The organism is Amycolatopsis sp. VS8301801F10, from assembly GCF_046195355.1.
Taxonomy (GTDB): domain Bacteria; phylum Actinomycetota; class Actinomycetes; order Mycobacteriales; family Pseudonocardiaceae; genus Amycolatopsis.
In genome coordinates this window covers 2,599,440-2,830,125 of sequence record NZ_CP176065.1, presented here as the reverse complement: position 1 = coordinate 2,830,125, position 230,686 = coordinate 2,599,440, and the positions used below count along the sequence as shown (strand labels likewise).

198 protein-coding genes, 1 pseudogene and 1 riboswitch (2 of these 200 only partly in view) are annotated in these 230,686 nt (G+C 69.5%); of the genes and pseudogenes, 87 read left to right on the top strand and 112 right to left on the bottom strand.

Going from position 1 to position 230,686, the window contains the following annotated elements; translation table 11 throughout:
• Positions 1 to 174 carry the 5' end (the start) of an SOS response-associated peptidase gene (locus F9C11_RS13655; protein ID WP_409185231.1) on the bottom strand. It extends 582 nt beyond the left edge of the window, so 174 of the gene's 756 nt are visible here — the first part of the coding sequence; its start codon is at positions 172 to 174; its stop codon lies off the left edge, out of view.
• Between the two features lie 112 nt (positions 175 to 286).
• Between F9C11_RS13655 and rsgA the strand changes: the two genes are divergently transcribed.
• The 3 genes from rsgA to F9C11_RS13640 all read left to right on the top strand — a co-directional run bounded on the left by rsgA (position 287) and on the right by F9C11_RS13640 (position 3,405).
• On the top strand, positions 287 to 1,309 hold the full coding sequence (gene rsgA, locus F9C11_RS13650; protein ID WP_409186900.1) for a ribosome small subunit-dependent GTPase A: 1,023 nt from the start codon (positions 287 to 289) through the stop codon (positions 1,307 to 1,309).
• A 238-nt stretch (positions 1,310 to 1,547) separates the two neighbouring features.
• On the top strand, positions 1,548 to 2,456 hold the full coding sequence (locus F9C11_RS13645; protein WP_409185230.1) for a hypothetical protein: 909 nt from the start codon (positions 1,548 to 1,550) through the stop codon (positions 2,454 to 2,456).
• A 151-nt stretch (positions 2,457 to 2,607) separates the two neighbouring features.
• Complete coding sequence (locus F9C11_RS13640; RefSeq protein WP_409185229.1) at positions 2,608 to 3,405, top strand: hypothetical protein; 798 nt, start codon at positions 2,608 to 2,610, stop codon at positions 3,403 to 3,405.
• 7 nt (positions 3,406 to 3,412) lie between these two features.
• Here F9C11_RS13640 and F9C11_RS13635 read toward each other — a convergent pair whose 3' ends face one another.
• Both F9C11_RS13635 and F9C11_RS13630 read right to left on the bottom strand, forming a co-directional pair.
• Positions 3,413 to 3,904: a DUF6912 family protein gene (locus F9C11_RS13635; protein WP_409185228.1), complete on the bottom strand. Its 492-nt coding sequence runs from the start codon at positions 3,902 to 3,904 to the stop codon at positions 3,413 to 3,415.
• Positions 3,901 to 5,298: a WS/DGAT/MGAT family O-acyltransferase gene (locus tag F9C11_RS13630; RefSeq protein ID WP_409185227.1), complete on the bottom strand. Its 1,398-nt coding sequence runs from the start codon at positions 5,296 to 5,298 to the stop codon at positions 3,901 to 3,903. The genes F9C11_RS13635 and F9C11_RS13630 overlap by 4 nt, the downstream gene beginning before the upstream one ends.
• A gap of 34 nt (positions 5,299 to 5,332) precedes the next feature.
• Between F9C11_RS13630 and F9C11_RS13625 the strand changes: the two genes are divergently transcribed.
• Positions 5,333 to 6,097: a TrmH family RNA methyltransferase gene (locus F9C11_RS13625; RefSeq protein ID WP_409185226.1), complete on the top strand. Its 765-nt coding sequence runs from the start codon at positions 5,333 to 5,335 to the stop codon at positions 6,095 to 6,097.
• Here the strand turns inward: F9C11_RS13625 and F9C11_RS13620 are convergent.
• Entirely contained in the window at positions 6,090 to 6,473 is a 384-nt protein-coding gene (locus F9C11_RS13620) for an HAD-IA family hydrolase (RefSeq protein ID WP_409185225.1), read from the bottom strand. The genes F9C11_RS13625 and F9C11_RS13620 overlap by 8 nt on opposite strands.
• A gap of 351 nt (positions 6,474 to 6,824) precedes the next feature.
• Here F9C11_RS13620 and F9C11_RS13615 point away from each other — a divergent pair, with 351 nt between their 5' ends.
• Positions 6,825 to 7,247 (top strand): Rv3235 family protein, encoded by a 423-nt coding sequence (locus F9C11_RS13615; RefSeq protein WP_409185224.1) that lies wholly within the window; start codon positions 6,825 to 6,827, stop codon positions 7,245 to 7,247.
• Positions 7,248 to 7,379: 132 nt separating this feature from the next.
• On the opposite strand, the gene secA is transcribed toward F9C11_RS13615, so the two are convergent.
• The 6 genes from secA to mtrA all read right to left on the bottom strand — a co-directional run bounded on the left by secA (position 7,380) and on the right by mtrA (position 17,610).
• The gene (gene secA / locus F9C11_RS13610) at positions 7,380 to 10,298 is read right to left on the bottom strand and encodes a preprotein translocase subunit SecA (protein WP_409185223.1); all 2,919 of its coding nucleotides are present in this window, start codon (positions 10,296 to 10,298) and stop codon (positions 7,380 to 7,382) included.
• 261 nt (positions 10,299 to 10,559) lie between these two features.
• Positions 10,560 to 11,243: a ribosome hibernation-promoting factor, HPF/YfiA family gene (gene hpf / locus F9C11_RS13605; RefSeq protein ID WP_409185222.1), complete on the bottom strand. Its 684-nt coding sequence runs from the start codon at positions 11,241 to 11,243 to the stop codon at positions 10,560 to 10,562.
• 1,213 nt (positions 11,244 to 12,456) lie between these two features.
• Positions 12,457 to 13,101, bottom strand: coding sequence for a ComF family protein (locus tag F9C11_RS13600; protein WP_409185221.1), 645 nt, complete (start codon positions 13,099 to 13,101; stop codon positions 12,457 to 12,459).
• Positions 13,102 to 13,440: 339 nt separating this feature from the next.
• On the bottom strand, positions 13,441 to 15,198 hold the full coding sequence (locus F9C11_RS13595; protein ID WP_409185220.1) for an LpqB family beta-propeller domain-containing protein: 1,758 nt from the start codon (positions 15,196 to 15,198) through the stop codon (positions 13,441 to 13,443).
• Positions 15,195 to 16,925 (bottom strand): MtrAB system histidine kinase MtrB, encoded by a 1,731-nt coding sequence (gene mtrB, locus F9C11_RS13590; RefSeq protein WP_409185219.1) that lies wholly within the window; start codon positions 16,923 to 16,925, stop codon positions 15,195 to 15,197. Before mtrB ends, F9C11_RS13595 begins: the two co-directional genes overlap by 4 nt.
• Positions 16,926 to 16,932: 7 nt before the next feature.
• Positions 16,933 to 17,610 (bottom strand): MtrAB system response regulator MtrA, encoded by a 678-nt coding sequence (mtrA, locus tag F9C11_RS13585; protein ID WP_037355684.1) that lies wholly within the window; start codon positions 17,608 to 17,610, stop codon positions 16,933 to 16,935.
• A 173-nt stretch (positions 17,611 to 17,783) separates the two neighbouring features.
• Between mtrA and F9C11_RS13580 the strand changes: the two genes are divergently transcribed.
• The 3 genes from F9C11_RS13580 (at position 17,784) to solA (ending at position 22,101) form a co-directional block, all read left to right on the top strand.
• Complete coding sequence (locus F9C11_RS13580; RefSeq protein WP_409185218.1) at positions 17,784 to 18,569, top strand: IclR family transcriptional regulator; 786 nt, start codon at positions 17,784 to 17,786, stop codon at positions 18,567 to 18,569.
• Positions 18,570 to 18,742: 173 nt separating this feature from the next.
• On the top strand, positions 18,743 to 20,980 hold the full coding sequence (locus F9C11_RS13575) for an FAD-dependent oxidoreductase (protein ID WP_409185217.1): 2,238 nt from the start codon (positions 18,743 to 18,745) through the stop codon (positions 20,978 to 20,980).
• On the top strand, positions 20,977 to 22,101 hold the full coding sequence (gene solA / locus F9C11_RS13570) for an N-methyl-L-tryptophan oxidase (RefSeq protein ID WP_409185216.1): 1,125 nt from the start codon (positions 20,977 to 20,979) through the stop codon (positions 22,099 to 22,101). Before F9C11_RS13575 ends, solA begins: the two co-directional genes overlap by 4 nt.
• Here the strand turns inward: solA and F9C11_RS13565 are convergent.
• On the bottom strand, positions 22,091 to 22,993 hold the full coding sequence (locus tag F9C11_RS13565) for an SDR family oxidoreductase (RefSeq protein WP_409185215.1): 903 nt from the start codon (positions 22,991 to 22,993) through the stop codon (positions 22,091 to 22,093). The two genes, solA and F9C11_RS13565, sit on opposite strands and share 11 nt — an antisense overlap.
• An 83-nt stretch (positions 22,994 to 23,076) precedes the next feature.
• Here F9C11_RS13565 and F9C11_RS13560 point away from each other — a divergent pair, with 83 nt between their 5' ends.
• Entirely contained in the window at positions 23,077 to 23,649 is a 573-nt protein-coding gene (locus tag F9C11_RS13560) for a TetR family transcriptional regulator (protein ID WP_409185214.1), read from the top strand.
• Here F9C11_RS13560 and F9C11_RS13555 read toward each other — a convergent pair.
• Complete coding sequence (locus F9C11_RS13555; RefSeq protein ID WP_409185213.1) at positions 23,646 to 24,287, bottom strand: dTMP kinase; 642 nt, start codon at positions 24,285 to 24,287, stop codon at positions 23,646 to 23,648. The genes F9C11_RS13560 and F9C11_RS13555 overlap by 4 nt on opposite strands.
• Positions 24,288 to 24,313: 26 nt before the next feature.
• Positions 24,314 to 24,559, bottom strand: a complete 246-nt coding sequence (locus tag F9C11_RS13550; protein ID WP_409185212.1) for a hypothetical protein — start codon at positions 24,557 to 24,559, stop codon at positions 24,314 to 24,316.
• Between the two features lie 366 nt (positions 24,560 to 24,925).
• Here F9C11_RS13550 and F9C11_RS13545 point away from each other — a divergent pair, with 366 nt between their 5' ends.
• On the top strand, positions 24,926 to 25,888 hold the full coding sequence (locus F9C11_RS13545) for a hypothetical protein (protein WP_409185211.1): 963 nt from the start codon (positions 24,926 to 24,928) through the stop codon (positions 25,886 to 25,888).
• Positions 25,889 to 25,891: 3 nt separating this feature from the next.
• Here the strand turns inward: F9C11_RS13545 and F9C11_RS13540 are convergent, their stop codons facing one another.
• Positions 25,892 to 26,356 carry a YbaK/EbsC family protein gene (locus F9C11_RS13540; protein WP_409185210.1) on the bottom strand — a complete coding sequence of 155 codons (465 nt, stop codon included), beginning with the start codon at positions 26,354 to 26,356 and terminating at the stop codon, positions 25,892 to 25,894.
• 47 nt (positions 26,357 to 26,403) lie between these two features.
• On the opposite strand from F9C11_RS13540, the gene F9C11_RS13535 reads away from it, so the two are divergent.
• On the top strand, positions 26,404 to 26,946 hold the full coding sequence (locus F9C11_RS13535) for a helix-turn-helix domain-containing protein (RefSeq protein ID WP_409185209.1): 543 nt from the start codon (positions 26,404 to 26,406) through the stop codon (positions 26,944 to 26,946).
• Positions 26,947 to 27,061: 115 nt separating this feature from the next.
• On the opposite strand, the gene ahcY is transcribed toward F9C11_RS13535, so the two are convergent.
• The gene (gene ahcY, locus F9C11_RS13530; RefSeq protein WP_409185208.1) at positions 27,062 to 28,534 is read right to left on the bottom strand and encodes an adenosylhomocysteinase; all 1,473 of its coding nucleotides are present in this window, start codon (positions 28,532 to 28,534) and stop codon (positions 27,062 to 27,064) included.
• A 128-nt stretch (positions 28,535 to 28,662) separates the two neighbouring features.
• On the opposite strand from ahcY, the gene F9C11_RS13525 reads away from it, so the two are divergent.
• Positions 28,663 to 30,900 (top strand): hypothetical protein, encoded by a 2,238-nt coding sequence (locus F9C11_RS13525; RefSeq protein ID WP_409186899.1) that lies wholly within the window; start codon positions 28,663 to 28,665, stop codon positions 30,898 to 30,900.
• 109 nt (positions 30,901 to 31,009) lie between these two features.
• Here the strand turns inward: F9C11_RS13525 and F9C11_RS13520 are convergent, their stop codons facing one another.
• From F9C11_RS13520 to F9C11_RS13485, 8 genes are all read right to left on the bottom strand, one after another.
• The gene (locus tag F9C11_RS13520; RefSeq protein WP_409185207.1) at positions 31,010 to 31,729 is read right to left on the bottom strand and encodes an LPXTG cell wall anchor domain-containing protein; all 720 of its coding nucleotides are present in this window, start codon (positions 31,727 to 31,729) and stop codon (positions 31,010 to 31,012) included.
• Between the two features lie 290 nt (positions 31,730 to 32,019).
• On the bottom strand, positions 32,020 to 33,564 hold the full coding sequence (locus F9C11_RS13515; protein ID WP_409185206.1) for an amino acid permease: 1,545 nt from the start codon (positions 33,562 to 33,564) through the stop codon (positions 32,020 to 32,022).
• A gap of 78 nt (positions 33,565 to 33,642) precedes the next feature.
• On the bottom strand, positions 33,643 to 34,557 hold the full coding sequence (locus F9C11_RS13510; RefSeq protein WP_409185205.1) for a cation diffusion facilitator family transporter: 915 nt from the start codon (positions 34,555 to 34,557) through the stop codon (positions 33,643 to 33,645).
• A 94-nt stretch (positions 34,558 to 34,651) separates the two neighbouring features.
• Positions 34,652 to 35,884 carry a mannose-6-phosphate isomerase, class I gene (gene manA, locus F9C11_RS13505; protein ID WP_409186898.1) on the bottom strand — a complete coding sequence of 411 codons (1,233 nt, stop codon included), beginning with the start codon at positions 35,882 to 35,884 and terminating at the stop codon, positions 34,652 to 34,654.
• 82 nt (positions 35,885 to 35,966) lie between these two features.
• Positions 35,967 to 37,052: a hypothetical protein gene (locus tag F9C11_RS13500; RefSeq protein ID WP_409185204.1), complete on the bottom strand. Its 1,086-nt coding sequence runs from the start codon at positions 37,050 to 37,052 to the stop codon at positions 35,967 to 35,969.
• Between the two features lie 2 nt (positions 37,053 to 37,054).
• Positions 37,055 to 37,282 (bottom strand): Trm112 family protein, encoded by a 228-nt coding sequence (locus tag F9C11_RS13495; RefSeq protein ID WP_409185203.1) that lies wholly within the window; start codon positions 37,280 to 37,282, stop codon positions 37,055 to 37,057.
• A 68-nt stretch (positions 37,283 to 37,350) separates the two neighbouring features.
• On the bottom strand, positions 37,351 to 38,706 hold the full coding sequence (locus tag F9C11_RS13490) for a phosphomannomutase/phosphoglucomutase (RefSeq protein ID WP_409185202.1): 1,356 nt from the start codon (positions 38,704 to 38,706) through the stop codon (positions 37,351 to 37,353).
• Between the two features lie 75 nt (positions 38,707 to 38,781).
• Positions 38,782 to 39,135 (bottom strand): DUF3499 domain-containing protein, encoded by a 354-nt coding sequence (locus F9C11_RS13485; RefSeq protein ID WP_037718335.1) that lies wholly within the window; start codon positions 39,133 to 39,135, stop codon positions 38,782 to 38,784.
• A 79-nt stretch (positions 39,136 to 39,214) separates the two neighbouring features.
• On the opposite strand from F9C11_RS13485, the gene F9C11_RS13480 reads away from it, so the two are divergent.
• Entirely contained in the window at positions 39,215 to 39,679 is a 465-nt protein-coding gene (locus tag F9C11_RS13480) for a metallopeptidase family protein (protein ID WP_409185201.1), read from the top strand.
• A 186-nt stretch (positions 39,680 to 39,865) separates the two neighbouring features.
• Here F9C11_RS13480 and F9C11_RS13475 read toward each other — a convergent pair whose 3' ends face one another.
• Positions 39,866 to 43,165 (bottom strand): glycosyltransferase, encoded by a 3,300-nt coding sequence (locus F9C11_RS13475; RefSeq protein WP_409185200.1) that lies wholly within the window; start codon positions 43,163 to 43,165, stop codon positions 39,866 to 39,868.
• A gap of 451 nt (positions 43,166 to 43,616) precedes the next feature.
• Positions 43,617 to 43,940, bottom strand: a complete 324-nt coding sequence (locus tag F9C11_RS13470; RefSeq protein ID WP_037355639.1) for a WhiB family transcriptional regulator — start codon at positions 43,938 to 43,940, stop codon at positions 43,617 to 43,619.
• Between the two features lie 223 nt (positions 43,941 to 44,163).
• On the opposite strand from F9C11_RS13470, the gene F9C11_RS13465 reads away from it, so the two are divergent.
• On the top strand, positions 44,164 to 44,922 hold the full coding sequence (locus tag F9C11_RS13465) for a site-2 protease family protein (RefSeq protein WP_409186897.1): 759 nt from the start codon (positions 44,164 to 44,166) through the stop codon (positions 44,920 to 44,922).
• 169 nt (positions 44,923 to 45,091) lie between these two features.
• Here F9C11_RS13465 and F9C11_RS13460 read toward each other — a convergent pair whose 3' ends face one another.
• From F9C11_RS13460 to mshB, 3 genes are read right to left on the bottom strand one after another with little or no spacing between them, the layout of a single operon-like run.
• A complete protein-coding gene (locus tag F9C11_RS13460) occupies positions 45,092 to 45,883 on the bottom strand; it encodes a hypothetical protein (RefSeq protein ID WP_409185199.1) in 792 nt (263 codons plus the stop codon).
• Entirely contained in the window at positions 45,876 to 46,277 is a 402-nt protein-coding gene (locus F9C11_RS13455; RefSeq protein WP_409185198.1) for a hypothetical protein, read from the bottom strand. The genes F9C11_RS13460 and F9C11_RS13455 overlap by 8 nt, the downstream gene beginning before the upstream one ends.
• On the bottom strand, positions 46,274 to 47,101 hold the full coding sequence (gene mshB / locus F9C11_RS13450; protein ID WP_409185197.1) for an N-acetyl-1-D-myo-inositol-2-amino-2-deoxy-alpha-D-glucopyranoside deacetylase: 828 nt from the start codon (positions 47,099 to 47,101) through the stop codon (positions 46,274 to 46,276). Before mshB ends, F9C11_RS13455 begins: the two co-directional genes overlap by 4 nt.
• A gap of 658 nt (positions 47,102 to 47,759) precedes the next feature.
• Between mshB and F9C11_RS13445 the strand changes: the two genes are divergently transcribed.
• The 5 genes from F9C11_RS13445 to F9C11_RS13425 all read left to right on the top strand — a co-directional run bounded on the left by F9C11_RS13445 (position 47,760) and on the right by F9C11_RS13425 (position 53,745).
• A complete protein-coding gene (locus F9C11_RS13445; RefSeq protein WP_409185196.1) occupies positions 47,760 to 49,502 on the top strand; it encodes an ABC transporter family substrate-binding protein in 1,743 nt (580 codons plus the stop codon).
• A 188-nt stretch (positions 49,503 to 49,690) separates the two neighbouring features.
• A complete protein-coding gene (locus tag F9C11_RS13440; RefSeq protein WP_409185195.1) occupies positions 49,691 to 50,671 on the top strand; it encodes an ABC transporter permease in 981 nt (326 codons plus the stop codon).
• Positions 50,664 to 51,623 carry an ABC transporter permease gene (locus tag F9C11_RS13435; protein WP_409185194.1) on the top strand — a complete coding sequence of 320 codons (960 nt, stop codon included), beginning with the start codon at positions 50,664 to 50,666 and terminating at the stop codon, positions 51,621 to 51,623. Before F9C11_RS13440 ends, F9C11_RS13435 begins: the two co-directional genes overlap by 8 nt.
• A complete protein-coding gene (locus F9C11_RS13430; RefSeq protein ID WP_409185193.1) occupies positions 51,620 to 52,717 on the top strand; it encodes an ABC transporter ATP-binding protein in 1,098 nt (365 codons plus the stop codon). Before F9C11_RS13435 ends, F9C11_RS13430 begins: the two co-directional genes overlap by 4 nt.
• Complete coding sequence (locus F9C11_RS13425; RefSeq protein WP_409185192.1) at positions 52,714 to 53,745, top strand: ABC transporter ATP-binding protein; 1,032 nt, start codon at positions 52,714 to 52,716, stop codon at positions 53,743 to 53,745. The genes F9C11_RS13430 and F9C11_RS13425 overlap by 4 nt, the downstream gene beginning before the upstream one ends.
• 59 nt (positions 53,746 to 53,804) lie before the next feature.
• Here F9C11_RS13425 and F9C11_RS13420 read toward each other — a convergent pair whose 3' ends face one another.
• The 3 genes from F9C11_RS13420 to F9C11_RS13410 form a co-directional block, all read right to left on the bottom strand.
• A complete protein-coding gene (locus F9C11_RS13420; protein WP_409186896.1) occupies positions 53,805 to 55,508 on the bottom strand; it encodes an ABC transporter family substrate-binding protein in 1,704 nt (567 codons plus the stop codon).
• 243 nt (positions 55,509 to 55,751) lie between these two features.
• Positions 55,752 to 57,680, bottom strand: a complete 1,929-nt coding sequence (typA, locus tag F9C11_RS13415; RefSeq protein ID WP_409185191.1) for a translational GTPase TypA — start codon at positions 57,678 to 57,680, stop codon at positions 55,752 to 55,754.
• A gap of 697 nt (positions 57,681 to 58,377) precedes the next feature.
• Positions 58,378 to 58,677, bottom strand: coding sequence for a YciI family protein (locus F9C11_RS13410; RefSeq protein WP_409185190.1), 300 nt, complete (start codon positions 58,675 to 58,677; stop codon positions 58,378 to 58,380).
• Between the two features lie 177 nt (positions 58,678 to 58,854).
• Between F9C11_RS13410 and trpS the strand changes: the two genes are divergently transcribed.
• Positions 58,855 to 59,820: a tryptophan--tRNA ligase gene (gene trpS, locus F9C11_RS13405; RefSeq protein WP_409185189.1), complete on the top strand. Its 966-nt coding sequence runs from the start codon at positions 58,855 to 58,857 to the stop codon at positions 59,818 to 59,820.
• A 21-nt stretch (positions 59,821 to 59,841) separates the two neighbouring features.
• On the opposite strand, the gene F9C11_RS13400 is transcribed toward trpS, so the two are convergent.
• Genes F9C11_RS13400 through F9C11_RS13390 form a run of 3 tightly spaced genes read right to left on the bottom strand, consistent with a single transcriptional unit; the run spans position 59,842 to position 62,299 of the window.
• Positions 59,842 to 60,243, bottom strand: coding sequence for an NUDIX domain-containing protein (locus tag F9C11_RS13400; RefSeq protein ID WP_409185188.1), 402 nt, complete (start codon positions 60,241 to 60,243; stop codon positions 59,842 to 59,844).
• Positions 60,244 to 60,266: 23 nt separating this feature from the next.
• Positions 60,267 to 61,592, bottom strand: a complete 1,326-nt coding sequence (locus F9C11_RS13395) for a sensor histidine kinase (RefSeq protein ID WP_409185187.1) — start codon at positions 61,590 to 61,592, stop codon at positions 60,267 to 60,269.
• Complete coding sequence (locus tag F9C11_RS13390) at positions 61,589 to 62,299, bottom strand: response regulator transcription factor (RefSeq protein ID WP_409185186.1); 711 nt, start codon at positions 62,297 to 62,299, stop codon at positions 61,589 to 61,591. Before F9C11_RS13390 ends, F9C11_RS13395 begins: the two co-directional genes overlap by 4 nt.
• A gap of 145 nt (positions 62,300 to 62,444) precedes the next feature.
• On the opposite strand from F9C11_RS13390, the gene F9C11_RS13385 reads away from it, so the two are divergent.
• Genes F9C11_RS13385 through F9C11_RS13375 form a run of 3 tightly spaced genes read left to right on the top strand, consistent with a single transcriptional unit; the run spans position 62,445 to position 65,412 of the window.
• Positions 62,445 to 63,533 carry a LolA family protein gene (locus F9C11_RS13385; RefSeq protein WP_409185185.1) on the top strand — a complete coding sequence of 363 codons (1,089 nt, stop codon included), beginning with the start codon at positions 62,445 to 62,447 and terminating at the stop codon, positions 63,531 to 63,533.
• Positions 63,530 to 64,537, top strand: coding sequence for an ABC transporter ATP-binding protein (locus F9C11_RS13380; protein WP_409185184.1), 1,008 nt, complete (start codon positions 63,530 to 63,532; stop codon positions 64,535 to 64,537). The genes F9C11_RS13385 and F9C11_RS13380 overlap by 4 nt, the downstream gene beginning before the upstream one ends.
• Positions 64,534 to 65,412, top strand: coding sequence for an ABC transporter permease (locus tag F9C11_RS13375; RefSeq protein ID WP_409185183.1), 879 nt, complete (start codon positions 64,534 to 64,536; stop codon positions 65,410 to 65,412). Before F9C11_RS13380 ends, F9C11_RS13375 begins: the two co-directional genes overlap by 4 nt.
• Before the next feature lie 9 nt (positions 65,413 to 65,421).
• On the opposite strand, the gene F9C11_RS13370 is transcribed toward F9C11_RS13375, so the two are convergent.
• Genes F9C11_RS13370 through F9C11_RS13360 form a run of 3 tightly spaced genes read right to left on the bottom strand, consistent with a single transcriptional unit; the run spans position 65,422 to position 69,106 of the window.
• A complete protein-coding gene (locus F9C11_RS13370; protein WP_409185182.1) occupies positions 65,422 to 66,426 on the bottom strand; it encodes an ABC transporter ATP-binding protein in 1,005 nt (334 codons plus the stop codon).
• Complete coding sequence (locus F9C11_RS13365; protein WP_409185181.1) at positions 66,426 to 68,063, bottom strand: ABC transporter permease; 1,638 nt, start codon at positions 68,061 to 68,063, stop codon at positions 66,426 to 66,428. The genes F9C11_RS13370 and F9C11_RS13365 overlap by 1 nt, the downstream gene beginning before the upstream one ends.
• A complete protein-coding gene (locus tag F9C11_RS13360; protein ID WP_409186895.1) occupies positions 68,039 to 69,106 on the bottom strand; it encodes a thiamine ABC transporter substrate binding subunit in 1,068 nt (355 codons plus the stop codon). The genes F9C11_RS13365 and F9C11_RS13360 overlap by 25 nt, the downstream gene beginning before the upstream one ends.
• A 31-nt stretch (positions 69,107 to 69,137) precedes the next feature.
• A riboswitch (TPP riboswitch) is annotated at positions 69,138 to 69,250 on the bottom strand.
• A 24-nt stretch (positions 69,251 to 69,274) separates the two neighbouring features.
• Between F9C11_RS13360 and F9C11_RS13355 the strand changes: the two genes are divergently transcribed.
• Positions 69,275 to 69,565 carry a 4a-hydroxytetrahydrobiopterin dehydratase gene (locus tag F9C11_RS13355; RefSeq protein WP_409185180.1) on the top strand — a complete coding sequence of 97 codons (291 nt, stop codon included), beginning with the start codon at positions 69,275 to 69,277 and terminating at the stop codon, positions 69,563 to 69,565.
• A 383-nt stretch (positions 69,566 to 69,948) separates the two neighbouring features.
• Here F9C11_RS13355 and F9C11_RS13350 read toward each other — a convergent pair whose 3' ends face one another.
• Together F9C11_RS13350 and F9C11_RS13345 are read right to left on the bottom strand one after the other, a co-directional pair.
• A complete protein-coding gene (locus tag F9C11_RS13350) occupies positions 69,949 to 70,623 on the bottom strand; it encodes a hypothetical protein (protein WP_409185179.1) in 675 nt (224 codons plus the stop codon).
• Between the two features lie 99 nt (positions 70,624 to 70,722).
• Complete coding sequence (locus F9C11_RS13345) at positions 70,723 to 71,700, bottom strand: GlxA family transcriptional regulator (RefSeq protein ID WP_409185178.1); 978 nt, start codon at positions 71,698 to 71,700, stop codon at positions 70,723 to 70,725.
• Positions 71,701 to 71,806: 106 nt separating this feature from the next.
• Between F9C11_RS13345 and F9C11_RS13340 the strand changes: the two genes are divergently transcribed.
• Positions 71,807 to 72,397, top strand: coding sequence for a cysteine hydrolase family protein (locus F9C11_RS13340; protein ID WP_409185177.1), 591 nt, complete (start codon positions 71,807 to 71,809; stop codon positions 72,395 to 72,397).
• 344 nt (positions 72,398 to 72,741) lie between these two features.
• Here F9C11_RS13340 and F9C11_RS13335 read toward each other — a convergent pair whose 3' ends face one another.
• The 3 genes from F9C11_RS13335 to ychF form a co-directional block, all read right to left on the bottom strand.
• Positions 72,742 to 73,386 carry a hypothetical protein gene (locus tag F9C11_RS13335; protein ID WP_409185176.1) on the bottom strand — a complete coding sequence of 215 codons (645 nt, stop codon included), beginning with the start codon at positions 73,384 to 73,386 and terminating at the stop codon, positions 72,742 to 72,744.
• Between the two features lie 94 nt (positions 73,387 to 73,480).
• Positions 73,481 to 74,536: a hypothetical protein gene (locus F9C11_RS13330; RefSeq protein WP_409185175.1), complete on the bottom strand. Its 1,056-nt coding sequence runs from the start codon at positions 74,534 to 74,536 to the stop codon at positions 73,481 to 73,483.
• A gap of 104 nt (positions 74,537 to 74,640) precedes the next feature.
• Entirely contained in the window at positions 74,641 to 75,723 is a 1,083-nt protein-coding gene (gene ychF, locus F9C11_RS13325) for a redox-regulated ATPase YchF (RefSeq protein ID WP_009083095.1), read from the bottom strand.
• A 102-nt stretch (positions 75,724 to 75,825) separates the two neighbouring features.
• Between ychF and F9C11_RS13320 the strand changes: the two genes are divergently transcribed.
• The gene (locus F9C11_RS13320) at positions 75,826 to 77,235 is read left to right on the top strand and encodes a DNA-3-methyladenine glycosylase 2 family protein (protein WP_409185174.1); all 1,410 of its coding nucleotides are present in this window, start codon (positions 75,826 to 75,828) and stop codon (positions 77,233 to 77,235) included.
• A 13-nt stretch (positions 77,236 to 77,248) separates the two neighbouring features.
• Complete coding sequence (locus F9C11_RS13315; RefSeq protein WP_409185173.1) at positions 77,249 to 77,752, top strand: methylated-DNA--[protein]-cysteine S-methyltransferase; 504 nt, start codon at positions 77,249 to 77,251, stop codon at positions 77,750 to 77,752.
• Between the two features lie 679 nt (positions 77,753 to 78,431).
• Here the strand turns inward: F9C11_RS13315 and F9C11_RS13310 are convergent.
• The 3 genes from F9C11_RS13310 to F9C11_RS13300 all read right to left on the bottom strand — a co-directional run bounded on the left by F9C11_RS13310 (position 78,432) and on the right by F9C11_RS13300 (position 82,873).
• Complete coding sequence (locus F9C11_RS13310) at positions 78,432 to 78,566, bottom strand: hypothetical protein (protein WP_409185172.1); 135 nt, start codon at positions 78,564 to 78,566, stop codon at positions 78,432 to 78,434.
• A gap of 192 nt (positions 78,567 to 78,758) precedes the next feature.
• Complete coding sequence (locus F9C11_RS13305; protein WP_409185171.1) at positions 78,759 to 81,722, bottom strand: AAA family ATPase; 2,964 nt, start codon at positions 81,720 to 81,722, stop codon at positions 78,759 to 78,761.
• Positions 81,719 to 82,873, bottom strand: a complete 1,155-nt coding sequence (locus F9C11_RS13300) for an exonuclease SbcCD subunit D (RefSeq protein ID WP_409185170.1) — start codon at positions 82,871 to 82,873, stop codon at positions 81,719 to 81,721. Before F9C11_RS13300 ends, F9C11_RS13305 begins: the two co-directional genes overlap by 4 nt.
• Before the next feature lie 229 nt (positions 82,874 to 83,102).
• On the opposite strand from F9C11_RS13300, the gene rmuC reads away from it, so the two are divergent.
• Together rmuC and F9C11_RS13290 are read left to right on the top strand one after the other, a co-directional pair.
• Positions 83,103 to 84,017 carry a DNA recombination protein RmuC gene (gene rmuC, locus F9C11_RS13295; RefSeq protein WP_409185169.1) on the top strand — a complete coding sequence of 305 codons (915 nt, stop codon included), beginning with the start codon at positions 83,103 to 83,105 and terminating at the stop codon, positions 84,015 to 84,017.
• 1,495 nt (positions 84,018 to 85,512) lie between these two features.
• Positions 85,513 to 86,418, top strand: a complete 906-nt coding sequence (locus tag F9C11_RS13290; RefSeq protein WP_409185168.1) for a DUF6542 domain-containing protein — start codon at positions 85,513 to 85,515, stop codon at positions 86,416 to 86,418.
• Positions 86,419 to 86,861: 443 nt separating this feature from the next.
• On the opposite strand, the gene F9C11_RS13285 is transcribed toward F9C11_RS13290, so the two are convergent.
• Positions 86,862 to 87,875, bottom strand: coding sequence for a 4-hydroxy-3-methylbut-2-enyl diphosphate reductase (locus F9C11_RS13285; RefSeq protein WP_409185167.1), 1,014 nt, complete (start codon positions 87,873 to 87,875; stop codon positions 86,862 to 86,864).
• Positions 87,876 to 88,025: 150 nt separating this feature from the next.
• Here F9C11_RS13285 and F9C11_RS13280 point away from each other — a divergent pair, with 150 nt between their 5' ends.
• The 6 genes from F9C11_RS13280 to F9C11_RS13255 all read left to right on the top strand — a co-directional run bounded on the left by F9C11_RS13280 (position 88,026) and on the right by F9C11_RS13255 (position 92,513).
• Complete coding sequence (locus tag F9C11_RS13280; protein ID WP_409185166.1) at positions 88,026 to 88,655, top strand: lipid droplet-associated protein; 630 nt, start codon at positions 88,026 to 88,028, stop codon at positions 88,653 to 88,655.
• A complete protein-coding gene (xseA, locus tag F9C11_RS13275; RefSeq protein WP_409185165.1) occupies positions 88,652 to 89,917 on the top strand; it encodes an exodeoxyribonuclease VII large subunit in 1,266 nt (421 codons plus the stop codon). The genes F9C11_RS13280 and xseA overlap by 4 nt, the downstream gene beginning before the upstream one ends.
• Positions 89,917 to 90,372, top strand: coding sequence for a hypothetical protein (locus F9C11_RS13270; protein ID WP_409186894.1), 456 nt, complete (start codon positions 89,917 to 89,919; stop codon positions 90,370 to 90,372). The genes xseA and F9C11_RS13270 overlap by 1 nt, the downstream gene beginning before the upstream one ends.
• A complete protein-coding gene (locus tag F9C11_RS13265) occupies positions 90,369 to 90,593 on the top strand; it encodes an exodeoxyribonuclease VII small subunit (RefSeq protein ID WP_037367840.1) in 225 nt (74 codons plus the stop codon). The genes F9C11_RS13270 and F9C11_RS13265 overlap by 4 nt, the downstream gene beginning before the upstream one ends.
• A gap of 89 nt (positions 90,594 to 90,682) precedes the next feature.
• Positions 90,683 to 91,741, top strand: coding sequence for a class II fructose-bisphosphatase (glpX, locus tag F9C11_RS13260; protein WP_409185164.1), 1,059 nt, complete (start codon positions 90,683 to 90,685; stop codon positions 91,739 to 91,741).
• Between the two features lie 19 nt (positions 91,742 to 91,760).
• Positions 91,761 to 92,513, top strand: a complete 753-nt coding sequence (locus F9C11_RS13255) for a S1 family peptidase (RefSeq protein WP_409185163.1) — start codon at positions 91,761 to 91,763, stop codon at positions 92,511 to 92,513.
• Between the two features lies 1 nt (position 92,514).
• On the opposite strand, the gene F9C11_RS13250 is transcribed toward F9C11_RS13255, so the two are convergent.
• Positions 92,515 to 93,486: an NAD(P)/FAD-dependent oxidoreductase gene (locus F9C11_RS13250; protein ID WP_409185162.1), complete on the bottom strand. Its 972-nt coding sequence runs from the start codon at positions 93,484 to 93,486 to the stop codon at positions 92,515 to 92,517.
• 116 nt (positions 93,487 to 93,602) lie between these two features.
• On the opposite strand from F9C11_RS13250, the gene F9C11_RS13245 reads away from it, so the two are divergent.
• On the top strand, positions 93,603 to 95,000 hold the full coding sequence (locus tag F9C11_RS13245) for a class II fumarate hydratase (protein ID WP_409185161.1): 1,398 nt from the start codon (positions 93,603 to 93,605) through the stop codon (positions 94,998 to 95,000).
• A gap of 3 nt (positions 95,001 to 95,003) precedes the next feature.
• Here the strand turns inward: F9C11_RS13245 and F9C11_RS13240 are convergent, their stop codons facing one another.
• Complete coding sequence (locus F9C11_RS13240) at positions 95,004 to 95,903, bottom strand: DMT family transporter (protein WP_409185160.1); 900 nt, start codon at positions 95,901 to 95,903, stop codon at positions 95,004 to 95,006.
• Positions 95,904 to 95,991: 88 nt separating this feature from the next.
• On the opposite strand from F9C11_RS13240, the gene F9C11_RS13235 reads away from it, so the two are divergent.
• From F9C11_RS13235 to F9C11_RS13215, 5 genes are all read left to right on the top strand, one after another.
• Positions 95,992 to 97,353 (top strand): PLP-dependent aminotransferase family protein, encoded by a 1,362-nt coding sequence (locus F9C11_RS13235; protein ID WP_409185159.1) that lies wholly within the window; start codon positions 95,992 to 95,994, stop codon positions 97,351 to 97,353.
• Between the two features lie 91 nt (positions 97,354 to 97,444).
• Positions 97,445 to 99,124 (top strand): PstS family phosphate ABC transporter substrate-binding protein, encoded by a 1,680-nt coding sequence (locus F9C11_RS13230; protein ID WP_409185158.1) that lies wholly within the window; start codon positions 97,445 to 97,447, stop codon positions 99,122 to 99,124.
• A 69-nt stretch (positions 99,125 to 99,193) separates the two neighbouring features.
• Positions 99,194 to 100,831 (top strand): ATP-dependent DNA ligase, encoded by a 1,638-nt coding sequence (locus F9C11_RS13225; RefSeq protein ID WP_409185157.1) that lies wholly within the window; start codon positions 99,194 to 99,196, stop codon positions 100,829 to 100,831.
• A 156-nt stretch (positions 100,832 to 100,987) separates the two neighbouring features.
• Positions 100,988 to 102,289, top strand: coding sequence for a S8 family serine peptidase (locus F9C11_RS13220; protein ID WP_409185156.1), 1,302 nt, complete (start codon positions 100,988 to 100,990; stop codon positions 102,287 to 102,289).
• Positions 102,290 to 102,403: 114 nt separating this feature from the next.
• Positions 102,404 to 103,051: a Pr6Pr family membrane protein gene (locus F9C11_RS13215; RefSeq protein ID WP_409185155.1), complete on the top strand. Its 648-nt coding sequence runs from the start codon at positions 102,404 to 102,406 to the stop codon at positions 103,049 to 103,051.
• On the opposite strand, the gene F9C11_RS13210 is transcribed toward F9C11_RS13215, so the two are convergent.
• Complete coding sequence (locus F9C11_RS13210) at positions 103,011 to 104,231, bottom strand: NADH:flavin oxidoreductase/NADH oxidase family protein (RefSeq protein ID WP_409185154.1); 1,221 nt, start codon at positions 104,229 to 104,231, stop codon at positions 103,011 to 103,013. The two genes, F9C11_RS13215 and F9C11_RS13210, sit on opposite strands and share 41 nt — an antisense overlap.
• 94 nt (positions 104,232 to 104,325) lie before the next feature.
• Between F9C11_RS13210 and F9C11_RS13205 the strand changes: the two genes are divergently transcribed.
• Positions 104,326 to 104,949, top strand: coding sequence for an MBL fold metallo-hydrolase (locus F9C11_RS13205; protein ID WP_409185153.1), 624 nt, complete (start codon positions 104,326 to 104,328; stop codon positions 104,947 to 104,949).
• Positions 104,950 to 105,317: 368 nt separating this feature from the next.
• On the opposite strand, the gene F9C11_RS13200 is transcribed toward F9C11_RS13205, so the two are convergent.
• A complete protein-coding gene (locus F9C11_RS13200) occupies positions 105,318 to 105,785 on the bottom strand; it encodes a DUF309 domain-containing protein (protein ID WP_409185152.1) in 468 nt (155 codons plus the stop codon).
• A 67-nt stretch (positions 105,786 to 105,852) separates the two neighbouring features.
• Here F9C11_RS13200 and F9C11_RS13195 point away from each other — a divergent pair, with 67 nt between their 5' ends.
• Positions 105,853 to 107,292: a GuaB1 family IMP dehydrogenase-related protein gene (locus F9C11_RS13195; RefSeq protein WP_409185151.1), complete on the top strand. Its 1,440-nt coding sequence runs from the start codon at positions 105,853 to 105,855 to the stop codon at positions 107,290 to 107,292.
• A gap of 52 nt (positions 107,293 to 107,344) precedes the next feature.
• Here the strand turns inward: F9C11_RS13195 and F9C11_RS13190 are convergent, their stop codons facing one another.
• Entirely contained in the window at positions 107,345 to 108,631 is a 1,287-nt protein-coding gene (locus tag F9C11_RS13190) for a PhoH family protein (protein ID WP_409186893.1), read from the bottom strand.
• Between the two features lie 695 nt (positions 108,632 to 109,326).
• On the opposite strand from F9C11_RS13190, the gene F9C11_RS13185 reads away from it, so the two are divergent.
• The gene (locus F9C11_RS13185; RefSeq protein ID WP_409185150.1) at positions 109,327 to 109,614 is read left to right on the top strand and encodes a hypothetical protein; all 288 of its coding nucleotides are present in this window, start codon (positions 109,327 to 109,329) and stop codon (positions 109,612 to 109,614) included.
• Between the two features lie 109 nt (positions 109,615 to 109,723).
• Here F9C11_RS13185 and F9C11_RS13180 read toward each other — a convergent pair whose 3' ends face one another.
• Complete coding sequence (locus F9C11_RS13180) at positions 109,724 to 110,482, bottom strand: isoprenyl transferase (RefSeq protein ID WP_037367822.1); 759 nt, start codon at positions 110,480 to 110,482, stop codon at positions 109,724 to 109,726.
• Positions 110,483 to 110,587: 105 nt separating this feature from the next.
• On the opposite strand from F9C11_RS13180, the gene trhA reads away from it, so the two are divergent.
• The gene (gene trhA / locus F9C11_RS13175; protein WP_409185149.1) at positions 110,588 to 111,262 is read left to right on the top strand and encodes a PAQR family membrane homeostasis protein TrhA; all 675 of its coding nucleotides are present in this window, start codon (positions 110,588 to 110,590) and stop codon (positions 111,260 to 111,262) included.
• A gap of 46 nt (positions 111,263 to 111,308) precedes the next feature.
• Here the strand turns inward: trhA and F9C11_RS13170 are convergent, their stop codons facing one another.
• The 8 genes from F9C11_RS13170 to F9C11_RS13135 form a co-directional block, all read right to left on the bottom strand.
• Positions 111,309 to 112,505 carry a tyrosine-type recombinase/integrase gene (locus F9C11_RS13170; RefSeq protein WP_409185148.1) on the bottom strand — a complete coding sequence of 399 codons (1,197 nt, stop codon included), beginning with the start codon at positions 112,503 to 112,505 and terminating at the stop codon, positions 111,309 to 111,311.
• 87 nt (positions 112,506 to 112,592) lie between these two features.
• Positions 112,593 to 112,778, bottom strand: coding sequence for a helix-turn-helix domain-containing protein (locus F9C11_RS13165; RefSeq protein ID WP_409185147.1), 186 nt, complete (start codon positions 112,776 to 112,778; stop codon positions 112,593 to 112,595).
• Positions 112,779 to 112,789: 11 nt separating this feature from the next.
• A complete protein-coding gene (locus F9C11_RS13160; protein WP_409185146.1) occupies positions 112,790 to 114,382 on the bottom strand; it encodes a replication initiator in 1,593 nt (530 codons plus the stop codon).
• On the bottom strand, positions 114,382 to 114,768 hold the full coding sequence (locus F9C11_RS13155) for a hypothetical protein (RefSeq protein WP_409185145.1): 387 nt from the start codon (positions 114,766 to 114,768) through the stop codon (positions 114,382 to 114,384). The genes F9C11_RS13160 and F9C11_RS13155 overlap by 1 nt, the downstream gene beginning before the upstream one ends.
• A complete protein-coding gene (locus F9C11_RS13150; RefSeq protein WP_409185144.1) occupies positions 114,765 to 116,327 on the bottom strand; it encodes an FtsK/SpoIIIE domain-containing protein in 1,563 nt (520 codons plus the stop codon). The genes F9C11_RS13155 and F9C11_RS13150 overlap by 4 nt, the downstream gene beginning before the upstream one ends.
• 320 nt (positions 116,328 to 116,647) lie before the next feature.
• Positions 116,648 to 117,574, bottom strand: a complete 927-nt coding sequence (locus F9C11_RS13145; RefSeq protein WP_409185143.1) for a helix-turn-helix domain-containing protein — start codon at positions 117,572 to 117,574, stop codon at positions 116,648 to 116,650.
• 53 nt (positions 117,575 to 117,627) lie between these two features.
• On the bottom strand, positions 117,628 to 118,086 hold the full coding sequence (locus tag F9C11_RS13140; protein WP_409185142.1) for a hypothetical protein: 459 nt from the start codon (positions 118,084 to 118,086) through the stop codon (positions 117,628 to 117,630).
• Positions 118,087 to 118,111: 25 nt separating this feature from the next.
• A complete protein-coding gene (locus F9C11_RS13135) occupies positions 118,112 to 118,534 on the bottom strand; it encodes a hypothetical protein (RefSeq protein WP_409185141.1) in 423 nt (140 codons plus the stop codon).
• A 57-nt stretch (positions 118,535 to 118,591) separates the two neighbouring features.
• Between F9C11_RS13135 and F9C11_RS13130 the strand changes: the two genes are divergently transcribed.
• Together F9C11_RS13130 and F9C11_RS13125 are read left to right on the top strand one after the other, a co-directional pair.
• A complete protein-coding gene (locus F9C11_RS13130; protein WP_116199256.1) occupies positions 118,592 to 119,335 on the top strand; it encodes a helix-turn-helix transcriptional regulator in 744 nt (247 codons plus the stop codon).
• Positions 119,336 to 119,345: 10 nt separating this feature from the next.
• Positions 119,346 to 119,816 (top strand): NUDIX hydrolase, encoded by a 471-nt coding sequence (locus tag F9C11_RS13125; protein ID WP_409185140.1) that lies wholly within the window; start codon positions 119,346 to 119,348, stop codon positions 119,814 to 119,816.
• Here the strand turns inward: F9C11_RS13125 and F9C11_RS13120 are convergent.
• From F9C11_RS13120 to F9C11_RS13105, 4 genes are all read right to left on the bottom strand, one after another.
• Positions 119,813 to 122,302, bottom strand: coding sequence for an NB-ARC domain-containing protein (locus F9C11_RS13120; RefSeq protein WP_409185139.1), 2,490 nt, complete (start codon positions 122,300 to 122,302; stop codon positions 119,813 to 119,815). The two genes, F9C11_RS13125 and F9C11_RS13120, sit on opposite strands and share 4 nt — an antisense overlap.
• Before the next feature lie 779 nt (positions 122,303 to 123,081).
• Positions 123,082 to 124,977 carry an acyl-CoA dehydrogenase gene (locus F9C11_RS13115; RefSeq protein ID WP_409185138.1) on the bottom strand — a complete coding sequence of 632 codons (1,896 nt, stop codon included), beginning with the start codon at positions 124,975 to 124,977 and terminating at the stop codon, positions 123,082 to 123,084.
• A gap of 59 nt (positions 124,978 to 125,036) precedes the next feature.
• A complete protein-coding gene (locus F9C11_RS13110) occupies positions 125,037 to 125,591 on the bottom strand; it encodes a hypothetical protein (RefSeq protein ID WP_409185137.1) in 555 nt (184 codons plus the stop codon).
• A gap of 94 nt (positions 125,592 to 125,685) precedes the next feature.
• Complete coding sequence (locus F9C11_RS13105; protein ID WP_409185136.1) at positions 125,686 to 127,677, bottom strand: thioredoxin domain-containing protein; 1,992 nt, start codon at positions 127,675 to 127,677, stop codon at positions 125,686 to 125,688.
• Positions 127,678 to 127,841: 164 nt separating this feature from the next.
• On the opposite strand from F9C11_RS13105, the gene F9C11_RS13100 reads away from it, so the two are divergent.
• From F9C11_RS13100 to F9C11_RS13080, 5 genes are all read left to right on the top strand, one after another.
• Entirely contained in the window at positions 127,842 to 128,180 is a 339-nt protein-coding gene (locus tag F9C11_RS13100; RefSeq protein WP_409185135.1) for a hypothetical protein, read from the top strand.
• 143 nt (positions 128,181 to 128,323) lie between these two features.
• Entirely contained in the window at positions 128,324 to 128,785 is a 462-nt protein-coding gene (locus F9C11_RS13095; protein ID WP_409185134.1) for a hypothetical protein, read from the top strand.
• Positions 128,782 to 129,393 carry a DUF3558 domain-containing protein gene (locus F9C11_RS13090; RefSeq protein ID WP_409185133.1) on the top strand — a complete coding sequence of 204 codons (612 nt, stop codon included), beginning with the start codon at positions 128,782 to 128,784 and terminating at the stop codon, positions 129,391 to 129,393. Before F9C11_RS13095 ends, F9C11_RS13090 begins: the two co-directional genes overlap by 4 nt.
• Positions 129,393 to 130,589 carry a hypothetical protein gene (locus F9C11_RS13085; protein WP_409185132.1) on the top strand — a complete coding sequence of 399 codons (1,197 nt, stop codon included), beginning with the start codon at positions 129,393 to 129,395 and terminating at the stop codon, positions 130,587 to 130,589. The genes F9C11_RS13090 and F9C11_RS13085 overlap by 1 nt, the downstream gene beginning before the upstream one ends.
• Before the next feature lie 18 nt (positions 130,590 to 130,607).
• Entirely contained in the window at positions 130,608 to 131,321 is a 714-nt protein-coding gene (locus F9C11_RS13080; RefSeq protein WP_409185131.1) for an ESX secretion-associated protein EspG, read from the top strand.
• A 20-nt stretch (positions 131,322 to 131,341) separates the two neighbouring features.
• On the opposite strand, the gene F9C11_RS13075 is transcribed toward F9C11_RS13080, so the two are convergent.
• On the bottom strand, positions 131,342 to 131,686 hold the full coding sequence (locus F9C11_RS13075) for a hypothetical protein (protein ID WP_409185130.1): 345 nt from the start codon (positions 131,684 to 131,686) through the stop codon (positions 131,342 to 131,344).
• The gene (gene mca, locus F9C11_RS13070) at positions 131,683 to 132,597 is read right to left on the bottom strand and encodes a mycothiol conjugate amidase Mca (RefSeq protein WP_409185129.1); all 915 of its coding nucleotides are present in this window, start codon (positions 132,595 to 132,597) and stop codon (positions 131,683 to 131,685) included. Before mca ends, F9C11_RS13075 begins: the two co-directional genes overlap by 4 nt.
• Positions 132,598 to 132,774: 177 nt before the next feature.
• Between mca and F9C11_RS13065 the strand changes: the two genes are divergently transcribed.
• The 3 genes from F9C11_RS13065 (at position 132,775) to F9C11_RS13055 (ending at position 134,826) form a co-directional block, all read left to right on the top strand.
• Positions 132,775 to 133,233 carry a DUF4307 domain-containing protein gene (locus tag F9C11_RS13065; protein WP_409186892.1) on the top strand — a complete coding sequence of 153 codons (459 nt, stop codon included), beginning with the start codon at positions 132,775 to 132,777 and terminating at the stop codon, positions 133,231 to 133,233.
• Between the two features lie 187 nt (positions 133,234 to 133,420).
• Complete coding sequence (greA, locus tag F9C11_RS13060; protein WP_409185128.1) at positions 133,421 to 133,921, top strand: transcription elongation factor GreA; 501 nt, start codon at positions 133,421 to 133,423, stop codon at positions 133,919 to 133,921.
• A gap of 101 nt (positions 133,922 to 134,022) precedes the next feature.
• On the top strand, positions 134,023 to 134,826 hold the full coding sequence (locus F9C11_RS13055; protein ID WP_409185127.1) for an MBL fold metallo-hydrolase: 804 nt from the start codon (positions 134,023 to 134,025) through the stop codon (positions 134,824 to 134,826).
• Here F9C11_RS13055 and F9C11_RS13050 read toward each other — a convergent pair.
• Entirely contained in the window at positions 134,810 to 135,280 is a 471-nt protein-coding gene (locus F9C11_RS13050) for an Lrp/AsnC family transcriptional regulator (protein WP_009083170.1), read from the bottom strand. The genes F9C11_RS13055 and F9C11_RS13050 overlap by 17 nt on opposite strands.
• 122 nt (positions 135,281 to 135,402) lie before the next feature.
• Between F9C11_RS13050 and hppD the strand changes: the two genes are divergently transcribed.
• The 8 genes from hppD (at position 135,403) to F9C11_RS13010 (ending at position 145,077) form a co-directional block, all read left to right on the top strand.
• The gene (gene hppD / locus F9C11_RS13045) at positions 135,403 to 136,602 is read left to right on the top strand and encodes a 4-hydroxyphenylpyruvate dioxygenase (protein ID WP_409185126.1); all 1,200 of its coding nucleotides are present in this window, start codon (positions 135,403 to 135,405) and stop codon (positions 136,600 to 136,602) included.
• Between the two features lie 201 nt (positions 136,603 to 136,803).
• Positions 136,804 to 137,349 carry a YbaB/EbfC family nucleoid-associated protein gene (locus F9C11_RS13040; RefSeq protein ID WP_409185125.1) on the top strand — a complete coding sequence of 182 codons (546 nt, stop codon included), beginning with the start codon at positions 136,804 to 136,806 and terminating at the stop codon, positions 137,347 to 137,349.
• Between the two features lie 30 nt (positions 137,350 to 137,379).
• Positions 137,380 to 137,685, top strand: coding sequence for a type VII secretion target (locus tag F9C11_RS13035; RefSeq protein WP_009083178.1), 306 nt, complete (start codon positions 137,380 to 137,382; stop codon positions 137,683 to 137,685).
• On the top strand, positions 137,685 to 140,513 hold the full coding sequence (locus F9C11_RS13030) for a hypothetical protein (protein ID WP_409185124.1): 2,829 nt from the start codon (positions 137,685 to 137,687) through the stop codon (positions 140,511 to 140,513). Before F9C11_RS13035 ends, F9C11_RS13030 begins: the two co-directional genes overlap by 1 nt.
• Complete coding sequence (locus tag F9C11_RS13025; protein WP_409185123.1) at positions 140,399 to 141,625, top strand: hypothetical protein; 1,227 nt, start codon at positions 140,399 to 140,401, stop codon at positions 141,623 to 141,625. Before F9C11_RS13030 ends, F9C11_RS13025 begins: the two co-directional genes overlap by 115 nt.
• The gene (locus tag F9C11_RS13020) at positions 141,625 to 142,182 is read left to right on the top strand and encodes a hypothetical protein (RefSeq protein WP_409185122.1); all 558 of its coding nucleotides are present in this window, start codon (positions 141,625 to 141,627) and stop codon (positions 142,180 to 142,182) included. The genes F9C11_RS13025 and F9C11_RS13020 overlap by 1 nt, the downstream gene beginning before the upstream one ends.
• A complete protein-coding gene (locus F9C11_RS13015) occupies positions 142,179 to 143,075 on the top strand; it encodes an immunity 49 family protein (protein ID WP_409185121.1) in 897 nt (298 codons plus the stop codon). Before F9C11_RS13020 ends, F9C11_RS13015 begins: the two co-directional genes overlap by 4 nt.
• Before the next feature lie 40 nt (positions 143,076 to 143,115).
• Complete coding sequence (locus tag F9C11_RS13010) at positions 143,116 to 145,077, top strand: hypothetical protein (protein WP_409185120.1); 1,962 nt, start codon at positions 143,116 to 143,118, stop codon at positions 145,075 to 145,077.
• Between the two features lie 4 nt (positions 145,078 to 145,081).
• On the opposite strand, the gene ilvA is transcribed toward F9C11_RS13010, so the two are convergent.
• Positions 145,082 to 146,287 carry a threonine ammonia-lyase gene (gene ilvA, locus F9C11_RS13005; RefSeq protein WP_409185119.1) on the bottom strand — a complete coding sequence of 402 codons (1,206 nt, stop codon included), beginning with the start codon at positions 146,285 to 146,287 and terminating at the stop codon, positions 145,082 to 145,084.
• A 96-nt stretch (positions 146,288 to 146,383) separates the two neighbouring features.
• On the opposite strand from ilvA, the gene F9C11_RS13000 reads away from it, so the two are divergent.
• Positions 146,384 to 146,659: a hypothetical protein gene (locus F9C11_RS13000; RefSeq protein ID WP_409185118.1), complete on the top strand. Its 276-nt coding sequence runs from the start codon at positions 146,384 to 146,386 to the stop codon at positions 146,657 to 146,659.
• Between the two features lie 579 nt (positions 146,660 to 147,238).
• Here F9C11_RS13000 and F9C11_RS12995 read toward each other — a convergent pair.
• From F9C11_RS12995 to F9C11_RS12970, 6 genes are all read right to left on the bottom strand, one after another.
• Positions 147,239 to 148,396 carry a cystathionine gamma-synthase gene (locus tag F9C11_RS12995; protein WP_409185117.1) on the bottom strand — a complete coding sequence of 386 codons (1,158 nt, stop codon included), beginning with the start codon at positions 148,394 to 148,396 and terminating at the stop codon, positions 147,239 to 147,241.
• A 101-nt stretch (positions 148,397 to 148,497) separates the two neighbouring features.
• Positions 148,498 to 149,154 carry a hypothetical protein gene (locus F9C11_RS12990; protein ID WP_409185116.1) on the bottom strand — a complete coding sequence of 219 codons (657 nt, stop codon included), beginning with the start codon at positions 149,152 to 149,154 and terminating at the stop codon, positions 148,498 to 148,500.
• 85 nt (positions 149,155 to 149,239) lie between these two features.
• Positions 149,240 to 149,785: a hypothetical protein gene (locus tag F9C11_RS12985; protein WP_409185115.1), complete on the bottom strand. Its 546-nt coding sequence runs from the start codon at positions 149,783 to 149,785 to the stop codon at positions 149,240 to 149,242.
• Between the two features lie 227 nt (positions 149,786 to 150,012).
• Entirely contained in the window at positions 150,013 to 151,446 is a 1,434-nt protein-coding gene (locus F9C11_RS12980; RefSeq protein WP_409185114.1) for a hypothetical protein, read from the bottom strand.
• A 115-nt stretch (positions 151,447 to 151,561) separates the two neighbouring features.
• Positions 151,562 to 152,932, bottom strand: coding sequence for a cystathionine beta-synthase (locus F9C11_RS12975; RefSeq protein ID WP_409185113.1), 1,371 nt, complete (start codon positions 152,930 to 152,932; stop codon positions 151,562 to 151,564).
• A 315-nt stretch (positions 152,933 to 153,247) separates the two neighbouring features.
• Positions 153,248 to 154,174: a pentapeptide repeat-containing protein gene (locus F9C11_RS12970; protein ID WP_409185112.1), complete on the bottom strand. Its 927-nt coding sequence runs from the start codon at positions 154,172 to 154,174 to the stop codon at positions 153,248 to 153,250.
• 120 nt (positions 154,175 to 154,294) lie between these two features.
• On the opposite strand from F9C11_RS12970, the gene F9C11_RS12965 reads away from it, so the two are divergent.
• Positions 154,295 to 155,515, top strand: a complete 1,221-nt coding sequence (locus tag F9C11_RS12965; RefSeq protein ID WP_409185111.1) for an acetyl-CoA C-acetyltransferase — start codon at positions 154,295 to 154,297, stop codon at positions 155,513 to 155,515.
• A 148-nt stretch (positions 155,516 to 155,663) separates the two neighbouring features.
• On the opposite strand, the gene F9C11_RS12960 is transcribed toward F9C11_RS12965, so the two are convergent.
• The 4 genes from F9C11_RS12960 to F9C11_RS12945 form a co-directional block, all read right to left on the bottom strand.
• Positions 155,664 to 157,196, bottom strand: a complete 1,533-nt coding sequence (locus F9C11_RS12960) for a DHA2 family efflux MFS transporter permease subunit (protein ID WP_409185110.1) — start codon at positions 157,194 to 157,196, stop codon at positions 155,664 to 155,666.
• Between the two features lie 184 nt (positions 157,197 to 157,380).
• The gene (locus F9C11_RS12955; protein WP_409185109.1) at positions 157,381 to 158,658 is read right to left on the bottom strand and encodes a YeeE/YedE family protein; all 1,278 of its coding nucleotides are present in this window, start codon (positions 158,656 to 158,658) and stop codon (positions 157,381 to 157,383) included.
• A gap of 153 nt (positions 158,659 to 158,811) precedes the next feature.
• The gene (locus F9C11_RS12950) at positions 158,812 to 159,429 is read right to left on the bottom strand and encodes a hypothetical protein (protein ID WP_409185108.1); all 618 of its coding nucleotides are present in this window, start codon (positions 159,427 to 159,429) and stop codon (positions 158,812 to 158,814) included.
• A gap of 147 nt (positions 159,430 to 159,576) precedes the next feature.
• Positions 159,577 to 160,437, bottom strand: coding sequence for a Bax inhibitor-1/YccA family protein (locus F9C11_RS12945; protein ID WP_409185107.1), 861 nt, complete (start codon positions 160,435 to 160,437; stop codon positions 159,577 to 159,579).
• Between the two features lie 320 nt (positions 160,438 to 160,757).
• Between F9C11_RS12945 and F9C11_RS12940 the strand changes: the two genes are divergently transcribed.
• The 4 genes from F9C11_RS12940 to F9C11_RS12925 all read left to right on the top strand — a co-directional run bounded on the left by F9C11_RS12940 (position 160,758) and on the right by F9C11_RS12925 (position 166,459).
• Positions 160,758 to 162,257, top strand: a complete 1,500-nt coding sequence (locus tag F9C11_RS12940; RefSeq protein WP_409185106.1) for a collagen binding domain-containing protein — start codon at positions 160,758 to 160,760, stop codon at positions 162,255 to 162,257.
• Between the two features lie 19 nt (positions 162,258 to 162,276).
• Positions 162,277 to 162,987 (top strand): class F sortase, encoded by a 711-nt coding sequence (locus F9C11_RS12935; RefSeq protein WP_409185105.1) that lies wholly within the window; start codon positions 162,277 to 162,279, stop codon positions 162,985 to 162,987.
• Positions 162,988 to 163,204: 217 nt separating this feature from the next.
• Positions 163,205 to 165,196 (top strand): SDR family oxidoreductase, encoded by a 1,992-nt coding sequence (locus F9C11_RS12930; protein WP_409185104.1) that lies wholly within the window; start codon positions 163,205 to 163,207, stop codon positions 165,194 to 165,196.
• Positions 165,197 to 165,316: 120 nt separating this feature from the next.
• Positions 165,317 to 166,459 (top strand): cell division protein DivIVA, encoded by a 1,143-nt coding sequence (locus F9C11_RS12925; protein WP_409185103.1) that lies wholly within the window; start codon positions 165,317 to 165,319, stop codon positions 166,457 to 166,459.
• 1,112 nt (positions 166,460 to 167,571) lie between these two features.
• Here the strand turns inward: F9C11_RS12925 and F9C11_RS12920 are convergent.
• The 4 genes from F9C11_RS12920 to F9C11_RS12905 form a co-directional block, all read right to left on the bottom strand.
• On the bottom strand, positions 167,572 to 168,894 hold the full coding sequence (locus F9C11_RS12920; protein WP_409185102.1) for an amidase: 1,323 nt from the start codon (positions 168,892 to 168,894) through the stop codon (positions 167,572 to 167,574).
• Between the two features lie 10 nt (positions 168,895 to 168,904).
• Positions 168,905 to 169,540 carry a LuxR family transcriptional regulator gene (locus tag F9C11_RS12915; RefSeq protein WP_409185101.1) on the bottom strand — a complete coding sequence of 212 codons (636 nt, stop codon included), beginning with the start codon at positions 169,538 to 169,540 and terminating at the stop codon, positions 168,905 to 168,907.
• Between the two features lie 102 nt (positions 169,541 to 169,642).
• On the bottom strand, positions 169,643 to 169,906 hold the full coding sequence (locus F9C11_RS12910; RefSeq protein ID WP_409185100.1) for a hypothetical protein: 264 nt from the start codon (positions 169,904 to 169,906) through the stop codon (positions 169,643 to 169,645).
• On the bottom strand, positions 169,903 to 170,166 hold the full coding sequence (locus F9C11_RS12905) for a WXG100 family type VII secretion target (RefSeq protein WP_409185099.1): 264 nt from the start codon (positions 170,164 to 170,166) through the stop codon (positions 169,903 to 169,905). The genes F9C11_RS12910 and F9C11_RS12905 overlap by 4 nt, the downstream gene beginning before the upstream one ends.
• A 320-nt stretch (positions 170,167 to 170,486) precedes the next feature.
• On the opposite strand from F9C11_RS12905, the gene F9C11_RS12900 reads away from it, so the two are divergent.
• The 3 genes from F9C11_RS12900 to F9C11_RS12890 all read left to right on the top strand — a co-directional run bounded on the left by F9C11_RS12900 (position 170,487) and on the right by F9C11_RS12890 (position 178,550).
• The gene (locus F9C11_RS12900; RefSeq protein ID WP_409185098.1) at positions 170,487 to 173,726 is read left to right on the top strand and encodes a BTAD domain-containing putative transcriptional regulator; all 3,240 of its coding nucleotides are present in this window, start codon (positions 170,487 to 170,489) and stop codon (positions 173,724 to 173,726) included.
• Positions 173,727 to 173,789: 63 nt separating this feature from the next.
• Entirely contained in the window at positions 173,790 to 177,410 is a 3,621-nt protein-coding gene (locus tag F9C11_RS12895; protein WP_409185097.1) for a BTAD domain-containing putative transcriptional regulator, read from the top strand.
• Between the two features lie 69 nt (positions 177,411 to 177,479).
• Positions 177,480 to 178,550 carry an alpha/beta hydrolase family protein gene (locus tag F9C11_RS12890; protein WP_409185096.1) on the top strand — a complete coding sequence of 357 codons (1,071 nt, stop codon included), beginning with the start codon at positions 177,480 to 177,482 and terminating at the stop codon, positions 178,548 to 178,550.
• 1 nt (position 178,551) lies between these two features.
• On the opposite strand, the gene F9C11_RS12885 is transcribed toward F9C11_RS12890, so the two are convergent.
• The 4 genes from F9C11_RS12885 to F9C11_RS12870 are packed head-to-tail and all read right to left on the bottom strand — an operon-like array spanning position 178,552 to position 182,139.
• A complete protein-coding gene (locus F9C11_RS12885) occupies positions 178,552 to 179,379 on the bottom strand; it encodes a carbohydrate ABC transporter permease (RefSeq protein ID WP_409185095.1) in 828 nt (275 codons plus the stop codon).
• Complete coding sequence (locus F9C11_RS12880; RefSeq protein WP_409185094.1) at positions 179,376 to 180,260, bottom strand: carbohydrate ABC transporter permease; 885 nt, start codon at positions 180,258 to 180,260, stop codon at positions 179,376 to 179,378. The genes F9C11_RS12885 and F9C11_RS12880 overlap by 4 nt, the downstream gene beginning before the upstream one ends.
• A gap of 5 nt (positions 180,261 to 180,265) precedes the next feature.
• Complete coding sequence (locus F9C11_RS12875; RefSeq protein WP_409185093.1) at positions 180,266 to 181,531, bottom strand: ABC transporter substrate-binding protein; 1,266 nt, start codon at positions 181,529 to 181,531, stop codon at positions 180,266 to 180,268.
• Positions 181,532 to 181,545: 14 nt separating this feature from the next.
• On the bottom strand, positions 181,546 to 182,139 hold the full coding sequence (locus F9C11_RS12870) for a response regulator transcription factor (RefSeq protein WP_409185092.1): 594 nt from the start codon (positions 182,137 to 182,139) through the stop codon (positions 181,546 to 181,548).
• A gap of 403 nt (positions 182,140 to 182,542) precedes the next feature.
• Here F9C11_RS12870 and F9C11_RS12865 point away from each other — a divergent pair, with 403 nt between their 5' ends.
• Positions 182,543 to 183,514: a glycoside hydrolase family 3 N-terminal domain-containing protein gene (locus F9C11_RS12865; RefSeq protein ID WP_409185091.1), complete on the top strand. Its 972-nt coding sequence runs from the start codon at positions 182,543 to 182,545 to the stop codon at positions 183,512 to 183,514.
• A 14-nt stretch (positions 183,515 to 183,528) separates the two neighbouring features.
• On the opposite strand, the gene F9C11_RS12860 is transcribed toward F9C11_RS12865, so the two are convergent.
• The 3 genes from F9C11_RS12860 to F9C11_RS12850 form a co-directional block, all read right to left on the bottom strand.
• Complete coding sequence (locus F9C11_RS12860) at positions 183,529 to 184,635, bottom strand: caspase, EACC1-associated type (protein ID WP_409185090.1); 1,107 nt, start codon at positions 184,633 to 184,635, stop codon at positions 183,529 to 183,531.
• A gap of 493 nt (positions 184,636 to 185,128) precedes the next feature.
• On the bottom strand, positions 185,129 to 186,556 hold the full coding sequence (locus F9C11_RS12855; RefSeq protein WP_409185089.1) for a tetratricopeptide repeat protein: 1,428 nt from the start codon (positions 186,554 to 186,556) through the stop codon (positions 185,129 to 185,131).
• 161 nt (positions 186,557 to 186,717) lie between these two features.
• Positions 186,718 to 187,878, bottom strand: a complete 1,161-nt coding sequence (locus F9C11_RS12850) for an FAD-dependent oxidoreductase (RefSeq protein WP_409185088.1) — start codon at positions 187,876 to 187,878, stop codon at positions 186,718 to 186,720.
• 209 nt (positions 187,879 to 188,087) lie between these two features.
• Here F9C11_RS12850 and F9C11_RS12845 point away from each other — a divergent pair, with 209 nt between their 5' ends.
• Positions 188,088 to 189,452 (top strand): purine-cytosine permease family protein, encoded by a 1,365-nt coding sequence (locus F9C11_RS12845; RefSeq protein WP_409185087.1) that lies wholly within the window; start codon positions 188,088 to 188,090, stop codon positions 189,450 to 189,452.
• Here F9C11_RS12845 and F9C11_RS12840 read toward each other — a convergent pair.
• From F9C11_RS12840 to F9C11_RS12820, 5 genes are read right to left on the bottom strand one after another with little or no spacing between them, the layout of a single operon-like run.
• Entirely contained in the window at positions 189,421 to 190,290 is an 870-nt protein-coding gene (locus F9C11_RS12840; protein WP_409185086.1) for a hypothetical protein, read from the bottom strand. The two genes, F9C11_RS12845 and F9C11_RS12840, sit on opposite strands and share 32 nt — an antisense overlap.
• Positions 190,290 to 192,773 (bottom strand): Hsp70 family protein, encoded by a 2,484-nt coding sequence (locus F9C11_RS12835; RefSeq protein ID WP_409185085.1) that lies wholly within the window; start codon positions 192,771 to 192,773, stop codon positions 190,290 to 190,292. Before F9C11_RS12835 ends, F9C11_RS12840 begins: the two co-directional genes overlap by 1 nt.
• Positions 192,766 to 193,257 carry a hypothetical protein gene (locus tag F9C11_RS12830; RefSeq protein ID WP_409185084.1) on the bottom strand — a complete coding sequence of 164 codons (492 nt, stop codon included), beginning with the start codon at positions 193,255 to 193,257 and terminating at the stop codon, positions 192,766 to 192,768. Before F9C11_RS12830 ends, F9C11_RS12835 begins: the two co-directional genes overlap by 8 nt.
• Positions 193,257 to 194,594: a hypothetical protein gene (locus tag F9C11_RS12825; protein WP_409185083.1), complete on the bottom strand. Its 1,338-nt coding sequence runs from the start codon at positions 194,592 to 194,594 to the stop codon at positions 193,257 to 193,259. The genes F9C11_RS12830 and F9C11_RS12825 overlap by 1 nt, the downstream gene beginning before the upstream one ends.
• 51 nt (positions 194,595 to 194,645) lie before the next feature.
• Positions 194,646 to 195,710, bottom strand: coding sequence for a LacI family DNA-binding transcriptional regulator (locus tag F9C11_RS12820; protein WP_409186891.1), 1,065 nt, complete (start codon positions 195,708 to 195,710; stop codon positions 194,646 to 194,648).
• 154 nt (positions 195,711 to 195,864) lie between these two features.
• On the opposite strand from F9C11_RS12820, the gene F9C11_RS12815 reads away from it, so the two are divergent.
• The 5 genes from F9C11_RS12815 (at position 195,865) to F9C11_RS12795 (ending at position 200,758) form a co-directional block, all read left to right on the top strand.
• Positions 195,865 to 197,160: an ABC transporter substrate-binding protein gene (locus F9C11_RS12815; protein WP_409185082.1), complete on the top strand. Its 1,296-nt coding sequence runs from the start codon at positions 195,865 to 195,867 to the stop codon at positions 197,158 to 197,160.
• Positions 197,161 to 197,162: 2 nt separating this feature from the next.
• Positions 197,163 to 198,143 carry a carbohydrate ABC transporter permease gene (locus F9C11_RS12810; protein WP_409185081.1) on the top strand — a complete coding sequence of 327 codons (981 nt, stop codon included), beginning with the start codon at positions 197,163 to 197,165 and terminating at the stop codon, positions 198,141 to 198,143.
• Positions 198,140 to 198,994 carry a carbohydrate ABC transporter permease gene (locus F9C11_RS12805; protein ID WP_409185080.1) on the top strand — a complete coding sequence of 285 codons (855 nt, stop codon included), beginning with the start codon at positions 198,140 to 198,142 and terminating at the stop codon, positions 198,992 to 198,994. The genes F9C11_RS12810 and F9C11_RS12805 overlap by 4 nt, the downstream gene beginning before the upstream one ends.
• Positions 198,995 to 198,996: 2 nt before the next feature.
• Positions 198,997 to 200,379 carry a GH1 family beta-glucosidase gene (locus tag F9C11_RS12800; RefSeq protein ID WP_409185079.1) on the top strand — a complete coding sequence of 461 codons (1,383 nt, stop codon included), beginning with the start codon at positions 198,997 to 198,999 and terminating at the stop codon, positions 200,377 to 200,379.
• A gap of 145 nt (positions 200,380 to 200,524) precedes the next feature.
• Positions 200,525 to 200,758: a hypothetical protein gene (locus F9C11_RS12795; RefSeq protein WP_409185078.1), complete on the top strand. Its 234-nt coding sequence runs from the start codon at positions 200,525 to 200,527 to the stop codon at positions 200,756 to 200,758.
• A gap of 76 nt (positions 200,759 to 200,834) precedes the next feature.
• Here the strand turns inward: F9C11_RS12795 and F9C11_RS12790 are convergent, their stop codons facing one another.
• A complete protein-coding gene (locus F9C11_RS12790) occupies positions 200,835 to 200,975 on the bottom strand; it encodes a hypothetical protein (RefSeq protein ID WP_244223586.1) in 141 nt (46 codons plus the stop codon).
• 354 nt (positions 200,976 to 201,329) lie between these two features.
• Positions 201,330 to 202,178 (bottom strand): ion transporter, encoded by an 849-nt coding sequence (locus F9C11_RS12785; RefSeq protein WP_409185077.1) that lies wholly within the window; start codon positions 202,176 to 202,178, stop codon positions 201,330 to 201,332.
• A 562-nt stretch (positions 202,179 to 202,740) separates the two neighbouring features.
• On the opposite strand from F9C11_RS12785, the gene F9C11_RS12780 reads away from it, so the two are divergent.
• A complete protein-coding gene (locus F9C11_RS12780; RefSeq protein WP_409185076.1) occupies positions 202,741 to 203,946 on the top strand; it encodes a glycosyl hydrolase family 8 in 1,206 nt (401 codons plus the stop codon).
• Between the two features lie 23 nt (positions 203,947 to 203,969).
• Here the strand turns inward: F9C11_RS12780 and F9C11_RS12775 are convergent, their stop codons facing one another.
• From F9C11_RS12775 to F9C11_RS12760, 4 genes are all read right to left on the bottom strand, one after another.
• Complete coding sequence (locus F9C11_RS12775; protein WP_409185075.1) at positions 203,970 to 204,497, bottom strand: M15 family metallopeptidase; 528 nt, start codon at positions 204,495 to 204,497, stop codon at positions 203,970 to 203,972.
• Between the two features lie 84 nt (positions 204,498 to 204,581).
• Positions 204,582 to 205,379, bottom strand: a complete 798-nt coding sequence (locus F9C11_RS12770) for a family 1 encapsulin nanocompartment shell protein (RefSeq protein ID WP_409185074.1) — start codon at positions 205,377 to 205,379, stop codon at positions 204,582 to 204,584.
• Positions 205,376 to 206,407 carry a Dyp-type peroxidase gene (locus tag F9C11_RS12765; protein ID WP_409185073.1) on the bottom strand — a complete coding sequence of 344 codons (1,032 nt, stop codon included), beginning with the start codon at positions 206,405 to 206,407 and terminating at the stop codon, positions 205,376 to 205,378. The genes F9C11_RS12770 and F9C11_RS12765 overlap by 4 nt, the downstream gene beginning before the upstream one ends.
• A gap of 138 nt (positions 206,408 to 206,545) precedes the next feature.
• Positions 206,546 to 207,283, bottom strand: a complete 738-nt coding sequence (locus F9C11_RS12760) for an SDR family oxidoreductase (protein ID WP_409185072.1) — start codon at positions 207,281 to 207,283, stop codon at positions 206,546 to 206,548.
• Positions 207,284 to 207,338: 55 nt separating this feature from the next.
• On the opposite strand from F9C11_RS12760, the gene F9C11_RS12755 reads away from it, so the two are divergent.
• The 3 genes and pseudogenes from F9C11_RS12755 to F9C11_RS12745 all read left to right on the top strand — a co-directional run bounded on the left by F9C11_RS12755 (position 207,339) and on the right by F9C11_RS12745 (position 209,268).
• A complete protein-coding gene (locus F9C11_RS12755) occupies positions 207,339 to 207,515 on the top strand; it encodes a hypothetical protein (protein WP_409185071.1) in 177 nt (58 codons plus the stop codon).
• Between the two features lie 293 nt (positions 207,516 to 207,808).
• Positions 207,809 to 208,539, top strand: a pseudogene (locus F9C11_RS12750) (LCP family protein); the annotation flags it as partial.
• A 45-nt stretch (positions 208,540 to 208,584) separates the two neighbouring features.
• Entirely contained in the window at positions 208,585 to 209,268 is a 684-nt protein-coding gene (locus tag F9C11_RS12745; RefSeq protein ID WP_409186890.1) for an LCP family protein, read from the top strand.
• Between the two features lie 289 nt (positions 209,269 to 209,557).
• On the opposite strand, the gene F9C11_RS12740 is transcribed toward F9C11_RS12745, so the two are convergent.
• The 3 genes from F9C11_RS12740 to F9C11_RS12730 form a co-directional block, all read right to left on the bottom strand.
• Entirely contained in the window at positions 209,558 to 210,727 is a 1,170-nt protein-coding gene (locus F9C11_RS12740; RefSeq protein ID WP_409185070.1) for a thioester domain-containing protein, read from the bottom strand.
• 559 nt (positions 210,728 to 211,286) lie between these two features.
• Complete coding sequence (locus F9C11_RS12735) at positions 211,287 to 212,180, bottom strand: 2-hydroxyacid dehydrogenase (protein WP_409185069.1); 894 nt, start codon at positions 212,178 to 212,180, stop codon at positions 211,287 to 211,289.
• Positions 212,177 to 213,454, bottom strand: a complete 1,278-nt coding sequence (locus F9C11_RS12730; RefSeq protein ID WP_409185068.1) for an MFS transporter — start codon at positions 213,452 to 213,454, stop codon at positions 212,177 to 212,179. Before F9C11_RS12730 ends, F9C11_RS12735 begins: the two co-directional genes overlap by 4 nt.
• A 120-nt stretch (positions 213,455 to 213,574) precedes the next feature.
• Between F9C11_RS12730 and F9C11_RS12725 the strand changes: the two genes are divergently transcribed.
• Entirely contained in the window at positions 213,575 to 214,315 is a 741-nt protein-coding gene (locus F9C11_RS12725) for an IclR family transcriptional regulator (protein ID WP_409185067.1), read from the top strand.
• 4 nt (positions 214,316 to 214,319) lie between these two features.
• On the opposite strand, the gene F9C11_RS12720 is transcribed toward F9C11_RS12725, so the two are convergent.
• The 3 genes from F9C11_RS12720 to F9C11_RS12710 all read right to left on the bottom strand — a co-directional run bounded on the left by F9C11_RS12720 (position 214,320) and on the right by F9C11_RS12710 (position 218,923).
• A complete protein-coding gene (locus F9C11_RS12720; protein WP_409185066.1) occupies positions 214,320 to 215,183 on the bottom strand; it encodes a S1 family peptidase in 864 nt (287 codons plus the stop codon).
• Positions 215,184 to 215,606: 423 nt separating this feature from the next.
• Complete coding sequence (locus tag F9C11_RS12715) at positions 215,607 to 218,177, bottom strand: FtsX-like permease family protein (protein ID WP_409186889.1); 2,571 nt, start codon at positions 218,175 to 218,177, stop codon at positions 215,607 to 215,609.
• A gap of 5 nt (positions 218,178 to 218,182) precedes the next feature.
• Positions 218,183 to 218,923, bottom strand: coding sequence for an ABC transporter ATP-binding protein (locus F9C11_RS12710; RefSeq protein WP_409185065.1), 741 nt, complete (start codon positions 218,921 to 218,923; stop codon positions 218,183 to 218,185).
• A 149-nt stretch (positions 218,924 to 219,072) separates the two neighbouring features.
• On the opposite strand from F9C11_RS12710, the gene F9C11_RS12705 reads away from it, so the two are divergent.
• The 3 genes from F9C11_RS12705 (at position 219,073) to F9C11_RS12695 (ending at position 221,173) form a co-directional block, all read left to right on the top strand.
• On the top strand, positions 219,073 to 220,272 hold the full coding sequence (locus F9C11_RS12705) for a sensor histidine kinase (RefSeq protein ID WP_409185064.1): 1,200 nt from the start codon (positions 219,073 to 219,075) through the stop codon (positions 220,270 to 220,272).
• Positions 220,260 to 220,901 carry a response regulator gene (locus F9C11_RS12700; protein ID WP_409185063.1) on the top strand — a complete coding sequence of 214 codons (642 nt, stop codon included), beginning with the start codon at positions 220,260 to 220,262 and terminating at the stop codon, positions 220,899 to 220,901. Before F9C11_RS12705 ends, F9C11_RS12700 begins: the two co-directional genes overlap by 13 nt.
• 71 nt (positions 220,902 to 220,972) lie before the next feature.
• Positions 220,973 to 221,173 (top strand): hypothetical protein, encoded by a 201-nt coding sequence (locus F9C11_RS12695; RefSeq protein ID WP_409185062.1) that lies wholly within the window; start codon positions 220,973 to 220,975, stop codon positions 221,171 to 221,173.
• A 42-nt stretch (positions 221,174 to 221,215) separates the two neighbouring features.
• Here F9C11_RS12695 and F9C11_RS12690 read toward each other — a convergent pair whose 3' ends face one another.
• The 6 genes in view from F9C11_RS12690 to F9C11_RS12665 are tightly spaced (at most 10 nt apart) and all read right to left on the bottom strand, a layout consistent with a single transcriptional unit that may run on beyond the window.
• The gene (locus F9C11_RS12690; protein WP_409185061.1) at positions 221,216 to 224,524 is read right to left on the bottom strand and encodes a serine hydrolase; all 3,309 of its coding nucleotides are present in this window, start codon (positions 224,522 to 224,524) and stop codon (positions 221,216 to 221,218) included.
• Positions 224,521 to 225,492: an ABC transporter ATP-binding protein gene (locus tag F9C11_RS12685; RefSeq protein WP_409185060.1), complete on the bottom strand. Its 972-nt coding sequence runs from the start codon at positions 225,490 to 225,492 to the stop codon at positions 224,521 to 224,523. The genes F9C11_RS12690 and F9C11_RS12685 overlap by 4 nt, the downstream gene beginning before the upstream one ends.
• On the bottom strand, positions 225,489 to 227,399 hold the full coding sequence (locus tag F9C11_RS12680) for a dipeptide/oligopeptide/nickel ABC transporter permease/ATP-binding protein (RefSeq protein ID WP_409185059.1): 1,911 nt from the start codon (positions 227,397 to 227,399) through the stop codon (positions 225,489 to 225,491). Before F9C11_RS12680 ends, F9C11_RS12685 begins: the two co-directional genes overlap by 4 nt.
• A 1-nt stretch (position 227,400) precedes the next feature.
• The gene (locus tag F9C11_RS12675) at positions 227,401 to 228,381 is read right to left on the bottom strand and encodes an ABC transporter permease (protein ID WP_409185058.1); all 981 of its coding nucleotides are present in this window, start codon (positions 228,379 to 228,381) and stop codon (positions 227,401 to 227,403) included.
• Complete coding sequence (locus tag F9C11_RS12670; RefSeq protein ID WP_409185057.1) at positions 228,381 to 229,973, bottom strand: ABC transporter substrate-binding protein; 1,593 nt, start codon at positions 229,971 to 229,973, stop codon at positions 228,381 to 228,383. Before F9C11_RS12670 ends, F9C11_RS12675 begins: the two co-directional genes overlap by 1 nt.
• A 10-nt stretch (positions 229,974 to 229,983) precedes the next feature.
• On the bottom strand, positions 229,984 to 230,686 hold the 3' portion of the coding sequence (locus F9C11_RS12665; protein WP_409185056.1) for a serine hydrolase. The gene runs 191 nt beyond the window's last position; the window shows 703 of its 894 coding nt (coding positions 192-894); its start codon lies beyond the right edge, outside the window — the gene reads right to left on this strand; its stop codon occupies positions 229,984 to 229,986.

Genomic DNA, 230,686 nt, shown 5'->3' with positions numbered 1-230,686 from the left:
GTCCTCGAGGACCAGGCCGTCGGCGTCACGGGGATGCCGCTGCACCACGGTCACGACGTTCTTGGTCGGCGCGACGTTGTGGTCCACTCGCGCCCGGCCCTCGGTCAGGTCGACCGCGGCGAACTCCTCGACCAGCTTCGCCGGGTCTTTCGTCGCGGCGTAACGGCCGCACATGCCAACCTCCTCCGACTGCCTCGAGCGCCATGGTCGCACGCAAACCGGGCGCGGCGCGACCGGCATGGGATCATTCGACCAGGCAAAGAGCGACCGGGAGGACGTGGGCGGCTTGGGGCGAGGCGACTGGAGGCGGCTGGACGAATCCGACGTGCGGGTGCGTCCCGGCAAGGGCACCAGGCCACGCAGCAAGCGCAGGCCCGAGCACGCCGACGCGGTCGCCGCGATGGTGATCGGCAAGGACCGCGGCCGCTGGACCTGCGCGGTCGACGCCGATCCGGACCGCGTCGTGATGGCCATGCGGGCCCGCGAAATGGGCCGCGTCTCGGTGGTCGTCGGGGACCGGGTCGCGCTGGTCGGCGACGTGTCGGGCAAGCCGGACACGCTCGCCCGGATCGTCCGCGTCGACGAGCGCACCAGCGTGCTGCGCCGCACCGCCGACGACACCGACCCGTACGAACGCGTGGTCGTCGCCAACGCCGCGCAACTGCTGATCGTCACCTCGCTGGCCGACCCCCCTCCCCGGCCCGGATTCATCGACCGCTGCCTCGTCGCGTGCTACGCGGGCGGCCTGGAACCCGTGCTGTGCCTGACGAAAGCCGACCTCGCCAGCCCGGATTCGCTGCTGGCCGGCTACGCGGGCCTGGACGTTCCCGCCGTCGTCACCCGGCACGACGAGGAACCCGAGGGCCTGCGCGAACGCCTCGGCGGCAGGATCACCGCCCTCGTCGGGCACTCCGGAGTCGGCAAGTCGACATTAGTGAACCGGCTCGTGCCCGCCGCCGAACTGGCGACCGGCGACGTCAGCTCGGTCGGCAAGGGGCGGCACACCTCGGTCGCCGCGGTGGCGTTGCCGCTGGCCGGCGGCGGCTGGGTGGTCGACACGCCCGGCGTCCGGTCGTTCGGGCTCGCGCACGTGACCGCGGACGACATCGTGAACGCCTTCGAGGAGTTCGCCGAGGCCGCCGAGGAATGCCCGCCGAACTGCGGCCACCTCGGCCCGCCCGAGGACCCGGACTGCGCGCTGGACGACGTGGTCGCCGACGGCAACGCCGGAGCGGAACGGCTGGCCTCGCTGCGCAGGCTGCTGGTGTCCCGGGCGGGCGGCGGCGGGGAAATTCGTCCCGAATCGTGACCTGGAAACGGTAACTTCGCGCGGCCCCCGCCGATACGGGGGGCGAGTGCCCCGGCGGGGACGAACCGGAGGAAAATTCCTCCGTCCGGAGGGAACCTTTTCCCGCCGGACGGCGTCACAGAAGCAACCTCGCGGAGTCACCCCGTCAGTGGCCCGCGCGCCGGACCGCAAGGACGCGGCTCGAGGCCGCCCGGCGACAACGCAGGTGCAAGACCGATTCCTTCCTAGGGGGAGAACCATGCGCAAGACCACGACGTTCGCCGTCGCCGCCGGTGCGGCGCTGGCGCTGGTGCTGACGGGCTGCGGCTCGAGCGCCGAGAACGGCACCGCGGCTCCGGCGGGCCAGGCCGGCCAGTCCAAGGACGGCGGGTCCGGCCTGGCCTCGCCGTTCAGCGACGCGCTCAAGCTGGCCGACGCGGCCAAGCAGGGTACGGAGAAGGCCAAGTCGGCGAAGATGTCGATGGACATGGCCGGCCAGGGCAAGGCCGAAGGCTCGATGCGCTTCGACGGCGAGAACTCGGCCATGGCCATGACGATGGAGAGCCCCCAGGGCCCCACCGAAATGCGCTACGTCGACAAGACCCTCTACATGAAGGTCCCGGCCTCGCAGGCCAAGCAGATGGGCACCGACAAGGCGTGGCTGAAGATCTCGCCGGACGCCAGCGACCCGCTGTCGCAGACGTTCAGCAAGACCATGGCGCAGTCGACCCAGCAGAGCGACCCGACCCAGATCCTCGACCAGGTCTCGAAGACCGGCCAGATCGTCTCGGCCGACCAGGTGGAGCTGAACGGGGAGAAGGTCAACCACTACAAGGTGGAGCTGGACGTCAGCAAATCCATCGAGACCTACGCCAAGGGCATGCCCGCCGAGGTCCAGTCCCAGATGAAGAAGATGCTCGAGGGCAAGAACATCAAGATCCCGGCCGAGATCTGGATCGACAAGGACCAGCTCCCGGTGCAGATCATCATGGACCAGTCCGAGATGATGAAGCAGCTCGGCGCGTCGACCGGCTCTCCGGCCGCGGCCGCCGCGGGCGGCAAGATCACCGTCAAGTACACCGACTGGGGCAAGCCGGTCGACGTGGCCGCGCCGCCCGCCGACCAGGTCGCCGACTTCGGCGAGATCATGAAGAAGATGGGGCGCTGACCCCCGGAGCTTTTCGCGGGCCCCGAGCCACTCCGGCTCGGGGCCCGTTTTTGTGCGCTACTGCCGGTAGCAAGCGTTCCCCCGAACGGGTCGCCGTCGCCCGTTGTGCTTGGCTTGAAGCACCTTACGGCCGGTCAGAGAGGGTTTTCGGATGCGCAGGACGGCCGTGGCGGGTGCCGCCGCGCTGCTGGCGCTCGCCTCGGCGGGTTGTTCCAGCACCCCGGAACCGCAGCGCTTCACCGACGCCCGCGCGCTCGCGGACGCTGCTTCCGCGGCGACCTTGGCCGGGCACACCGCGAAGTTCACCGCTGACGTCACCACCGGCACGCACGTGTCGCACGGCCAGGGCCAAGCGAAATTCGACCCCGCCGGGACGGCGCTGTCGATGACGACGGACTACGTCGGCGAGCCGTTCGAACTGCGCTTGGTCGACAAGACGCTGTACGCGAAGGTCCCGGAAAGCGCGCGGGACCAGGTCACCGACCACAAGGCGTGGGTGAAGGTGTCGCCGGACGGCACCGATCCGCTCTCCCAGGTGCTGGGCGGCAGCCTGGCGCAACTGGCCGAGCAGAACGACCCGGCACGCACGCTGGCCCAGGTCCGCACGGCGGGGACGGTGACCTCCAGCGAGGAAACCACCCTCGACGGAGCCCCGGCCGAGCACTACCACCTGACCGTCGACCTGGCGAAACTCGGCTCCGAACTGCCCGGCGGCCTGCCCGCCGAAGCGCTGACCCGGCTAGGCGACCGCGGCAAGACGGTCCCGTTCGACCTCTGGCTGGACGCGCAGCACCGGCCGATGCAGCTGGTACTGGACCTGACGCCGGTCATGCAGGCCACCGGGCAGACGGGCGTCGCCACGGTCAAGGCGCACTACACGGACTGGAACTCCCCGGTCACCGTCGAGGCTCCCGCCCCAGCCGAGATCGGCATCCTCACCGGCGGCTGACGTGCCGCTACAGCAGTTCGAGCAGGAACGGCAGCTCCTGCGGCGCGTACCACGCCAGCTCGTGGTCTTCCGCGTCACCGAGCGTGAACTCAGCGTCCTCATCCCCCAGATCAGCGGCGTCGATCACCGCCGCAGCGGCCGCCACCGCCTCCTCCGCCTCGGCCGCGTCCACGTGGATCGCCGCGATCTGGGACTTCGGCACCGGGCCGGCGAGGCGCACGACGGCCGCGTCCAGGTCCGGCCGCAGGGTCGCGTCGTCGACGTCCACCGACACCACCGCCCGCCGCGGTTCGGCCTTTTCCTCAGCCGCGATCAGGCGCAGCGAAGCCCGCGCCGCGTCCAGCAAAGCCGCGTATTCCAGTTCCTCGTCGGAACCGCTCGCGTACGCCTCGCGCAGGGCGGGCGTCAGCGCGAAACCGGTGCCGCTGCGAGCGCGGAACTCGCCATTGGCCTCCAGGTCTCGCAGCATCGCGATCGTCGCGGGCAGATAAACCCTCACCAGTGCGCACCCTTCAGCTCTTCAAGCGCTTCTTCGATCATCCCGCCGAGCAGCCCGACGTCGAACGCGGCCTTGCGGTCGCCGTTGAGTCCGAAGTAGACACCGCCGTGGTAGGAGGTGACCCCGATCGCCAGCGCCTGCGTGCGCATCAGCGGCATCACCGGGAACATCTCCACCAGTCTCGCCTCTCCGGCGTACATCGGCACCTGCGGCCCCGGCGAATTCGTGATCATCAGGTTGAAAATCCGCCCGGACAGCGATCCGCCCGCCCGCGCGCCGAGCGAATGCAGCGTCGCCGGCGCGAAGCCGCTCACCTTCAGCAACCCGCGCGCGGCCACGGATCTTCCCGAATTCAGGTGCTCGGCCATCGCGTGGCCGATGTGCTGCAGCCGCAGCACCGCGCTCGGCTCGCCGACCGGCAGGTCGATCAGGTACGCCGCGACCTGGTTGCCGACCAGCGCGGGCGTGGCGAACTCGGCGGTTTCGGCGTCGGCGACCGCCATCGGCACGAGCGCCCGCACGGTCTCGGTCGGCGTGAGGTTCTCCCCGCGCGACAGCAGCCATTCCCGCAGCGCGCCGGTGATCGCGGCGAGGATGACGTCGTTGACCGTGCCGCCGTGGTCCGCGCGGATCTTGCGGTAATCCTCCAGCCGCGTGCGCACGACCGAGAACACGCGGCCGCCGGACACCCGGACGTTCAACGGCCCCGGCGGTGCGGGACGGGTGATCGTCGCCGCGACATCACCGAGCGTCTCGACGGCCTTGCTCACCGTGGTCACCGCGTCGCCGGCGATCGAGCGCACGTTCTCGATCAGCTCGCCGGGCCGTTGCACGGTCTCGCTCATCGCGTCGAGGACCAGTTGCGCGCGGCTCGGCTCGCGCCGCGGCGTCCACAAGTCCTCGAACGGCTCGGGCGGTTCGGGAACCTCGTCGAGGATCAGCTGGCCGAGGTCGATCGTGCCGACACCGTCCACAACGGACTGGTGCGTTTTCGTCACCATCGCGACCCGGTCGCCGGCCAGCCCCTCGACGAAATACGCCTCCCACAGCGGGCGTTCCGGCGCGAGCCGCCGCGACATCAGCCGCGCGACCAGGTCGAACAGCTGGTCGTCGCTGCCCGGCTGGGGCAGCGCGGAGCGGCGGACGTGGTAGTTCAGGTCGAAGTCGACGTCGTCCACCCACACCGGGCGCGCGAGGTGCCCCGGCACGCCGAGCACGCGCTGGCGGTAGCGGGGCAGGAACGCCAGCCGCGCGCCGACGAGGTCGAGCACCTGCTCGTAGGTGAATCCGGACGACGGCCGTTCGAAGATCGCCACGCCCCCGACGTGCATCGGCGTCGTCTGGTCCTCGACGTACAGGAACGAGGCGTCCAGCGCGGACAGGCGGTCGGGCATGAGCCGATCCTTACACAATGCGAGACTGACCGGTGTGGGTGATGAGCTGGCGGGTTCGCCGAAAGACCGCTTCCTGACCGTTTACGGGCGCAAGCCCGTGCTGGAGGCGCTGGGCGATCCGGACCTGCGCGTGGACAAGGTGATCCTCGCCGACACCGCGCGCGGCCCCGCCGCCGCGGAGATCCAGCGCGCCGCGAAAGCCGCCGGGGTGCCGGTGCAGCGGGCGAGCGCGCACCGGGTGAAAGTGCTGGCCGGCAACGGAAAACAGGACCAGGGCGTACTGGCCGACGTCGTCGCGCCGCGCATGCGCGCCCTCGCCGCGGCCCTCGACGACCGCCGTCCGCCCGCCCGGCTGCTGCTCCTCGACGGCATCACCACCCCGGCCAACGTCGGCATGATCCTGCGCACCGCGACGGCCGCCGGACTGTCCGGCGTGATCGTGCCGCGCCGGGGGGTCGCCGCGCTGGACCCGATGGTGGTCAAATCCTCGGCGGGCGTTGCCTTCCGGGCACCGGTACTGCGCTGCGGCTCGGCGCGCGAAGCGGCGGAAATGCTGGTGGAGGCCGGATACAGCCTGTTCGCGCTGGGTGCCGCGGCGTCGACGTCGATATTCGACGCGGAACTGCCGCAGCGGTCCGCGTTCGTGCTGGGCGGCGAAACGGAAGGCGTCGGCGAGGCGGTGGCTGAGCTGGTGACGGAGTGGCTGTCGATCCCGATGCCCGGCGACGTCGAATCGCTGAACGTCTCCGCCGCGGCCGCGGTGCTGTCGTTCGAACTCGTGCGGCGCGGCGTCAGCTGAACAACGCCGCCAGTTCGTCGAGAGTTTCGGCGACAGTGCGGTGATGCACGCCGACCATGCCCGCGGCGACGGCCCCGCGCACGTTCCGCTCGGCGTCGTCCACGAACACGCAGCTGGGCGCGGCCAGCCCGATCCGCTCGGCCGCGACGAGGTAGATCTCGCGATTCGGCTTGGCCACGCCGACCTCGCCGGAGAAGACGAGAGCGTCAAAGTATTGCGCCAGCTCGGTTTTCGCCCCCGGCGCGGCTCCCGGCGCATTCGAGACCAACGCGGTGCGGGTGCCGTTCGCGCGGACGTCGCGGAGGTATTCGTAGAGCAACGCGGCGTCCGGGTCGGTAAGCACTCCGGCGTAGTCGACGAGCAAGCCTTTCAGCACTTCACCAGCCTATCCCGCTGGCCTGAGTTCAGGCCGCGATCGCTACCTCGGGCTCACTGACGCCTCGGCCAGCCGCACCTAGCCGCCAAGGGCTTTTCGCCCGCAAGCGTCGGCGTCTTCACCGCGGTCAAGAGCGCCCGCAGCCGCTGCGGTGAAGGCCCCATTAGCGCATCCGCCAGTTCCCGTCCGTTCCGTTCTGCCCTTTTCGCCGGATCAGGCGCTCACCGTCCCGTCACCCTCCGGATGGAGGCACTAATTCGCGGGTGGACGTCCATGTTTCGGGGAGGGAACTCAATGACGAACCACAGCCTCCGGCCGTTGTCTGCCGTTCCGGGGGTCAGGGGCCGACGTGTGCACCGGCGCAGCGCGTGGCCCTCGCCGTACGACCTGCCGCCTGCTGGGCATCGGCTGCTGCGGCTTACCGATCCTCCTACCGCGCAGCGGCTCAGTCAGCGGCTCAACGCCATCCTCGAAGTCCTCGCCGGACGGCGCGCTCCGGGACAGATCCGGCCGCTCGTGGACGAGGCGTTGTTCTCCCGGCTCAACAGTCAGGGATTGATGCCGGGCATCCGCCACCACGTCGCCGGGGAGCTGCGGGTTTGCCGTCCGGCCGAAACCGCGTTGGAGACCAGCACGATCATCCATTCCGGGGCTCGCGTGCTGGCGTTGGCGGCCCGGTTCGAGCGCACTCGGACGGGGTGGGTGTGCACGCGGTTTCACGTGCTCGCGCCGCGAGCCGAGAGTGCGCAGGCCGGACGGCCCTCCGTAGCCTGATCGGGACGTGTGTCCTAAACCTTAGGACATCTCGCCGGATCCAGTGTGGACGCACAAAAAGAACGGCAGCACGAGGGTTCGTGCTGCCGTTCTCAGGTTCGACCGTCCACAGTGGACGAGTCAGGGGACGCGTCAGCGACGCGGTCCCTTCTTGCCCTTCTTCGCCTGCGCCCGCTCAGCGGCCCGCCGTTCGCGACGGGTTCCGCCCGCGGCTCCCGAGTCCGAGTCGTTCGCACTGTCCGAATGGGACTCGACGCCGCCGCCCTCGGAGGGGCCGGACATCGTCAGTCCGGATTGGACACCGCCGCCGAGTCCCTTGCCGCGCAAGGCGGACGGGACCGAATCGGAGTCGGTGGCCGGGGGCTGCGGCGGGGCCGGGCGGGCGTGCTTGCCCTCGGCCTCGCTCTTGGCCCCGAAGGCACCGGCCGCCGCGGCGGTCGCGGAGGTGACCCCGCCCGGCAGCGCCGACGGTTCCGGCTGCTGCACGGGTTCCGGCTCGGCGCGCTCGACCTGCAGGTTGAACAGGAAGCCGACGGCCTCCTCCTTCAGCGAGTCGAGCATCGCGCGGAACATGTCGAAGCCCTCGCGCTGGTACTCGATCAGCGGGTCGCGCTGCGCGAGCGCCCGCATGCCGATGCCCTCCTTGAGATAGTCCATCTCGTAGAGGTGCTCGCGCCACTTGCGGTCCAGCACGGTCAGCATGACCTGGCGCTCGAGGCGGCGCATCGAGCCTTCCTCGCCGACCAGCTCGTCGATCTCGGCCTCGCGCTTGGCGTACGCCGCGAGCGCGTCGTCGACCAGCGCCTGGCTGAGCGATTCCGCGTCGAGGTCGCCGTCCTCGATCAGGTCGTCCCAGTCGAGGCTCACCGGGTACAGCGTCTTCAGCGCGGTCCACAGCTGCTCGTGGTCCCAGTCCTCGGCGTAGCCCTGGGAGGTCGCGCCCGCGACGTACGCCTTCACCACGTCGATGATCATGTGCTCGATCTGCTCGCGCAGGTCCTCGCCCTCGAGCACGCGGTGGCGCTCGGCGTAGATCACCTTGCGCTGCTCGTTCATGACCTCGTCGTACTTGAGGACGTTCTTGCGGGTCTCCATGTTGAGCTGCTCGACCTGGGTCTGCGCGCTCTTGATCGCCTTGGAGACCATCTTGTGCTCGATCGGCACGTCGTCCGGCAGCCGCATGGTGGTCATGATGCGCTCGACCAGCACCGCGTTGAACCGGCGCATCAGGTCGTCGCCCAGCGACAGGTAGAACCGCGATTCGCCGGGGTCGCCCTGCCGGCCGGAACGACCGCGCAGCTGGTTGTCGATGCGCCGCGACTCGTGCCGCTCGGTGCCGAGCACGTACAGCCCGCCCGCCGCGCGGACCTCTTCGGCTTCGGCGCGCGCCTCTTCCTTGATCTCCTCGAGCACCTTCGGCCACGCGGCCTCGTACTCCTCGGAGTTCTCCACCGGGTCGAGGCCGCGCTCGCGCAGCACCTCGTCGGCGATGATGTCCGGGTTGCCGCCGAGCACGATGTCGGTGCCGCGGCCCGCCATGTTCGTGGCGACGGTGACCGCGCCCTTCCGGCCGGCGCGCGCGACGATCAGCGCTTCCTTGTTGTGGTACTTCGCGTTCAGCACCTCGTGCGGCACGCCCAGCTTGAGCAGCAGCTTCGACAGGTGCTCGGACTTCTCCACGCTGGTGGTGCCGACCAGCACCGGCTGGCCCTTTTCGTGCCGCTCGGCGATGTCCTCGGCGACGGCCTCGAACTTGGCCTGCTCGTTCTTGTAGATCAGGTCGGCGCGGTCCTCGCGGATCATCGGCCGGTTCGTCGGGATCGGCACCACGCCCAGCTTGTAGGTCTGGTGGAACTCGGCGGCCTCGGTCTCGGCGGTACCGGTCATGCCGGACAGCTTCTTGTAGAGCCGGAAGTAGTTCTGCAGCGTGATCGTGGCGAGCGTCTGGTTCTCCGCCTTGATCTCGACGCCTTCCTTGGCCTCGATCGCCTGGTGCATGCCCTCGTTGTACCGGCGGCCGACGAGGATGCGCCCGGTGAACTCGTCGACGATCATGACCTCGCCGTCGCGGACGATGTAGTCCTTGTCCTTGTGGTAGAGCTCCTTGACCTTCAGCGCGTTGTTCAAGTAGCCGACCAGCGGGGTGTTCGCCGCCTCGTAGAGGTTCTCGATGCCGAGCTGGTCCTCGACGAACCGGACGCCCTTCTCGGTGACCGCGACGGTGCGCTTGCGGACGTCGACCTCGTAGTGGTACTTCGAGTTGATCAGGTTGGCCTTCTCGACCCGCTCGCGCGTGCCCATGGTGGTGGTGTCGATGCCCTGCATCAGCGGCGCGAGCCGGGCGAACTCGACGTACCACCGCGACGACTGGTCCGCCGGGCCGGAGATGATCAGCGGGGTGCGCGCCTCGTCGATGAGGATCGAGTCGACCTCGTCGACGATCGCGAAGTTGTGCCCGCGCTGCACGCACTCGTCGAGCGACCAGGTCATGTTGTCGCGCAGGTAGTCGAAGCCGAACTCGTTGTTCGTGCCGTAGGTGACGTCGGCGTTGTACTGCTTGCGGCGCTCCTGCGGGTCCTGCTCGGCGATGATGACGCCGACCTCGAGACCGAGGAAGCGGTGGATGCGGCCCATCCACTCGGCGTCGCGCTTGGCGAGGTAGTCGTTGGTGGTGACGACGTGCACGCCGTCCCCGGGGATGGCGTTCAGGTAGGCCGCGAGGACGCAGGTGAGCGTCTTGCCCTCGCCGGTCTTCATCTCGGCGACCTGGCCGAGGTGCAGCGCGGCGCCGCCCATCAGCTGGACGTCGTACGGCCGCTGGCCGAGCACCCGGTGCGCGGCTTCCCTGGCGACGGAGAACGCCTCCGGCAGGAGCTCGTCCAGGGATTCGCCCTTGCCGTACCGCTCGCGGAACTCGTCGGTCTTGGCCCGCAGTTCGGCGTCCGACAGGTCCTTCACGTCGTCTTCGAGGGTGTTGATGTGATCGGCGATGTTGCGCAGCCGCTTCACCATCTTGCCCTCGCCCGCGCGGAGCAGGCGGTTCAGCACCATCCGGTCGACCTCACTAGCTGATCATGATCGCGCCCAGGCCGTTCCCGGGCAGTAAATCGCCACGGCTGGCGCCCGTGTGCGCCGCCGCCGTCTCCCCATCGTAGGGAACGCGGGCTGGTCCGCGCACGCACGTCGTCGCAGAAGGTCACGAGAGGTTTGCACAGGTCCCGACGAAGGTCGTGCCGCGAGTCGCGCTCCGGGCACGCGGACGGCCCGCACGCCTTCGCGTGCGGGCCGCCGGTGAGGTTGTTCCGGGAGGGGTCAGCCCAGCCGGATCACGCCGTAGTCGAAGCCCTTTCGCCGGTAGACGACACTCGGCCGGCCGGCCTCGGAGTCGTTGAACAGGTAGAAGTCGTGGCCGACCAGCTCCATCTCGTAGAGAGCCTGGTCCACCGTCATGGGGTCCGCGGCATGTTGCTTCTCGCGGACGACGCGGCCGGGCTGATGGCCCAGGTCCTCGTCTTCCCAGCGCCCCTGCCGGGGAATGTCGCCCGCACTCGTCGCCGCGAAACCGTCCGCCATGGATTCGGTCGCGTCGGGTGCGTCCAGGACGGCCGTGCCCATCGCGGGCCCGGCGACCGCATCGGATCCGCCGGCCATCGAGGTCGCCTCGGCGACCGACTCCGGACGGCTGCGCCCGTAATGCACGCGCCTGCGGTCGTGTGTCCGCCGAAGCCGGTTTTCCAGCTTGGTGACGGCGGAGTCGAGCGCTGCGTAGAAGTCGGCTGCGCTCGCTTCGGCGCGAACAGCCGGACCGCGGCCCTTCCCGGTGATCTCGACGCGCTGGCAGCTCTTGGCCTGCCTGCGGTTGGGCTCGTGGAAGAGCTCCACGTCGTAGCGGATGACCTTCTTGTCGTAGCGCTCAAGGCGGGCCAGCTTTTCGCTGACAAGCGCCCGGTAATGCTCGGGCACCTCCACGTTGCGGCCCTTAACGACGATGTCCATACACGACCTCCCTCGCTGAGGAAACTGCGAGCTGTTGTGTTCTCACGGCACCGGTGCTGCAGCGGCTGCTGCACGGGTTCGGCGGACTGAAAAGAATTCGGCGACCGGATCACGACGTCTCGTGGCGGAAGCGCGAACGCGGACTCAGCGGGCCGCCGGTGCCAGGGACATGGGCTGCACACCTCCCTGCCTGCGGGTTTTGCTGATAGCGGAGCACGTTAGCTTCATCACGCCGTCCGCAACAGCCCCCGAGCCGGGGGATGTCACGATCCGGGAACCCGTCACGGGGCGCAGTGAATCATGCGTGCGCAGCCCGGAACCGCCGCCCGGAAGGCCGAGCGCGCGAGCCCAAGTTTCACGCGGACGGCTCAACCCGGCGACACCCCGGACGCCGAGGGTGACCGCCCCGCCCAGCACAGCCGCCACCTCGGCGAACTGCCCCGGCTCGGGGGTGATTCCGGCCCTGACCCTCATGCCCGGACAACGGGCGACGACGGTGAGAGGTTCCCTCTTGACATCACTCGTGTAGGTGACACCTGGCGGTAGTGGACGTTCGAGCGAGAGTTGCCTCCCTGACGGGAATTGGGGCGGGTGTTTTCGGGCGACGGTTTTTGGAATCGTTCTGATTCAGCGGGGTTGCGGAGTGGACGATCGGTTTCCGGGGAACCGGATTCCGGTTTCGGGACTGCGCTTGCGGGCGCGGTTTCTTGGGACGCGGCGGATTCGCGGGCTGGGGGCAGGGCGCGTTCGGGTTTGGGACGCGGTTGCTGGAGCTGGCCCGCGAGGGAACCCGCGCAGCGAACCGGCCCAGGATCGCCCGGGCCCAGCGGCGACCCAGACTCGGCACGCCGGCTCGCGCACCGGCCCGGGGACGCGCAGGACCCGGACAAAGCCATCGGACCTGGCCCGCGAGGGAACCGAGCAGCGAACCGGCCCAGTACCAGATAAAGCCACCAGACCCGGCCCGCGACGGAACCCCACCGCGAACCAGCCCAGGACCAGCCGAGCCCCGGACCCCAGCGCGCAAACTCGCACAGCGCCCCGGCCCTGCACCCAGCCAAAGCCACCGACCCGGCTCGAGACAGAACCGCAGCGAACCAGCCCAGGCCTGCCCGGGACCCCGGACGAACCCACCGGGCCCGGACCGCGGCGGTTCCGCGGAGTCAACCGGGCCCATCGGCGTTCAGGTTTCGGACTTGGGACGGACTTCCTCTCAGACTGTCGCCAGCAGGGCGAGTACCGCCACCACCGGCACGCCCGCGTTTTTCAACGCCGTTACGCATGCGGCGGACGTGACGCCTGTGGTGAGCACGTCGTCCACCACCACGACCCTCGTGCCCGGCGGTGGACGGCCAGCCTCCGCGAAGCGCAATCGGCCTTCCAGGTTGGCCACGCGTTCCGCCCGGCTCAGGCCGACCGCGTCTTGTCCGCCCTTCAGCACCAGGGCAGGAGTGACGTAAGCCCCCGTCAGCCGGGCGGCTTCCCGAGCGATTCGCTGGACGTGCGGGCCGCCGCGGACGCGCGAAGCGGTTCGTCGGCTCGGGGCTGGGACGAGGCACCACGGACTGGCGCGCGGACCGCCGGAAGGCAACGCCAGCAGTCCGGCCGCCAGCGCTCGGCCCAAAAACGGAGCGACATCGCGACGGCGGCGTTCCTTGTATGCGATCAAGGTTCGTTTGGCGACGCCCGCGTAGCGCGCCAAGGCGTAAGCCGGGGCCAACGTCGCCAGCGGCGCGCGAAATACCGCAGTGGGGGACCCCCAGATCTTGGAGCAACCGGCGCACACGGGCGCGCCGCGGGTTTCACAGCCTGCGCAGTAGGTCGGCAGGAGCAGGTTCAACAGCAGTCTCAGCACCATGACTCTTAGTGTGCACCCGACCACCGACAGTTTTCGGGGCCGCGCGAGCGCAACACGAGCGCGGAGGGGCAAAAGGGTCCTCGGCAGGTGCCAACAGTCCCCGTGCTGACCGGACTCGGGAACCAGCCCACAACCGCCGCATTACCCGGACAGATGAGCGCGGAGCGGCAAAAGGTCCTCAGCAGCTGCCAACTGTCCCCGTGCTGACCGAACGCGGCAACCGGCCCACAACCCCGCATCACCCCGGATGGATGAGTGCGAAGGGGGCAACGGGGTCCTCGGCAGGTGCCACCAAAAGCTGTGCCGACCAAACGCGGCAACCGGCCAACAACCGCCGCATCACCCCGGATAGAACGGGTCCGCGTTCTGCATCGAGTGCGCCTGCGGCCGCCACACCTCGCCCAGTTCGGTGGCCGTCCACAGGCCTCCGGCGTCCGCGACCACGATCGGCTGGCTCGGGGCCGCCGCCACGGCTCGTACCGGTGCGGTGAGGTTCGAGCTGTTGTAGGCGTCCATTCGCCGTCCGTCCACCGACAGCCGCTGGACTGGCTGCGAGGGCGAGGACGTCGCGGCCACCAGGGTGTCCGGCGTCGAACCCCAGTCCACGTCCAGCACGTCCGTCAAGACCCCGGGCTGCAGCACTCGCGGCTCGCGCAAGGTGACTGTGTCGCCGCTGCGCACCACCGACGCCACGACCAGCTGGCCGTTCACCGTCGCGGCCACGCGGGCGCCGTCGCGGGAAAGCCGCAGGACGCCGATCGAGCCCAAGGCCAGCAGGTCGTTCGCGTTGACGCTCTGGCGCAGCCAGTGGCCGTTCGGGTCGAGGACCATCCGCGCGATGATCGAGTGGTCCACGACCGTCCACACCTCGTTCGACGGGCCGGCCCCGGACTGCGCCGGACGCCAGGTCGGGCGGCTCAGCGAACCGCCGCCGAGGTCGACCGTCGGCAGGTCGCGGCCGAGGTCGCCGATGCGCAGCCGGACGCGGTCGCCGTCGTGCTCGACCACCGCGAGGCGTTTGCCGTCGATCGACTGGGCCGCGCTCACCACCGGGTACGCGCCGTTGCCCACCGCGCCCGCGATCGGCGCGCCGTCGCTGAGCGAGCGGACGCGGCCGCCGACCGTCATCAGTCCGTTCGGCGACGAGGAAGCGTTGTACGAGGGCAGATCGCTGCTGCGCCAGTATTCGTGGCCGGCCACGAGCGGCGCGCCGTCGGCGAGAAGCCGGATCCGGGTGGACGTGACGGTCTGCATCGACAGCACGATCTGAGCGGCGATCAACGACCGCGTGTCCGGGCCGACCCCGGTGAGCCCGCTCAGCTGCACGGTCAGCGAGCCGTCGTCGTTGTTCTTCACGTTGTTCTCGAGCGACACCCCGTCGCCGAACAGGTTTTTCACCGCGCCGGTGAGTCCGGCCGACGGTCCCTGCAGGATCAGGTCCATCACCCGCCCCGGCATGCCGGACTGCGGTTTCGCCGGGACGTAGCGCAGGTCCGGCGCGAAGGAGCCGGAGTCGGCGGAGTAGAAGCTCACCGAGACCGGGTTGTAGTTGCCCTCGAACTCGTCGTCGGTCACCAGCAGCACCGGCGGGGGCGGGCTGGAGATCCGCCACTGCCCGTCGGCCTGCTTGTGCACCTGGAAGGTCTGCTCGGCCGGGCCGCTGCCGGGAATGAACGCCGAGTCCGCGCTCAGCGTGCCGAGCACCGAACCGCGCACGGTGACGGTGCGGACGTTCGGGTCCGGCGCGGCCGAGGAGGGAGTGGGCGTGGTGGTGGCGCCAGTGCTGGCCGCGGTGTCGTAGACCGTGCTGAAGGTCTTGTCGATGATCGTGAACGAGCGGTTCGGCCGCCACGCGCCGCGTTGTTTCTCGTCGAGGAACGCCCGCGAGGCCGCGTTTCCCGACCGCGGATCGGCGTTGGCCTTGATGAACAGCCGCACGATGTCGAGCGGTTCGGCGTTGGCCGGCGGCTCCGGCGCGTTGTTGGCCTGCTGCGGAGCCTTTTCGACGGACACCACGACCGGCAGCGATTCCTGCGGTACGTTCGCGCAGCTCACGAGCACCAGTGCGCAGGCGAGAAGGACGAGCACTCGCCTCACTGACCGACCTCCTCCCGGTCCGGGGCCGGATCGGCCAGGATCGCCTCCGGCGCGGGGTGCAGTTCGGCGACCGACGACGGCGACAGCGTGATTTCCGAAACCGCGTCGGGCGGCGGCAGCACCAGCGGGCTGTCCGCGATCGGCACGCCTTGCCGCCGCGGCACCACGAGGCGGAAGCACGCGCCGTGCCCCGGCTCGCCCCACGCGTCGAGCACGCCGCCGTGCAGCCGCGCGTCCTCCTGGCTGATCGCGAGGCCGAGCCCGGTGCCGCCGGTGCGCCGGTTGCGCGACGGGTCGGCGCGCCAGAACCGGTTGAACACCAGCTCGGCCTCCCCCGCGCGCAGGCCGACGCCGTAGTCCCGGACGGTGATCGCGACCGCGGACTCGTTCACCGCGACCGTCAGCACCACCGGTTTGCCCTCGCTGTGGTCGACGGCGTTGGCCAGCAGATTGCGCAGGATCCGTTCGATCCGCCGCGCGTCCACCTCGGCGGAGGCGTCCTCGTCCGGCAGCACCAGTTCGACCGCGCTGCCGGCGGTTCCGGCGAGCACCCGCACCTGCTCGACCGCGCGCGTCGCGATCGGCCGCACGTCGATGTACTCCGCGGAAAGCTCCTCGACCCCCGCGTCGAGCCTGCTGATCTCCAGCAGGTCGCCGAGCAGCGCCTCGAACCGGTCCAGCTCGTCGACCAGCAGCTCGGTGGAGCGGGCGAGGCCGGGCGGGAACTGCTCGCGGGACGCGTGCAGCACGTCGGCGGCCATCCGCACGGTGGTCAGCGGGGTGCGCAGCTCGTGCGACACGTCGGAGGTGAACCGGCGCTGCAGGCCGCCGAATTCCTCGAGCTGGCGGATCTGGTTCTGGATGCTGGCCGCCATGCCGTTGTAGGACACCGCGAGTTTGGCGAGGTCGTCCTCGCCCACGACGGCGAGCCGCTGGTCGAGGTCGCCGCCGGCGAACTGCTCGGCCGCCGCGACGGCTTGCCGGACCGGCCGCACCACCTGCCGGACCACCAGGTTCGTGATGCCGGCGAGCAACAGCAGCAGCACGATCCCGGCGACGAACAGCGTGTTCTGCACCGTCGACACGGTCGTCTGCTCGCTGGTGAGCGGGAACAGCAAATAGAGCTGCAGCGGACTGGCCGCGGTCGCCAGCGGGGTGCCGACGATCAGGTAAGTGGTCCGTACCCCGTTCTCGTCAACGGTGTGCTCGAGCCGCGCGAGATGGTCGGCCTCGACGAACTGGCGCAGCCGTTCCGGCACCGCGGCGAAGGGCCCGACGAACACCGGGTCGGCGTCCGACTGACCGCGCCCGACGCTGGCCAGCACCGGTTCGAAGGTGCCCGCGGTGGAACCCGCGCGCGACGAGGACGTGGTCGAGATCTTCTTGAGCGCGTTCTGCAGCCGCGTGTGCAGCGCTTCGGCGGACTCGCCCCCGACGCCGACCAGCTCCCGCGCGGCGGTGTCGGCCAGCGCCTGGGTCTGCTCGATCGCGGCCCGGCGTTTGGTGTCCAGCAGCCGTTCGGTGATCTGGTTCTGCAGGACCATGCCCAGCACGAACACCACGGCCGAGGACAGCGCCAGCGTCGAGATCGTGACGCGGAACTGCAGCGAGTGCTTCCACAGCTCGTTGAACGCCACCGCGCGGCGGCGGGCGAAAACCACGATCCGGCCGGAAAGCCGGGCCGCGGCGCGGACGGCGGCGCGCAGCCGCCCCGCGAAACCGGTCATCGCACGCTCACGGCGGGCCGGCCTTGTACCCGACTCCGCGCACCGTCAGCACCACCTCGGGGTGCTCCGGGTCCTTCTCCACCTTCGAGCGCAGGCGCTGGACGTGCACGTTCACCAGCCGGGTGTCGGCCGCGTGCCGGTAGCCCCACACCTGTTCGAGCAGCACCTCGCGGGTGAACACCTGGCGCGGCTTGCGGGCCAGCGCCACGAGGAGGTCGAATTCGAGCGGCGTCAGCGGGATCGCCTTGCCGTCGCGGGTGACCTCGTGTCCGGGAACGTCGATCGCGAGATCGCCGATGGTGAGCGATTCGGCGGGCTCGGCCTCGGTGCGGCGCATCCGGGCGCGCACACGGGCGACGAGTTCCTTCGGCTTGAACGGCTTGACCACGTAATCGTCGGCACCGGACTCGAGCCCGAGCACGATGTCCACGGTGTCGCTCTTCGCGGTGAGCATGACGATGGGCACGCCGGACTCGGCGCGAATCGCCTTGCACACGTCGATGCCGTTCATGCCGGGCAGCATGAGGTCGAGCAGGACCAGGTCCGGTTTCAGCTCCCGCAGCGCGGGCAGCGCCCGCGAACCGTCCGCGACCACCGCGGTGTCGAACCCCTCGCCGCGGAGCACGATGGTGAGCATCTCCGCCAACGCCGGGTCGTCGTCGACCACCAAGACACGTGCCTTCATGACCACATGTTCGCACTACCGCCCGCACCCGTGCGCACGACCCGCGCGTTTGACCACCGGAAAGATCAAGATCACCGGCCCGGTTGGGCCATCCGGACCCCTCCGGCGTCCGGCGGCGGCCGGATTCGCCCGCTCAGCCGAACAGATCGCAGCCGAACGGTTACTGTTGCGCTATGCGGAACCAGGACTCGGGAAACGCAACGGGAAGCGCGGTGCAGTCCGTCGACCGGGCGATCACGGTCCTGGAGCTGCTGGCCCGCAACGGCGAAACCGGCATCACCGAGATCGCCGGAGAGCTGGGCGTGCACAAGTCGACCGCGTCCCGGCTGCTGAGCGTGCTGGAGGCGCACGGGCTGGTCGAGCAGCTGGGCGAACGCGGCAAGTACGCGATCGGCTTCGGCGTGGTCCGGCTGGCCGGCGCCGCGACCGGCCGGATGGACCTGGCGAAGCTCGGCAGGCAGACCTGCCAGACGCTCGCCGAGGAGCTGGGCGAGACGGTCAACATCGCGATCGCCGACGACGGCGTCGCGATCAACATCAGCCAGGCCCGCGGGTCGGCCGCGATCACCACGCAGAACTGGACCGGACAGCGCACGCCGCTGCACGCCACCTCCAGCGGCAAGGTGCTGCTGGCCGCGATGGACGAGGCCGAGCGCAAGCGGATGCTCGCGCACGAACTGGAGCAGTACACGCCGCGCACCACGGTCGACCGCGACGAGCTGGCGGCCGAGCTGGACCGCGTCGCCGAGGACGGTTACGCGGCCTCGTTCGAGGAGCTGGAACTGGGCATGCACGCGGTCGCGGTGCCGGTGCGCGGCCCCGGCGGCGAGGTGGTCGCGGCGATGAGCGCGTCCGGTCCGTCCTACCGGCTGTCGAAACAGCGGATCCGGCAGATCGTCGCGCCGATGACCGAGGCGGCCCGGGAACTTTCCGCTCAGCTTGGCTACTTTTCCGCCTGAGGCCCGCTCCCTTGACAGCGCGCCCGCGATCCCGCAATTTGTGAGTTGCAGCAGACGGAACATCGATCTCCATCCGCAACGCTTCCGATCCCCGGCGGGGGCGTTCCGGCATGCCTGTCTCGTCCCGAGCCGGGCCGTCCGCGCGACGGCCGGCAGGCAGGAGGTACCTCGCGATGGCAGTGCGACCGCGGGTGGTTGTGCTCGGCGGCGGGCTCCTCGGCTGCGCGGTCGCCGACGAGCTGACCGAACGGGGCTGGACCGACGTCACCGTCCTCGAACCGGAACCGGCGCTCGTTTCCGCCGGGCCGGGGCTGCTTTTCCGCACGCACGCCGACCGCACGGCGTCCGAGTTCGCCAAATACACCGCGGAGAAATACAGCGGGCTGACCGTCGACGGCGGCTGGTGCTTCCAGCCGGTCGGAAGCCTGGAACTCGCGACCACGCCGGAGCAGCTTTCCCAGCTGCGGCAACGGCTTGGCTGGGCGACGTCGTCCGGCGTGCGGGGCTATCTGCGCGAACCGGGCGAATGCGCCCAGCTGCATCCGCTGCTCGACTCCGCGAAGGTGTCCGGCGGCCTGCACCTGCCCGGCGACGGGCTGGTCAAACCGGTCCGCGCGGCTCTCGCACAGGCCCGCCGGGCCAAGGAGCGAGGCGCGAAATTCCTTACCGGGCAAGAGATTGCCGAGATCGTGCGCACGGCGGGCCGGGTGACCGCGGTGGCGACGGCGACCGATCGGTTCCGCGCCGACGTCGTCATCTCGTGTGCCGGAGTGCGCGCGCCGCAGTTCGGCCGGCTGGTCGATCTCCCGGTGCCAGTGGTGCCGATCGCCGTCGACCACGCACGCACCACGCCGCTGGCGCAGCTCGCCGGGGACAACGATCACTTCACCGAGGCGGACAAACCGATCCTGCGCGCGGGCGGCTTGTCGCTGCGCGAGCACGTCGACCGGCTGGGCATCAGCGCGCTGGGTCCGGTCGAAGCCGACGCCGCGTTCGCCCCGGCGGGCTTCGAGGAGTCGTGGACGGCCGCACTCGGGTTGGTGCCCGCGCTCGCCGACGCGAAGGTCGAGGAGGGAGCCCGGCAACTCGTCCCGGGTACGCCGGACGGGTTGCCCCTGCTGGGCGAACATCCGGATCTCGACGGGTTCTGGGTCGCCGAAGCGCTGACCTGTGCTTGGTCCGCCGGGGTCGCGCGAGAGCTGACGCGCTGGCTCATCGAGGGGCAAGCGCATCTCGACCTGCACTCCGTCGACCTCGCCCGGTTCGATCGGCTGCAGCTCGCGCCTGGCCGCGTTCGGGAGCGGAGTCTGGCGGCGGCGGGTCACCAGCGCGCGGCGACGGAACTGCTGCGCACCTCGCCCTGCTACGAACGCGAAGTCGCGCTGGGCGCGGAGTTTCGCGAGGAAGACGGCTGGGCGCGGCCTCAGCGGTACTCCGCTGGCGGGCGCGCGGAAGCGATCGCGGCTCGGAGCGGGGTGGCGTTGTTCGACCTGACCCCGCGGCGACGGCTGGAGATCACCGGCCGCGGCGCGCTGCCGTTCCTGCAGACGATGACCACGAACCAGCTCGACCGTCCGCCCGGCTCCGTCACCAATACGTTGCTGCTCGGCGAAGACGGCGGCGTCCGCAGCGACCTCACCGTCGCCCGGCTCGGCGTGGAGCAGTTCCACGTCGCCGCGCGCCATCACCGGGACGTGGCCTGGCTGCGCCGTCACCTTCCCGGCGACGGCTCGGTCCAGCTGCGCGAAACCACCGGCGGCACCTGCTGCCTCGGCCTGTGGGGACCGCTCACCGAGCACGTGCTGCCCGAACTGTCCACATCGGACTCCCGGGTCTGGCGGACGTACGTCGGCGACGTGCCGGTGACCGTGCTGCGCGGGTCTGACGTGGGCGAACCCGGCTGGGAGCTGCACACCGGCGCGGAGCTCGGCCGGGCGCTGTGGGACGCGGTCTGGGCGGCTGGCCGGCCGTACGGGATCGTCGCGGCCGGCGAGGACGCGCTGCGCAGCCTCCGGATGGAGGAGGGGCACCGGAACTGCGGCGTGGACGTGACCACCGAGCACGATCCGTACGAGGCCGGCCTCGGGTTCGCGGTGCGGATGGACAAGGGCTACTTCCTCGGCCGGGACACGCTTCTGCACCGTTCTCCCTCGACGGTGCGCCGGAAACTGGCGTGCTTGGTGGTCGACGACGCGCATTCCGTAATGCGCGGCCGGGAACCGGTGTACGTCGACGGCCGCCCGGCGGGATACGTCACGAGCGGCGCTTACGGCTACACCATCGACAAAAACCTGGCCTACGCCTGGCTTCCCGTGGAGGACGCCCGGCCGCGGACGCCAGTGGACATCGAGCACTTCGGGAAACGGCTCGCGGCGAAGGTGGCCGCGGAGCCGTTGAGGAGCGGTGAATGACGCATTACGACGTGATCGTGGTCGGGCTCGGCGGAATGGGCAGCGCGGCTGCCTACCGGCTGGCGCGACGGGGCCAGAAGGTGCTCGGGATCGACCAGTTCGCGCCGGTGCACAACCTCGGTTCGAGCCACGGCGGTTCGCGGATCACGCGGCAGGCATACCTCGAAGGTCCGGATTACGTGCCTCTGCTGCTGCGCGCCCACGAGATGTGGGACGAACTCGAACGCGACTCCGGCCGCTCGCTGTTCACCCGCTGCGGTGCGGTGATGGGCGGACCGCCGGAGTCGCGCACGATCGCGGGCAGCACGCTTTCCGCGGAGAAGTTCGACATCCCGCACGAAATCCTGGACGCGGCCGAGATCCGGCGCCGGTTCCCCACCATCACCCCGGCCGAGGACGAGGTGGCGCTGTGGGAGCCGGGCGCCGGTTTCGTGTCGCCCGAAGGAAGCGTCGCCGCACACCTGCAGCTCGCCGCCCGCCACGGTGCCGAACTGCACCACGAGGAGCAGGTTTTCACCTGGACCAGCACGGAAACCGGGGTGCGCGTCGGCACCGCTTCGAGTTACTACACGGCCGAGCGGCTCGTGCTGTGCCCGGGAGCGTGGGCACCGGTGCTGCTCGCGGACCTAGGCGTCGATTTCGAGGTGCGCCGTCAGGTCCAGTACTGGTTCGAACCGGAGGACGTGCGGCCGTTCGTCGATCATCCCGTCTACGTCTGGGAAACCGCGGAAGGCGGCCAGTTCTACGGATTTCCCGCGCACACCTCGCAAGGCGTCAAAGTCGCCGTGCACCTCGGCGGCACGCCGTGCACCGCCGACACGATCGACCGGCGGATCCACGACGACGAGGTACGCGCGGTCGCGGACGTCGTCGGCTCCCGGATGCCGACGCTCCCAGCGACCTTCCGCCGCGTGGCGACCTGCCTCTACACCAACACGCCGGACGAGCACTTCGTGATCGCGCCGCACCCGAAGCATCCGCGAGTGGTGGTGGCGTGCGGGTTTTCCGGGCACGGCTTCAAATTCGTGCCGGTGGTCGGGGAAATCCTCGCCGAGCTGATCGTCGACGGGACGACGCGGCATCCGATCTCGCTGTTCGATCCGGCGAGGTTCACGCCGTAGCGAAGTAGTGCTCTTCCGCCAGGTCTTCAAGCAGGCCAGGGTGTTCCGGCTGCCAGCCGAGGAGTTCACGGGTGCGCGCGGCGGACGTCGGAGCGTCGGCCTGCACCATCGGGGCCAGGAACGCGAAGTGCGCCGCGGCTTCCTCCGGCGGGATGGACTTCGCCGGGACCCCGAGCCGCGCGCCGATCGTCTCGGCGATCTGCCGGAGCGAGACGGCTTCGTCGCCGACCGCGTGCAGCAGGCTTCCGGCCGGAGCGCTCTCCAAGGCCAGCCGGTAGAGCCGGGCCGCGTCGAGCGTGTGTCCGGCGGACCAGCGGTTGGCCCCGTCGCCGACGTACGGCGAAACCCCGGCCGCGCGAGCGAAGCGGATCATGGTCGGGACGAATCCGTGCTTGTCGAGCGAACTGTGCACCGACGGCGGCAGCCGCACGACTGACGAGCGGACGCCGTCTTCGGCAAGCCCGAGCACGTAGTTTTCCGCGTCGACGCGCGAGCCGCCGGGAAGACGGTCGTCCTCGGTCCCGGTGCGGCCCAGCCCGGCGAGCATCAAGGTGCCGGAGGTCGAGACCAGCGGCTTGCCGGTGCCGGCGAGAGCTTCGCCGAACGCCTTCAGCGCGGCGAGGTCCGCTTCGACCGCGCCGGCGAACTCGCCGCTGGCCATCAGGTCGTGCTTGAACGCCAGGTGCACGACGCCGTCCGCTTCGGCGGCCGCCTCGCGCAGGCCGTCGAGGTCGTCGAGATCGCCGCGCCGCACCCGCGCCCCGCGTTCGGCGAGCGCCGCGGCGGAGGCCTCCGACCGGGCGAGGCCGACCACCTCGTGCCCGGCGGAGAGGAGTTCGGGAACGAGGGCCGAGCCGACGTGCCCGCTGGCCCCGGTGACGAAAACCCGCATGGCTGTCCTTTCAGGGTTGATGACACCTAGTGCCATCACTGTACGCCTGATGTCATCAGGTGTCATCACCTAGACTGGACGGCATGGGCCGCTGGGAACCGAACGCACGGCAACGCTTGGCGCAGGCCGCGCTCGACCTGTTCACCGAACGCGGCTACGACCAGACCACGGTCGCCGAAATCGCCGAGCGCGCCGGGCTCACGAAACGGACCTTCTTCCGCTATTTCGCCGACAAGCGCGAGGTGCTGTTCGGCGGGCAGGAGGAACTGACCCGGCTGTTCTCCGAAGGCATCTCCGGGGCGCCAGCGGACGCGACGCCGTTCGAAGCGGTCGGCGGGGCATTGGATGCCGTGGCGGCGGTTTTCACCGGCGAGCGGCTGGCTCAGGCCCGGGCCCGGCAGCCGGTCGTGGCGGCGAACAGCGAACTGCTCGAACGCGAATTGCTCAAGCGCACCAAGATGGTCGCGGCCATGCACGACGCGCTCGCCGCACGCGGGATCAAGGAGCCGACCGCGCTCATCGCGGCCGAATTGGGCTGCCTCGCGTTCACGACGGCCTTCCACCGGTGGGTCGAGGCAGGCAACCGACGGGAGTTCGGCCCGCTGGCCGTCGAAGCGCTCGCCGAGGTGCGCACCGCCACCGCGGCACTGGGCTAAGCCAGCAGGGACTTCGCCAGCATCGGCAAATCAACCCCAGCCACGCCGTCCAGCACATGCCACGGCGCGAGCCACGACGCTGCGGCCAGCTCGTCGTACACCGCGGCGCAACGCTGCTGCAGCGAGTCGTCCGACTCGAACGCATCGCGCGCCCTTGCCGCGTCCGACTCCGCTCGGCGGACTGCTCGCTCGGCAGCGACCTCCGGGCTCACCCGCAGCAGCAGGTGCGCGTCCGGACGCGGCAGGCCGAACCGCATGACCTCGAGGTCCCAAACCCACTGCACCACAGCGCCATCCGCGTGCTCGCGCAGCCGTGCGGCGGCGTACGCGGCGTTCGAGGCGACGTAGCGGTCCAGCAGGACCACGTCGTTGGCCGCGAGCAGCGCGCGGATCTCGTCGGCCGCACCGCTGCGGTCGAGGGCGTAGAGCAGCGCCATCCCGTACACCGAGTCGGCGAGGTCGCCGTGCCCGCGGTGCAGCGCTTCCCGCACCAGATCCGCGTGCACGCTGCGGCCGTAACGCGGGAAGGCCAGAGTGCCGACGCTCGCGCCGGCGTCTTCCAGCGCAGCAGTCAGCCCCTCGGACAGCGTCCGCTTGCCCGCGCCGTCCAGACCTTCGATTACGACCAGTCGCCCCACCTGGTCGAAGATACTTGGTGGGGTGCTCAGGCCGTCTCGCGGCGCGCGCGGACGTAGCCGAGGTAACCCACCGGCACCGCGATCAGCAGGCCGGCGATGCAGAGCAGCGGAATCCAGTCGTCGCCGTGCGGCTGGGCCGGCGTGCTCTGGCCGTCCCTCGACACCACCTCGGCGCGCGGCGCGGTCGTAAGGTGGGCGTTGCCGGCGCCGGCGGGCTGCGCCGCGCCCGCGCCCGGAGCCGACACCGGCAACGCCAGGCCCGTGAACGCCACGAGGAGCAGCAAGCGTCCGACGTGCCTTCGGCAAGTGGTCGAGGACCGCCGGACCCGCCCGGCAGTGCTCCCCACGTGATTCGGTTTCCCCAGACCCACGACGCACCTCCCGCCTAGACGTGGCCAGTGGTGGTCACCACGGTGAACCGGTCGATCACTCGGAGCAAGATGCCCGTCCGGCTAGGAGGGTGTTCCGGGTCCGCCGTGGAACACGGAACGGTTACCCTTCCGTGGCCAAGCACACCAAACGGGGGCCGGACCCGTGACCGCGCGCTGCTAACGTGAACGTTCCGCGGCATTCACGCCCAGCGCACGGGCGGCGTTGAAGGGACAGCGGTGGCACGAGACGGGGATGGCCCACTGATCATGGAACCTGGCCGGCGCGGCGCGGGTGAACTGCCGCCCGAGCTAGGCGAAGCACTGCGATCCGGAGAATTCCACCAGGCGCTGCGGCTCGCGATCGCGCATCGCGGCCTGTCGCTCGCCCGGCTGCGGGCGCATCTCGCGCTCCGCGGCGTCCACATCGGACAGTCGACGCTGAGCTACTGGCAGCGCGGCCTGCGCCAGCCGGAGGTGCCGAAGGCGCTGCCCGCGGTCCGCGCGCTGGAATCGGTGCTGCAGCTGCCCGCGGACTCGCTCGTGGTGCTGATCGGCCCGCGCACCGCGCGCCCGCGCGGGCACCAGGCCGCGGCGTCGTTCCACGACCTGCGCTCGGGCGAGATGGGCGCGATCGTCGAGCAGCTGATGAGCGACCTCGGCGCGGCTCCGGCGTCCCGGCAGTCCAACTCCGACCTGGAAATGCTGTCGGTGCACGACCAGATCACCATCGACGAACACAAACATCAGGTGAAATTTCGCACCCGGCTGGTCACCCGCGCGCGGCGGCACGGACCGGACCGGTACGTGGCGGTCTACAACGGCGATCCCGGCTGCCGGATCGACGACGTCGAGCTGATCACCGCGGAAGGCTGCCGCGTCGGCCGGATCCGCAGGCATCCGGCGCGCGAGACGATGGCGACCGAGCTGCTTTTCGACCGGAAGCTCGCCGAGGGCGAAATCCATGTCTTCTGTTTTGAAATCCACGACAATTCCGCGGTGACGTTCCCCGGTTACTACCGGATGCTGCGCGACCAGTGCGCGAGCTATCTGCTGCAGCTGCAGTTCGCGCCCACCGCGATGCCCGCCCGGATCACCCGGGAGGTCCGCGCCCGCGACGACGCCCTTCCGGTCGAGGCGGAGGAATTGCCGTGCGACACCGGCGGCGTGACGAGCGGGTATTTCCGCGACACCGGCCCGGGGCTGGCCGGCATCGCGGTGGAATGGAACTGAGCTTTACCCGTCCACCCGCATCGGCGTGCCCTTGGTGATCCGGACCAGTTCGTCGAACGTCGTCGGGAAGACGGCGTTCGGCGTACCGGCCGCGGCCCACACCCGCGAATACTGCCGCAACGCCTCGTCGACCACTGTCTCCAGCGGAGCCGGATGCCCGACCGGCGACACGCCGCCGATCACCTGGCCGGTGGCCGCGCGCACCTCGTCCGGCTTGGCCCGGCGGATCCGGCCGCGCCCGAGCCGCGCGGCGAGCGCCTCGACGTCCACCCGGTGCGCGCCGCTGGTCAAGACCAGCAGCGGGGCGTCGTCGGCCACGAAGACCAGGCTGTTCGCGATCGCGCCGACCTCGCAGCCGAGCGCCTCCGCCGCCTCGGCCGCCGTCCGCGTGGACTGCGGGAGCGTCCGCGCCCGTCCTTCGACGCCCGCATCGTCGAGCGCGTCCTGCACGTTGTGCACTGCCGACATCCGCACACCTCCAGCTGTTCTGTAAACAGAACACTAGACTAGGCCGGGTGTCGACGTCACCCGCCCCGGACGGCCGCGCCCTCGCCGCGGCGGTCGGTACCCGCATCCGCACGCTGCGCACCCGCGCGGGCGTCGGCCTGACCACGCTCGCCACCGACAGCGGCCTCGGCAAGGGAACGCTGTCAGAACTGGAAAACGGCCGCCGCAACCCGACGCTGGACACGCTGTTCGCCATCGCCACCGCGCTGTCGATCCCGTTGAGCGACTTGCTCTTCGGCGACGACGGCGTGGCCGAAGCCCACGGCGACAGCGTGGCCGCGACCCTGCTCGGCCGCTGGGAGGACCCCGACGGCGTGACGGAGGTGTACCGGCTGACGATCCACGAGCGGGTCCAGGTTTCGCAGCCGCACCGCCCTGGCGTGCGGGAAGTGCTGACCGTGCTCACCGGAACGGCGGAGGTGGGGCCGATGGACGCGCCGGTGACAGTTTCCGCGGCCGGGACGCATACGTTTATCGCGGAAACGGAGCATGTTTACCGCGGAATTGGCGGACCGGCTACTGCGGTGCTGACGATGCGGTATCCGCGTTAGCGGACGAGGAGCCCGCTGGCTTTTGCCCATTCTCCCCGAGTCCGGTCGAGCGCGTTTTCATTTGCAGACAAAAGCCGCCCCGAAACGAATTCCGGGGCGGCTTCGAGGTCAGCGATCAGTAACGGTAGTGCTCCGACTTGAACGGGCCCTCGACGTCCACGTCGATGTATTCCGCCTGTTCCTTCGACAGCTTCGTCAGCTCGCCGCCGAGGGCTTCCAGGTGGATGCGGGCGACCTTTTCGTCCAGCTTCTTCGGGAGGCGGTAGACCTCCTTGTCGTACTCCTCGGTCTTGGTGAAGAGCTCGACCTGCGCGATGACCTGGTTCGCGAAGCTGTTCGACATCACGAAGCTCGGGTGCCCGGTCGCGTTGCCCAGGTTCAGCAGGCGACCCTCGGACAGCACGAGGATGCTCTTGCCGTCCGGGAACACCCACTCGTCGACCTGCGGCTTGATGTTCACGCGCCGCACGCCGGGGTAGCGGGCGAGGCCGGCCATGTCGAGTTCGTTGTCGAAGTGGCCGATGTTGCCGACGATGGCCTGGTGCTTCATCCGCGCCATGTGCTCGACCATCACCACGTTCTTGTTGCCGGTGGTGGTCACGTAGATGTCGCCCTGGTCCAGCACCGACTCGAGGCGCTTGACCTCGTAGCCGTCCATCATCGCCTGCAGCGCGCAGATCGGGTCGATCTCGGTGACGATCACCCGGGCGCCCTGGCCGCGCAGCGATTCCGCCGCGCCCTTGCCGACGTCGCCGTAGCCGCAGACCACCGCGACCTTGCCGCCGATCAGCACGTCGGTGCCGCGGTTGATGCCGTCGATCAGCGAGTGCCGGATGCCGTAGCGGTTGTCGAACTTCGACTTGGTCACCGAGTCGTTGACGTTGATCGCCGGGAACAGCAGCTCGCCGGCGGCCGCCAGCTGGTACAGCCGCAGCACGCCGGTGGTGGTTTCCTCGGTGACGCCCTTCACGCCCTGCCCGATGGCGGTCCACTTGCCCGGCTCCGCCGCGACCGAAGCGCGCAGCAGCTCCAGGAAGACCTTCCATTCCTCGGGGTCCTCGTCGTCGGCGGGCGGAACCACGCCCGCCTTGTCGTACTCGGTGCCCTTGTGCACCAGCATGGTGGCGTCGCCGCCGTCGTCGAGGATCATGTTCGGGCCTTCGCCCTCCCACGTGAGCATCCGCTCAGTGCACCACCAGTATTCCTCGAGCGTTTCGCCCTTCCACGCGAACACCGGGACGCCCTTGGGCTCCTCGGGCGTGCCGTGCGGCCCGACGACGACCGCGGCCGCGGCGTGGTCCTGCGTGGAGAAAATGTTGCACGAGGCCCAGCGCACCTCCGCGCCGAGCGCCACCAGCGTCTCGATCAGCACCGCGGTCTGCACGGTCATGTGCAGCGACCCGGCGATTCGCGCCCCGCGCAGCGGGTAGACCTCAGCGTATTCGCGACGCAGCGCCATCAGGCCGGGCATCTCGTGCTCGGCCAGCCGGATCTCCTTCCGGCCGAACTCGGCGGCCTCGAGATCGGCGACGGCGAATTCGATGCCGCCCCGGGTGTCGTGCCGCTTGACAACGCTTTCGGGGGTCATAGTGCGGTTCCTCCAAGGTTTGATGGCACCTGAACAGTACCGTTGTCGGCTCGACCCTGACTCGAACGGATGAGGAGAGAACCACCGTGCCCGCCCCGCTCCCCGGCCCTGACACCCGCATCGTCGAAATGAGGGTGTCCGGACTCGTGGGCACGAGCGGCGAGACGCTCCTCGACACGGTCCAGACCGTCGACGTCGCCGGCGACGAACTCGGCCGCGTGGTGCGCCCGGCCGACCGGCTGCGGCGTCCGGCTCCCGGTCCGGTGGTGCCCGCGCTCGGCCGGTCGATCCCGCGCACTGTCGAAGGCTACCTGTGGAGCGGCATGACGTCCGGCGGCGTCGCGAAGGCCGCCTGGGCGCTGCTGTTCCCGTTCTCGCTGGCGAACGTCGCGTTCTGGATGCTGCCGCCGGTGCACCGCGGCCGCTGGCTCGGCGGACTGTGCCGCGGCCTGCTGCGGATCGCCGCGGTGCTGCTCACCATGCTGCTGGTCAGCCAGGTCGCGGCGGCGGTGCTGGACCTTGTCGCGACGCAGTGCCTCGCTCCCGGACGCGGCTGCCTCACCTGGGTGACCCCGGAACTGCGCAAGGGACCGCTGCGGATCGGCATCGGCGTGGCGGTGCTCCTCGCGCTGGTCTACGCCCTGCACCGGATCTCGTCCACGAACTGGCGGGTGCGCCCGCCCGAACATCCGATCCGCAAAGGCGCTCCGATGCGGTTGCGCGCGGATCCGGAAGCGCCCGGAATGTCCGCGATCCACGCGGTTGCCGCACTCGCCTGCATTGCCTTGCTCTTGCTGGGCGGACCATTTCACGTGCCCACGAAAATCCCGCAATTGATCGGGTGGATTTGCACGCTCGCGCTGGTCCTCGCCGTTTTGGTCGCGGGCGCGATCGGCAGCGACGCGGGCGCCATCGCGCGCCGGACCTTGATCACCTTCGCGACGCTGCTGGTCGTCTACGCCGCCGTGCTGGCCGTCCCGGTCGACAACCGGCTCCCCGGCGTCGACACCACCGTCGAAGGCCTCGGCGGCTCCCTGCTGGTAGTCACCCTGCTGTTCGCCCTCGCGCTGATCCCGTCGGCGCTGCTGGCCCGTTCCGCCTGGCGCGACCGCCCCCGCCGGCTCCGCCCGTGGCTCGGCGGCTGGGCAGCGGCTCCGGTACTCGCACTCGCCGGACTCCTCGGCGGCGGTTTCGGCGCCGGCTTGGCGATCGCCGTCCGAAAACTGCTCCGCGCCGACAAGCTTGCCCTGCCCACGACGTACGACCTGGTCACCGTGCTGTGGGGCGGCGGACTGGGCCTGATGGCCCTGCTCGCCATCGCCGGATACGCCATCGCCGTCCCGCTGCGCCGCCGCCGGCGCGGCATCCCGCCCATCGTCGAACTGATGGAACACGACGAGCAACAGGAACAAGACGCTGCCCGGGCTTGGGCGCGTTCCGCGTGGGAACGCCGCCACCTGCACCACCTGGCCGTGATCGTCGCGCTCGGCCTGTGTGTCGGCGCGATCGCGCTGCTGGTCGTCCGCTTCGGGTTCAATCTGCAGCCAAGCTGGTTCACCACAGTCTCGGCGATCGGCGTATTCGCGCTGGGCGCACTGGCCGCCGGTCTGCTGCGAGTGGTCTACTCCGCGGCCCGTTCGCCGCAACGAAGCCGCCACCTGGGCGCACTGGCGGACCTCGTGTCTTTCTGGCCCCGCGCCGCCCACCCCGGCGTACCGCCTTGCTACGCGCTCAAAGTCGTCCCCGAACTGGCCGCGCGAGTCAAGGAACACCTGGCCGAACCCGGCACGCGAGTCGTGTTGTCGGGCTTGAATTTGGGCAGCGTCCTGACCGTGCTCACCGCCGCCCAACTCTGCGCCGAACTCCCGCCAGACGAACGCGACCGAGTCGGCCTTCTCACCGCGGGGTCCCCGCTGCAGTGGGGCTACCAACGCGCCTTCCCGGCAGTGCTGCCCCAAGACTCGCTGGCAGAGCTGTTCTCCGCATTGGACGGCCGCTGGCGCGCACTGTGCCGGGGAACAGACATCTTCGGCGGCGGCGTAACCACCTGGCGTCACCAAACGAGCAACGGCCACCTGCTGGGCGAGGGCTACCTCCCGGATGGCAAATGGGGAGCCCTGGAAGCAACCCCGGACGACGCGGGAGTCCTGGTCCTCGGCGGCGACCACTGGGTCCCCGACCCCCTGCGCAACCCCGACGGCCGTCACCGCTGGGCCCCAGGAGTCCTCAAACACACCGAATATCTGGCCGACCCGGAATGGGACAACGCCGTGGCCATGGCCGCGGGCCTGGGCCGCCCGAACGGCAGAGCAAGGACGCTAGGCGAACAAGGCTCCCTCTTCGGCGACCTGCCTCGCCCGCGCTAGGCCGCCAGACGCGCCCAGCGCCTCCCCCGCACTCCGATGCGAAGCCCCCCCCCCGGTTCGGGGGTGTTTGCCAAGTCATCTCCCCCGCCTTGGCAAACACCCCCAACTATCAGTTAGTACCCCGGCGACGCAGCTTCAGCAGCACCAACAACCCGCCACCGGCGACAATCAACACCCCGGCCACCCAGAACAACCAGGCATTGTCGAACCCAGTGTTGGCCAACCCGCCGCCAGTCCCGTTCTGATTCCCCGCCGGAACCGCGGCCGGAGCGCTGGTCGTAGCAGGAGCGGAGGTCGCCCCGCTCGGAGCCGACGAGGTCGCCGGCGTCCCCGGCGTCGTGGTCGGAGCTTCCGAAGTCGGCTGCTCCGGAGTCGTGGTCGGCGTCTCCGAAACCGGCGGCTTGGTCGGCGCGGTCTTGGTGCCGCACGCGAACCAGTGGCTGATCGTCGGCAGCTGGTCGCCGCGGTTGAACGGCGAGCGCAGCTTCTCCCACGGCGGCGTGGCCGACAGGCCCTTCTTGCCCGGTACGTACACGTTGAAACCGGGGCCGCCCTTGACCACGATCGCGGTGACCGTGACGCCCTCGCGCACCGCCGTGACGTTCAGGTACTGGTCCGTCTTCGTGCCGCCGGTGACGGTGAGGTCGCCCGCGGCGAGCAGCTCGCCGGGCACTTTCGCCTCGGCGCACGTGCTCGCCTTGCCCTCGACCGGCTTCGCCCGGTCGTCGTCCGTGGTGCAGGCGAGCGCCGAGGTCGCGGTGCCGAGCAGGGCCAGTCCGGCCACCGCGGCGACCGTGAAACCAGCGCGAAGTCTGGTGCTGATGGGCATGGAGTTGCTCCTCAAGGAAAAATCCGAACGGGGGATAAGACACGCGGAGAACTGCGACCCTCCGTAGGAACCCCGACCACTGTTCGTGCGAATTACCCGAGAGTGATTAACCCGTCAGAGGGAAGACGACGCGGAGGGTATCGCACCCTCCGCAGGCCTTCCCTGGTGGGCCCGAGCAGCCGCCCGAACTGAGATTCGCGAGTTGCGCATCCGTGACCACCTGCTGGCCCACCACGCGAAACGGCCCGCCGCCCACTACGGGCGACGGGCCGCTGAGCAGCGAAAACCGGTCAGTCGGCGACCGGCGGCGCGGAGCCGGAGACCACTCCGCCCTGGTCCACTCCCGACTGGCGCTTGCCGAGCAGCGAGTGCCGGCGGCTGTAGGCGAAGTAGATGACCACGCCGAGCACCATCCAGGCGACGAACCGCAGCCAGGTCAGTACGGTCAGGTTCAGCATCAGCCACAGGCAGGCCAGGATCGCCAGCGGCGCGATGACCCACACGCCCGGGACGCGGAACGCCCGCGTCAGGTCCGGACGGGTCTTGCGCAGCACCAGCACGCCCGCGGACACCAGGATGAACGCGAACAGCGTGCCGACGTTGACCATTTCCTCGAGCTTGTCGGCCGGGAAGAACGTCGCGCCTGCCGCGACCAGGGCGCCGACCACGAGCGTGGCGCGCTTCGGCGTCCCGCGGTCGCTCGTCTTGGCCAGCGCGCGCGGCATGAGGCCGTCGCGGGACATCGCGAAGATGATCCGCACCTGGCCGAGCATCAGGACCATGACGACGGTGGTGAGCCCGGCCAGCGCGCCGACGGAGATGACGTTCGCGGCCCAGTCGACGCCGTTCGCGGAGAACGCGGTGGCGAGCGTCTTGTGGCTGCCGTCGCCCGCCGAGGTCGACAGGTCGGTGTAGGGCACCATGCCGACGACCACGAGCGACACCGCGACGTACAGCACGGTCACGATCGCCAGCGAACCGAAAATGCCGCGCGGCACGGCCCGCTGCGGGTTGCGGGTCTCCTCCGCGGTGGTCGCGACGATGTCGAACCCGATGAACGCGAAGAACACGATCGACGCCCCGGCCAGCAGGCCGAAGATGCCGAAGGTGCTGCTGCCGCCGCCCGCGATGAGCGAGAACAGCGACTGGTCGACGCCGCTCGACCCGGATCCGGCGGGCTTGCCCTCGGGGACGAACGGCGTGTAGTTGCTGGCCTTGATGTAGAAGAAGCCCAGGATGACCACGAACAGCACGACGGCGACCTTGATGCCGGTGATCACCATCGAGAACCGCGACGACAGCTTCGTGCCGAGCACCAGCAGCGTCACCAGCGCGGCCACGACGATGAACGCGCCCCAGTCGATGCCGAAACCGCCGCCGAGATCGATCGACGTCTTGGTTCCCTTGCCGAAGAGGTACTCCAGCACCGTCTGCAGATAGGACGACCAGCCCTTGGCCACCGCGGCGGCGCCGACGGCCAGCTCCAGGATCAGGTCCCAGCCGATGATCCACGCCATGAACTCGCCGAAGGTGGCGTAGGAGAACGTGTACGCGCTGCCCGCGACCGGGACGGTGGAAGCGAATTCGGCGTAGCACAACGCGGCGAGCGCGCAGGCGATCGCCGCGATCACGAACGCGACGGACACCGACGGCCCGGCGAAGTCGCCCGCGGTGCGCGCGGTGAGCGTGAAGATGCCGGCGCCGATGACCACCGCGACGCCGAAGACCGTGAGGTCCCACGCGCTCAGGTTCCTGCGGAGTTTCGTCTCCGGTTCATCGGTGTCCGAAATGGACTGCTCGATTGATTTGGTGCGCCACAACCCAGTGCCGGGCAACGTTGACCTCCTGCGGTGACCTTCGTGGGGACCGGGCGCCACCCTAGCGTGTCAGTTGGGCGCCAGCTGTCCGGACAGTCAGCGCGCCGCGCGGTCGAGGTCGGGCTCCAGGTAAATCAACGTCGCGACGGGGACCTTCGCGCGCACGCGGGCCTCGGCGTCGTCGATCGCGGTGGCGATGGCGGCGGTGTCGAGTCCGGGCACGAGCGCGAGCTTCGCGGCGACGAGCAGTTCGTCCGGGCCGAGGTACTGGGTGCGGATGTGGATGACGCGCTCGACCTTGCCCGCGGCCAGTTCGTCCACAATGGTCGCGAGGTCGGTCTCGGTCGCGCCCTCGCCGATCAGCAGGCTCTTCATCTCGACGATCAGGATGATCGCGATGACGCCGAGCAGCACGCCGATGAAGACCGTGCCGATGCCGTCGAACACCGGGTCGCCGGTCAGCACCGAAAGCCCGACGCCGAGCAACGCGAACACGAGGCCGAGCAGCGCGCCGGAGTCCTCCAGCAGCACGACCGGCAGCTCGGGCTCCTTGGCCTGGCGGATGAACCGCCACCAGCTCGCGTTGCCCTTGATCTTGCGGGATTCCCCCATCGCGGTGAGGAAGCTGTAGCCCTCGAGACAGATCGCGACGACGAGGATGGCCACCGCGACGACCGGCGTCTCCAGCGGCTGCGGCTCGATGATCTTGTGGATGCCCTCGTAGAGGGCGAACGCCGCGCCGAGGGTGAAGAGCATCAGCGCGACGATGAAGGAGTAGAAGTACCGCTCGCGGCCGAACCCGAACGGATGCTCCCGGGTGGCGCGCCGCTTGGAGGTCTTCTGCCCGAGCAGCAGCAGCCCCTGGTTCGACGTGTCGGCCAGCGAGTGCACCGCCTCCGCCAGCATCGACGACGACCCGGTGACCAGGAAGCCGACGAACTTGGCCACCGCGATCCCGGCGTTGGCGGCGAGCGCCGCGATGATCGCCTTGGTTCCCCCGCCAGCTGACACTTCCCGCTCCCTGCTCCGCGCCCGAATTGCCCGGTGGGAGCCTAGAGGAGCCTTGGCGGCGCGGAGCGCTGGGCCTGACAATCAGCTGGTCAGGTCACAACTCGCAAGATCCGGCGGTAGCCCGGAACAGCTGCGACTTCTCCCCGCCCAGCGGCCGTACCCGCACCGCCGGGTCCGCGGCGGGCAGCCAGACCGACTGGCCCCTCCGCAGTTCCACCCGTTCCCCGTCCGAAGCGAGCACCAGAAGGTCCCCTTCGGTGCACAGCAGGATCTGCGGTCCGGCCGAGTCGACCTCCAGCTCGGCGTCGTCCCCTGCCGCCCATTCCATGCGCGACAGTTCGAATTCCGGGGCGTCGGTGTGGTACACCGCCATTCGCTGGCCGGCGCATTCTCCGTGCTGCACCGGCATTTCCCCGCACGCGAAGTCGACCACGCGCAGCAGCTCCGGCACGTCCACGTGCTTCGGGGTGAGGCCGCAGCGCAGGATGTTGTCCGAGTTCGCCAGGATTTCCACCGCGGTGCCGTGCAGGTACAGGTGCAGGTTCCCGGCGGGCAGGTAGATCGCTTCGCCGGCGCGCAGGGTCAGGCGGTTGAGCAGCAGCGCGGCCAGCACGCCGGCGTCGCGCGGGTGTGCCTCGCCCAGTTCCAGGATCGTGCGGCATTCCGTCGCGAACTCGCCGTGGTCCTGGACGTGCCGGACGCACGCGTCGAGCACCTCCGGCAGCAGTTCGTCCAGCGCGGACTGCGGCAGCGTGATCCAGGTGGTGAACAACGCACGCAGGCCGGCCGGGTCCGGTTGGGCTTCCAGCAGGCCGGTGTACTTGCCCAGCCCGGGCGTCTCGATCGCCTTCAGCAGCTTGACCGTGCGGTTCGGGTCGCGGAACCCGGCCAGCGCGTGGAACTCCGTCAGCGCGCAGACCAGCTCCGGCTTCGCCGTCGGGTCCGGGTAGTTGCGGTTCGCGGCGTCGCGCGGGATGCCCAGCTTCTCTTCGCGGGCATGGCCTTCCGCGGCCTGCGCCGCCGACGGGTGCGCCTGCATCGACAGCGGTTCTTCCGCGGCGAGGATCTTCAGCAGGAACGGCAGCCGGTTGCCCCAGCGCCGCGCGCAGTCCTCGCCGAGCTGGCCGACCGGATCGGCGTCGACGAGTTCGAGCAGGCTCAGTTCGGTGCCGTCCGGGCCGAGCACGTGCGACGGGTCCCCTGGGTGCGCTCCCATCCACAGCTCTGCCTCGGGGTGCGGCGCCGGCACCGGACGTCCCTGCAGCTGTGGGATGGCCGTTCGCGATCCCCAGGCGTAGGGCCGTACGGCGTTGCGCAACAGCTCCACTGTCAACTCCCAATCCTTCCCGTCGGCACTGAGCCGACGCACGCGGCGGCGGAATCGCCTGCCCGCGTTCCCCCCTGCTCCCTCAGGCGGAGGCCGGTTCGTATCTCCCGGCCCCGCCGATGCTGCCCGCCGCCAGCCCCAGGTACACCGCGGCCAGCTCGAACCGCAGCGCCAGCACCGCGGCGCGGACGATCTCGTCGGCCTCGATCTCCTCGGCGGGCGCGATCAGGTCCGCACCGGGCAGGAACTCCTCGGCCTGGTACCGGGCCGCCTCGGTGGCCGGACCGGTCCGCACCGACAGCAGCAGCACCCGCGTCGCGACTCCACCAGGAGAGTCGTCTGGATCAGCGAAAATGTCTCGCTCCGCACCGCCGGACTGGGCGGCCCGGCGCAGGGCCGGGCGGGCCAGCGCCTGCCGGAAGTCCTCCACGTCGCACACCAGCGCGGCGTGCGCGGCGAACGCGTGCGCCGCGTGCTCGCCGACCGCCACCGCGACCGGGTCGAGCCCCCACAGCAGCGGCACCCGGTCCGCGACCCGCAGCGCGAGCGCCTTCGCCGGATTGGCGAACGACTCGCGTGCCAGGTAGTCCTTCTCCGCCTCGAGGTCGAGCTGGTCGGCGAGCGCCTGCACGTCCGCGACCAGCAGGCCGAGCGCGTTCGCGGTGAGCAGCCCGGCGGCCAGCCCGCGCGGGAACGCCAGCTCCGGCGGCACCGGAACGCGCGGCGCGAGCAGCACGCCCTTGCCCGCCACCGCCGCCGCGACGGGCCCGTCCGCCGGCGCGGACAAGACCACCGACGCGCCGAACCGGGCGGCGCGCTCCAGCGAGGCGGCCAGCTCGCGGTCGCCCGCGTCGTCGGTGTGCGCGAACACCACGTCCAGCGCGCCGATCCAGGCCGGTACCGATTCGGCCACCACGACCGGCACCGGGCACGACGGCGTGAGCAGCGCGGCCAGCAGCCGGGTGAGCGTGCGGCTCACCCCTGGCCGGTCGATGAGCACCAGCGAACGCGGACGCCCGACGTCCAGCCGCTCGCTCAGCTCCAGCTCGGCCGCCGCCTCGGCGGTGGCCCGCACCTGCGCGCCTGCCATCGCGGCGGCGCGCAGCAACCCCGCGCGGTCGGCGTCGGCCAGCCGCGCGGAGTCGTCGAGCAGGGAATCGTCAAGCATGGTCAAGCACTGTCGCCGTGATCAGCGTCGGGCCCGGACGGACCGGGCAGCGTCGCCTCGTCGAGCAGCAGCACCGGGATCCCGTCGCGCACCGGGTACACCCGGCCGCATTCGGTGCAGGTCAGCGCGTCGGCCTCGGCGTCGTCCGGCGTGCCGGGACGCAGCGGCGCGTGATCCGGCGACGGGCACGCGAGGATCTCCAGCAGCTGTGCGTCAAGCGTGATGGCCATAGTTCCTCCATACCACGCGTCGTTGGGGTGTTGAGGGCGCCTTCCGGACACAATCCGGCGCCAGCCGGTCAGGCCCGGACAATGGCCAGCACCTCGGCGGTGAGCGCCTCGACCGCGGCCCGGTCGGCGGCCTCCACGTTGAGCCGCAGCAGCGGTTCGGTGTTGGAGGGGCGCAGGTTGAACCACGCGCCGCCGGGCAGCTGCACGGTGAGGCCGTCCAGCTCGTCGATCTCGACGCCGGACTTGCCCGCGTACGCGTCCTTCACCGCGAGCATGCGCGCGACCTGGTCGCTGACCGTCGAGTTGATCTCGCCGGACGCCGCGTAGCGCGAGAAGTCCTGGGTGAGCGCGGACAGCGGGCCGTTCTGCTCGCCGAGCGCGGCGAGCACGTGCAGCGCGGCCAGCATGCCGGTGTCGGCGCGCCAGAAGTCGCGGAAGTAGTAGTGCGCGGAGTGCTCGCCGCCGAAAATCGCGCCGGTGCGGGCCATCTCGGCCTTGATGAAGGAGTGCCCGACCCGCGTGCGCACCGGCTTGCCGCCGTGCTCGGCGACGATCTCCGGCACGCCCTTCGACGTGATCAGGTTGTGGATGACCGTTCCGCCCGGCTCCTTGGCCAGCTCGCGCACCGCGACCAGCGCGGTGATCGCGCTCGGCGACACCGGCTCGCCGCGCTCGTCCACGACGAAGCAGCGGTCCGCGTCGCCGTCGAACGCCAGCCCGGCGTCCGCGCCGACCTCGCGCACCTTGGCCTGCAGGTCGACGATGTTGGCCGGGTCGAGCGGGTTGGCCTCGTGGTTCGGGAAGGTGCCGTCGAGCTCGAAGTACATCGGCACGATCTCGATCGGCAGGCCCTCGAAGACGGTCGGGACGGTGTGCCCGCCCATGCCGTTGCCCGCGTCGACCACGATCTTCAGCGGCCGCGAACCGGACAGGTCGACGAGATTGCGCAGGTAGGCGGCGTAGTCGCCGAGGACGTCGCGCTCGGAGACGGTGCCGCGCTGCCCTTCGAAGGCGGGAACGCCCTGCTCGACGGTGTCGCGGATCTCCGCGAGGCCGGTGTCCTGCCCGACCGGCGAGGCCCCGGCGCGGCACATCTTGATGCCGTTGTACTTCGCGGGGTTGTGGCTCGCGGTGAACATCGCGCCCGGCAGGTTGAGCGAGCCGGAGGCGAAGTAGAGCTGGTCGGTGCTGGCCAGGCCGATCGACACCACGTCGAGGCCCTGCGAGGTCACCCCGTCGGCGAACGCCGCGGCCAGCTCCGGCGACGAATCGCGCATGTCGTGGCCGATCACCACGGCCGGCGCCTCGGGTTTGATGAGCAGCGCGAACGCGGCCCCGAAGTCCCGGACGAGGGCGGCGTCGAGCTGTTCGCCGACCACGCCGCGAATGTCGTAGGCCTTCACGATGCCCGAAAGGTCTGGCACGCCTTCTCCCCGCCGCTAGTTCCGTGGCGACGCCACTCGCGCCGCGGGCGAAAGCCTACCGGTCGGGAGGACGGCTCAGGCGCGCCCCGGGAGGACGCGCAGATGGCCGCGCCTGCCGGAGGGTCCTTCGGGCTCGGGCTGCGCGGGCGGGACGTCGGAGCGACCGGCCTCGCGCACCGCCTCGGCCAGCGCGGTCAGCTCGTCGGCGGACTGCTCCGGAGCGGCGAAGGCCCCCTCGTGCCGGACGACTTCCCAGCCCTTCGGGACGGTCAGCCGCAGCGCGTGGGCCTCGCAGAGGTCGTAGGAGTGCGGTTCGGAAGCGGTGGCCAGCGGCCCGACGACCGCGGTCGAGTCCTGGTAGGCATACGTGAGCGTGGCGACAGCGGGTTCGAGGCAACCCGTTCGCGAACATTTCCGTACGCTCCGCACGATCCGAAACGATAGCGTGTCGCCGCAAGCGAGTACCGGCGACACGCGCGTTGCCCTGGCGACCGCATAGACTTGGCCGGTGGCGACGGCTCGTGACTACCGACAACGGCAGCGGCTGCGACGGGACCGGCACGGCCGGGGCCTGCGCGGAACGCTCTATCCGGCGTCCCTGCCCGCGGCGGCGAGCCGCGCGGAACGCTTCGACGCGCTGGTTCTGGACGCCCTGGAGCCCATCGAAGCCCGCTGGCGGCACGAGCTGACGAAACTGGACGTAGCGGTAGACGACGTCCCCGAAGTCCGCATGGACGGCCGCGCCCCAGCAGACGGCGTACTGCACGACGGCACCGTCCCCCTGTCCCGGCTGGTCCCCGCCGGCGTCGACCGGACCGGCCTGCCCACCCGCGCCCGGATCGTCCTGTACCGCCGCCCGCTGGAAGCACGCGCGAAGGACCCGTCAGAACTAGCGGACCTGGTCCACGACGTCCTGGTAGAGCAGGTCGCGGGCTACCTGGGCGTAGAACCAGACGTAATCGAAGGCGACTGACCCGCCCCGCGATCGAAGCACCCACACCGCCCCCAACCCCGATCCGAAGCCGCTCTGCGGTTCGGGGGTGCTTGTCAAGGCATCTTTCCCGCCTTGACAAGCACCCCCGAACCGTCAGCACAATTGGCGTTCGGGGTGGGGGGCGCGCACCCGGGCGCAATGTCGCCGCCAGGCGACGAGCCGCCCCTACCGCCTCCGAGACGGAATCGCCGTCAACGCGGTAAACAACACCGCCGCCAACTGCACCAGCAGCAGCAACCCCCGCTCAGTCCCAGGAAAAACCACCGACACCTCCGAAGGCTGCGCAGGCACCGACACCGCCACCTGATGCCCCCAAGCAGGCACGATCGGCACCGCCTTCCCCCCGACACTGGCCTGCCACCCAGCCTCCTGCTCGGCCGCCAGCACCAGCAACCGCCCGGTCGGCCCCTCCGAAGCCCGGACCCGGACCTCCGGCAACCGCGCGGCCACCGGCGAAACCCCCGGATTGGTCCCCGGTGCTCCCCCGCCGGTAACCGCCTGCTTGGCCAGTTCCGGCGAAATCAACGCCACTTCCCCGGATTTGGGCAGCAACCGCAACACCGGCCGCCCGTCCGACATCGGCGCGGCCACCGCAGCAAGATCACTGGCCGCCGCGGCAAAAGCCCGCGCGTCCGTCCCCAAAGGCAACACCACGTACTGCACCCCGGCAGCCGCAGCCGCCGCGAACACCCGCTTCAGCGCCGCGACATCCCCTTGCCCGAGCCCGCGCCGCCAGTCAGCCAACCGCTCCGGCGTTCCCTTGACCGGCGCGAGCTCGTCATCCCCGAAGAGCGCCAACCGCCCTCCGGTCTGCCGCACCTGCCCAGCACTCACATCAAGCACAGACCGCCCCGTAGCAGCGACATCCGCCGCCACCTCAGGCGCGAGCTGCGGCCGTGCCGCCGCCGTCAACGGCCCCTCGGATCCAGTCGCGACCGCGCCCGCGGCCAGCGCGGCCACCACCACGACCCCAGCCACCGCCAACACCTTCGGAAGCCAAGCGAGCGGCACCGCCGAACCACCCTGCTGCCAAGTAGCCAGCACCGCCCACAACAGCCCAGCCCCGACGACCAGCAACGGCACCCCGGCATACCCCGACGCAGGCGCCCCGCCCTGCATCGGCGTCAACTGCACCTGCCGGACCACCACCACGCCGACCAGTCCCAGCACCGCCAACGACAGCCCGCCGACGACCTGCTTCCGCGGCCGGACCACGAGCGCGACGAGCGTCGCCGCGAGCACCACCACCCCGGTCGGCCACGCCCCCGGGCCGCCCGGCGTCAGCCCGGCGAGATCGGTAGCCGACGCCGGCGCGGCCGGACCGCCGAGACCCTGCAGCAGCAGTTCCGGATGCCGCAGCAGCACAGTCGGCCACGGCAGCAACAGCACCAGCGGCAACAGCACCACGATCCCGACCGACGCCACCCGCCGAGCCAGGCCGGACGGCGCGGGCAGCACCACGAACCCGACCAGCAGCCCCACCAGCGCGAGCCCGTGCGCGAGCGGCGAGAACGCCCCCAGCAACGCGACCCCGAACGCGGACAACGCCGAGACGTGCAGCCACCGCGTCCCCGGCCGGGTCAGCAACCGGACGATGCCCGCGACCACAAGCGGCAGCACGAGATGCACCACAACCACGTCCAGCCGCCCTTGCGCGACCGACGCCGTCGCGGCAGGCAGCAACGCGTACGTCGCGGCCACCGCAGCGCGCACCCAGCGGCGCACGGCGAGCTTGCGAGTGGCCACGTACGCGCTCAGCGCGGCGAGCGGGATGTCGCCGATGAGCAGGATCGCCACGAGCGCGGCCGGGCCGCCGATCGGAGCGAAGAGCGCGCCGAGCGTCCCGAGCACCGGGAGCGTCGCGGGAGCGGGCGCACCGGTGCCTCCGGCGACCGAATGCCACGGCGACAGGTACGTCGACCAGATCTCGCCCAGCCCGCCGACCGGCAGCAGCTGGCCGCCCCACAGGTCGAGACCGAGCCGCCCGCGGTTGAGCACCAACGCCAGCGCGGTGAGCAGAACGACCAGCACCACCGGCGGCGCGAAGACGGTCGCGGCGAGCACGCGGCGCCGGTTGACCTCCACGAACACCAGATCCGGTTCCGGCGGGGCCGGTTGCGGACGGGGCGACGGCGACGGATAGGAGGCGGTCTCCTCGACCGGTTCAGTGTCCTCTTCGGACACTGGCGCTTCCGGAAGCGTGACCGCGACAACCGTACCCGGCCGGCGCAGCCCCCGGCCGCGAGTGCTCAGCCCGCGCAGCGCACCCGCGGGCAGGGCGTCCGGGCCGACCGGCCGTGCCCCGGACGCGGCGAGCGCCTCGGGCGGAATCCACGCCGACTCCTGCTCGACGCTTTCGGGCACCGTCCCGAGTGCTACCTCGCTCTGTACCCCGCGCCGGACGAGTCCAACCACCCCGGCGCTGATCGCGTTGCGCAGCCGCATGATCCGGCTCGTGAAGAGCCCGCGGACAGTGCCCGGCCGCGGCTGGCCGCGCCGCCACGCCCGGGCCGCGCGGAGATTTCCCTTGCCCCCGCACAGGTATCCGAGCGCGGCCAGTTCCGCGCCTGCCTCGGTGGTGCGCCGCAGCACGAAGAACACGATCGCGCGCAACAGCAGCAGGATCGGCAGCCGGACGAGCCCGAACCAGAACGACGGGGTCGAGCAGTTGACGAGAAAGACGCGTACGCCGTGCGAACGGTTGAGCGCGGCGAGCGGACGCCCGGCGGCGTCTGGGGTGCGCTGCCCGGTGGACAGGGCGCGAGCGTGCCGGACGCGCGCCGCGGGCACCGACAGCACGAGCGAGCCGGCCGCGTTGGCGCGCCAGCCGAAGTCGAGATCCTCGCGCAGCAACGGGAAGTCCTCGTCGTAGCCGCCGAGGGCGTCCCAGAGTTCCCGCCGCACCAACGATCCGGCGCTCGGCACGGCGAGCACCTCGCTGGGTTCGCCGTCCGGCGCGGCCATCTGCTGGCGGTGCCCGGAGGCGTCGGTGGACAGCCCCGCTTCGACGATCAGCCGCGGATCGGTCCAGTCCGTGCCGAGCGGACCGAGCACCTTCGCCGAAGGGTTTTCCTCCGCCGCGCGGAGGAGCTGGCCGAGACAGCCGGGTTCGGGGGCGCAGTCGTCGTGCAGGATCCACAGCCACGTTCCCGGGTCGCCCCACCGTTCCACCGCGTGCGCGACGGCCGCGGCGACCGCCTCCGCGAACCCGGTTTCACTCGGCAGAGTGACAACTGAAGACAGCACGGGCTCCTCGGCGGCCGCGCCCGGCTGCGCTGCGTCGGCGAGCAGTTTCGGGGTACGGTCTGTCGATCCGGTGTCCACGGCGAGCACGTGCCGCGGGCGGACTGTGCTGCGCCGCAACGCGGAAAGCGCCAGCGGCAGCCATTCTTCGCCGTCGTGACAGACCACAATGGCCAGAACGGGCAACGTCCGCACAGCGGGCGGAACGACGGTGCGAGACAAGAACGGCTCCTGCTCGGACGGGACGACGGGTGCGGTCACCCTACGGCGTGCGCCGACGCGCGGACACCGGCCCACGCCGTGCGTCCGGCGGATCCCACCGCGTGGACCAACCGAGCACAAGAGAAATCCCGCGCGGGGGCGAACCGGCGCGCTCACGCGGGAACGGCACCCCGAGCGAGAGATCCGCGGCACACCGGGGATCTCGTGAGCGGAAGACGAAGATCACAAAGAGAACCGCGGCACAGCACCGGTTTTCCCGGCCGCCGCGACGGCAGTTTTACCCTCCCGGCTCCGCCGGATCAGACCGCGCGGATCCGGCGAGCGTGCCCGGCGCCACCTCGGCGAGGACTCCCATCCCGCCGCGGCGCACCGGCCGCACCGCTCGCGTCGCCGCCGGACCGGCGGCGAGGCTCGCCCCCGGCCCGCGTGGACCGGGGGAACCGAAACCCGTTCAGACAGCCCGTTTCTTCAGCTTGCGACGTTCCCGTTCGGACAGTCCGCCCCAGATGCCGAAGCGCTCGTCGTGCGCCAGCGCATACTCGAGACAGTCGTCCTTGACCTCGCAGCCAAGGCAAATCCGCTTGGCCTCGCGGGTCGAGCCGCCCTTCTCGGGGAAGAACGCCTCCGGGTCGGTCTGCGCGCACAGGGCGCGCTCCTGCCAGTCCTGCTCCTCGGGGACGTCGAAAAGGTCGGTCAGATCCCCGAGCTGCTGCTCCGGGTTCTCTCCCCAACCCACGACGTGCCCCCATTCCCTGTTGTCCGCTTCCAACCGCACGTCCGCCTCCTCGCTCCTACGCACTCCCCAGGCTGGCGGTGGTGAAACGACACCCGCTGCCCCCTCCGACAGCGAATGACATCACTGTGATTACACCTGTGTAGTGCGGCCAGGTCAAGCCGAGTAGCGAGTTCGGGGGATCTCCGCGCCCCGGTGCGCAAGGGGACACGCCGAAGACTTCACACCGGGCATACGGAAGACTGGTGGGGTGCAGAGATCAGCAGTGCGTCCGAGCCCGATCTTCCTCGGCATCCTCGCCGTCGCCGTCGCCGGTGGTTTCCTGGCTGCATACGGTGATTCCACGACTCTTCTCGGTTCCCGCGACCCGATGTTCATCGCCGGCGTCGTGCTCCTCGTCGCGGGCGGCTGGATGACGTCGCTGACGCTCCACGAGTTCGGGCACGCCTTCGTCGCCTTCCGCGGCGGTGATCACGAGATCGCTCACAAGGGGTACCTCTCGCTGGACGTCCGGCGCTACGCCGACCCCGTCCTGTCCTTCGTCCTCCCGCTGATCTTCTTGCTGATCGGCGGCATCCCACTGCCCGGCGGCGCGGTGTGGATCAACCGCGGCGCGCTGCGCAACCGCGCGACGGCGTCGTGGACGTCGCTGGCCGGCCCGCTCAGCAACCTCGCCGTCGGCGCCGCGCTGTGCCTGGCGACGATGCTGATCCCGATGGCGGCCGGCCTCTTCTACGCGATGTCGTACCTCGCGCTGCTGCAGATCATGACGTTCCTGATCAACATCCTGCCGGTGCCGGGGCTGGACGGCTGGGGCGCGCTGGAGCCGTATCTCTCACCGCAGGCGCGAGCGTTCGGCGCTCGGGTGCGGCCGTGGGCCCCGCTGGTGCTCTTCGCGCTGTTCTTCCTTTTCCGGCCGGTGTCGGATCTGCTCTGGAGGATCGCCGGAGCCATCTACGAACCGCTCGGCGGCAACGCGGGCGCTGCCTACATCGGGCAAGCCGCGTTCCTCTTCTGGCACTGAGCGGGTGTGGTGGAACCTGGGCGGTTAGTCGTGGTGATCTTGGGCTAGGCGGCGGGCGGCTTCGGTTTCGACGGGGCCGTCAGCGAGGCGCGCGGACCCGATACGCCGTGGTTCACGGCGCGAGAGCACACCGCGCCGGACACCAGGTTCCCCAACACCCTCCGCGGGCTCAGGCCCACTCCCGGTGGGCCATGAGCCACGCGTGCGCGCGCTTCCAGACCTTTTTGAGCCCGGAGCGCTCGCCGAGGTAGTCGCCCGCCGCGCCGACCACCGGCAGCATTCCGAGCACCCGGTGGATCCATCGGCCGCGCGGGCGCTTCTCGAGTTCGCCGGTGATCCCCCACAGCGACTTGCCGAGGTGCCAGAGCGTGCTCGCGACGGCTTTCGCGGTGACCTTGCCGTGTTTGCGGTGGGATTCGTCGAGTTCCTCGGTGAGCCGCGCGGTCTCGCTGTCCTCCGCGGACTTCGCGGACTTGTCGTGGCTGGCTCCCGCCGCGAGGTCGGCGTCGATCTCGCGTTGGAACAGCACCGAGGCGATCAGCCGGACGCGGCTGCCCACGTCGGTCACGCCGTACTCCCCGGCGATCGCGCACAGCACCAGTCCCTGCGACGCCGCGCCGAGGGTGTCCTGCACCGGCAGCCGGTCGGCGAGCGCGCCGCCGAGTCCGGGGATCGAGGTCAGCAGCGAGGTGAGCCTGCCGACGCGGTTGACCCACCAGCTCGCGCGCTGGTCGATGTCCATCGCCGCCCAGCCCGCGGTGCCCGGCAGCTTCACCGTGGACAGCGCATGGAGCATTTTCTTCTTGAGCCCGGCGTCGGCGAATTCGTCCTCGCCGCGGCGGGCCCGCGCTTGCATACCGAACGGGTCGGCCTCGCGCAGCGCGTCGATCACCGGCGCGCACGCGCGCACGAACGGTCGCAGAATCGCCACGACCTGACGGTCCGAAATGGCCTCAGACACGGACACCTCCCTTCGCCGCGGCCCGGCCGAGCCCGCCGCCGAGGACCAGTGCGGCGGGCAACGCGCTCGCGCCGAGCAGAAGCAGCGCGCGCCAGTCCTGGACCAGCACGACGTCGCCGCCCGGACCGAACAGGCCGACCCCGAACACGACGAGTACCCACACCAGCAACGGCACGAACGACAAACCGGGCCGCACGAGCTTCCCCGCGGTCAGCACGAGCCACGGCGTGGTGACCGCTCCGACCACCGCGGTGACCGGCAGCGGCACCTCGCCGAGCGGACCGAGCCGCAGCGGGAGGAAGAACAGTTCGAGCAGCGCCAGCACGACCGCGTCGACCGCCAGCAGCACGAGCATCAGCCGCTGGTCGCGAGTGAGCGGGGCGGACACGGTCACCACCCTCCGAAGAGATCGGTCTCGGCGCCGGCGGCGTCGCCGTGGGCGAGCACGAAGTACTCGGCGGACGGGATCGGCTGCGCGATGCTGTTGGTCAGCGCGAAGTGCGGCACCGCGCCGTCGACCACGGTCAGCTGGGTTTCGTGCGCGCGCAGCGCCGCCAGCTTCGCCTGCCGGTGCGCGGAGATGTCGACCACGGTGGTGATTGTGCCGTCCGGAGTGGACGGAAGCTCGCCGTCGGCGGCCACCCGGAACGGTGATGTCCCGTCCGCACGCAGTTCGGCGAGCCCGACGGCGAGCGCGGCCTCGGACTGGACCACGTGGAAGACCCGCCGGACCGAGGGGGCGTCCGGAGCCGCCGCCATGGTGATCTCGTGCGCGCGGATGTGGTCGGGATGGCCGTAGCCGCCGAAGGAGTCATAGGTGACGACGACCTGCGGCGCGAAATCGTCGATGAGTTCGCGCAGCTGCGCGGCCTGCTCCTGCGCCGAACCGCCGGTGAACGCCCGCGGGTGCTCGGCGGACGGCGTGCCCGCCATGCCCGAATCGCGCCAGCGGCCGATGCCGCCGAGGTACTCGTGCCGGGACAGGCCGAGCGCGGCGGCCGCGGCGGCCATCTCCCCGGACCGGTACCCGCCGAGCTGGTCGGCCTCCGCCGCCACGAGCTGGGCCAGCCGCGGCGGGACGATCTCGCCCTCTTCGCCGAGCGTGCAGGTCACCACGCACACCTCGGCGCCCTCGGCCGCGTACCGGGCGATGATCCCGCCGGTGGCGATGCTTTCGTCGTCCGGGTGCGCGTGGACCAGCAGCAGCTTCCGCTTCACGCTCTCAGGTTAATGACCACCCCGTCCGCGCCCGGGACGCCGACCCCCGGCGCGGCGTTCCGGAACCGGGAAACCGCGCCGTGCACGGGAAAATGCATTCGCATCCCACGACGTCGGACCAGCGTCCCGGCTCGTGGGCGTTCCCTTCCGCGGAACGTTCCGCGGTTCGGAATGCGCGGACGAGGACGCAAGATGCTCGGAACACCCACCGAGCACCCGCCGCCGTCCGGGCGTTTTCGCCCGTGCCCGGCGGCGGGCGCATTGTTTCGCTTCACGAGATCGGACCAATTTCTTGTCACTTCGGGTTCGTCGCGACCGCGGGACTGCTCCATTAGCTGGGGTACCGCATACGGAACGGGGCGGTTATTGTCCGCCGGGCCGGTTGGCCCGCTGGGCCGAATTGCCACCCGAACCGGTCGGGAGTTCCCGTGATCAACTACTGACCGTAGTCGATCAAGTGCGGAAATCACGGTGCAACCAGGGGGCACGAGATATCTGTTCCGCAACGATCTCACTGAGAGTGTCCGGATCGATAGGTTTGCCGTCTGTCCAATGCCTAAGTTTCACGGCTACGGTGAGCAACGCGATACCGATCGGTGCTTGCGCGTCAGGAAGAGTCGCCTCGCAAACCCGCGACGGCGTCGAGCAAGGAGAATGAATGTTAGTGACGACTAGGTCGCGCGCCGCGAAGCTGGGCGCGTTCGTCGCGGGCGCGGCCCTTCTGCTCTCCGCATGCGGTGGTGGCGGGGGCGGCAACAGCGCGGTGCAGACCGGGCAGGCATTCGCCGACTGCGACAAGAACCCGAACACCTGCAACTCGGCGCAGGCCGATCAGCTCCAGCAGGGCGGCGACGTCACCTTCGCGATCGAGAAGAACGTGCCGAACTGGAACGTGACCTCGGCCGAGGGCAACGTCTTCGAAACCGGCATGGTCACCAAGGGCATCCTGCCCTACACCTTCTACGCGACGCCGGACCTCAAGCCGGTCCTGAACAAGGACTTCGTCGAGTCCGCCGAGCTGACGAACCCGACGACGATCGTCTACAAGATCAACCCGAAGGCGGTCTGGTCCGACGGCACCCCGCTGTCGGCCGACGACTTCATCTACAACTGGAAGGTGCAGAACGGCAAGGACTGCCCGGACTGCGCCCCTGCCGACACCTCCGGCTACGACCAGCTGACCTCCGTGGTCGGCTCGGACGGCGGCAAGACGGTGACCGCCACCCTCGCCAAGCCGTTCACCGACTGGAAGAAGCTCTGGGGCTCGTCCGGCGCGATGTACCCGGCGCACCTGGCCAAGCAGCACGGCGACACCAACACCCCGGCCGGTCTCGCGTCGTCGTACAAGTGGTTCGGCACGACCGTCCCGACCTGGACCGGCGGCCCGTGGAAGATTTCGAAGTTCGTCAACAACCAGTCGATCACCGAGGTCCCGAACGAGAAGTACTGGGGCGAGAAGCCGCGGCTGAACAGCGTCATCTTCCGCATCATCACCGACGCGACGCAGGAGCCGACCGCACTGCAGAACAACGAGGTGCAGGTCATCTACCCGCAGCCGCAGGTCGACCTGATCAACCAGGTCAAGAACATGCCGAACATCTCCTCCTACATCGGCCTCGGCCTGACCTGGGAGCACTTCGACTTCAACCTCAAGAGCCCGGCGCTGGCCGACAAGACGCTGCGCCAGGCGCTGTTCACCGCGGTCAACCGCAAGGACATGATCGCCAAGACCGTCGGCCAGTTCACCAACAAGGTCGAGCCGCTCAACAACCACAACTTCATGCCGCAGCAGCAGGGCTACAAGGACGTGGTGAGCGCGACCGGCCAGGGTTCCGGTGACATCGAGAAGGCCAAGAAGATGCTGACCGACGCGGGCTACAAGCTGGCCAACAACCAGCTGTCCGACCCGAGCGGCAAGCCGATCCCCGAACTGCGCATCCGCTACACCGTCGGCAACCAGATCCGGCAGAACGAATGCGAGCTGTTCGCGCAGACCGCGGCCCAGCTGGGCATCAAGGTGAAGGTCCAGTCCACCGACGACCTCGGCCAGACCACCACCAGCGGCGACTACGACGTCATCGTCTTCGCCTGGGTCTCCTCGCCGTTCCCGTTCGGCGGCGCGAAGCAGCTGTGGGGCACCGGCCAGGGCAGCAACTACGGCAAGTACAGCAGCAAGCAGGTCGACGACCTGATGGAGCAGGCCAACGCCGAGAACGACCAGACCAAGGCGGCGGACCTGCTCAACCAGGCCGACAAGATCATGTCCGAGGACGCGTACGTGCTTCCGCTGTACCAGAAGCCGACCTTCATCGCCTCGTCGGACAAGATCGCGAACATCCGCAACAACTCGACGCTCGACGCGCCGGTGTACAACATGGCGGAGTGGGGCATCCGGAAGTGATCAACGACCGGTAGATTCCCGCAGGAGCACCGGTGAAGGGCCGGCCGCAAAGCCGGCCCTTCACCGTATCCGCGAACAATTGCCCTTTTAGTTCCCGAACACCACGATTGCCCCGCCTGCGCCGCCAAGGCCCTGCCACCACGAGCGGCGGGCGCCGGCAGAACACCGTCCAGAGCAGGAAGACCTCCATGCTTGCCTTCGCACTGCGCCGGCTATTCGTTTCGGTGCCGATCCTCATCGTGTCGACGTTCGTCGTCTTCGTGATGGTGTCGCTCTCGGCCAACCCGTTGACCCCGCTGATCGCGAGAAACCCGCCGCCGCCCCCTCGCACCATCGAACTCGAACGCATCCGGCTGCATCTCGACCAGCCGATTCTCGAGCGGTACTGGCACTGGATCACCGGCGTGCTGCACGGTGATTTCGGCCCCTCGGTCCAGTCCACCATGAACATCGGCAGCGAGGTGTTCGGCCGGTTCGGCGTGACGCTGCGGCTGATCGTGCTCGCCATGGTGGTGGCGCTGATCCTCGCCGTGCTGATCGGCGTGATCAGCGCGTCGCGGCAGTACTCCAAGTTCGACTACACCGCGACCTTCTTCGGCTTCCTCTTCCTGTCGATGCCGTCGTTCTGGTTCGCGCTGGTGCTGAAGCAGGTCGGCATCGGGATCAACGAGTCGGTGGGCGACCAGGTGTTCTACACCATCGGTTCCTCCTCGGTGGTCGCCGCGGGCGGGTTCTGGGCCCAGTTCGGCGACGTGCTCGGCCACCTGATCCTGCCGACGATCTCGCTCGCGCTGACCAGCTACGCGGCCTGGAGCCGCTACCAGCGCGCGTCCATGCTCGAGGTGCTCAACAGCGATTACGTCCGCCTCGCGCGGGCCAAGGGCCTGCCGCGCTGGACGGTGACGCGCAAGCACGCGCTGCGCAACGCGCTGATCCCGCTGACCACGGTGACCGCGCTCGACATCGGCTCGATCCTCGGCGGCGCCGTCGTCACCGAAACCGTGTTCCAATGGCAGGGTGCGGGCGCTTTCCTGCTGGACGCGATCAAGCGCAGCGACGTGTACGCGGTGGAGGCGTGGCTGCTCATCGCGGCCACGTTCATCATCCTGCTCAACCTGATCGCCGACCTGCTCTACGGCCTGCTCGACCCGAGGATCCGCTATGCCTAACGACGCAATCCCCACTCCGCCCACCACCCTGGGCGGCGCTCGGTTCGCTCCGGACGACCCGCAGACCCCGAAGGGCGCGCCGGAACGCGAGTTCACGGTCAAGGAGCGCAGCCAGGCGCAGCTGGTGTTCCGGCGGTTCCTGCAGCACCGGCTCGCGATGATCAGCCTCGTCGTGTTCGTGCTGATCATCCTGTTCGCCTACGTGGGCGCGGCGATCTGGAAGTACGACGCGGGAGCCATCACCGACCAGAACTCGGCCCCGCCCTCGGGCGACCACCCGTTCGGCACCGACGCGGTCGGCCACGACACGCTGGCGCAGGTGATGCGCGGGACGCAGATCTCGCTGCAGATCTCGATCCTCGTCGCGATCTTCGCGACCGTCGTGGGCACCATCTGGGGCGCGGTCGCCGGTTACTACCGCGGCTGGCTCGACACGGTCTTCATGCGCATCGCCGACCTCGTGCTCACGCTGCCGCTGCTCGCGGTGGCCGCGGTGCTCGGCCACCAGTCCGGCGGCACGTGGTGGCTGATCGCGGTCGTCATCGGCGGCCTCTACTGGGCGTATGTCTCCCGGGTGGCGCGCGGCGTCGTGCTTTCCTTGCGCGAGAAGGAGTTCGTCGAGGCGTCGAAGGCGCTCGGCGCGAGCGACAGCCGGATCATCTTCCGGCACCTGGTGCCCAACGCGCTCGGCGCGATCATCGTCAACCTGACGATCCTGGTGTCGATCGCCATTCTGCTCGAGACGGCGCTGTCGTTCCTCGGCTTCGGCGTGCAGCCGCCGGACACCTCGCTCGGGCTGCTGGTGAGCAGCGCGCAGACCGCGATCGACACGCGGCCGTGGCTGTTCTACTTCCCGGGCATTTTCATCATCCTGATCGCACTGACGATCAACTTCATCGGGGACGGCCTGCGGGACGCGTTCGACCCCCAGCAGACGAAGGTGCGCGCATGACCCAGAACGGCTCGCAAGGACGCGGCGGCGATCCCGTCCTCGTCGTTGAGGACCTGACCGTGCAGTTCCCGACCAGCGAGGGCGTGGTCAGCGCCGTGCGCGGCGTGAACTACCAGCTTCGCCGCGGCGAAGTGCTCGGCATCGTCGGCGAATCCGGCTCCGGCAAATCGGTGACCTCGCTCGCGGTGATGGGCCTGCTGCCGAAGACCGCGAAGGTGTCCGGCTCGATCCGGTTCGGCGGACAGGACCTGCTGAAATCGAACGAGAAGGAACTGAACAAGGTCCGCGGCAAGGGCATCGCGATGGTCTTCCAGGACCCGATGACCTCGCTGAACCCGGTGTACACCGTGGGCGACCAGATCGCCGAGGCGATCACCGCGCACCACGACGTGCGCAAGGACGTCGCGAAGAAGCAGGCGGTCGAACTGCTCGACCTGGTCCGCATCCCGAACCCGAAGCAGCGCGCGGACGAGTACCCGCACCAGCTGTCCGGCGGCATGCGCCAGCGCGTGGTGATCGCGATCGCGATGGCCAACAACCCGGACGTGATCATCGCGGACGAGCCGACCACCGCGCTCGACGTGACGGTGCAGGCGCAGATCCTCGAGGCGCTGCAGGCCGCGCAGAAGGAAACCGGCGCGGCGATGGTGCTGATCACCCACGACCTCGGCGTGATCGCCGGCCAGGCGGACCGGGTGCACGTGATGTACGCGGGCAAGGTCGTCGAGTCCGGCACGGTCGACGACATCTTCTACCACCCGCGGATGCCCTACACGCTGGGCCTGCTCGGCAGCCTGCCGCGGCTGGACGTCAAGACCGACCGGCTCACGCCGATCACCGGTTCGCCGCCCGCCACGCAGAACATGCCGCCGGGCTGCCCGTTCAGCCCGCGCTGCCCGCTGTCGCAGCCGATTTGCGACGAGGAGGAGCCCGCGCTCGTCGCCGGCCCGAACGGGCAGCACGCGGCCTGTCACTTCACCGAGCAGGTCGTCGGGAAGGACCCGGCGGAGCTGTTCAGCGCCACCTCGGCCGACGCGGCAGCCGTCCCGGTCGCCGTGGACGCCATCGCGACCGACACGGAGACGAACCGATGAGCGAGGCCACGGCGGGACAGGCACCCGTCCTCTCCGCGCAGAACCTGGTCAAGCACTTCCCGATCCGCGGCGGCGGCATCCTGCGCCGCGTTTCGGGGGCGGTGCAGGCGGTGTCGGACGTGTCGTTCGACATCTACCCGCACGAGACGCTCGCGCTGGTCGGCGAATCCGGCTGCGGCAAGTCGACCACCGCCCGGGTGGCGCTGGCGCTGCAGCCGCTCACCGGCGGCAAGGTCACCTACGAGGGCAAAGACCTCGCGACGATGGGCAAGCGCGAACTGCAGCGGCTGCGGCGCAGCATGCAGATCGTGTTCCAGGACCCGTACGCCTCGGTCGACCCCCGGCTGCCGGTGAACGAGATCATCGCCGAACCGCTGCGCATCCACGGCCTGTACGAGAACGGCGGCAAACAGCAGGTCCGCGACCTGATGAAGACCGTCGGCCTGCGCCCGGAGCACGGCAACCGGTTCCCGCACGAGTTCTCCGGCGGGCAGCGCCAGCGCATCGGCATCGCCCGCGCGCTCGCGCTGAAGCCGAAGGTGCTGGTGCTGGACGAGCCGGTGTCCGCGCTGGACGTCTCGATCCAGGCGGGCGTGCTGAACCTGCTGAAGGATCTGCAGGCGGAACTCGGGCTGTCGTACCTGTTCGTGTCGCACGACCTTTCCGTGGTGCGGCACGTGGCGGACCGGATCGCGGTGATGTACCTCGGCAAGATCGTGGAGACCGCGCCGTCGGAGGAGCTGTTCGAGAACCCGGCGCACCCGTACACGCAGGCGCTGATCTCGGCGATCCCGGTGCCGGACCCGCGCAAGGAGCGGACGCGGCAGCGGATCGTGATCACCGGTGACGTGCCCAGCCCGGCCAATCCGCCGTCGGGCTGCCGGTTCCGCACCCGGTGCCCGAAGTTCGCCAACCAGCTGGACGACGCCGGACGCGAGAAGTGCAAGACGGAGGAACCCGCCTTGATCGACCGCGGGCAGGCGCATCCGGTGGCGTGCCACTTCGCGGAGAGTCTGCAGCTGATCTGACGCGGCAACGAAAAGGGGCCTCGCACTTGTTCGTGCGAGGCCCCTTTTCGCGTACCGGATCAGGTCGCGCCACGGGTCCAGTTCACCGCGGATCCGAACGGGCCCTGCATCGGCGGACCGGGCGTCAGGCCGGAGATTCCCTTGCCCACCGCCAAAGTCTCGGCTTCCTGGAACAGCGGGATCACGACGTTTTGGGACCACAACTGCGGTTCCAGCGTCTTGAGCGAATCCGCGACAGTCGCGGAGCCAGTGAGGGCCGAGTCGATCGTCGCTTGCAGGCCCTGGTCGCACAAACCCGCGGGATTGGCTGGCACCACTGGTTTCGTCTTGTCCGCGGGCACGGGTTCGGGCGCACAGCCGTAGCTCGACGCCAGGACCGTCGCCGGGTCGCCGCCGACGGGTTGGCCTACTACGGCGATATCCACGCCGACCGTGCTGTTCGAATCCGGGCTCGCCTGCTGTTTCCCGTTCACCACCGGCATCGCCAGCAGGGACGAATACAGGTCGCGCGGCTGCGGTTTGATCTGGTTGACCTCGATGCCGCCCGCGACCAGCTCTGAAGCCAGTTCCTTCGCGATCGACGCGTACGGTTCCTGTTCGCCGGGCGACGCGAGCACTATCGACAGCGTCTTGTTTCCCTTGCGCCACACGCCGGCTTCCTTTTTGTACCCGGCGGCGGTGAAGTACTGCTCGGCCTTGGTCGCGTCCGGCGCGGCCGGCGGGCCTGCCGGAATGGTGGCCGCGTAACCCTTCGCCGAGGGGGGCAGGACCTGTGCGTCCGCTTTCAGCGTGGCCGACGGGCCGCCTTTCGCCCCGGCGGAGATCAGTTTTCCGCGGTCCAGCAAGGCGGCGACGCCCGCGCGGACTTGGGGTTCGGAAAGCGTCGCGCTCACCGGGCGCAGCAGCACCGACGCGGTCAGCGGACGCGGCAGCGTGTGCAATTTGACCGCCGAGCCCAGGTCGTTCAGCAGCTGCAGGCCGGTGGAATCGGTGCGGGTCAAGGAGAATTGGTCGTTGCCGCTGCGCAATGCGGTCGCGATGCCGGACGCGTCGGAGCGGCGCAGGATCAGGGTGTCGACCGCGGCGGGCTTTTCCCAGTACCGGTCGTTGCGCTGGAGAGTCGCTTCGCCGCGGGCGGTGTCGATGGTCTTGATCGCGAACGGTCCGGCTACCGCGGGGAAGCTCGTCGCGAGGGCATTCGCCCAGCCGCCCGGCGAGTCCTTGAGCAGGTGTTGCGGCAGCAGATTGTCGAACAGCGTCTGCCAGGCCGGGTACGGCTTGCTGAAGGTGACCTCGACGCCCTTGCCGCCGTCGCGGGATTCGATGTCCGAGATCAGCCGGTAGCCCGCCGGTTCGATCACGCCGGGGTTCGTCTTCATCGCGTTGGCGAGGTAGATGAAGTCCTCGGTGGCGATCGGGGCCCCGTCGGACCACGAGGCGTCCGGGCGGATCACGTACTTCACCGTGAACGGCACCTGCGAGACGACCTCGGCCGAGACCATCAGCGTCTTGTCGAGCGTGCGCGTGCCGTCCTCGGACTGCCGGAACACCGAAGGCAGCAGGAGCTGCGAGAGCGCGGTGGTGATCGTCGAGGCGTCCGCGATGCTGTGCGGGTTGTAGCCGCCGACGACGTCGTCCACGCCGACCACGATCTGCGACTGCGACGCCGCGCTGGTCGTGCTCGACGGCGGAGCCGACGTGACCACCGGGGGCGGCGGGGTGTTCGAACACGCGGCGAGCAGTACTCCCGCCAGCGCCAGCACCGGCCCCAGCCGGCGTCCGAATCGCACGCTCGTCCTCCTGAAAGTTCCCGCCGCGCTCCGTGGTCCGAGCGGACATGCTGCCATGCCAGGGCGGGGGCCGGCATCGAGATTCCCACATCGGCCGTCACTCCGTGACATCGGAGTGGATACCGCCATAAGAGTGGACGCGCGAACCGCCGTCGCGGTTCACGCGAAAGGGCGCCTCCCGGGAACGGGAGGCGCCCTTTTTCACCTGCGCGAGGTTCAGCTGTTTTCGCGGCTCTTGGCCCGCGAGCGCTCCTTGGCGCGGGTCGCGATGTCGAGCGTGACCTTGCGGACCCGCACGACCTCCGGCGCGACCTCGACGCATTCGTCGCTGGCGCAGAACTCCAGAGCCTCCTCGAGGCTCAGCTTGCGCGGCCGGGCGAGGCGCTCCAGCTCGTCCCCGGTGGACGAGCGCATGTTGGTGAGCTTCTTCTCCTTGGTGATGTTGATGTCGAGGTCCTCGAGCCGCGGGTTCTCGCCCACGACCATGCCCTCGTACACCTCGGCTCCGGGCTCGACGAAGAAGCTGCCGCGGTCCTGGAGCTGGATCATCGCGTACGCGGTGATCGGGCCGGACCGGTCGGCCACCAGCGAACCGGTGTGCCGGGTGCGGATCTCGCCCGCCCACGGGAAGTAGCCCTCGAACACGTGGTTCGCGATGCCGGTGCCGCGGGTTTCGGTGAGGAAGTCGGTGCGGAAGCCGATCAGGCCGCGCGAGGGCAGCACGTAGATCAGCTTGATCCGGCCGGTGCCGTTGCCGCTCATGTCTTCCATCCGGCCCTTGCGGGCGGCGAGCAGCTGCGTGATCGAGCCGAGGTGCTCCTCCGGCGAGTCGATGTACAGCCGCTCGAACGGCTCGTGCAGCTTGCCGTCGATCGTGCGCAGCACCACCTGCGGCTTGCCGACGGTCAGCTCGAAGCCCTCGCGGCGCATCTGCTCGACCAGGATGGCCAGCGCCAGCTCGCCGCGGCCCTGCACCTCCCAGGTGTCCGGACGCTCGGTGGGCAGCACGCGGATCGACACGTTGCCGATCAGCTCCTGGTCGAGGCGGGCCTTCACCAGCCGCGCGGTGACCTTGTCGCCGCCGTTGCGCCCGGCCAGCGGCGAGGTGTTGACGCCGATGGTCATCGAGATGGCGGGCTCGTCCACGGTGATCCGCGGCAGCGCGACCGGCTCCTCGGGGTCGGCGAGGGTGTCGCCGATGGTGATGTCCGGGATGCCCGCGATGGCGACCAGGTCGCCCGCGCTGGCCTCGGTGGCCGGGACGCGGGTGAGCGCCTCGGTGACGAGCAGTTCGGAGATGCGGACGTTCTGGACCGAACCGTCCTCGCGCATCCAGGCCACGGTCTGGCCCTTGCGGAGCTTGCCCGCGTGGATGCGGATCAGCGCGATGCGGCCGAGGAAGTTGGACGCGTCGAGGTTGGTGACCAGCGCCTGCAGCGGCGCGTCCGGGTCCGCGACGGGCGGCGGGACGTGCGTGAGCAGGGTCTCGAACAGCGGGTCGAGGCTCTCGCTGTCGGGAAGGCCGCCGTCGGCGGGCTGCTCCAGCGACGCCTTGCCGGCGCGCGCCGAGGCGTAGACGACCGGGAGGTCGAGGATCGCGTCGTGGTCGGCGTCCTCGATGTCGCTCGCGAGGTCGAGCAGCAGGTCGTGGGTCTCCTCGACGACCTCGGAGATCCGGGCGTCCGGGCGGTCGACCTTGTTGACCACGAGGATCACCGGCAGCTTCGCCTCGAGCGTCTTGCGCAGCACGAAGCGGGTCTGCGGCAGCGGGCCCTCGCTCGCGTCGACCAGCAGCACGACGCCGTCGACCATGGAGAGGCCGCGCTCGACCTCGCCGCCGAAGTCGGCGTGGCCCGGGGTGTCGATCACGTTGATGGTGACCGTGCCCTCGGGGGTCTGGCGGTGGATGGAGGTGTTCTTCGCGAGAATGGTGATGCCCTTTTCCCGCTCGAGTTCACCGGAGTCCATCACGCGGTCGACCAGCTCGGCGCGTTCGGCGAAGGCGCCGGACTGGCGGAGCATGGCGTCGACCAGGGTCGTCTTGCCGTGGTCGACGTGGGCGACGATCGCGACGTTGCGCAGGTCGGGCCGGGTCTTGCCGGACGCGCGGCCGGTTTCGACCGCGGTGGCGCTGGCTGCGGGCACGCGAAGACTCCTGAACTCGAAAGAAAGGCGGGTGGCGCCGCGCGGCGAACGAAGATCACGGGCACCGGGAAATGCGACCGGCTCTCGCTGACCGGCTTTGGCCACACGCGGACTTCCAACAGGATACCTGTTGGGGTGGTGTGAGGAGCGCCACGCCCTCTTCTCGGTTAGGCTCACCTAACCTTTGGGGTGTTCTTGGCCGCCGGTGTGAGGAGTGCGCGTGGGGAAAAAGGACGCGGACGATCCTCGGGCCGTGGTGCGGAAGTTGATGAAGGCCGGGAAGGTCAAGAAGAAGTGCTGCCGGTCTGACGATCGGTGCAAGAAGTGTCCGGTTTTGGCGTTGAAGAAGGCTAAGAGGCGGGTTGCCAAGGCTGCTTGAGGGCGTTCTCGGGCGGCTCGTCGCCCTGGCGGGCGACATTGCCGATTGAGTGGTTGCGTGGGGCCCCCGAAGCTTGATTGTGCTGACGGTTCGGGGGTGCTTGTCAAGGCGGGAAAGATGCCTTGACAAGCACCCCCGAACCGCAGGGAGGCTTCGTATCGGGGGCGGGGGGAAGGTGTGGGTGCCTCGCTGTTTGGGTGCAGCGGTTGCCGTTTTAGGGCTGGGGGCTTCGCTCGTGGGTGCAGCGCCTGCGGTTTAGGGCTGTGAGGGGAATCTGAGGGGGCGCTGGATCCGTGAAGGCGGCCTCGCGGGACGGCGTTAGTTGTCCAGCAGTTCGTTCACCAGGGTTAGTTCCGGGGCTGTTCTGGTGGGCTGGAACTGGATGATTTCGTAGGTGGCCAGCTGGTTGATCGCGAAGGGGTCCGTGGCCAGGATCGCGTCCAGCTGTGCGCGGTCCATGGGGCGGGTGACGATGACGCCGCCGGTGCGGGGTTTTTGGGCGCCGGAGGCCAGGAAGCGGCCGTCTTCGTACTGCTTCGTCAGCCACTCCTGGTGGGCGGGGAGGGCGCGGTCGATTTCCTCTAGCGGAACGGTGTACGTGAGCACGACGACGAACATGGTTCGAACCGTAGTCCGGTGCTAGGCTCGTCGCATGCGTTTCCAGAGCACTCAGTGGTGGCCGTCCGTTGGCGGCCCCTTAGCTCTGCGCTGAAAAACCAGCGAAGGCCGCCCGGTGGGCGGCTTTTTTTGGGTCCGCTCCCGGGGTCGAACACATCCACGGAGAGGAAAACCCCGATGGTCCAGCTGTCCGGCATCACCCCGTCCGGTCACGTCCAGCTCGGCAACCACCTCGGCGCGTTGCGTCGGTGGGCGGCTGAGGGCGGGCCGGACGATTTGTATTTCGTTTCCGATCTTCATGCGATGACCACCGCGCACAATCCGGCGAAGCTGCGGTCGCTGGCGACTGAGCAGCTGGCCGTGCTGGTCGCCGCCGGGATCGCGCCGGAGCGGGTGTTCGTGCAGTCCGATCTCGCGCGGGAGCTGGGGGCGTTGACCTGGGTCTTGGAGTGCACCTGCTCCTACGGCGAGGCGGCGCGGATGATCCAGTTCAAGGAGAAATCCAAGGGACAGGCGGGAGTGCGGCTCAGCCTGCTCACCTATCCCGTGCTGATGGCGGCCGACATTTTGCTGCAGGGCGCGGACGAGGTGCCGGTCGGCGAGGATCAGCGGCAGCACGTCGAGCTGGCTCGCACGCTTGCCCGGCGGTTCAACTCCACGTACGGCGAGGTGTTCGTCATTCCGGAGGCGACGTTGCCGCCCGCGGGGGCGCGGGTGAAGGACTTGGCCGAGCCGACTCGGAAGATGTCCAAGTCCGCGCAGGATTCCGCGGGCGTCGTGTTCGTGCTGGACGAACCCGATCAGATTCGGCGCAAGGTGCGCAAGGCGCGGACCGACGGGGATTCGGCGCCGATGTACGACCCGGAGAATCGGCCGGGGATCTCGAATTTGCTGGAGATTCTCGCCGCTTGCGGGGGCGGCGAGCCCGCGGAGCTGGCCGAGAAGTACCCCTCGTACGGCGTGCTCAAGGATGCCGTCGCCGAGGCGGTGATCGAGGAATTGCGGCCGGTCCGGGAGGGCACGCGCGCGTTGCTGGACGACGTCGCTGAGCTGGAGCGGGTCCGCAAGGCGGGCGCGGAGCGGGCGATCGACCGCAGCGCGCACCGGGTGTCGTCGGCCTTGCGGATGGTCGGGGCGGCTTGAAGAGGCTCGTGAGTGCTGGTTCTACTGGGAATCAGCACTCACGAGCGCGTGCAGTGCGGGCAGCAGGTCCCGGTCCGCCGGAAGCCAGTCCAAGTCGTCCAGTTCGTCGTCGCCGACCCAGCGCAGTGCGGTGTGTTCGACCGCGCGCGGCTCGTCGCCCGGCGACAGCAGCGCGGCGGAGTACACGCGCAGCACTTTCCCGCCCGGCAGCGGGATTTCCGGGCCGACCCGCTCGCCGACGGTGACCGCCACGTCCAGTTCCTCGTGGCATTCCCTGGCCAGCGCGAAAGCCTCGGTCTCGCCTTCCTCGACGCGCCCGCCCGGCAGTTCCCACTGGCCCGCGTGATGCGGCGGCCAAGCCCGTTGCTGGGCGAGAAGCTTGCCGTCGCGCACCAGTGCCGCCCCGACGATGACCGCGTCCATGCGCCCAGTCTCCCCCACCGGATTCACCGGTCCGCGCCCGCCCGCCAGGTCACCTCGAACCGCGCGCCGCCGTCCGGCGATTCGCCGACCCGGACCTTGCCCCCGCGCCGGCGCACCGTTTCGGCGACCATCGCCAGGCCGAGGCCCGTTCCGCCGGACGAGCGCGCCCGGTCGTCGGAGACTCGGTAGAAGCGGTCGAACACCTTGCCCCGGTGCTCGGGCGCGATGCCCGGACCGTCGTCGTCCACCACGACCCGCACCTTCGAACGCGAGGCCAGCACGGACACCACGATCTGCCCGGACGCGTACCGGCAGGCGTTGCGCAGCAGGTTGTCCAGCACCAGCTCGACCTCCTGGTGCGCCGCCGACGCCCAGGCCTGCGCCACCGCGCTGCTCACCCGCGTGTCCGGTGCCCCGGACGGCAGCCGCCGCACCGCCGCGCGGACCTCCGACACCACCTCGACCGGTTCCGCGGGCGGCACTTCGCCGGCGTCGGACCGAGCCAGCGCGAGCAGGCCGTCGAGCAGGCCGGACAGCCGTTCGGACTCCTCGAGAATGTCCGAAAGCGTCTCCTGCGCCAGCTCCGGATCTGGATTCGTCACGGCCACCTCGGCCTGCACCCGGATCGACGCGACCGGAGAACGCAACTCGTGCGCCGCGTCGCCGGTGAACCGGCGCAGCCGCTGGCTGACCTCTTCCTGGCGTTCGAGCAGCGCGTTGAATTCCTCGGCCAGCGCACGCATTTCGTCGTGCGACGTCGGCAGCGGCAGCCGCGCACCCGGCGGAAGCGTGCGCACCAGCCCGCGCATCCGCGCCACCGGCCGCAGCGCGAGCCGGACGACCAGCCAGGTCGCCAGCCCCGCGACCAGCGCGCCGACCAGCGCGACCACGACCAGCCACAACCCGCCGTAATGCACCGCGGCGGTGAACCCGACCAGCCCGGCGCCCGCGACGACCAGCCGCTGGCTGCCGTTCGGCGTGCTGACCACCTGGCCGCGCCAGCGCGATCCGTCGGACTGCACCGGCAAACCCGCTTTGAGCTGCGAGACCTCGTGGCCGGTCAGCTTCGGCCGCGCCTGGCCGTCCGCCGGGTCCCCGGCGATGTCCAGCACCCGCACCGAAACCGGGTCCGCCGAGGTGAGCGGCTTCCCGGCGGAAACCGCGCCGGCCGCAGGGGCGAGCGCGGCGGTCAGCTCCTTGTCGACCGAATCGGTGAGCAGCGGGTCGAGATTGTTCGCCGCCAGCGCGGCAAGCCCGAGGAGACAGCCGAGCGTGATCGCCGCCGCCAGCACGGTGATCCGGACCTGCAGCGAACGGCGGCTCCACCACGACGACGGCGAGCCAGTCACCTGACCTCGTCAAGCTGGTCGTCCGAGGCGAGATAGCCGTGCCCGCGCACCGTCCGCAGGATCGAGCCCGCGCCGACCGCGTCGAGCTTGCGCCGCACGTAACCCACATACACCTCAACGAGATTCCGCGTGACGGCCTGCTCCTCGCCCCACACCGCGCGCAGCAGTTCGTCCTTCGTCACGACCGTCCCGGCACGGCCGACGAGCACCTCCAGCAGCCCGAATTCGCGCGGGCTCAACGGCACTTCGCGACCGTCCCAGCGCACCTGCCGCAACGCCCGGTCGACCTCCAGCGCACCGAGTTTCAGCGCACCGCGCGACGCCTCCGGCCCGGCCCGCCGCAGCACCGCCCGTACCTGCGCGACCAGCACGACGAACGAGAACGGCTTCACGAGGTAGCCGTCCGCGCCGAGGTCGAGGCCGTCGGCTTGGTCGATCTCACCGTCCTTCGCGGACACCAGCAGCACCGGCGTGGTCACGTTCTCCGCGCGCAGCCGTTCCAGCACGCGATAGCCGGACAGGCCGGGCAGCATGATGTCCAGCAGCACGACGTCGAACGAACCCGTGCGCGCGAGCTGCAGCCCGGTCGGCCCGTCCGCGGCGGTCACCACGTCCATGTCCTCCGCGCGCAGGCCGCGTTGCAGCGCCTTGCGCACACCAGGTTCGTCGTCGACCACCAGCACCCGAGGTTTCACGATCCTCATCATGGCCGGTTCGCGCAGCTGACGCGCGTACTCTCAGTGCCATCTCAGCTGAACGGGCCGAACATTCAGGGGTATCTCAGCCTCGGCAGGGGAACGTCTGCACCGGGAGCCGGGCCCGCCAAAGCCCGGGAACACAGGGAGAGACGAGATGGATCCGAAGAAGAAGGCCATCACGGCGGCCGTCGTCGGCACCGCGCTCGGCGTGGGCGGGCTGGTCGTCGTGGCGATGCCTGCCTCAGCGGGGGACGCGCCGAAGCTGCCGCAGGTCAGCGCGGAGGACCTGGTCCAGTCGGTGGTCACCGCGAAGCCGGCGCCGTTCGACGGCACGGTGACGGTGAGCAACGACCTCGGCCTGCCGAAGATGGCGACCGGCGCGGTACCGGGGGCGGGTGCGCTGGGCGTCGATTCGGCGCAGGTGTTCAGCGACGGCACCGGCAAGACGAAGGTGTCGCTCACCAAGGGGCAGGCGCAGGAGACGATCATCCACAACGGCAACACCGTGTGGGACTACGACTCCAAGACCAACAGCGCGACCAAGACCACGATCCCGGGGGACGTGGCGACCAAGCGCAATTCCTACGAGGGCAAGGCAGTCGACCCGTCCACTGCGGCCAAGGAACTGCTCGCCAAGGTGCGCGAGAGCAGCAACGTCGCGGTCGACGGCACGGCCACGGTCGCCGACCGGCCGGCGTACGAGCTGGTCCTCACTCCGAAGCCGACCGAACGCACGCTACTGCGCGAAATCCGCGTCGCGATCGATTCGCAGACCCGGATGCCGCTGCGGCTTTCGGTGCTGAGCAACGGAACCACCGCCCCGGCGCTGGAGCTGGCGTTCAGCAAGATCGAGTTCGCCGACCAGTCGGCCGACCTGTTCGCCTTCACCCCGCCCAAGGGCGCGAAGGTGACCGAAAAGCAGGCCAAGATCGACGAGCGCGACAAGGCACTGGCGAACGAGGCCATGCAGGCCGCCAAGTTCGTCGGCGACGGCTGGGACACCGTCGTCACCGGCAAGGTGCCCGCGGATCTGGTGAAGGCCAAGCAGCAGGCGCAGGGCGAGGACAAGGGCGCGGACGTGCAGAAGATGCTGAGCCGGTTCGCCAAGCGGGTCAACGGCCCGTGGGGCAGCGGCTACCTCTTCACCACCAAGGTGGGCGGCGCGGTCCTGACCGACGACGGCCGGTTCGCCGCCGGCGCGGTCCCGGAGCAGGTGCTCTACGAAGCGCTGGGCGCCAAGTGACCAGCACCGCGGTCGAAACCGGGGCGGGCGTCTCCGAGGAGGCGCCCGCCCCGGCGGTCCCGCTGGCCGCGCGCACCCGCGGGCTGCGCAAGGTCTACCGCGGCACGGTCGCGGTGGACCACGTGGACCTGGACGTGCCCGAGGGCGCCGTGCTCGGCATGCTCGGGCCCAACGGTTCGGGCAAGACGACCACGATCCGGATGCTGCTCGGGCTCGTCCGCCCGACCGCGGGCGAGGTCGAACTGCTCGGCCGGAAGATGCCGGAGGAATCCGCGCACGCGCTGCCGGACGTCGGCGCGCTGGTCGAGGGGCCGGGCTTCCACCCGTTCCTGTCCGGACGCGACAACCTGCTGCGGTTCGCCGCCGCCGAACCGCGGCTGGCGTCGGCCGCGATCCCCGGCGCGGTCGACGCCGCGCTGGACCGGGTCGGGCTGTCCGCCGCCGCGCGCCGCCGGTACAAGGGCTATTCGCTCGGCATGAAGCAGCGGCTCGGTCTGGCGAGCGCGTTGCTGGTGCCGCGCCGGATGGTCGTGCTCGACGAGCCCACCAACGGGCTGGATCCGGCGGGTACCAGGGAGATCCGCCGAATCATCGCCGACCTGCACTCGGACGGCGTGACCGTGGTGGTTTCCTCGCATCTGCTCGCCGAGGTCGAAGCGACCTGCACGCACGTGGCGGTGCTGCACTCCGGCTCGGTGGTCGCCCAGGGCGAGCTGACGGATCTGCTGGAATCTGGCAACGCCGCGCTGCTGGTGCGTACGCCGGACGCCGAGCAGGCGGTGGAAACGTTGCGGGAGAACCGGATCGGGGCGCGGCTGACCCCGGACGGCGTCCGCGTCGACCTCACCGCGACGCCCGCGCCGCGCGTGCTGCAGGTGCTCGTGCAAGCGGGGGTCGAGGTGCACGAGGCGACCCGGGCACGGACCGGGCTGGAGGACCTGTTCGCGCGGCTGACCGAAGGGGAATCGGCGGCCGGCGAAGAAACCGAGGGGGAAGCGTCATGACTGCGGCTGCGGTAGCGGTGCCGGTGAGCCGGACCGGGCACGACACGGTGCCGTTGTTCCGCCTGGTCGCCGCGGAGCTGCGCTGGATCTTCCGCAGGCCGCGCACGCTCGCGGTGCTGGGGCTGCTCGCGCTGGTGCCGATCGTGGTCGGGATCGGCCTGACCCTCGTCGGGCAGAACTCCGGGGGCGACGCGCCGGACGACAGCGGCGCCGCGCTGCTGGTGTCGGCGGTGAACAACGCGTTCGTGCTGCCGATCGCCGCCATGGTCATGACCCTCACGCTGCTGCTGCCGCTCGCGTCGGCGATGGCGGGCGCGGACGCGATCGCCGGCGAGGCCGCGCACGGCACGCTGCGCGGCTGGCTCATCGCACCGGTCAGCCGGGGCCGGCTGCTGACGGTCAAGGCGTTCGGCGTCGCGACGGTGTCGGTGGTCGCGGTGCTCGCCATGTCGGTGACCGGCGTGGCCACCGGATTGATCATCAACGGCACGGATTCGCTGTTCACGCTGTCGGGCACCACGCTGTCGCTCGGCGAGGCACTGCTGCGGATCCTGCTCGTCGGCGGCTGGATCGTGCTGCAGCTGTGGGCGGTCGGCGCGATCGCGCTGGCGGTGTCGAGCTGGACCGAGCACCCGATGCTCGTGGTCGCCTCGGTGCTCGCGACGAACATCGTCTTCACCATCCTCGGCTTCCTCAGCTCGCTGAAGTGGCTGCACCCGTTCCTGCTCACGCGGAACTGGACCCTGGCCCCGGCGTCGGTGCTGCAGGATCCGATGTCGCTGTCGATGATCGGCGAAGGCGCGGTCCGCGCGGCCTGCTACATCGTGGTCGGGCTGTCGCTGGCCTACGCGCGCCTCGTCACCCGGGACGGCTGACCTGGGGGTTCAGCCCACCACGGCGATCCCGTCCGGATCCGGCCGCAGCCGGACGGGATCGCCCGCCCGCACGTCCGCCCCGGCCGGGGCGACCGCGTCCACAGTGGACTCTCCGCACCGGACGACCAGCCGCAGATGCTCCCGCCGGTGCACCGCCGCGGTCACCTCGCCCAGCACCCCGTCGTCGGCCGCTTTCAGGCCGTGCGGGCGGAATCCCAGGCGAACCGGACCGTCGTCCACTGCCAGCTCGACGGCACCCAGCCCAGTCCGCACCACGCCGCCGGCCGCGGTGCCGTCCAGGAACGTGGTGACGCCGAGGAAGCGCGCCACGTCGTCGTCCACCGGCTTGTTCCACACCGACCGGACCGCGCCCTCCTGCCGGATTTCCCCGGCGTCGAGCACCGCGACGCGATCGGCGAGCGTGAAGGCTTCCTCTTGGTCGTGCGTCACCAGCAGCGCGGTGATTTTGCTGCGCCGCAACAGGTCCGCCAGGTCGATCGCCAGCTGCTCGCGCAGTCCAGCGTCCAAACCGGACAGTGGCTCGTCCAGCAGCAGCAACCGCGGTTCGGGAGCCAGCGCGCGAGCCAACGCGACGCGCTGCGCCTGTCCGCCGGACAGCTCGGTCACGCGTCGCCGCTCGTAGCCTTCCAGCCCGACCAGCTTCAGCAGTTCCTTGACGCGCGCCGCGTGCCGTTCGCGAGGCACCCCGTGCATCCGCAGGCCGAACGCGATGTTCGCGGCGACATCGCGGTGCGGAAAGAGCTGTCCGTCCTGGAAGACCAACCCGAATTCGCGCTTGTGCACCGGCACCGCGGCGAGATCGGCGCCGTCCCACGACACCGACCCGGACGACACCGGCTCCAGTCCGGTGATCGCGCGCAGCAGTGTCGACTTGCCCGACCCGGACGGGCCCAGCAACGCGAGCACCTCGCCGTCGGCGATGTCCAGCTTCGCGTCGCGGACCGCGGCGAACGCTCCATAGTGGACAGTCAGGTCCCGTACCGTCAGCGCCATCAGAACTCCCCGACCGTGCTGGCGCCGCGGACCGAGCCGAACCGGTCGATCAGCGCCACCGCCACCACAGTCACCACCATGAGCAGGGCGCACGAGGCGTACGCCATCTGGTTGTTCAGCTCGCCCGGCCGGCTGATCAGCGTCGCGACGGCCACCGGGAGCGTCGGCGCGTCCGGCCGGGCGAGGAAGCTGGTCGCGCCGAACTCGCCGAGCGCGACGACGTAGCCGAAGCCCGCCGCGGCCACCACGGACCGCGCGACCAGCGGGAAGTCGATCTCCCGCCACACCCGCGCCGGGCTCGCGCCGAGCGTCGCGGCGGCCTGGCGCAACCGGATGTCGACCGCGCGCAGCACCGGCAAGATCATCCGCACCACCAGCGGCATGATCACGAGCGCTTGGGCGAAGGGCACGAGCAGCGGCGACGTGCGCAGGTCGCCGGGCAGCGCGTCGAGCGTCACGAGGTAACCGAAGCCGACGGTCACCGCGGAGACGCCCAACGGCAGCATCAACGCGACGTCCATGGTCTCGCCCATCCCGCGCGCGAGCCCGCCCGGCGAACGGCGAAGCGCGACCAGCACGACGCTCGCGACCAGGCCGACGGCCATCGCCAGCAACGTCGCATCCGTGGCCGCGGCGAGGGAATTCTGCGCCGCGATCCAGCCGGACACCTGCAGCGCGTCGTTCTGCCCGACGGTATTCAGCGCCCGATACCCAGCGAGACTCCACCCGTCCGAACTGGACACCGATTCGACGAGCAGCGACACAATCGGCGTCAGCAGCAGACCAAGCACCACCACGGCGGCACCGACCGTCCACCACTCCCCGCCCCGCGGCCGACGCGCGGTGACCTGCGCGGACCGCAACTTCACCGCGTTCTCCCGCTTCCGGCGCGCCATCGCCCCGAGAACCAGCGCGGCGACGACGGCGGCGAACTGGATCAACGACAACGCGGCCGCACCGGAGAGGTCCAGCAGGTCGACCGTCCGGAGGTAAATCTCGGTCTCCAGCGTCCGGTAGCTGCCGCCGCCGAGGATCAGCACTACGCCGAAACTGGTGGCGCAGAACAGAAACACCACCGCGGCGGCGGACGCGACAGCCGGGCCGAGCGCGGGCAGCGTCACCGAGCGGAACGCCCGCCACGGCGATGCTCCGAGCGCCCGCGCGGCCTCGGTCGCTCGCGGATCGAGGTGCGCCCACAGCCCGGCGACCGTGCGCGCGACGACCGCGACGTTGAAGAACGCGTTGGCCAGCACGAGGGGCAGCACGCCGCCGTCCGGCCAGAGCGCCCGGAACGCCAGTCCGACGACGACCGTCGGCAGCACGAACGGGACCAGCACGATCGTCCGCGCCAAGCCGACGCCCGGCAGCCGGACCCGCGCCAGGAGGTACGCCACCGGCAGCCCGGCGAGCACCGCGACGACGGTCGACGCGGCCGCGCTGGCGAGCGTGAACCCGGCGAGCCGCCACGTCCGCGGGTCGCCGAGCACGGTGTCGACGCCGCCCGCGGAGAACCCCCGGCCGACGATCGCGACGACCGGCCAGGCGAAGAACACCACCAGGAACGCGACCGGCAGCAGGCCGAGCAGCGTGAGCCCGATGGTGCGCGCGGGGATCACGCGCCCATGAGCGAGCGCCATTCCCCGATCCACTTCTCCCGGCCGGCCTGCACCTTGTCCGCGGGCATGGTGGCCGGAGCCTGCGGCAGCGGAGCCGCGGTGGCCCAGCCGGCGGGCAGTTCGACGCCCTGGCGCGCCGGGTAGACGTACATGTTCGCCGCGACCGTCGTCTGGAACTGCTGCGACAACAGGAAGTCGACGACCTTCTGCGCCTGCGGGACCTGCTTGCCGTTGGTGAGCACGCCCGCGTACTCGACCTGGCGGAAGCAGGTGTCGAGCAGCGCCTTGGTGCGCGGCTTGCCGTCCTCGCCGACCTCCGCGGCCGGCGACGAGGCGTAGGACACGACGATCGGCCGCGGGCCCTTGCCCGACGAGCCGGAGAAGTCCTTGGTGTAGGCCTCCTCCCAGCCGCTGACGGTCTTGAGGCCGTTGTCCTTCAGCTTCTGCCAGTAGCCCTTCCAGCCGTCCTCGCCGTACTTCGCGACCGTGCCGAGCAGGAAGGCCAGCCCCGGCGACGCGGTGGCCGGGCTCTCCGCGACGGTCAGGTCCTTGTACTTGGGGTCGGCGAGGTCGTCGTAGCTCTTCGGCTCCGGGAGGCCCTTGCTCGCGAAGTAGGCCGGGTCGATGTTCACGCAGACGTCGCCGAGGTCGACCGCCGCCAGCCGGTGCTGCGGGTCGACGGAGTAACGCTGCGGGCCGCGGTCGGCCTCCGGGCTCGTGTAGGGCTGGAAAACGCCCTCGCTGAGCGCGCGCGAGGCGAAGGTGTTGTCGACCCCGTACGCGACGTCGCCGATCGGGTTGCCCTTGGTGAGCACGAGCTTGTTGGTGAGCGCGCCGGCGTCGCCGGATTTGAGGATCTTGAGCTTGATCCCGGACTGGCGCTGGAAGGCGTCGAGCACGTCCTGCGGCGCGGCGAACGAATCGTGCGTGACCAGCGTGACGGTCGGCGTCTTCTGGTCCGAGCTCGCGGACGACCCGCCGGAGTCGCCGCCGGACAGCGAGCAAGCGCTGGCGAGCATCGAAACCCCGGCAAGGCCTGCCACCGTGCGGACGGTCCGCGACATCATTCTTCCCCTCCTGCACTGCGCCGGATGAGGGAGAGCGATACGGCCTCCCTACGCCGGCATGATCCGGATCCAGGTGCGAACGGTCGCGGGCTGTCGGACCCGCCTCTCAGCCCGGCGTACCGGACTCCCGTGGCAATGCCGCAGCGTAGCCGACACCATGGAGCGATGACGCAACTATTGAACGACTCGGCAGTGGAGCAGGCCCTCGGCACCGTCCCGGAGTGGCAGCGCGACGCGGCGACCATCGTGCGCACCGCCGAACTCCCGTCCTTCCCGGCGGCGATCGAGGTGGTGGACCGGGTGGCCGAACTCGCCGAGGAAGCCGGCCACCACCCCGACATCGACATCCGCTGGCGCACCCTCACGTTCCGCCTCAGCACCCACTCCCTCGGCGGGCTGACCGAAGCCGATTTCGCGCTGGCCCGCCGGATCGACGAGCTGCTGGCGGCCCGCTGACCAGGTGTGATGTCGGCAACCCTGGCACCATGAGCGGCCCCTTCGCGCGTCTTCCGGACAGACGACGAGAAGGAGGTCAGCATGGTTCAGGCAGTCGTGGTGGGAATGGGTTCGTTCGCCCTGATGGTGGCCGCCGCGGGCGGCGTGCTGTGGCACACCGCGCGCACTCGACGTGACCTTGATCACAGGCGGTAACAGTGAGCTAGATCAAGGCGCTATCCCAGCGGAATCGTCGGCACTCGCCCCGCTAGGACCCGCCATGAACAGCACATCCACCCAGCTCACCGCCGCGCAGCGCACGTGGGTCGCGGTGTTCTCGACCGCCGTCGTGCTCCTGTCGATGGTGGTGCTCGGCCTGCTCGGCTGAGCGCTGCCCGCGTGAGTCAGGTCACCGGGCCCGCGGGCGGCAAAGCCGGGACCCGCTGATGCCGCTGAGCGTGCTCGACCCAGCCCGGCGGCAGCCACTGCCCGGTGACGAGCTGCGGATGCCGCGGGTGCATGGCGTTCGCCCACGTCACGAAGAGCAGTTCGGCCCATTCCGACTGGATCAGCCAGGAGACTGGGCCGTTTTTGCTGTCCCCCGTCACGTGCGCGACCGCCGGGGCGACCATTGTCGCGCCGGTGATCGAGTTCCAGCTCCACGCGAGCACGCGCGGCGTATAGAGGTGGAAGCCGTGCGGGCTCAGGTAGATGCCGCCCTGCTCGATCGGCACCCAGCGCGGCACCGCGGCCGCGGCCGCCGCCTGCCGTGCCCGCGACCGGGCGATCGCCCCGCCCACCAGCGACCCGGCCACGAGCCCGGCGCCGACCGCCCCCGTTCCGAACACGAACGGCGTCGACACGCTCCAGCTTCCGTCCCCGAGCGCCCGGTAGTCCGAAACCACGACTGATCCGGCAGCCCAGAACCGTTCGCCAGCCACGTTCCGGCCGGGAAACGGCGCGAGCACTTCCTCGACCTGGCTGAGGTCGGCGTCGCCCGCCAGGTGGCAGGTGTAACTCAGCACGTCGTCGCGATAGGTCCAGGGCGGCGCTGTCGGGGACGGCTGTTTTTTGGCCATTCGAACCCCCTCGCTGAATGCGGGGATGATCGTAGCGAAGGTCCAGTCGGCTATTCAGCCGGGGAATTGGTGTGCCGCAAGGAATATTCCGCTGGCGGCCTAGGCGATCCGGAACCGCTCGCGGTATTCACTCGGCGTCGTCTTCAACGTCCTCCGAAAAGACCGGTTAAGCGTCGAAACAGTGCCGAATCCGCAGTTCCTGGCAATTCTCGACAGAGTTTCCTCAGTCGTCTCCAGCCGATGCCTCGCCGCCTCGACCCGCGCGTGCTCGACGTAGGCGGCGGGCGTCATCCCCAGCTCCGCCTTGAACACCCGGGTGAGCTGCCGGTCCGTCACGTGCGCTTGCGCGGCGAGGTCGGACACCGTCAGCGGATCCGCCAGATGAGCCGCGATGTACTGCCGCAACTCGTCGACCCGCCGAGTCGCGGACGCGGGTTCCAGCGACACGCTGAACTGGCTCTGCCCGCCCGGCCGGCGCAAGAACATCACCAGCTGCCGAGCCACCCGCGAGGCCAGCTCCGGCCCGAAATCGTCGGCGACCAGGGCCAGCGCGAGGTCGAGGCACGCGCTCAGCCCGGCGCCCGTCCACACGGAACCGTCACGGATGAAGATCGGGTCCGCGTCGACGGTCACCTCCGGATGCTCGGCGGCGAGCTGCCGGGCGGTCGACCAGTGCGTCGTGGCGCGTTTGCCGTCGAGCAGTCCAGCCGCCGCGAGGATGTGCGCACCGACGCAGACTGAGGTCACGCGGCGCGTCCGCGCAGCCAGCCGACGGACCTCCTCGACCACCGCCGCGTCGCACCGCGCGACGATCTCCCCGTTCTCTCCCGTCGTAACCGCACCCGGCACGATCAGCGTGTCGATCGCCTTCCCGGACAGCTCCGCGAACGTCACGTCCGGCAAGACCCGCACGCCAGCCGAGGTGGTGACCGGCTCAAGCGTCTCGGCCGCGAGCACCACCCGGTAGCCGGTCGGCCGGTCCATTTCCCGCTGCAGCAAGGAAAACACCTCGGCGGGCCCGGTCACGTCGAGCAGGTCGATCCGGTCGAACAGGACGACGACCAGCAGCCTCTCCATCCGCACCCCCCTCATGTCGGTTTTTGCGCTTTGCATGTCATTGCCGACATCCCGGTGCCGAGTCTAGCGTCGATCGTGCGGAACGAAAACGAGAGGAAACCCCACCATGGCAAGGAAAACGCTGCGGGAGCTGAACGGCCTCGACCAGACCCCGGCAACGCTGGCCGACGCGACGCTGATCCTGGTCGACTACCAGAACACCTACACCCGCGGCGTCATGGAACTGGAAAGCTGGCGCCCGGCCCTGACCGCGGCCCGGCAGTTGCTCGCCAAGGCCCGCGCCGCAGGAGCGACCGTGATCCACGTCGTCAACGACGGCGGCGAAGGCACGCCGTACGACATTCGCGCCGAGATCGGCAGCATCCACCCGGACGTCGCCCCGCTCGAGGGCGAACCGGTTGTCGTCAAGGGCGCACCGAATGCCTTCGTGAACACCGACCTGGGAGCCCGGGTCGACGCGGCCGGGCACAAGAACGTGGTGATCGCCGGGTTCATGACGAACATGTGCGTCACGTTCACCACGGAGGGCGCGTTCCTGCGCGGCAACCAGCCCACCGTCGTCGCAGACGCCTGCGCCACGCGGCCGTTGCCGGGTCCGGCTGGGGAGGTTAGCGCTGAGCAGCTGCACTCCAGCGCGTTGGCGACGATTGGAGATCTGTACGGCGTGGTGGTTTCGAGCGTCGCCGAGCTGAACTGACCCCTTGGCCTCCGGCCTCGGTGGGCCAGTGTCCTGCTGAGGCCGGTTCGTCAGTTATCGATTAACCCGGCGACGACCTTCCGCACGATCCCGTCGGCTCTCGGGGTGCCGTAGAAGTAGACCGACCCGTAGCCCCGAAGGTATTCGGCGATGACGTCCTCTAGCTCCCCCGACCGGCCAAGGAGGGGGTGAAGAGCCCGGGCATAGCCGGAGCATACGAACCGGGACCGACAATTTCGTGCCCGCAGCCTTGTCCGGCAGCGAACCCGCCTCAGACGTTGAAGCGGAACTCCACCGCTTCCGCGATGAGGCAACGTCTCACCACCGTGGATACGAACCGGCCGCTATCCTTCGAGCGCGGCGACGAGCAGCTCCCCGACCAGCCGAACGTCGTCGATCTCGATCTCACCGCTTTCCGGGACTGCCTGAATCTTTCGCAGAGAGCGTTCTGCTGTCTGGTCAAACCATCGTCTCGCGTGAAGCAGCGCATCAGCGCGCAACTGAGAATCGGCGATCTCAAGTTGGTCTCGGGAAAGAGGACCGCATTCGCGGTCGAGCGTGACGCGAACGATGTCAAGAAGATCGGTACCCTCTTTCGCCGATCCGCGATTCATGATCGACTGCAGCTTCATCGCGATGATCGGGCCGGGTTCAGCCACCAGCACCGTCAGCGGCTTGAGCCCGGCCGCGTCCAGTTCGAGCGCGGAGGCGGTCGATGCCGCCCAAGCATGAGACTGGACGTGCAAACGATCGGTCGGGTCGGCAGGAAGATCTTCGATCTCGGCGTCTGTGACCTCCAAGACGTCGACCTGCACCTCGCCGTGCGGCGTATCAATCAGAACGCCGGACGGGCCGCTCCGGGTAGCCCCAGTCTCCACGAGCAGTTCGAGCTGCGAGCGCTCGTGCGCCGCCCGGTGGTCAACGGTATCGAGGTCAACCGTTGCCCGGTAAGGCGAAGAGAGCCTGCACATGACCGCAAGGCCACCCACGAGAACGACCTGCCGCCCCGTCCTCTCAGCAACGACGGGTATCGCACTCACGAGCCGAGTCATGGAACTGCCGGCGAGAACAACCCTTCGAGTCTCACCAGACACGGTGCCAAGGTTTCTCTAGCGTCCACATGTCCAGGATCTCCCGGCCACGCCCGGGGTCCTGCGCGAGATCGAGCGCCACGAACAGCGGGTTGGCCAATGGCCACGGCTCATCTGCCCATGCCGTCGCGTCAACGCGCCGGGCGCAGGCAAGAGGCGTCGGGGCAACCCGGATGCTGGCCGCCCTGTCGGATGGTGCCGTTGCGGTCCCCAGCAAGCGAGCGGCGCGACGCAGCACGCTTTGATCAGGAACGTAAAAGTCCAGCGGGTGATCGGCCCGCACCGACAGCGGAGCATCGTAGTGAACCGCCGCCATCGTGTCGGTCAGTGCCCATCCGACAGTCGACTCGACGTCGTCGAAACCTAAATTCAATACCGAGTTTTCTCGACCCCCGCCTGGCCGTGGAACGCTCGCAACATCCACGCTGACCGGTTTCCAATGCTCAGCGAGCTCCCAAAACAACTCCGGCACGACGGGCTCGCGATGGTCGGTGACCAGCCCAGCTGCGCGCAACGAAGCAAAGGTTTCCGAGACCGAGCTAGCTGCCCGTCCCAGTTCGGTCGCCGTTTCGCGAATCCCCCGTCGCACTGTCGGATCAAGCAGCAGCAGCGTCGCGACCTCGATACCGACCCGCCCATTCAGCCCTTGCCGAACTGGCCTTGGTTCCGACAAAGCCGGCATGTCCACGTCAATGAACAGTCCAGGCCCGGTCAGCCTCAAATGGCCGCGCAGATCCAGCCAGCTCCACCCTGCTCGATCGAGTTCGTCTCGTCCATCTGCCGTAATTCGGTCCGCGACAACTAGCGGCACAGCCTCAGCAGCGACGCTGCCCGACCATCGGCGGAGCTGGCTCGACGCACTGCTGGAAGTAACCAACGAGGCTGCTTTGACTTCGACAGCGACCGTCTTGCCGCCCGGCACCTCGACGCAGAGGTCTCCCGTCGAGTCTCTACCAACCCCAGGCTCAAGATGAACCGAAAGCCCCCGAGAGCGCAACGCGGCGACGAGAGCATCGACGGCATCGCGCTCCTTCAGATGTGCTCTCACAACCAAATGATGGAGCTTGTTCGGCGTTCGGTCAATACCGAACACCGAACAACCCGCAGAGCCCAGCGACCGCCTCCACAGGAACTCGCTCAGCGCGCCTGCCGTCAGACGTTGAAGCGGAACTCCACGACGTCGCCGTCCGCCATCACGTAGTCCTTGCCCTCCATGCGGACCTTGCCCGCCGAGCGCGCGGCGGCCATCGAGCCTGCCTCGACCAGGTCCTCGAACGACACCACCTCGGCCTTGATGAAGCCGCGTTCGAAGTCCGTGTGGATGACGCCGGCGGCCTGCGGGGCGGTCGCGCCCTGCGGGATCGTCCAGGCGCGGGATTCCTTCGGGCCGGCCGTGAGGTACGTCTGCAGGCCGAGGGTGTGGAAACCGGCGCGGGCGAGCGCGTGCAGGCCCGGTTCCAGCTGGCCGACGGATTCCAGCAGCTCGCGGACGGACTCCTCGTCGTCCAGCTCCAGCAGTTCGGCCTCGACCTTCGCGTCCAGGAACACCGCGTCCGCCGGGGCGACGAGCTTCGCCAGCTCCTCGCGGCGCGCCTCGTCGGTGAGCACGGCCTCGTCGGCGTTGAAGACGTACAGGAACGGCTTCGTGGTGAGCAGGCTCAGCTCGCGCAGCGCCTCGCCGTCGATGTCCTTCTGCGCCTGGAACAGCGTGCGTCCGGAGTCGAGGATTTCCTTGGCCTTCTGGGCGTTTTCGAGCGCCGGCCGCGCTTCCTTCTTGGTGCGCGCCTCTTTCTCCAGCCGCGGCAGCGCCTTCTCGAGCGTCTGCAGGTCGGCGAGGATCAGTTCGGTGTTGATCGTCTCGATGTCGGACATCGGGTCGATCCGGCCGTCGACGTGCACCACGTCCGGGTCGTCGAACACGCGGATGACCTGGCAGATCGCGTTGGCCTCGCGGATGTTCGCGAGGAACTTGTTGCCGAGCCCGGCGCCCTCGGACGCGCCCTTCACGATGCCCGCGATGTCCACAAAGGACACCACGGCGGGCACGGTCTTCTCCGACGAGAAGATCTCGGCCAGCTTGTCCAGCCGCGGGTCCGGCAGCGGCACGACGCCGACGTTGGGCTCGATCGTGGCGAACGGGTAGTTCGCGGCGAGCACGTCGTTGCGCGTCAGCGCGTTGAACAGGGTGGACTTGCCGACGTTGGGCAGGCCGACGATACCGAGGGTGAGACTCACGACCGGTAAGTCTACGTGCCGCGCGAAGACCCCCGCCGACCCGGTAACGTCGTGTCGGTTTTCCGCCAGTCAGGGCTCTCACCTGCTGGCATCATCGACGGCATGGCTACCTCGACCATCCCGATCTGGCGCGACACGGAGCGCTGCTACCGCGCGGTGACCGCCCGCGACCAGCGGTTCGACGGCCAGTTCATCATGGCGGTGCGCACCACGGGCATCTACTGCCGCCCGTCCTGTCCGGCGCTCACGCCGAAGGCGCAGAACGTCCGCTTCTACCCCACCTCGGCCGCTGCGCAGGCCGGTGGTTTCCGCGCGTGCCGCCGCTGCCTGCCGGACGCGGTGCCGGGTTCGCCGGATTGGAACGTGCGTGCCGACCTAGCCGCCCGCGCGATGCGGCTGATCTCGGACGGCCTGGTCGAGCGCGAAGGCGTGCCCGGCCTGGCCCGTCGGCTGGGTTACTCGGAACGCCAGCTCGGACGCGTGTTGACGGCCGAACTGGGCGCGGGCCCGATCCGGCTTGCCCGCGCCCACCGCGCCCACTCGGCCCGGTTGTTGATCGAGATGTCGCAGCTGCCGCTCACGGACGTCGCATTCGCCGCCGGGTTCTCGAGCATCCGGCAGTTCAACGAGACGATCCGCGAGGTGTTCGCGACGACGCCGTCGCAGCTCCGCGCAGCCTCGCTGCGCCGCGGAAACCGCAACGAACCCAGCGGCGCGACGCGGCTCAGCCTTCGCCTGCCGTTCCGGGCCCCGTTCGACGCCGCGGGCGTGCTGAACTACCACGTCTCCCAGGCGTTGCCCGGCATCGAAGCCGTCTCGGAGGACGGCTACGGCCGCACCTTGCGGTTGCCCCACGGCCCGGGTTCGGTGTGGGTCAGCCCGCGCACTGGCTATGTGCAGTGCGACTTGGCCCTTGCCGACCTGCGCGACCTGAGCAGCGCCGTCAGCCGGGTACGACGACTGTTGGACCTGGACGCCGACCCGGAAGCCGTCTCGCGCGTGCTCTCCGCCGACGAGGCGCTGGCCCCGCTGGTCGCCGCCGTTCCCGGCATCCGGGTGCCGGGCGCGGTCGACGGCCCAGAGGTCCTGCTCCGCGCCCTGCTAGGCGAGGACGCGGTCGATGTCGTTGGCCTCGGCGACCCAGTCCCGCCCGCCGACCCGCCCATGGACACCCTGACCACTCTCTTCCCGACCCCGTCCGCCATTGCCGAGGCCGACGTGAAGCCGCTGGTCAGAAAGGTCGCCGCAGCGATCGCCGCCGGTGAACTGGACCTGCACGTGGGCCGGGACGCCGACGAGCTGCGCACCGAAATGCTCGCGGCCGGAGTGGATCCCGGCACCGCCGACTACGTCGTGATGCGCCTGCTCGGCGCCCCCGACGTCCTGTTGACCGCCGACCCAGCCGTCCGCCGAGGTGCGGCCGAGCTGGGCATCGACCTGGCGACGTCCGCGCGCGACTGGCAGCCGTGGAGTTCGTACGCCAGCCGCTATCTCAGTTCCCTGACCGCTTGAGGAGACTTTCCCCGTGCACACCGCCTTCTGGTCCACTGTGGACACCAAAATCGGCCCGTTCACCGCGGTAGTGGCAGGCGACGGCGCCGTACTGGCCTCCGGCTGGACGGGCGACGTCGCCGAACTGACGCCGCTCATCTCGGCCTCCCTGGCCCCGGCGAGCTTGACCGAACGCCGCGACCTGGGCCCAGTGACGACCGCGATCCGCCGCTACCACGGCGGCGACCTGGACGCCGTCGCCGACATCGAGGTACGGCAGCGCTCCGGCCCGTTCCGCGAGCACGCGTGGGAGATGCTGCGCAAAGTGCCCGCAGGAAGCCCAGTGAGCTACGCGGAGTACGCCGCCCTCTCCGGCAACCCGTCGGCAGTCCGCGCCGCCGCGACCGCCTGCGCCCGCAACGCGGTAGCACTGTTCGTGCCGTGCCACCGGGTCGTCCGGACCGGCGGAGCGATCGGCAACTTCCGCTGGGGCGTGGACGCGAAGCGGTGGCTCCTGCACCACGAAGAGTCCGCCTGACGACTCGCCTCGGCACCGGTCGGTGGTCCGGCGACGAGCGCGGCCGAGGTGGCGACGCCGCGCGTGGCGGAACTGACTGGCCGGTCACGTGACGGCCGTCTGTTCCGCCGCGCTCGCTCGGCCCGCCATCGCGACGGCGGGCCGCCGCTGCGCACTCACCAGCGCAACGGCTGTCCGCTGCCGACAGGCTCGACTCCCAACCACAACGGCCGCGCGTCACCGCCCGACGGTCAGCCTCCGTCTCGGTACCGCCACTCGCCGGTGCAAGGTCCGCTCGCCGTTAAGCCAACTGGCTCGCCCCACCACCGACGGCGCTCAGCGCACCACCGGCACGACCGCCCACCACCGACGATGCTCAGCCCACCACCAGCACGGCCACCCACCACCGACAGCACCCGGCTCGCCCCGACGGCAGCGGCCACCCACCACCGCCGACGCTCGGCCTGGCCACCAGCATGGCCACCCGCCAACAGCGCTCGACCCACTACCGGCACGGCCCGCTCACCACCGCCGACGCTCAGCCAACAACCGGCACGGCCGCCCATCACTAACGACGCTCAGCCCATCACCAGCACGGCTACCCGCCAACGTCACGCGGCCCGCCATCGGTACGGCCCCGCCCACCACTCACGATGCTCGGCCCGCCATCGGCACGGCCCACCCACTAACGACGCTCGGCTCACCACCGCAGCAGCACGAGGTGGTCCTCTTGATCGAGGACCACGCGCCCGACGTGATCGACGACCGCCGTGCCGACCAGCTGCGCCGCCGGGTGCCGCTCCTCACTGCAACGGCCGTCCGCCGCCGACAGCACCCGGCTCGTCCCGACCGCCGTGGCCGTCCGCTTCGACGCTCAGCCCACTCATCGGCCGACCACACCCGGGCCAACCACACCCGGCGAACCCTGCCGCGCGTCTCAACGCGACTGTCGAGCCCCAGCCAACCCAGCGGCGGCTCAGCGCAGGAACCCGAGCATGTCGCTCGGCGCAGGTTCGTCCTGCTCTCGTCAGGCCATCTGCAACTCCACTCTCGACCCGGTGCGGGACTTCCGCACCCGCAGCCGCGTGGGGATGCGCTGGCGGAGTTCCTCGACGTGCGACACCAGGCCCACCACGCGGCCGCCGGCGCGGAGTTCGTCGAGGATGTTCATCACCATGTCCAGCGTTTCGGCGTCCAGGGTGCCGAAACCCTCGTCCACGAAGAGGGTGTCGAGCAGCGCACCGCCGGTTTCGCCCGCCACCACGTCGGCCAGGCCCAGCGCGAGCGACAATGACGCGAGGAACGACTCGCCGCCCGACAGCGTCTTCGCTGGGCGCACCGTGCCGGAGTAGTCGTCCAGCACGTCGAGGCCGAGTCCGCCCCGCGTGCCGCGCGCGCCAGCCGCGTCCGAGTGCACGAACGAGTAGCGGCCCTGGCTCATGGTCCGCAGCCGCGCGGTCGCGGCGAGCGCGACCTCTTCCAGCCGAGCCGCCAGGACATACGAGCGCAATGACATCTTCCGTGCGTTCTGCCCCCGCCCGTTGACCACTTCGGACAGTGCCCGGAGTTCGGCGTATTCCTCTTCCAACGGCCGCAACTCCGAAAGGGCCGCGCTCAACCGTCCGGCGAGTTTCACCAATTCGCGGTGTTGCGCCGAAACCGCTTGCTGCGCGGCAAAAGCGGACTCCGCCCGAGCACGCGTCTCCTTCGCCCGCTCGGCCAGCGGCGCGACGTCTACCACGTCATCGGGCGAGATCCCGAACAGTTCCGGTTGCGCGAGCATCTGCCGCGCACCAGCGGCCGTCGCCTCCGCCTCGGCGAGGCCCTGTTCGAGCTTCGTTATCTGCTCGTCGGTTCGGACCGCGGCGCGCATTTCCTCGAGGGTCGAGAACCCCTTGGCATGCAACGAGATCTCCACCAGATCCCGTTGCTCGGCGAGCCGTGCCTCCGCCCCGGACACCGCGGCGTGCGCCTCCGCCGCCAGATCGAGCGCGCCGGCGAACGTGAGCAAATGCTGCCGTCGGGCGGGAACGTCCGGGAATTCTCCCTTGCCCGCGACCAGCCGCTGCTCGCGCTCGGCCATTCGCGCGTCCAGTGCCCGGATCTCGCTGTTCGCCTCGGTGACTGTCCGCTCGGCGAGAAGCCGCTGTTCGGCCAGCTTCTCCGCGCCGCGTTCCAGTTCAGCGACCTTCGCGTTCAACTGATCCTTGCGCTGCGCCTTTCCGGAGAGTTCCGCGACAACCGCGCGAGCTTCGGTCAGCGCAGTCGCGATCTCCTCCGCATCGCGGCCATCCAACCGTTCGCGCAACGAGACCACCCGCGCCTTGGCCTCTTCCAGCGCGGACACCACTCGCTGACGCATCGCCGACGCCTTCTGCTCGGCTTCTTCGGCAGCGCGCTCCTCGGCCGCGTCGACCAGCGGCGCGTCATGGTTCGCCGGTGCCGGGTGCTCGGCCGACCCGCACACCGGACACGCCGCGCCCTCGACCAAGCCAGCAGCCAACTCCGCTGCCATGCCGTCAAGACGCCGTTCACGAAGGTCGAGCCGACGTTGCCGAGCCGCCTGGTGCTCGTCAACCACTTCGCGCAGTTTCGCTTCACCGCGCGCGACCCTGGCTTCAGCCGGCGGCAACTCCTCGGCCGCACGGGTGAGCGCCGTCAGCTCGTCTACCCGGGATTTCGCCCCGTCCAGCTTCGCTGCCGCTTCTCCGGCCACCGTCGCCTCGGTACGCGCGGCGGCAATCAGACCGGGCAACTCGGCCAGCCGCTCCGCGAGCCCAGCAACCTGCTCGGCGGCCTTCTCCGCGACCTTCTGCTGTTCCGCACGGCGTTGTTCGTCGCTCTTCTGCTGGTTGGCTTCCGCGGCCAGCTCGGCGAGCGCGCCCGCCTCCTCGCGGACGGAGCCGGCACGCTCGCGAAGGTCGGCGACTGCGAGACCGACCGCGTCGAAACCGAGGTCGGCGAGATCTCGGACCCTGTCCGCCACCAGCACCTGCGCGTCACCGAGTTCGGCCGTGCGCCGGTCCATCAGCTCAGCCTCGGGAACCACCGCGGCAGCGCGCCGAGCCGCCGCGATCTCTTCCGTCCACTCAGCCCGTTCCGCCGCCTGCTCGGTGATCTGCGTCAGCCGGGTGTGCGCGGTGCGGACCCGGCGGATCTTGTCCGCGTCCTCCTCCGCCTCGCGCAACGCGACCTCAGCGGACTTCGCCGCCGAACGTGCTTGCGCTGCCTCGATTTCCGCCGCCTCGGCCCGGGCGGCGATTTCGGCGAGGACAGCCTCGACCCACTCCGGCTGGCCTTCCTCCGGCGGTTCCTGCTGCGCTTCCTGGGCATAGCGGGCGAGCAGTTCGCGGACTTCCTGCTGCCGCTTTTCCAGCGCCCGGCCGCGTTCCGCGCGAAGGTCCGCGAACCAGCGTTCGACGTCGGAGAATCGCTCGGTGCCGAAAAGCCGCTCCAGCAGCTTCTCGCGCTCCGTGGTGTCGCTGCGGAGGAACTTCGCGAACTCTCCCTGCGGCAGCAGCACCACCTGGAAGAACTGCGGTGCCGTCATGCCCAGCAACCGCTCGACGGTGCGCGCCACCTCGTCGATGCGGATGCTCCCGTCCGGCGGCAGCCCGGCGGGCGGTTCGCCGACCCAAGTGAGCGAAACCCGGGCCTGCTGCGTGGTGAATCCGTCGCCGCGCTTCTTCGGCCGCTGGTATTCCGGGCTGCGCACGATCCGCAGCCGCTGACCCTGCACGGTCAGCTCGAGCACGACCTCGGTCCGCCGGTCCGGCTCGGCGAGATCGCACCGCAACCGCTTGACGTCGCCGCGCGCACCCGGCACCACGCCGAACAACGCGAACGCGATCGCGTCGAGCAGCGTGGTTTTGCCCGCGCCGGTGTCGCCGTGGAGAAGGAAAAGACCGTCGGTGCCAAGGGCATCGAAGTCCACCACCTCCCGCCCCGTGTAGGGGCCGAAGGCTTCCACCTCCAGCAGGTGCAGTCTCACAGCTTCTCCACCGCCGCCCGGTTCGCCGCTTCGAGCGCCAGGTGCACGAGCCGCTCCTCGCGTTCGGTAGGTGGTGCCCCGCGGCAGTCGTCGAGGAAACTGCGCGCGATCTCGATGTCGCTGCGCCCGCGCACCGCCTCGGCGTACTTCAGTTCGGTGCCGGCGACCCCGCCGTCAGGCCGCCAATCCATGTGCACCGCATAGGGAAAACGGTCCTGCAGCAACCGCATCGCGTCGATCGGGCGCACTCGGTCCGTGACGGTGATCGAGAGGAAATGCTCGCGCCATTGCTCGTGTTCCGGGTCCTCGAGCAAAGCGGCCAGCTCGCCGGAAAGCGTCGCGAGCGGACGCGGTACCGGCAGCTCGTGCCGGCGGACCTCGGCCAGACCGGCGGCGTCGAGGTCCACGAACCACACCGATTTCCGTTGCCGCGCTTCGGAAAACGAATACGCCAGCGGACTTCCGGAATACCGTAGATGCTCCGCGAGCGTCTGCGGTCCGTGCAGGTGCCCGAGCGCGACGTAGTCCACGCCGTCGAACACCGAGCCGGGAACCTGCTCGACTCCGCCGACCGCGATGGTGCGTTCCGATTCGCTGGCCTCGCCGCCGGTGACGAAAGCGTGTGCCAGCACTACGGATCGGGTGCCCGGACGACTCGCCAAGTCGTCCCGCACCCGCCGCATCGCCTCGCCGAGCACGCCGGTGTGGCCGCGCGCCTCCGGCACGCCCAGCGCGTGCCGCGACGGCTCGGGTTCGAGATACGGAATGCCGTAGAAGGCGACCGGGCCGTGTTCGTCGTGCAGCACAACGGGTTCCGCGATGCCTTCGACAGTCGCGCGGACGTGCAGCCCGCCAGCCGCCGCGAATTCGGCGAACGCGCCCAGCCGCGCGGCCGAATCGTGATTGCCCGGCGTGACTACGAGTTCCGCGCCGGCCCGGCGAATACGGGTCATCGCGGCCGTGGCGACGCGGACAGCTTCGGCGGACGGCACCGCTCGGTCGTAGATGTCACCGGCCACCACCACGACGTCGACCGACTCGCGGTCGACGAGTTCGGCGATGTGCGTGAGGGCGGCCTCCTGTTCGGTAAGCAGATCGGCGCCGTGGAACGTGCGGCCGATGTGCCAATCAGAGGTATGGAGGACTCTCACGGCGACCACGTTAGGAGCAGACCCCGACGAAATCCCGGAGCCACGCCGAGGCCCCACTCGAACGTGTGTACGAAGCCGATCAGGTCCACTGCGGACACGCCCAGCCCCGGATCTGGAAAGTCGCAGGTCAGCTACACAGCGCGACCAGCGGTGCCGGTTTTTGTCGGTGGGGTCCGCCATGATGTCTCGCGTCCGGACACCCGCCGGACCCGACGGAGAGGAGGACCGGGTGGAGACGGTGATCACCACCGCGGCCGTCGTGCTCGCGCTGCTCCTGTGCGTCGCGGTAGTCGCACTGTGGCGGCTCTACAACGACGGAATGCGCCGGGCCGACGCAGCCGCGCGGCTCGTGGCGGCGGAACGCGCGAAAGGCGACCAGCAGCAACTCGCGCTGCGCCGGTACGAGGTGGCGTTCGCGTCGATCCACGGCCGCGGCGAACTCGGCGAGCAGGTGCTCGTGGAAACCGCGCGCGCACTCGGACTGCGGGAGGGACTGCACTTCACCCTGCAGACCGATCTGGGCGGCGGCGGCAGCGCGAAGCCCGACCTGGTGCTGAACGTCGGCGGCGGCCGGGCGGTACCGGTCGACGCGAAGGCGAGCATGGCCATCTGGGCGGAGGCGGTCGAGACCGACGACCCGGAGGAACGGCTCGACGCGCTGCGCGTCCACGTCCGGCAACTGCGCTCCCGCGCGGCGGAGCTGGCGGGCAAGGGCTACCAGCGCTGGGCGGACGCGATCTACGGCACCATCATGTTCGTCCCGTCCGACGCCGCCGTGGTCGCCGCCCTCGACACCGATCCCGAACTGCTGCGCTGGCTGATCGACCGCCGCGTCTTCCTGTGCGGCCCCACGGGATTCGGGGTGCTCGCGTCGGCAGCGCTGTTCGCCGCCAGCGACCGGGCGCTCGTCGAGGACGTCGAGCAAGTGCGCGCGGGCGCCGCCGCCGCGCACCGGGCCGCGGGCAATGCGGTCGAAGCGCTGAACCTCTCCACCACGCACCTGCAGCGCTTCGTCTCAGCCCGCCGTAGGGAACTCGAGGCGCTGGAGGCGTTCCGCGCGACGGTCGCACCGCTCACCGACGCGTCGGGCAGTCCGGCTCCGGTGCCTCCGCTACGGAAGGGAGACGAGGTGACAGCTGGTTGAGGTCGCGGCGCGATGGCCGCGGGCTTGACGGTCGCGATCGGACGATCGACGGCATGCCCTCGCGAGGCGGGCTCGGCTGTGGCTTAGGACGGCCGGGGATTCGTGGGACGCGGGCTGGCGCTTGAAGCCTGACGGTGTGCTGGCCGGGGCAGGTCTTGGCTACCTGGTCTGGCTGCGCGGCGTCTGCGCGGTTGGCGGCGTGTGCGTGGCGTGTGCGTGGCGACGCTGTTCGGCTGGACGGCGGCTGGGCGGCGGCCGGGCACGGATGCCGGTGGCACGGCCCTGTGCAGGCGCGGTCCGGCGGAACTAGCCAGCGGCGCGATGTGGCGGTGCGAGCACGGCTAGGCGGCCTTGCGACGCTGGCCCCGGCGGCGTGGGTTGGCGTGGCGAGGCACGGCGGCGCGACCTGGATAGCGCTGGCCTCGGCGGCGCGCACTGTCCCTGCGAGGTGCCCACAGCGCGGCTGGGCGGCGTGAGCCTCGACGGTGCGATCTGTCGCGGCAAGGCACCCACAGCGCGGCTGGGCGGCGTGAGCCTGCACGCATGAGCTGTCGCGGCAAGGCACCGCAGCGCACCCGCGCAGCGTGAGCCTCGGCGTCGCACTGTCGCGGCAAGGCACCGCAGCGAGTCCTGGATAACGGGAGCCTCGGCGGCGCGAGTTCGCGCGGCCCGGCTGCGCCAACTTGGCGGGTCTGGTGACGTCCTCGACGGCACGAGCTAGCGGTCCGGGCCTCGGCGGCTGAGCGCGTCGGGCGTCGTTCGGCGGGGTTGGCCGCATGCCCGGCTTGGCGTCCTGGCGCGATCCTGCTCGGGTGCCCCGGAGGTTGTGCGCGGTCTCGCTCGGGCGTGAGCGTTAGCGCGGCGTCGGCGAGGCGGCGGGCGTCCAAGGTCACCGCAACACCGTCCGGGTGAGCGGTACCCCGCGCCCGGGTGTCGGCGAAGGCGGCATCCCGAGTGCACGCGCGGTCCGTCGAGGCCGTCGGCACTCGCGTGGCCGGGCGGTCAGGCGCGTGCCGACCCGGCGGACACCGACGGGCGGGCACCGGCGGGCGGACACCGGCGTCCGGATTGCCCGGAACCCACAGCGACGTCCAGGTTGGACACTGCCGCCGCGGCGATCGAAAGGGCAGGGTTCCGGCGTCGGGCGGGCAGGATCCGGGCGCTCAGGCGGTTCACGGGAACGTCAATTCCCGGTCAAGTTCCAGAACGGCGAATGTTCCGGAACGGGACCGGTGGTGCCGCCGTCGCGGTGGTCGGCTCGTGGCATAGCCTGGGGTCAGCGCGGGGCCCGGAATCGGACAGGCAGACCATACCGTCGGTATCACCGCTGGTCAGAGGTCTGGTCCACTGATTCCCCGGCTGGCGGAGCGGGGCGGGGCGGCCGTACCGCGGGTACCGCTCGACCGGACGAAATGTCATGCGGTCGAGTGGCTGCTTCGTGCTGTCCTCGGCAGTGCCAACAAGATCGTGACAAGTACGGGCTACGGTGTGCCTCGTGACCGCGATACGCGATCGCCAGAGCGATCCTGATGCCGATGACGCCCCCGTGCCGTGGGACGAGCGTCTCGTCGTCGGCACGAGGCGCGGCTTGCCCTGGTGGGCGGCTGTGCTCGTGGGCTTCGGCTTGGCAGTGCTCGGCGCCATCATCGACGAGAAGTCCACCGGCAGCCTCGGTTTTGTTTTCAAGGCGGGCTACTTCCTCGGGGCCGTGATCGCGGTCGGCGCGGTGCAAAGACGCGGGCTGTTCGGTCCGATGGTGCAGCCGCCGCTCGTGCTCGCCGTCACCGTGCCGGGCGTCGTGCTGCTGACCGGCGGGGGTCCGGAAGCGAGCGACACTCTCTCGAAGCTGCTCAACATCGGCACGCCGCTGATCAAGGGCTTCCCGACGATGGCGGTCACCACCGGCGTCACCTTGCTGTTCGGCTTCTTCCGCATCTACCGCGAACGCGACCCGGACGCGCCGGTCAAGATCAAGGACGGCAAGGCTCCTCGGTCGCGGGACGAGGACGACGACAAAGCCGCGAGCCGTCCGCGTTCGCGGCCGCCGGCCTCCCGCACCGGCCAGACCGGGCAGACGCCGCTTCCGGGCAACCGGCGTCGTCCGCCGCGGGACCGGGATGTCGACGCTCCGCCGCCGCGCCGTCCGCGGCCGCCGGCCGACCCGGGTGCCCGTCCTCGGCGCGACCCGTTGGACCCGAACGCTCCGCGCGGTGGCCGGAAACCGCCGCCGGAGGGGCGTCGGCCGCGGCCGCCGGAAGGCGATCCGCGCCGTCGGGACCCGCGTGGCGACACACCGCCGCCGCGGCGTCGGCCGCGCGGGGACGAACCGCCGCCTGGGCGTCCGCGTCCGCCTCGCCGGGAGCCGCCGCGTCGCCAGCGCCCTTGGGAAGAGGAGGGCTGACCGGGGCACCGCACGACCCCCGGCACAAGACAGACGAGGGCTGACCGGGGTACCGCACGACCTGGCACAAGACAGACGAAGGCGACGGGGGCACTACGACCCCCGGCACAAGACAACCGAAGGCCGACCAGGGCACCGCACGACCCGGCACAAGACAGACGAAGGCCGACCGAGGCACCGCATAACACCGGCACAAGACAGACGAGGGCTAACCGGGCACGGCACGACCCCGGAAGACGAAAAAGGCCGCCGAACCCGCACCGGGGATCGGCGGCCTTTTGTTGCAGTCAAAGAGATTCCGGCGCACGAGACGGGCCGGCTATCCAGCACAAGCGGAAACCTCGACACGCCCGCGGATCAGTCCCCCGCCTAAGCAGCCAAGCCCCAGCCCGCGGAACCACACGAAAACACCCAAAATCCATAGGCAACAACCAAAACCCGCCTCAGGACTCCGACGACTTAACCGCCTTCCGAAGCTCCTTCGGCAACGCGAACGCGATCTTCTCGTTCGCCGTGGTCACCTCGTCCACCTGCCCGTACCCGCGCTCGGCCAGCCACTTCAGCAGGTCCATCACCAGCACGTCCGGCACCGAAGCCCCCGACGTGACCCCGACCGTCGACACGCCTTCCAGCCACGCCTCGTCGACCTCCGAAGCGAAGTCGATCAGGTGCGAAGCAGACGCACCGGCCTTCAGCGCCACCTCCACGAGCCGCTTCGAGTTCGACGAGTTCTTCGAGCCGACCACCAGCACCAGGTCGCACTCCGGGGCCATCGCCTTGACCGCGACCTGGCGGTTGGTGGTGGCGTAACAGATGTCGTCGCTGGGCGGGTCGGCCAAGGTCGGGAAGCGGTCGCGCAGCTGGTCGACGCGTTCCATCGTCTCGTCCACCGACAGCGTGGTCTGCGAGAGCCAGATCACCTTCGACGGATCGCGCACGTCGACCTTGTCCACGTCCTCGGGCTTGTCGACGAGTTGCACCCGGTCCGGAGCCTCGCCCGCCGTGCCCTCGACCTCCTCGTGGCCTTCGTGGCCGATGAGGAGGATGTCGTAGTCGTCCTTGGCGAAGCGGTTGACCTCTTTGTGGACCTTGGTGACCAGCGGGCAAGTCGCGTCGATGGTGCGCAGGTTCCGCTCCGCGGCCTCGGCGTGCACCGCGGGCGAAACGCCGTGCGCGGAGAACACCACGAGCGCGCCCTCGGGCACCTCGGAGGTCTCGTCGACGAAAATCACGCCCCGTTCGCGCAGCGTCTCGACGACATGCCGGTTGTGCACGATTTCCTTGCGCACGTACACCGGCGGCCCGTACAGCTCGAGCGCCTTCTCGACGGCGACGACCGCGCGGTCAACGCCGGCGCAGTACCCGCGCGGCTTCGCGAGCAGCACGCGTTTGGCGGCGCCGGACCGGGAAATCGTCGGGGTACCGGCGGGTTCGGTTCCGGGACTCGCAGAAGTCATGCCTCCAGGGTACGGGCAGCGCCGACGCGGGGTTGAAGTCCTCGTTCGGATGACGGCGGCGGCCATTCAGGCTGTGCCGGGCGTCACGTCCGGTGCCTCTGGCCACCCGTTCGGTTGGGCAGAACAGCGCTGATGCGGCACGCTGGACCCATGAAGCCACTCCCGCTCCCCCTCCGGGTCGCCGCGGGCCTCGCCGTCACCACCGCCGAGCGGGTTCGTGAGCTCCCGAAGCAGCTCACCGGCCTGCCGGTCACCGTCGTGAGCCAGGTGCTGCAGCTGTCCATGCGCGTCCAGCAGCAGGTCACCGAGCTGGCCATCAAGGGCGACGACGCGCTGTCGATGCTGCGTCCCGTCGAGGACACGCCCAGCTGGGCCACGTTCGACGAGGACGCCGAGCCCGAATTCGCCCCGGCCCGGCCCACGCTCGTGCCGGTCAGCGATCCGCCCGACCTGCCCGAGCCGCGCGCCAACGGCCACCGCGCGCAGCCGCCGGAGACCATCGACGACCCGTGGGTCGAGGAGACCCGCGCGCTCGCCGAGGAGCACTCCGAGGGCGAGAACGACAGCTCCGGCCCGGCTGGGTTGGGCAATTACGACGAGCTGACCCTGCCGCAGCTGCGCGCCCGGCTGCGCCGGCTGACCGTGCCTCAGCTGGAAGAACTGCTGGAGTACGAGAAGTCCCACGCCGACCGCGCGTCGTTCGTCGGCATGCTGGCGCGGCGGATCGGCAACGCGCGCAAGGCCGAGGAACAGCCGGGCGACCCCGCGGAAGGCCAGTGAGCAACGACCCCGCGACCAGCGCGGAGAACCCGTGGCCGGTCCGCACTGTCGCGCGCAAAATCGGCGACTGGGTGCACCGGCTCGGCGACGTCTGGGTCGAAGGCCAGGTCACGCAGATGAACGCGCGGCCCGGCACGCAGACCGCGTTCCTGACCCTGCGCGACCCGTCCGCGGACGTCTCGATGTCCGTCACCTGCCCGATGTGGCTGGTGCGCGAACTGCCGACGCCGCTGCGCGAAGGCGACCGGGTGGTCATCCACGCCAAACCGTCGTTCTTCTTCGGCCGCGGCACGCTCAGTCTGCGCGCGGACCAGATCCGCGCGGTCGGCATCGGCGAACTGCTCGCGCGGATCGAACGGCTGCGCAAGCTGCTCGCCGCCGAAGGCATGTTCGCGCGGGAGCGGAAACGGCCGATTCCCTTTCTGCCCAAGGGAATCGGGCTGATCACCGGCCGCGCGTCGGCGGCTGAGCGGGACGTGCTGGCGAACGCGCAGGCGCGCTGGCCGCACGTGTTGTTCAAGGTGCTGAACACCGCGGTGCAGGGTTCGCAAGCAGTGCCGCAAATCCTCCGTGCACTGTCCATTTTGGACAAAGATCCGGACGTCGACGTGATCGTCATCGCCCGCGGCGGCGGCAGCGTCGAGGACCTGCTGCCATTCTCCGACGAAGCGCTGTGCCGGGCGGTCGCGGCCGCGGGCACGCCGATCGTCAGCGCGATCGGGCACGAGCCGGACACCCCGTTGCTCGACCACGTCGCCGACCTGCGCTGCTCCACGCCGACCGACGCGAGCAAGCGCATCGTGCCGGACGTCCGCGAGGAAACCGCGCGCGTGCGGCAAATGCGGGACCGCGGCCGGCGCGCGCTGCACGGCTGGGTCGACCGGGAGACGCGGCTGCTGACCCAGCTGCGCAGCCGTCCGTCGCTGGCCGATCCGCTGGGTCCGATCGAGCGGAGGCTCAGCGACGTCGAGATGCACCGGGAACGCGGCAGGCGCGCGATGCTCGGCCTGCTCGCCAAGGACCAGGCGGAAGTCGCGAACGCGCGGGGCAGGCTGGCCGCGCTCGGCCCGGCGGCCACGATGGAGCGCGGCTACGCCGTCGTCCAGTTCACCGATTCCGCGGGCAACCTCCACGTGCTCCGCTCCGTCTCCCAGATCGAGGACGGAGCGCAGCTGCGCGTACGGGTCGCCGACGGGGCGGTCCACGCGGTGGCCGAATCCGTCGAGCCGACGACACCCGTACCGGAAGGAGACCGGCCGTGATGCACCGGGCCCCGGCGTTCCTCCCGCTCACGGTGGACGCCGCCGCCCGGCTCAACGCCGGTGTCCTGCTGCGGCAGGCCCTGGTCACCGACCGCGCGGCCGACGAATGCTGGACCGCGCTGCTCGCCGGCTGCGGCACCGCGGCCCGGCGCGGGCTGGCCCCGCAGCTCAGGCGCCTGTCCGAGGCGACGTCGGAACACGTCGGCGTCCGGTGGTGGTTCGCCGAAGGGACCGGCCACCGGCGCCGCGTGGCGAGCGCGCAGGAGAACCTCGAGGACGCCATCGCGGACGGTGACGGGCAGGAGTTCGCGCTGGCTTTCGTCGGATACGACCACGCGATGGCCAGCGCGGTGGTCGCTTGCCCGCGGCGAACCCGATCGAGCCTCCCCGGCGGCAGCGCCGAACGCGGTACCCTGCGCCGACAGCCCCGTGCACCACAAGGTCGGAGAACGTGAGCGAAGCAGACACCGCCGGACTCGGTTACGAGCAGGCCCGCGATCAGCTCGTCGAGGTCGTCAAGGAACTCGAGGCCGGCGGGCTTTCCCTGGAGCAGTCGCTGGAGCTCTGGGAGAAGGGCGAGCGGCTCGCCAAGGTGTGCGAGCGGCATCTGGAAGGCGCGCGCGAGCGGATCGAAGCCGCGCTGGCCTCGGTCGAGACCGACGACGACACAGAGTGACGTGCACCATGCGTGGCTGAATCGGTCAGGTGGTCTAGAGATCTGACAGACTGGGCATCCGCTGACGAACCGTGTTCCGGGAGGCCACCATGACCACCGCCAGTGACCGCAGCCGACGCGAAGCGCCTGATCGCAACCTCGCCATGGAACTGGTGCGGGTGACCGAGGCAGCCGCGATGGCGGCCGGCCGCTGGGTCGGCCGAGGCGACAAGATCGGCGGCGACGGGGCTGCCGTCGACGCGATGCGCCAGCTCGTCTCCACCGTTTCGATGCGCGGCGTCGTCGTCATCGGCGAGGGCGAGAAGGACGAAGCGCCGATGCTGTTCAACGGCGAAGAGGTCGGCAACGGCGACGGCCCGGACTGCGACGTCGCGGTCGACCCGGTCGACGGCACCACGCTGATGGCGAAGGGCATGCCGAACGCGCTGGCCGTGCTCGCCGTCGCCGAGCGCGGCGCGATGTTCGATCCGTCCGCGGTGTTCTACATGGAGAAGCTGGCCGTCGGCCCGGACGCGGCGGGCAAGGTGGACATCTCCGCCCCGGTCGCGGAGAACATCCGGCGCGTGGCGAAGGCGAAGAACTCCAGCGTCAGCGACGTGACGGTCTGCATCCTCGACCGGCCGCGCCACGATCAGCTGGTCAAAGAGGTCCGCGAGGCAGGTGCCCGGATCCGGTTCATCTCCGACGGCGACGTCGCGGGCGCGATCGCCGCGGCCCGGCCGACCACCGGCGTCGACATGCTGCTCGGCATCGGCGGCACGCCCGAGGGCATCATCGCCGCGTGCGCGATGAAGTGCCTCGGCGGCGAACTGCAGGGCCGGCTGTGGCCGAAGGACGACGCGGAGCGCGAGAAGGCGCTCGCCGCGGGCCACGACCTGGACCGGATCCTGCTGAACGACGACCTGGTCACCGGCGACAACGTGTTCTTCTGCGCGACCGGCGTCACCGACGGCGACCTGCTGCGCGGTGTCCACTATCGGGCGGGCGGCGCGACGACGCAGTCGATCGTCATGCGGTCCAAGTCCGGGACGGTCAGAATGATCGACGGCTACCACCGGCTCGAGAAGCTGCGGGCGTACTCGTCCGTGAACTTCGACGGCAACCTCGACCTCGACGAGGACGAGCACGTGGTGCCTCCGCTTCCCTGACCTGCCAAGGAGTTTCCCGGTGTCGAAACGGCTGTTCGCGCTGGTGCTGACTGTCCTCATTGGAGTCGTGCTCAGCGCGGGCAGCGCGTTGGCCGGGCCGTCCATAGTCGGCGGGACCGATGCGGACCAGCCGTACCCGTTCGCGGTGTCCCTGCACACCTCGGGCGGCGCGCTGTTCTGCGGTGGTTCGCTGCTCACGCCGACCTGGGTGGTCACCGCGGCGCACTGCCTGTCCGCGAAGGACCCGGCGACGATCGGCTTGCGCGTCGGCAGCGCCAACGCGGACGAAGGCGGGGAAACGCCGAAAGCAGCGGAATTCGTGCTGCACCCGCATTTCAACGCCGAAACGCAAACCGGCGACGTCGGTTTGATCCGGCTGACCGCGCCGGTGAAGGCCACGCCGATCGCGATCGGCGGTTCGGCGTCGCCGGGCACGGCGGTCCGGGTGATCGGCTGGGGACAAACGTGCGCGACACCGAATTGCGGCCCGGTCACGAAGACGCTGCGCCAACTCGACACGCACCTGGTGCCGGGCGCGAAATGCACGGCGGCTTTCGACGGAACCTCCGAACTGTGCACGGACAACCCCGGCGGATCCGGTTCGTGCTACGGCGATTCCGGCGGCCCGGAACTGATCCGCGACGGCGACCGGTGGGTGCTGGCCGGGATGGTCAGCCGCCCGGGCAACGGGTCGCCGACCTGCGGATCGGCTCCGTCGATCGCGACGTCGGCGGTGGCGTATCAGCCGTGGCTGGCGGAGAAAACCGGCTGATTCACTCGACGTTGCTCGAATGCCCCGGGAACAAGTGCGCCTCGGGATTCAACGCCACCGCGATGTTGTTCACCGCCGTAGCCGCCTCCCCGAATCCGGTCGCGATCAGTTTCACCTTTCCCGGATACGCCGCCACATCCCCGGCCGCGTACACCCTCGGCCGAGCCGTCGCCATTGTCGAATCCACCGAAATCGCCCGGTGGTCGATTTCCAGGCCCCAGCTTTCGATCGGCCCCAAATCCGCGGTAAATCCCAAAGCCGCGACCACCGCGTCCGCGCGCAACTGCTCGTCCGGGCCGCCCTTCACCGTCACGTCGACCGCCGTCAGCGAGCCGTCCGGGGCTTCGACGAACCGGGCCACTTCGGCGTCCGTCACCAGCCGCACGCCCAGCTCCCGCACCTGCCGCACGATCGATTCCGCGGCCCGGAACTTCGCGCGCCGGTGCACGAGCGTCACGCTCGCCGCGACCGGATGCAGCGCCAGGCACCAGTCGAACGCCGAGTCCCCGCCGCCGACCACGACGACGTGCTGGCCCGCGTGCGCCGCGAGCGACGGGACGAAATGGACCATCCCGCGGCCGAGCCAGCCGTCCCCGGCGGGCAGCGGACGCGGCGTGAACTCGCCGATGCCCGCGGTGATCAGGACCGCGCCCGCGCGCAGCACGTCGCCGCCGTCGAGGGTCAGTTCAAGACCGCCGTCGACGCTCTCGAGCTTCTCCGCTTTGCGGCCGAGCAGGTAGTCCGGCTTCCACGGCGCGGCCTGGTCCACTAGTCCCTGCACGAGATCCCGGCCGCGGACCGCGGGAAACCCGCCGACGTCGTAGATCATCTTCTCCGGATACATCGCGGTGACCTGGCCGCCCGGTTCGGGCAGCGAATCGACAACGGCCATCGACAGGCCGCGGAATCCCGCGTAGTAGGCGGCGAAGAGGCCGGTGGGACCGGCTCCGATGACGACGAGGTCGTAATCCATGAGACTCGCTCCATGCCAGTGGTGGGCGGCGGTGATCGAGAACACAGCCGAGCTTAGTCGCCGGGGTGGGCGACAACACCCGGCCGGTTGCGCGAATCGGGGCCAGAATCGAAGGCATGGCTGAACAGGAATACCGGATCGAACACGACACGATGGGTGAGGTCCGCGTCCCGGTCGACGCGCTCTACCGCGCGCAGACGCAGCGTGCCGTCGAGAACTTCCCCATCTCCGGCCGCGGTCTCGAGCGCGCCCAGATCCGCGCGCTGGGCCTGTTGAAGGCCGCCGCCGCCCGCGTGAACGCGCGTCTCGGCGTCCTGGACGCCGACGTCGCCGACGCGATCGCGAAGGCCGCCGACGAGGTCGCCGAGGGCAAGCACGACGAGCACTTCCCGATCGACGTCTTCCAGACCGGCTCGGGCACCTCGTCCAACATGAACGCGAACGAGGTCATCGCGACGCTGGCCACCCGCGCACTCGGCCGCGACGTGCACCCGAACGACCACGTCAACGCGTCGCAGTCGTCCAACGACACGTTCCCGACGACGATCCACGTCGCCGCCACCGAGGCCGTCCTGACCGATGTCATCCCGGCGCTGGAGCATCTCGCGGGCGCGATCGAGGCGCGCGCGGAGGAGTGGCAGGACGTCGTGAAGTCCGGCCGTACGCACCTGATGGACGCCGTGCCGATCACGCTCGGCCAGGAGGCGGGCGCGTGGGCCGCGCAGATCCGGTTCGGCATCGAGCGGCTGCAGTCCGGCCTCCCGCGGCTGGGCGAGCTGCCGATCGGCGGCACCGCGGTCGGCTCCGGGCTGAACGCGCCCGACGGTTTCGGCGCGGCGGTATCGGCGGAATTGGCGCAGCTCACCGGGTTGCCGCTCACCGAGGCACGCAACCACTTCGAGGCGCAGGCGACGCAGGACAGCGTGGTCGAGACCTCGGGACACCTCCGCACGGTCGCGGTGTCGCTGAACAAGATCGCGAACGACCTGCGCTGGCTGGGCTCCGGCCCGCGCACCGGGCTGGCCGAGCTGGCGTTGCCGGACCTGCAGCCGGGTTCGTCGATCATGCCGGGCAAGGTCAACCCGGTCATCCCGGAGGCGACGCTGCAGGTCGTCGCGCAGGTCGTCGGCAACGACGCGGCGGTCGCGTTCGCCGGTGCGGCGGGCAACTTCCAGCTCAACGTGAACCTGCCGGTCATCGCGCGCAACGTGCTCGAATCGGCGCGGCTGCTCGCGGCGGTCTCGCGGCTGTTGGCGGACAAGGTGTTCGCCGGGGTGACCGCGAACGCCGAGCGCGCGCGGCAGTACGCCGAGGGGTCGCCGTCGATCGTCACGCCGCTCAACAAGTACATCGGCTACGAGGAAGCGGCCGCGGTGGCGAAGCAGGCGCTCAAGGAACTCAAGACGATCCGCGAGGTCGTGCTGGAGCGCGGGTACGTCCGCGACGGCAAGCTCACCGAAGCGCAGCTGGACGAGGCGCTTGACGTGCTCCGGATGGCGCGCGGCGGCAAGTAGCGTTCAGCAAGTCGTAGCGGCTCGTTCGGGCAATTCCGGACGGGCCGCTTCGCGTTTCCACAGTCCACATGCGACTCCCGCGGCGACCAGGGTGACGCCCGCGAGATCTTTCAGCTCGAACCGTTGTGCGCCGATCAGCACCGCGACCGCCAGCCCGGACACCGGCATCAGCCCGATCAGCACGCCCGCCCGGTCCGCGCCTAAACCGACGACGCAGCTGTACCAGAGCACGAAAGCCACCGCGGTCACCACGACGGCCAGCAACAGCAACGCGACGAGTTCACGCGCGTTCGGCCACTGCCAGGCGCCCGCCGGATCGACCACCGTCCCGACCACGGAACCGCTTGCCGCAGCGGTGAAACAGCCCCACGTCGAGGTCGCCAACGGCCCGAGCCGGCGCAGCAATCCCACCGCGAGCAGGGTGAACGACGCCTCGCACAACATCGCCAGCGCAGCCAGCAACAACCCGGGCGCGGAAGCGGATCCGCCGCCGGAGAGCACCACGATGCCGAGCCCGGCCAGCACCGCTCCGACGACCGGAGCGGCGGACGGACGGCGACCGTCGAGCAGCGGCGCGAGCAGCGCGAGCACGAGCGGGCTGGCACCGAGAAACGCCGCTACCGCACTGGGTTCCGCGTAGCGTTGAGCCAGCAGCAGACTGGCCTGGAACCCGATCATCCCGGTCGCGGCGAGGCCCAGCAGGGTCGGCAGATCGCCGAGCTTCGGCCGGGGCAGCGGACTGCGCGTGACCTTCGCCCAGCCCAGCAGCAGAAGGCCGCCCAGCGCGTACCGCAACGCCTGCCCGGTGATCACCGGATACCCGTCCAGCATGCCGGTGACCGGCACCGATCCGCCGACCAGCACCGCGCCGGCCACCCCTGAAAGCACCATCGACCGTTTCACGCCGCTCAGTCTTCTGCGGTCAGTGGTCTATTCAGAAGGACCACTCAACCCTGGCCTAACTGGACCACTTCACCGTACTGTCGGGGCCGTGGAAACCATCCGGGAGCTGCTGCTGCCCGCCGCCGGCGGAGGACGCCGAGGGCGCGCCGTCGAGGCCGCGTTGCGCGACGCGATCCGCACCGGGCGGCTGGCCGCCGACACCCGGCTGCCGTCGAGCCGCGATCTCGCGCGCCAGCTCGGGGTCGCGCGCGGCACCGTCACCGCGCTGTACGAGCAGCTCACCGCCGAGGGTTACCTGCTGAGCAAGCACGGCTCGGGCACTCGCGTCGCGCCGATCGACGATCCCGCACCGAATCCCCGGGTCAGCGCGGCGAAAGCGCCGTCCTGGGAGTTCGACCTGCGTCCCGGGCTGCCCGCGTTGTCCGCGTTTCCCCGGGCCGAATGGCTTGCCGCCGAACGAGAAGCTCTGAACGCGACGCCCGATCTCGGCCTCGGCTACCCCGACCCGACCGGGCATCCGGCGTTGCGTACGGAACTGGCCGCCTACCTCGGTCGAGTCCGGGCGCTGCCGACGAATCCGGACGACATCGTGATCACCAGCGGTGCCGCGGAAGCGTTGTCGTTGCTGGCCGATGCGTTGCCGGACCAGCGCATCGCCGTCGAAGACCCGAGCCATCACGGCCAAGCGAATCTGCTGCGCGACCATGGTCTGGCTCCGGTCGGGATTCCGGTCGACGACAAGGGAATCAACGTTGCTAAACTGTCCACTTCGGACTGTTCGGTCGTATTGGTGACCGCCGCGCACCAGTTCCCGCTCGGTGTCGCGCTGCATCCGGAACGCCGTCGGCAATTGCTGGCGTGGGCGGCGGAAACCGGCGGGCTCATTCTGGAGGACGACTACGACGCCGAGCATCGCTACGACCGTCCCGCGCTGGGCGCGATGCGCGCGCTCGCACCGGATCACGTCGCGTACATCGGCAGCGTCAGCAAGGTGCTCGCACCAGCGTTGCGGATCGGCTGGCTCATTCCCCCGCGCCGGCTGCGCGACGCCGTGGCACGGGTCAAGGAAATGCACGACCTCGGCTGCCCGCCGCTCCCGCAAGCCGCGCTCGCGCATCTGATCGCCACCGGCGGTTACGACCGGCATTTGCGCCGCACCCGACGGCTGTACCGCGCTCGCCGGGACGCGCTTATCGAAGCTCTGGCTCAGCGCTTGCCGCGGTGGCAGCCGGTCGGGATCGCCGCCGGACTGCACCTGGTCGTCCGGCTCCCCGACGGCACCGATGATGTTCGGCTGCAGGAAAAACTCGCCGCGGCAAGCGTGCACGCCCCGGCCCTGTCGACTTATTCCCATAGCTCAGCCGGATATCCGGGTCTCGTGCTCGGGTACGCCGCGCTCCCGCCGGACCGGCTCCGCGCCGCCGTCGAGCGGATCGCGTCGGCCAGTTGAACCGCTGGTGAACACCTGATGCACCCGGGAGGGGTCCCTGGTTCGACGCTTACTGTGGACATTCCCGGGAGCGGCTAGGGGGAGGCGCGGCGTGAGCTTCGGAGATGTCCTGCGAGCGCTCGCCGAGCTGCTCACGTCCGACCGCGGCATCGTGCCGATCGCGGTCGTCGCGGGCGCGACGATCCTCGCCCCGATCGTCGACCGTTACGTCATCCGCCGCAGGCGCGTCATCTACCGGGAGCTGTACAACTCCAAGATCGGGCTCAACCCGATCCCGCTCGGCGACTCAGGCACCGGAGCGGTGCAAGCGGATCCGCAGCTCGAACGCACCGTGCGGCTGCTGGAACCGCTCAGCGTGGTCGTGATCCGCATCCGCAACACCGGCAGCTTCGACATCGGCCCGGACGACTGGGAACATCCGCTGCAGTTCACCTTCGGCCGGCGGGTGGTGTGGGACGCGCGGGTGTCGGACGCCAAGGACGGGCTGCGGGAGGTAGTCCGGAACGGGCTTGAATTCTTCACTCATGATCAGCCTACCCCAGAAGACGGGACCGCGCGACTGTCCGGTGTGCGAGCGTTGCTGCCGCAGCGGCTTACCGCTCTGCTGCGGCAATCCGACGCGCCGGCCGCCCCGGCGCCGCAATGGCACGGCGTGCGCCTGGAACAGCTTTCGCTGAAGCGGCGGGAAAAGTTCAAGCTCGTGGTCGTGCTGCGCGAACCGGACGACTGGCGAGGCGGGCCGTTGTCCAAGGAACTGCACGTCACCGGGCGGCTCAGCGGCGGACGGATCAAGGACGAACGCAAACAGCGCTGGCTGTCGTGGCCGATGGTCACCGGGGCGATCGGGGTGCTGCTGACCGGGTCGTTGCTCAGCATGCTCCTCGTCGCCGCGTCCCGGGGCGCCGAACCCGGCTGCGGCACCGGAACCCTTGCGGTGCACGGATCCAGCGCCTTCGCGCGGATCATGAACAGCATCGCGACGGAGTACCACCAGCAGTGTCCCGGCGCGACGATCATGACGCAGGCAGTCGGAAGCGTGTCCGCGGTGCGCGAGCTGGGACCGTTGCCAGCGGACCAAAAGGACAGCTTGGCAGTGCTGTCCGACGGAAAGGCTTCCGACGCTGGGCCGGAACTGGTCACGCAACCGGTCGCGGTGCTGGTGTACAGCCTGGTAGTGAACAAATCCGTCGGCGTCGACCAGTTGAGCGGCGAGCAGGTGCGCGGCATCTTCAGCGGGAAGTACACCAACTGGGCGCAACTGCGCGACGGTCCGTCGGTCCCGATCCGGGTGGTCGGGCGCGGGCAGGAATCGGGCACGCGCAAGACTTTCGAGGAGAAAGTGCTGGGCGCGGCCGAGCCGGGACTGTCTTCGGACGACTGCCGGACGCCGATCCGCGCACCGCGCGCGGCTGTCGTGCGCTGCGAACGCGGCACGACCGACGAACTCTTGCGCGCCGTCGGCGAGACGCCTGGCGCGATCGGCTACGCGGACGTGCCGGCGGCCAAAACCGCCGCGGCGGGCGGCCGGGTCGCGATGGCGAAGCTCGACGACCGCTACCCCGACGTGACCAGCATCGACGCGGGCTATCGCTTCTGGACGGTCGAGTACCTCTACACCAAGGGCGTGCCGGAGAACGATTCGCTGCTGAAGTTGTTCCTCGACTATCTGCGCAGCAGCACGGCCCGGGCGGAATTGCAGGACGCAGGGTACACGCCGTGTGTGACAAAACAGGGGCTGCTGGACCAGTACTGCACTCGTCCGGATGCCTGACCAGCTCTTTTTCACCCGGTCGAGGCTGGGGCGGGAGTTTTTGTCGGTGGCGGGGGCGATGATGGCCGGGTGTTGTTCACCGACCTCGTCACCGCCTCCGCCGAACTGGCGGCCACGCGGTCACGGAAAACGAAAATCGCCGTGCTGGCCAGTGTGCTGCGCGCGGCCGAACCCGGCGAACTGCCCGCGGTGATCGCGTATCTCACCGGGCAGACCGCGCAGGACCGGCTCGGAGCCGGCTGGCGCACGCTCGCCGACCTCGCCGTCGAACCCGCGGCCGCGCCTGCCGTCTCCGTGGCGGAGGTCGACGTCGCGCTCACCGAGGTCGCGGCCGCGGCGGGCGCGGGTTCGGTGAAGCGCCGGGCCGAGGTGCTCACCGCGTTGTTCTCCCGGCTGACCCGGGCCGAGCAGGAGTTCGTGTTCCGGCTCGTCACCGGGGAGCTGCGGCAGGGCGCGCTGGAAGGTGTGATGGTCGACGCGATCGCGGCGGCGGCCGAGGTGGAGGCCGACCAGGTGCGGCGCGCGTTCATGCTGTCCGGGCGGTTGCCGGTCACCGGACAGGCGGCGCTGACCGGGGGCGCGGCGGCGCTCGCGGAATTCGGGCTGGAGCTGGGCCGCCCGGTGCGGCCGATGCTCGCGTCCCCGGCGGAATCGCTGGAGGAAGCGGTGACCGAGCACCGCAACGCGATCGTCGAGTACAAAATGGACGGTGCGCGGATCCAGGTGCACCGGCGGGGTTCGGAAGTGCACGTGTACACGCGCACGCTGCGGGAAATCACCGGCAGCGTAGCCGAATTGGTCGAGCTGGTGCGGTCGCTGCCGTGCGAATCGGTGGTGCTGGACGGCGAAACCCTCGCGCTCACCGACGACGGGCGGCCGCGGCCGTTCCAGGAAACGATGAGCCGGTTCGGCAGCACGCGGGACGAACAGGTGCGGGCGTTGCTGCTGCGGCCGTACTTCTTCGACTGCCTGCATCTGGACGGGGTCGATCTGCTCGACGCGCCCTTGTCCGAACGCAACGAGGCGCTGCGCCGGGTCGCGGGCGAGCACGTGATTCCCGGCTCGGTCCGTCCGGAATCCCCGGCGGCAGTGCTCGAGGCGGCGATGGACGCCGGGCACGAGGGCGTGATGGTGAAGGACCTCGATTCGATCTACGCGGCCGGGCGGCGCGGACGCGCGTGGCTGAAGGTGAAACCGGTGCACACCATCGATCTCGTCGTGCTGGCGGCGGAATGGGGGCACGGGCGGCGCACCGGAAAGCTGTCGAACCTGCACCTCGGCGCGCGCGATCCGGACGGCGGGCCGCCGATCATGGTGGGCAAGACGTTCAAGGGCCTCACCGACGAACTGCTGGCCTGGCAGACCGAGCGGTTCCAGGAGATCGAGACGCACCGCGACCGGTGGACCGTCCACGTGCGGCCGGAGATGGTGGTCGAGATCGAACTGGACGGGGCGCAGGTCAGCACGCGGTATCCGGGCGGGCTGGCGCTGCGGTTCGCGCGGGTGGTGCGATATCGGCCGGACAAAGACCCGGCTGAGGCGGACACCATCGACACCGTGCGGGGGTTGCTGCGCGGCAGCCGTCCGGCGGTGGAACCCGGTCCGGCGGAGCCGACCGCGGCCGAGGGCCAATCCGCAGCCCAGCCCGGTCCCGCGGGGCGGACTGCGCCCGAAGCTCAGCCCGGTTCCGAGGAGGCGTCCGGATGAGGTTCGCCGCGCCCGGCGTCCGGATGAGTGGGCATATTACGGACATCGGGCAGTTTTCCCCGCTGTACTCCGGAAACGCCCGACTAAAGTTGATGTCGCACCCGTGGCCGCGTACCCGAGAGTGGGAGCACTGGCCTGCGTCGATGGGAGAAAAGCATGACGTTCCGGGTGAAATCAGCCGTCCGCGGATTCGGGCGGCCGATGACCCTGCTGGCGGGCGTGGCGCTCGCCGCCACCGTGGTGGCGGCACCGGCCAGTGCCGCGCCAGCACCGCCACAGCCGTCGCGGCACCACTTCTCGGCTGCCGCGCAGTCGTTCGTCGGCGCGACCACTGTGCAGGAGCGGGTGGCGCGGCTCAACGCGGCGATGGCCAAGCTGCCGAAGGAAAGCAGCGCGTACAACGCCACGAAGCTGTGGAACCAGGGCATCACCGGAGCCGGGTCCACCGTGGCCACGCTGGTGTCGTTCGGCGACGACAAGGTCAAGCAGGTGCTGGACGAGTACTCGCGGCAGCACGGCCTGCCGCCGGCGAACGTCGAGGTGCTGCAACCGTCCGGCGCGGTGCCCGCGTGCACCGATCCCGGGGTGGACACCGCCACCTGCCAGTCGTGGGGCGGAGAAACCGACCTCGACGTCACGATGATGCACGCGATGGCTCCCGGGGCGAAGATCATCGTCGCGGCCACCCCGGTCGCCGAGACGCAGGGCTTCGCCGGGTTGCCGGAGATGATGCACGCCGTCGACTACATGACTGAGCACCGGATCGCCGACGTGGTTTCGATGAGCTTCGGCACCACCGAGGAGAACTTCCCGTCGTTCGAGTCGATCAAGACCCTCGACCCGGCGCTGGAGCGGGCGAGCAAGGCTGGCGTCACGCTGGTCGCGTCGTCCGGCGACGACGGGCCGACGGGGTCGTACCTGCAGGGGCCTGGCAAGTATCCGTACCGCGTGGCGAGCTGGCCGGCCAGCGACCCGAACGTCACCGCGCTCGGCGGCACCCAGCTCCACCTCGACGCGAGCGGCGTCCGCACCCAGCCGGACGACCTCGTCAACGCGGCGGACAACGGGTTCAGCGAAGGGGCGGGCCTGTCGAAGGCGTACGCGAGGCCGTCCTGGCAGAACCGCGTCAAGACGATCACCGGCAGCACGATGCGGGCGTACCCGGACATCAGCATGGAAGGCGTCCAGGGCACCTCGCAGTCGGCACCGCTGTTCGCCGGGGTGCTTGCGCTGGCGGTGCAGGCCAACCATGGCCGGCTCGGGCAGATCAACCCGGCGCTGTACTCGAAGCTGGGCCCGAAGGGCACCGCGGCCGGGATCGTCGACGTCACCAAGGGCGACAACAGCCAGTGGGGCGTCGAAGGCTTCAAGGCCGGTCCGGGCTACGACATCGCGAGCGGCTGGGGAACGATCGACGCGTCGGTCTTCGTGCCGGCACTGGTGAAGGCGGTGCGGTGATGCGGTAGTCCCCTGCCCGCGGGCGGGCCTCCGGGCAAGTTCACCCGGCCCGGCTCGATCGAGCACGGTCGTGTCGGGCCGGGCGGGTGCCGCCGGAGCCGTACTGTCAGCGGCATGTCTTCAAAAGCGTTGGCCCGGCTGTGGTTCGGGGTGACTGCGGTCGTCGTGCTGGCCGCGCTCGTGATCCAGATCGTCGCGCTGGTGCCGCCGCAGGGAAGGTACGCCAGCTTCGGCGGACGGTTGGCGAACCTGTTCACGTACTTCACGATCCTCTCCAACGTCCTCGTCCTGGTCACCAGCACGGCTTTCGCTCGCGGCCGCGGCACCTCGCCGCTGCTGCGCGTGCTGTGGCTGGACGCGCTGGTCGGGATCGTGGTCACCGGCGTCGTCTACCAGGTCGCGCTCGCCGGGCTGTACGAACTGCACGGGCTCAGCCTCGCCGCGGACATCCTGCTGCACCGCGTCACGCCGGTGCTGTGCGTGCTCGGCTGGTTGTTCTTCGCGCCGCGCGTGCTGGAATGGCGCACGGTCTGGTGGTCGCTCGGCTATCCCTTGGTATGGCTGGCTTTCACGCTCGTCCGTGGCGCGATCGACGGCTATTACCCGTATCCGTTCGTCAACGCCGGCAATCTCGGCTACGGACAGGTCACGCTGAACTGCCTGCTCATCGGTGCCTTCTTCATCGTGCTCGCCAGCGGTGCGCGGGTCGCCGACCGGCGGCTCACGCGCGTACCCGCCGAAACGCGTTCAGCGGATCGCTGAGCCCGGCCTGGGCGAACGTCCGCCACGCGCCGCGCTTCAGGTCCACCGGTTTGCCCGCGGCGACGCGGTGCATCTGCTGCGTGTGCCATTGGATCTCGAGCAGGCTGTCGGCGAGCCGGATTCCCGTGCGCGGGCACCGTCGTTCGGCTCGGACGTCCTCGCCCGCGAGCAGCCGTCCGGGCAGCGCGGGGTCCACAGTGAACGGACGGCCGATCCCGATCACGTCCAGCGCACCGGATTCCAGCGCCTCCGCCATCCCGGCCGCCGTGGCGAACCCGCCGGTGACCATCAGCGCGACGTCGCTGATCTGCCGGGCTTTCGCCGCATAGTCCAGGAAATACGCCTCCCGGCGCTGCGTGCTCGCCCGGCCGGAGCCCATCATCACGGCCCGCTCGTACGTGCCGCCGGAGATCTCCAGCAGATCGATCCCCGCCTCGCCCAGCGCGCGAACCACCCGCAGCGACTCGTCCTCGTCGAAGCCGCCGCGCTGGAAGTCGGCGCTGTTGAGCTTCACCGAAACCGGCACGCGATCCCCCACCGCGGCCCGGACCGCGCGCACCACCTCGAGCAGGAACCGGCTGCGGTCACGCCCCCACTCGTCGTCGCGGCGGTTCACCAACGGCGAGAGGAACTGCGAAATCAGGTACCCGTGCGCGCCGTGGATCTGGATCCCGGCGAACCCAGCGTCGACGAACGTCCGCGCTGACAACGCGAACCTCTCCACCACCGCTTCGATCTCGTCCCCGGTCAACGCCCGCGGCGCCGCGAACGCCGTCCGCACCCCTCGATCGCCGAACGGCACCGCCGACGGCGCGACCGGCTGCCGGGACAGATACCGAGGGCTCTGCCGACCGGGATGGTTGAGCTGAACCCACAACTGCGCGTCCGTCCCGTCCACGGACCGCGCCCACGACCGGTACGCCGCCGGATCGGGAACGGCGGGGACCGCGACGTTGCGCGGTTCGCCGAGCGCCGTGGGATCGACCATCACGTTGCCGGTCACCAGCAGCCCAGCACCCCCGCGCGCCCAGGTCCGGTACAGCTGCGCGAGTTCGGCGGACGGCGCGTTGCGACGGTCGCCGAGCTGCTCGCTGAGCGCCGACTTCGCGAGCCGATGCGGCAGCACGGCCCCGCAGGCGAGTTTGAGCGGTTCGGCGAGCAGATCCCGGGGGTCGGTCATGAGCGGTCCCGTCGTCGCGGATAACTTACCGCGAGTAAGAATACTCGAAAGTAAGTACCGGCGGTATGCCTCGCGGGCCACTAGGGTCTGCGGCATGACGGCCATAGTGCAGAACCTGGTCACGTCGGGCGTGTTCGAGCTCGACGGCGGCAGCTGGGAAGTGGACAACAACGTCTGGATAGTCGGCGACGGCTCCGAGGTGATCGTGATCGACGCCGCGCACGACGCGGACGCCATCGCCGACGTGGTCGGAGACCGCACGGTCCGCGCGATCGTCTGCACCCACGCGCACAACGACCACGTCAACGCCGCCCCGGCGCTGGCCGACCGCACCGGCGCGCCGATCCTGCTGCACCCCGCCGACCGCGTCGTCTGGGACCTGACCCACCCGGACCGCGCCCCGGACGGCGACCTGGCCGACGGACAGGTCCTCACCGTCGCCGGCACCGACCTCACCGTCCTGCACACGCCCGGCCACGCCCCCGGCGCGGTCTGCCTGCACAGCCCCGAACTGGAAGTCCTCTTCACCGGAGACACCCTGTTCCACGGCGGCCCCGGCGCGACCGGCCGGTCGTACTCGGACTACCCGACCATCGTGAAGTCCATCCGCGACCGCCTCTTCCCCCTCCCCGACGCGACGATCGTCCGCACCGGCCACGGCGAAGCGACGACCATCGGCAAGGAAAAGGCCCGCTCAGCCGAATGGCCCGCCGCCTGACCACCCCTCGCCGGGCGGGTCGACCCGATTGCCTGCCCGCCCGGCGATTTCCGCGGCTGCATAGGCCGCAAACGCTTGCACCTCGCTAGAACAGCAGCCCCGGAATCAGTGCGCACCGGACCGCGCGGCTCGTTCACGGCAGTTCGGCACTCGCTAGCCCGCATCGCCGAGTCGTCTCACTGAGCCGCGCCACCGAATTCGCCCGACTCGCCCCCGGATCGTGGCTCCACCGCCGAGCGCGCTCCAAACCCGCGCTCGGCTCGCCCCCGGATCATGGCCCCACCCCCGAGCGCGCGCTCCAAACCCCGCGCCACAACGACCCCATCGCCGCCAACACGCCCCAGCCGATCCAGAACATCCAGCCGCATCTACCGGGCCAGCCGAGGAACCTCCGGCGCCACCCGAACCCGCTTCCTGGCCTCCCCCGCAAGCGCTTGCGCCCACTGCTGCAACCCGGCCACGTCCACCCCGTGCGGCGGGTCCTCCCGGAACGGCGCGATGTTCTCCGCCCCGCGCTCCAGCAGCGCGACCGCCCCGTTCCCGTTCCCCCGCAACGCGTGCGTCAGCCCCACCGCCAGCTGGGCCAGACCACGCCACAGCTCTCGCTCCGGCCCGTCCGTCGCCTTCCACGCGTCCTCGAAGACTTCGTGGGCGTGGAACGGGCGGCCCGCGTCCAGCAGGTCCTGCGCCTCCGCCAGCGTCTCCGCCGGGGTTCGCTGCACGCCTTCGGGCTGGCGCGGCACGCCGTCGGAGCCATAGGGCAGCGGGCGGCCCAGACCATCCCGCGGGCGGGCGTTGCGGGCCCTTCCCTGGTCGTCGCGATCGCGGCTGTCCACCTGGCCATTGTTCCACGGGCGACGCCGGGTTAGCGTCTCGCGCGCAAGCCACGTAGCCTGGTGACTCGTGCGCTTTCTGGATGGGCACGTGCCCGCTCACGACCTGACCTACGACGACGTGTTCCTGCTGCCGAACCGTTCGGACGTGGAATCCCGCTTCGGCGTCGACTTGTCCACTGTGGACGGCACTGGCGCGACGATCCCCTTGGTGGTGGCCAACATGACGGCCGTCGCCGGACGGCGGATGGCCGAGACCGTCGCTCGCCGCGGTGGGCTCGTCGTGCTTCCGCAGGACGTCGACACGGCCGCGGTCGCCGAAATCGTCTCCTGGGTGAAGTCCCGGCACGCCGTCTGGGACACCCCGCTGGTCCTCACCGGCGGCGACGCGGTGGCCGACGCCCTCAACCTCGTGCACAAACGAGCACACGGCGCGGTCGTCATCGTCGACGGCGACGGCAAGCCGGTCGGCGTCGTGGACGAGGCCGCCTGCGCCGGCGTGGACCGCTTCGCGCGACTGGCCGACGTCGCCGAGCCCGCCGTCGTCGCCGTTCCGCTGGACACGCCGCCGCGCGAGGTCTTCGAACTCCTCCACAGCCACGGCGGACGGCTTGCCCTGGGCCTCGACGCCGAGGGGCGCCTCGCCGGCGTCCTCACCGCGGTGGGCGCGTTGCGCTCGGAGATCTACACCCCGGCCGCGGACGCCAACGGGAAACTGCGCGTCGCCGCCGCGATCGGCGTGAACGGCGACGTCGCGGCGAAGGCCGAAGCGGTGCTCGCCGCGGGCGTCGACACGCTGGTCGTCGACACCGCGCACGGGCACCAGGAGAAGATGATCGCCGCGCTCAAAGCGGTGCGTTCGGTGTCGCCGAAGGTGCCGGTCGTGGCGGGCAACGTGGTCACCGCCGAAGGCACCCGCGACCTCATTCACGCGGGCGCGGACGTGATCAAGGTCGGCGTCGGCCCCGGCGCGATGTGCACGACGCGGATGATGACCGGCGTCGGCCGCCCGCAGTTCTCGGCGGTCGCGGAATGCGCCGCCGCCGCCCGGGAACTGGGCAAACACGTGTGGGCGGACGGCGGCGTCCGGCACCCGAGGGACGTCGCGCTGGCACTGGCCGCCGGCGCGTCGGCGGCGATGGTCGGCTCGTGGTTCGCCGGCACCCACGAATCCCCCGGCGACCTGCGGTACGACGAGCAGGGCCGGCCGTACAAGGAGTCGTTCGGGATGGCGTCGAAGCGCGCCGTCGGAGCCCGCACGCGCACGGACAACGTCTTCGACCGCGCGCGCAAGGCGCTGTTCGAGGAGGGCATCTCCACGTCGCGAATGGCGCTGGACCCGGCGCGGCCGGGCGTCGAGGACCTGATCGACTCGATCTGCTCGGGAGTCCGCTCGTCCTGCACGTACGCGGGCGCGCGCACGCTTGAGGAGTTCCACGAGCGTGCGGTGCTGGGCGTGCAGTCCGCGGCGGGGTTTGCTGAGGGGCGCCCGTTGCCTTCTGGCTGGTGAGGCCTCGTGAGTGGCAATCACGGTTCTAACCGTGATTGCCACTCACGACCGGTCAGCCGTGGTCCTCGAGCATCTCCGTCACCAGCGCCGCGATCGGCGAGCGCTCCGAGCGGGTCAGGGTCACGTGCGCGAACAGCGGGTGCCCCTTCAGCTTCTCGATCACCGCCGAGACGCCGTCATGCCGCCCGACCCGCAGGTTGTCCCGCTGGGCCACGTCGTGCGTCAGCACCACCCGCGACGCCGAGCCGAGCCGTGACAGCACGGTCAGCAGCACGTTGCGCTCCAGCGACTGCGCCTCGTCCACGATCACGAACGTGTCGTGCAGCGAACGGCCCCGGATGTGCGTCAGCGGCAGCACCTCCAGCATGCCGCGGTCGAACACCTCGTCCAGCACGTCCTGGCTGACCAGCGCGCCGAGCGTGTCGAACACCGCCTGCGCCCACGGCTGCATCTTCTCGCTCTCGGACCCGGGCAGATAGCCGAGATCCTGGCCGCCGACCGCGTAGACCGGGCGGAACACCACGACCTTGCGGTGCTGCTGGCGTTCCATCACCGCCTCCAGGCCCGCGCACAGCGCCAGCGCCGATTTGCCGGTGCCTGCTCGCCCGCCCAGCGAGACGATGCCGACGTCGGAGTCCAGCAGCAGGTCGAGCGCCACGCGCTGCTCAGCCGAGCGGCCGTGCAGGCCGAACGCCTCGCGGTCGCCGCGCACCAGCCGCACCCGCTTGTCCGCCGTGACCCGGCCGAGCGCGCTGGAGCTGCCCGCGAGCAGCCGCAACCCGGTGTGGCACGGCAGTTCGCCCACCTCGCCGAGTCCGAATTCCGCCGGATCCGCCGAACCGCCCGAGAAGAGCGTGTCGATCAGCTCCTGGGGCGCGTCCACGTCCGCCATGCCCGTCCAGCCCGACGGCGTGACCTCCTGTGCCCGGTACTCGTCCGCGGTGAGCCCGACCGCGCCCGCTTTGACCCGCAGCGGGATGTCCTTCGTCACCAGGACGACCTGCGGCCGCTCCGTCGCGAGGTTGAGCGCGCACGCGAGGATGCGGTGGTCGTTCGAGTCGGTGCGGAAGCCCACCGGGAGGACGGACGGATCGGTGTGGTTCAGCTCCACCTGCAGGGTGCCGCCCGCCTCGCCGATCGGGACCGGGGCGTCGAGCCTGCCGTGCTTGAGCCGGAGGTCGTCCAGCAGCCGGAGGGATTCCCTGGCGAACCAGCCCAGTTCGGGGTGGTGGCGCTTGGCCTCCAGTTCGCTGATGACGACCAGAGGGAGGACCACCGCGTGTTCGGCGAACCGGGTGACCGACCACGGGTCGGAGAGCAGCACCGACGTGTCGAGCACATAAGTGATGCGTGGGGATTCGGGCGAGATCGAGGCTTTCTCCGGGGCCGAAGCACCGGTCGAAGAACGGCCAGAGGCCTTGCGGGGTGAACGCTGCGCAGTCACGACGGCATCTCCCTCGAGGGCGTGTGCACCCCACGCCCGCACTCGCTGGGCCGGGCACCTCCCTGGCTGGGTCCGCACTCCCTGACGCTGGCTGCGTCAGGCGGCACGGCCACGAGGGCCGGGTGCCGGCCCCCTCGTGCATCTCGCAGGCGGCTGAGCCGCCCCCTCGATCAACGCCACGACCAGGGCCTCCCGCGAGGACCCGCACGGAACGCGAGCCCTCTATCCCGGAAGGTACCTACGTCCGCCCGGTCGTGCAGGCAGCCACACAGGTGATTCGCCGATTCGTCATCCCACCGTCGGTCGCCCGAAACAGAGTGTCCACAGTGCTCACTCAGCGTCACTGGACCCGTCGATCAGGGGGTCGCACGGATGGATGATCATGGAAAATTAATCACCGAGTGCAGGCAATCCCCAGGTAAAGGGCCTTGTACCACGGGGCAGACCGGAATGCATTTCGCGTCCTGGACACTGAACCGGACCGAGTGAACTGGGCCTTCCAGCTCTCACACAATGGGCGTACGCACCATTCGCCAGCGGCCATTCGGGGGTAATTTCCTTACTGCGGGACACACCACCGGATCACTCCGGTGCCCGAATCCCAGTATCTCTACCTAGGAGTGTGCGAAGTGCTGAAGAAGGCTGGAATTGTCGCCGGTGCGGCCGCGGGCCTGATGATGATCGGCGGGACGGCGTTCGCCTCCCCGGCCGCGACGCAGGGCGCTCCGGACCCGACGTTCGGCGACGCTTACGCCACCTTCATCGAGGGCGGCGGCGCGCTGGGCTACGGCGCCGCTTCGCTGGTCGCGGGCGCCTACACCGGCATCGCGCTGACCCCGGCGCTGGTGGCCCACTCGATGGAGCACCACCACGGCTGAGCCGTCTCGCGCGAAGGCCCCGGAGCCCGGCTCCGGGGCCTTCGCGGCGTCCGCGGCCAGGGGTTGACCGGCCCGGCCGGGTGGGTGTCCGCCGGGCCGGGCCGCCGCCTCAGGCCCCGAACCGGCGATGCCGCCAGGCGTAGTCGCGCAGCGCGCGGAGAAAGTCCACGCGCCGGAATGCCGGCCAGTAAGCCTCGGTGAACCAGAATTCCGAATGCGCGGACTGCCACAGCAGAAATCCGGAAAGCCGCTGTTCACCGGACGTTCGGATAATCAAATCCGGATCCGGCTGGCCGGACGTGTACAGATGTTCCGAGATGTGGTCGACATCGAGGATTTTCGCGAGCTCGCGAATCGAAGTGCCCTCGTCGGCGTGCTGCAGGAGAAGTTTGCGGACGGCGTCGGCGATCTCCTGCCGCCCTCCGTAGCCGACCGCGATGTTCACCTCCATGCCCGAGTGGTTCTCGGTGCGCGCCGCCGCGGCGGTGAGCTTCTGCGCCACCTCGAGCGGCAGCAGGTCGAGCGCGCCGACGATGCGCAGCCGCCACGGCGCCTCGGCCCCGGCGAGTTCGTCGGTGACGTCGGTGATGATTTTCAGCAGCGGGGTGAGCTCGTCCGGATCCCGGTTGAGGTTGTCGGTGGAGAGCAGCCACATCGTCACGACCTCGACCTCGGCCTCCTGGCACCAGCTGAGGAAGTCGGCGATCTTCTTGGCCCCGGCGCGGTGCCCGTCGGCCACGTCGGTGAACCCGGCTTCGCGAGCCCAGCGGCGATTGCCGTCGAGCATGATCGCGATATGCCGCGGATGACGGCCCGCCGCTTGCTGGATCAGCCGGCGGCTGTAGATGCTGTAGACGACGTCGGACATGAAGGACCGGAGGCTCACGTCGCCCGAGCGTACGCACCCCTGGATCAGGGGTGTGACGCGCCACGGGGGCTGGCGAAAAACCTACGGTCCCGTAACCTTGGGACGGTGAGCGTGACGATCGAACCCCCGCCCGCGCCCGAGGACACCCGTCCCCGGCTCCGCGGCCACATCCACTTCTGGTCGTTCTTCGGCGCGGTCGCCGCGGCCGCCACGCTGATCAGCCTCGCCGCGTCGACGGTCTCGCCGGTCGCCGCGCTGGCGACGTCCGTGTACGGCCTCACCGTGCTGGGCGTGTTCGGCGTGAGCGCGCTGTATCACCGCAGGCTGTGGAGCCCGCGCGCGTACAAGTGGATGAAGCGCGCCGACCACTCGATGATCTTCCTCTTCATCGCCGGCACGTACACGCCGTTCACCCTGCTGGCCATGTCGAAGCCGACGGGATACATCGTCCTGGGCATCGTCTGGGGCGGCGCGATCCTCGGGGTGGCGATGAAGATGCTGTGGCCGCACGCCCCGCGCTGGCTGGGGGTGCCGATCTACATCGCCCTCGGCTGGGTCGCGGTGTTCGTCCTGCCGGAGTTGCTGAGCCATGCCGGAGTCGCGGCTTTGGTGCTGCTGTGCGTTGGGGGCCTGTTTTATACGGTTGGGGCGGTTTTTTACGCGGTGAAGTGGCCGAACCACTGGCCAGAGACCTTCGGATACCACGAGTTCTTCCACGCGTGCACGGTGCTGGCTGCGGTGTCGCATTACATCGCGATCTGGTTGGCGATGTACTCCTAGCTGGGGTTTTACCTCTGTGGATCTTTCTCAGGCCGTCTCCAGGCCGTCACGCTGCCTGGGGGCGGCCTGAGTCGTTTCCGAAGCTCCGGAGCAGGCCGTCGACTGCCTTGCGGGTGCGCTCGTGACTGGTCGGCAGCAGGTGCGTGTAGACGCGAAGGGTGAAGCCCGGGTCCGAGTGGCCGAGGTAGCCGGAGAGCGCCTTGATGGACTCGCCCGCGTCGAGTAGCACCGAGGCGTAAAGGTGACGGAGCGCGTGCATCCCGTCGGCCCGGGTCGGTGCCGCGATCTTGGCCCGCTTGAGCGCCGGTCGCCAGACGTTGAGCCGGAAGCCGCCCCGACGGAACGGCAGCCCGTCGTAATCAACCATCAGCAGGTTCACCGTGACCGGCTTGCCGTCCGGATGCACCCACGGCAGCGTCGTCGGAGTCGGCGGGAACTCCTTCGCGTACTCGTCCAGATCGGCGAGCAACCGGGACCCGATCGGCACCTCACGTGTCTTGCCCCGCTTCGGCGGAGCGAAGCACAGCACGTTGTTCACGATCCGGACTTGCCGCTCCACTCGGACAATGTTCCGTTCCCGATCGACGTCATCGAGCGAGAACCCGAACACCTCGCCCTGCCGCAGCCCGAGCCCCGCCGGAATCTGAACCGCAGGGCGATACCGGAAGGGCAGAGCTTGCAGCACCGCTTGCGCTCGTTCGGCCGACCATGGCTGAACCCGCGCGTGTTCTTCCCGCGGCCTGGTCACACTCCGGGCCTGCGCCGGGTTGCTCACGATGAGCTTGTCTTCCTTGGCGAAGCTGAACACCGACACCAGGTGCGTGAAATACAGGACTCGCGAGTTCGCGCTCACACCGCGTTCCTGGAGCCACCGCAGCCAGCCTTGAACATCGCTGGGGCGAACCGCTGCGATCGACTTGCCCTCGAAGTACGGGACGAGATGGTTCGCCACCCGGCTGGTGACCCGTTCCCGCGTCGTGTGGTCGTACGTCTGTGCAGCGGCCCACCGCTCAGCCACCGTCTTGAACGAGATCCGGCCTGCGCGCGGGTCAACGTACTTGCCCTCGCGCTTGTCGGACTCCACTTCGATCAGGAAGTCTTCCGCCCGCTTCTTTTGCTTGTCCGGGAAGGACTTCGAGCGCTCCTGCCCTTCCGGGTCTAGGTACCGGACCTTGTATCGCAGGCCGATGCCATACAACTCGGTCTTCTCCATGACCGGCTTGCCCTTGTCGTTGAACCTCAACTCGTCGGTCCCCGGCTCTCTGGCTTGCCGATACCACCGATCTTGAATGTGTCCCATGTGGACCTTCCTCTTGTGATTGCCGAACACTCAGGCGGCTTGCGAGACCCAGGCTTTGACCGAAGCCGGGTCATAGCGGAGATGGCGGCCGATCTTGCGGACCGGCGGACCCTCGCCACGCCACTTCCACTGGTAGAGCGTCTTGACCGGGACGCCGAGGTAGGCCGAGACGTCGTCGACAGTCCACAGCCGTTCGATCTGGTGCACGTTGTTCATGTCTTCCCCCTTCACGCCGCGAGCTGAGTTGCCGAAGTTTCTGGCGGACTGGCGGCGAGTAGCGCTCGGTCGTATTCGGCTTTCCATGCGATGCGTTCGGCGATCGCGTGCATCACCAGGTGCGGTCTCGGTGGCACGTGCGGGTCTGCGGCGTCGACCTTGCGCCAGACGAGCCGCGCCGGATCGGGTTGCGGTTTCTCGATCCCGACAGCGGCCAGCGCGTCCAGGACGAACGCCTTACGGTCGGCCTTGTGGTCCACCAGCGTCTTGCCCGACCACTTCCGCGACACCAGTACCCGACGACCGGGCAGGCCGAGGGTGGTCCGCCGGTGTGCCCGGCCTTTGCAGTGGCCCGGGGTGGTCTTTCCGTTGGCTCCCTTGGGTTGGATGCCGTAGAGCAGCCACACCGCGCACCGGGGCGAACAGGGTGTGATGGCCAGTTCGGCGTGGAGCCGGTCGTGGTGGTCGGCCAGCGCCGGGGTGTCGGCCTCGACCACTTCGCCGGTGGACTTGGTCAGGTACTTGGTCAGGTAGCCGATGTGGCGGCCGGCGTCTTCGGTGCCGCCGAGGATTCCCTTGGAGTGGACCTGGCGGCCGAAGGTCACCACGTGCGCCGGTTCCGCGACCTGGTCCACCGCGTCGTCCCAGGTCAGCAGAGGTCGGCGGGTATCGGGGTCGACAAATCCGCGCTCCGGACCGTCCCAGCTCGGGAGCCGGTGGGTGTAGACGATCTGGTCGTGCTTCGGCCACCAGACCTGGTGGTAGGTGGCTTCGGTGACCTGCCGGATCACTTCGTGCGGCACGGTTCCCCGGATGGCGGCGTGCAGGTGGGGCGCGGTCCGCTTCTGCGGCTCAACCGTCGCGAAGTACTGCACATCCCAGCCGACGACCCGGCGCAGGTTCTGCCACCACCGATCCACCAACGCGGAGAAGTGCACCGCGTCCCGGGCCGCCCGCCGGTAGTCGTAGGCAGCGGGGTTGACCGGGGAACCGTCACCGCGGACCGGGCCGTAGGTGTCGCAGGTCAGGGTGACGAACATCGACGGCCGGAACCGCCCCGCATACTCCCTGCCCACGGTGGTCTTGGCGACCTTCCGCCGGGGTAGGTTCGGTGCGTCCTGCCGCCGCTTCGTCGACCGTTTCACCGCCTTCCTGGTCGGCAGGTCGACCGACGGGAGACGGCCCCGGACGCCGAGTTGCCGAAGTTCTTCGTCCACACCACGGATCTCGTCCCGCAGCTCTTCCGCTTCGGCTGGATCGGTGTCGGCGACCTCGCGGTAGGACGCGACGAGATCAGCCCGGTAGGCCAACAGCTCCGTCTGGTCCTCGGTCGGTTCGTCCGCCGCGAGGTCGGGTTCTTCGGTCAGGTGCCAGCCTTCACGGCACTGGACTTGCCGCAGCGCCTTGGCTTTCCGCGCACACGGCAGACACACCGATTCCACTGTGGACCCGCACGGCACAGGCACGTACCGCAGCTCGCCGGTGTCCTGGTCGCCGACTTCCATCGTGAACGGCCGCACGCACACCCCGTGCTTCTCCGCAGTCGCCTTAATGACGTCATCGGCCAGCGGCATCCGCATCCGGTCGGCTCGTGTCTCGCCCATCAGGCCACCGCCTCCCCTCGCGAGACCCACCCGCGCAGCACGTGCACCGGCATCGGCTGCTTGTCTCCGGCCGGAAGGTCGGGGAACACGCTGGGGTCGAACATCACCGCGCCGTAGACGCGCACCGGGATGCCGCACGGCGTCCGGCCGACGATCCCGACGTGCACCCAGCCGCCCGCAGCGACCCGCCACAACGTCGCGGTGACGTCGTCGAGGGTGTTCGCCCACGTCAGCAGCGCCCGCGCGACCGCGGCCAGGCCGTCGACGTCCAGCTGCACCGTGATCGGCCGCGACCATGCGGAGACGTCCAGGGACGCGACCGGTGGGAGCTGATACAGGTCGAGGTGGTCTCGGATGGCGTCGAGGAAGATCATGAGCCGGTTCATGCGGCCCTCCTTTCCTCGGTCTGCGCGTGGTCGAGGTGGTGGGTGCCGCCGTTGGTGACGTAGTGCTCCAGGGCCTTGACGGTGTCGTCGGAGACCCAGCCCGCACGGACCCGCAGAGGTTCGCGGATGCCCTCTCCCCACACGTAGCCGGTGCCGGGCATGGTCTCCGGGATGCGGTTGGCCCACGCCCCGCGTTCGTACGCGCCGTCCCCGAGCACCATCCCCACGTGGTTCTTGGAGGTGACGCGCAGGCAGACGCGGCGGGTGAACAGCTCCCGCACCGGCACCGTGTCCTTGGTCGGCTCCTGCACGTAGCCGCGGACCGACACCCCCAACGCCCGCCCCTGCGTGTTGAGGACCGCGACGTGTTCCACGATCGCCTCACGGGTCTTGCGGTCGGCGTAGCGGGTGAGCGCGCCGATCTCGTCGAACTCCAGCAGCTCCAAGGGAAACTCTTGCGAGAGCGGCACGTCACGGGTCCGTCCGGCGAACTCGCGCTTGCGGTGTTCCAGTTCGTCCCGCAGGCCATCCAAGAGTTCGAGGGTGTCCTTGCCGGACACGGCGTAGCGGGCGAAGATCCCGCGCCCGTAGGCCAGTTCCATGCCCTTCGGGTCCACACCGGACACCCGCACGAGACCGGAGCGGATCGCCGAGGCGGCCGACACCAGTGGGCACCACATGACCGAGTTCTTCCCGGCACCGCTGGCACCGGCGACGAGGATGTGCGCGCCCGCACCGGTCAACGGCAACCGCCACGGCATCCCGTACTCCGTCGTCCCCGCATACACCGCGCGCAGATTCACCCGAGCCGGTTCCAGCCCGGGCAGCGGCCGGCATTGCACCGGGGTGGTGAGCAGGTCGCGGCGCATGAAGTCCAGCGACACCACATCCGGCGCGATCTCGCGCACCTGCACCCGCGACACCTTCCGCGCCGTCGCCAACGCCCGCGCCGCCTCGTCGAAATCCTCCGGCTTCTGCCCCGGCACCAGCCGAACCCGGACCTCGTCCCACGACGCTCCCGACCGCACCCGCAACACCGCAGGCACCGCCACACCGGACGTCTGCCGCGCTTGGGTGATGGCTTGCCGTTTCCGCCGCCGCGACACCAGGTTCACCGTCACGTCCACCGGAATCGCCTCGTCCCGGACGGTCAGGCCGCAGGCGTGCAGCCAATCCGGGAGCTTGCGCCCGTAGACGGCCCAGCGCAGCCACCACGCTCGCAGCCAGCGTCCGCACCACCGGTCGAACCCCACCACGTCGAGCTGGCGCCAGACGACCGCGATCAAGCCGAGCGTGACGAGCACGACCGTCAGGGACAGCCAGCCCCACCACCGCAACCACGCGGCGAGGACAACGAGTGTGATGCAGGTTCGCCAGCGGGTCACGATCTGCCGCACCAGCCAGCCGACCGCCCGCAGCACCGTCCAGAACGCGAAACCCAGGAACGCCAACGCCGCCAGCGTTTCCACAATGGACGCCAACGCCCGACCCAGCTTCGCCAGCACCCACAGCACCACCGCGACACCCGCGCCGACAGCGATCACCACCGCCGCGTTCATCGGCGCTCACCGCCCTCAGCCGCGGCGAGGTCAAGCGGCAGCATCCCTTGACATGCCGCGCACTTCGATGCATCTCGAACGAGGCGAGCGAACTTTTTGCATGCGGCGCAACGCATCCGGGTGACCCCCGTTGACGCACGCCGTCCAGAACCGGTTATGTTCGTCATTGTTCACTTCCCAGTGGACAGCGCAGAACCGGTGAAGGTTGGCAGCCAGAGGCCGGTTCTGCGTTTATACGGAACAATTCCAAGCGCATCAGGGCGCGTTGAACACAGCACACGTCGCCGTGCGCTTTTTCCAGTGCTCGCTTGGTTTTCCGGCTAGTCGGTGGTCGACTCGTCGTCGGTCGGTTCCTCGCCGGTCAGGAGCCGATTCAGCCCGGCGTCAGCCGCCCGCCGCTGCACCTTCACCTCTTTCAGGAGCTGGTCAACCACGACCGACAGCCGCGCCAGCGATTCCGCCGGAGACAACGCCGCCGCCGAAAGCCGCTCGATCGTCACCTCATACGAGGCCGCTTCCTTACCCACCAGGAACACGCCCATCGCGCGATGCGGGCAGTACACGACATCCGAAGTGTCCTTCAGCGTGTACCGGCTGAACGCCTCCTCCGTCACCGCCTGACTCGGGGCCAGCCGGATCGTCATCGTCCGCGACAGCCCGACCAAGTCCTTGAGAAACCGCGTCTGCCGCAACATCACCTCGGCATCCCCGAAATGGTTCCGCAGCGCCTCCGAACCGATGAACATCTGAGCCTTCACCGCGCCCGCACCGAACAGAATCCGGTTGCGATCCATCCGGCTCTCCACGACCTGATCCAGCGCCTCCTTGTCCCGCAAATCCGGGCCAAACACCAACCGCGCGTAATCCGGAACCTGCAACAGATCCGGGATCAACAGCGGAGCCCACACCGTCACCGACCTCGCCACCCGCTCGTGCGCGATCAACGTCGTGTAATGCGCCGGGTCCGCCTGCGACCCCACCGACGACCAACTCGGCCCCGTCACGCCATGCGCCAGCAGCATGATCCAGGCTTTCCGCTCCCCGGTCACGCCGAGCGCACCGAGCACGTTCGACACCTCCTCCGGGGTCGGGACCCGCTGACCCAGCTCCCAGTTCGACAACAACGCCGGGTTCACCCCGATCCGCCGCCCCAGCTCCCGCAACCCGAACCGCGCCTCGATCCGGACATCCCGCAACGCCGCACCCAGGCCACGTGCTCGCGGGCTCGCCATCTCCGTCCCACGCATCAACCACACCTCCGGCCCGGGATCGTGCCTGTCTGCAAACCGAGAACACCCATCTACGCCGCCTTGCCCTCACCAGACGCCGACGACGCCCCCGCCGACCGCGACGACGACTTGCCCGCAGCAGCCCTGAACCCCGTCGCCCGAAAGACGTACGTCTGATACTTGAACTCGCCCTGCCCGCCGACACGCGGCTCCGCCGTCAACCCGTCCAACTCCACCGGCCGCATCCCCGGCAACGCCTCCGCCGTCGTCGGCACCGGCTGCACATCCGCCAGAAACGTCACCTCGAACGACGCCCGCTTCGCCCGCGTCTCACCCGGATCCGTCACCGCCGCCCGCCACTGCCGCTTCCCGGTCACCTCGTCAACCCGCTGCCGCACCGGCCGACCCGCAGCCCGGTCCTCCCGAGACTGAAACTCGTTGTCCGGAATCACTTCCCCCACCATCACAAGCCCCTGCGGGAACGCCTCGTCGAAGTCGATCGCAAACCGGTGTCCCTTTTCGATAGCCATAACCGCTAGCTCCCAGTGTTCTTTGTCAGTCAGTCGTTTCCGGTGCCTCGCCGCCGCAGTCCGTCCGTGTCGCTGCGCTCAGCGCCGTCTCTGCTTCTTGAAGTTGCTTGCCCAGAACCGCGATCGCGTCGGAGTCGACGAGAAGGACCACGGGGAACGCCTTCCCGAAGCGGATCTCCGCTCGGTTCGCGTACGTCAGCGCGCGGACGCGGATCGGCAGGTCTGCCGTCACGTGGATCTGGACCGTGTCGCGCATGTCGCCCGCGCCTAAACCACGTGCTTGCGAGACACCCGTGCCGCCGGACCGCTCGACCAGTCGCTGAGCGTCGAAGCCGTGCTTGCAGTCGTCATGTCTGCCTCCCTTGGGCTCTGCCGCCGAGCGAGTCTCGGCAACGTGCCACCCAATCTCCGCCAAAAGGCGGGACATGATCACCACGTGGCGGGACATCTTGGGACGTCCCTGGTACGGTCGAAGACGTCCCTAAAAGTCCCAAGGGGGTGCAGGATGCCGAACGAACGGCTCCGCGACGCGCTGCTGCGCAACGGGCTCACGCTGGAACAAGTGGCCAAGGCCCTCAGCGTCGACCAGAAGACGGTCGAGCGGTGGATCACCAAAGGCCGCACCCCGTACCCGAAGCACCGGCACAAGATCGCCGCGATGGCGCGCGAGTCGGAGACCTACCTGTGGCCGGACTCCGTCGCTCCGGAGCGCAGGGCCGAGACTGCCGCCGCCGAGGTGGTGAGCGTGTTCCCGCACCGCAACGCCATCCCGGTCGAGCTGTGGGACCGGCTGATCAACGACGCGTCAGAGACCGTGGAAATCCTGGTACACGCGGCCCTGTTCCTGGTCGAACGCCCGCGGTTCATCAAGGACATCGCAGCCAAGGCCGCGGCCGGCGCGAAGATCCGCCTGGCGTTCGGCGACCCGGACGGGGACAGCGTCGCCCTGCGCGGAGAAGAAGAGCAGCTCGGCGACGGGACGCTCCCCGCGCGTGTTCGCAACGCGCTGGCGTTCTACCGGCCGCTCGTCGGCGTCGAGGGAGTCGAGATGCGATTCCACAACACGACGCTCTACAACTCCATCTTCCGCTTCGACGACGAGATGATCATCAACACACACGTCTACGGGTTCCAGGGCGCACACGCGCCGTCGCTCCACCTGCGCCGACTCTCCGCCGGAGACCTCTTCGAGACCTACTCGGAGAGCTTCGAGACCGTCTGGAACCTCGCCAAGCCCGCCACCATCTAGGAGGCACCACATGGCACGCGTCGACTACTACAACGACCCCAACGCGCCCAAAGCCAACAGTATCGCCGTCGCAGTGTCCGCGTTCATCCAGGACGAGCAAGGGCGCATTCTAATGATCCGCCGAACTGACAACGACTTGTACGCCATTCCCGGCGGACAACTTGAGCTAGGCGAGACCCTGGCTCAAGCTGCCGTCCGCGAAGTCTTCGAGGAAACTGGAATTGCGTGCGAGATCATCGGAGTTATCGGGCTCTACTCCAATCCCCACCACGTCATCGCCTACGACGACGGGGAGGTTAGGCAGGAGTTCTCCATATGCTTCCGCGCAAAGCCATCACATGGGACCCTTAAAACAAGCAATGAAAGCAAAGAGGTCCTATGGGTCGATTCAGAAACTCTCGAATTGCTCAAAATTCATCCTGCAATCATGTTGCGAATAGAACACGCCAAGATGAATACGCCAGAGCCTTACTACACCTAGTCGATCCACGCGACTTCCACCGCCCGCGGTCCGCGAAGTGCCTGCAAATCCGGAACAAATGTTGCCATCCCGCCTTCCTTGAGAAATTCCCATTGCGATTCGTCAACCAAGTCGCGAAGATGGAAAAACAGATCCGTGGAGCCCATTGTAATGAACCCGAAAGCCTTGTCTGGCAAAACTGTTTTAACCTTCGCAACCTTGCGATCAAGCGCCTTATGGTCAGAACGCCGAATCAACTCCATGATTCGAGCCTTGAACTCGTCCGCTTTTCGTGCGTGATAAGCATCCTCAACTAGCACCTTCACTTTTCCTGAAAGGTCTGCGAGTTGAATCAATCGGTCGATTGGCTCCCGGATCAGAAAGTCTACACTGCTCTTTTCTAGCACCTGAATGCAGTTTTCGAGAAACTCGACAGGTCGATCCACAAATTTCTCGGACACGAGCATTCTTAAATGGTAAACCGCAGCTCGTGTCATTACCACCATGGCCATGATCCCCTGAGTCCTGCTTGGCCTTAGATCTAAGATATGGGAAACCGCGTCCACGACCTGTTCGTGGGCACCGTCAATCAAGTTCGCCCAGGCTATCTGATTGAGAATTAGCGGGTTGTCCGCATCGAATCGAGCCGCGACCCGCAGATGTCGCAAACCGCGTTCAACGTCAACATCATTGTCAATCAGAAAAGTACCAAAGAAGAAATTCAGAGACACGTGATCGGGACTAAGTTCCACTGCTTGCTCGTAAGCAACAGTGGCCGAAGTGAGATCGCCCGACTGCGCGTGAACATAACCCTCAACTCTCCAGGTCTCAAAGTAGCCCGGCGAAAGGCGGCGCGCTTCCGTGCAGCTGCCAAGTGCCGCCTCGTAGTCGCCCCGCTGGGAACTCTTAATCGCCTCAAGCAACGTTCGCGCGGCACTATATTCACCTGGGTTACGAACGCTCACAGTGATCGGATCGAAAGGTGAAGCATTGTTTTCTGCCTTTAGATTCTTGCCAAGCTCGACAAGCTTCTTGTTCCTATTTTGAAAGATCTTTCGTTCATCTAAGTCTACCGGGTGGCGCTTTTCAAGATAACTGCGACCAAATTCAGTTAGTTCATACCCTGTGCCAATTTCCTGATCGTCAGCCTGCGCCTTCATTTGAATGAAGTTTGTACGGAGAAGATCTAGTAGCGACGCGTGAGTCTTGTCAGCATCAAAATCTGCAAGATATGCAAGTTCGGCATGAGTTCTAGTTCCCGGAAGAACTTGAAGACATCGAAGAATTTTACGAGCATCAGAATTTAAGTACTGATGAACGTTAGACATGCAGAACTCAAGAAAAAGATCGTTTCGTTGCAACAATTCCTCAGGCCTGCGCCCGGATTGAACACCGGCGACAAACCACTTGATATAGGCAGGTCGGCCACCCATAATATCCGACATCTTGGCCATGAGTTCGGGCTTAACTCCACGAAGGGCAGGAACTTCCCTTATTCGCGCCAATGCATAAAGAAGACTCTTCGACTCATCCGAAGTAAGCGGCTCAAGATTGACCGGGTTTTCGACGCCCAGTCCGATCCGACTCGTCAGGATGACCTTACTTCCCATTGGAATATCGAGCAGGAATTCCCGAAGGCGCTCGTCTAGCACCGTCTCCATATTGTCAAGGATTAGCAGGACTTTAAAATGCTCAAGATACTCCAGGACCTCCTTGAGCGGGTCTTGTGCGTCTTGAGCACCGAGGTTTAGTGCGGCTTCCGCAAAGAGCCCCAGAGAATCTTCGATTGCTCCATTTATCCGCTTTATTTCACTCGTGGTCAACTGCTCAGCCTTCGCGGTAACCCACACGAAAGCATCGAAATTGGCCGCAGAGTCGTCCAGCAACTCGTAGGCCACCTTTAGGGCAATCGCGGTTTTTCCAATTCCACCATCACCCAAAACTGAGACAACAGGGTAAGCACCCTTGATAATCTTCTTGATTCGATCGATTTGCTTGCGCCGACCAAAGAAGCCAGTTTCATCAAAGTCCGGTATCGGCAGGTTATGCATAGGAGCACCGTCCGGATCGCTATGCAAGTCTACATTCAATCCGAGAACATAAGAAGGGTTCGATTCAATCTTAGAGACGACCTCGGATAGACTGGGCCAGTAAATCTGAGATGATCCCCTTGTTAGCTCGCGGCACAAGTCGACAGTATTTGGCAGATCATCGATCTCCATCGGCCTCGTATGCGCCACGCGGTTTCGAACAGGCGCCAGTCGGGCCAACTTTATTTTCAGAGCGTCCAGCTGATCCGACAAGCTGTCCGGGATCTGATGAGAGTTGCGCCTAAGAATTTGACTCGCATCGTCGAAGTCAATATACGGAAGCAATGCCGCAGCCGAGACCTGATCAGACGCCCCACGATCTCCCCGCCTTCTGCCTTGAATCTTCTCCTTCTCGCCCGCGGTAAAGACTTCGCCATCCTCTAGATCAAGGATATGGTTCTCGATCAGAGCGCGCATATCTTCCTCTAACGCAGAGATTAGCGCAAAGCAAGTCAACCTGGTCGCACTGTAAGAAGTCATCGATCCCCTCGAGATGGCTTACTAGGCCGCAGATAGAACATGGTACTGCCGAACTTGGCTCTATGGGATCAAGGCCGCGCCGCCCGGCGGCGCAGCGGTCGCCCACGTAGCCCCTCGCCTAGGCGGCCGCAGCCGCTCCCGGCACGGCGGGCTGCCGCTCCGCTCCGCCCACCGGCCGGGCGGTGCGGCCGCCAGCGGGGCACGTGGCGTAGCGCCGCCAGGCGGCGAAGCAGACCCCCCAGCCGACATTGGCCACCTCCGAACAGCGCGTTACGTGCCAAAGGGGTCGCCGCAGTGGTCGCCACCGTTACACGCTGTCGTCGAACCCCTCCATCCCGACGCCTGATCGTGACAACGGCCGGTAGCACCGCGTCAAGACGGGAAAGCGTGTCTTGACCCGGCACCACCGGCCGCGTGCTGGCTTCGTATCGGGATGAAGGGGTAGGTGCGGTGAGGGGCCCGCCAGGCCGTCTCCAGGCCGTCAGAGGTCAGGCAACAGCCAGAAACGGCGAGAACCGCGGAGCAAGGTATCAGCAGCTCAGAGGGCATAAAGCCAGGAGCCAACCAGGTCGCGACGGACCCTTGATCACTTCATCGCGATCTGGTTGGCGATGTACTCCTAGCCGCGGTGGGTCTTCCTCAGGCCGTCTCCAGGCCGTCACTCGACCTCCTGGAGACGGCCTGAGTCGTTTTGCGCGATCTCGGCCAGCTCAAGTTCAGCCGTTCAGCATCGGGGCCGCCAGGAACTGTTCCGGAACCGCGAACCCGTCCACCAGCGTCCGGGCATGCGGGCGCAACGCTCCGCACAGCGCGTTAACCGCCGCGGTCACCGCCTTCGAGCGGCTTGCGGAGATTCGTCCGTGTTCCAAGAACCACGCGCGGTCCGCTTCGATCGTTGACAGTGCGTACAGGTCGCACACCCGGTCCAACAGCGCAGCCGCGTCCGGATCGGGGCAGGCAGCGACAGCGCGGGCGAAGGCGTCGAGGATCAACCTGTCCACGTGTACGCGGCCTGCGAGCAGCACATGGTCCTGTACGGAGTTGAAGACCCCGAAGGGATCCGAAGCAGCACGGCGGAGCCTGTTGGCCACACCGCTCAACACGTGCTCTTCGCGGTCCTCAAAGAGTCGCTGCTGCCACTCGCGGTCGAAGAGCACCGAAGCGTCGTCAGACTCCGTCAGGCGTTCTAGGAACTTCCGCGCGGCAGAGCGCTCCATGACGGTGTCCACCAGCTGCTCGGCGACGAACCGCGCGGTCGCCAGCGGGCTGAGATCCTCGAAGTGTTCCTTGTACTGCGTCAGCAAGCCCTTCGCGACCAGCTGCAGCAACACAGTGTTGTCGCCTTCGAAGGTGGTGAAGACGTCAGTGTCGGCCTTCAGCCCGGCTAGCAGGTTTTCCGACAGGTAGCCGCTGCCGCCGCAGGCCTCACGGGCGGTTTGGATCGTCGCGGTGGCGTGCCAGGTGTTCAGAGCTTTCAAGCCGGCGGCGCGGGATTCGAGTTCGCGTTGTTCTTCTTCCGGCGCGTCAGGGGCGATGTCGTGCAGGGCGGCGACCAGTTCCTCCTGCGCGAAGTGCAAAGCGTAGGTCTTTGCCAGTGCCGGCAGCAGTTTTCGCTGGTGTCCCAGGTAATCGAGGATGACGACCTCGTCGCCTTCCGGACGTTGGAACTGCCGCCGCTGGTCGCCGTAGCGGACGGCCAGGGTCAGGGCTCGTTGAGTGGCGCATCCGGCGCTGCCGCCGACGCTCACCCGACCTCGGATGAGCGTGCCCAGCATCGTGAAGAAGCGGCGGCCGTCGCTTTCGATCGGGCTCGTGTAGGTGCCGTCCTCGGCTACGTCGCCGAAGCGGTTCAGCAGCGCTTCCCTTGACACGCGGACCTGATCGAAAGTCAACCGGCCATTGTCGACGCCGTTCAGACCGGCCTTCACGCCGCAGTCCGCGATGGTGACCCCAGGAGCGGGAGCGCCCGAATCGTCGCGGATCGGGACCAGGAAGGCATGCACGCCACGGGATTTGCCGCCGGTGATCAACTGCGCGAAGACCACCGCGAGCTGTCCGTCGCGGGCGGCGTTGCCGATGTATTCCTTGGTGGCGCCGGGATCCGGACTGTGCACGACGAACTCGCGCGCGGCCGGGTCGTAGGTCGCGGTGGTGTGCAGGTGCTGGACGTCGGAGCCGTGGCCATGTTCGGTCATCGCGAAACAGCCGAGCAGGTCCAGGTTCATGATGCGGCGCAAGTACTTCTCGTGGTGCGCCGAGGTGCCGAGCAGCTGCACCGCACCGCCGAACAGGCCCCACTGCACCCCGGCCTTGACCATCAGCGACAGGTCGCCGTAGCCGAGCATTTCGAACGACATCACCGAGCCGCCGACGTCGCTCAGCCCGCCGTACGCGGCGTCGAAGCCAAGCGCGGGGCGGTCGGTCTCGGCGAGTTTCCGCAGCTGGTCCAGTACCTGGACGCGATGCGCCTCGACGTCGAGACCGATCGTGTCCCGGAACTTCTCCGCGCTCATCTGCGCGCGCACGTCTCGCTTCAACCCGCCCCAGCGTCCATCGAGGACTGCGGTCAACGCGTCCGGGTCGACTTTTTCAGGCACAGCAGGGACGTCCACGGTTCCTCCGATACAGCAGGCTGCCCTCAAGCCTGCCGCAGCGGAGGAAGTCCCGCAGATCAACTCAAGTCGGGCCCCTTCGACCGCAGGTCGTCGACCTTGGTCATCGCCTCGCGCAGTTCGCTCAGCCAGGCGTCCGCGTGCTCGCCGACCAGCCGCACCGCCCAGGCCAGCGCCTCGGACCGCGACCGCGCGACGCCTGCGTCCACGAGCGTGTCCAGGACCAGCCGTTCGGGCTGCCGCAGCCGGGTCATCACCGGCACCGACAGCGTCGTGAAGTGCACCTTCGTGCCGCCCAGCTTCGCACCCCACGCCACCTTGCGCTGGTAGCGGTGCTCGGCCTGGCGGGCGATCTCGATCCGCTCGTCGCGCGTTTCCTCGCGGAACCTGCTGATCCGCCCGTCCTCGGCGGCCGCGCGGGCCGCGTCGTCGGCGTAATCGCCGGTCAGCGCGGGCAGTTCGCCGACGACCAGGATCTCTTCGCGGTCCACGGTGATCTCCGGCTCACCGGTGAACCAGCCGTCCGGGAGCCGTCCGCCGAACCACGCGGCCGCGTCGTCCGCCGACGGCGCCTCGGCCTGCTGCCAGCCCCGGCCTTTCCAACCTCGCCCCATGACGTCCACCATCCTTGATTACATGATTACGTCACTACTGACGCTACGCCGATTCCACCGGGGCAGGTAGCGCGTTCACCAGGGGCGGAATTCGTCAGAGCTGGGCGATGAGCTGGTCCACCGCGGTCACCGGGCGTTCGCAGACGTAGCCGCGGCAGACGTAGGCCGCTGCTTTGCCGTCGACCAGCGGACGGTCGGCCAGCAGCGGGACGCCGGGCGCGTCCGGTTCGCCGCCGAGCACGATGCCGCCGCCGTGGATGTGCCGAGCAGCGGCGGTGACGAGTTCCGCGCGGTCCGCGCCGACCACTGCGACCTGCACCGGCCCGGCCTGCGCCGCTTCCGCCACCGACAGCCAGTGCCCGGCGAAACGCGGCACGCGCGCGGCCAGCAGACCGACGCGACGCAGCGCGAGTTCAGCGGCGTCTCGGTATCGCGCCGCCTGGTCAGGACCGGCCAGCGCGGACGCGGTGAGGAGCGCGCCAGCCAGTGCGGAAGCACCGGACGGGCTGGCGTTGTCCGTCGGATCGGAAGGGCGCTGCACCAGGACTTCGGCGTCGTCGGCGGTGTCGTGGTACGCGCCCGGCGCGGAATCCGAGGCGAAATGCGCCAGTGCGACGTCCAGCAGCCGGGTCGCTTCGGTGAGCCAGCGCGGTTCGCCAGTGGCCTGGTGGAGGGCGAGCAGACCGTCCGCGAGGCAGGCGTAATCCTCCAGCACGCCGACCGGAGCCCCGACCGCGCCGTCGCGCGAGCTGCGGCGGAGCCGTCCGTCCACGATGTGCAGGTCCAGCAGCAAAGTTGCCGCGCCGCGAGCCAGTTCGATCCATTGTGGACGCTCCAGCGCGACGCCCGCTTCGGCCAGCGCGGAAATCGCGAGACCGTTCCAGGCCGCGACTACCTTGTCGTCCCGCCCTGGTTGCGGACGCTCCGCTCGCGCTTCCAGCAACGCTTGCCGGACGCGCTCGAATCGGCTGAAGTCGTCCGGATCCGCCCGCAGCTGAAGGGTTGACGCGCCTTCTTCAAAAGTGCCTTCTTCGGTGACGCTGAACAGCTCGGCCGCCCACGGGCCGTCGTCTCCGAGCACGTCGTTGAGCTGCGCGGGAGTCCACACGTAAGTCAATCCTTCGACGCCTTCGGTGTCCGCGTCGAGGGATGCGGCGAAACCTCCTTGCGGCGTAAGCAGATCGCGCTCGAGGAACTGGACGATTCCCTCCGTCACCCGACGGGCTGATACCGAACCACGGCGCGCGAGATGCGCGTAGACTCGGAGGAGCAACGCGTTGTCATACAACATTTTCTCGAAGTGGGGAACGATCCACTCCGCGTCCACGGAGTAGCGCGCGAACCCGCCGCCGAGCTGGTCGTGGATGCCGCCGCGAGCCATCGCCTCCGCCGCGGACTCGGCGAGCGTGTGCGCCTGCACCGAGCCGGTGCGCTCGTAGTGGCGCACCAGGAACTCCAGCACCATCGACGGCGGAAACTTCGGCGCGCCACCGAAACCGCCGTGCACGGTGTCTGCCTCCTGCGCGAGTTTCGTCACCGCTTCGGCCAACGCGTCGGCATCGACAGCGGCTTCCTTCAGCGGACCGCTCTGCTCGGCAAGGTGCCCGACGATCTGTTTCGCGCCCTCGCGCAGGTCGTCCGGGCGCTCCTCCCACGCCTCCGCGACCGCCACCAGCAACTGCGTGAACGACGGAATCCCCGGCCGCGGCGCGGGCGGATAGTAAGTGCCGCAATGGAACGGCTCGCCCTCGGGCGTGAGGAAGCAGGTCATCGGCCAGCCGCCCTGCCCGGTCATGGCCTGCGTGGCGGCCATGTAGACGGCGTCGATGTCGGGCCGCTCCTCGCGATCGACCTTGATGTTGACGAAATGCGCGTTCATCAGCGCCGCGGTGCCTTCGTGTTCGAAGGACTCATGCGCCATGACGTGGCACCAATGACAGGCGGCATACCCGACGGACAGCAGAATCGGCACCCCGCGCCGGCGCGCCTCGGCCAGCGCTTCCGGACCCCACTCCCACCAATCGACCGGGTTCCCGGCGTGCTGCAGAAGATACGGAGACGTCGCTTCGGCGAGGCGGTTCGACATGCTGCCGAGTGTGCCTCATCCGGCGGGAGACCGGTCCCGCCCCTGCGGTAACAGTCTGCCGAGGGGTCGGTGACACGGACAAGCACGCGGCCGCGCAGGCGTTGCGCACGGCCGAGCCAGCGTCGTCGAAGGTCCTCGCGCGGGGCCGGTGGCATCCGAAAGCCTTGCTGGCACTTGGCGTACTCGAAGCCGCCATCCTGCTGGTCGGCGGTCTCGGGAGGAGCACGCCGGGCAGCCTGCTCCCGCTTTTCGTGTGCGCCCTCTGCATCGTGACCCGTCCGGTGGTCGGCCGTCGTCAGCGCGTGCGGTCGCTGTCCCGCTCGGATAAGTGCGATTTTCCGGAAACCCGGCCCGATCCGAACCTCGCGGCCGCCCGCCTGGCAGTGGATTCAGCCATCCGCTCGCCGATCCGGTTCTCCAGCACCGCGGTCGAGGGAGCCGATTACAAGTCGGTGAGCCGAGCCGCAACCCGCGCCGCGTCGTTCACCCTGTCTGCGGCTTAAGACAAACGGGTGATGCTCGCTGTTGACGGCAGGACAATCGCCCTGGTCAGGTCCGGAAAAGCGCAAACTCCCCTGCAATTTGCAGTTAGCAGATGCAGACAGGGTTAATCGCGGCGACTAGAGTAACCATCCGGTGCCACACGGTGACCAGACACCTGAGCCCAGCGGCCCCGGACCGGTCTACGCAAGGGGAGGCGTACATCGTGGCCGACAATCAGCGCTCCAGCGTGCCCCCGGTGCAGAAATACGGCGGCGCGTCGTTCGAGACGATGGCGGTCGCGCCGTTGCTGGGCGACGGGTACTCGTACGACAGAGCAACGCTTGAAGAACTCGCGAAACTGTACGAAAGCCTCGCCGACAAGTATCGCCTCGATCGAGCGCACGCAGAAGTAATCGCGCGAACGAAACCACCCGGCCTGGACTCCGCCAGCGGGGAGAACGCGGCCATTTTCCGCGATTCCGGGAACTTCTTGCTGGGGTCGCTCGTCCAATGCGAGAGCTATTGCCGGGAACAGGTCGAGAAATACCGTAAGGCGCTGCGGAAATACACCTCCGCCGAAGAAGAGAACTCGGCCGACCTCGGCAAGACCGGGGGGAATCTGTGAGACGCGCCCTCGTGCTCGCCGCGTTCGCCCTGTGCGCCGTCGCCGGCTGCTCGAGCACCGCGCCCGGGCAAGCCAAACCGGTCGAGCACCTCGATCAGCCGCCGAGCAAGCCGCCGGAAGACCAGGTGCCCGGCCCCGGCGTGCCGAAGGTGCAGAATCCGCTCGACATCACCCGGTTCCGGCAGAATCCCTGCGCCGCCTTGACGTCGGCGCAACTCGCCGAGCTCCTCGGCGACGGCATCCGGGTCAACCCGGACCCGCACGGCCCCTCCGGGCCGGCCTGCGGATGGTTCTCCCGGGCGAAGATCGTCGTCCTTTTCCCCGCTATCGACAAATTGGGCCTGACTTCGGTCTATCGCGCCAAAGGCGGGGCCTACCCGTTCTTCCTGCCGCTCGCCCCGGTCGACGGGTACCCCATCGTCGCCTACGGCGTGGACGACCCCCGGGAGAGCCGCGGCGAATGCAACGTCGCGCTGGGAACCAGCGACCGGGAAACCGTCGAATTGTCGATCACGCAATCCCCGGCGCACAAAGGCGAGAAAGACCCGTGCGAATCCGCTCGAGGCGTCGCGGAGAAAGTGCTTGGCAATCTGCGAGGAGGACGCTGATGCCCCACCGGCCCATGACCCCGGCGGAGATTTACCACGCCATCACCGGCGGGCAAGGACCCGAATCGCTAGGGGAAACCCGAGATGCGGCGAAGGAACTCAGCAAGCGGCTGCTGGAGCGCACCGACGAGATCGCCGTCCTCGCGGAGAAAGTACGGGCCGGATGGCACGGAGTCACCGCTGAGCAGGCCGCGAACTCGGCCGCTCCGCTGATGGCCGCCTCCGCCGCCATCAGCACGAACCTGGTGTTCACCCAGAACGCGGCGGACGGGCAGCTATCGGCCTTTCAGACAGTCAAAAACTCCGTGCGGCCAGTGGGCGACCGGCCGGAACTCACCGCACAGGACGTGTACGACGTGCTCAACGGGCAGCCCGGCTATTTCGGCAAACTCGACCAATGGCAGGCCGACGCTCAGCACAACATCGACGCGTACACCGGTTATCACTCGACCACCGGGACGAATTCCGACCGCATTCCGGCGCGCTACGCGGAACTGAGCGATACCGGCGCGTCCGTCGATCTCGCCAGCACCAGCGCTCCGCCGAAAACGGTCGCGGGTCCGGGCGGGCCGAGCGGCAAACCACCCGACAAACACCATCGCGAGCCACCTCCTGCCGCGGCAGGACCGGTTCCGGAACCCCGTGCGCCGATACCCGGGGCAACCAGCGCCAGCCCAGCTGTCCACCGCGGCGGGCACGCGCCTGAGCCGGTCGGCAATCTCGCTTCCGCGCGACCGCCGGAAGCAGTTGCCGCGCAACCAGAATCGGATGCAGGGACCGCGCGACCGGACTCGACCCGCACCAGTTCGGCCGAATCCAGTTCGCCCGCGTTGCCGCCCGGTTATCAGTTCGGGCCGTCCGGTCAACCGGTCAATCCCCTCGCGGCTGGCGGATTCGTACCGTTCGGCGTTCCCGCGCCAGGCAACGGCGGCGGTACCGGCGGCAATCCCGGCGGTCTCGGCGCGGGAAACCGGGTCGATGCCCGCACCCCGGGTGAATCGGCGCAGTCCCGCGGCAGCGCCGCCGGAACGCCAGGCGCGGCAGGGAAAAACGGCAGTGTCCTCGGCGGCGGAATACCCGGCAAAAGCAAGGAAGAAGACAAGGAGAGAACCGCTCCGCCCTACCTCCGGGAGTCCGAGGACGTCTTCGGCGGGACCGACGTCAAACCGACGCCTCCGGTGCTCGGGGACCGCTAGGTCGTCGGGGAGGAAGCGGTGCGCGCGACCGAGCTGTCCCTCGACGCCCTCGTCGGCGCGCTTCGGGACGCTGGGTTCGCGGAGCCGCATCCGGTGTTTTCGGGGCAGCTTCGGTTCACGCCCGACGATCAGCGGCTCGACGAGGCCGTGCGCGCCGAGCTGGCCTGGCTTGGCCTGACTGAGCACGGACGGTTCGTCGACGAGTTCGAGGACCTGCTCTACGCGCTGGGCCGCGCCGACCTCGAATACGTCGCCCACGTCGAGAATCAGGACCTTCGCTACAGCGTGCTGGTCGCCGTCCGGGGGCGGACCGGGGTCAAGGCGTTGTGTTGCGGCGATCGGGTGCGGCTGAAGGTGCTCGACGGGACCCCGGCCGGTGCGCTGGTCGCGAGCCTGCCGCGGTACCGGCCCGCGCAGCTGAGCGCGTTCTCCCTGCCTCAGGAGGACTTCCAAGCGGATTTCTCCGCCGAGCGCAGCGCGGCCGTCCGCACGGTCGACGCTCTGTTCCAGCAGACCTGTTTCGGCGTCGGCGAGATAACCGTCGTCGCGCGCGAACCGGCCCGGCCCGGGCGTGCCGAAGCCGGGCCGCTCAGCTACCTCGACCTCACCGACGGCCGCGTCGCGTTCGAGGTCTCCGGGCCCGAGGGAAACCGGTACATCACGGTGCTGCCCGGCGAGGACAGCCTGCTCACGGCCAAGATCGCGGCACTCCGCGACAGGCTGGCCAGCTAGCTCCAGCCCGTCGCCGGAGGTCAGTCGCTCTTCTTGGCCGCCGCCGCGTCCGGCTTCTTCTCCTCGACCGGCGCCGGAGCCTTCTCCGCACCGTCCTCGGCGGCCGGCTCGGCCGAGCCGTCCTCAGCCGCGGCGGCCTCTTCCTTGTCGAACGTCGCCGGCACCTTCTTCAGGTGCTTGCTCATCGACCGGACCAGGAAGACGACCGCGATCAGGAACAGGATCAGCACCAGCAGGCCGACCGGCGAGGACTTGCCGAAGTCCTCGCCCTGGCCGCCGTTGTCCCCGCTGTCCGGCTGCTGGGCCAGCACCAGCGCCGACGCGGTGAGCGGGACGACCGCGACGGCCGGCACACCGAAACTCATGGGCTCACCTTCTCCTTGATGCCTGCGAACAGATCGTCCTCCGGCAGCGTGCTGTCCACCAGGGAGCGGTTCAGCTCGTACTCCTCAGTGGGCCACACCTCGCGCTGGATCTCCAGCGGAACGGCGAACCAGCGGCTGGTCGGGTCGATCTGCGTGGCGTGCGCCTTCAGCGCCTCGTCGCGCACCTCGAAGTATTCCGCGCACTCGATCCGGGTCGTCACCCGCTCCATGATGTCGGCGCGGTCCGGGTCCCAGGACTTGAGCCACTCCTCGTACGGCGACTCCAGCCCGGCCTCCTTGAGCGCGGTGTCGAACGCCACCATCCTGGCCTTGGAGAACCCGTGCATGTAGTAGAGCTTGAGCGGCTGCCACGGCTCGCCGGCCTGCGGGAACCGCTCCGGGTCGCCGGCCGCGTCGAAGGCCGCCATCGACACCTCGTGCGTGCGGATGTGGTCCGGGTGCGGGTACCCGCCGTTCTCGTCGTACGTCGTGATGACGTGCGGGCGGAACTCGCGGATCACGCGCACCAGCGCCTCGGTGGACTCCTCCAGCGGGATCACCGCGAACGAGCCCTCCGGCACCGGCGGAAGCGGGTCGCCCTCGGGCAGCCCGGAGTCGATGAATCCCAGCCAGCGGTGGCTCACGCCGAGGATCTTCGCCGCGCGCGCCATCTCCTCGCGGCGGATCTCGGCCATGTTCGCCAACACGTCCGGCCGGTCCATGGCCGGGTTGAGGATGCTGCCCGCCTCGCCTCCGGTGCAGGTCACGACCATGACCTCGTGCCCCTCGGCGACGTATTTGGCCATCGTGGCGGCGCCCTTGCTCGACTCGTCGTCGGGATGGGCGTGCACCGCCATCAGGCGCAGTCGCTGCTTGCGGTCTTCTGTTGTCAGCTCGTCGGCTCCCACCATGGTCCGAACGGCCCTTTCCTGTCCTGTTATTCCGTGACACCTGGTTGCGCCGCGGTAAACCGCCCCGGCTCCGCGCCGCCGGAACGGGTCGCGGATACTCGACCAGGGTGGTGCCCCGGACCGGCCGCACTGCCTATTGTCCCCAGGGGTACGACAAGTTTGACCGGAGGCCCGGATTTGCAGAGCGGGGAGACCGTGACCGCCGAGGGCGGCGCCGCTGCGGCGCGGCCCGCGGACCGGTACGGCACCGCGGGCAAGGGCAAGCCGTCGAAGCGCTGGCGGAGGTGGCTTTTCGTGGCCGTCGCGCTGGTCGTGAGCGGCGCGGTCGGCTTCGTCTACTACCTCAACCTCGGCAAGACGCCCATCGAGGCGGAACGCGTCGGCTTCAAGGAGCTGCCGAACGACGCGATGGAGGTCACGCTCAACGTCACCCGGGACGACGACGCCAAGCCCGGCGTGTGCGTTGTCCGGGTGCGCGACAAGTCCGGCGCGGAAAGCGGCCGCCGGGAGGTGCTGGTTCCCGCCGGGGCCGGCCACAGCAGGCTGAACACAGTGGTGAAGAGCATCGGGACCCCGGTGACCGCCGACGTGTTCGGCTGCTCGTATTCCATACCACGCTATCTGTCAACCCCGTAGCGGCCAACGGAGTGAATTGCGCGGCGAGCGTCCGCGCGGCGTGAAATGGACCGGCGTCGACCTGTCCTGCCGTGATACGCTCGTAGTTCAGCACGGCCCCCGACGGGCCGTGTTTTTCCTTTATCTCAACCGCGTGCGTACGCGGTGGCCGGCTTGTACACCCAAGCCTGGCAGGCCCTACGAGGAGATGGTGACCGTGAGCGACACCAAGGTGACCTGGCTGACCCAGGATGCCTACGACAGGCTCAAGCACGAGCTCGACGAAATGATCGAGAATCGTCCGGTCATCGCCGCCCGCATCAACGACAGCCGCGAAGAGGGCGACCTCAAGGAAAACGGCGGCTACCACGCGGCCCGCGAGGAGCAGGGCCAGGCCGAGGCCCGGATCCGGCACCTGCAGGAGCTGCTGCGCAACGCGAAGGTCGGCGAGGCTCCGGAGGACGACGGCACGGCGGGCCCCGGCAAGGTGCTCACCGTCAAGTACGACGGGGACGACGAGGAGGAGAAGTTCCTGCTCGCCACCCGCGAAGAGGGCGCGGAGGGCGAACTCGACGTCTACTCCCCCGAATCGCCGCTCGGCAAGGCGCTGCTCGGCGCCAAGGAGGGCGAGTCCCGCGAGTACGAGCTGCCCAACGGCAAGACCATGAAGGTCACCCTCGTCAAGGCGGTGCCCTACAGCGAGTCCTGACTCGTCCCCGCCGAACGCGCGCCCGCCCGGTTTCCCCGTGGCCCGGCGCGCGTTCGGCGGTCTAGCGTGTCCTCCAGAGAAACTACTGGGAGGACACCCCGATGAGCACCGAACCGCTCTGCCTGACCTGCGGGACGCAGTACGCCGCCCCGCGAGCGGACTGCCCGATCTGCGAGGACGAACGGCAGTACGTGCCGCCCGGCGGGCAGAAGTGGACCGATCTGGCCACGCTCCGCGCGGACAGCGGGCTCAAGCCGAGGGTCGAGGAGCAGGGGCCGGGCCTCATCGGCATCGGCTCCGACCCGAAGTTCGCGATCGGCCAGCGCGCGCTGCTGGTCCGCGCGGAGAGCGGCAACTTCCTCTGGGACTGCTCCGCCTACCTCGACGACGAGCTGATCGGCAAGATCACCGAACTCGGCGGCATCACCGGCATCGCGATCAGCCACCCGCACTACTACACGACGATGGTCGAATGGGCGCGCGCCTTCGACGTCCCGGTCTACCTGCACGAGAACGACCAGCAGTGGATCGGCCGGCCGGACCCGTCGATCAAGCTGTGGACCGGCACGACGCTCGACGTCTCGCCGGATCTCCAGCTGATCAACCTCGGCGTGCACTTCGCCGGCGGCACCGTGCTGCACTGGCCGGCCGGCGAAGAAGGCCGCGGCGCGCTGCTGACCGGCGACATCGTGCAGGTGATCCCGGACCGTACGCACGTCGGCTTCATGTACAGCTACCCGAACCTCATCCCGGAACGGCCGAGCGTCGTACGGCACGCGGCGGAACTGTTGGAGCCGTACGCCTTCGAAGCCATTTACGGCGCGTGGTGGGACGCCATCGTGCGTACGGACGGCCATGACGTCGTACAGCGCTCCGCGAAGCGCTATCTCACGTACGTGTCCTAGCAGTCCGCTCGAGCAACGGCCGTACGCGCGGCGGCACTGGTGTAGACAACGCGATCGAAGTCGACGTACGCAGGACATCCGGCACGCCAACCACTTCGTCAATGACGCGTTGCAGATCGTCGTTGTCACGCGCGACAAGGCGCACGAAGAGGTCGCCTTGTCCGGTGGTGGCGTGCACTTCGCACACCTCGTCGATCGCAGCCAGTGCCTCCGCGACGCCGGCGCGTTTGCCCTGCGCGATTTCCAGCACGGCGAACGCGGTGAGGCTGTACCCCATCGCGGCCAGATCGAGTTCCGGCGGAAAGCCGCCGAGGATGCCGCGTTCGGTGAGCCGGTCCAGCCGCGCCTGCACCGTGCCGCGCGCGACGCCGAGCCGGCGCGCGCATTCGAGCACGCCGAGGCGGGGCGAGTCGGTGAGCAACAGCAGCAGCCGCGCGTCGAGCGAGTCAAGCACCGGTTTTCTCCCTGCGCAGGTTGTCCAAGATGACCGAGCTTCTCCAGGATAAGCTGAACATATTGTCCAGCTGAAACGGAAACCGTTGCGCAGCTTGCCAGGCGCGACTCATGCTTCAGTGCATGACCTCCACGATGGATCCGCACGGCGCACTCGACGACGTCAGCTATGACCAGCTCCGCCAGCTCGTCGGACTGGTGGACCACGACGCCTCGACCGACCCGTTCCCGGTCAAGGCACTGGACGCGGTGGTGTTCATCGCGGGCAACGCCACCCAGACCGCGTGGTTCTACCAGGTCGCGTTCGGCATGCAGCTGGTCGCGTACTCCGGTCCCGAAACGGGACAGCTCGACCACAAGGCCTTCGTGCTCAAGTCCGGTTCCGCGCGCTTCGTGATCACCGGCGGCGTGAAGCCCGATTCCCCGCTGCTCGACCACCACCGCCGCCACGGCGACGGCGTGATCGACCTCGCGCTGGAGACCACCGACGTCGACAAGTGCGTCGAGCACGCCCGCAAGGAGGGCGCGACGATCCTGGAGGAGCCGCACGACGTCTCCGACGAGCACGGCACGATCCGCCGCGCGGCCATCGCGACCTACGGCGAGACCCGGCACACGCTCATCGACCGGTCCCGTTACCACGGCATCTACCTGCCCGGCTACGAGCCGCGCGAGGGCACCGTCAAGCGGCCCGAGGGCGCGCCGAAGCGGCTGTTCCAGGCGGTCGACCACTGCGTCGGCAACGTCGAACTCGGCAAGATGGACTACTGGGTCGACTGGTACCACCGCGTCATGGGCTTCGTGAACATGGCGGAGTTCGTCGGCGACGACATCGCCACCGAGTACTCGGCGCTGATGAGCAAGGTGGTGTCGAACGGCAACCACCGGGTCAAGTTCCCGCTCAACGAGCCGGCGATCGCGAAGAAGAAGTCGCAGATCGACGAGTACCTCGAGTTCTACGAGGGCGCGGGCTGCCAGCACATCGCGCTGGCCACCAACGACATCATCGCCACCATCACCGCGATGCGCGCCGCGGGCGTCGAATTCCTCGACACCCCGGACTCCTACTACGACGACCCCGAGCTGCGCGCCCGGATCGGCGAGGTGCGGGTTCCGATCGAAACCCTGAAGGAGCACCGGATCCTGGTCGACCGCGACGAGGACGGCTACCTGCTGCAGATCTTCACCAAGCCGATCGGCGACCGGCCCACCGTGTTCTACGAGCTCATCGAGCGGCACGGTTCGCTCGGCTTCGGCAAGGGCAACTTCAAGGCCCTGTTCGAGGCCATCGAGCGGGAGCAGGAGCGCCGCGGCAACCTCTGATCCGCTCGCTTCCCCCTTTCCCCGGCCCGTCCGCGTACCTCGCGGGCGGGCCGTTTATATTACGGCGCGCAACCAGAAGTTCGCGTACAGTAGTCGACATCAAGGATGAAACCGCGCCGCGCGGACAATTCGGAACCGCGCGGAACCGACGGGGTCGCGCGTCCGTCATTCTGGAGAAGTCACCGCGGAGAAAGGGGCCCGATGCCGGACAGCATCGACGCCAGCGAGCAGATGATCGAGGGCTGGACCAAACAGCTCCAGCAGACCGCTGCCCGCTACCAGGCGATGGCCGAGCGCATGCAGGGCCAGACCGTCACCGAGCGGTCGAAGGACGGTGCGGTCGAGGTCACCGTGGACGCCAAGGGGCTGTTGAAGAACCTGGTGCTCGCGGACTCCGCGGCGAGCAAGAAGATGGCCGAGGTTTCCGCCGAGGTGATGCGGCTCGTGCAGCGCGCCCAGGCCCGGATCCCGGAGCTGTTGCGGCAGGCCGCGGCCGAGACCGTCGGCGGCGACGAGACCACGGAAACGCTGGTGGCCGACGCGCAGAAGACGTTCCCCGCACCGCCCGCCGAGGAACCGGCCGAGTCCGCGTCCGACCGGGTGCGCCGGTTTTTGCCGGAGGACGCCGAAGAAACGGGTGCCGCCGCGCCGCGTCCGGCGACGCCACCGCCACCGCCTCAGCAGCAACGCCGCCGCCGGAGTTCGTCGGACGAGGACGACGACTTCGGCGGATCGATCCTGTCCTGAGTCCAAGCCGTTCCAGGGGGAAGAAAAACCATGGCACCCAGGGGTTATGAGATCGGCGGCGATCTCGAGGCACACGCCCGTCAGCTCGACGCGCTCGCCGACGGGCTGAAGCAGGCCGTCGACGCCGCGCACCAGGTCAGCATGCCCACCGACGCGTACGGCATTCTCTGCCAGCCGTTCCGGATGATGCTGGACCCGGTGGAGAACTACGGGATCGAGGCGTTGCAGAACACCGTCACCGCGATGGACGCGCAGGCGCAGAAGGTGCGCGACGCGGCGAAGGCGTACGACAGCTACGAAGGCGAAGCTGCCGGTTCGATGAAGGCGAGCGACTGATGCCCGAAGGCAATCCGCTGGTCGCGGAGTCCAAAAAGGACGGCGACGGCCCGGGGCCCTTCACCGAGGGCAACGGCGACTACGGCTACGCCACCGGCATCAACATCGCCGAATCGGCGACGGACGCGTGGAAGGGAATCGCGGACGGCGACTGGGTTTCCGGCGGCCTCGGCGTCGCGAGCCTCGCCGGCGAGATCGCGGGCGCGGCGATCGACCCGTTCGGCTACCTGATGTCGTCGGTGGCGTCGTTCCTGATGGAGCACGTGCAGCCGCTGAAGGACATGCTGGACTCGGTCGCGGGCAACCCGCCGGTGATCCAGTCCTATGCCGACACCTGGGGCAACGTCGCGAAAGCGTTGCAGGAACGGCAGAAAGACCTCGAGAACGCGGTCAAGACCGGCACCGCGGAGTGGAAGGGCGACGGCGCGGACGCCTACCGGAAGTCCGCGGCGGAGGCGGCCGAGGCGATCGGCGGCGCGGCGACGGTCGCGAGCGCGATCGGCACCGTCACGATGATCATGGGCCAGGTCGTCGCCTTCGTGCGCGGCTTGGTGCGCCAGCTCATCGCGGACCTGGTGGGCAAGCTGATCTCCTGGGTGATGGAGGAGGTGTTCTCGCTCGGGTTCGGGACGCCGCTGGTGGTCGCGCAGGCCGTCACGGCGATCTCCAAGTGGGGCGAGAAGATCAGCGAGCTGCTGACGAAGCTGTGCGAGACGATGCGCCGGGTCTCGCCGCTGCTCGGCAAGCTCGCCGAGGTTTTCACGAAGATCATCAAGGTGCTGGGCAAGCTGGCCGGCAAGGTCACCGGCCTCGACGTGATCAGCACGAAGAACATCAAGGCGGGCGGCTTCTTCCACCGCGGCGGTTCCGGCGGCGGCGCGGGCGGCTCCGGCGGCGGTCATCACGGCGGGTCCGGCGAAGGCGACGCGGACCCTGGGTCGCCGTCGGGTTCTCGCCGCTCCAACGGATCGGACAACGCCGACGGCGGCGACGGTCCGAACGGCAGCCACGACGGTTCGGACGGATCCGACACGCCCGGCGACCACTCGGGCGATTCGGGCAGCCACAACGGATCCGACAGCTCGAGCGGCGACAGCCCGTCCTCGTCGGGCGGCTCGCATTCGTCGTCGCCGGACGGCACCGGACCGTCCACAGTAGATACTCCGACGTCGTCGTCGCGGCGGGCTTCCGACAGCTCCGGCGGGAGCCACCCCGACTCCAGCCCGTCGACGCTCGCCGGTGACGCGAGCCCGACGTCCCGCGGCGGAGGCAGTCCGTCGGAGAGTTCCTACGCGCCGCAAAGCTCCGCGCACAGCGACGGTCCGTCCTCGGTCAGTGCTCCGCCCAGTTCCCCGCACTCCAGCGGAGCACCGCACTCGTCGTCAGGCGGCGGCACGCATTCCGGCGGCAACGAGCCGAGTCCGCATCATTCGAGCAGCAACGATTCGACGTCGGCGAGCGGCTATGCCCCGCCGCGCACGGACGCGCCCGCTCCGCAATCCGCTCCCCCGCCGCACCTGCGCTCGAACGACGGGGGCGGTTCGGCGCCGAACCAAGCTCCGGCGGGTGGCGGAATTCCGCAGCAGGGTGGCGGCGGGAGTCCGGCCAATGCCCCGGCGGGCGGCGGCAGTCCGTCGCCTCGGCCCAGCGGCAGCGGCTGGACGGGGACGCCGGGGTCGCGGGCTCCGGAAGTCGCGCCGAACCGGGTTCCGGACAGCGGTCCGTCGAGCCGGCGGCCGAGCCCGGCGGATGGCGGCGGACCGAGTCGCACGCCGGATCGTTCCGGGCCCGCGCCGCAGCGGCCCGCCGACGGCGGTTCGTCGACCCCGCCGCAGCGTGATGGCGGATCTTCAACTCCGCAGCGCACTAGTGACGGTGGTTCGACCCCGCAGCGCACTAGTGACGGCGGTTCGACCCCGCAGCGCACTGGTGACTCCACACCGCAACGCCCCGAAGGCGGTGGCGGTTCTTCGCCGCAGCGTCCGGCGGATTCGGCGAACAGCGGTCCGCAGCGCCCCGGTGACGGCAGCGATGCCGGACAGCCCAAGCGGCCGGGCACCGAACCCGGTCTCGGCCGTTCGGAGCCGGCGCCGACGTCCGGCGGCTCGCCCGTGTCGGGGAACCGCGGGTCCGGCGATGGCTCGGCACCCCCGGCCGCGGCCGTCGCGACCGCTCCGGGCGGAGGCCAGCGAGGTCCGGAGGCAGGCGCCCGGCGTCCCGACGGCTCGCCGGAGCCCGTCGCCCGCGGCGGCGCGCGCACCGAGGCTCCGCCCGCCAAGCCCGGCGAAGCCGGCGGTCCACAACGGACCGGGAAGGAAACCCCGGGACAGAACGGCAAACCGCACGCCGACGAGTCCGGGAAGCCGAAGAGCGGCGACAAGCCGGAAAACACCGCACCGGACAAGAAGCCCGGGCGGCACGACGACGCGGAAGGCAAGCCGGGCAACGACAAGTCCGACCACAAGCCGGACCACGCCGCGCCCGAACGCAAGCCGGACACGCCGACCCGAAGCACCACGAGGACGGGCCGAACCACCACGACGACCCGGACGGCACCCCGCCGCACCACGATGAGCCGCTGTCCCCGGACGAGGTCAACCGCCGGCACGCCGAGGACACCCCGGCAGGCAGCTCGTACCACCGCGGCGACCCGGAACTCGGCGACCTGCCGCACCGCGTCCAGCCGGACCCGGACGGGCGCTACACGGTGGACGTGCACGTCACCGCGGACGGCCACGCCCGCATCGGCGACCGGCTGTACACGCCGGAAGAGTTCGCGGACATCCTGCGGCGCAACGGAAACTACGACGGCAGGCCGATCCGGCTGATCGGCTGCGACGCGGGTTCGAACGATTTCGCGCACCGGTTGTCGCGCGATCTCAACACCGAGGTGCTGGCCCCGAGCAAGCCGGCGTGGACCGATTCCCACGGCCGCGTCTTCTCGTCCAACTACGAGATCGGCCCGGACGGACGGATGCGGCCGCGCATCCCGCCGGACGGCGAGTGGTCGGTGCACCGTCCGGACGGCACGTCGCACCACGTCGGCGACGACGGGTTCGCCCCGGACGGCAAGCACCACGATCCGCACGACATCGACGCCGACAGCGCCGTCGACCGCGGGCAGCCGCCGTTCAACCAGGAGCAGCGGGACCAGGACATGCGCGATCTCCGGCAGGAGAACCGCGACCGCCGCGCCGAGGGTCTCGACGAAGTGCGGGAACTGAACGGCAACCGCAACCCGCTCACCGACGACGTGCGCCGTCCGCACGAACGGGCCCTCACCACGGCGAGGTTCCGCGACGCGAACGGCGAAACCGTCGATCTCTACAGTTTCAGCGGGAAGAGCCACGACTGGGCGCCGGCGAAGGACGGTCCCGAATGGCCCAAGTCCGAGCGGCTGTTCGGCACCAAGGACGCCGGTCCGTACCGGCCCGAACTCGGCATGCCCGACCCGGACGGCAAGTTCGGCCGCACCCACGACTCGGAACCGAAGCTGCTCGAAGAAATGGTGCGGCACAATTTCGCGGCGCGTTCCGGTCTCGACCGCAGCGAAATCGACGACATCGTCAAGAAGGAAATCGAGAAATCCCGGCGCGAGGAAGCGGCGTACCTCAAGAACAACCACGAAAACATGTACCGCGAAGGACTTCGCGGCGACACGGCGCGAGCCCGCGACCGAATGGACGGCGCACTCGAGGAAATCAACCGCCGCGGCGCGGAACGCGCGCAGCAGAACGGTCAGCCCTACACGCCGGTGACCCGCGAAGACATCAGCGGCGACCTGCGGATGGTGGTGGACCTGCCGTCGACCAAGCGGGACATGATTCCGAACGAGTACCAGATCTGCGACTCGTGCACCGATGTTATCCTGCAGTACAAGCAGCTTTTCCCGAATGTCCGGGTCGAGGTCGTCAACCTCGCCGGTGAAAGGTTGATGTGATGACGGCGTCTCCGGGCGACGGCGCGGAACTGGTTCGCGCGATCTTCGCCGGTGCGGTCGAAGCCGGTTTGCGCGCGGAATCGGTGCGAGGAGCATCCGATGCCGAGATCGACGCGATGGCGGCGGACCAGCGCGCCCGGGCCGTGCCCGCCGCGGCGAGGGAAGTGCTGCGCCTCATCGGCACGACGCACGGCCTGTGGCTGCCCGGCAGCTCGCTGGGCGTCGAGGCGGTGCGCGGCGAGGCCAAGAACCACGCCGTCGCCACCGCGAACGCGCAGAACGCCGAACTGTCCGATGTGGACGGTGCACTCGTGCTGGCCGCGCACGGCGGGTACACCTACCACGTGGTCGACGGGGCCGACGCCGAGCAGGACGACCCGCAGGTCTGGCTGCTGACCGAAGACGAGCCCGCGCGCGTCGCCTGGCCTTCGGTCAGCGCGTGGTTCAAGGCCATCACGCCGGATGTCGAGCGTTACCGGGAGCGGCTGGAAATCATGCGCGAGACCGGGTCCGACTTCCTGCCGCCATGGGCGCAGGACATCACCGTCGGCGGATGACCGTGCCGCGCGCAGACCAGGCCGCGCGGGCCTTTCCCGCGGGAACGGTCGTCGCCCGGCATCCGGTCGACGCCGACGTCGCCTGGAAGCAGATCGAAAAGCTGTCGCCGCAGGTGGGTTTCTACTTCGACTACCTCGCGCAGGACACCAGCGCGCTGGCGAACATCGTGCGCCGGGAACTGATGCTCGCGCAGTACCGCAGCGTCGTCGACCCGCACGCCGAGGACCCGGACACCTGGGACGATCTCGCCCTCGCCGCGCAGGCCGCGGCGGCCGCGTTCACCGCGGCGTGCGCATCGGAGGGGCAGGAGGTCGAGGCGGTGCTCGGCCGCCCGCGGCGTTTCGCGGCCACCGGCCCCACGCCGCGCACCGGCCCGGCGGCGTGGCTGACCGCGGCGTGGCTCGCCGTGCTCCAGCGCGACGACGTGCTGATCCAGCAGCTGGCCGCGGTGCCGCTCGATGTGCTGCGCGCGTCGGGCAGCGAGCACGACGCCTATATTCACCCGTGGGTCGAGACGGTGCGGACGTTCCTCGCGCACCGCGAGGTCACCCCGGAGATGTTCCTGCCCGCGATGGACGGCACCGACCCGGACACCGCGCGGTTCACCCCGCCCGCGGCGATGCTGCAGCTCGTGTACCCGCCGATCCGGATGTTCTCCTACCTGCTGCGCCGGGATTCGGAGAAGTTCGCCGAGGCGTTCGTCTCCGCGCTGGAGCGGCACCGCGAGTACTGGACCGCCGAGGACCGCGCGACCGATCCGGAAGGGTTCCTCGCGCTGGCCCCGCTGGCGGTCGCGGTGCTCGCCCGTTCGGTCGGGATGAAGTTCGACGTGCAGTCCGGTTACACCCCGGCCAACCTGCTCGCGGGCCTTCGCCCGCCGCGGAACGGCTGATCGAAATGAAGCGTTCGCCCGGCGAGGAGCCGCTGAACTCATGACCCGGCCACCGGTGCCCTTCACCGCCGCCCAGCAGCAGGAACTCGTCCAGCAAATCGGCCAGGCGGCCGCCGCCGCGCTGCCCGCGGGATGGCAGCAGCTGCAGGTCGTCTGCCGCGCTGCGGGACGGCATGTCGAAGTCGACGTCGCCGTGCTCGCCCCGGACAACCGGACCTACCCGGTCCAGCCGCATCCGGACCTGCCGCGGCTGTTCGGCATGCTGCGCACCGGGATGTACCAACCGGGCCGCGGCACGTGGCTGACCGCGACACTGGTGTTCTCCCCGCAACGGCCGCCGTTCACGGACTACCAGCCAGACCTCGAACCGCGCTGGCGGCAACTGCCCCCGCCGATCGGTTTCCAGGACGAACTGCGCTTCTTCCCGCGCGAGGACCGGTTTGTCCCACCGTGGCTGCGCCAGCGGGCCGGTGCACTGCCTCCGGTGCCGGGTGGGCCTGGGCAGCCGGTTCCGCCGCCGGTGCCTGGTGCCGGTCCGGTGGTGCCGCCGCCGGGTGCGGAGACTCCGGTGCCGCCGCCTGGCGCAGAACCCGCTGGGGGTGCTGTTCCCCCGCTGCCCGCGGACCAGCCCGGCACACCTCCGCCGCTGCCCGATGCTGAACACGCCGCGAGCCCTGCTTCCCCGCTCCCGGCGGACGGGCCAACACCCCCGCCACTGCCTGGCACGGAACAGGCCGCAGGCACTGAGCACTCGGTTCCTCCGCTCCCGGTCGACGAGCCCATCACGCCGCCACCGCTGCCCGATGCCGAACAAACCACGAGCGGCGGGAACGCTGCTCCCCAGCTCCCCGTAGAGGGGACGGCATCTCCGCCGCTGTCCGGCGCGGAACACACCGCGGGCGCTGGAAGCACCGTGCCTCCGCTCCCCGTGGACGAACCCACCGCGCCCCCACCAGAAACCGATTCCGAGCAGGCCGCAGGCACGGGAAGCACTGAACCCGCGCTTCCCGTGGACGAGCCCGGCTCTCCTCTGCCGCTGTCCGACGTCGAAGACGCCGCTGCCTCAGATGGCGACGAGGCGCAGTCCGAGCCGAGTGAAGTCGCGGCGGCTGGGATCGTTTCCGGGGCGGCTCAGTCGGCTGCGTCTGGGTCGGAAGGCGTTGCCTCCGAAGGGGAGTCCGTCGAGCTGCGCACTCCTCGGGTCTACGACGGGTTCGACGAGGCGGGGAATCCGGTTGTCGAGCGGGAAGCGTTGTCGCCGGAGGAGCGCGAGCGCGTACTCGCCTATCTCGACAGCGCGCCGGTCATCCTGGCGTCCCGCAGCAAGGACACCGACGCCTTCGACCCGTATCGTACGGATGCCGTTCCGCTGAATTTCCGCACCGACGGCAGCTGGGTGTGGCCCGGCGCGGTCGGCTATTACCTGCGGGAGCACGGGATTTCGCCGGATCCGGAGCTGGTCGAGCACATCCGGGCGGCCAGTTACACCGTCCCGGAGGTGGACGAGGCGACGCAGGAGCGGATGCTGGCGGCGATGACCAGCCCGCCCGCGGCCGAAAGCCGTCCCAGCGAAGCGGAATCGCCGAGGGATCCCGAGGAGCTGTTGAGCGAGATCTCGACGGCGCTCATCGCGGCGGCTCCGCAGGGGTGGCAACAAATCGTCTTCGATTTCATGGCGTTGGGCAGGCACGCGAACCTCGCGTGCGGCGCGCGGATGGCGGACGGGAGCACGCAGCAGGTTCCCGTCGCGCGGGAGTTGTCGAAGCCGTTGGCCGAATTGCGGCGCAGCAAGTACGTCCAAGGCCGGGGCACCTGGTACACGCTTTCGCTGGCCATCGAACCGCCGGCGCACTACCAGGCGAGCTTCAACGAGGACGACGAACCGGCCTTCCACACGCCGCCCCGGCCTGAGGATTACGCGCTGGACCAGGAGCTTTACCCGCGCGACGAGGACTACCTCCCGCTGTGGTTCAGCGCGCGGCTGCCAGAGAGTCCACAGTAGACAGTCAGCTGACGATGGTGAACCCGGCGTCGGCGAGGGCGGCCTCGACGTCCTTGCAGTGCTCCGGGCCGCGGGTTTCCAGGGCGAGAGCGACGTCGACCTCGCCTAGGGCCAGGCTGCCGGAAATGCGGGAATGCTCGACGTCGAGGACGTTCGCGCCCAGGTCCTTCACGCACGACAGCACGGAAACCAGCGAGCCCGGCCGGTCCGGCACGCGCAGGTGCAGCTTCAGGTAGCGGCCGCCCGCGGTCATGCCGTGCTGGATGATCTGCTGCAGCAGCACGGGATCCACGTTGCCGCCGGAAAGGATCGCCACCACCGGCGCCTCGAAAGCGCCGGGGTGCTGCAACAGCGCGGCCACCGAAGCCGCACCGGCCGGTTCCACGACCAGTTTCCGCCGCTCCAGGCACAGCAATACCGCGCGGGACAAGGATTCCTCGGTCACCGTGACGACGTCGTCGACCAGCGACTGGACATGCGAGTAGCTGACCTTCCCTGGCTCGCCGACCGCGATCCCGTCCGCCATCGTGTGCACCTCGCGCAGCCGCACCGGTGCACCGGCCGCCAGCGAGGACGGGTAGGCGGCGGCGTCTTCAGCCTGTACGCCGATCACCCGGATCTCCGGGTGCAGCGCCTTCACCGCCGCCGCGACCCCGCCGACCAGTCCGCCGCCGCCGGTCGGGACGAGGATCGTTTTCACCCCCGGCACCTGCTCGAGAATCTCCAGTCCGACGGTGCCCTGCCCGGCGATGACGTCTTCGTGGTCGAACGGGTGGATGAAGACCGCGCCGGTGCGCTCGGAAAACGCGATGGCCTCGGCGAGGGTCTCGTCTACGACGGCGCCGTGGAGGTGGACCTCCGCGCCGTAACCGCGGGTCGCGGCGAGTTTCGGCAGCGGGGCGCGCGACGGCATGAAGACGGTCGAGGAAATGCCGAGCAGCGACGACGCCAGCGCGACCCCCTGCGCGTGGTTGCCGGCACTGGCCGCGACGACGCCCCGCGCGCGTTCCCCGGCGGTCAGGCCGTGAATGCGGGTGTAGGCGCCGCGGATCTTGAAAGAACCGGTGCGCTGCAGGTTCTCGCACTTGAGATACACCGGGCCGCCGTGCAGCCGGCGCAGGTCGCGGGCGTGCTCCATCGGCGTGACGCGGGTGATGCCCTCGAGAAGCTTCCGAGCTTCCCGGATGCGCTCGACGCTGACCAGTTCCATGGCGCCGATGATGCCACCGACGGACGGCCGGGGTGCGCCGCCCGGCGGACCGGTACCCTGGTTAACGGCAGCCACACCGGATCAGGGAGTGCGACCATGGCACGCGCGCAGCACGGGACCACCGCCCGGGCCCAGTCCCGAGCCAAGTCCCGTACCGGTCTGCTGCCGCTCGCCGCGGGCATCCTGTCCGCCGTCGCCCTCACCGGAGCCGCCTTCGCGACCGTCGAGGCGGCCGGATGCGCCGGACCCGCCCAGTACATCCGGCACGACAACCACATCGAACTGGTCGGCGGCTGCGTCAACGGAGCCGACCTCCCGACGACGACCGGGACCCGGCAGGCCAACGCGCTGCCGGAGAACAGCAAGCCCTGACCCTGCCCGGCAGCCGTTTCGCGAGACGCGGCGAATTCGGCCGCTGGACCGCGGATGAGCGAAGCGGCAGTGTGGGCGACCGGTTGAATTTCCCCGGCCGACCACCCTGCGCGAAAGCATGGCTGACCGGCTGTCTGCGCCCGCACCTCACCGCCGCGAATGCGCGATGCCCGAGCCTGCTGCCCCCGCATGAGACAACTTCGGCCGCGTCCGGCAATCGGGCTTCACTCCAGTGGTTTCGGCGACGACGCAGCAGATTCTCGCCACCTAGCGACGACTAACTCAAAGCAGCCAGCCCAGCCCAATCAGGGAACGGGCTGGCGACTTCTGCGGCAGGGCAAGAACAAGCCCTGCCCCAGGCGGCAGGGCACGCCACCGGAGGAACCGGCCATGCCTGACCACTCCCGCAGCGCGGGGATGTCCGCGTGCCAGCCGACGTTGTTGGCGAAGTCGTAGCGCGGCAGGGCAAGACGCGGACCGGCGTCCGTCAGTGCGTACCTGGCGTCGCCGTAGCTCGCCGCGTCCGGAATCCTCCGAGAACTCAGTCGCGCCGATCCCGGCGATCGCCCTTCCGGCAGATCAGCCCAGCGCCTGCGTAAGGTCCGCCACCAGGTCGCGCCCGTCCTCGATGCCCACCGACAGCCGGATCAGGTCCTCCGGGACTTCCAGCGTCGAGCCCGCCGTGGAGGCGTGCGTCATCTTGCCCGGGTGCTCGATCAGGCTCTCGATGCCGCCCAGCGACTCCGCCAGCACGAACAGCTTCGTGCGGGACGCGACCTCCAGCGCCGCCGCCTCTCCGCCCGTCACGCGGAACGACACCATTCCGCCGAAGCGGCGCATCTGCTTCGCCGCGATCTCGTGGCCGGGGTGTTCCGGCAGGCCGGGGTAGTAGACCTGGGTGACCTTCGGGTGCTTCGCCAAGGTGCGGGCGATCAGCTCCGCGTTGTCGCTGTGCCGTTCCATCCGCAGGGCCAGCGTCTTGAGCCCGCGCAGGGTCAGCCACGCGTCGAACGGGCCGGGGACGGCGCCGGCGGCGTTGCGCAGGTAGAAGAGCTGCTCGCGCAGTTCGTCCTCGTTGGTGACGACCGCGCCGCCGACGACGTCGGAGTGGCCGCCGAGGTACTTGGTGGTCGAGTGCACCACGATGTCCGCGCCGAGAGCCAGCGGGGTCTGCAGGTACGGCGTGGCGAAGGTGTTGTCCACGACCAGCCGCGCGCCCGCGTCATGCGCGACGCCCGCCAGCGCGGCGATGTCGGCGACGCCCAGCAGCGGGTTGGTCGGCGACTCGCACCAGATCAGCTTGGTTTCCGGGCGCATCGCGGCCCGTACGTCGTCGATGCGGCTCAGGTCGGCGACCGTGTGCTCGACGCCCCACAGGCTGAGCACCTTGTCGATCAAGCGGAACGTGCCGCCGTACGCGTCGTTGCCCAGGACCAGGTGGTCGCCGGGGCGCAGGACCGTGCGCAGCACCGCGTCGGACGCCGCCATGCCGGACGCGAACGCCAGCGTGTGCCGGGCGCCTTCGAGCGAGGCGAGGGCTTCCTCCAGCGCGGTCCGCGTGGGGTTCGCGGTGCGCGAGTACTCGTAGCCGCCCTCGCGGGTGCCGCCCACGCCGTCCTGCGCGTACGTGGACGTTTGGTAAATCGGCACGATGACCGCACCCGTGCGGGGATCGGGCTGCTGCCCGGCGTGGATCGCGCGTGTTTCGAAACCCAGGACGGAGAAGTCGTCGGCCATGGTTCCCAGGGTACGGGGAACCCCCGACAATCCCATCAGCTGGGAGGCAACTCACCATGCGGGAGGGCTGCCGGTACAAACCCGCACCGGCAGCCCCGACGTCACCAGCCCTGCGGCGCGGGGTATCCGCCCTGGGCAGGCGCGTCCGGACGGTAGTTGACCCAGTCCGCGGTCGGCTTCACGATCGCCAGCACCAGGGTCGCGACCGGCGGGATCAGCGCGATCAGGGTACCGCCGATGCCCGCGCCGAGCATCTGGGCGCTGCCCTTGTACCCGGAGGTCGCGACCCCGGTCAGGACGCCGCTCAGGATCGTGTACGCGATCACCAGCCCGCAGCCGACGATCGTGCACAGGCGGGCGGCGGGCTTGTGCAGGAACAGGCCGATGCCGCCGAAGAACAGCAGGCCGACGAGCACCGCGTAGATGACGATCGCCACGTAGAGCTGCCAGACCGTGATGTGGATAGCCGAGATCGCGATGACCGCGACGATGATCGAGATGATCGCGAAAATGCCGCCGATGATCGCGAGGATCCCGGCGATGATCGCGGTCGCGCCGTTCGGCTTCTGCTGGTACACGCCGGGCCCGCCGGGGTACGCCGGGTACGGCTGGCCGGCGGCAGGCGGGGCGAACGGCTGCTGCGGAGCGCCCGGGTACGGCTGGGCCGGCGTCGGCTGGCTCGCCGGGTACTGCTGCCCGGGGATCGGGCCGCTCTGCGGCTGCTGGGGCTGGCCCTGCGGGTTCTGGGGGTAAGTCACGGGGAGTCCTCGGCGTATCTGGTCCCGCCGGACGGCGGGTGGGGTGCCTGTATCGTGCCAGGTCCGCGCCGCTTTCGGGGAGGATTTACCAAGGTCGAGAAGGTGACGAAACCGGCACCAGGGGAGCGCGGTAGCGCAGGTAGCCGAACGTTCGCGGCAGGACAGCCAGCACGAGTACGAACAGGACCGCCACCGCGAGCGTGACGCGGTCGAGTGCGGCGAAATTCTCGAACCGCAGCAGCGTCCGGAAGTACTCGGCGTACGCCGGGGAACCGCCCTGCGCGGGCTCCAGCAGGAGCGCGCCGAGGGCGAGCAACGCGCCCGCGATCAGCAGCACCGCGCCGGCTGTCGCACGGAAAAAGGTCGCGATCGCGCCGACCAGCAAGACCAGCGAAGCGGCCAGATACGCGGCGAGATCGGCGAGCGTCAGCGGCGAGAGGTCGCCGAGGCTGAATCCCGACGGAATGTCGAGGAACAGCCGGGCCGGGAGGTAGCCGGACGTCGCGGCGGCGACGAGCCCGAACAGTCCGGCCGCGATCGCGGTGCTTCCGTTCGGCCGGTGCGCCGCCGGTTCCGCCGTGGAGGATTCCCGTTCCCGCTGCCGTGCCGGAAGTCCGTGCAGGCCGCTCACGGCAGGTCCCCCTCGGGCTGGAAAGGCGATTCGGACGGCGCTCACCCTAGCCGGGAAACGCGCGGTTGGGGACCGGAGCGAGCGCATGTGCGGCGCAATTTCCCCCGGCTGCCGGAACGGCCGGGAAAAGGCCACCAGCTCCGCGCTAATCCCGCGAAAAAGGACCGGAAACGACGAAGGGCGCCACCGTCGGGAGACGGAGACGCCCTTCGCGGAAATTCAGCGAGTCACCACTGCTGCGGCGGCTGCTGGCCCGGCTGGCCGTAGCCCGGAGGGGGCTGCTGCCCCGGCGGCGGGTACTGGCCCGGCTGGCCGAAACCGCCCGGCTGCTGCGGCGGCTGGCCGTAGCCCGGCTGCTGGCCCGGCTGGCCGTAACCGGGAGGCGGCTGCTGGCCGAAGCCCGGCTGCGGGTTCGCGCCGCTGCCCGGGTTCGGACCGCCCGGCTGCGGGAAGCCCCCGCTGTTCGGGTTCGGGCCGCCGGGAGGCGGGAAACCGCCGGACTGCGGCTGGCCGAAGCCCGGCTGTCCGCCGCCGAAACCGCCCGGCTGCTGCGGTCCGCCGGGGCCGCCGGGTCCGCCCGAGGACGAACCGAGGCCGACGTACTGCGAGGTGGCCGGGATGATCGCGACCACGCCGATGATCAGGATGATGATGCCGAGGATCAGCGTCAGCATGCCGCCGCCGCTCGTCGCGCTGGAGGAGCTGCCGCCGTACTTGTCGACGAAGGAGCTGCTGACCGAGGTCCCGGCCTTCGCCAGGATCGAGAACAGCAGCAGCAGCACGCCGCCGACGAGCACGCCGATCGGGGCGAGCTTGCGCAGCACGGCCGCGCGCGAGGCGAGAGCCAGCGCGACGCCGCCGGCCAGCGCGACCACCGCGCCGACCAGGATCATGATCACGTAGAACCACAGCGTGCCCGGCGAGGCGAGACCGGCCTCGTCGAACAGCTTCTGGTACCGGCTCGAGCTGTCGTACAGCTTCGAGTAGTCGCTGGTGTCGCTCATGTAGCTGAACGAGACGATCAGCGCGATCAGGCCGAGCACCGCGGTGACGCCGCCGGCGATGTAGCCGTACAGCGCGTTCCCGCCACCGCCCGCCGACGGCGCGGCGGGCGCGCCGAACGGGGCGGGCTGGCCGAAGCCCTGCTGACCCGGCTGGCCGAACGCGCCCTGCGGCGGCGCGCCGAAGCCGCCCTGGTCGAATCCGCCCGGCTGGCCGAAGCCCTGCGGCGGCTGGCCCGGCTGGCCCTGCTGCCCGGGCTGACCCGGCTGGCCGAAGCCCTGCGGGGCGCCGAACCCGGCGACCGCGGCCGGGTTGTCGGCCGCGCTCGGCGGCGGGGCGTACGGGATGTTCTGCGGCTGCTGGCTCGGCGGGACCAGCTGCGTCGATTCGGCGTTGCCCTCGGCGCTCACGGGGTTCACCACCTGGGTGGCGTTCGAGTCAGCCGGCTGTCCCGGCTGCACGACCTGCGTCGGTTCCGGGGTGTCGCCGAAGGCGCCGCCGCCGTGCGCGGGCTGCTGCGGCTGGCCCGGCTGGACCACCTGGGTCGGCTCCGACGCGCCGAAGGGACTGTCCTGCTGCGGTGTAGGACCACTCGACGGGCCCTGCGGCGGCTGCTGGCCGCCGTCCCAGGGCTGGTTCGGTGGCTGCGGAGCACTCATGTGGGTCTTGAACCCCCTTGACGAGGACGCGAAAAAGTTCTATTCGGCCGTAACGCTATCGGATGCCCGGCCGGGACGCGCGCAGACGCCCCGGCCGGTCGCCGTGAGCTTGCGGCTATCGGCCCGCGAGGAACGCGAGCAGATCGTGCCTGGTGACGACGCCCGCCGGCTTGCCGTCGATGAGCACCAGCGCGCCGTCGGCCCCTTCGAGCGCCTTCATCGCGGCGCTCACCTGCTCGCCGGCCCCGATCGTGGGCAGCGGCGGCGACATGTGCGTTTCCAGCCGGTCGGCCAGCTGGGCCTTGCCGGTGAACAGCGCGTCGAGCAGGTCGCGCTCGTTGACCGCGCCGACCACCTCGGCCGCCATCACCGGCGGTTCGGCGCTGACCACGGGCATCTGGCTCACGCCGAATTCCGACAGGATGGCCACCGCCTCGGCGACCGTTTCGTTCGGATGCGAGTGCACGAGGCTGGGCAGCGCGCCGGACTTGCGGGTGAGCACGTCGCCGACGGTCGCGCCGGAGGAATCCGGCGGGAGGAAGCCGTAGGACGACATCCAGGCGTCGTTGAACACCTTGGTGAGGTAGCCGCGGCCGCCGTCGGGCAGCAGCACGACCACGACGTCGTCCTCGGTCAGCCCCTCGGCGAGCTTCAGCGCGGCGGCCACGGCCATCCCGCACGAACCGCCGACGAGCAGGCCTTCCTCGGTCGCGAGCCGGCGGGTGATCTCGAACGAATGCGCGTCGCTGACCGGGATGATCTGGTCCGCGACGTTCCGGTCGTAGGTCTCCGGCCAGAAGTCCTCGCCGACGCCCTCGACCAGATACGGCCGTCCGGTGCCGCCGGAGTACACCGAGCCCTCGGGATCGGCCCCGACGACCTGGACGCGGCCGTCGCTGACCTCCTTCAGGTACTTGCCGGTGCCGGAAATCGTGCCGCCGGTGCCGACGCCCGCGACGAAGTGGGTGATCTTGCCGTCGGTCTGCCGCCAGAGCTCCGGGCCGGTGGAGTGGTAGTGGCTGGCCGGGTTCTCCGGGTTGGCGTACTGGTTGGGCTTCCAGGCGCCCTCGATCTCGCGCACGAGCCGGTCGGACACGTTGTAGTACGAATCGGGGTGCTCGGGCGCGACCGCGGTGGGGCACACGACGACGCGGGCGCCGTACGCGCGCAGCACGTTGCGCTTGTCCTCGCTCACCTTGTCCGGGCAGACGAACACGCACTGGTAGCCCTTGCGCTGGGCGACCATGGCGAGCCCGACCCCGGTGTTGCCCGAGGTGGGCTCCACGATCGTGCCCCCGGGGCGCAGTTCGCCGGACGCCTCGGCGGCCTCGATCATCCGCAGCGCGATCCGGTCCTTCACGCTGCCGCCCGGGTTGACGTACTCGACCTTGGCGAGCACGAGCGGCTTGAGCCCCCGCGTAAGCGAATTCAGCTTGACCAGCGGGGTGTTGCCCACGAGGTCCACGATGTGTTCTGCGTACTCCACGCGACCAGCCTAAACAGGCGGGGGGCGGACCGGCTAGCTCGGGATCAGCCGGAGGCCTCCGGGTGCGCGTCGGGGCCGCGGGCGGCGCTGGGCGAGGTCGAGCCTCCCCGGCGCAAACCTCAGGCAGCCACCAAGCCGCGCGTCGACACCGGGTTCGGCCCGAGGGCCGCCGCACGCCGATCCGTCTTCCCGTCCCGAAGGTCCGTCCCGGCCCGCAATGCCGTGCAGTACCGCTTAAGGGCCACCATGACCGGTTCTCCTCCCGTCTCGGGTTTCTCTCCTTGTGAATCTTGACCGAGTCTAGTGGTTTCGCCGTTATTCGGAAACACTCGATGGGACGAGCCGAAGCCATCCGTCGCTGCCCGGTTCTTCCGCCCAGCCGGGCGGCCAGGACCGTTTGTAGCCGGGCTTCGCGAGAGCACCGGCCAGACTCACCTCCGAGTTGACTCCGAATTCCGCATGTTTTTCGAACTGTGCGCCACGGAATACGTCGCCATTGACACCAAAAACCGCGCTTCGGAAGTCCGCGCGTTCGCGGAAGACGGCTTCGTGGAAATCGGCTTTGGAACGAAATTCCGTGTCGCGGAAGGTCGCGAATTCCTCGAACTCAGTTTGATAACAGACAATGGAACGGATTCGGCAGTGCGTGAGGGTCAGCGCGACGAGCCGGGCGCCGGAGAAGTCAAGATCGATGTCGGGCCAGTACGACCCCAGCGGCTCCGGCTCGCTGCCCGGACGCAAGTGCAGCATGAGGATCCGCTGCGCGGCCTTGCGGACCTGCAACTCCTCCGAGGAGCCTTCGGCAGCGGGTTCGAACGGCATCCGCAGGTACGCGCAGAGCACGTTGACGATGGTCTGCCGCTGGTCGGCGTGGCTTTGCGCGAGCCGTTCGAGCGCGTACAGCCCGGCCAGCCGGACCGGGGCCTTGTCGCTGCCCAGCTGGTCGGCGGCCTTGCCGTACATGTCGGTGATCCGGCGTTCGGTCGCGTCGTGGTCCTTCTGTTCCAGATCGAGTTCCGCGGACCGCTGCCGCCGCGCGGCGAGCAGGAGCGCGGCCGCGCCGCCGGTCCCGACGACGATGCTCGAGGCCGTGCGCAGCGCGTCGAGCCGCGACGAATCCGCCGGGGTGCCGCCGCCGAGCAGCCACAGCAGCAACGCCGCCGCGACGGCCGCGAGCAGCACGATGCCGGTCCCCCACCACGCGATCGTGCGCGTGGACAACACCCGGTTGCGCTCAGCCACGGCGGAAATCCTCCCACGGGAGCAAGGTGGTGCAGGTCGCCTTCGGCTTTCGAACCGACGCTGGAGGCGGCAAGATGATGAGCAACCGCTTAGTGCCGCCGACCCGAGGATGTGTCTGTCATGCCCGAAGCCGTCATCGTCTCCACCGCTCGCTCCCCGATCGGCCGTGCCGGGAAGGGTTCGCTGGTCGGGATGCGTCCTGACGACCTTGCCGCGCAGATGGTGCGCGCGGCGCTGGACAAGGTGCCCCAGCTGGACCCGGCCGACATCGACGATCTGATGCTCGGCTGCGGCCTGCCCGGCGGCGAGTCCGGCTTCAACATGGGCCGCGCGGTGGCCGTCGAACTCGGCTACGACCACCTGCCCGGCTGCACGATCACCCGGTACTGCTCCTCCAGCTTGCAGACCACCCGGATGGCGCTGCACGCGATCAAGGCGGGCGAGGGCGACGTCTTCATCTCGGCGGGCGTCGAGACCGTGTCGCGGTTCGCCAACGGCAGCTCCGACTCCTGGCCGGACACGCACAACCCGCTGTTCGCCGAGGCCGAGGCGCGCACCAAGGCCACCGCCGAGTCCGGCGCGGACAGCTGGCAGGACCCGCGCGAGAACGGGCAGCTCCCGGACGTCTACATCGCGATGGGCCAGACCGCGGAGAACCTCGCGCGGCTCAAGGGCATCACGCGCGAGGAGATGGACGAGTTCGGCGTGCGGTCGCAGAACCTCGCCGAGAAGGCCATCGCGGAGGGCTTCTGGGCCAAGGACATCACCCCGGTCACGCTGCCGGACGGCACGGTCGTGTCGAAGGACGACGGCCCGCGCGCGGGCGTGACGCTCGAGGGCGTGTCCGGGCTGAAGCCGGTCTTCCGCCCGGACGGCCGGGTCACCGCAGGCAACTGCTGCCCGCTCAACGACGGCGCGGCGGCTGTCGTGATCATGTCCGACACGAAGGCGCGCGAGCTGGGCCTGACGCCGCTGGCGCGCGTCGTGTCCACCGGCGTCACCGGGCTGTCGCCGGAGATCATGGGCTACGGCCCGGTCGAGGCGTCGAAGCAGGCGCTGTCCCGCGCCGGACTGTCCATTTCGGACATCGACCTGGTGGAGATCAACGAGGCGTTCGCCGCGCAGGTCATCCCGTCCTACCGCGACCTCGGCATCGACCTGGACCGGCTGAACGTCAACGGCGGCGCGATCGCGGTCGGCCACCCGTTCGGCATGACCGGCGCGCGGATCACCTCGACGCTGATCAACTCCCTGCAGCACCACGACAAGCAGTTCGGCCTGGAGACGATGTGCGTCGGCGGCGGACAGGGCATGGCGATGGTGCTGGAGCGGCTTTCCTGAGCTGGCTCGTGAGTGGCGATCACGGTTAGAACCGTGATCGCCACTCACGACACCCAACGGTCTGGCTCCCTAGCGCCTCCGGTCGGGGTTTCTCAGTAGCGTGACGGGCCGCCCGCGGATCAACGCGGACGGCCCTTTCACGTGCGGGTCAGTGCATCAGCACCGGCGGAGCGGCCTCGCCGGATTCCGTCGCCTCGGGCACCACGCGCTTCTTCGGCAGGAAGAACGCGGGCACCAGGCACACCGCGAGCAGGATCGTGCCCCACAGGAACGTCGTCGCGAACGATTCGCCCGCCAGACCGGCCGCGGCGTCGTGCGTGGCCGGGTTCATCGTGGCCGCGGTGGCGACCAGCTGGCCCTGGCTCGTCGGGACGCCGAACTTCCCGGCGAGCAGCGCCGCCAGGATGATCGACATCACCGCGGACCCGATCGCGCCCGAAGTCTGCTGCAGGATGTTCGTCGCGGTCGACGCCTTCGCCATGTCCTTGGATTCCAGCGTCTGCAGCGCGGCCGAGGTGATCGGCATCATCGTGCAGCCCATGCCGATGCCCATCACGAACAGCGCGGTCAGCAGCTGCCAGTACGGCGTGGTCGCGGTGACCTGGGTGAACACCACCATGCCCAGCGCGATCAGGACCAGGCCGGGCAGCACGATCCGGCGCGGCGCGATCTTGTCGGCGAGCCGTCCGGTGATCGGCATCGCCAGCATCGCGCCGAAGCCCTGCGGGGCCAGCAGAAGACCCGCGTTCAGCGCGGTCTCGCCGCGCACCAGCACGAAATACGTGGGCAGCAGCAGCATCGCGCCGAAGAAGCCGACGCAGAACACGGCCATGGTGATCATCGCGCCGGAGAACGACCGGTTCTGGAACAGCTTCAGGTCGATCAGCGGGTTCTCCATGGTCCGCGCCCGCAGCACGAACGCGACCAGCAGCGCGAGACCCACCAGCGCGGGCAGCCACACCTCGAGGTCGGCGACGGTGCCAGTGGACGGAATCCGCGAGACGGCGAAGATCAGCAAGGCCAGTCCCGGCGACACCATCAGCATGCCGAGGAAGTCGAACCGGTTGCCGGGTTCCGGGTTGTCCTTCGGCAGCAGCCGCAGCGCGAGCAGGAAGGCGATCAGCCCGATCGGGACGTTGATGTAGAAGATCCAGCGCCAGCTCACCGAGTCGACCAGCCAGCCGCCGAGGATCGGGCCGCAGATCGGGCCGAGCAGCATCGGCACGCCCAGCACGGCCATGACCCGGCCGATCCGCTGCGGACCGGCCGCGCGGGTCAGGATCGTCATCCCGGCCGGCATCAGCATGCCGCCGCCGAGGCCCTGCACGACGCGGAACGCGATCAGCGATTCGACGTTCCAGGCGATCCCGGCCAGCATCGAGCCGACCAGGAAGGTGCCGATCGCGAGCAGGTACAGCCGTTTCGTGCCGAACCGGTCGGAGGCCCATCCGGTGACCGGGATGACCGTGGCCAGCGCCAGCATGTAGCCGGTCGCGACCCACTGGATCGTGTCGAAGGACGTGGTGAACTGGATGGTGAGCTTCTGGAGCGCTACGTTGACCACGGTGGTGTCGAGGATCGCCATGATGGCGCCGAGCACCACCACGGAAGCGACCTTGAGCACTCCCCGGTCGAGTTTGTCACCGGCATCCGGCGCGGCCGGAGTCGCGGGTGCGGACATGCGGAACCCCATCTGTGAGTGGTGAAGCGCAAGCCCGCGGCGCGACAATACGACCGCGGTTCCCCCTTGCGCGCGCTCCAGACTAGCCGAGCGGCAAACGGGGACGCAGTCCTTTTCGCTTCCGGAGGAAAACCGTGGGGACTTTTCGCGCGGTCGCGATGACCTGCGAAAAGTCCCCGCCGGGTCAGCAGATACTGTCCGTGCGCGAAGGGTTGCCCAAACCGAACAACGGACGCAGTTTCAGCCCGATCCAGGTGCCGAAAAGCGCGAACGCGCCCCACAGCCAGCCGTGCAGGCTGCCGACGGAAATGCCGCCGAGGTACGCGCCGATGTTGCAGCCGTTCGCCAGCCGCGCGCCGATGCCCATCAGGATTCCGCCGAGCACCGCGGCGACGGCGGTGCGCCACGGGATCGAACTGTGGATCTTCCACGCGCCCGCGGCCGCGGCGGCGACGAACGCGCCGATCATGATGCCGATGTCGGTGAGGCTCGTCTTGTCCTGCCAGATCGGCTTGGACAGCGACGCCGCGTTCGCCTTCAGCCGCCAGAACTCCCACTGCTCCGGGTGCAGGCCGAACACCTGGAGAATTTTCGCGCCCCACAGGCTGAACGCGCTCGTGACGCCCCAGATGCCGCCGGACACCAGGTACACCGCGCCGGCCAGCACGCCGAGCACGACCGCGCCGACGAGGATCGGCCAGGAACCGCGGAAGATCCGGGCGAATCCGCGCGCGGTCGGCACGGTGTCGACCGGCGGCGGCACGCGGCGCTTCTGCACGACGCGGGTCGCGAGGACGATCGCGACGAGCACGGCGATGGTGATGGCCCACGACCCGAACCAGCCGACGTGGTCCGACAGCAGGAATCCGGAAACCTGCGGCCAGCCGGTGAAAAGCGGGTAACCCCAGGTGTAGAGGACCGAACCGGTGATGAAACCGCCGAGGGTCAGCACGATCGTCGACTGCCCGGCCCCGACCGCGAACAGCGTCCCGGACGCGCACGCGCCGCCGAGCTGCATGCCGATCGCGAACAGCGTGGCCCCGACGAACAACGCGAGCCCGATCGGCCCGACGTTCGCCACCGGCAGCGGTTTGCTGCCGAAGAGGCCCGCGCCGGTGCCGCAGATGAGGGCGATGAGCGTCGCGGCCGTGCCGAGCAGGAGGGTGTGCGCGCGAAGGCCCTGGCCGTTTCCGACGGCGATCAGCTGCCGCCAGGCGGACGTGAACCCGAAGCGAGAGTGGAAAAGGGCGAGGCCGAGCAGCAGCCCCAGCACGAGCAGGACCCCGAACTTCGCGCCGTACGCGGCCCAGACGTAGGCGGTCAGCCCGACCGCGAGCACCGCGGCGACGGCCAGCGGGACGACCTTGACCGGCTCCTCCGGTTTAGCCGCCGGAGCCGCGCACGAGGTGGGGAAATCGAGCAGTTTTCGCTCGTCGACAGGGGAATCGGTGGTCGCCACCACGTCTCCTGGGGGTGTCGGGGATCAACGGGACCCGCCCGGAAGCGGACGGCGATCCACGTTAGGTCCCGGTGAGGCCCGGACGCAGCTTGTCTCACGGAGTGCGACGAACGGCCGAAACTCCGGCGTCCGGACGGCCCCTTTGTACCGCCCCGGTCAGCTCTTGATGCAGATGACTTCCTCCGGTTCGGAGTACCAGCGGACCGCGGTCGAACCGCTGCCTTCGCACGCCGAACGGTCCGTCGTGCCGGGCACCAGCTTGACGATTTCCGCGTTCTTCTGCGGGTCGGTGCAGGGGACCTTCTGGTAGGTCGTGGTGGCGGTCTGGAGCCCGGAGAGGCAATCCCCTTGCTGGACGTTGGGGATGAGGCAGAGCACGCGGTGGTTCTTGCCGCCGGTGGTGTAGCGGTAGTAGTCGCCGCGCGGGCAGGTGCCGCTCCGGTTGGCGCGCGCGACCGCGACCTTGACGTTCGCTCCCGGGTCGGCGCAGTCGACCGTTCGCGTCGTCGTGGTCGAGCCGGACTTCTCGATGTGCATGCAGTCGCTCGCGTGCGTGTTGCTGGTCGAGTTGCCGAACGCGAAGATGCCGACGACGACCCCCGCCGCCACGACCACCACCGCCACGGCGATCAGCACCACGGTCCGGGTCGGGAAGTTGCGCTTCGGGCTCTGCTGGGGCGGCATCCCGCCGGGGCCGTAGTGCTGCTGGTACGGCGACGGGCCGGGCTGTCCGTAGCCCGGCTGCGGTCCGTGCCCGTGCGGGGGAACGCTCACGTAATGCCTCGCAAACCCGAAAGAAGATTCCGACCGGGCACATCCAACACGACGGCCGCCGGGGCTCGCAGAGGTTCGGGGCAGAAAAACAGAAAAGGCGCTCCGCGTAACGCGGAGCGCCCCTTCCCGGGAAACCTGCGCGAGAAGCTAGTCGCGCAGGTAAGACAGCAGACGCAGGATCTCCAGGTACAGCCACACCAGCGTGGTCATCAGGCCGAACGCGGCGTACCAGGCCCACTTCGACGGCATGCCGGCGCGGATCATCTTGTCGGCCTGGTCGAAGTCGAGCAGGAAGCTGAACGCGGCGATGCCGATGACCACCAGGCTGAACACGATGGCGAGCGGGCTGCCGTCGCGCAGCGGGTTGAAGCCGAAGAACACCGCGGTGATCAGGTTGACCAGCATCAGGATGGCCACGCCGGCGACCGCGCCGACGATCCACTTGGTCAGCTTCGGCGTGACCTTCACCGCGCCGGTCTTGTAGACGACCAGCATCGCGACGAACACGCCGGCGGTGCCGATGAGCGCCTGCAGGGCGATGCCCGGCAGGAACACCTCGAACAGCCCGCTGAGCGCACCGAGGAACAGGCCCTCGGCGCCGGAGTAGACGAGCGTGAGCGGACCGCTCGGCTTCTGCTTGAAGATGATCACGAGCGACACGACGAGGCCCACCACGAGCCCGCCGATCAGCGCGCCGAGGAGCGGACCGCTCGGCGAAAGCCTGCCGAGGGAGTCGCGCACGAGCTGGGACTGCGCCCAGATCGCGGTGAGCACGCCGACGACGAGCGCGACGCCGAGCGACATGCCGGTCTTGATGACGACGTCGTCGACCGTCATCGGACGGTCGGCGGAGGCGGTGCCCATCTGGCCGGGGCCGTAACCCGGGACGCCGCCTTGCCCCTGCGGCTGGCCGTAGGGCTGGTCGAAGCCGACGTTCGGCCCGTACTGCCCGGTCGCGGCCGCGCCGCGCGGGAGATTGCGGAACGCCGGGTTGCTGCTGGAACGCACCTGTCCTCCTGGACTTTCTGGCACCTTGCATCGGGTTCAACGACCGCGGCGGCTCGCTGGTTCCCGTTCGGGTAAAGCCGATTTTACTCATCACCCGCACGGGTGGGGCGACCCCCGTTACGGCCACCGTAGGCGATGAAGGTCACGACCGTTCACCGCAGGTCACCCGATGGTCTCTAGACAACTCCCCCGCTGACCCGCGAACCTTCACCTCGCGTGTCCGGGAAGTGACCGAACGCGTGTCGGGGAGTTGTTCGATCAGGTGAACTGCGAGGACGCCGTTCCGGCGTCGGCAGGCACGTCGAAGGAGCCAACACACCATGGGGTGGATCTCACGCCCGCGCGCTCGCTGGCGCGCGGCCACCGGGCTGGTCGCGACCGCACTGCTCGGCGCACTCTCCGTAACCGCGCTGGGGGCGACCCCGGCCTCGGCCGACGACCCTCCCAAGCCCACGGAACACATCGGGCACACGGTCACTCTCGCGAACGAGCACACGGACTGGCTCGGCACTTACCAGGTGAACGGCAAGGACGTGTTCTGCGTCAGCTTCCACCTGAAGGCGCCGAACAGCAACGAGGCGTACAAGCCGGGCGACGAACTTCTGACGAAGTGGGGCACGAAGCTGCCCGCCGACGTCGCGGCCAACATCTCGTACCTGCTGCTGCGCTATGGCAATACCCAAAACAACGACGAGGCCGCCGCGCTGGCGCATCTGCTCCACTCGTGGACCGCCCCGTCGCGCACGCCCGGCGACACCGATCCGAGCCTGCCCAAGAAGGACGTCGCCTATCCCGAGAGCGACTACCTCGGATACCTCAAGAAGGCTTCCCAGGCCGCGGCCGACGACGTAACCAAGATGAAGGCTGAGGCCGAAGCCAACCGCGGGCCGTGGACCGCGTCGGTGACCGCGCCGAAGGGCGACCAGCACCTCGGCCAGCCCGCGAACTGGACCGTCACGGTCAAGAACTCCAAGGGCAAAGGCATCCCGGACGTGCCGGTGAAGCTGACCGCCACTGACGGGACTATCGGCCAAGCGGACAAGCAGGCGGACACGGAGAAGGCGTCCGACTCTTCGTCCGGCAACTCCGCGCCCCAGGCCCCGCAGAAAGACACGACGCTGAAAACCGACGCGAACGGCACCGTCACGGTGAAGGTAACGCCCACCGGCGACCAGCCGAAGCTCGCCGCGTCCTTGTCCGCACCGGCGGACAAGCCGGTCGTGCAGAACCCGGTCAACCGCAACGGCGAAGTGCAGAACGTCGTCGGTACCGGCGGTGAAAAGCAGCTGACCGCCCAAGGCGTCGTCGCGGTGGCGAAGCCGGGCAAGGTGCAGGTCACCAAGACCGACGCCAAGACCGGCAAGGGCATCGGCGGCGCGACGCTGCGCGTCACCGGCAAGGACCGCAAGACCGCGGCCACCGGTCAGGACGGCAAGCCGCTCACCGGGCCCGACGGGCAGCCCGCGGTGGTCACCACCAGCGGCGAGAACGGCACCGCGACCGTCGAGAACCTGCTGGCCCCGCAGGAGGTCTGCGTGGTCGAGGTGAACGCGCCGCCGGGCTACACCAACGCGTTCGACCCGAACAACCCGCCCGCCGCGTGCGGGTCGCTGACGCCGGGCGGCACACTTGCGCTGACGGTGGCCAACACCCCGAACGAAGTGCCGCACGCGATTCCCGCCGGCGACCTGCCGGTGACGATGGCCAAGGGCACGGTCGAGACGAGCTTCTCCACCGCTGGCATCGCGGGTCTCGCGGCGCTGGTGCTCGTCGGTTCGGGGCTGGTCGGGTTCGCCGCTCGGCGGTCGGCCCGGCGGTAAGCGAAAGCAGCAAGGGCACATGACCGGAAAAGGACGGCTGATCGGCGGGTTCGTGCTCGGCGCGGCAAGCGTGCTGGCAGTGGAACTCGCGACGGTCGTGATCAGTTCTCCGCCGACGACGGTGGTGGCCGGGAGCGCGTCCCCGGCCACCACCGCCGTTCCGGCGCCTTCCCCGCAGCAGCTGGCTCCCGCGCCGCCGCCGTCGTCGAGCAGTTCGGCGCCGCCTAGTAGTTCAGCGGCAGCGCCGCCCGCCGCGCCCGCGGAGCATCGGCAGGCACCGGAACCGGGACCGCAGGCGCCGGGCACGATCCGGTTGCCCGGCGGCGGCACCGCGGCGATGGTGCGCCAGGACCTCGGTCCGGGCAACACGCTTCCGGTGCCTTCGGACATCGGGCAGGCGGCGTGGTGGGGCGCGGAGCTGGACGCGGTCAGCGGCGCGAGCGTGTTCGCCGGCCACGTGAACTGGCGCGGGGCGACCGGGCCGTTCTCGGAACTGTGGAGCGAGCGCATCGGCGGCGTGGTGACGATCGTGGACCGCGCGGGCAAGACGAGCCGGTACCGGATCTCGCAGCTGGTCACCGTGCACAAGAACGACCTGCCGAGCCGCGCCGACGATCTCTTCGGGCAGGCCGGCCCGCACCGGGTGGTCCTGGTGACCTGCGGAGGGCGCTGGATCGGCGGGAGCGACGGGTACGAGGAGAACCGCGTGGTGATCGCGGACCCGGCGTGAGGGGTCCCCTCATCCGCCGCTGAAGCCGCGCGAGGGGTCCCTTCGCGCAGTTTCTGGCGCACCCGCCGCTCGCGGAAATCCGCCGCCACCTGCGGAACTCCTTGCCGACGCTAAGTTACTTGCGAGTAACATCACCCTGCCGCGTTGTGGCCCGCGCGGCGTCCATGCAGCAGAATGCCCATGGGTCAAGGCGGCGGCACGGCGGAGGGTGATGGAGATGGCGAAGTTCTTGGTGACCGGTGCGACCGGATTGATCGGGCGCCAGGTCACCCGGCAGCTGCTCACCCGGCCGGACGTGGAACGGGTCGCGCTCGTGGTGCGCGCGTCGTCGCGGGAGAAGCTGGCCGCGCTCGTCGACGGATGGCCGCATCCGGACCGCGTGACGCTCGTGACCGGCGACCTCGGCGAACCGCTGATGGGAGTGTCCGAAGCGGACCGGGAGGCGCTGCGCGGCGTCGACCACGTCATCCACCTCGCCGCGCTCTACGACCTCACCGCCGACGACGAAACCAGCGTCCGGGCCAATGTGGACGGCACGCGGAACGTCCTCGACCTCGCCGCGGACCTGAACGCCGGATGCCTGCACCACGTCTCGTCGGTCGCCGTCGCCGGCGACCACGAAGGACTGTTCACCGAGGACATGTTCGACGTGGGCCAGCGGCTGATCACGCCGTACCACCGGACCAAGTTCGAGGCCGAGAAGCTCGTCCGGGAACAGCACGAGGTGCCGTGGCGGGTGTACCGGCCCGCGGTCGTGGTCGGCGATTCGCAGACCGGCGAGATGGACAAGATCGACGGTCCGTACTACCTGTTCCCCGCGATCAGCAGGCTCGCCGGGCTGCCGGACCTCCCGTCCGCGGGCCCGGATCTGGGCGACACCAACGTGGTTCCGGTCGACTACGTCGCGAAGGCCCTGCTGGAACTGGTCGTCAAGCCCGGTCTCGACGGCCGCGCCTTCCACCTCGTGAACCCCGAACCGCAGCCGGTGGTGTCGGTCTACAACGCGTTCGCCCGCGCCGCCGGGGCGCCGACGATCACCGTGCAGCTCGGCGAGAAGGTGTCGAAGGGAATCGTCGGGCTGGTCAAGCTGAGCGAGCACATTCCCGGGTTCACCATCGCCCGCGACGCGGTGCTGGAGCGGCTCGGCATTCCGCCGGTGCTGCTGGAAACGATGGCGTTCCCGTCGGTGTTCGCGTCCGCGGAAACGCGGAAAGCGCTGGCCGGCAGCGGGGTCGAGGTGCCGCGGCTCGAGGAATACGCCCCGACGCTGTGGCGCTACTGGCGCGAACACCTCGACCCGTTCCGCGCACGCAAGCACGGCCCGCGCGGCGAACTGGACGGCCGCCGGGTGATCATCACCGGCGCGTCGTCGGGCATCGGCCGGGCCACCGCGCTGAAGGTCGCCGCGGCGGGCGGAGTGCCGCTGCTGGTCGCGCGGCGGCAGCACGAACTGGAAGAGGTGCGCGACGAGATCATCGCCGCGGGCGGCACCGCCTCGGTGTACCCGGCGGACCTCACCGACGAGGATTCGGTGCACAAGGCCGTCGACGCGATGCTGTCCGAACACGGCCGGATCGACATGCTCGTGAACAACGCTGGCCGGTCGATCCGGCGGTCGATCAAGCTGTCGTACGACCGGATGCACGATTACGAGCGCGCGATGGCGATCAACTACTTCGGCGCGGTGCGGCTGATCCTCGCGGTCCTCCCGCACATGTCGGAGCGGAAATTCGGGCACATCGTGAACGTGTCCTCGATCGGCGTGCAGGGAATCGCGCCGCGGTTCTCCGCCTATGCCGCGTCGAAGGCCGCGCTGGACTACTTCTCCCGGATCGCGGCGACCGAAACGCACGGCGACGGGATCACCTTCACCACCATCCACATGCCGCTCGTGCGCACGCCGATGATCCGGCCGACGAAGATCTACGACGCCTTCCCGACGAAATCGCCGGAGCAGGCGGCGGACATGGTGATGAAAGCGCTGATCCGGCGGCCGAAGCACATCGGCACCCCGGCGGGCCAGGCGATCGGGCTGACCTACACGCTCGCGCCGGGGCTGACCGACGCGATCGCGTACCAGGGTTTCCGGATTTTCCCGGACTCCGCGGCGGCGGGCGGCAGCGGGAAACTGAAGATCGGAAGGGGAGAAAAACACCTGTCCCGCGCGGCGATGGCGCTGGCCCGGTTGTCGCGCGGCTTCCACTGGTAGTGACGGCTTCGCGCGGCGGGTGAGGCCGTTCAGGCGAGATCGCGACGAAGAACCGACCCGGGGCGGTGATTCACCACTCCTGGCGGCACGCACGCCAGGTGCGCGGGTACGGTCGTGGGCATGGTTCCCGAGCGAGACAACGGCCTCCTCCCGCTGCGGCGCGAGTACACCGAAGCCTGGCGCGGCTTCGACCGTAACGAGGTGCGGCAGTACCTCGACCACCTCGAGGCCCAGCTGCACCGGCTGATCACCGACCGCGACGCGGCGGCCGCCCAGGTCGCCACGCTGTCGCGCGAACTCGAGACGGCGCGCGGCGAAGTGTCGAAGCTGCAGGCCCGGGTCGAGGAGCTGATGAAGCCGCCGGAGCGTCTTGAGGACCTGGACGAGCGGATGCAGCGCACCGTCACGCTCGCGCAAGCGCGGGCCGAGGAGATCACCAAGCGCGCGCAGGTGGCGGCCGAGAAGCACTGGGCGTCGTCCACCGAGGCGTCGACGAAGCTGCGCGAGCGGTACCGCCGCCTGGTCGAGGAGCTGGACAAGCAAGCCGAAGCGCTGCACTCGGAGCACGAGGCCGCGCTGAAGGAAACCCGCGCCGAAGTGCAGCGGCTGACGGTCGAGGCGGCGCAGCGCCGGGAACTCCTCGACAACGAAGCCGAGCGCAAGCGCCGCAAGATCGAGCGCGACTTCGACGCGAAGATCACCGCCGAGCGCACCGCGCACGAAAAGATGATCGCCGACCAGCGCACGGCCAGCAAAAACCAGGCCGAACGCCGCATCGCGGAAGCCACCGCGGAGGCGGCCCGCCGCGTCGAGGAAGCGACGGCGGAGGCCAAGCGCCGCCTCGACGAAGCGACCACGCAGGCAGCCCAGCGCACCACCGCGGCGACGCGCAAGGTCGAGCGGCTCGCCGAGATCCGCGAACAGGCCCGCAAGAACCTGGCACTGGCGGACGAGGTCCTCAGCCGCAGCGAAGGACTGCTGACGGCGCTGCCGTCGGAATCAGTGCTGCCCGCAGCGTCGAAACTCGTCGGCGGCGACGACGCGGCAAAGCCGGACCCGTCGCCCGGACCGGTTGAGACGAAGGCCGCACCGTCGCCGAAGCCGAAGGCTGGAAACGGTTCGGCGGCCAAGACGGCTGGGAATGGCTCGACGGCGAACGGCGGGTCGGAAAGCCCGGCGGGGAACGGCACGAAGAACGGCAACGGCGCGACGGCGAACGGCGCGAAGTCCCAGCCGCAGACGGCTGGCAAGCCCAGCAACTGACCCTGGCTCGCAGGAGGCCCGCCGATCCCAACCTGGATCGGCGGGCTTGCTTCGTTCTGCGGCAAAGGCGACTGGGAACGGCTCCGCGGCGAACGGAGCGAACTCCCACCCACAGACGGCTGACGAACCCCGCAACTCACCCGGCTCGCAGGACGCCCGCCGACCCCCACCCGGATCGGCGGGCCGCTCGGCTCCGCGGCCAAGACGACCGGGAACGGCTCCACGGCCAACGGTGCCAACACAGCTCGCAGGCAGTCCGCTCATCCCAACTCGGTTCGGCGGGCCACTCCGTTCTGCGGCCAAGACGACTGGGAACCCTCGACGGCCAACGGTGCCAAGCCCCGGCCACAAAGGGCAGACGAGCCCAGCAACTCACCGGCTCACCGGACGCCCGCCCATCCCGACCCGGATCGGCGGGCCCGCTCGGCTCCGGCCAGCACGGCCGGGAACGGCTCTACGGCGAACGACAGGCCGGAAAGCTCGGCGGGGAAACGGCGCGAGGTCCTCGCCGCGGAAGGCAGGCAAGCCCAGCACCTAACCCGGCTCCACAGCCAGCCCACCGACCCCCACCCGGATCGGCGGGCCGCTCGGTTCCGCGACCGAGACGACTGGGAAAACCCACACCCCAACGGTGCCAAGCCCAGCCATAGACGGCAGGCAAGCCCAGCACCTAAACCCGCAGCTCGCAGGAAGCCCGCCGACCCCACCCTGGATCGGCGGGCCCGCTCGGCTCCGCGGCCAAGACGACCGGGAAGGCTCCACGGCGAACGGTGCCAACCACAGCTCCTGAAAGGCCCGCCAATCCCAACCCGGATCGGCACGGCCCGCTCCGTTCCGCGGCCAAGACGACTGGGAAAGCCCACGTCCAACGGTGCCAAGCCCAGCCACAAAGGGCAGACAAGCAGCAACTCACGCGGCTCGCAGCCAGCCCACCGTCCCCATCCGGATCGGCTGTGCGACCGAGTCTGTGCAGGGTTCGACGACAAACGACGGGTCAGCGGAAAGGCCCACGGCCACCGGCGCGAAGTCCCCGCCGCCAGGCTGCGGACAAGCCCAGCACCTAACCCCGCGCACGGCCAAGCCCGCGGCCAAGTCCCTGAAAGGCAGCGACCCTAAACCGTCCGCGGCCAGGGGTTCCTCGATTCCAGTTGTGCCGCCAACCCCAGCAGCAGCGGTTCTCCGCCCGGTCGAGTCACCAGTTGCACGCACATCGACAGGTCGTGGGCCGGATGGCGGGACACCGGCACGGACAGCGCTGGGTATCCGGCCAGGTTCCACGGGCCGGTGAACGCGGCCACTCTCGCGGACGGGACCGCGTTCGTCAGCCAGGGTTTGCGGTGCCAGGGGCGGGCCTTCAGGGGCAGCGTGGCGAGCGTCGGGGTTACCAGCACGTCGTGCGAATTGAAGAACTGCGCTGCGATCGCCTGCCATTCGTCGCGGGCTCGGTCGGTGACCAGGTGCGAAGTCAGGCGGCCCAGGCGGACGTGGGTTCGGGTGCGGGGTTGCAGGCGCGACAGGTCGAACGACCCCGCCGCCTGCTCGGCCGGGCCGGCGAACCAGCGGGCGAGCAGGCCGGCCAGGGTGCGAAGGGGGTAGGCGGGGGTCGCCGAGATTACCGTGTGGCCAGCTGAGGCCAGGAGGTCCGCGGCTTGGTCGACGGCGGCGCGCAGCGGGCGCGGCAGCGGGGCTCGGGTGAAGGGGACCTGGGTGGAGGTCGCGATGCGCACCGGGTCCGGAGTCGTCGGCGTGGCCCATTCCGGGCGGTCGGCCAGGACGGACATCAGCAGGGCGGCGTCGGCGACCGTGGTGGTCAGCGGGCCGTGGGTGGAGAGGCCGAACCAGCCGGGGGCGTCTTCGCGGACTACGTCTCGGCCCGGTTTCAGGCCGACGATTCCGCACATCGCGGCGGGCAGGCGGATCGAGCCCAGGCCGTCGGTGCCGTGGGCGATGGGGACGAGTCCGGCCGCGACCGCGGCGGCGCTTCCGCCGGAGGAGCCGCCTGCGGTGAAGGACGGGTTCCGGGGGTTGCGGGCGATTCCGGTGGGGTCGTCGCTGGTCGGGAAGATGCACAGCTCCGGCACGCGGGTCAGGCCGACGATCACCGCGCCTGCCGCGCGCAATCGGGTGGCGATCAGGCCGTCGGAATCGGCCGCCGTGCGGGGTCCGGCTTCCGAGCCCCAGCCCTGGTATTCACCGGCGACCTCGGTGACATCTTTGACCGCGACGGGGACGCCAGCCAGCGGCAGCGAAGCCAGGTCCGGGCGGGCCGCGACTTCGGCGGCTTCGGCTCGTGCCTCGGCGAAACGCACTCGGCGGAAGGCGCCGACGACGCCGTCCGCTGCTGCGATCCGGGCGAGTGCTTCCTCAGTCACCTGGACCGGGTCCAGCTCTCCTGCCCGCACTCCGCGAGCGATCTCTACCGCCGTCTGCGCCATGCTCAGCACATTAGATCGCCCCGGCGCGCAAGGCATACGCCACCGCGTGCGCCCGGTTGTTCAGCCCGCATCGGGTCATCAGGCCATAAAGGACATTCTTGACCGTCCGCTCCGAATAACAGAGCTTCGTCGCGATCTCCTCGGTGCCGTACCCCTCGGCGACCAGCCGCAGCACGTCGCATTCGCGCGACGCCAGGCCGGACAGCGTGAGGCCGTTCGGCTCCAGCACGTCGCGGCGCATCCGCTGCACCTGGGCGAGCAGCGCGCCCTGCAGCCGCGGCGGGAGCGTAGCCGTGCCGTCGCCCGCGGCCAGCACTGCCGAGACCAGTTCGCCGCCGCCGGTTTCGCGGCGCGGCAGGATCGCGACGACGCCGCATTCGACGGCCGTCATCAGGTCGCTCTCGCGGAAATGGTCGACCACGATCACCAGATGCGGGCCGGTCAGCTGCTCGGACTGCCTGCCGAGCTCCCGCACCTGCGACAGCACCCGGTCGGTCACGTGCTCCTCCATCACGAGGACCACGTCCGCCTGGCTCGCCGCCTCCTGGCCGAGCAGCACCAGCTCCGGGCGCGAACCGAGCAAGCTCGCGGCTCCGGCCCGGGTGATCGGGTCCGAGGCGAGCACCGCCACCTTCACGAGCTTCACGATTACCCCCTTCACATTGCCTGGACGCAGTGTGTCCGGCGAGACTTCACGTTTTCTGGCGCGCTCGTGAAGGCCAGTGAAGAGAACCGGGGTTTTCGCTGTTCAGCGGCCTCTTTTCGGGTCCTCGGCGGTGATCTCGCGGAAGGCTTGCGCCGCCCGGTCGAGGCATTCGGGCATCCGGTCGAGCGCAGTCGCCCACTCCCGTTTGGCCTCCCGGTACCGGGCTCGCGCGGCGGCGGGCCAGCCGGCCACCTCCGGCTCCACCGCGGACTCCAGTTCGGCGAGCACCGCGCCGAGGTCGCCGGTCGTCCGGCGGATCCGGGACAGCACCTCGGCGGCCTGTTCGAAGCCAGGATCGCCGTTCATCGAGGCTCGGCGCACCGCAGGTGCTCATTTGAGCGCTCAACAGTGCTGGACGCGGCCGTACCGCGCGCGACGTCCACGAGATCTGCCAGACTTGCCAGAATGCGATCGAACTGCTGCTCCCAATCGTTCATCGCCTGGCCGAACCGGACCGCCGCCTCGCCGCGCCACGACGCCTGCAGGGCCGCCATTTCGCTGTTCACCGTGCCGAAACAGGCGTTCGCGGCGTCGATCGCCGCCGCGAACCTCGCCCCCAGGTCCACGCCTCCTCCTCCCCGCCCGCGCGCCGAAGCCGCGAATCGAGCGCGCGGGATCCTTCTCGAGGCTGCCGCAGGGATTCCCGTCCGGAAACCGGAGCGCGCGGGCGATGCCCCTTTGTCACGGCAGGTGTGCCTGCCGAACCGTCCGGCCGGTTTGCCCGGCGTTCACCGGCAGTCCTCCCCCGCGCCCCTGTCAGGCGGACAATTCGCTGGACAAGACCGGCAAAAGCAACCTGGGGCGGTCCCGCCACGTCACCTTTTCGGCGTAAGCTCACCAGAGGCATCCGGCGTGTGACGATCCGTCAGCGCGTGAAGGGAGACCGATGTCGGCATCCGGCGGCGTCCCGGCGCCGGAAATCCAGCTGCTCGGACCGGTGCGAGCCTGGCTCGGCGACCGGCAGCTCGACCTCGGTTCCGCTCATCGGCGCACAGTCTTCGCGGTGCTCGCGTTCTCGGCGAACCGCACCGTCTCCCGCGAAGTGCTCATCGACGCAGTGTGGGGCGACGCGCCCCCGGCCAGCGCGCAAGGGAGCATCTACACCTACATCTCCGGGCTGCGCCGCGTCCTCGAACCGGACCGCCGCAAAGGGGCCGAATCGCGGCTGATCGCGTCCACCGGATCCGGCTATTCGCTGTGCGTCGAACCGGAGCAGATCGACGTCCACCGTTTCACCGCGCTGCGCGACCTCGGCAACCGGCTGCTCGCCGAGGGACGCCGGGCCGAGGCGCGAAGCGTGCTCGACGAGGCTCTCGCGGAGTGGGACGGCACGCCGTTGCAATGCCTGTCCGGGCATTACGCCGCCGCGCAGCGGGTGCGGCTGGAGGAACTCCGGCTGGCCACCGTCGAACGCCGGGCCGAGCTGGCGATGGACTCGGGCGAGTCCGCCGGGCTCGTCACGCAGCTCGGCGAACTCGCCGCGGAGCATCCGTTCCGGGAGCCGCTGCACGGTCTGCTCATGCGAGCACTCGACCAGACGGGGCGGCACCACGAGGCTCTCACCGTCTACACCGAGCTGCGCGAGCGGCTGGTCGAGGCGTCCGGCACCGAGCCGGGGCCAGCGCTGCGCGAGCTTTACGAGAAACTGCTGGCCGCCGATCAGGCGGCCACGCCCGCGCCAGCCACGAAGGTCCCGCGCTTTCCGTTGCCGGTGCTGCCGCCGCGGCCGGCGACGTTCGTCGGGCGGGAAGCCGAGCTGCAGCTGCTGGGCGAGGCCGTCGCCGGTCTCGGCGGCGGCCTCGGCCGTTCCGTGTGGGTCAAGGGCGAACCGGGGATCGGCCGGACCGCGCTGCTGGCCGAAACCGTCGCGCTGGCCCACGAAGCCGGCTACCCCGCGCTGTTCGCCGCCGCCGACTCGCTCGACCAGGGCTTTGCCCTGCGCCCCCTGCTGGACGCGCTCGGCGTGCACCCGCGCGCCTCGGACCTGCGCCGCGCGGAACTGGCGGTGGCGCTCGCCGAGAACCCGGAGCTGGACCCGGTCCAGGGCATTCTCGGGCTGGTCCGGCAACTCTGCGCGGACGGTCCGCTCGCGCTCGTGGTCGACGATCTGCAGTGGGCCGACGACACCACGCTGCAGGTGTGGCAACACCTCGCCCGCGAAACCCGGCGGCTGCCGCTGCTGCTCGTCGGGGCGAGCCGTCCGCTCCCCCGCTCGGCCGCCCTGGAAGCGCTCGCTGCGGAACTGTCCTCCGGCGCCACTTCGCTGCTGCGCTTGGAACCGTTGCCGGAACACGACATTCGCAAGATCGCCGCCGACCTCACTGGTGCGCCGCCGAACCGGATGTTCTCGCTGCTGCTCGGCCACGCCGCCGGAAATCCGCGCTACGCCACGGAAATCGTCGAAACGCTGCTGGCCAATTCGATGATCCTGCTCGACGGCGCGCACGCGATCGTCGACGGTTCCTCGTGCCGCTCGATCCCGTCGCCGCTGGGCTCGCGAATCACGCTGTACCTGATCTTCCTTTCCAGCTCCGCCCGAGACTTGTTGCGCTGGGCGGCTTTGCTGGGCAAGGAATTCTCGCTCGCCGACATCGCGATCGCCACCGAACGCGCGCCGACCGCGCTCGTCGCCGCGGTCGAGGAGGCGCTCACCGCGGGAGTGCTGGTCGAGTCGGGAGACCTGCTCGCGTTCCGGCATCCCTTGCTGCGCCGCGTGTTGTACGAAAAGACGCCAGCCGCGATGCGCGTCGCGCTGCACCGGCAGCTGGCCGAGGCGCTCGACGGAGCGGGGGCGGGCGCGGAACGCGTCGCCGAGCAACTGGCCGCGGCGCCCGCGCAGGTGGACCCGTGGGTGGCGAACTGGCTGGTCGAGCACATCGGCACGGTTGCCGCGCAGTCGCCGCGGATCGCGGTGGACCTGCTCAAGCAGGTGGTCAAGCAGGCGGTGCTGCCCGCCGAGGCCCGGGAACCGCTCACCGCCACGCTCGCCCGGCTGCTGTTCTGGCTCGGCCGGGAACCGGAGGCGGAGGCGCGGTCGGTCGTCGCGCGCACCAAAGACAGCAGGCAGGCCGCGGAAATGCGCTGGATCCTCGCCTACATCTATTACCGTCGCGGCGAATTCGCCGAAGCGGCCGCGGAAGTCCGCCGCACGCTGGCCGATCCGAAGGTGCCGGAGATGTGGCGGGGGCGGCACGAAACCCTGCGCGCGACCATCGAACGGTTCGCCGTCGACCATCAAGCGGCCGCACCGGATCTGTCCGAGCTTGGCGTGCTGGACGGTCTCGACAACGACGCCGACCTGAGCACCGCGCGAAGGCTGGCCGCGACCCGGGCGGTGCCCGGCGAAATGCACCTGGCCGGCGCGGTGCACTATTACTGGCGCGGCCGATGGGGCGAGGCACTGTCCGAATTGGACACGGTGATCCGGGGCGGTGCGGAAACCGCGTCGTATGTGTTGCGCAGCCCGGGATCGGCGTTGCTGGTGCACGGCGTCGGCGCGCTGATCGCGAGTCATCGGGACGAACCGGACGAAGCTCGCGCGCATCTCGACGCCGCGGCCCGGCACCAGTTCCCGCACGGTCTCGAACCGAACGGCGGCGACTATCTGCTCGCCGCACGCGCCCAGCTCGCCGAGCTGGAAGGCGATCCAGACGCCGCGCTCGCCGCGCTGCTGCCGTTGCTGGAGCAGAACTACCCTCCCGCCGCGCGCCAGCAGTGGCTACCCGATCTCGCCCGGCTCGCCATGCAGCTCGGCGACCAGCCGCACGCGTTCCGGGCGCTGCGGCTGATGGGCGACACCAGCGGGTACGACACTCCGCCGTCGCACACCGCGGCGACCGCGCACTGCCGGGGCCTGGTCACCGCCGATCCGGACGCGATTCTCGCCGCCGCCACGCACTACGAGTCCGCCGGGCGCATGCTCAAGCACGCTCGGGCCAGCGAGGACGCCGCGATCCTCCTCGCCGAGTACCGCCGTCTCGACGAGGCGCGCACCGCCTTCCTCACCGCACTCACGAGCTACACCTCGGTGGGCGCGGCCTGGGACGTGCGGCGGGCCGAGACGCGGATGCAGCCGTACGGCATCCGGCGGGCCAGTCCGGTCCGCGCGCGTGCGGCGGGAGAGTGAACCGGGGTGGACTCGCGTCCATGATCGATCGGTAAACTCGGTCAACACGGCGAATGGAACGGCATGCCAGGGGATGTGCGGGTGACGGCGCTCGGCCCGCTGCGCGCCTGGCGCGGGACGACCGAAATCTCGCTCGGACCCGCGCGGCAGCGGGCGGTCTTCGCCATGCTGGCGATCGCCGCCGGACGGCCGGTGCCGCGCGCCGAGCTGATCGCGGGCGTCTGGGGCGATGCGCCGCCGGCCAGTGTCGAAGGCAGCGTGCACACCTACATCTCCGGGCTGCGCCGCGCGCTGGAACCGGAACGCACCCGGTGGTCCGCGTCGACCGTGCTCGGCTCCGGTCCGGCCGGCTACACGCTCGACCTCGCACCGGAAGCGCTGGACGCGGCGAGGTTCGAGCAGCACCGGGAAAACGGCAAACGCGAGGCCGAGGCCGGAGCGCACAACCGGGCGGTCGCCGAGTTCAGCGCCGCGCTCAAGCTGTGGCACGGCGAAGCGCTGTCCGGGGTGCCGGGCAACTTCGCCGAGCGGCATCGCGCGTACCTGGCCGAGCTGCGGCTGGACACGCTCGACCGGGCTGCCCGCAGCAAACTGGAAATGGGCGGCCACCAGGAGATCATCGCCGAGCTGACCGCGCTCACCGCCGAATACCCGCTGCGCGAATCGCTGCGGGCCTCGCTGATGCTCGCGCTCTACCGCAGCGGCCGGCATTCCGACGCGCTCGACGTGTTCCAAGACGCGCGCCAGACGATGCGCGCCGAGCTGGGCGTGGAGCCCGGGCCGGGACTGCGCGAACTGCACCAGCGCGTGCTCGCCGAGGACCCGGCGCTGGATCTGCGGCGGCCGGCGATGCCCGCACCGGTCGTGCGGACGCCGCGGGAACCGTTGCTCGGCCGGGAAGCCGAGGTCGGCAAGCTGCACCGGCTGCTGGAGCAGGTGCGGGCGGGTCGCGGCCGGGCGGTGTGGATCGAAGGCGAACCTGGGATCGGGAAGTCGGAGCTGCTGGCGCACGCGTTCGGCGACGCCGGCGGCCTGCAGGTCGCCTGGGTCGCCGCGGACGAGCTGAGCATGCGGTTTCCGCTGCAGGTGATGCACGAATGCCTCGCGATCGACCCGCATTCGCCGGATCCACGCCGGGCGCGCGTCGCGCTGAGCAGCGAGGAACCGGTGCGACGGGTGGGCGACCCGGTGCTGGATTCAGTGGACCGGCTGCTCGCGCTCGTTGACGAGTTGTGCGCCGAATCGCCGTTGCTGCTCGTGGTCGACGACCTGCAGTGGGCGGACGAGTCGAGTGTCCTGGTGTGGCACCGGTTGTCCGCGGCCGCCCGGCAGCTGCCGTTGCTGCTGGTCGCCGCGACGCGACCGGCCCCGGAGCGACCGGAGCTGACCCAGCTGCGCCGCGGCGTCGAGACGCGCGACGGGGTCGTGCTCGACCTCGGTCCGCTTGGCGAGGACGCCGTTTTCTCCCTGCTGCGGCGGCAGATCGGCGCGGAGCCCGGGCCGCGGTTGCGGGACCTGGTCGCGCGCGCCGACGGCAATCCGATGTACCTCAAGGAAATGCTGGACGCGCTGGTGCATTCGGGCGCGGTCGAGCATCGCGACGGACTCGCCGACGTCCCGGATCCGCAGCGGTTCGAGCCGCCGGAGTCGATCGTCGCGGCGGTCAACCGGCGGCTGGAGCTGCTGCCCGCGAAGACCCGGCACGTGCTGGGCTGGGGCGCGATCCTCGGCATGGAGTTCGAGGTGGGCGACATCGCGGCGGTGCTCGGGCAGCGTCCGTCGGACCTGCTCGGCCCGCTCGAAGAGGCCGTGGCGGACAACATCCTGCTCGACACCGGGACCCAGCTCGCGTTCCGGCTTCCGTTGCTGCGCCAGACGCTGTACCACCGCCTGCCGCCGGAAACCCGGGCCCGGCAGCACCGGCAGGCGGCGGAAGCGCTGGCCAAGATCGGCGCGCCGGTGAAGCGGGTCGCCGAGCAGCTCGTAGCCGTTCCGTCCACTGTGGACCCGTGGGTGCTGGACTGGCTCGTGGAGCACCAGAGCGCGGTGTCGAACCGGGCCCCGCTGATCGCGGTCGAGCTGCTGGAGCGCGCGCTCGCCGTGGTCGAGGATGCCGATCCGCGCCGCGAGCCGCTGCTGGTCGCGCTGGTGCGGGTGCTGTTCCGGCTCGAACGGAGCCCGGAAGACCTTGCGCTGCAAGCACTCGCGGTATCGCGAGATCCGGACAACGCCGCCGAGATGCGCCACGTCTTGTCCGCGATGCGGTTCCGCCGCGGCGACGTGCAGCTCGCGGTGGAGACGCTCGGGAATCCGGCGGAGGACCCCGGGGTTCCGGAGCTGTGGCGGGTCCGGGGCCGCCATCTGCTCGCGAACTTCCGGCGCGGCGGACTCGACGACCTGGACGTCGCGGAGAAGAACGCCCATCGCGCGCGGGCCGAGGCGAACGGCGACGCCTACCTCACCGCGCACGCGCTGCAGACCTTGTGGCTGGTCGATTCCGTGCGGCGGCACCACGCCAGCGCGCTCGAGCATGTGGACGAGGCCATCGCGGCGGTCGGCGACGAGCACGAGCTGGCCGATCTGCACCTGGATCTGCTGGACAACCGCGTCTTCACGCTGCAGAACCTCGACCGGCTGGACGACGCGAACCGCACGCTGCAGGAGGCCGCCGAGGTGACGCGGCGGCACAGCATGCCCAGCGGGCTGCAGGTTTCCGTCGCGGTGCACCGGTACTGGGAAGGCCGGTGGGACGAAGCGCTGGTGGAGCTGGACACGGTGACCGAGGACGGTCCGGCGATCACGTTCTTCGGCCTGCGGGAACCGGGCGCGGCGGCGCTGCTGCTGCACGGGGTCGCGGCGCTCATCGCGGCGCGGCGGGGCGAGCACGCGCAGGCGGCCGCGCTGCTGGACGCCGCGGAGGAGCACGCGCCCGCGACCAGTGCCGAGCGGGAGAGTTTCGACTTTTTGCTCGCCGCGCACGCGCTGGTCGCCTATCAGCAGGGTGATCTGCGGAAGGCGATCACCGTGTTCGAACCGATCCTGAATCCGACTTACGCGCAGATGATGTTGCGGCATCAATGGTTGCCGCAGTTCGCGCAAATCGCGTTGGCGGCGGGCGACCGGGCCGCGGCGGAACGGGCGCTGGCGGTATGTGTCGAGGAGGCAGAGAAGGAGCTCGAACCGGCGCGGGCGTTCGCGGCCGCGGAATGGTGCCGCGGGTTGCTGGGCGAGGACCCGGAGCCGGTTTTGCGGACGGTCGAGCATTTCCGTGCGGTGGGGCGGAAACCAGAGCTGGCCAGTGCGTTGGAGGACTCGGCGGTGCTGCTGGCCCGGGTCGGCCGGCTGGACGCCGCGCAGGCCGCGTTCGACGAGGCGGCTTCGCTGTACACGGAACTTTCGGCGGCGTGGAATCTGGAGCACGCGGAGACGCGGTTGCAGGCGGTCGGCGTGCAGCGGGGGTCTTCGGTGGCGTCGGCGCGGCCCGAGCACGGCTGGGAGTCGCTGTCGACGCTGGAGGTTCGCATCGCCCGGCTGGTCGCGGCTGGCCGGTCCAATCCGGAGATCGCGACGGAGCTGCGGCTGCCTCGGCGGACGGTCCAGGCGCACGTCGTGCGGTTGCTCGGGAAGCTGGACGCGCCGTCGCGCAGCGAGCTGGCGACAGCCGTGGCGCGCCGCACGGGTTGACGAAAGTCGGGGGTGGCCGGAGACGGTCGGCAGGCGCGGGAGACCCGGCCGGAACGGCAGAGTTCCGGCATGCGCTTCCGAACTGTCCTCGCCGCCGCTCTCCTCGTCACCGCTTTGGGCGCCGCGCCCGCTTCGGCGGAAACCACTTTCGAACTGCCTACGCCAACTGGACCGCACGCGATCGGCGAACGCGACGTCCATCTCGTCGACCAGGCGCGGAACCGGGAACTGATGATCAGCGTCTGGTATCCCACCCGGCCCGGCTCCGGCCCGAAAGCGCGGTATTTGCCCGCCGCGGCCGCGCCGTACTTCGACCAAGGCGCGGCACCGGCGCTCGGGCTGCCGGCCGGCAAGGTCGACTGGGCGGCCGTCGAGACGCATGCCCGGGCGGACGCGCCGGTGCAGGGACGATGGCCGGTGGTCGTGTACTCGCCGGGCTGGGGGTCGCTGCGGGCGCTGGGCAGCGCGACGGCCGAGGATCTCGCCAGCCGTGGGTACATCGTGGTGACCCTCGACCACACCAGCGAGGCGCCGTTCGTCGTGTTTCCGGACGGGCGGGTGATGTTTTCGCAGCACAGCAAGGATCTGGTGGCGGGGATGCGGACGCGGGTCGCGGACGTCCGGTTCGTCCTTGACCAGCTGCCTGGTATTCCCGGCCTCGGCAAGGCGATGGACCTGAGCCGGGTAGGGGTTCTCGGGCATTCATTCGGCGGGGACACGGCGGCCGAAGTGTCCACTGTGGACTCCCGGGTGGATGCTGCGGCCGATCTGGACGGCTGGCTCGCTTACGACGTCGACGGCAAGCAGCTCACTCGCGCTGGCGCGGACGGAGTGCCGCGACCGGTGCTGCTGATGGGGTCGTCCGGCAGCACCAGCGACGGTCAGGCGCGCAGCCATCGGACTTCACCGGCGTGGAAGTCGTTGTGGGAGCACACTTCGGCACCCAAGCAGGACATCACGCTGGCCACGGCAATGCATTACAGCTACACCGACGTCCAGTGGTTCCTGCCGAAGCTGGCGCAGCGGGTCACGGTGGATCCGAAGGTGCAGCAGACGCGGATCGGGACGATTGATCCGCGGACGAGCATCGCGGTGCAGCGGGCCGCGATCGCCGGGTTCTTCGGGCGGTACGTCTCGTGAGTCACGCCCGGGTCAGGCCGGTCGAGATGCTGCGCACCAGGTTCCGGCCGAGCAGCAGGAAGAGGATGATCACCGGCAGCACGCCCAGCGTCGCGCCGGTCAGCATCAAGGCGTAGTCGGTGAAGTACCCGCTGGCCAGCTGGGACAGGACCACCTGCACAGTCGGCGTCTGCGCCGGGTCCAGTACTACCAGCGGCCAGAAGTAGTCGTTCCACGCGCCGAGGAAGGTCACCATCGCCAGGACGGTCGCTTGTGGACGGATCGCCGGAACCGCGACGTGCCAGAACGTGCGCAGGATCGACGCTCCGTCCACAGTGGCCGCGTCCACCAGGTCCTGGTCGATCGAGCCCTCACACGCCTGGCGCATCCAGAACACGCCGAACGCGCTCACCAGCGCCGGCACGATCACCGCCTCCAGCCGGCCGTACCAGCCGAAATCGCTCACCACCAGGTACAGCGGGACGACCCCGAGCTGTGCGGGCACCATCGCCGAGCCGACGACGACGAGGAACAGCGTGTTGCGGCCGCGGAATCGCAGCCGGGCGAAGGAGAATCCGGCGAAGCTGGACAGGACCACATTGGACACCATCACCGTCGTCGCGACGATCAGCGAATTGCCGATCGCCAGCCAGAAATCGACGGTGGCGAAGACGCGCTGGATGTTGTCGAAGAGGTGGCCGCCGGGCAGCAGCAACGGCGAGGTCTCGCCGATGGCCGCGTTGTCCCGAGTGGACACTACGAACGACCAGTACAGCGGGAACAGCGACGAGGCGACCAACCCCACCAGCACCGCGTACACCCAGGCTCCGGCCCGGCCCCGGCGGATCACGGCGCACCCACGAAGCGGCGCACGAGCCGGTAGTTGATGATCGCGAACACCAGGCAGATCAGGAACATCACCCAGGACAGGGCCGCGGCGTATCCGGCGTCGAATTTGCCGAAGCCTTTTTCGTACAGATACATCGTGAGGGTCTGGAACTGCCGGTCGTTGCCGCCCGCACCGCTGTTGCCGGTGGCGTCGAACAGCTGTGGTTCGGCGAACAACTGGAGTCCGTTGACCGTGCCGGCCACCGCGGTGAACGCGATCGTCGGCCGGATGCCGGGCACGGTGATCGACCAGAACGACCGCCAGCGCGAGGCCCCGTCGAGCGCGGCGGCCTCGTAGAGGTCCTGCGGCACCGCTTGCATCGCGGCCAGGTAGATCAGCGCGTTGTAGCCGGTCCAGCGCCACATCACCATGCTCGCCACCGCGAGGTGCGACGACCATTGGTGCGCCTGCCAGGAAACCGGCGGCACCCCGAACCAGCCGAGCACCTCGTTGACCACGCCGTAGCCCGAGCTGTACAGCTGCGCGAACACCAGCCCGACGGCGACCACGGAAACCAGGTTTGGCAGCAGCAATCCGGACCGCCACCAGGTCGCCGCCCGCAGCGGCCGGTTCAGCAGCGCGGCGATGCCGAGCGCGAGGAAGAACTGCGGAATCGCGGCGAGCAGGAAAATGCTCACGGTGTTGAAAAGCGCGTTGTAGAACCGCGGATCGCCGAACAGCTCGACGTAGTTCGCGAGGCCGATCCCGCCGTCCGGTCCGGAAAGCAAATCCCACCGGTGCAGCGAAACCCACGACGTGTACAGCAGCGGAAACGCGCCGAACAGTCCAAACAGGACAAAGAACGGCAAGATGAGGACGTAGGGGGTGAGCTTCCGGTCCACGACAGCTACTTGATCGCGTCGCGGCCCATCCGGACCGCGTCGGCCCACGCCTGCTCGACATTCTCGCTGCCGTCCTCGATCCGGCCGAGCGCGCGGCCGAATTCGGGACGCACGTCCGCGTCGTGCAGCCCGCGGTAGTTCGGCCGCAGCCGGTCCGCCGACGCGGCGTAGATCTGGCCGACCGGAGCGTTCGAGAAATACGGATCGGTGTGCGCGATGACCTGCGGATCCTGATACACGCTCGGTTCGCTCGGCAGGATCCCGGCGGAAAGGAAAAGCTGTTTCTGCTGCGCGGGCGCGGTCAGCCACTGCGCGAGGTCGTAGGCTTCCTTCGGGTGCGCGCTCTGCTTCGGCACGGCGAGGAAGGAACCGCCCTGGTTGCCGCTGTTGCCCGGCACCGTCGTGACGTCCCATTTGCCGCTGCCCGCGTCGCCGCCGGCTTCCTTGATCTGCGCGAGCATCCACGCCGGGCACGCGATGGTCGCGAAGGTGCCCTGTTTGATCGCGACGTTCCAGGCCTGCGTATAGGTGGTCGCGCCCGCTGTCTGCCGGGCTTGCGCGAGGCCGCCGGACAGCTGGAAGGCGTTGCGCACGGCGGGATTCTTGTCGGCGATGTAGGAATCGTCCTTGGCGGAGAAGTAGTTCTCCGGCGACTGGTTGAGCATCGCGGTGTAGACAGTGCCCGCCGAATCGGCGAACTTCACCTTCGGCAGCTTTTCGGTGAAGCGGGCGGCGAGATTCGCGTAACCCTGCCAATCGGGCATCAGCTCGGCGACGGCCTTGCGGTCGGTCGGCAAGCCGGCCTGCTGGAAAAGATCCCGGCGGTAGCACATCGCGAGGCTGCCCATGTCGGTGCCGAGCCCGAACACGTAATCGCCGGAAGTGCCCTGCGCCCACTTCCACGGCGCCCATTGCGATTTCAGCTTGTCCGCGCCGTAGTCGGCGAGGTTGACGAATTTGTCCTTGGCCCGAAGGTACTTCGGGAGGTACTGCTCCTCGACCGCGACGACGTCGGCCGCGCCGCGACCGGCCGCCAGCTGCGTGGCGAGGCTCTTGAAATGCGTGTCGAAATCGGTGACCCGGCTGCGGATCTCGATGTTCGGATGGTCCTTCTGGTACTGCTCGAACAACGGCGCGTAGCCGAATTCGCCGAACGTGGCCACGCTCAGCGTGATCTTCCCCGAGGACGCGGCGGAACCGCACGCGGCCGCCAGTGTCAGGAATGCGGCGGCGAGCGCGGCAACGGCCGGGCGCCGGGTCAGCTTTCGCACGTGGTGAGCATCCTTCAAATCACTCCGGCGCGCAGCGCGTAAGCGACGGCGTGCGGACGGTTCCGCAACTTGAGCCGGTTCGTCATTCCGTAGATCACGTTCTTCACGGTCCGCTCCGAGTAGCAGAGCTTGTTCGCGATTTCCGCGGTGTCCCAGCCCTCGGCCATCAGCCGCAGCACGTCGACCTCGCGCGGCGACAGGGTGGTGCGGTCTCCGTCGCGGCGCAGGGTCTCGGCCTGCTGCAGCAGATCCCGCATCGAGGTCTCGCGCCCGGAGGCGGCGGCCACGATGCTGCGCACCAGCTGGTCGCCGCCGATCGCGTCGCGCGGCAGCACCGCGGCGACGTGCCAGGCGGCCAGCTCGGCGAGGTCGTCGGCGTCCACGTAACCGGCGACGAACACGATGGCCGCGGGGGTCTCCGAGGCCGCCGCCCGCAGCGCCGCCTTCACCTCGCGGGTGACGCGGTTCGCGGCGAACACGAGCACCGCGGCTTCCCCGCGCTGCTGGCCCGGCATCACCCGCACCTCGCGGCGAGTGCGCAGATGGTCGATGAGGCCGGCGAGCGTGATCGGGTCCGAAGCCCATGCCGCAACCTTGACCTGATTCATCGCTGCCTCCCCGGTGCAGAGCCTGGTGCTTGTCGTGTGCCGGTCAGTGTGCCTACCGCGGCTTCACGAAATCTCTAGTCGGGACGCGCTCATTCTTCACAGCGTGAAGTTGGGCCCGCCGGTGGGGTTCGGTTACCGTCACGGAGACCTGTCCAGACCAGCAGAGGAAATGATGAAGGCGCACGCACGACCCCGCTGGAGCACCGCAGGAGCCGTGAGCGCGTTAACGCTCATATGTGCGCTTTCCGCGTGCTCCGGGGATCGTTCCGTTTCCGGAACAGCCACGTCCGCACCGCTCACTCCGCCGAGTGCGGGAAGCTCGCCGCAAGCCGCTCCACCTGCGTCGACTTCTCCGGCGCAGACTGTGCCGGGACGGGGGTCGTGCGCGTCGGCGGTGGCGGCGATGGATCCGCGGGCGCGCGTGGCGCAACTGGTGGTGCCGGGCGTCAACGCGGGCGATCCGGCGGGCGTCGCGAACCTCGTGCGGACGCAGCAGGTGGGCGGGATCTTCGTGGGGGACAAAAAGACCACGCTGTTGCAAAATGGCGCGCTCGACGACGTCCAGCGGGCGGCGAGAATCCCCGTCTCGGTCGCGGTCGACGAGGAGGGCGGCCGGGTGCAGCGCATCGACGACCTCGACGGCTCGCTCCCGAGCGCCCGGCAGCTGGCGGCCTCGAAGACGCCGGACGAGGTGCGCGCGATCGGCGAGCAGCGGGGGAAGCAACTGCGAGCACGCGGGGTGACGGTCGACTACGCACCGGACGCGGACGTGAGCGACGAACCCGACGACGCGGTGATCGGCGACCGGTCGTACAGCCCGGATCCGGAAAAGGCGCGGCAGTACGCGATGGCCTTCGCCGAGGGCCTGCGCGCGGGCGGGGTGCAGCCGGTGCTCAAGCATTTCCCCGGCCATGGGCACGGATCCGGTGATTCGCACCGGGGCACCGTCGTCACGCCGCCGCTCGACCAGCTGCGCCGGGTGGATCTGGTGCCTTATCGCGACATCGCGGAGTACGGGCAGGTCGGGGTCATGGTCGGGCATCTCGAGGTGCCCGGGCTGACCGGGGACGAGCCGGCTTCGCTGGCGCCCGCGGCGTATCGGTTGCTGCGCAACGAGTTCCACTTCACCGGCCCGGTGATCACGGACGACCTGGGCGGGATGAAGGCGATCACGGACCGGTTCGCGCTGCCGGACGCGGTGCTGAAGGCCCTGCAGGCGGGGGCTGATCAGGCGTTGTTCTCCTCCGGGCACAACGACGTGGGGGCGGTGGTGGACCGGCTTCAGCGGGCGGTGGAGAACGGGGAACTGCCGGCGGAGCGGGTGGCGGCTTCGGTGGAGCGGGTGTTGGCGGGGAAGGGGTTTTGCCGTCCTTGACCTGGGCTGGGTGCTCAGTCGGCGAGCTGCCACTCCTCCAGCCGCCACGCGCGGTTCCGGACGAGGGCGAGCCGATCGACCGTGCCGGTGCCGTGCTGATACGGCCGGGGCAGGCCTTTCTGTCCCATGCGCGAAAGCAGCTGACGATAGATCTCGCCCAGCGAGAGATACTCCGACCCGTCCGGAACGCCCTCCTCCAGGAGAGCGAGCAGCTCGCCGGTGAACGCCGTGTACGGCGCGCCGGGGAACGCGACCGAACCGCTCGTGCGGCTGGAGGACGTAATCGTGTAGCCGCCCTCGATCTCGGTTTGGGCGTGGACGACGGAGCTGGGGCCGGTCATGGCGTCGATCGCGCGTCCGGAGAAGCAGCAGTCCAGCATCAACACCCTGCTCCGCGCCGGGCTGTCGGCCAGCAGCCGACGGAGGAGGCTGACGGGCAGTGCGCTCCACTCGGGATGGCGAACGGCGGTCGTTTCGACTGAAAGATAGAGCTCTCCCCGCGTGTCCACGAGCCCGTGGCCGCAGTAGTAGAGCAGCAAAAGGTCCGTCGCGCTGCTCGCGGGCTCGAGGATGGCGGCGCCGATCTCCGCGACGCTGGCGGGATTGCCGACCGCGGTGAGCCGATCAAGGCGCAACCCGACATCCGGGCCGATGAGCTTGGCGGCGAGTCCGGCCAGATTGTTCGCGGTTGCCGGAAGATCTCCGAGCTCGGGATCAGCGTGCCGTCCGGAACCGATCAGGATCACCTGCGAATGGTCTGGCTCGGGGCGAGCTCCCCACGCTATCCGGCCCGACCGCCGTCGTCCGGGTGCGGGCTCCGGCCGCGGAAACCCGGTAATCGGCGAGGGCGCCGGAGGCAGTCGCAGGCCCTTGTCGGCGGCAGGCTGCCGGTTTGTCTCGAGCAGTTCGTCGGTCCTCCGCCAGAGCTTGTCGAATTCGTCGAGGTCCCCACCGCAGAACAGAACGAAACGCTCGACATATTGCCAAGACGGAAACCTCTCGCCGTTCAGGAATGCCGACACCGTCGGGCGCGAACATCTGAGCTCTCGCGCCAGCGACTGCTGGGTCGGCTTGCGCGCGATCCGGTGCAGGTCCTGCAGTCGTAGCGCGAAAGCGTGCAAGGGGTTTGCTGGATCCAGCGTGGGACGGTTCCGGGGCACCACGCACCGCCTCCTCCGGGGTGCTCCGTTCCATGGTCGCACAGTGCCCGCGCGACCACGCCGGAATCGCGAGCGGCTGGAGGTCAGCCGTAGTCCGGGGTAGTTCGCCGTTGTCCGGCTAGGTCTCGCGCTTGATCGGCGAGGCTCGGCTATGCCGGAATCCATTGCCGACCGTGTTTGCCGACGGTAGACCGGGCTGAACCTGACTGTCGAACTCGGAGCCGCGTCATGGAGTGGATCCAGCCTTGTTTGCCGTATGGCCTCGCCGGAGTCGTGCTGTGGCTTGTCCACCGGCTGCTTGACCTGGCTGCGCTCGCGCTGGTTTTGCGGGGTTCGAAGCCAGCTGATCGTCCGGAGATCATCCGCGAGTTCGGCCGCTGGCAGTCAGCACCTCGTCCGCTCGCGGCGGGAAACGCGAGCTCTGAGCAGACCCCGCCTTCGACCCCTCGCTGACTCAGTCCTCCTGCGCGAGAACCCGGGCCAACACCGCGGCGGCACTCACCGTCTGCGGATGGTCCTCCCCCAATGCTCTGCGGCACCTCGGCACCAGGTCCTCCAGCACCGCGAGCGCGGAAGCCCGGTCGCCCAGCCGGAGGTGGATCTGGACCAGATTGCCGGTAGTCCGCAGCGTTCCCAGGGCATCCGGGCCCAGGACGCGGCGGCTTCGGGCCAGCACATCCTCCGTCTGGTCGCGGGCGCGTTCGTATTCGTTCAACCCCAGGTACGCCACGCACAGGTTGTTCGCGACGGTCAGCGTCAGCGGATCGTCCTCGCCCAGGACGCGGGCGGCGCGGGGCAGGAGGCCGGCGAGGAGGTCGCGGGCGGCCGCGTGGTCGGTGGTGCCGATCAGGCAACCGGCCAGGCGGTTGGCGGCGGCGAGGGTGTCCGGGTGGTCCTCGCCCAGCGCCTCGGTCCATTCCGCGTGAACGAGCCGTCCCAGTGCGGCGCCGGGGTGGGCTTGGCCGGAGACGAACAGGTATCGCAGCACTCGAATGAGCAGCGCGCGGTGTTCCGGCGGTTCGTGGCTGCGGAAGCCCGGTCCCGCGGCGGACATCCGGATGGCGACCGCGAGCCGGCGGTATTCGGGCCACGACTCCTTCAGGTCGGGATCCAGGTCCACTGAGGCCGGGGCTTCCGCGAGTGGCGGCAGCACGGGATACGGCGGCGGCTGCTCCTGGTCCCAAAGCGAAGCGGGCGCACCGGACGCTTCGAGCAGGCTCGCCGGGCAACCCCGTTCGTGGAAGAGGTCGCATCCGGAGCTGAGCACCGAATGCGAGCGGCCGGAGTGGAGAACGGGCACCGGGTACGCGTGGAACGGCTCGCCGTGGTTGTCGATGACGGTGGTGCCCTGGCGACCCGCGCAGGTCCAGTCCACTTCCAAGCGCCAGGCGACCTCGTGGGTGGTGGTGACCGGTTCGATTTCGAACTGCTCGACGTCGGTCGCGCTGACGGTGAACGGAAAGTCCGGGCCCTGCGCGACCAGACGCGGCGACGGGGCGTCGAAGTCGGTCGTGAAGGGGCGCGGTTCCAGGAGCCCGCCGACCCGGACCAGCAGGCAGGCCGGGCGCGGCGGGGTGCGCGAGACGACCACGACCCGCGCCGACTGCAGGACGACGGCGCGGGTCGTGCGCGCTTCCACCGTGACGATGTGGACCGTTCCGCCGGGCACGGCGACCCGCGGCGGATCGGTGTCGAGGACCAGGTCGGCCAGGGTTCCGCCGGGGCGGAGGCGGACCGAGGCGATGAGCGGGTCGGCCAGGTCCGCCGGGCTGTCGCCCGATCGGCCGACGTTGATGTCGCCGTGCACCGATCCGGCCATCACGACCTTGTCGAACCGGCCCCCGGTGATGCGGTTGGCCGAGGACTCTTCCGCGTCCGTCATCCGGGCGAGCCTAGTCGTTGGCTCAAGGAACGAAAGGGGTTTCCGGGGCCCACCGGATGTTCGCTGGAGACTTCCGGGGGGAGGGTACGTCTGGCCCAGCACCGGCTCCCCCGGTAAGCCTTCGGTTCTTCACCGCGCGCCGGAGCCGGAGTGCCGCGGCCTCAGCTCGCCTGCTCCGCCGGTTCCCGTTTCTTGGCCAGCATCCGGCGGAACCCCTCGGCCACCACCTTCGCGGTGTCCTTGCCGCGGTCGGCGGTGATCCGCTCGGCGATTTCGGCGGATTCGGCGGCGACCGCCTCGCTGCGGGCGAACATCCGTTCCTCGTGCAGCGCCAGCGCGGTCTCGACGTCATCCGGATGCGCCGCCAGCAGCTCGGCGAGATCGGAGCCGTCGAGCATGGCCAGGTTCGCGCCCTCGCCGTTCGGGCCCTGCACGTGTGCCGCGTCGCCGATCAGCGTCACCCCCGGGATCCGCTCCCACCGGGGCAGGTGCGGCAGCCGGTCGTGCCTGCGCAGGATCGGCGCGGTGTCGCCGCCGGAGATCAGCTCGCGGATTTCCGGGGCCCAGCCGTCGAATTCGGCCGCGACCCGGTCCAGGGCGGCCCGGGAGTCGAGGCGCTCGAGCGCGTCGAACCATTCCGGCGGCTTGTTCAGCATCGCGTAGGTGTGCAGGGCGTCGCGTTCGCGGTGCACCATGATCCGCTGGCCGGGCGCGGGCGCGCCCATGCCGCCGCCGCCCACGATCTTCGCGGCCGCCGGATGCCGGGTGTCGGCGTCGTAGAGATACGTCTCGACGAACGTGAAGCCCGTGTACTCCGGCACCACGTCGGACAGCAGCCGCCGCACCCGCGACCACGTGCCGTCCGCTCCGACCAGCAGCTTCGCCACGACCGAACCGCCGTCGGCGAAGGAAACCTCGTGCCCGCCGGCGACCGTGCGGACGCCGACGGCCTTCCGGCCCCAGTGGACGGTGCCCTCCGGGAGCGAGTCGAGCAGCATCTGCCGCAGTTCGCCGCGCAGGAGTTCGGGACGGCCGCCGGTGCCGTCGTCGGGATGGTCCAGCAGGACGGTGCCGTCGGGATCGAGGATCCGCATCTGCTGGCGGCCCTCGAGGATCAGGCCGCGGAACTCGTCCATCAAGCCCGCCGCCTCGACGGCGATCTGCCCGTTGTAGTCGTGGATGTCGAGCAGCCCGCCCTGGGACCGCGCCATCGGCGACGGCTCGGCCTCGTAGACCGTGGCCGGAATCCCGTGCCGGTACAGGACCCGGGCCAGGGTCAGCCCGCCGAGGCCGGCGCCGATGATGGTGACTGGAGTCTGCATTGTTCTCCCCTGTGCGTTGATGACTTCCGAAGGTTCGCCTCCGGCGCTGGCGTCGGGCGCACACGGCGCTGGCAGTCCGCTGCCAGGCGCTGACAGCGCGTCAGAGTCTGGGATCCGAGACACAATCGCCCGGCGGCTACTTGGCCGCCGGGCCCGCGCTGACGTTGAGTTCGTCCAGCGCATTCACCGAAGAACCGCGGGAGGGGCACGTGGCGGCCACACTGGAGCGACGCTCGATCGACCCGGTGCCGGAGTCCGAGCGGCACGGGCACCCGCGCAGCCTGTTCACCCTGTGGTTCGCCGCGAACACGCAGATCACCTCGGCGGTGACTGGCGCGCTGACCGTGCTGGTCGGCGTGCATCCGCTGTGGGCGATCGTCGCGGTCGTGGCGGGCAACGCGCTCGGCGGCATTCCGATGGCGCTGCACGCCGCGCAGGGGCCGAAGCTCGGCATCCCGCAGATGATCCAGTCGCGGGCGCAGTTCGGCGTGTACGGCGCGGCGCTGCCGCTGGTGCTGGTCGTGGTGATGTATCTGGGCTACTTCGCGAGCGGTTCGCTGCTCGGCGGCCAGGCGGTCGCGCAGATCACGCACCTGCCGACGGACGCCGCGATCGCGGTCTACGCACTCGCCTCGGCGGTGATCGCGATCGTCGGGTACCGGCTGATCCACCGGTTCGGCTGGATTGCGTCCGCGTTGTCCGTGGTCGTCTTCCTGTACCTGACGATCCGGCTGATCAGCGGGCACGACCTCGGTGCGGTGCTCGCCGCGCCGCACCTGGACTTCCCGAAGTTCCTCCTCGCGGTGTCCCTGACCGCGTCGTGGCAGCTCACCTTCGGCCCGTACGTCGCCGACACCTCGCGCTACCTGCCGTCGGCGACGTCGGTGCGCGCGACGTTCTGGTGGACGTACGGCGGCACGGTGCTCGGCGCGGTGTGGGCGATGTCGTTCGGCGCGCTGGCGTACGCCATTGCCGGGAAGGCGTTTAAGGGCCACGAAGTCGCGTACGTCGTCGGCCTTGGCGGCGAAGCGCTGTTGATCCCGCTGTTGCTGGCCATCGCGCTCGGCAAGTTCACCGTGAACGTGCTGAACATCTACGGCGGCTACATGACCGTCGCGACCGCACTGACCGGTTTCGGTCGCCGCGCCGCGCTCTCCCAGGCCACGAGGATCGGCTACATCGCGGGGGTCGGCGTGGTCGGCGCGGTGATCGCCATCCTCGGCCGCGGCCAGTTCCTGTCGAACTTCGTGCTGTTTCTCGATTTCCTGCTGTACTTCCTCACGCCGTGGAGTTCGATCAACCTGGTCGATTTCTACCTGCTGCGCAAGGAAAAGTACGACCTCGAAGCGCTCTACGACCCGAACGGCCGCTACGGTCGCTGGGCCTGGCCCGCGCTGGCCGCGTACGTGCTCGGGATCGCGGTGCAGATCCCGTTCGCCAATGTGGAGGGCATTTTCGTCGGCCCGATCGCGCCGTTGCTCGGAGGTGCGGATGTCTCGTGGCTGCTCGGCCTGATCGTGCCCGGCGCGCTGTACGTGGCGTTCACCCGCCGGTCGGTCGCACTTCGAGTGTGACGGTTCGGGCCGGGTTCGCGGCTTGGTCCGCACTGGCGACAGCGAACGCGGTCAACGGCAATCCGCTCGCTCCGGCCAGCACCCGAGCCGCGGAAGCCGCGCGGGCCAAGGAGACCGTCGAACCGCCGCTTGCTGGGCCGCCGGGGACGGGCATGCCGTGACCGAGCACGGTGACGCGGATGGACTGTCCTTTAAGGACTAGAGCCCAGGTCGTCAACATCGCTCGCCCGGATTCGTTCGGAGTGGTCGCGTTAGGACTGAACAGGCTGCCGTCGAAGCTGACCGTGACCGCGTCGGTGCCGACCTTGGTGGACGCCCCTGGTGCCGCAAACGTTTTCGCTAGCTGCTTCAGCTTTTCCTGTCGACCCTTGGCCGCGGCGGCATCGCTGGATTGCTCGCTGTGCAGGCGGGCCAGTTCGGCGCGGAGACCGTCGTCCGGCTTGGCCATCGTGACGACCGGAGGGGCCTGTCGAGTGGTCAGCACTATTCCGCCCGCGATCGCGCCGCCGATCGCCACCACTGCCCCGGCGGTCAGCAGGTGTCGGCGGATCGGTCGTCGGCGCAACCGTCCGGAGTGGACTTTCGCGATCACCCGGCGGCCCGCTTTCGCGGCGGAATTTCCTGGTTGCAAAGCCAATACCGCCGCCCACGCCGCGTCTGCCGCGGCGAGGTCGCCGGACTGTGCGTGCACGCGGGCCAGCAGGTCGAGTCGTGCCGGGTCGCCTGCCGAATCTGGTTCCAGGAGTGCGACCGCCGCCTCGTACTCGCCGCGTCGGGCTAGGTCGGCACCCTCCGCCAGGACGAGTTCCCGTTCCAGCGCTGGCGAAAGTCCGTTCATTATCGCTCCCCGCGAAGAATGCCGCCGCCCGTTTGGCCACGCCGGTTGTCCGGAAGCAGGCGGCGCAATCGGCGGTTGACGTCCGGCAGTGCGGCCCAGTTCGACGTCGCGACCACGTGCTCGCCCTCCCGGATCAGCTCCCGCGCGCGGGCCGGGTCGGACATGGCGTCGCGCGAAGCCCGAAGTGCGTTGAACACCTCCAGGTCGAGCGAACCGTCCCGGCGCAGCAGCAACACCTGCAGGTCCAGCGCTCGCTCGGACAGCCGTTCGCCCGCTTCGACGTCGTGCGATTCGGCGATGACCGCGTACCGGCGTTCGATCTCGGCCAGTTCGCTCCGGTCCTCGTCCGCGCCGACCCGGCCGACCAGCTCGCGGCAGTGGTCGATCTGGTCCCGCAGCCGTTCCAGCACCGCGGGAACGCGCAGCTCCGCCTCGATGTCGTCGAGGTCCGCCTGCACGTCGCGCATCCGCCGCTCCGCCGCGACCGCGGCCCCCTCGTCGGTGCTGCCGGACCGCACTTCGGCGCGGACCGCAGCGACGCTCCCCTGTTCGTCCAGCCGGTTCAGCAGCCCGCGCGCCCGGTCCGACCGCGTTCCCTCGACCTGTGTCCGCACCTGTTCGTGCCGCGCTTCCAGCTCGTTCAGCAGCCGCCGCAGGGTCTGCGGGTCCGGCACTTGCTGCTGCTTGAGGTCGATGGTCGCCTCGAACTCGTTGTCCAGCAACGGAACCTCGGCGACCACGGACACCTGCCGCGAATCGTCCATTTCGAAAGTCATCACGACCTCGCTTCCGCGCGGCAGGTCGAACCGCACGTCCTTGGCCCGGATTTCGATGACGCCCACCTGCTGATTCCGTTCGCCGCGGCGACGTTCGCCCTCCGCGACCGGGATCCGGATCACCGAGGACGTGTTGCCGCGCACCAGGGTCGCCGTAGTGAAGAACGTTTGCCGTTTCGCCGCGGGCAACGGCGAGTTCTTCATCAGCATGGGAGTGAAGGACCCATCGGCTTCGGTGAGGCCGACCGTGTTGACCACGGTCTGACCCATCATTTCGTTGAGCTGATGGGTAATCGTGAGCGAGTCCGGCCGCACCGGAACCCGCGCGCCGGCCGGATCGAGCAATTCGATTTCGAAGCGGTTCGTGCTCAGTTCGTCGAGCACCGCGTCGACGGTGAAAGTGCCGTCGGCGGAAAGGGAAACCTCGGACGTCCGGTAAACCGGCCTGCGCTGCGGTGCGCTGAGCGCGATGCGGAACCTTGCCCACTCTGCCGAACCGTCCGTCGAACACCGGCCCGACACCGGCACACTGGGCAGGCTGGTGGTGGCCGGACAGGACAGTTCCAGCGCGTACTCCCCGCGTTTCGCCGGGCGTACGGTTCGCGGCCGGGCCACGGTTCCGGCGTAGGCGGCCGCACCGCGCGCCACCACGGTGCTCGGGTCCTGGCTGTGGTCGAGCGGGATGCCGAGCCCGATCGACGGGTCGGCCAGCAGTTCACGCAAGCCGGGTGCGAGCGTCGGGCCGCCGACGAGCAGCAGCCGGTCGATGTCCGCCGGGCGCAGATTCGCCGATTCCAGCGCGGTCCGGCACAATCGCACCGCGCGAAGGTAAAACGGACGCGCCAGCCGGTCGACCTCCTCGCGGCGCAGGATGTACTCGAACATCTCCTCCTGCCCGTCGCCGCGGTCGAGGTCCAGCAGCACCTGAGTCCGTTCCGCCTGGGAGAGCTGGATCTTCGCGGTCTCGGCGGCGCTGCGCAGCCGCGCGAAGTTCCTTCGCCACCGGGGATTTCCCTGACGGAACTCGGTGAGCCCGAGTTGCCGTGCCGCTTCCGGCGCGAGCACCTGGTCCAACACCGCCTGGTCGATGTTGCGGCCGCCGAGGTGCGTGTCGCCGGCGTGATGCAGCACGCTCAACTCCCCCTCGATGGTGCTGACCACCGCGGAGTCGAACGTCCCGCCGCCGAGGTCGAACACCATCCAATGCGCGCCTTTGCTTTCGTTCTGGAATCCGAACGCGAACGCCGCCGCGGTCGGTTCCTGCAGCAGCGGGCAATTCCCGGTGAAGCCAGCCAGTTTCGCGGCTTCCTGCGTCGCCTCGGTCTGATTGAGCAGAAACGCCGCGGGTACCGTGATCACCGCCGAGTCCGGCATTTCGCCCGGGACGGAACCACGCAACGTCCGCAGCACTTCCGCGGACAGTTCCACCGGCGTCATGCTGACCCCGGCCTTCGGGAATTCCCGCCGCGCGTCCGGCAATCCCATGGACTGCTTGAATTCGATCTGCACGCTGTCCGGGTCGTCCTCGAGCCGGCGCCGCGCTCCCGCTCCGACCTCGATCACCCCGCGGTTGCGGATCCAGACCGCGGACGGCGTGTAATCCATCAGCGCGTTGTTCTTGACCACCGACACCGCACCGTTTTCGAGCACCGCGATCGCGCTGTTCGTGGTGCCGAGGTCGATCCCGAAATCGATCGTGTCACGCATCCGTCTCCCCGTTCTCCCGGGCGGCCGGGCGCCCGACGATGACCTGTCCCATCTGGATCCGGCGGCCGGTCAGGTAAATCGACGGCCGCACGGTCTCCACCACCCGCTCGACGTCCAGGTCCGGTTCGTCCTGGAACAGCAGCACCTCGAGCGCCATCCCGGAACCGAACGGGATCCGGTCGTGGTCCTGCACCAGCACCCCCGCCGCGTCGAGCGCGTCCTGGCTCGCGCTGAGGAACCGGCCCGCCTGCCGCGCCGCCCGGTCCTGCGCCCCGGCGAGCTTGCGCCGCGCCCGCCACAACGCCGTCGCCGCCTCGGCCAAGTCCGATTCGGACAGTGGCGAGTCAGTGTCCGTTGTGGTCAGTACAGAGGAGAGCAGTTCTCTCAGCCGGACGCGTTCCTCCTCCCGCAGGCCAGGTTCGGCGATTCGGAATTCCTTGTGCTGTCTGCGTTGCCGTGCTTCTTCGCCTCGCCGGTCCCGCATCACAAGCCCCTCTGCACCCGAACGAACGGGGCGACGTACAGCAGCACCGCCGCCACGGCGATGGCCAGCCAATACGGCAGCTCAACCGGAGTGAGCGCCAGATAAATCCCCGCGTCCAGGCCCAGCAGCGCCGGATACCGTCCGGGCGTGGTCCACGGGCGGGCCGCGACCAGGCAGTTCGTCAGCGCGCCCGGAACCGTGCCGAGAAACATGATCGCCGGGAACGCGTCCTCCGGAAGCTTCAAAGCCAGGAACACCGTCGCCGCCACCGCGTGCAGCAACGCGCCGAACACCCGCGCCGCCGACGGCTCCGGAGCCGGGCTCGGCACCTCCACTGTGGCAGCGATCTCGTTGCGGGACACGGCTTCCAAGGTCTCCGGATCACGGCTGCACCGCCGGGCGACCGCGAACACGTCCCGGATCAGCTCCGCCGACGCGCCCCGCACCTCCGCCAGCGCGACCCCGATGTTGTTCGCCACCACGGCAATCGACTCCGAAAGCGACGCTGTCCGCCGGAATTCCTCCCGCGGAACCACTTCTTCGAGCCGGTCGAACAGCGGCTCGGCCTCTTCGATCGCCCGCTTCGCGGCAGCCTGCACCCGGTTTCCGTCCAGGTCGCCCCGAAGGTCTTTAAGCAGCGCCTCGACCCGCCGGTACGTCCCGTCGGCAATCGCCGCCCGCGCGTCGGAGACCGTGTGCCGATCAGCCCCAAACAACGCCAGATATCCGGTGAATCGCCGCGGCTCAGCCGACCTCGCGGCTACTTCGATCAACGGCGCGAGCAACGCGTCCGGCAACGCGGCGCGCAGACCATCCACAGTGGATTCGTCAAGCCGCCGGTCGCCGAGCTTCTCGACGCGGTGGTTGAGGTGCCGCCAAAACGATTCACTGCGCAGGACTATGGACCAGCAACGAGCGGCTTCTATCCACAATGGAGTGGGGTGATCTTCGGTGCGGGCGGCTTCCGCGTCAAGGGCCGCCGCGTAAGCCGCGACCGCGTTGTCGTGCTTGCGATGCAACTGAAGCGGACATCCGCAGCCGGCGGGCCTGCCCCAGATCCAGAACACCTCGTCGACGAGCCGGTGCTCGGTGTTGCCGAGCGCGTCGAAGGCCGCCCGCACCTCGTCGACGGTCGCGTCCGCGGCCACTCCGTCCGGTGTCGCGCCGCCGACTTCGAGCACCCCCAGGACTCGAAGTCGCCGCTCCCGCACCTCCCGCCGCGTCGCGACCGCGGTGAGCCCGACGATCCGGAACGGGTTGCGCCGGTACAGCTCGGGCGTCGAGATCTCCCGCACCCGCGCCGCGGCGGCCCGGCCCCGCCCCTCGTTCGCTCCCATGCCGGGGAAGGTAGGACGACCTGGCCGGGAGGGGTCCCGGAACGAACCGGACTAGCCGGACTGGCTGGGCTGGCTGGAGTCGCTCGACTGACTGGACTCGCGGACCACCAGCGACACCGGGAGGATCTGCGCGCCCGGCGGGACGTCCTCGCCGTCCAGCAGCCGCATCAGGGTCGAGACCATCGCGTGGACCTGTTCGCGCGGATCCTGATGCACCGAGGTCAACGGCGGCGTCATCGCCGGAGCCAGCGCGGCGTTATCGTCGAAGCTGACCACCGCGACGTCGCCGGGCACGTCGCGGCCGGCGTCCGACAGCGTGCGCAGCGCGCCCACCGCCATCATGTCGCTGCCGACGAACACCGCGTCGAGGTCAGGCGCCCGTTCCAGCAGCGCGGCCATCGCTTTCGCGCCGCCGGCCAGGGTGAAATCGGCCTCCTCGGCCAGCCCGGACGGGTCGATCCCGGCGTCCACGAGCGTCTTGCGCCAGCCGGCGAGCCGGTCGATCGGCGCGCCCTGATCCTGCGGGCCCGCGATGGTCGCGATCCGGCGGCGGCCGGATTCCACCAGGTGCGTCACCGCCTGCCGGGCCCCGCCCTCGTTGTCGAAATCGACCAGGTGCACGCCCCGGCGCAGATCTGCGGCTTGCCCACCGAACACCACGGGCAGCTTCAGCAATCGCAACGCCCGGGGCAGCGGATCGGCGCGATGCGGGGCGAAGACCAGGACCCCGTCGACGTGCCCGCCCTCGAGAAACCGCACGGTGCGCCCGAGGTCCTCCCGGGTGTCGCTGAAGAGCAGCACCATCTGGCAGCCCACATCGGCCAGTTCCCGGTAGCCCGCGCGCATCACCGCGGTCCGGTACGGGTCGTCGAGCAGCCGCGCTTCCGGCTCCGACAGCACCACCGCGATCGCGCCGGTCCGCCGGGTGACGAGCGAGCGCGCGGCCTGGTTCGGCGAATACCCGAGGTCTCGCGCCGCGGCGAGCACTTTTTCACGCGACCGCGCGCTGACATACGCGTCGTCGTTCAGCGCGCGCGACGCGGTGGACCGCGAGACCCCGGCGAACGCCGCGACGTCCTCCAGCGTCGGCCGTTCGTCCTCGGACCGAGGCACCACTTCGCCCACCCCCTGACTGTCGGTCGGGCCAGCTTAACCGCGGCTGGCCGGGAGCGCTCCCGGAGACTGTGGCCTTGACATCCCTCGTTACCTGCAACACACTCGGGCGGCATCTGGGAGCGCTCCCAGAACGACTTCCAAGGGGTTGACGACGGTGACAACGTTCCGGAAGGGCCTGGTGCTGGCACTGGGCATCACGATGACCGCGGTGAGCGCCGCGGCGTGCGGCGGCGACGGCGACGTGCCCGCGGCGGCCGGGCCGAACGAGCACGTGGAACTGACGCTCGCGACGTTCACGGAGTTCGGCTACGAGGCGCTCCTCCCGGAGTACGAGCGGCTGCACCCGAACATCAAGATCACCCACCGTAAAACCGGCCAGGGCGGGCCGTACGCCCAGGACATGATGACGAAGCTCGCGGCCGGTTCCGGTCTCGCCGACGTGCAGGCCGTCGAGGAAGGCCACCTGTCGGACATCCTCAGCAAGTCCTCGAAGTTCAACGACCTGAGCCAGATCGGGCCGTCCGGCGTGACGCCGGACCGGTGGCTTTCGTGGAAATACGAGGCGGGCAAGGACAAAACCGGCAAGCTCATCGGCTACGGCACGGACATCGGCCCGCTCGCCATGTGCTACCGCAAGGACCTGCTCGCCGCGGCCGGGCTGCCCAGCGACCCGGAGGCGGTGAAACCGCTGTTCGCGACATGGGACAGCTATTTCGCGGCGGGCGCGCAGTACACCGGCAAAACCGGCAAGGCGTGGTTCGATTCGGCGGCGCAGAACTTCAATTCCATGGTCAACCAGCTGCCGGTCGGCTACCTCGACGCCAACGACAAGCTCACCGTCGAGAACAACCAGGGCATCCAGGACGCCTGGAAGAAGGTGACCGACGCGGTCGCGAAAGGCGAATCGGCGAAGCTCACCGCGTTCAGCAACGAATGGAATTCCGGGTTCAAGCAGAGCGCGTTCGCCACGAAAGCCTGTCCGGCGTGGATGCTCGGGGTGATCAAGGAGCAGGCCGGGCCGGACAACGCGGGCAAATGGGCGGTCACCGCGGCGTTTCCCGGCGGAGGCGGCAACTGGGGCGGTTCGTACCTGACGGTGCCCAAGCAGAGCAAGCACCCGCGGGAGGCCGCTGAACTGGCCGCCTGGCTCACCGCGCCGGAGCAGCAGATCAAGGCGTTCGAGGCCAAGGGCAATTTCCCGAGCCAGGCGAAGGCGCTGGAAAGCCCGCAGCTGCTGACCGCGACCGACGCGTACTTCGGCGGCGCGAAGATCGGCGAGCTGTTCGCCGAGCAGGCGAAGAAGGTGGCGAAACCGCAGTACAAGGGCCCGAACGACGGCCAGATCCAGGAAAACGTGGCCAGCCCGGCACTGCAGTCGGTGGAACAGGGCGCTTCGGCCGCGGACGGCTGGCAGCGGCTGGTCGCCGGCGCGAAGAAACTCGCCCGCTGACGATGACTGTCACCGACAAGGCCGCTCCGGAAAGCCGGGCCACGACGCGGCAGCCCGCCGCGGCGCGGCCCGGCCTGCGCGACCGGTTAGCGCGCTGGGACGTCAGAATCTCGCCGTATCTGTACGTGGCGCCGTTCTTCATCGTGTTCGCCATCGTGGGCATGTTCCCGTTGCTCTACACCGCGTACGTGTCGCTGTTTTCCTGGAAAGCCGGCGACGACGACCCGGACTTCATCGGACTGGACAATTTCACCGAACTGTTCGCGGACACGCAGTTCTGGCACGCGCTGGAAAACACGGTCAGCATCTTCCTGCTGTCCAGCGTGCCCCAGCTGATCATCGCGGTGCTGCTCGCCGCGGTGCTCACGCTCCGGCTGCGCGGCGCGACCGGGTGGCGGGTCGGCATTCTGCTGCCGTACGCGGCGAGCCTGGTCGCGCTCGGGATCATCTTCGCGAACCTGTTCGGCCCCCGCTACGGACTCGTCAACGGCGTGCTCCAAACCCTCGGACTGTCCCCAGTAGACTGGCAGGCCAACCGGTTCGCCAGCCACGTCGCCATCGCGATCATGGTGAACTGGCGATGGACCGGTTACAACGCGTTGATCGTTCTCGCCGCCATGCAAGCGATTCCGAAGGAATTGCACGAGGCCGCGCTGATCGACGGCGCGGGCACCGTGCGCCGCTTCACCAATGTGACGTTGCCGCTGCTCAAACCCACGCTGATCTTCGTCACCATCACCTCGACGATCGGCGGGCTGCAGATCTTCACCGAGCCGAAGCTGTTCGACGCGATGCCCGGGTCGAACAACGGCGGCTCCACCCACCAGTTCCAGACCGTGACGCTGTATCTGTACCAGACCGCTTTCGAGAATTTCGATCTCGGTTACGCGTCCGCGATCGCGTGGGTGCTTTTCCTGATCATCGTCGTGATCGCGCTGATCAACTACTTCGTCACCGGACGGCTCGCGGGGAGGCGCACATGAGCGTGCACAACACCGTGCGGGCGCGCGCGGCCCGGCTCGGCAAGCCGCGCAAGGCGACCTACGGCGTGCTGATCGTGTTCGTGCTCGGCTCGCTGTTCCCGTTCTATTGGTCCTTTCTGGTGGCCAGCCGCGACAACGGAATGCTCACCGAACGGATTCCGCCGCTGCTGCCGGGCGGCAACTTCTTCGCCAACGCGGCGCGGGTGTTCGACACCGTTCCGTTCTGGCGAGCACTGGCCAACAGCGTCATTGTGTCCGGCACGGTCACGCTCACCACGGTGCTGTTCTCGTCGCTGGCCGGGTTCGCCTTCGCCAAACTGCGGTTCCGCGGCCGCAACGGCTTGTTCGTGTTCATCGTGGTGACGCTCGCGGTGCCGACTCAACTGGGCATCATCCCGTTGTTCATCGCGATGTCCAAGCTCGGCTGGGCGGGCGGGCTGCAGTCGGTGATCGTGCCGAACCTGGTCACCGCCTTCGGCGTGTTCTGGATGCGACAGTACACAGTGGACGCGTTGCCGTACGAACTGATCGAAGCCGCGCGCGTGGACGGCTGCAGCATGATCCGGGTCTTCTGGAACGTATGCCTGCCCGGGGTCCGCCCGGCCGCGGCGATTCTCGCGATGTTCACGTTCATGACGTCCTGGAACGATTTCCTGTGGCCGCTGGTGGTGCTCGACGCGGGCAATCCGACCGTGCAGGTGGCACTGGAGAAACTGCAGAGCGGCTACTACGTCGACTATTCGCTGGTGCTCGCCGGCACCACGCTGGCCACGATTCCGATCCTCATCGTCTTCCTCCTGCTCGGCCGCCAGATCGTGGCCGGGATCATGCAAGGCGCCGTGAAAGGGTGACCATGTCCGCACAGCCGATCCCCGACGTGCTCGCGTTCCCGGACGCGTTCGTCTGGGGCGCCGCCACGGCGGCCTTCCAGGTCGAAGGATCGACCACCGCCGACGGGCGCGAGGCGTCCGTCTGGGACACCTTCGCCGCCCGCCCGGGTGCGGTGGCCCACGGCGACACCGGCGACCCGGCGGCCGACCACTACCGCCGGTATGCCGACGATGTGGCGCTGATGCAGTCGATCGGGCTCACCGCGTACCGGTTTTCCCTTTCCTGGCCGCGAATCCTGCCGCACGGCAAACCGGAGCCGCGTGGGCTCGCGTTCTACGACCGGCTCGTCGACCAGCTGCTGGCCGCGGGCATCCAGCCGTGGGCGACGCTGTATCACTGGGATCTTCCGCAGTCGCTGGAAGACCGCGGCGGCTGGACCGCGCGCGACACCGCCTACCGGTTCGCCGAATACGCCGAGACCGTCGCGGCCCACCTCGGCGACCGTGTGGCCAGCTGGTCGACCCTCAACGAACCGTGGTGCGCGGCGATGCTCGGCTACGGCTCCGGCGTGCACGCGCCCGGTCGGACCTCGCCGGAGGGCGCCGTAGCCGCTGCGCATCACCTGTTGCTGGGGCACGGGCTGGCGATGGAGGTGCTCCGGCAGCACACGAGCAACCCGTCCGGGATCACGCTGAATCTGTACCCGGTCGTCGCGGACTCGCCGGACGAGGCCGATGCCGACGCGGTCCGCCGGATCGACGGGCTGCAGAACCGGTTGTTCCTCGACCCGTTGCTGCGTGGCGGCTACCCCGCTGACCTGCGCGAAGACCTGTCCCGGTTCGGCTTCGACGCCGTGGTGCGCGACGGCGACGAGGCGGTGCTCGGCAAGCCGATCGACTGGCTGGGCGTGAACTACTACCGCGGCTACCGCGTGGCCGGTTCGGCGCGGCCGGGAAGCACCCCGGCGGGCCGGGAATGGCCGGGAGCCGACCAGGTGCACTTCGTCCCGAATCCGGCCGCGCCGCGCACCGATTCCGGCTGGGAAGTGCAGCCGAGCGGACTGACCGAGTCACTAATGCAGGTGCATCGGGACTATCCGCCGGTCCCGTTGTACGTCACGGAAAACGGTGCGGCTTATCCGGACCCGATCCGCGACGGCGAAGTTTCCGACCACGACCGCATCGCTTTTCTCGACGCGCATCTGCGGGCCGCGCATGACGCGCTGGCGCACGGCGTGGATTTGCGCGGATATTTCTACTGGTCGCTGCTGGACAATTTCGAATGGGCCGAGGGGTATGCGAAACGCTTCGGCTTGGTGCACATCGATTACCGCACTCAGCAGCGCACGCTGAAGCGCAGCGCACGGTGGTACGCGGAGGTGATCGCCCGCAACGCGCTCTCCTGAGCCGGCGGTAACCTACTTCCGGGTTTTCCCGCACCGCCGGGAAAGACTTTCTCCGCGAGTTTCGCGTCACAGTGCCCGGGCGCGGCCGTCGGACCAGTGCCGGGGCCGCCCCGAACGGCCCCGCGAGCGGAGACTGGAGCGTCCGATGACGGTGCGGAGCCGGGTGGCCGACGAGGTCACCACGTGGCTGACCGGGGAATTCGCGGGCCGGGTGCCCGCCGACGCGGTCAAGGTGGTGGTGCGGGCGGCCGGACGGGACCTCGACGGCAGAGTCGTCCCGGACGACCACGGCGACCTGCTGTACCGCGTGGCGCGGGCCCGGCTGGTACGGATGCTGGCCGCCCCGGACGCACCGCGCATCCCCCGTTCGCGCCGGTAAGGCGTTCGTTCCCGGCCCCGCGCGGGCCGCGGACTGTCCCGGTGGCCCGAGGTAATCAGGCGCGCGCCGCGAGCTGCTACGAACCCGGCAGCACCCGGCTGCTCAGCGGCGCGTGCGAACGCTCCGGCGGCCACCAGACCTGCGCGGGCGGCGGGGGAACGTCGTCGTCTGGAAGCTCGAGCGCGTCCGCGCCGCTCTGCCAGCGGTTCCAGTGCACGGAACACAGTCCGCGCCACAAGGAATCCTCCGCACAGTCCCGCCGACGACACTTGCGTACCTGCTGCCCGCCATCAATCACGTCCACGACTCCAAACCGCGCTCAACCTCCCCGCCGGCTCCAGTCTGCCCCGGCTCCGGCGGGAACGCCCCGTACTCGCGCCAACACAACCCTTGTGCAGCAACGGAACGAGAGATCTCACCCTACTCCAAGCTCCGGTGCGCGCGCCGGGCGACCACAGTGCACTCTTTCAGCGGTTGACGCGTCTGGTACCCGGCGTCAGCGGGGATTTCCTGTGCCGCAACGGAGAGTGCGCGCCCGGCGGCGTACGGTAGGTATGTCCACAATAGATGATCAACGCCGCGGATGGTTGACGTCGTACTCGTGCGCGGCGGTGCGCTGGGTGCGGGTGCGCAGGAGCTGCTCGTCCGGCGAGTCGTCCACATCGGCCAGTCCCAGCGCGACCGCACGGCGGATCTGTTCGCGGTTGTCGCGTACGACGGAGGAAAAGAAATCGTCGATGCGCGGATCCAGAAGGACTTCCAGCAGGACCCGGAAGGACGTGTCGACGGTCGCGCGGACGATTTCGTCGTGGAACGGCAGCCTGCGGAGTTTGCCGAGCTGCGGGTCTTCGGAGATTTTCTCGGTGATGATGGCGCGCAGTTCGGTCTTGTTCTCGCTGAGGGATTTGGCGAGGTTTTCCGGATAGTTTCCGGTTTCCAGCACCTTGACCACCTCGTCGAGGACGGCGATGGTGACGGGTTTCTTGATGGCGCGGACGATGGGTTCGGAGAGCTTGTCCACCAGGCGGTAGGTGAACTGCTCCCCCACCGCGCGATCGGCCGCCCGGCCCAGGCGGACGATCAGCAGGATCACGCCGAGGACGTGGTGGTTCGCGGTGAAGTCCGGGTGGGCCACCGGGATCATGGCGAAGATTTCGTACCAGGTGCGGGCCAGGAAGGCGGCTCGCCAGGCCTGTTTGCGCCAGCGGTGGAGGAGTTCGAGGAAGAAGATGCCGCAGATTACGCAGTCCGCCGGGAAGAACCAGCGGCTGATCTCGGGGGCGGGCGGGCCGATCAGGAGCCAGGCCAGCATGCCGGTGGAGACTACGGCCAGGGCCAGCATGATCCAGTCGTCCGCCCGGACGTTGCCGGGGAGGATGCCGCTGTTGAGTTCGGTTCGGGCCGGACGGCCGGTGGTCATGGGTGGCTCCCTGGTGACTGGGTTGTTGCCTTGGGGATGATCCCATGGGGGGCGGGTTTGGGCTGGGAGGCGTCACCCCGGTGGGGCGGCTCGTCGCCTGGCGGCGACATTGCCGTTTGAACGGTTGCGTGGGGCACCCCGAAGCTCGATTGTGCTGACGGTCTGGGGGTGCTTGTCAAGGCGGGAAAGATGCCTTGACAAGCACCCCCAGACCGCAGGGAGGCTTCGTATCGGGGTTGGGGGAGGGGCTGGGTGCCACGCTGTTTGGGTGCGGCGGTGGCGGTTTTTTCGCGGGTTGGGTGGTTCGGTCGTTGGGTGCAGCGGCTGGGGCGGGGGCTTGCGCCCCCGAAGGGGCCTTGGGGCATCTCGGCTGCGGCGGGTGGTCCGCGAAAGGGCTCTTTGAGGGAATCCAGGTCCGTGAGGGTTCCCCTCACGGACGGCTACGGAACCGGTTCACCTTGGGCTTCTCAAGGGCGACATCTTGACATCAAACACCCGGGTACCGCAGGCTTCTCGTTACGCCGCCTAGTTAGGAAAGTTTACTAACAAGGAGACCTCCACCATGCCCGCTTCCCGGAAGGTGGCGCTGTTCGCCGCCGCTTCCGTTTCGGTTACTGCTGTGCTGGCCGGTGCTGGGCCTGCCACCGCGGCTTCCGTCGCGCGTCCTTTTCCCGCGCACGTCACCTACCAGACCGGCGTTCGGCCTTCGGTCAGTCAGGCTGAGCAGGACGCCGCGGTCAAGAAGCAGTACGACTCCTGGAAAGCAACTTACCTCCGCCAAGCCTGCGGCGGTTACCTCGTCTGGGCGACCGACGACGCGCCCAACAAGGGCACGGTTTCGGAGGCGCAGGGGTACGGGATGAACATCGTCCCGTTGATGGCGGGGTACGACGCCCAGGCCAAGACGATTTTCGACGGGATGTGGAAATTCGTCCAGGACCACCGGGACAGCAAGGGGCTCTTCCAGTGGGTCATCGACGGCAAGACCTGCAAGTACGCCGACGACGGCACGCCTGACTCGGCCACCGACGGCGATCTCGACGTCGGTTACGGGCTGATTCTCGCGGACAAACAGTGGGGAGGCTACAGCGCCGCCGCCAAGGACTGGCTTGCCAAGGTCTACAAGTACGACGTCGCGTCCGACGGGCATCTCAAGATCGCCGACGACGCGGGCAACGACGACACCCGGCCGTCCGACTTCATGCTCGACCACCTGCGCGCGTTCGCCAAGTATGACACCGCGCACGACTGGAACAAGGTCATCACCCGGACCGAGCAGCTGATCACGCAGTTCACCGCCAAGTATTCGCCGACCGCGAATCTGCTGTCGGACTTCGTGGTCGGGGCGAACACCAACAGCCCGAAGCCGGCGCCCGCGGATCATCTGGAGAACCAGCCGGACAACATCGTCGGCTACAACTCCGTTCGCGTGCCCTGGCATATGGGAACCGACGCGCTGCTGTACGGCGGCAAGGTCGCGACCGAGGTCGCCAAGAAGGAATCGGCCAGCTACAAGAGCCACTCCGGGGCCAACCCGGCCAAGATCTACCCGCACACCAAACTGGACGGCACGCCGACCAAGACCAGTGACCAGTCCGAGGTGGCGGCCAACCCGGTCGGCGTCGCGGCGATGGTCTCGGGCGACCAGGCCTGGACCGATTCGCTGTGGAAGTATATGGCGGGCAATCCGTACGACGACACTTACTACGGCGAGACCATCAAGCTGCTCGTCTACCTGGTGATGTCCGGCAACTACTGGGCGCCGTGACCCTGAGCCTGCCCGCGCGGACGCTAACCGGCGGCGTCCGTGCGGGCAGGCGGGCACGTTCCGCCCGGGGTGGTCAGCAGTTCGAAGTGCCACATCTCGTTCGCGTACACCTGGCACAGGCCGTATTTCTTCCCGTGCTGAATGAGCCAGTCGGCGGCCCGGGTGGGCGCGACGTCGACGGCTTTGCCGGACACGTGCGTCGACTTTTCCGGCGTGTTCACGAACTTCCGCGCCTCTTCCAGGCTGCCGTACTTGGCGATGCCGCCGTCGAGCAGCTTCTGCTGGTACTCCTTCGTCCGCCAGCCCGACGCGATGCGAATGTCCACTTTGCGCTGTCGCGCGTCGGTTGCCGCCTCCTGCAACGCTTTCCGCAACGCCGGGTCGAGATTCCCGACCGCCGGGTAGTTCGTGTCGAACGGCGTGAGCGTGACGCCTTCCGGAGCCCCGCCCTGAGCCGGGTCGTGGTCGGGATCGCCGTCGAGAACCGGGAGGCCGGAGCACGCGGCGACGAGGAACGCGGGCAGCACGAGCAGGATCTTGTTCCGCAGCACGCCGCAACTATCGCGAGCGGGTATCCCCGGAAGGTCCGGCGAATGTCCGCGCTGCGTAACAAGACCGCATGATCAGGTAACGCCTCAGGCGGTCAGCCCGATCCCCGCTTCGGCGGTGTTGACCAGGAAGGTCAGCGTCTCGTAGAAGTACAGCTCCACAGTGGACGCATCGTGGCTGGAGTAGCCAATGGACAGATCCTGTCCGAAGTGGAGCTCGTAGTCGCCGCCGCGCGTCGACAGCACACAGGCGCCGCTGATCGCGGGCGTGCGGATGAGTTCGCCGTCCACGATCTGCTTCAGGTGTTCCAGCACCGGATAACCGTGGTTGGCCGCCTCGTACGCGGCGGTGAACTCGTCGTCGCTGAGCAACACCGTGTACGGCCCGGCCACGCCCGCGTCACGCAGTTCGGCGATCGCGTCGCCAATCGCCTTCGGGTAACCCGGAGCCTCCGGCGGCAGCGCGATCGGCGACAGCGAAGAAGCCGGGCGGATGCCGGTAATGCCTGCCTCGGCGAAACCGTCGAGCACGATCCGGTCCTCGGCGTACGCGATCTGCTGCGCGGCGTCCTTCACCGGCTGCCAGTCCGCGTCTTTCGCGCCCCACTCGACCGAATCGACTTCCTCGCGCGACACCGTGAACGGCACCCGCAGCTCGACGATCCGCTGCGCCGTGCGCAGGCTCGTCGCGACGCCGTCGAACTTGCCGCCGACGCGTTCGCGGCGTCCGGTGCCGACCGCGGCGAGCGCCGGGTCGCCGGTGACGACGACGTCCACCACCCGGCGCGCCGCGGCGAACTCGGAGAACGTGCGCTTCGCCTCCTCCTCCAGGTCCGCCCACGCGGCAGCGGAGATCGGGGCGAGTTCGCGATGCAAGTTGTTCATGACCGAGTGCTCCTTCGCAGGCTTCCGATGCCCAGCGACGTCCCGGCGGGCGTCGCGGCAGCCGGCGGTTCCGGCTCGGGCGGGGCTTCCGGCGGATCTTCGAGGAAGTCCGCGGTCGGCACGTAGAACAGCGCGCCGGTGCGGGGCGTGGAGAAGTCGAGAATCCGGTCGTAGTTCCCCGGCGGCGCCCCGACGAACATGTTCTCCAGCATTTTCTCGATCACCGCCGGAGATTTGGTGTAGCCGATGAAGTACGTGCCGAACTCGTCGTGTCCGGGACGGCCGAACGGCATGTTGTCGCGCAGGATGTCGAGTTCGTTGCCCTCGTCGTCGGTGATCACGTTGAGCGCGATGTGCGAATTCGCGGGCTTGTCCTCGTCGGACAGCTCCACATCGGACAGTTTGCGCCGTCCGATCACCAGCTCCTGCTGTTCGATGGTGAGCGCGTTCCAGGCCCGCATGTCGTGCAAATACTTCTGCACGACCACGTAACTGCCGCGGTTGAACGGTTCGTCGTCGTCCACCAGCACGGCCTGCTCGACGCCGTTCCCGGTCGGATTCTCCGTGCCGTCGACGAAGCCGAGCACGTCGCGCGCGTCGAAGTACCGGAAGCCCTGCACCTCGTCGAGCACCCGCACCGAACCGCGCAGCCGGTCCATGATCAACGATTCCAGCTCGAAGCACAGGTCGAGCCGGTCGGCGCGGAGGTGGAACAGCAGGTCGGCGTCGACGGTGACGACGCTCGTGTGCTTCTCGCCCGCGAAAACCGGCAGCTCGTGCAGTTCCGCGGGCCGCGGGCCGCCGTAAATCCGGTCCCACGCCGCCGACGAGATCCCGGCGACGCACGTCAGCCCGGCCCCAGCGTCGCGGAAACCGACCGCGCGCTGCAGCCCGGCCAGGTCGGCGAGGAGGTCTTTCGCGGTCTGCTCGGCCCCGGCGTCGACGTGGACCATCAGGAAGATCGCCGCCTTGGTCAACGGCGCGGAAACGGCCTGCGGCTCAGGCGGTTCAAGGTCCCCCGCTTGCACGCTCGCGCACCCCTTCTCGCCCGGTGACCGTCCGAGCGCATCCTAACCGCGGACCGCGGCCCGCACCCGGCATCGCCACTCCGCAGCGGCGACCGGGTGGCGCGGCGCAAGCGAGCTTGTCCGCCCTGGCAAGAGGCGTCAGAACTGGCCGCCGCCGGCGTGCACCGTCTGCCCGGTGACCCAGCGCGCCTGATCCGACGCCAGGAAGCCGACGATGTCCGCGATGTCGCCGGGTTCGGCGATCCGGCCGAGCGGGGTCTGTTTCGCGCTGTACTCGACGACGCCCGGCGGCCCGTCGGCGAGGAGCGCCTCGGTGCGGACCGCGCCCGGGAGCACGCTGTTCACCGTCACGCCGCGCGGGCCGAGTTCCTTCGCCAGCACCCGCACGAGCTGGTCGCCGGCCGCCTTCGCCGCACCGTAGAGCCCGGTGCCGGGCCGGGCCGTCGGGACCACGCCGCTCGACACCACGACGATCCGGCCGCCGTCGCGCACTCGCCGGGCCGCCTCGCGCAAGGCGACGAAGGTCGGCCGCAAGTTGGTGCTGAAGATCAGGTCGAAGACGTCGTCGGAGGCCTCGGCGAGCGGCACGAACCGGGCGATCCCCACGTTGGCGACGACCACGTCGAGACCGCCGAATTCCTGTTCCGTGCGGTCGAAAAGGCCACGCAGTTCGGCGTCGTCGGTGACGTCCGCGCGCAGGGCGACCGCCTGCCCGCCGTCCGCCCGGATCTTGGCGACGACGGACTCGGCCGAGTCCCTATCGGAGCGGTAGTTGACCGCGACGGAGAGCCCGTCCGCACCCAGCCGTTCCGCGATCGCCCTGCCGATTCCGCGCGAACTACCCGTGACCAACGCGACGCCCGCTTCGCTCTGCACGACGTCATTCTAGTGGCCCGTTTCCTCGGCGAAGCCCTGCGCGGCAAGAAAAACCTTGGCGAGCGGTTCACGGACTGCGAGCCCGAGCAGCCCGACCGCGGCACCGACCGCGACGGGCAAGGTGCTCGACGCCGAGGCGGACCGCCCGAGCGTGCTGGCGAGATTCGGGTCGAACCTGTCCGAATCGGACGAAGCCGTGCTGCGCGACCTGCTGCGCCAGAACGGCGGCTGACCCTGGCAGCGGTGGCCGTGCTCGGTGCGTGTGCGTGGTCCGCGACCAGCACGTTTGACGCGGCGACCGAGCTGCATTCCGGCCTCGAGACCGCTCAGCACGCTCCTTGCCTGCTCGCGGCCCGGCACCGGGACTGCCCCGAGCGCTGACCGGACTGCCTGCGGAGATGCACCCTCGGTCCGACATTCCGGGCACCTTCTCCGCAATTTGGGGGAAGCGGGTAACCCGTCCAGGTGAGACGCCCGCTACCGTGGGTCTTTCGACCACCGGATGTGGCAGGAAGAGGAACCCCGATGCGTCGCAAGACCTCCAGTGCGCTGCGTGTCGCCCAGGTGCTCCTGGCCGTTGTTTCGCTGCTGGTCCTCGGCGGCACCGCGTTCGCGTGGTCGAAGCTGAACCAGATCACCGACGGCCTGACCAGGTCCGATGTGATCGGCTCCGGCTCGAACTCGCCGATGGACGAGCAGAACATCCTGATGGTCGGCCTCGACACGCGCACCGACGCGGAGGGCAACCCGCTCCCCGAGGACGTGCTCGACCAGCTGCACGCGGGCGGCGCGGAGGACGGCGGCGACACGACCGACACGATGATCGTCGTGCACATCCCGGCGGGCGGCGGGAACGCCACGGCCATCTCGATCCCGCGCGACTCGTATGTCCAGCTTGCCGGGAAGTTCGGGAAGCACAAGATCAACTCGGCTTATACGTACGGGCAGACCGCGCGGAAGAACGAGTTGAAGGCTCAGGGTGAGTCCGGGGCTCAGCTTGAGACGGATTCGGCTCAGGCTGGGGCCAAGACCGCGATCGAGACTGTGCAGCAGTTGACCGGGTTGAAGATCACGCATTACGCGGCGGTCAATCTGGCTGGGTTTTATTACGTCAGCCAGGCGGTCGGCGGGGTGCCGGTGTGCTTGAAGGCTCCGGTTCGGGATTCTTACTCTGGGGCTAATTTCGCCGCTGGCCGCAGAACGTCGCCGGGGCGCAGGCGTTGCAGTTCGTGCGGCAGCGGCATGGGTTGCCCAACGGGGACCTCGATCGGATCAAGCGGCAGCAGGTTTTCATGGCCAGTATGGCCAAGACGATTCTTTCCGCTGGGACGCTTACCGATCCCGGCAAGTTGGACGCGTTGATCGGGGCCGTCAAGAAGGCTGTCGTTGTTGACACCAACTGGGATTTGCTGGCGTTCGCTCAGCAGTTGCACGGGATGAGCGCGGGGAGCATCAACTTCGTTACCGTGCCGGTGGTCAGCATTACGTTGAAGACGCCCAATGACGGGGACGCGGTGCAGGTCGATCCGCAGCAGGTGCAACGGTTTGTCCGGGAGGTGACCGGGGGGTCTGCTCCGTCGTCGTCGGCTTCCGCGCCGCCGCCTTCTTCCGCTGCCGGGGATCCGGCGCTGGCGTCCTATGTGGTGGATGTGCGGAATTCGTCCGGGGTCGACGGGCTGGCCAATCGGGTGGCGGACAAGCTTGCCGCTGCCGGGTATCAGCGGGGGTCGGTGACCAACAGTGCTACTCGGCGGACTTCCACCGTTTATTACGGGCGGGGTCAGCGCACTCAGGCTGAGGGGATTGCCGAGAAGCTTGGCGGGGTTGCGGTGGCTTCCGACAGTTCCCTGGAGAAGGATCATTTCCGGGTTTATCTGGGGCAGAAGTATTCGGATGATTCTGGGGTGCATCCGGCTTCCGCTCCCGTGGTCGCGGAGGCCCCGGCGGCGGAGATTACTGCTGATGGGGTTACTTGCGTGAACTGACTGCTCGTGCTTCGCACCTCGCGGGGAATGAGTGGTGCGGTGGGGCACCCCGAAGCTTGATTGTGCTGACGGTCTGAGGGTGCTTGTCAAGGCGGGAAAGCGTGCGTTGACAAGCACCCTCAGACCGCAGGGAGGCTTCGTATCGGGGTGCGGGGGTGGGGTGGGTGCACCGATTGTTGGGTGCGCTGGTGCGGCTTGGCGAGTGGGTCCCCGCACGGAACTGGGGGAAGCAAAAGCGGGCCGGTCCTGTCGGACCGGCCCGCTGCTAAAGAGGGTTACGCGCGGTAAATCAGGCGTTGCTCCGGCGGCGGCGGACCACCAGCATCATCGCGCCGCCTGCGACTACCAGGGCCGCGCCGATGCCGATGGGCAGGGCGGCGTTCACGCCGGTGTTCGCCAGCGGGGTCTGGCCCGAGTTGTTGCCTGCCGCGGGGGCCGTCGTCGCGGGGGCGGTGGTGACCGGGCCCGTTTCGGTCCAGGTGCCGGTCGCGGCCGCCTGGACGGTGCTCTTCTGCGACTGTGCCACGATCAGCGACTGCGCCGGCTTGTCCGCGTAGTTCTTGGCCACGAACAGGCGGCCGGTGTTGACGTCGCCCGCGGCCTTCACCGCGAGTTCGGCCGTGCCGGGCTTCGCGTCCTTCGGGACGTCCAGGAACAGCTTCGTGCCGTTCTTGATCGCCGACGACTTGAGCTCTTCGCCGTTCTCGCCGACGACCTTCACGCCCTCGGGGAGCTTGCTCGTGAAGTCGGTGACGCTGCCGGTGGTGGCGATGGTGAACGGGCCGATCTTCGTGCCCGCTTCGCCGGACGCCTTCGCCGGAGTGATGCTCAGCGTCGGCTTCTTCTCCTCGACGCCGGTGTTCGCGTCGCCGGTCAGGTAGTCGTACAACGCGACGACGTCGGCCGCCTCGTCCTCGGAACCGTTGGCCAGCGCGTTCTTCTCGTCGAGGTCCTTGCCGTCGCTGTAGTGCCACACCGCGGCCTGGGTCGCGGTCAGCGCTTCCTTCGCGGACAGACCGTCGTGGAGCTTGGCGCCCTTGCCGGTCAGCGTCTTCTCGATGGACGCGACGTCCACGGACGGGTAGCTGTGGTGCAGCACCCAGTTGATGTTCTTGTTGTTCTTGCGGAACGGCGACTTCGCGTCGGGGTAGTCGTTCCACGCGTGCTCGACCATCGTCTCGCCGAAGCGCGCGCCGACCTCGATCTGCACGCAGTACATCTTCGAGATCGCACCGTCAGACAGCTTGAAGTTGAACAGCGTCGTCTGGACTTTGCCCTTGCCCGCGATGTTGACGTCGAAGCCCGACGAGCCGCCGTAAACCAGCTCGCCCGAGGCCGCGCCGCTGCGCGCCGAGGGGGCGTTGTCGTCCGCGAGGGCGACCGGCGCGGCAATCATGAGCGCCGCTGCCGCGGACGCCGCCGCGGCCCCTCCCCGGATCAGAATTGACCTGCCGTGCATGCTTTCTCCCATCAAGTCCCGAACCACGATCGACGGGCCGCGTGAGACCGCATCTCCCCGACCACGCCGGCCACTAATTCGGGTGAAGAATCCACCCAGTCAAGCGATGGCGAAGCATACACAGGGCTCACATGCGCACTGTGGGTGGTCCCCCGACTGCGCTTTACTACCTCCAGTCGGAGTCGTTCCTCCCCTTGCGTTGCTCTGGGTGTCTGTGCAGAGAGCTGCGGAAACCCCAGAGAAAGGGCAGGAAACGGTGGCCGGGCGACCTCCGGCGGACGTGCTGGCCGCGTTCGGCGGTGCCGGTCCCCCGGTTCGGCGGGAAGGCCGGAAGGCGGGGCCTGGTGCGCCGGGGACTTCCGCGCCGATCCCTGGGCCGTCGGAGACCGGGTCGCCGGGGAGGAATCGCCGCCCGACGGCTCAGCGACCGCGCGGTCTTCTCCGCCCGTTGCTCGAGGCGCGCCGTCCGGCCGCGCAGGCGGTGCACGGCGATCTCCCCGGCAACGTCGGCACGCACGACGTCGCTGGACGCCCGGCCAGCCCGTCCTCGCGGCCGTGCTCAGTTGACCAGGTTCTCCAGCGGCTCGCCCTTCGCGTAGTGCGCGAGCTGGCGTTCGGCCAGCCGCTTCGCGCGCGGGTAGAACGAGTCCGAACCGCCGGCGATGTGCGGGGTGATGATCGCGCCGTCGAGGGTCCACAGAGGATGGTCGGCGGGCAGCGGCTCCGGGTCCACGACGTCGAGCGCGGCGCGCAGGCGGCCGGCGGAGACCTCGGCGGTGAGCGCGGCGGTGTCCACGGCGGTGCCGCGGCCGACGTTCACCACCAACGCGGTGTCCGGCAACAGGGCCAGTTCCGCGGCGCCGAGGAGGCCGCGCGTCCGCGGGGTGTCCGGCAGGACCAGCACCACGATGTCCGCGGTCGGCAGAAGCTCCGGCAGTTCGGCGATGCCGTGCACGCCGGTGCGGGCGGTGCTGGCCACCCGGACCACCTCGGCCTCGCCTGCCTCCAGGTACCGCTCGATGGCGCGGCCAATCGAGCCGTAACCGACCAGCAGCACGCGGCAGTCGGCGAGCGAGCGCGTGTGTTCCCGGTCCCACGAACCGGTCCGCTGCTGCGCGAACCAGCGCGGGAAATACCGTTGCGCGGCAAGGATCAGCGCGAGCGCGTGCTCGGCGACGCTGAGGTCGTGCAGGCCCCGGCCGTTCGCCAGCCGCACCCCGGACGGGACGAGCGGCAGCAGGTTGTCGTAACCGGCGGAAAGCGTCTGGACCGCGCGCAGCGACGGCAGTTCCGGGATCAGCTTCGCCGCCGCCGGGCCCTGGTCGTAGGGCAGGACGTAGAACTCGACGTCGTCGAGGCCGTCCGGCGGGGCGCCGCGGCCGTCCCAGACGACCGCGTTCAGTTCGGCCGGAACGGAAATGTCGGACCAGGGCAGGAGTACACGCGCGGTCATGCTCGCCTTTCCTTCGTCTTCGCCGGAACCGCGAGCACCAGCACCGCGGCCGCGGCCATTGTCCCCGCCAGCATCAAGAACGCGGCGGCCGTGCTGCCGGTGGCGGATTCGAGCCAGCCGACCAGGTAGGTCCCGAGGAACCCGCCGAGCGCGCCCGCGGCGTTGACCACCGCCACCGCGACCGCGGCGGTCCGCTGCGGCAGAAGCTCGGAAATCATCGCGAAGAACGGGCCGTACGGCGCGTACAACGCCACCGCGGCGATCGCCAGCAGGACGAACGCCCACCAAAACTGCTGCTTGCCCATGAGATACGAACCGTAGAACGCTACCGCGCCAACCAGCAGCCACGGCCAGACGAACCGCCGCCGCGCCCCGGACCGGTCCGAACCGCGCGAGTTGAGCAGCATCGCCACCACGGCGAACGCGTACGGAATCGCCGACAGCAGCCCGGTCGCGCCGATCCCCGCCGACGAACCCGCCTTGACGATCGACGGCAGCCAGAACACGAAGCCGTAAACCCCGATGCTCCACAACAGATACTGCGCCGCCAGCAGCAGAACCGCCTTGGACCGCAGCACTTCCCGCACCGGCCGCTCGGCTGGCGCCGGCAGCCGCGCTTGTTCCGCGGCGATCGCGCTTTCGACCGCGGCGCGGCCGGCCGGGTCGAGCCACGGCGTGTCGGCGGGCCGGTCGCGGACCTGCGCACGGAACACGAAAGCCCAGATCAGCGCCGGAACTCCCTCGATGATGAACATGCCGCGCCAGGACGTCGCCTCGATCAGGTACCCGGACGCCGCCGACAGCCACATCACCGTGACCGGGTTGCCCAGGATCAGGAAAGCGTTGGCGCGGCCGCGTTCCGCCTTCGTGAACCACCGCGCGAGCAGGACGACGAGCGCGGGCAGCACCGCCGCCTCTACCGCGCCGAGCAGGAACCGGACCGCGATCAGCACCGGCACCGAACTGAGCAGGCCCTGCGCGGTCGCCAGGACGCCCCAGGCGAGCACCGACCAGAAGATCAGGCTCCGCACGCTGCGGCGGTCGGCGTAGAGCACGCCGGGGACCTGCAGCAGGAAGTAGCCGAGGAAGAACGACGCGGCGATCAGGCCGGACGTCGTGCTCGTGAGGTGCAGTTCCTCGGCCATGCCGCCCGCGGTCGCGATCGAGAAGTTCGACCGGTCGAGGTAGGCGAGGCTGTAGGTGACGAAGACGATCGGGATCAGCCGCAGCCAGCGCTGCCTCCCGAGCGTGCCCGCCTGCTCGACGGTGTTCATCCGGTACTCCTGTCGCCGCTGACCCAAGTCCTTGACGCGCTTTCCGTCATATGGAAAGCTATTCCGCAATACGGTGAGAGGCAGTGTGCGTCGCCGCGCGCGGGACGTCAAGGGGGTCCGATGGCGGACATGGTCGGCAAGGCTTTGCGGGTGCTCTCACTGCTCGGCGGCTACCCCGAGGGCGTGCCGTTGTCCGAGCTGGCGCGGGCCGCCGGGTACCCGGTGAGCACGACGCATCGGCTGCTGAGTTCCTTGCAGAGCGAGGGATTCGCGCGCAACGACCCGGTGTCGAAGCGATACTCGCTGGGACTGCGGTTGTTCGAGCTGGGCCAGTCGGTTTCGCAGGCGCGCGGGTTCGCCGGCGTCGCGCTGCCGGTGATGCAGAAGCTGTCCGCGGAGACCGGCGAGCCGACGCTGCTGGCCGTGCTGGACGGGCACAACCAGGTTTACGTGCACTCGGTGCAGGGCTCGCAGCGGCTGCAGATCCGCGGTGAACCGGGCGCGCGCGGACCGCTGCATTGCACGTCGATGGGCAAATGCCTGGTCGCGTTCGCGCCGAATCGGGAGGAACTGGTCGCCTCCCTTGAGCTGCCTGCGTTAGGTCCGCGCACGATCACTTCGCGGGAGGCGTTCGCGGCGGAAATCGCGGCGGTGCGCGAACGGGGTTTCGCGATCGCCGACGAGGAGCACGAGGAAGGCATTCGCGCGGTCGGCGTTCCGATCCGGACGCCGGACGGGACCGCGATCGCCGCGCTGTCCACCGCGGCGCCGGCTTATCGGCTGACCGTGGCCCAGCTGGAGGAGTTCGTGCCCGCTTTGCGTGCCGCGGCACGGGAATTGGCGGCGTTGCTGCCCCGGTGAGCGATTACGCGCCGATCTGTTCCCGGATCCACGAGACCAGCTGATCCACGCGCGCCGCGGTTTCGATGCCGGGCTGCGGACAGTCCGGGCCGAAGTTCTCGACCGCGATCAGCGTGTTCTTTCCCTTCACCGGCACGAAAAACGGTGAACCCGAATCGTCCGGGCACGGGCTGTTCTCGACGGTCCGCTTCTTCAGCGGTTCCAGGGTGATCTCGTTCTTGCGCACTTCGTCGACCTTGAAGTCGCCGCGCTTGATGTGGTCGGTCTGCACGATGACCTTCGAGGACAGCGAACCCCAGCCGACGAAGGTGGTGTGCTGCCCCGGATCCGGCGGCCCGTCCGGCAGCGCGAGCGGTTCGATGTCGGTGACCGGCTCGGACAGTTTGGCGAGCGCGAGGTCGTTGACCGCGGACTGGCGCGTGTCCACGATCGTCAGCAGGTGCCCGCGCGGATCGGAGTCGGTGAGCTTCCCGATCGCGGCGGTCATGGTGTAGTCGGGTTTGCCGCTGACGCGCGTGCCGTCGAGGTCGTGGAAGCAATGGCCCGCGGTGACGACCCACTGCGGGGCGATCAGCGAACCGCTGCACCCGCCGGTGCGGACGCCGCCGCCCTTCTCCGGAATGTCCTTTGCGGACAGTTTGACGCTGAACGGGGTCGGGTGGTCGGGCAGCGCGGGCGGCTGCGGGGTGGACTGGCCCTTGCCGCCAGTGCTGCCGCTGACCGTACTGCTGGCGTTGCCCGCGTTCCCGCCGGCGCTGCGTGCGACGGCGACGTTCGAGACCGGCTTCGCGGTGTCCGCCTCGGCGGTCCGGTGCAGGCCGACGTAGGCCCCGGCGAGCCCGGCCCCGAGGATCGTGGCCGCGGCCACGGCACCCAGCCGAAGGCTCGCCCGCTGAGCGGAACGTGACTTTGCGTGCACCACGGGGTCCAAGATAGCGAACTTGTTAACCCGAATGAGTGAGAGTGCCCGATTAATCCGGTGACCTGGGTAGAAACTGACCTGCTCGATACGCGGGGTTCGGGGTTGGTCACGGAATGCTCACGGCTCGGGCACGTTTTGCCTGGACGCTGGGCCGTTCGGCGGCAGCGACCGGATTGTGGGAATTGCTCCCGTTCAGTGGGACACCTGGTGCCCGAGCTGACCCGAGACGGGCCGCAGGCACCCGCTGCCACAGAGGTCCGTGAGGGGAACCCCTCACGGACCTCTGGCATGGCTAGGCGTGCGGCGGCAGGTCCGGCCGGTGCAGGCGATCGGGCCGGTTCAGCGCGGTGGCCGTCCGCATTCGGTTTCCTACTCTCGCAGGCCGATGGCGTCGATGGGCCGGGCGCGCAGGGTGACCCGAGTGGACAGGCCGAGCGAGACCAGGCTCAGCAGGAACGCTCCGGCGACGATTCCGCCGAACACCGCGGGCGTACCGGACGGCAGCGGAGTGTCGCGCAGGCCAAGGTTGAGCAGTACCAACGGAATCGCCGCCACCACCGTGCCGAGCAAAGCCGCGACCCCGGCGGTCGTCAGCGCTTCCAGCCGCATCATCCGCACGACCTGGCCTCGGGTGGTGCCGATCAGCCGCAGCAGGGCGAATTCCCGCGAGCGTTGCGCGGTGGTCATCACCAGCGTGTTGGCCACCGAAATCACCACGTACCCGAGAATCACGCCGACCGCGACGAGGTTCAGGTAGAACTGCTGTTGCCCGGAAGCGCTTTCCACCGCGGAAACCGAGGAGCTTGGCGTCACGGCGAGGCCGGGATAGCGAGCGCTCAGGGTGCGCAACGCGGCGGTCACCGCGGCCGGGTCCGCGTTCGGGTCCTGGCGCACCAGAACGGAATGGTCCATCCGGTCGCCGGTGTGCGCGCGGGCGAGGTCGGCGGGCAGCACGTATTCGCCGAACGCCTGGTTGTGCGTGTAGACCGCGACCAGTTTCACCTTCGCGGGGCGGCCGTCGGCGAACCAGAAGTCGACCTCGTCGCCGATTTTCTTTTCGTACCAGTCGGCCTCGCCCTTGCTCATCGCGACGGTGTCGCCGCGCAGGTCGGCCAGATTCCCGGACACGACGCCGAGGTCGAGCACGCCGCGCACCTGGTCGCCGTCCAGTCCCTGCGCCGGATACTTCGTCACGCGCAGCCGTTCCTGCTCCGGGACCGTGGTGACGACGTCGGTGCGGATCACCGAGGTTGCCGCCGCGACCCCGGGGATCGCCCGCGCCGCCGCGGCGACTTCCGGGGACAGCGCGCCGGTGGTGCTCGTCAGGACGTGGTCCGCGGTGGTCGACCGGACGGCCTGCTCCTGTTTGGCCGCGGCGGACGACGTCTGGCTGTAGAACATCGAGATCGCGAACGCGACCGCGAGCATCACCGGGGTCACCGCCGAGGCGAGCCGCCGCGCGTTGGCCTGGTTGTTCGCCGCGGCCAGGTAGCCGCTGATCCGCGAGAGGCCGGAGTACACCGGGCCGATGATCCGGGTCATGAAGGCGACCACCTTCGGCCCGAGCACCGACAGCCCGATCACGGCCACCAGCGCGGACATCGAGGAGGCGGCGAGCGCACCGTCGCCGGTCACGTACATCGGGACGGTCGCGCCGCCGAAGCCCAGCGCCACCAGCAGCCAGCCGACGAGAATCCGGATGCGGCCGAGTTCGCGGCGTTCGACGGCCGCCTCGCCGAGCGCTTCGATCGGGCGGATCGACGAAGGACGCCGCGCCGCCGACCACGCCGCCAAGCGCGCCGCACCCAAGCCGAGCAGGAACGCGACGACGAGCGGGAGCGGGCCGATCGCGAGGCCGAAGTCCGCCGGGATCACGCCGATCCCGGCGAACGCGTTGCGCAATCCGTAGCCGACGGCCACGCCCAGTCCGGCGCCGAGCACTCCGGCGACGACCGCGACCAGCATGGTTTCGGCGCTGATCAGCTTGCGGATCTGCTTCGGCGTGGCCGCGATCGCCCGCAGCAGCGCGAATTCCCGCCGGCGCTGGTTGATCACCAAGGCCAGCGTGCTCGACACGACGAAGACCGCGACCAGGATCGCGAACCCGCCGAACGAACCCGCGAGGGCGAACAGCAGCATCCGCGTTTGGCTCACGTCCAGGAATTCGACCGTGCTGCGGCCCATCCCGGTCGTCACGGTGACCGGTTCGCCGCGGACGGCCGCGCTGATCCGGTCTTCCAGTTCGCCTGTCGGCACGCCAGGGGCGGCGAGCACGCCGACCGCGTGGACCTGCCCCGGCTTTCCGGCGAGATCAGCGGCGCGCGCCGCGGAGAAGAACAAGGCTGACTGCCGAGACATCTCGTTGCCGGCCTTCGCCGCGGCAATGCCCGTGACCAGGAACTCCATCGGCGTGGAGCGGGTCGAGATCCGCACTGTGCCGCCGACCGAAACTCCGCCGCGGGCCGCCAGTTCCGCGTCCAGAACGACTTCGTTCGCCGCCTCGGGCGCGTGGCCTTCGCGCAAGGAGAACGGGGCGAGCACGGCCGACTCCCAGTTGTGTCCGCGCGACTGGGTTCCGTTCGGCCCGGTGAGCACCTGACCGCTGGACGTCACGACGTTCGCCGGGAAATCCTGCTCCGGCACCGCCTGGCGCACGCCCGGCACCGCGGCGATCCGGCTGACCACCGTCTCCGGCAGCGTGGTCTGTACGCTGATCTGCTCGGACTCGCCGAAATCCGCACCCGGCGGTTTCGTGGTCTGCGGCCCGCCGACCACCACCGCCGCCTCGGCGTAGCGCTGGGTCGGGACCCCGGCGCGAAGGCCGGATTCCAGCAAAATGCCACAGCCCGCGACGAGCGCGGTGCCGCAGAGAATCGCGACGAACGCGCCGACGAACCCGCTCAGCCGGGCCTTTGTCGTCTGCCAAGCCAACGACCACATGGCGGTCACCACTCCCCGAGGTGGGTCAACCGCTGCGCGACCCGTTCCGGGGTCGGCTGCGGGAGGTGGCCGGCGAGCTTGCCGTCGGCGAGGAACAGCACTCCGTGCGCGGCGGACGCGGCGACCGGGTCGTGGGTGACCATCAACACGGTCTGGCCCATCTGGTCGACCACGGTGCGCAACAGGTCGAGCACCTGACGCGCGGTGCGGGTGTCGAGCGCGCCGGTCGGTTCGTCGGCGAGCACGACCTCGGGCCGGGTGATCAGCGCGCGGGCGATCGCGACGCGCTGCTGCTGCCCGCCGGACAGTTCCGCCGGGCGGTGCTCCAGCCGCTTCGCGATGCCGACGCCGTCGACGATCTCGCGCAGCCAGTGCGCGTCCGGCTTCTTGCCGGCCAGCCGCATCGGCAGGGTGATGTTCTGCAGCACGTTCAGCGACGGCAGCAGGTTGTAGGCCTGGAAAATGAACCCGATCCGGGTCCGGCGCAGTTCGGTGAGCGCGCGCTCCCGCAGCCCGCCGAGTTCGGTTTCGCCGAGCAGCACCCGGCCGGAACTCGGCCGGTCCAGTCCGGCCGCGCAGTGCAGGAAGGTGCTCTTGCCGGACCCGGACGGCCCCATCACCGCGGTGAACGAACCCCGCTGGATCCCGACCGACACGCCGTCCAGCGCGGTGACCGCGCCGTCGCCGGAGCCGTAGATCTTGCGCACCGCTTCCAGCCTCAGGGCGTGTGTACCGCCTGTGTTCATCTTCGTGTCGCTCCTTGGACCAGCGGATTCTCTGTCGGTAACGAAGCTAGGTCCGCGGGTGCGCGAAAACGATCCCGAGCGCGGGAGTCTTGGGGGTAGCGCAGGCACCACCACACCTGGTGGGGAGGTCCTAATGGGACACTGTGCGGGTGAAAGGCTGGCTGCGCTCGTGGTGGTCCGGACTCCGCTACTTGCTGGTCGGAGCCGCGACCGCGTTCCTCGCCATGCTGCTTTTCTTCGCGATGGCCGTCGTGCTCGTGACGTGCTTGATCGGCGTCGGGATCCCAGCGCTGCCGGTCGCGCTGAAAATGCTCCGCTACCCGCTGCGCTTCGAACGTCGCCGAGCGGGGCGAAGGCTGGGCGAGCCGATCGCGGAGCCGTACGCCAACGTTTCGCCGATTCGCGACCCGGCGAGCCTGCGCGACCTCGGGTGGCTCGCGTTGCACGCGGCGTTCGGTTTCATCGTCGGGGTGCTCGCGTTCAGCCTGCCGCTCGGCGGGGTGCGGCAGATCCTCACCGGTCTGTTCTGGTGGCTGGTGCCCGGCGGAATCCCCAGTTCGCTGGAGTTCGTAGTGGACTCGTGGCCGATGGCCGCGCTCTGCGTGTTCAGCGGGATCGTGATGATCGCGCTCACCTTCTGGGCCTCGCCGCTGTCTCGCTGGCAAGCCCTTGCGGCGCGGGCGCTTCTCGGCCCGCGGCCCGGTGCTTCGCTGACCGACCGGGTCGTCGAACTGACCGCGACCCGGGCCGCCGCGCTCGAGGCACACGGCGCCGAACTCCGCCGGCTCGAACGCGATCTGCACGACGGCACCCAGGCGCGGCTGTCCGCGGTCGTGCTGCAACTCGGCATCGCCGACCAGCTTTTCGAGGGAAATCCAGCCAAGGCAAGGGAATTGCTCGGCAAGGCGCAGGACGCGGCGACCGAAGCGCTCGCCGAATTGCGCACCGTCGTGCGGAGCATCCACCCGCCGCTGCTGACCGACCGCGGCCTCGACGGCGCGATCACCGCACTCGCCGACCGCTGCGCGGTTCCGTGCACTGTGGACGTTCGCAGCACCGCGCGCCGTCCGGCCGCGGTCGAGGCGGCGGTGTACTTCATCGTCGCCGAAACGCTGGCGAACGTGACCAAACATTCCGGCGCGGAGCAGGCGTCGATTACGCTCGACGGCACCGTCGACACCCTGCGGATCCGCATCCGCGACGACGGCCGAGGCGGGGCGGACGAATCCCAGGGCAGCGGACTGGCCGGGATCCGGAAACGCGCCGAAGCTTTCGACGGGACGGTCACGCTCACGAGCCCGCCCGGCGGACCGACTGTTCTGGAAGTGGAGTTGCCATGCGGGTCGTGATCGTCGAGGACGACGCCCTGCTGCGCGAAGGGTTGGTGCTGCTGCTGGACACCTCGGGCATCGAGGTCGCCGCGGCTTTCGACAACACCGCCGAATTCCTCGCGTTCGTCCGCGAGGACCGGCCGGACGCGGTGATCACCGACGTCCGCCTGCCTCCGACGCACACCGACGAGGGCCTGCGCGCGGCTGTCCAGGCGCGGCAGCTGCATCCCGGGCTGCCGGTGCTGGTGCTGTCCGCGCACGTGGAAACCGGTTACGCGGCCGAGCTGCTCGCGGACGGCAAGGGCGCGGTCGGGTACCTGCTCAAGGAACGCGTCGGCAAGGTCGCCAAGTTCCTCGATTCGCTGCACCGCGTCGTGGAAGGCGGCACGGCGATGGACCCGGAGGTGGTGACCCAGCTGCTGGCCCACCGCCGCGACCCGCTCGACGCGCTCACCGCGCGCGAACGCGAGGTGCTCGGGTTGATGGCCGAGGGGTACAACAACGCCACGATCGCGGAACTGCTCGTGGTGAGCGACGGGACGGTGCTCAAGCACATCCGCAACATTTTCGCGAAGCTGGGACTGCCGGAGGACAGCGGGCACCGGCGCGTGCTGGCGGTGCTGGCTTATTTGAACGGGAAGAGGTAGCGCAGGCACTACCTCGAAGCCGGGGGTCTACAGCGTGGTTGCCGCCCTCGCCGCGCCATAGTGTTCCTGGCATGGAGACTTCCCCGAGCCGCACCGCTGGCAGCCCTGTTGTGACGGCCTTGCTGTGGCTGGCTTTTCTCGCCGGTTCCGCAGTCAATTCGATCGGCCAGTTCGCTGGGCTGGAAGACAGTTACCGGTATCTCGGCGGTGGGGTGGCGGTCGTCTGCCTGGTGCTGCTGATCGTGCGGTTTCTGGCCCGCCGCAAGGATTGACCCGGCTGGAGGGGCTGGGCAGCGAATGCCCAGCCCCCGGTCTCAGGACACCTTGGGCGTCGCCCGTGCGCCGAAGTGCATATACGGCTCACCCGTCGGCAGGGTGTAGAACAGCACTGGCGTCCAGAACTGCCCGCCCGGCATGCGGAGCACGAACAGCGTGTCCGAAACCGCCTCCAGGTCGAATTCCTGTGTTTGCTCCGGCATCAGTTCCGCCAGCGGGCCGGTCACGGAGTACGCCAGGTGCAGCCCGCCCTCGCGCTCCGTCACCTCGAGGCGCGCGCCGGCTCGCTCGTAAACCCCGATGTGCCGGGTCGCGTCCACCTTGACCGGTGTGGCCGGGGGTTCGAGCGGACGCGGCATGGCGACGTCGGCGAGTTCGGCGAAGATTTCCCGGTACAGCTCGACGTACAGGTCGCTCGCGTGGCCGCCGTTCGTCAGCAGCGTGACCGCGAGGCCCGCATCCGGCAGCAACCGCAGGAACGCCGACTGGCCGATCGTGTTGCCGTCGTGGCCGATTACGCGACGGCCGTTCCAGTCGTCGCGGATCCAGCCGAGGCCCCACGAATCGCCGAGAGTGTGCTTGTCCGGGACGTCTGCCTGCTTTTCCGCCATCGCCGCGGCCGATTCCGCCGACAGGATCCGCGTGCCGTCCGCGGTCAGGCCGCCGGTGAGGTGCAGGCGGGCGAAGGCGAGGACGTCCGCGGCGCGCGCGGTGATCAGGCCGGCCGGCCCGGCGGAGCGAGGCAGTTGCCAGACCGGAGCCGGAGCCGGGTCCTGGTCGTCCGGCGAGACGTGTCCGACGGCGGCGCGGAACAGCAGCGCCTCCTCCGGCAGCGTGACCGTGTGCGTGAGGCCGAGCGGGGTGTACAGCTTGTCCCGCATCGCCGCGTCCCAGGTTTTCCCGGTGAGCTTTTCGATCACCCGGCCCATCAGGACGAAGCCTGAGTTGCAGTAGGAGAAAGTCGCGCCGAGCGGGTGGTTCTGCGCGGCTTCGTCCAACAGGTCGACAAACTTTTCGACGCAATCGTCGCCGCGGCCGGTGTCGGTGAAGATGTCGCCGTCGATGCCGCTGGTGTGGGTCAGCAGATGCCGCATGGTGACGCGCTTCGTCACCTCCGGATCGGACAGTCGCAGCTCGGGCAGCACCTCGATGATCGGCGCGTCGAGGTCGAGCAGGCCCTCGTCGACGAGCTGCATCACCACCGTCGACGTCCACACCTTGGAGATCGAGCCGATCTGGAACAGCGAGTCCTCGGTGACCTCGACCTCGGTCGTCTTGCTCAGCACGCCGTGGGTCGCGAAGACCTCCTCGCCGGTGTCGACGCGCAGAATTCCCAGCGACGCACCGGGAACGTCGTACTTGCGCGCCAGTTCCGTGAGCCGTCGGCTCCAGTGCGCGGCGTCGATCGGCACCCGCGAACCGGCGTACTGCTCGATCCAGTCGACCACGCGCCGGTTGTAGTCGGCGCGGTGCGACGGCGGACCGTCCAAAATGAACAGATGCGCGCCGCCCGGGTACAGCACCAGCCGGGACGGCACATCGCGCTCGCGCAGCGCGGTGAACCACTGCTCGGCCTGGCCGACCGGGCACCGGACGTCCTCGCCGCCCTGCAGGATCAACGTCGGAGTGCGGACGTTTTCGACCCGGGCGTGCGGCGATGATTTCTCGTACTTGCCCGACGAGAGCCCGGCGAATTCGTTGACCGCCATGAAATGTCCGCCGTCGGACGTGCCAGCCAGGCTGGTCAGGTCGCTGACCACCCCACCGGCGACGGCAGCGGCGAAGCGGTCGTCGCGGCTGGTCAGGTAGCAGGTCATGTAACCGCCGTAGCTGTACCCGGTGACGGCGAGCCGGTCCGGGTCGGCAAGCCCTTCGGCGATCAGCTGGTCGATCGGTTCGAGGAAGTCCGGCGCGTCCGCGTGGCCCCACGCGCCGATCGCCGCGGTGTAGAAGGCTTCGCCGTAACCGTCGCTGGCGCGCGGGTTGATCAGCAGCACTGCCCAGCCGCGTGCGGCGAGGGTCTGGTGGTACAGGTGGATCGAGTCCGCGGCACCGTTCCAGGCATTGTGCGGACCGCCGTGGATGTCGATCAGCAACGGCTGCGCGCCGGTGCGTTCGGTGTCGCGGATGAGCCAGCCCTGCACGACAGTGCCGTCGCTGATGGTGAATTCGCGCGACTCACGGGGGAACAATTCCACTTCGGACACTGCGTCGCCGTGCTTCGTCCGCACGTCCACTTTGCCCGTGGTGCGGTCGAGAACCGCGACCTCGCCGAAGGAATCGGCAGTGGCCAACACAATCGCGGCCCGATCGCCGACCAAGTCCATTCCGGACACTACGTTGCCGTCGCCGGTCAGCAGCGCACGCGGTTCGCCACCGGCGACGTCCACTTCGTACAGATGCGTGCAGCCGCGGTCGCGGATCGCGAACAGCACGACGTCGCCCGCCGCGGTCAGCTGCGGCAGCGCGCCCGGGTAACCGGGTCCACCGGGCATCACGTTGCGGTCGAGGCCGGCCGCGAGGTTGACCGTCTCGCCGCCGTCCAGCGGAACGCGCAGCAGGCCGAGATGCCCAGTGGCGGTGTCGGTGCGGCCGACCACCAGCAGCGCCTTGCCGTCCTTGGTCCAGTCGGCCGTGCCCGCCATGCCCTCGTCGGTGCCGACCAGCCGTGGCTCGGCGTTCCGCTCGGTGACGTCGAGGACGTAGGCGGCGGACCGCAGGGTGAGGTCGGCGTCGTCGTCCAGGGCCGCGGTGAACGCCACGTGCGTGCCGTCGGGCGACCAGGCGGGCTGGCCCGCGTGCCAGTCGCCGAAGGTGCGCTGCTGGACCTCGCCGGTCGCGACGTCGAGGACGTGCACGTGGCTGCGCAGAGTTTTCAGCAGGCCGGGGCCGTCGGACTTGTAGTCCAGCCGGTCGGCGACGATCGGCGTGTTTTCCGGCGGCGCTTCGATCACCGCGGCGAGGTCGACCGCCGCGGAGAAGGCGATCTTGCTGCCGTCCGGGCTCCACACCGGTGCGCCCGCGCCGAGCGGAAGCTTGGTCAGCTGCTCGGCCTCGCCGCCGTCCGCCGGAAGCACCCACACCTGCGGCGGACCGTCCTGGGCGCGCAGGAACGCGAGCCGGGAGCCGTCCGGAGACCACTTCGGCGCCGCGTCCGCGTTGCCGCGGGTGAGCTGGCGGGCCTCGCCGGAGGAGGTGCCGACCGTCCACAGCGCGTCGACGTTCCGGTCCTCCTCCCGGTCCGCGGTCCGGACCACGTAGACGATCCGGCTGCCGTCCGGCGAAAGCGCGGGCTGACTGGGCGCGGCGAGGTCGTACAGGTCATCAATGCCGAGACGGCGGGTCATACGCTGGCTCCTTGGGAGATCGCGGGCTCGTGGCCCTCGGATTCACTGAAGTGGCAAGCTGCGGCGTGCCGCCGGGGCGCGGAGTCCTCGGCCGGATCGGCCCGGAGGCAGATCTCGCGGTCGCTCCGCACGAGCGGGCCGACCGGGCAGCGCGGGTGGTACCGGCATCCGGCAGGCGGATGGTGCGGATCCGGCGGTTCCGCGTCCGCGGTCGCACCGGGTTCGAGGTCGAACAGCGGCTTGTGCGCCGAGGGAGCGGCGTCGAGCAGGTCGCGGGTGTAGGGATGCTGCGGATCGGTGAGCACCTGCCGCGCCGGTCCGGCCTCGACGATCCGGCCGAGGTACATCACCGCGACGAAATCGCTGAGATACCGGATCACGGCGAGGTTGTGCGAGATGAACAGCATCGACAGGCCGAGCCGCCGCTGCACCGAGCGCACGAGGTTGAGCACCGCGCCCTGCACCGAAACGTCGAGCGCGGAGGTGATCTCGTCGGCGATCAGCGCCTGCGGCCGGCCGGCGAGCGCCCGGGCGAGCGCGACGCGTTGCCGCTGCCCGCCGGACAGCTGCCCGGGCAGGTGCGCGGCCCGTTCCGGATCGAGATTGACCAGCTCCAGCAGCCGGGCGACCTCGGCCGAGCGGTCCGTCCCGCGCGGCATGGCTTCGGCGATCGACTCGCCGATGGTCATCCGCGGGTTGAGCGAGGAATACGGATCCTGGAACACCATCTGCAGCGGACGCCGGCGCGGCAGTTTCCGCACGTCCACGCCGCCGAGCAGCACCCGTCCCGCGCTTACCGGGGACAATCCGACGGCCGCCCTGGCGAGCGTCGATTTGCCGGAACCCGATTCGCCGACGAGACCGACGACCTGGCCCGCTGGCACGGTCAGCGAAACGCCGTCCACCGCGGTGAGCCCGCGCCGTCCGCCGTACCGGACGCTGACCGAGTCGAAAACCAGTTCGCTCATTTCGAGCCTCCAGAGGTGGCGGTGGCGACCGTTGCTTCCGACAGTGCCGCAGCCGGATGCCAGCACGCCACCCGGTGTTCCGGCGCGAGCACGGTCAGTTCCGGGTCCTCCTCGCGGCACCGATCGGTCGCCGCCGGGCACCGGCTCGCGAACGCGCAGCCGGACGGCATCTGGTCCGGTTCCGGCGGACGGCCCGGGATCACCGCGAGCGGCGCGTCCGGATCCGTTTCCAGGTCGAGCGTCGTGGCCAGCAGCGCCCGCGTGTACGGATGCCGCGGCGCGAGGTCCGGCCCGACGGCGGGCAAATCCTCCACGATCCGTCCGGCGTACATCACCAGAATCCGTTCGCACGTCTGGGAAACGACCGCGATGTCGTGGCTGATCAGGATGATCGCGGTGTCCCGATCGGCGCGGGTCTGGGCCAGCAACCGCAGCAGCTGCCGTTGCACGGTCACGTCCAGCGCGGTCGTCGGTTCGTCGGCGATGATCAGCCGCGGGTCGCCCATCAGGCCCATGCCGATCATCGCGCGCTGCCGCATGCCCCCGGAAAACTCGTGCGGGTACTGCTTGGCTCGCCGTTCCGCGGCCGGAATCCGGACCGCGCGCAATCGGTCGACCGCCCGCTCGAACGCCTTGCCCCGGGAAAGTCCGTGGTGCTGTTCGGAAACCTCGGCGAGCTGACGGCCGATCCGCCGGGTCGGGTTGAACGACGTCATCGGGTCCTGGAACACCATCGCCAGCGACGTCCCGAGCAGCGTCCGCAATTCGCGTTCCGGGGTGGTGAGCACCGGGGTCCCGGCGAAGTCCAGCCGGTCCGCGGTCACCGAACCCGGTGCTTCGATCAGCCGCGACACCGCGAGTCCGGTCAAGCTCTTGCCCGAACCGGATTCGCCGACGACCCCGATCGCCTCGCCCGCCCGCACGGTGAAGCTCACGCCGCGCACCGGAACCGTCCAGCCGGTCGGCCGCGGGAACGCGACTTCCAGGTTTTCGACCACCAGCACGGCGTCGTCCGCCGTCGCCGAGTCCACTGTGGACTTCCGGCGCACCCGGGGAGCCAGCCGCGGCAACCGGGTCCGCACGCCGATCACCCCGGCGACCGTCTCGCCGAACAGGTTGAACGCGAGCCCCGCGACGACCACCGCGACCCCGGGCGCGAGCGCCGCCGCCGGGTTGACGTAAATGCCGTTGAGGCCCTCGTTGAGCAGCCGGCCCCAGTCGTATTCCGGGGCCTGCACGCCGATCCCGAGGAACGACAACCCGGAGAACGCCAGCAGCGCGCCGCCGGCGCCGATGGTGGCGTTGACCGCCAGCGGCTCCCCGATGTTCGGCAGGATGTGCCGGAACAGCAACCGGATCCGGCCCGCCCCGGCGACCCGGGCGGCGGACACGAAATCGCGCCCGGCCACCGAAGCCGACAGCGTCTGCGTCAGCCGGGCGAACTGCGGAGCCAGCGCGAACCCGATCGCCATCACCGCGCCTTGGGTGCCCACGCCGAAAATCACCGCGAAGAACAGCACCAGCAGCAGGCCGGGGAACGCGACCGCGATGTTGATCGCCGCCGTCAGCAGCCTGCCGAGCGGACGCGGCAGCACCGCGGGCAGCATGCCGACCACCAGTCCGGTCGCGACGCCGAGCGCCGCGGCGATCAGCGCCAGCACCACCGAAAGCCGCGTCGCCACGAGCACGCGGTAGAAAATGTCGCGGCCGAGTTCGTCGGTGCCGACCAGATGCTCGCCCGACGGGCCCTGGCTGATCGCGTTCGTGTCGACCGCCGAAGCCGCGTCCTGCCACAGGATCGGGCCCAGCACCGCGACCGCGACCACCAGCACGAGCAGTGCGGCGGAGAACGCGCCGAGCGGGGTGCGCACGGCGGCCAGCCACTGTTGTCCGCGCCGTTTCGCCATCTCAGTTCTCCCGGATCGTCGAACGCGGATCGAGGACCGCCAGCAGCAGGTCCACGATGAGGTTCACCAGCAGCACGCCGATGCCGTACACCAGCACGATCCCCTGCACCAGCGGATAATCCTTCTGCAGAATGGATTGCGAGATCGTCGAACCCAGTCCCGGCCAGGCGAATACGTTCTCCACCAGCACGGTGCCCGCGACGAGGCTGGTGAGCATCAGCCCGCCGAGCGTCAGCGTCGCGGTCAGCGCGTTCGGCAGCGCGTGGCGCAGGTAGACCAGCCGGGCGGGCAGCCGTTTCGCCCGTGCGGTGCGGACGAAATCGTCGCCCAGCACGGAAAGCGTCTCCACCCGGACGATCCGGGCCAGCGTCGAGGCCGGGCCCAGCGCCAGCGCGATGACCGGCAGCACCAGCGAACCCGCGCCGTCGTGCCCGGCCACTGGGAACCAGCCGAGCTGCACCGCGAAGAACGCCACCAGCGCCACCGCGAACAGGAATTCCGGGATCGCGGCGAACAGCACGGTGGCCGAGGTGAACCCCAGTTCGGCCCCGCGGCGCCGGCCGCCGCGGGTCAGCACCGCGAAAGTCAGGCCGAGCGGGATCGCCAGCCCGATGACCACCACGAACGCCGGAAGCGCGAGCTGCAGCGTCGCCGGGAGCCGGTCCGAGACGATGTCGCCGACCGGTTGCCCGGTCAGCATCGACGTGCCGAGATCGCCGCGGAACAAGCCGCCGAAATAGTCGAGGTACTGCTGCCACAGCGGATGGTCCAGCCCGAGCGCGGCCCGCCGGGCGTTGACTAACTCGATCGGCGCGGTCAGGCCGAGCGCGGCGCGCACCGGATCGCCGGGGATCAGCTGGATCATCAGGAACGCCATGGTCACCAGCACCCACAGCGACACCACGAACCGCCCGAGGCGGCGGGCGCCGAAGGTCAGCCAGGGGCTGACCTTCGGGCCCGCGACGGCGACCGTGCCGGTCATCAGGCGTACATCCGGATGGTGGACGGCTTGAGGTAGCCGTTGACGATCTCGAATTTCGCGTTGCTGCCGTAGGTCGGGACGACCGAGTTCGCGAACTGCACGACGTCCTGCCTTTCGAACAGCGCCGATTCCGCGGCCATCCAGTCCGCGCAGCCCGCTTCCCCGGGCTGCGCGGCCGCCTTGGCGACCAGCGCGTCGTACCGCGGGTTCTTGATGTGCGCGAAGTTCGTGCCCTTCGGCGGCTCCCCGCCGGACATGAACGGCACCAGCTGGCTGGGCAGGGTGAGGCCGAGCGGGGCCATCGAGATGTCCCACTCGCCGGTGGCGAACAGCGCCTGGCTGATGCCGGGGCTGTCGAGGCCCTTGAGCGTGACGTCGACGCCGACGGCCTTCCAGCCCTGCTGCATCAGCTCCGCGCCCGGGGGCAGCGTCGGACCGGCCTGCGTCCCGTAGATCGCGGTCAGCGCGAGCCGCTTCCCGTCCTTCACGCGGATGCCGTCCGGTCCCGGTTTCCAGCCCGCCTGGTCGAGCGCCGCCTTGGCCGCGGCGACGTCCAGGCCGGGGATCTTCCCGGTGACCGAATCGCCGTCGCACGGCCGCGGTTCGATGGTGACCATGCCCTTGACCGGCGCGCTCCCGTCGCGGGTCAGCACCTTCGCCACCTGCGGGAGGTCGATCGCCTGCACGAGCGCGCGGCGCATCGCCTGGTCCGCGCCGAACCGGCCGGGCGCCTGGTTGAAGAACAGCTCGCCGAACGGGGCGACCAGGTCCGCGCGGTAGAGCCGCTGCGCCTTGAGCCGCTGCTGGTCCTGCCCGATCACCGAGCCCGCGTTGACCTCGCCGGACAGCAGCAGGTTCGACATCGTGGTCATGTTCGGGATGATCCGGACGTTGACCTTGTCCGGCAGGCCCTTCTGCTTCGGGTCGAACCGGCCGGGACCCCACGTGTAGTCCTTGCGCCGGGTCAGCGTGTAGTGGTCGTTCGGGACGATCTCGGTCATGGTGAACATGCCGGTGCCGTTCTCGCCCTTGGCGAGCGTCGTGCGGTCGGCCAGTCCCTTGGCGCAGACGATCGGCAGCCCGGCGATGTTGCGCAGCAGGAATGCGTCCGGCGCGCCGCTGGTGATGGTGACCGTGTCCCCGCTGGCGACCGCCTTCGTGCGCGGGGCCACCGTGACGCCGGCGAGCGGGGATTTGCTCGCCGGGTCGCCGACGAAGTTGACGTTCGCCGCCACGTCGTTCGCGGTCAGCGGGCTGCCGTCGGAGCAGGTGATGCCCTTGCGCAGGGTGAAGGTCGCGGTGGTCGTGGTGGCTTCCCACTTCTCCGCGAGCGCCGCCTCCGGCTGGCCCTGGGAATCGAGGTCGATCAGGGCGTCGTAGAGGAACGTGTCGAGGTTGCGGGCGACCGACAGCACGGTGATCGCCGGGTCGAGCGTTCCCGGATCGGTCGGGATGGCATAGGTGAAAGTCTTGCCGTCGACCAGGTTCTGGTTCGCGGTCCGGTCCGTCCCGGATTGCGCTGATCCCCCGCACGCGCTCACGGTCAAGGCCACCACGCCCGCCATCGCGGCGGTGAGCCGGGCAGTTTTCATGGGATTTCTCCTACGAGGTCGCGCTCTGGAGGTGGTCGAGCGCCAGCCGGGCGGCGGCGCCGATGGACGCGTCGACCGCGGGAAGGCGGTCTTCGAGAGAGTGCGCGCGAGTGAACACCGCGACCGCGAACTGCCGGCCGTCCCCCAAGGTCACCACGCCCGCTTCGTTGCGGATTCCGGGCAGCGTCCCGGTTTTCGCCGCCACCGCGACGCCGGACGGGAAGCCGGACGACAGCCGGTGCGGCCAGATCTGCTGCGCCATGATCGTGCGGACCCGTTCGCAGGCCTCGGGTTCGCCCGCCCGGTCGGTCCAGATCGCGTCGAGCAGCTCGGTGATCTCGCGCGGGGTGGACGACGTGGTGCGTTCCGGATCCCGGACCGCCAGCTTGTCCATCTGCTCCGGCGTGGCTTCGCCGAACAGCGCTTCGAGATCGGATTCCGGGGTGCCGCCGAGATCCGCGACGACCGAGGCGAACAGGTCCTCGCAGCAGCCGATCAGCCGGGTGCGGGCGAGCCCGAGATCGGCCAGCACCCGGTCCACCGTTTCCTGGCCGAGCCGGCGGTACAGCACGTCGGTCGCGGCGTTGTCGCTCATCGTGAGCATGAAGTGCGCGAGGTCGCGCCAGCTCATCTCGACGTCGTCGGCGCAGCCCGCGGTGCCGATGCCGCCGATCCGGTACCGCGCGGTCACCCTGGTCCGCTCGGTGTCGTCC

Bases quoted from the DNA above. Each gene is read 5' to 3' on its own strand.
- F9C11_RS13645 (WP_409185230.1), top strand. From the start codon at position 1,548: ATGCGCAAGACCACGACGTTCGCCGTCGCCGCCGGTGCGGCGCTGGCG.
- F9C11_RS13640 (WP_409185229.1), top strand. From the start codon at position 2,608: ATGCGCAGGACGGCCGTGGCGGGTGCCGCCGCGCTGCTGGCGCTCGCC.
- F9C11_RS13630 (WP_409185227.1), bottom strand. From the start codon at position 5,298: ATGCCCGACCGCCTGTCCGCGCTGGACGCCTCGTTCCTGTACGTCGAG.
- secA (WP_409185223.1), bottom strand. From the start codon at position 10,298: ATGGTGCTGAACCGCCTGCTCCGCGCGGGCGAGGGCAAGATGGTGAAG.
- hpf (WP_409185222.1), bottom strand. From the start codon at position 11,243: ATGGACATCGTCGTTAAGGGCCGCAACGTGGAGGTGCCCGAGCATTAC.
- F9C11_RS13600 (WP_409185221.1), bottom strand. From the start codon at position 13,101: ATGGTGCTGAGACTGCTGTTGAACCTGCTCCTGCCGACCTACTGCGCA.
- mtrB (WP_409185219.1), bottom strand. From the start codon at position 16,925: ATGACCGGTTTCGCGGGGCGGCTGCGCGCCGCCGTCCGCGCCGCGGCC.
- mtrA (WP_037355684.1), bottom strand. From the start codon at position 17,610: ATGAAGGCACGTGTCTTGGTGGTCGACGACGACCCGGCGTTGGCGGAG.
- F9C11_RS13580 (WP_409185218.1), top strand. From the start codon at position 17,784: ATGCGGAACCAGGACTCGGGAAACGCAACGGGAAGCGCGGTGCAGTCC.
- F9C11_RS13575 (WP_409185217.1), top strand. From the start codon at position 18,743: ATGGCAGTGCGACCGCGGGTGGTTGTGCTCGGCGGCGGGCTCCTCGGC.
- solA (WP_409185216.1), top strand. From the start codon at position 20,977: ATGACGCATTACGACGTGATCGTGGTCGGGCTCGGCGGAATGGGCAGC.
- F9C11_RS13565 (WP_409185215.1), bottom strand. From the start codon at position 22,993: ATGCGGGTTTTCGTCACCGGGGCCAGCGGGCACGTCGGCTCGGCCCTC.
- F9C11_RS13560 (WP_409185214.1), top strand. From the start codon at position 23,077: ATGGGCCGCTGGGAACCGAACGCACGGCAACGCTTGGCGCAGGCCGCG.
- F9C11_RS13545 (WP_409185211.1), top strand. From the start codon at position 24,926: ATGGAACCTGGCCGGCGCGGCGCGGGTGAACTGCCGCCCGAGCTAGGC.
- F9C11_RS13540 (WP_409185210.1), bottom strand. From the start codon at position 26,356: ATGTCGGCAGTGCACAACGTGCAGGACGCGCTCGACGATGCGGGCGTC.
- ahcY (WP_409185208.1), bottom strand. From the start codon at position 28,534: ATGACCCCCGAAAGCGTTGTCAAGCGGCACGACACCCGGGGCGGCATC.
- F9C11_RS13525 (WP_409186899.1), top strand. From the start codon at position 28,663: ATGAGGGTGTCCGGACTCGTGGGCACGAGCGGCGAGACGCTCCTCGAC.
- F9C11_RS13520 (WP_409185207.1), bottom strand. From the start codon at position 31,729: ATGCCCATCAGCACCAGACTTCGCGCTGGTTTCACGGTCGCCGCGGTG.
- F9C11_RS13500 (WP_409185204.1), bottom strand. From the start codon at position 37,052: ATGCTTGACGATTCCCTGCTCGACGACTCCGCGCGGCTGGCCGACGCC.
- F9C11_RS13495 (WP_409185203.1), bottom strand. From the start codon at position 37,282: ATGGCCATCACGCTTGACGCACAGCTGCTGGAGATCCTCGCGTGCCCG.
- F9C11_RS13445 (WP_409185196.1), top strand. From the start codon at position 47,760: ATGTTAGTGACGACTAGGTCGCGCGCCGCGAAGCTGGGCGCGTTCGTC.
- F9C11_RS13440 (WP_409185195.1), top strand. From the start codon at position 49,691: ATGCTTGCCTTCGCACTGCGCCGGCTATTCGTTTCGGTGCCGATCCTC.
- F9C11_RS13435 (WP_409185194.1), top strand. From the start codon at position 50,664: ATGCCTAACGACGCAATCCCCACTCCGCCCACCACCCTGGGCGGCGCT.
- F9C11_RS13430 (WP_409185193.1), top strand. From the start codon at position 51,620: ATGACCCAGAACGGCTCGCAAGGACGCGGCGGCGATCCCGTCCTCGTC.
- F9C11_RS13425 (WP_409185192.1), top strand. From the start codon at position 52,714: ATGAGCGAGGCCACGGCGGGACAGGCACCCGTCCTCTCCGCGCAGAAC.
- F9C11_RS13410 (WP_409185190.1), bottom strand. From the start codon at position 58,677: ATGTTCGTCGTCGTGCTCACGTACACCGTTCCGCTAGAGGAAATCGAC.
- trpS (WP_409185189.1), top strand. From the start codon at position 58,855: ATGGTCCAGCTGTCCGGCATCACCCCGTCCGGTCACGTCCAGCTCGGC.
- F9C11_RS13400 (WP_409185188.1), bottom strand. From the start codon at position 60,243: ATGGACGCGGTCATCGTCGGGGCGGCACTGGTGCGCGACGGCAAGCTT.
- F9C11_RS13390 (WP_409185186.1), bottom strand. From the start codon at position 62,299: ATGATGAGGATCGTGAAACCTCGGGTGCTGGTGGTCGACGACGAACCT.
- F9C11_RS13385 (WP_409185185.1), top strand. From the start codon at position 62,445: ATGGATCCGAAGAAGAAGGCCATCACGGCGGCCGTCGTCGGCACCGCG.
- F9C11_RS13375 (WP_409185183.1), top strand. From the start codon at position 64,534: ATGACTGCGGCTGCGGTAGCGGTGCCGGTGAGCCGGACCGGGCACGAC.
- F9C11_RS13370 (WP_409185182.1), bottom strand. From the start codon at position 66,426: ATGGCGCTGACGGTACGGGACCTGACTGTCCACTATGGAGCGTTCGCC.
- F9C11_RS13365 (WP_409185181.1), bottom strand. From the start codon at position 68,063: ATGGCGCTCGCTCATGGGCGCGTGATCCCCGCGCGCACCATCGGGCTC.
- F9C11_RS13360 (WP_409186895.1), bottom strand. From the start codon at position 69,106: ATGTCGCGGACCGTCCGCACGGTGGCAGGCCTTGCCGGGGTTTCGATG.
- F9C11_RS13355 (WP_409185180.1), top strand. From the start codon at position 69,275: ATGACGCAACTATTGAACGACTCGGCAGTGGAGCAGGCCCTCGGCACC.
- F9C11_RS13350 (WP_409185179.1), bottom strand. From the start codon at position 70,623: ATGGCCAAAAAACAGCCGTCCCCGACAGCGCCGCCCTGGACCTATCGC.
- F9C11_RS13345 (WP_409185178.1), bottom strand. From the start codon at position 71,700: ATGGAGAGGCTGCTGGTCGTCGTCCTGTTCGACCGGATCGACCTGCTC.
- F9C11_RS13340 (WP_409185177.1), top strand. From the start codon at position 71,807: ATGGCAAGGAAAACGCTGCGGGAGCTGAACGGCCTCGACCAGACCCCG.
- F9C11_RS13320 (WP_409185174.1), top strand. From the start codon at position 75,826: ATGGCTACCTCGACCATCCCGATCTGGCGCGACACGGAGCGCTGCTAC.
- F9C11_RS13285 (WP_409185167.1), bottom strand. From the start codon at position 87,875: ATGACTTCTGCGAGTCCCGGAACCGAACCCGCCGGTACCCCGACGATT.
- F9C11_RS13280 (WP_409185166.1), top strand. From the start codon at position 88,026: ATGAAGCCACTCCCGCTCCCCCTCCGGGTCGCCGCGGGCCTCGCCGTC.
- F9C11_RS13270 (WP_409186894.1), top strand. From the start codon at position 89,917: ATGCACCGGGCCCCGGCGTTCCTCCCGCTCACGGTGGACGCCGCCGCC.
- glpX (WP_409185164.1), top strand. From the start codon at position 90,683: ATGACCACCGCCAGTGACCGCAGCCGACGCGAAGCGCCTGATCGCAAC.
- F9C11_RS13250 (WP_409185162.1), bottom strand. From the start codon at position 93,486: ATGGATTACGACCTCGTCGTCATCGGAGCCGGTCCCACCGGCCTCTTC.
- F9C11_RS13245 (WP_409185161.1), top strand. From the start codon at position 93,603: ATGGCTGAACAGGAATACCGGATCGAACACGACACGATGGGTGAGGTC.
- F9C11_RS13220 (WP_409185156.1), top strand. From the start codon at position 100,988: ATGACGTTCCGGGTGAAATCAGCCGTCCGCGGATTCGGGCGGCCGATG.
- F9C11_RS13215 (WP_409185155.1), top strand. From the start codon at position 102,404: ATGTCTTCAAAAGCGTTGGCCCGGCTGTGGTTCGGGGTGACTGCGGTC.
- F9C11_RS13210 (WP_409185154.1), bottom strand. From the start codon at position 104,231: ATGACCGACCCCCGGGATCTGCTCGCCGAACCGCTCAAACTCGCCTGC.
- F9C11_RS13205 (WP_409185153.1), top strand. From the start codon at position 104,326: ATGACGGCCATAGTGCAGAACCTGGTCACGTCGGGCGTGTTCGAGCTC.
- F9C11_RS13180 (WP_037367822.1), bottom strand. From the start codon at position 110,482: ATGTCCGACGTCGTCTACAGCATCTACAGCCGCCGGCTGATCCAGCAA.
- F9C11_RS13165 (WP_409185147.1), bottom strand. From the start codon at position 112,778: ATGAACAACGTGCACCAGATCGAACGGCTGTGGACTGTCGACGACGTC.
- F9C11_RS13160 (WP_409185146.1), bottom strand. From the start codon at position 114,382: ATGGGCGAGACACGAGCCGACCGGATGCGGATGCCGCTGGCCGATGAC.
- F9C11_RS13155 (WP_409185145.1), bottom strand. From the start codon at position 114,768: ATGAACCGGCTCATGATCTTCCTCGACGCCATCCGAGACCACCTCGAC.
- F9C11_RS13150 (WP_409185144.1), bottom strand. From the start codon at position 116,327: ATGAACGCGGCGGTGGTGATCGCTGTCGGCGCGGGTGTCGCGGTGGTG.
- F9C11_RS13145 (WP_409185143.1), bottom strand. From the start codon at position 117,574: ATGCGTGGGACGGAGATGGCGAGCCCGCGAGCACGTGGCCTGGGTGCG.
- F9C11_RS13140 (WP_409185142.1), bottom strand. From the start codon at position 118,086: ATGGCTATCGAAAAGGGACACCGGTTTGCGATCGACTTCGACGAGGCG.
- F9C11_RS13135 (WP_409185141.1), bottom strand. From the start codon at position 118,534: ATGTCCCGCCACGTGGTGATCATGTCCCGCCTTTTGGCGGAGATTGGG.
- F9C11_RS13130 (WP_116199256.1), top strand. From the start codon at position 118,592: ATGCCGAACGAACGGCTCCGCGACGCGCTGCTGCGCAACGGGCTCACG.
- F9C11_RS13125 (WP_409185140.1), top strand. From the start codon at position 119,346: ATGGCACGCGTCGACTACTACAACGACCCCAACGCGCCCAAAGCCAAC.
- F9C11_RS13120 (WP_409185139.1), bottom strand. From the start codon at position 122,302: ATGCGCGCTCTGATCGAGAACCATATCCTTGATCTAGAGGATGGCGAA.
- F9C11_RS13110 (WP_409185137.1), bottom strand. From the start codon at position 125,591: ATGGGGCGAGGTTGGAAAGGCCGGGGCTGGCAGCAGGCCGAGGCGCCG.
- F9C11_RS13105 (WP_409185136.1), bottom strand. From the start codon at position 127,677: ATGTCGAACCGCCTCGCCGAAGCGACGTCTCCGTATCTTCTGCAGCAC.
- F9C11_RS13085 (WP_409185132.1), top strand. From the start codon at position 129,393: ATGCCCCACCGGCCCATGACCCCGGCGGAGATTTACCACGCCATCACC.
- F9C11_RS13075 (WP_409185130.1), bottom strand. From the start codon at position 131,686: ATGAGTTTCGGTGTGCCGGCCGTCGCGGTCGTCCCGCTCACCGCGTCG.
- mca (WP_409185129.1), bottom strand. From the start codon at position 132,597: ATGGTGGGAGCCGACGAGCTGACAACAGAAGACCGCAAGCAGCGACTG.
- greA (WP_409185128.1), top strand. From the start codon at position 133,421: ATGGTGACCGTGAGCGACACCAAGGTGACCTGGCTGACCCAGGATGCC.
- F9C11_RS13055 (WP_409185127.1), top strand. From the start codon at position 134,023: ATGAGCACCGAACCGCTCTGCCTGACCTGCGGGACGCAGTACGCCGCC.
- hppD (WP_409185126.1), top strand. From the start codon at position 135,403: ATGACCTCCACGATGGATCCGCACGGCGCACTCGACGACGTCAGCTAT.
- F9C11_RS13040 (WP_409185125.1), top strand. From the start codon at position 136,804: ATGCCGGACAGCATCGACGCCAGCGAGCAGATGATCGAGGGCTGGACC.
- F9C11_RS13035 (WP_009083178.1), top strand. From the start codon at position 137,380: ATGGCACCCAGGGGTTATGAGATCGGCGGCGATCTCGAGGCACACGCC.
- F9C11_RS13030 (WP_409185124.1), top strand. From the start codon at position 137,685: ATGCCCGAAGGCAATCCGCTGGTCGCGGAGTCCAAAAAGGACGGCGAC.
- F9C11_RS13020 (WP_409185122.1), top strand. From the start codon at position 141,625: ATGACGGCGTCTCCGGGCGACGGCGCGGAACTGGTTCGCGCGATCTTC.
- F9C11_RS13015 (WP_409185121.1), top strand. From the start codon at position 142,179: ATGACCGTGCCGCGCGCAGACCAGGCCGCGCGGGCCTTTCCCGCGGGA.
- F9C11_RS13010 (WP_409185120.1), top strand. From the start codon at position 143,116: ATGACCCGGCCACCGGTGCCCTTCACCGCCGCCCAGCAGCAGGAACTC.
- ilvA (WP_409185119.1), bottom strand. From the start codon at position 146,287: ATGGAACTGGTCAGCGTCGAGCGCATCCGGGAAGCTCGGAAGCTTCTC.
- F9C11_RS13000 (WP_409185118.1), top strand. From the start codon at position 146,384: ATGGCACGCGCGCAGCACGGGACCACCGCCCGGGCCCAGTCCCGAGCC.
- F9C11_RS12995 (WP_409185117.1), bottom strand. From the start codon at position 148,396: ATGGCCGACGACTTCTCCGTCCTGGGTTTCGAAACACGCGCGATCCAC.
- F9C11_RS12980 (WP_409185114.1), bottom strand. From the start codon at position 151,446: ATGAGTGCTCCGCAGCCACCGAACCAGCCCTGGGACGGCGGCCAGCAG.
- F9C11_RS12965 (WP_409185111.1), top strand. From the start codon at position 154,295: ATGCCCGAAGCCGTCATCGTCTCCACCGCTCGCTCCCCGATCGGCCGT.
- F9C11_RS12960 (WP_409185110.1), bottom strand. From the start codon at position 157,196: ATGTCCGCACCCGCGACTCCGGCCGCGCCGGATGCCGGTGACAAACTC.
- F9C11_RS12940 (WP_409185106.1), top strand. From the start codon at position 160,758: ATGGGGTGGATCTCACGCCCGCGCGCTCGCTGGCGCGCGGCCACCGGG.
- F9C11_RS12935 (WP_409185105.1), top strand. From the start codon at position 162,277: ATGACCGGAAAAGGACGGCTGATCGGCGGGTTCGTGCTCGGCGCGGCA.
- F9C11_RS12930 (WP_409185104.1), top strand. From the start codon at position 163,205: ATGGCGAAGTTCTTGGTGACCGGTGCGACCGGATTGATCGGGCGCCAG.
- F9C11_RS12925 (WP_409185103.1), top strand. From the start codon at position 165,317: ATGGTTCCCGAGCGAGACAACGGCCTCCTCCCGCTGCGGCGCGAGTAC.
- F9C11_RS12920 (WP_409185102.1), bottom strand. From the start codon at position 168,894: ATGGCGCAGACGGCGGTAGAGATCGCTCGCGGAGTGCGGGCAGGAGAG.
- F9C11_RS12910 (WP_409185100.1), bottom strand. From the start codon at position 169,906: ATGAACGGCGATCCTGGCTTCGAACAGGCCGCCGAGGTGCTGTCCCGG.
- F9C11_RS12900 (WP_409185098.1), top strand. From the start codon at position 170,487: ATGTCGGCATCCGGCGGCGTCCCGGCGCCGGAAATCCAGCTGCTCGGA.
- F9C11_RS12895 (WP_409185097.1), top strand. From the start codon at position 173,790: ATGCCAGGGGATGTGCGGGTGACGGCGCTCGGCCCGCTGCGCGCCTGG.
- F9C11_RS12890 (WP_409185096.1), top strand. From the start codon at position 177,480: ATGCGCTTCCGAACTGTCCTCGCCGCCGCTCTCCTCGTCACCGCTTTG.
- F9C11_RS12870 (WP_409185092.1), bottom strand. From the start codon at position 182,139: ATGAATCAGGTCAAGGTTGCGGCATGGGCTTCGGACCCGATCACGCTC.
- F9C11_RS12865 (WP_409185091.1), top strand. From the start codon at position 182,543: ATGGATCCGCGGGCGCGCGTGGCGCAACTGGTGGTGCCGGGCGTCAAC.
- F9C11_RS12855 (WP_409185089.1), bottom strand. From the start codon at position 186,556: ATGACGGACGCGGAAGAGTCCTCGGCCAACCGCATCACCGGGGGCCGG.
- F9C11_RS12850 (WP_409185088.1), bottom strand. From the start codon at position 187,878: ATGCAGACTCCAGTCACCATCATCGGCGCCGGCCTCGGCGGGCTGACC.
- F9C11_RS12840 (WP_409185086.1), bottom strand. From the start codon at position 190,290: ATGAACGGACTTTCGCCAGCGCTGGAACGGGAACTCGTCCTGGCGGAG.
- F9C11_RS12835 (WP_409185085.1), bottom strand. From the start codon at position 192,773: ATGCGTGACACGATCGATTTCGGGATCGACCTCGGCACCACGAACAGC.
- F9C11_RS12830 (WP_409185084.1), bottom strand. From the start codon at position 193,257: ATGCGGGACCGGCGAGGCGAAGAAGCACGGCAACGCAGACAGCACAAG.
- F9C11_RS12825 (WP_409185083.1), bottom strand. From the start codon at position 194,594: ATGGGAGCGAACGAGGGGCGGGGCCGGGCCGCCGCGGCGCGGGTGCGG.
- F9C11_RS12810 (WP_409185081.1), top strand. From the start codon at position 197,163: ATGACTGTCACCGACAAGGCCGCTCCGGAAAGCCGGGCCACGACGCGG.
- F9C11_RS12805 (WP_409185080.1), top strand. From the start codon at position 198,140: ATGAGCGTGCACAACACCGTGCGGGCGCGCGCGGCCCGGCTCGGCAAG.
- F9C11_RS12800 (WP_409185079.1), top strand. From the start codon at position 198,997: ATGTCCGCACAGCCGATCCCCGACGTGCTCGCGTTCCCGGACGCGTTC.
- F9C11_RS12795 (WP_409185078.1), top strand. From the start codon at position 200,525: ATGACGGTGCGGAGCCGGGTGGCCGACGAGGTCACCACGTGGCTGACC.
- F9C11_RS12785 (WP_409185077.1), bottom strand. From the start codon at position 202,178: ATGACCACCGGCCGTCCGGCCCGAACCGAACTCAACAGCGGCATCCTC.
- F9C11_RS12780 (WP_409185076.1), top strand. From the start codon at position 202,741: ATGCCCGCTTCCCGGAAGGTGGCGCTGTTCGCCGCCGCTTCCGTTTCG.
- F9C11_RS12770 (WP_409185074.1), bottom strand. From the start codon at position 205,379: ATGAACAACTTGCATCGCGAACTCGCCCCGATCTCCGCTGCCGCGTGG.
- F9C11_RS12745 (WP_409186890.1), top strand. From the start codon at position 208,585: ATGGCCAAGACGATTCTTTCCGCTGGGACGCTTACCGATCCCGGCAAG.
- F9C11_RS12740 (WP_409185070.1), bottom strand. From the start codon at position 210,727: ATGCACGGCAGGTCAATTCTGATCCGGGGAGGGGCCGCGGCGGCGTCC.
- F9C11_RS12735 (WP_409185069.1), bottom strand. From the start codon at position 212,180: ATGACCGCGCGTGTACTCCTGCCCTGGTCCGACATTTCCGTTCCGGCC.
- F9C11_RS12730 (WP_409185068.1), bottom strand. From the start codon at position 213,454: ATGAACACCGTCGAGCAGGCGGGCACGCTCGGGAGGCAGCGCTGGCTG.
- F9C11_RS12725 (WP_409185067.1), top strand. From the start codon at position 213,575: ATGGCGGACATGGTCGGCAAGGCTTTGCGGGTGCTCTCACTGCTCGGC.
- F9C11_RS12715 (WP_409186889.1), bottom strand. From the start codon at position 218,177: ATGTGGTCGTTGGCTTGGCAGACGACAAAGGCCCGGCTGAGCGGGTTC.
- F9C11_RS12710 (WP_409185065.1), bottom strand. From the start codon at position 218,923: ATGAACACAGGCGGTACACACGCCCTGAGGCTGGAAGCGGTGCGCAAG.
- F9C11_RS12700 (WP_409185063.1), top strand. From the start codon at position 220,260: ATGCGGGTCGTGATCGTCGAGGACGACGCCCTGCTGCGCGAAGGGTTG.
- F9C11_RS12695 (WP_409185062.1), top strand. From the start codon at position 220,973: ATGGAGACTTCCCCGAGCCGCACCGCTGGCAGCCCTGTTGTGACGGCC.
- F9C11_RS12690 (WP_409185061.1), bottom strand. From the start codon at position 224,524: ATGACCCGCCGTCTCGGCATTGATGACCTGTACGACCTCGCCGCGCCC.
- F9C11_RS12685 (WP_409185060.1), bottom strand. From the start codon at position 225,492: ATGAGCGAACTGGTTTTCGACTCGGTCAGCGTCCGGTACGGCGGACGG.
- F9C11_RS12680 (WP_409185059.1), bottom strand. From the start codon at position 227,399: ATGGCGAAACGGCGCGGACAACAGTGGCTGGCCGCCGTGCGCACCCCG.
- F9C11_RS12675 (WP_409185058.1), bottom strand. From the start codon at position 228,381: ATGACCGGCACGGTCGCCGTCGCGGGCCCGAAGGTCAGCCCCTGGCTG.
- F9C11_RS12670 (WP_409185057.1), bottom strand. From the start codon at position 229,973: ATGAAAACTGCCCGGCTCACCGCCGCGATGGCGGGCGTGGTGGCCTTG.